234 protein-coding genes, 4 tRNA genes, 1 other RNA gene, 3 pseudogenes and 1 other annotated feature (2 of these 243 cut by a window edge) are annotated in these 226,124 nt (G+C 52.2%); of the genes and pseudogenes, 144 read left to right on the top strand and 98 right to left on the bottom strand.

Going from position 1 to position 226,124, the window contains the following annotated elements; all coding sequences use genetic code 11:
- The 11 genes from narH to ACMGGS_RS18990 form a co-directional block, all read left to right on the top strand.
- Positions 1-27: the 3' end of a nitrate reductase subunit beta gene (gene narH / locus ACMGGS_RS19040; RefSeq protein WP_176917888.1), read on the top strand. 1,509 nt of this gene lie to the left of the window's left edge; only the last 27 of its 1,536 coding nucleotides appear in the window; its start codon lies beyond the left edge, outside the window; it ends in the stop codon at positions 25-27.
- Entirely contained in the window at positions 24-734 is a 711-nt protein-coding gene (narJ, locus tag ACMGGS_RS19035; protein WP_414163928.1) for a nitrate reductase molybdenum cofactor assembly chaperone, read from the top strand. Before narH ends, narJ begins: the two co-directional genes overlap by 4 nt.
- On the top strand, positions 734-1,411 hold the full coding sequence (gene narI / locus ACMGGS_RS19030) for a respiratory nitrate reductase subunit gamma (protein WP_414163927.1): 678 nt from the start codon (positions 734-736) through the stop codon (positions 1,409-1,411). The genes narJ and narI overlap by 1 nt, the downstream gene beginning before the upstream one ends.
- A gap of 106 nt (positions 1,412-1,517) precedes the next feature.
- Positions 1,518-2,525: a 3-oxoacyl-[acyl-carrier-protein] synthase III C-terminal domain-containing protein gene (locus tag ACMGGS_RS19025; RefSeq protein WP_414163926.1), complete on the top strand. Its 1,008-nt coding sequence runs from the start codon at positions 1,518-1,520 to the stop codon at positions 2,523-2,525.
- On the top strand, positions 2,522-3,535 hold the full coding sequence (locus ACMGGS_RS19020; protein ID WP_414163925.1) for an NAD-dependent epimerase/dehydratase family protein: 1,014 nt from the start codon (positions 2,522-2,524) through the stop codon (positions 3,533-3,535). Before ACMGGS_RS19025 ends, ACMGGS_RS19020 begins: the two co-directional genes overlap by 4 nt.
- Positions 3,513-4,319 carry an MBL fold metallo-hydrolase gene (locus tag ACMGGS_RS19015; protein ID WP_414163924.1) on the top strand — a complete coding sequence of 269 codons (807 nt, stop codon included), beginning with the start codon at positions 3,513-3,515 and terminating at the stop codon, positions 4,317-4,319. Before ACMGGS_RS19020 ends, ACMGGS_RS19015 begins: the two co-directional genes overlap by 23 nt.
- Positions 4,316-5,602 (top strand): F390 synthetase-related protein, encoded by a 1,287-nt coding sequence (locus ACMGGS_RS19010; RefSeq protein WP_414163923.1) that lies wholly within the window; start codon positions 4,316-4,318, stop codon positions 5,600-5,602. The genes ACMGGS_RS19015 and ACMGGS_RS19010 overlap by 4 nt, the downstream gene beginning before the upstream one ends.
- A gap of 89 nt (positions 5,603-5,691) precedes the next feature.
- Positions 5,692-6,654 (top strand): NAD-dependent epimerase/dehydratase family protein, encoded by a 963-nt coding sequence (locus tag ACMGGS_RS19005; RefSeq protein WP_414166315.1) that lies wholly within the window; start codon positions 5,692-5,694, stop codon positions 6,652-6,654.
- A complete protein-coding gene (locus ACMGGS_RS19000; protein ID WP_414163922.1) occupies positions 6,651-7,778 on the top strand; it encodes a glycosyltransferase in 1,128 nt (375 codons plus the stop codon). The genes ACMGGS_RS19005 and ACMGGS_RS19000 overlap by 4 nt, the downstream gene beginning before the upstream one ends.
- Positions 7,775-8,317 (top strand): hypothetical protein, encoded by a 543-nt coding sequence (locus ACMGGS_RS18995; RefSeq protein ID WP_414163921.1) that lies wholly within the window; start codon positions 7,775-7,777, stop codon positions 8,315-8,317. Before ACMGGS_RS19000 ends, ACMGGS_RS18995 begins: the two co-directional genes overlap by 4 nt.
- Positions 8,317-9,501 (top strand): glycosyltransferase, encoded by a 1,185-nt coding sequence (locus ACMGGS_RS18990; protein ID WP_414163920.1) that lies wholly within the window; start codon positions 8,317-8,319, stop codon positions 9,499-9,501. Before ACMGGS_RS18995 ends, ACMGGS_RS18990 begins: the two co-directional genes overlap by 1 nt.
- A 61-nt stretch (positions 9,502-9,562) precedes the next feature.
- Here the strand turns inward: ACMGGS_RS18990 and ACMGGS_RS18985 are convergent.
- From ACMGGS_RS18985 to ACMGGS_RS18970, 4 genes are all read right to left on the bottom strand, one after another.
- A tRNA-Tyr gene (locus ACMGGS_RS18985) sits at positions 9,563-9,647 on the bottom strand.
- Between the two features lie 26 nt (positions 9,648-9,673).
- A tRNA-Tyr gene (locus tag ACMGGS_RS18980) sits at positions 9,674-9,758 on the bottom strand.
- A gap of 161 nt (positions 9,759-9,919) precedes the next feature.
- Positions 9,920-10,762, bottom strand: a complete 843-nt coding sequence (gene purU, locus ACMGGS_RS18975; RefSeq protein ID WP_414163919.1) for a formyltetrahydrofolate deformylase — start codon at positions 10,760-10,762, stop codon at positions 9,920-9,922.
- 50 nt (positions 10,763-10,812) lie between these two features.
- Entirely contained in the window at positions 10,813-11,271 is a 459-nt protein-coding gene (locus ACMGGS_RS18970) for a YchJ family protein (RefSeq protein WP_414163918.1), read from the bottom strand.
- A 111-nt stretch (positions 11,272-11,382) separates the two neighbouring features.
- On the opposite strand from ACMGGS_RS18970, the gene ACMGGS_RS18965 reads away from it, so the two are divergent.
- The 3 genes from ACMGGS_RS18965 (at position 11,383) to galU (ending at position 14,098) form a co-directional block, all read left to right on the top strand.
- Positions 11,383-11,883: a hypothetical protein gene (locus tag ACMGGS_RS18965; RefSeq protein ID WP_414163917.1), complete on the top strand. Its 501-nt coding sequence runs from the start codon at positions 11,383-11,385 to the stop codon at positions 11,881-11,883.
- 96 nt (positions 11,884-11,979) lie between these two features.
- Positions 11,980-12,993: a two-component system response regulator RssB gene (rssB, locus tag ACMGGS_RS18960; protein ID WP_414163916.1), complete on the top strand. Its 1,014-nt coding sequence runs from the start codon at positions 11,980-11,982 to the stop codon at positions 12,991-12,993.
- A 196-nt stretch (positions 12,994-13,189) separates the two neighbouring features.
- Entirely contained in the window at positions 13,190-14,098 is a 909-nt protein-coding gene (gene galU, locus ACMGGS_RS18955) for a UTP--glucose-1-phosphate uridylyltransferase GalU (RefSeq protein WP_414163915.1), read from the top strand.
- Between the two features lie 153 nt (positions 14,099-14,251).
- On the opposite strand, the gene hns is transcribed toward galU, so the two are convergent.
- On the bottom strand, positions 14,252-14,665 hold the full coding sequence (gene hns, locus ACMGGS_RS18950; protein ID WP_176917904.1) for a histone-like nucleoid-structuring protein H-NS: 414 nt from the start codon (positions 14,663-14,665) through the stop codon (positions 14,252-14,254).
- Positions 14,666-15,221: 556 nt separating this feature from the next.
- On the opposite strand from hns, the gene tdk reads away from it, so the two are divergent.
- Complete coding sequence (gene tdk, locus ACMGGS_RS18945; RefSeq protein ID WP_414163914.1) at positions 15,222-15,845, top strand: thymidine kinase; 624 nt, start codon at positions 15,222-15,224, stop codon at positions 15,843-15,845.
- Positions 15,846-15,945: 100 nt separating this feature from the next.
- On the opposite strand, the gene adhE is transcribed toward tdk, so the two are convergent.
- Positions 15,946-18,624 (bottom strand): bifunctional acetaldehyde-CoA/alcohol dehydrogenase, encoded by a 2,679-nt coding sequence (gene adhE / locus ACMGGS_RS18940; RefSeq protein WP_414163913.1) that lies wholly within the window; start codon positions 18,622-18,624, stop codon positions 15,946-15,948.
- A 474-nt stretch (positions 18,625-19,098) separates the two neighbouring features.
- Between adhE and ACMGGS_RS18935 the strand changes: the two genes are divergently transcribed.
- From ACMGGS_RS18935 to ACMGGS_RS18905, 7 genes are all read left to right on the top strand, one after another.
- Complete coding sequence (locus ACMGGS_RS18935; protein WP_414163912.1) at positions 19,099-19,746, top strand: YchE family NAAT transporter; 648 nt, start codon at positions 19,099-19,101, stop codon at positions 19,744-19,746.
- A 774-nt stretch (positions 19,747-20,520) separates the two neighbouring features.
- Positions 20,521-22,155 carry an oligopeptide ABC transporter substrate-binding protein OppA gene (gene oppA / locus ACMGGS_RS18930; protein WP_414163911.1) on the top strand — a complete coding sequence of 545 codons (1,635 nt, stop codon included), beginning with the start codon at positions 20,521-20,523 and terminating at the stop codon, positions 22,153-22,155.
- Positions 22,156-22,239: 84 nt separating this feature from the next.
- Complete coding sequence (gene oppB, locus ACMGGS_RS18925) at positions 22,240-23,160, top strand: oligopeptide ABC transporter permease OppB (RefSeq protein ID WP_414163910.1); 921 nt, start codon at positions 22,240-22,242, stop codon at positions 23,158-23,160.
- Positions 23,161-23,174: 14 nt separating this feature from the next.
- Positions 23,175-24,083, top strand: coding sequence for an oligopeptide ABC transporter permease OppC (gene oppC / locus ACMGGS_RS18920; protein ID WP_414163909.1), 909 nt, complete (start codon positions 23,175-23,177; stop codon positions 24,081-24,083).
- An 11-nt stretch (positions 24,084-24,094) separates the two neighbouring features.
- A complete protein-coding gene (locus ACMGGS_RS18915) occupies positions 24,095-25,099 on the top strand; it encodes an ABC transporter ATP-binding protein (protein WP_414163908.1) in 1,005 nt (334 codons plus the stop codon).
- Complete coding sequence (gene oppF, locus ACMGGS_RS18910) at positions 25,096-26,100, top strand: murein tripeptide/oligopeptide ABC transporter ATP-binding protein OppF (protein WP_414163907.1); 1,005 nt, start codon at positions 25,096-25,098, stop codon at positions 26,098-26,100. Before ACMGGS_RS18915 ends, oppF begins: the two co-directional genes overlap by 4 nt.
- Before the next feature lie 47 nt (positions 26,101-26,147).
- Positions 26,148-26,987: an ion transporter gene (locus ACMGGS_RS18905; protein WP_414163906.1), complete on the top strand. Its 840-nt coding sequence runs from the start codon at positions 26,148-26,150 to the stop codon at positions 26,985-26,987.
- Between the two features lie 25 nt (positions 26,988-27,012).
- Here the strand turns inward: ACMGGS_RS18905 and ACMGGS_RS18900 are convergent, their stop codons facing one another.
- Together ACMGGS_RS18900 and cls are read right to left on the bottom strand one after the other, a co-directional pair.
- A complete protein-coding gene (locus ACMGGS_RS18900) occupies positions 27,013-27,342 on the bottom strand; it encodes an HI1450 family dsDNA-mimic protein (RefSeq protein WP_414163905.1) in 330 nt (109 codons plus the stop codon).
- Positions 27,343-27,376: 34 nt separating this feature from the next.
- Positions 27,377-28,837: a cardiolipin synthase gene (cls, locus tag ACMGGS_RS18895; RefSeq protein WP_414163904.1), complete on the bottom strand. Its 1,461-nt coding sequence runs from the start codon at positions 28,835-28,837 to the stop codon at positions 27,377-27,379.
- A gap of 145 nt (positions 28,838-28,982) precedes the next feature.
- Here cls and ACMGGS_RS18890 point away from each other — a divergent pair, with 145 nt between their 5' ends.
- Positions 28,983-29,156: a YciY family protein gene (locus ACMGGS_RS18890; protein WP_133159223.1), complete on the top strand. Its 174-nt coding sequence runs from the start codon at positions 28,983-28,985 to the stop codon at positions 29,154-29,156.
- 33 nt (positions 29,157-29,189) lie between these two features.
- Here the strand turns inward: ACMGGS_RS18890 and ACMGGS_RS18885 are convergent, their stop codons facing one another.
- Positions 29,190-29,486, bottom strand: coding sequence for a YciI family protein (locus tag ACMGGS_RS18885; protein ID WP_176917916.1), 297 nt, complete (start codon positions 29,484-29,486; stop codon positions 29,190-29,192).
- 221 nt (positions 29,487-29,707) lie between these two features.
- Here ACMGGS_RS18885 and tonB point away from each other — a divergent pair, with 221 nt between their 5' ends.
- A complete protein-coding gene (gene tonB / locus ACMGGS_RS18880) occupies positions 29,708-30,424 on the top strand; it encodes a TonB system transport protein TonB (RefSeq protein WP_414166314.1) in 717 nt (238 codons plus the stop codon).
- A gap of 31 nt (positions 30,425-30,455) precedes the next feature.
- Here tonB and ACMGGS_RS18875 read toward each other — a convergent pair whose 3' ends face one another.
- The 3 genes from ACMGGS_RS18875 to pfkB form a co-directional block, all read right to left on the bottom strand.
- Positions 30,456-31,316: a fructosamine kinase family protein gene (locus ACMGGS_RS18875; protein WP_414163903.1), complete on the bottom strand. Its 861-nt coding sequence runs from the start codon at positions 31,314-31,316 to the stop codon at positions 30,456-30,458.
- Between the two features lie 104 nt (positions 31,317-31,420).
- Positions 31,421-31,711, bottom strand: a complete 291-nt coding sequence (gene ghoS / locus ACMGGS_RS18870; protein WP_414163902.1) for a type V toxin-antitoxin system endoribonuclease antitoxin GhoS — start codon at positions 31,709-31,711, stop codon at positions 31,421-31,423.
- Positions 31,712-31,799: 88 nt separating this feature from the next.
- Positions 31,800-32,732 (bottom strand): 6-phosphofructokinase II, encoded by a 933-nt coding sequence (gene pfkB / locus ACMGGS_RS18865; RefSeq protein WP_414163901.1) that lies wholly within the window; start codon positions 32,730-32,732, stop codon positions 31,800-31,802.
- A 313-nt stretch (positions 32,733-33,045) separates the two neighbouring features.
- On the opposite strand from pfkB, the gene ACMGGS_RS18860 reads away from it, so the two are divergent.
- Together ACMGGS_RS18860 and ACMGGS_RS18855 are read left to right on the top strand one after the other, a co-directional pair.
- Positions 33,046-33,804, top strand: a complete 759-nt coding sequence (locus ACMGGS_RS18860) for a YdiY family protein (RefSeq protein ID WP_414163900.1) — start codon at positions 33,046-33,048, stop codon at positions 33,802-33,804.
- Between the two features lie 480 nt (positions 33,805-34,284).
- Positions 34,285-35,478: a tyrosine-type recombinase/integrase gene (locus ACMGGS_RS18855; RefSeq protein ID WP_414163899.1), complete on the top strand. Its 1,194-nt coding sequence runs from the start codon at positions 34,285-34,287 to the stop codon at positions 35,476-35,478.
- Here ACMGGS_RS18855 and ACMGGS_RS18850 read toward each other — a convergent pair.
- From ACMGGS_RS18850 to ACMGGS_RS18805, 10 genes are all read right to left on the bottom strand, one after another.
- Entirely contained in the window at positions 35,448-35,684 is a 237-nt protein-coding gene (locus ACMGGS_RS18850) for a hypothetical protein (RefSeq protein WP_414163898.1), read from the bottom strand. The two genes, ACMGGS_RS18855 and ACMGGS_RS18850, sit on opposite strands and share 31 nt — an antisense overlap.
- An 18-nt stretch (positions 35,685-35,702) precedes the next feature.
- Entirely contained in the window at positions 35,703-35,960 is a 258-nt protein-coding gene (locus ACMGGS_RS18845) for a DUF4060 family protein (protein WP_414163897.1), read from the bottom strand.
- Positions 35,957-36,136: a hypothetical protein gene (locus ACMGGS_RS18840; protein WP_414163896.1), complete on the bottom strand. Its 180-nt coding sequence runs from the start codon at positions 36,134-36,136 to the stop codon at positions 35,957-35,959. The genes ACMGGS_RS18845 and ACMGGS_RS18840 overlap by 4 nt, the downstream gene beginning before the upstream one ends.
- A gap of 34 nt (positions 36,137-36,170) precedes the next feature.
- Positions 36,171-37,256: a RecT family recombinase gene (locus tag ACMGGS_RS18835; RefSeq protein ID WP_414163895.1), complete on the bottom strand. Its 1,086-nt coding sequence runs from the start codon at positions 37,254-37,256 to the stop codon at positions 36,171-36,173.
- A 12-nt stretch (positions 37,257-37,268) separates the two neighbouring features.
- Positions 37,269-40,628, bottom strand: coding sequence for a RecE family exodeoxyribonuclease (locus tag ACMGGS_RS18830; protein ID WP_414163894.1), 3,360 nt, complete (start codon positions 40,626-40,628; stop codon positions 37,269-37,271).
- Between the two features lie 138 nt (positions 40,629-40,766).
- Positions 40,767-40,928, bottom strand: coding sequence for a YdaE family protein (locus tag ACMGGS_RS18825; protein ID WP_414162849.1), 162 nt, complete (start codon positions 40,926-40,928; stop codon positions 40,767-40,769).
- An 18-nt stretch (positions 40,929-40,946) separates the two neighbouring features.
- Positions 40,947-41,129, bottom strand: a complete 183-nt coding sequence (locus ACMGGS_RS18820) for a DUF1482 family protein (protein WP_414163893.1) — start codon at positions 41,127-41,129, stop codon at positions 40,947-40,949.
- A complete protein-coding gene (locus ACMGGS_RS18815; RefSeq protein ID WP_414163892.1) occupies positions 41,126-41,635 on the bottom strand; it encodes an HNH endonuclease in 510 nt (169 codons plus the stop codon). The genes ACMGGS_RS18820 and ACMGGS_RS18815 overlap by 4 nt, the downstream gene beginning before the upstream one ends.
- Entirely contained in the window at positions 41,632-41,841 is a 210-nt protein-coding gene (locus ACMGGS_RS18810; protein ID WP_414166340.1) for a hypothetical protein, read from the bottom strand. The genes ACMGGS_RS18815 and ACMGGS_RS18810 overlap by 4 nt, the downstream gene beginning before the upstream one ends.
- 186 nt (positions 41,842-42,027) lie before the next feature.
- Complete coding sequence (locus ACMGGS_RS18805) at positions 42,028-42,447, bottom strand: helix-turn-helix domain-containing protein (RefSeq protein ID WP_414163891.1); 420 nt, start codon at positions 42,445-42,447, stop codon at positions 42,028-42,030.
- 106 nt (positions 42,448-42,553) lie between these two features.
- Here ACMGGS_RS18805 and ACMGGS_RS18800 point away from each other — a divergent pair, with 106 nt between their 5' ends.
- From ACMGGS_RS18800 to ACMGGS_RS18755, 10 genes are all read left to right on the top strand, one after another.
- A complete protein-coding gene (locus tag ACMGGS_RS18800; RefSeq protein ID WP_414163890.1) occupies positions 42,554-42,781 on the top strand; it encodes a transcriptional regulator in 228 nt (75 codons plus the stop codon).
- Positions 42,782-42,783: 2 nt separating this feature from the next.
- Positions 42,784-43,326: a toxin YdaT domain-containing protein gene (locus ACMGGS_RS18795; RefSeq protein ID WP_414163889.1), complete on the top strand. Its 543-nt coding sequence runs from the start codon at positions 42,784-42,786 to the stop codon at positions 43,324-43,326.
- Positions 43,327-43,410: 84 nt separating this feature from the next.
- A complete protein-coding gene (locus tag ACMGGS_RS18790; protein WP_414163888.1) occupies positions 43,411-44,325 on the top strand; it encodes a replication protein in 915 nt (304 codons plus the stop codon).
- Positions 44,322-45,011 carry a replication protein P gene (locus tag ACMGGS_RS18785; RefSeq protein WP_414163887.1) on the top strand — a complete coding sequence of 230 codons (690 nt, stop codon included), beginning with the start codon at positions 44,322-44,324 and terminating at the stop codon, positions 45,009-45,011. The genes ACMGGS_RS18790 and ACMGGS_RS18785 overlap by 4 nt, the downstream gene beginning before the upstream one ends.
- An 11-nt stretch (positions 45,012-45,022) precedes the next feature.
- Positions 45,023-45,718: a hypothetical protein gene (locus tag ACMGGS_RS18780; protein WP_414163886.1), complete on the top strand. Its 696-nt coding sequence runs from the start codon at positions 45,023-45,025 to the stop codon at positions 45,716-45,718.
- On the top strand, positions 45,708-46,013 hold the full coding sequence (locus ACMGGS_RS18775) for a hypothetical protein (RefSeq protein ID WP_414163885.1): 306 nt from the start codon (positions 45,708-45,710) through the stop codon (positions 46,011-46,013). The genes ACMGGS_RS18780 and ACMGGS_RS18775 overlap by 11 nt, the downstream gene beginning before the upstream one ends.
- On the top strand, positions 46,010-46,498 hold the full coding sequence (locus ACMGGS_RS18770; protein ID WP_414163884.1) for a hypothetical protein: 489 nt from the start codon (positions 46,010-46,012) through the stop codon (positions 46,496-46,498). The genes ACMGGS_RS18775 and ACMGGS_RS18770 overlap by 4 nt, the downstream gene beginning before the upstream one ends.
- Positions 46,495-47,133, top strand: a complete 639-nt coding sequence (locus ACMGGS_RS18765) for a morphogenetic protein (RefSeq protein ID WP_414163883.1) — start codon at positions 46,495-46,497, stop codon at positions 47,131-47,133. Before ACMGGS_RS18770 ends, ACMGGS_RS18765 begins: the two co-directional genes overlap by 4 nt.
- Positions 47,120-47,308, top strand: coding sequence for a hypothetical protein (locus ACMGGS_RS18760; protein WP_414163882.1), 189 nt, complete (start codon positions 47,120-47,122; stop codon positions 47,306-47,308). Before ACMGGS_RS18765 ends, ACMGGS_RS18760 begins: the two co-directional genes overlap by 14 nt.
- On the top strand, positions 47,301-47,627 hold the full coding sequence (locus tag ACMGGS_RS18755) for a hypothetical protein (RefSeq protein ID WP_414163881.1): 327 nt from the start codon (positions 47,301-47,303) through the stop codon (positions 47,625-47,627). The genes ACMGGS_RS18760 and ACMGGS_RS18755 overlap by 8 nt, the downstream gene beginning before the upstream one ends.
- Before the next feature lie 151 nt (positions 47,628-47,778).
- Here the strand turns inward: ACMGGS_RS18755 and arsH are convergent, their stop codons facing one another.
- Positions 47,779-48,477 carry an arsenical resistance protein ArsH gene (gene arsH, locus ACMGGS_RS18750; RefSeq protein ID WP_414163880.1) on the bottom strand — a complete coding sequence of 233 codons (699 nt, stop codon included), beginning with the start codon at positions 48,475-48,477 and terminating at the stop codon, positions 47,779-47,781.
- Between the two features lie 85 nt (positions 48,478-48,562).
- On the opposite strand from arsH, the gene ACMGGS_RS18745 reads away from it, so the two are divergent.
- From ACMGGS_RS18745 to ACMGGS_RS18720, 6 genes are all read left to right on the top strand, one after another.
- Positions 48,563-48,883, top strand: a complete 321-nt coding sequence (locus tag ACMGGS_RS18745; protein WP_312209747.1) for a metalloregulator ArsR/SmtB family transcription factor — start codon at positions 48,563-48,565, stop codon at positions 48,881-48,883.
- A gap of 44 nt (positions 48,884-48,927) precedes the next feature.
- Positions 48,928-50,217 carry an arsenic transporter gene (locus tag ACMGGS_RS18740; RefSeq protein ID WP_414163879.1) on the top strand — a complete coding sequence of 430 codons (1,290 nt, stop codon included), beginning with the start codon at positions 48,928-48,930 and terminating at the stop codon, positions 50,215-50,217.
- A 12-nt stretch (positions 50,218-50,229) separates the two neighbouring features.
- Positions 50,230-50,655 (top strand): glutaredoxin-dependent arsenate reductase, encoded by a 426-nt coding sequence (gene arsC, locus ACMGGS_RS18735; RefSeq protein WP_312209751.1) that lies wholly within the window; start codon positions 50,230-50,232, stop codon positions 50,653-50,655.
- 632 nt (positions 50,656-51,287) lie between these two features.
- Positions 51,288-51,890 (top strand): DUF1367 family protein, encoded by a 603-nt coding sequence (locus ACMGGS_RS18730; RefSeq protein ID WP_414163878.1) that lies wholly within the window; start codon positions 51,288-51,290, stop codon positions 51,888-51,890.
- Positions 51,890-52,174: a hypothetical protein gene (locus tag ACMGGS_RS18725; RefSeq protein WP_414166313.1), complete on the top strand. Its 285-nt coding sequence runs from the start codon at positions 51,890-51,892 to the stop codon at positions 52,172-52,174. Before ACMGGS_RS18730 ends, ACMGGS_RS18725 begins: the two co-directional genes overlap by 1 nt.
- A gap of 33 nt (positions 52,175-52,207) precedes the next feature.
- Positions 52,208-52,783 (top strand): DUF1133 family protein, encoded by a 576-nt coding sequence (locus tag ACMGGS_RS18720; protein ID WP_176917944.1) that lies wholly within the window; start codon positions 52,208-52,210, stop codon positions 52,781-52,783.
- 126 nt (positions 52,784-52,909) lie between these two features.
- On the opposite strand, the gene cspF is transcribed toward ACMGGS_RS18720, so the two are convergent.
- On the bottom strand, positions 52,910-53,122 hold the full coding sequence (cspF, locus tag ACMGGS_RS18715; protein ID WP_176917945.1) for a cold shock-like protein CspF: 213 nt from the start codon (positions 53,120-53,122) through the stop codon (positions 52,910-52,912).
- A 300-nt stretch (positions 53,123-53,422) separates the two neighbouring features.
- Here cspF and ACMGGS_RS18710 point away from each other — a divergent pair, with 300 nt between their 5' ends.
- Entirely contained in the window at positions 53,423-53,638 is a 216-nt protein-coding gene (locus ACMGGS_RS18710; RefSeq protein WP_414163877.1) for a cold shock domain-containing protein, read from the top strand.
- Between the two features lie 393 nt (positions 53,639-54,031).
- Here the strand turns inward: ACMGGS_RS18710 and ACMGGS_RS18705 are convergent, their stop codons facing one another.
- Positions 54,032-54,196, bottom strand: a complete 165-nt coding sequence (locus ACMGGS_RS18705; RefSeq protein WP_228066058.1) for a YnfU family zinc-binding protein — start codon at positions 54,194-54,196, stop codon at positions 54,032-54,034.
- Between the two features lie 682 nt (positions 54,197-54,878).
- Here ACMGGS_RS18705 and ACMGGS_RS18700 point away from each other — a divergent pair.
- The 21 genes from ACMGGS_RS18700 (at position 54,879) to ACMGGS_RS18600 (ending at position 68,424) form a co-directional block, all read left to right on the top strand.
- On the top strand, positions 54,879-55,109 hold the full coding sequence (locus ACMGGS_RS18700; RefSeq protein WP_194206788.1) for a class II holin family protein: 231 nt from the start codon (positions 54,879-54,881) through the stop codon (positions 55,107-55,109).
- Positions 55,110-55,116: 7 nt separating this feature from the next.
- Complete coding sequence (locus ACMGGS_RS18695) at positions 55,117-55,614, top strand: lysozyme (RefSeq protein WP_194206789.1); 498 nt, start codon at positions 55,117-55,119, stop codon at positions 55,612-55,614.
- The gene (locus ACMGGS_RS18690) at positions 55,604-56,068 is read left to right on the top strand and encodes a lysis protein (protein WP_414163876.1); all 465 of its coding nucleotides are present in this window, start codon (positions 55,604-55,606) and stop codon (positions 56,066-56,068) included. The genes ACMGGS_RS18695 and ACMGGS_RS18690 overlap by 11 nt, the downstream gene beginning before the upstream one ends.
- Positions 56,069-56,225: 157 nt before the next feature.
- Positions 56,226-56,546, top strand: a complete 321-nt coding sequence (locus ACMGGS_RS18685; RefSeq protein ID WP_414163875.1) for a GrlR family regulatory protein — start codon at positions 56,226-56,228, stop codon at positions 56,544-56,546.
- A gap of 140 nt (positions 56,547-56,686) precedes the next feature.
- The gene (locus ACMGGS_RS18680; protein ID WP_414163874.1) at positions 56,687-57,325 is read left to right on the top strand and encodes a putative metallopeptidase; all 639 of its coding nucleotides are present in this window, start codon (positions 56,687-56,689) and stop codon (positions 57,323-57,325) included.
- Between the two features lie 31 nt (positions 57,326-57,356).
- On the top strand, positions 57,357-57,836 hold the full coding sequence (locus ACMGGS_RS18675; protein ID WP_414163873.1) for a DUF2280 domain-containing protein: 480 nt from the start codon (positions 57,357-57,359) through the stop codon (positions 57,834-57,836).
- Positions 57,823-59,304, top strand: a complete 1,482-nt coding sequence (locus tag ACMGGS_RS18670) for a DNA-packaging protein (RefSeq protein ID WP_414163872.1) — start codon at positions 57,823-57,825, stop codon at positions 59,302-59,304. The genes ACMGGS_RS18675 and ACMGGS_RS18670 overlap by 14 nt, the downstream gene beginning before the upstream one ends.
- A 70-nt stretch (positions 59,305-59,374) precedes the next feature.
- Complete coding sequence (locus tag ACMGGS_RS18665; protein WP_414163871.1) at positions 59,375-59,647, top strand: hypothetical protein; 273 nt, start codon at positions 59,375-59,377, stop codon at positions 59,645-59,647.
- A 72-nt stretch (positions 59,648-59,719) separates the two neighbouring features.
- On the top strand, positions 59,720-61,069 hold the full coding sequence (locus ACMGGS_RS18660) for an anti-CBASS protein Acb1 family protein (RefSeq protein WP_414163870.1): 1,350 nt from the start codon (positions 59,720-59,722) through the stop codon (positions 61,067-61,069).
- On the top strand, positions 61,023-61,976 hold the full coding sequence (locus ACMGGS_RS18655; protein ID WP_414163869.1) for a phage minor head protein: 954 nt from the start codon (positions 61,023-61,025) through the stop codon (positions 61,974-61,976). Before ACMGGS_RS18660 ends, ACMGGS_RS18655 begins: the two co-directional genes overlap by 47 nt.
- 13 nt (positions 61,977-61,989) lie before the next feature.
- The gene (locus ACMGGS_RS18650; RefSeq protein WP_414163868.1) at positions 61,990-63,258 is read left to right on the top strand and encodes a hypothetical protein; all 1,269 of its coding nucleotides are present in this window, start codon (positions 61,990-61,992) and stop codon (positions 63,256-63,258) included.
- A gap of 32 nt (positions 63,259-63,290) precedes the next feature.
- The gene (locus ACMGGS_RS18645) at positions 63,291-63,746 is read left to right on the top strand and encodes a hypothetical protein (RefSeq protein WP_414163867.1); all 456 of its coding nucleotides are present in this window, start codon (positions 63,291-63,293) and stop codon (positions 63,744-63,746) included.
- A gap of 17 nt (positions 63,747-63,763) precedes the next feature.
- Positions 63,764-64,867, top strand: a complete 1,104-nt coding sequence (locus ACMGGS_RS18640; protein WP_414163866.1) for a major capsid protein — start codon at positions 63,764-63,766, stop codon at positions 64,865-64,867.
- A 9-nt stretch (positions 64,868-64,876) separates the two neighbouring features.
- The gene (locus ACMGGS_RS18635; RefSeq protein ID WP_414163865.1) at positions 64,877-65,170 is read left to right on the top strand and encodes a hypothetical protein; all 294 of its coding nucleotides are present in this window, start codon (positions 64,877-64,879) and stop codon (positions 65,168-65,170) included.
- A gap of 63 nt (positions 65,171-65,233) precedes the next feature.
- The gene (locus tag ACMGGS_RS18630) at positions 65,234-65,638 is read left to right on the top strand and encodes a hypothetical protein (protein WP_414163864.1); all 405 of its coding nucleotides are present in this window, start codon (positions 65,234-65,236) and stop codon (positions 65,636-65,638) included.
- Positions 65,638-65,811 carry a DUF551 domain-containing protein gene (locus tag ACMGGS_RS18625; RefSeq protein ID WP_414163863.1) on the top strand — a complete coding sequence of 58 codons (174 nt, stop codon included), beginning with the start codon at positions 65,638-65,640 and terminating at the stop codon, positions 65,809-65,811. Before ACMGGS_RS18630 ends, ACMGGS_RS18625 begins: the two co-directional genes overlap by 1 nt.
- Positions 65,808-66,194 (top strand): hypothetical protein, encoded by a 387-nt coding sequence (locus ACMGGS_RS18620; RefSeq protein ID WP_414163862.1) that lies wholly within the window; start codon positions 65,808-65,810, stop codon positions 66,192-66,194. Before ACMGGS_RS18625 ends, ACMGGS_RS18620 begins: the two co-directional genes overlap by 4 nt.
- Positions 66,195-66,211: 17 nt before the next feature.
- Positions 66,212-66,607, top strand: a complete 396-nt coding sequence (locus tag ACMGGS_RS18615) for a hypothetical protein (RefSeq protein ID WP_414163861.1) — start codon at positions 66,212-66,214, stop codon at positions 66,605-66,607.
- Positions 66,604-66,990, top strand: a complete 387-nt coding sequence (locus ACMGGS_RS18610) for a hypothetical protein (protein WP_414163860.1) — start codon at positions 66,604-66,606, stop codon at positions 66,988-66,990. The genes ACMGGS_RS18615 and ACMGGS_RS18610 overlap by 4 nt, the downstream gene beginning before the upstream one ends.
- Positions 66,991-67,005: 15 nt before the next feature.
- Entirely contained in the window at positions 67,006-67,740 is a 735-nt protein-coding gene (locus tag ACMGGS_RS18605) for an immunoglobulin domain-containing protein (protein WP_414163859.1), read from the top strand.
- Positions 67,741-67,770: 30 nt separating this feature from the next.
- Positions 67,771-68,424 (top strand): DUF6246 family protein, encoded by a 654-nt coding sequence (locus ACMGGS_RS18600; RefSeq protein WP_414163858.1) that lies wholly within the window; start codon positions 67,771-67,773, stop codon positions 68,422-68,424.
- Between the two features lie 17 nt (positions 68,425-68,441).
- Here ACMGGS_RS18600 and ACMGGS_RS18595 read toward each other — a convergent pair whose 3' ends face one another.
- On the bottom strand, positions 68,442-68,882 hold the full coding sequence (locus ACMGGS_RS18595) for a hypothetical protein (protein WP_414163857.1): 441 nt from the start codon (positions 68,880-68,882) through the stop codon (positions 68,442-68,444).
- A 273-nt stretch (positions 68,883-69,155) separates the two neighbouring features.
- On the opposite strand from ACMGGS_RS18595, the gene ACMGGS_RS18590 reads away from it, so the two are divergent.
- The 11 genes and pseudogenes from ACMGGS_RS18590 (at position 69,156) to ACMGGS_RS18540 (ending at position 84,867) form a co-directional block, all read left to right on the top strand.
- A complete protein-coding gene (locus ACMGGS_RS18590; RefSeq protein WP_110123610.1) occupies positions 69,156-69,509 on the top strand; it encodes a hypothetical protein in 354 nt (117 codons plus the stop codon).
- Positions 69,510-69,639: 130 nt separating this feature from the next.
- Positions 69,640-70,236, top strand: coding sequence for a hypothetical protein (locus ACMGGS_RS18585; protein ID WP_414163856.1), 597 nt, complete (start codon positions 69,640-69,642; stop codon positions 70,234-70,236).
- A gap of 62 nt (positions 70,237-70,298) precedes the next feature.
- Entirely contained in the window at positions 70,299-73,727 is a 3,429-nt protein-coding gene (locus tag ACMGGS_RS18580; RefSeq protein WP_414163855.1) for a tape measure protein, read from the top strand.
- Between the two features lie 43 nt (positions 73,728-73,770).
- Positions 73,771-73,983, top strand: coding sequence for a hypothetical protein (locus tag ACMGGS_RS18575; RefSeq protein ID WP_414163854.1), 213 nt, complete (start codon positions 73,771-73,773; stop codon positions 73,981-73,983).
- 57 nt (positions 73,984-74,040) lie between these two features.
- Complete coding sequence (locus ACMGGS_RS18570) at positions 74,041-74,388, top strand: phage tail protein (protein ID WP_414163853.1); 348 nt, start codon at positions 74,041-74,043, stop codon at positions 74,386-74,388.
- A 37-nt stretch (positions 74,389-74,425) separates the two neighbouring features.
- A complete protein-coding gene (locus tag ACMGGS_RS18565; protein ID WP_414163852.1) occupies positions 74,426-75,130 on the top strand; it encodes a phage minor tail protein L in 705 nt (234 codons plus the stop codon).
- Positions 75,127-75,849 (top strand): C40 family peptidase, encoded by a 723-nt coding sequence (locus tag ACMGGS_RS18560; protein ID WP_414163851.1) that lies wholly within the window; start codon positions 75,127-75,129, stop codon positions 75,847-75,849. The genes ACMGGS_RS18565 and ACMGGS_RS18560 overlap by 4 nt, the downstream gene beginning before the upstream one ends.
- Positions 75,792-76,319, top strand: a complete 528-nt coding sequence (locus tag ACMGGS_RS18555; protein WP_414163850.1) for a tail assembly protein — start codon at positions 75,792-75,794, stop codon at positions 76,317-76,319. Before ACMGGS_RS18560 ends, ACMGGS_RS18555 begins: the two co-directional genes overlap by 58 nt.
- 9 nt (positions 76,320-76,328) lie before the next feature.
- A pseudogene (locus tag ACMGGS_RS18550) lies at positions 76,329-78,824 on the top strand (host specificity protein J); the annotation flags it as partial.
- Positions 78,825-79,397: 573 nt separating this feature from the next.
- A complete protein-coding gene (locus ACMGGS_RS18545) occupies positions 79,398-83,678 on the top strand; it encodes a phage tail tip protein (RefSeq protein ID WP_414166312.1) in 4,281 nt (1,426 codons plus the stop codon).
- A gap of 55 nt (positions 83,679-83,733) precedes the next feature.
- Positions 83,734-84,867 carry a pyocin knob domain-containing S74 family peptidase gene (locus ACMGGS_RS18540; protein WP_414163849.1) on the top strand — a complete coding sequence of 378 codons (1,134 nt, stop codon included), beginning with the start codon at positions 83,734-83,736 and terminating at the stop codon, positions 84,865-84,867.
- A 106-nt stretch (positions 84,868-84,973) separates the two neighbouring features.
- Here ACMGGS_RS18540 and ACMGGS_RS18535 read toward each other — a convergent pair whose 3' ends face one another.
- Positions 84,974-85,258, bottom strand: a complete 285-nt coding sequence (locus tag ACMGGS_RS18535; RefSeq protein WP_414163848.1) for a hypothetical protein — start codon at positions 85,256-85,258, stop codon at positions 84,974-84,976.
- A gap of 431 nt (positions 85,259-85,689) precedes the next feature.
- On the opposite strand from ACMGGS_RS18535, the gene ACMGGS_RS18530 reads away from it, so the two are divergent.
- The gene (locus ACMGGS_RS18530; RefSeq protein WP_414163847.1) at positions 85,690-85,908 is read left to right on the top strand and encodes a DUF2767 family protein; all 219 of its coding nucleotides are present in this window, start codon (positions 85,690-85,692) and stop codon (positions 85,906-85,908) included.
- 55 nt (positions 85,909-85,963) lie between these two features.
- On the opposite strand, the gene ACMGGS_RS18525 is transcribed toward ACMGGS_RS18530, so the two are convergent.
- Complete coding sequence (locus ACMGGS_RS18525; RefSeq protein ID WP_194205825.1) at positions 85,964-86,197, bottom strand: hypothetical protein; 234 nt, start codon at positions 86,195-86,197, stop codon at positions 85,964-85,966.
- Positions 86,198-87,191: 994 nt separating this feature from the next.
- Between ACMGGS_RS18525 and thrS the strand changes: the two genes are divergently transcribed.
- From thrS to selO, 14 genes are all read left to right on the top strand, one after another.
- Positions 87,192-89,120, top strand: coding sequence for a threonine--tRNA ligase (thrS, locus tag ACMGGS_RS18520; protein ID WP_414163846.1), 1,929 nt, complete (start codon positions 87,192-87,194; stop codon positions 89,118-89,120).
- Between the two features lie 3 nt (positions 89,121-89,123).
- On the top strand, positions 89,124-89,666 hold the full coding sequence (infC, locus tag ACMGGS_RS18515) for a translation initiation factor IF-3 (protein ID WP_071828920.1): 543 nt from the start codon (positions 89,124-89,126) through the stop codon (positions 89,664-89,666).
- Between the two features lie 86 nt (positions 89,667-89,752).
- Positions 89,753-89,950: a 50S ribosomal protein L35 gene (gene rpmI / locus ACMGGS_RS18510; protein ID WP_001124225.1), complete on the top strand. Its 198-nt coding sequence runs from the start codon at positions 89,753-89,755 to the stop codon at positions 89,948-89,950.
- A gap of 50 nt (positions 89,951-90,000) precedes the next feature.
- A complete protein-coding gene (gene rplT, locus ACMGGS_RS18505; RefSeq protein ID WP_002440151.1) occupies positions 90,001-90,357 on the top strand; it encodes a 50S ribosomal protein L20 in 357 nt (118 codons plus the stop codon).
- Between the two features lie 107 nt (positions 90,358-90,464).
- Positions 90,465-90,588: a sequence feature (Phe leader region), on the top strand.
- Positions 90,470-90,514 (top strand): pheST operon leader peptide PheM, encoded by a 45-nt coding sequence (gene pheM / locus ACMGGS_RS18500; protein ID WP_001386830.1) that lies wholly within the window; start codon positions 90,470-90,472, stop codon positions 90,512-90,514. It overlaps the preceding feature by 45 nt.
- Before the next feature lie 38 nt (positions 90,589-90,626).
- The gene (gene pheS, locus ACMGGS_RS18495; protein WP_414163845.1) at positions 90,627-91,610 is read left to right on the top strand and encodes a phenylalanine--tRNA ligase subunit alpha; all 984 of its coding nucleotides are present in this window, start codon (positions 90,627-90,629) and stop codon (positions 91,608-91,610) included.
- 15 nt (positions 91,611-91,625) lie between these two features.
- A complete protein-coding gene (gene pheT / locus ACMGGS_RS18490) occupies positions 91,626-94,013 on the top strand; it encodes a phenylalanine--tRNA ligase subunit beta (RefSeq protein WP_414163844.1) in 2,388 nt (795 codons plus the stop codon).
- A 4-nt stretch (positions 94,014-94,017) separates the two neighbouring features.
- Entirely contained in the window at positions 94,018-94,317 is a 300-nt protein-coding gene (ihfA, locus tag ACMGGS_RS18485; protein ID WP_006820203.1) for an integration host factor subunit alpha, read from the top strand.
- Between the two features lie 145 nt (positions 94,318-94,462).
- On the top strand, positions 94,463-95,443 hold the full coding sequence (gene btuC, locus ACMGGS_RS18480) for a vitamin B12 ABC transporter permease BtuC (protein WP_414163843.1): 981 nt from the start codon (positions 94,463-94,465) through the stop codon (positions 95,441-95,443).
- A gap of 28 nt (positions 95,444-95,471) precedes the next feature.
- Positions 95,472-96,023, top strand: coding sequence for a glutathione peroxidase (locus tag ACMGGS_RS18475; protein WP_414163842.1), 552 nt, complete (start codon positions 95,472-95,474; stop codon positions 96,021-96,023).
- A complete protein-coding gene (gene btuD, locus ACMGGS_RS18470) occupies positions 96,023-96,772 on the top strand; it encodes a vitamin B12 ABC transporter ATP-binding protein BtuD (RefSeq protein WP_414163841.1) in 750 nt (249 codons plus the stop codon). The genes ACMGGS_RS18475 and btuD overlap by 1 nt, the downstream gene beginning before the upstream one ends.
- Before the next feature lie 79 nt (positions 96,773-96,851).
- The gene (locus ACMGGS_RS18465; RefSeq protein ID WP_414163840.1) at positions 96,852-97,316 is read left to right on the top strand and encodes a C40 family peptidase; all 465 of its coding nucleotides are present in this window, start codon (positions 96,852-96,854) and stop codon (positions 97,314-97,316) included.
- Between the two features lie 437 nt (positions 97,317-97,753).
- Positions 97,754-98,464: an EAL domain-containing protein gene (locus tag ACMGGS_RS18460; protein ID WP_414163839.1), complete on the top strand. Its 711-nt coding sequence runs from the start codon at positions 97,754-97,756 to the stop codon at positions 98,462-98,464.
- Between the two features lie 65 nt (positions 98,465-98,529).
- Positions 98,530-99,972 (top strand): protein adenylyltransferase SelO, encoded by a 1,443-nt coding sequence (selO, locus tag ACMGGS_RS18455; protein ID WP_414163838.1) that lies wholly within the window; start codon positions 98,530-98,532, stop codon positions 99,970-99,972.
- Between the two features lie 4 nt (positions 99,973-99,976).
- Here the strand turns inward: selO and hemP are convergent, their stop codons facing one another.
- The 3 genes from hemP to ACMGGS_RS18440 all read right to left on the bottom strand — a co-directional run bounded on the left by hemP (position 99,977) and on the right by ACMGGS_RS18440 (position 102,335).
- The gene (gene hemP / locus ACMGGS_RS18450) at positions 99,977-100,201 is read right to left on the bottom strand and encodes a hemin uptake protein HemP (protein WP_414163837.1); all 225 of its coding nucleotides are present in this window, start codon (positions 100,199-100,201) and stop codon (positions 99,977-99,979) included.
- 98 nt (positions 100,202-100,299) lie between these two features.
- The gene (gene aroH / locus ACMGGS_RS18445) at positions 100,300-101,346 is read right to left on the bottom strand and encodes a 3-deoxy-7-phosphoheptulonate synthase AroH (protein WP_414163836.1); all 1,047 of its coding nucleotides are present in this window, start codon (positions 101,344-101,346) and stop codon (positions 100,300-100,302) included.
- 155 nt (positions 101,347-101,501) lie between these two features.
- Positions 101,502-102,335, bottom strand: coding sequence for a pyruvate, water dikinase regulatory protein (locus ACMGGS_RS18440; protein ID WP_414163835.1), 834 nt, complete (start codon positions 102,333-102,335; stop codon positions 101,502-101,504).
- A gap of 331 nt (positions 102,336-102,666) precedes the next feature.
- Between ACMGGS_RS18440 and ppsA the strand changes: the two genes are divergently transcribed.
- Positions 102,667-105,045: a phosphoenolpyruvate synthase gene (gene ppsA / locus ACMGGS_RS18435; protein WP_414163834.1), complete on the top strand. Its 2,379-nt coding sequence runs from the start codon at positions 102,667-102,669 to the stop codon at positions 105,043-105,045.
- 73 nt (positions 105,046-105,118) lie between these two features.
- On the opposite strand, the gene rprA is transcribed toward ppsA, so the two are convergent.
- Positions 105,119-105,226, bottom strand: an RNA gene (gene rprA / locus ACMGGS_RS18430) — antisense sRNA RprA.
- A gap of 238 nt (positions 105,227-105,464) precedes the next feature.
- On the bottom strand, positions 105,465-106,535 hold the full coding sequence (ydiK, locus tag ACMGGS_RS18425) for an AI-2E family transporter YdiK (RefSeq protein WP_414163833.1): 1,071 nt from the start codon (positions 106,533-106,535) through the stop codon (positions 105,465-105,467).
- 198 nt (positions 106,536-106,733) lie between these two features.
- Between ydiK and ACMGGS_RS18420 the strand changes: the two genes are divergently transcribed.
- The 3 genes from ACMGGS_RS18420 to lpxP all read left to right on the top strand — a co-directional run bounded on the left by ACMGGS_RS18420 (position 106,734) and on the right by lpxP (position 111,311).
- Positions 106,734-109,790 (top strand): FAD-binding and (Fe-S)-binding domain-containing protein, encoded by a 3,057-nt coding sequence (locus ACMGGS_RS18420; protein WP_414163832.1) that lies wholly within the window; start codon positions 106,734-106,736, stop codon positions 109,788-109,790.
- Entirely contained in the window at positions 109,787-110,197 is a 411-nt protein-coding gene (gene menI, locus ACMGGS_RS18415) for a 1,4-dihydroxy-2-naphthoyl-CoA hydrolase (protein ID WP_414163831.1), read from the top strand. The genes ACMGGS_RS18420 and menI overlap by 4 nt, the downstream gene beginning before the upstream one ends.
- 193 nt (positions 110,198-110,390) lie before the next feature.
- Entirely contained in the window at positions 110,391-111,311 is a 921-nt protein-coding gene (gene lpxP, locus ACMGGS_RS18410; RefSeq protein WP_414163830.1) for a kdo(2)-lipid IV(A) palmitoleoyltransferase, read from the top strand.
- Between the two features lie 38 nt (positions 111,312-111,349).
- On the opposite strand, the gene iraP is transcribed toward lpxP, so the two are convergent.
- On the bottom strand, positions 111,350-111,688 hold the full coding sequence (gene iraP, locus ACMGGS_RS18405; RefSeq protein ID WP_414163829.1) for an anti-adapter protein IraP: 339 nt from the start codon (positions 111,686-111,688) through the stop codon (positions 111,350-111,352).
- Positions 111,689-112,123: 435 nt separating this feature from the next.
- On the opposite strand from iraP, the gene sufA reads away from it, so the two are divergent.
- The 7 genes from sufA (at position 112,124) to ldtE (ending at position 118,774) form a co-directional block, all read left to right on the top strand.
- A complete protein-coding gene (gene sufA, locus ACMGGS_RS18400) occupies positions 112,124-112,501 on the top strand; it encodes a Fe-S cluster assembly scaffold SufA (protein ID WP_414163828.1) in 378 nt (125 codons plus the stop codon).
- 2 nt (positions 112,502-112,503) lie between these two features.
- Positions 112,504-113,988 (top strand): Fe-S cluster assembly protein SufB, encoded by a 1,485-nt coding sequence (gene sufB / locus ACMGGS_RS18395; RefSeq protein ID WP_176916951.1) that lies wholly within the window; start codon positions 112,504-112,506, stop codon positions 113,986-113,988.
- 18 nt (positions 113,989-114,006) lie between these two features.
- Positions 114,007-114,753 carry a Fe-S cluster assembly ATPase SufC gene (gene sufC, locus ACMGGS_RS18390; RefSeq protein ID WP_194205842.1) on the top strand — a complete coding sequence of 249 codons (747 nt, stop codon included), beginning with the start codon at positions 114,007-114,009 and terminating at the stop codon, positions 114,751-114,753.
- Entirely contained in the window at positions 114,728-116,002 is a 1,275-nt protein-coding gene (gene sufD, locus ACMGGS_RS18385) for a Fe-S cluster assembly protein SufD (RefSeq protein WP_414163827.1), read from the top strand. The genes sufC and sufD overlap by 26 nt, the downstream gene beginning before the upstream one ends.
- On the top strand, positions 115,999-117,219 hold the full coding sequence (gene sufS / locus ACMGGS_RS18380) for a cysteine desulfurase SufS (RefSeq protein WP_414163826.1): 1,221 nt from the start codon (positions 115,999-116,001) through the stop codon (positions 117,217-117,219). The genes sufD and sufS overlap by 4 nt, the downstream gene beginning before the upstream one ends.
- A gap of 12 nt (positions 117,220-117,231) precedes the next feature.
- Entirely contained in the window at positions 117,232-117,648 is a 417-nt protein-coding gene (gene sufE, locus ACMGGS_RS18375; protein WP_414163825.1) for a cysteine desulfuration protein SufE, read from the top strand.
- Positions 117,649-117,745: 97 nt separating this feature from the next.
- Complete coding sequence (gene ldtE, locus ACMGGS_RS18370) at positions 117,746-118,774, top strand: L,D-transpeptidase LdtE (protein ID WP_414163824.1); 1,029 nt, start codon at positions 117,746-117,748, stop codon at positions 118,772-118,774.
- Positions 118,775-118,840: 66 nt separating this feature from the next.
- Here the strand turns inward: ldtE and ACMGGS_RS18365 are convergent, their stop codons facing one another.
- The gene (locus ACMGGS_RS18365; RefSeq protein ID WP_049840772.1) at positions 118,841-119,077 is read right to left on the bottom strand and encodes a major outer membrane lipoprotein; all 237 of its coding nucleotides are present in this window, start codon (positions 119,075-119,077) and stop codon (positions 118,841-118,843) included.
- 310 nt (positions 119,078-119,387) lie between these two features.
- Complete coding sequence (pykF, locus tag ACMGGS_RS18360; RefSeq protein WP_176920865.1) at positions 119,388-120,800, bottom strand: pyruvate kinase PykF; 1,413 nt, start codon at positions 120,798-120,800, stop codon at positions 119,388-119,390.
- A gap of 462 nt (positions 120,801-121,262) precedes the next feature.
- Here pykF and fumD point away from each other — a divergent pair, with 462 nt between their 5' ends.
- Positions 121,263-121,475, top strand: a complete 213-nt coding sequence (fumD, locus tag ACMGGS_RS18355) for a fumarate hydratase FumD (RefSeq protein WP_414163823.1) — start codon at positions 121,263-121,265, stop codon at positions 121,473-121,475.
- 100 nt (positions 121,476-121,575) lie between these two features.
- Here the strand turns inward: fumD and ACMGGS_RS18350 are convergent.
- The 3 genes from ACMGGS_RS18350 to mdtK all read right to left on the bottom strand — a co-directional run bounded on the left by ACMGGS_RS18350 (position 121,576) and on the right by mdtK (position 123,263).
- A tRNA-Val gene (locus tag ACMGGS_RS18350) sits at positions 121,576-121,652 on the bottom strand.
- A gap of 9 nt (positions 121,653-121,661) precedes the next feature.
- A tRNA-Val gene (locus ACMGGS_RS18345) sits at positions 121,662-121,738 on the bottom strand.
- A gap of 151 nt (positions 121,739-121,889) precedes the next feature.
- The gene (gene mdtK / locus ACMGGS_RS18340; protein ID WP_414163822.1) at positions 121,890-123,263 is read right to left on the bottom strand and encodes an MdtK family multidrug efflux MATE transporter; all 1,374 of its coding nucleotides are present in this window, start codon (positions 123,261-123,263) and stop codon (positions 121,890-121,892) included.
- A 231-nt stretch (positions 123,264-123,494) separates the two neighbouring features.
- On the opposite strand from mdtK, the gene ACMGGS_RS18335 reads away from it, so the two are divergent.
- Complete coding sequence (locus ACMGGS_RS18335; RefSeq protein ID WP_176920862.1) at positions 123,495-124,133, top strand: riboflavin synthase subunit alpha; 639 nt, start codon at positions 123,495-123,497, stop codon at positions 124,131-124,133.
- A 35-nt stretch (positions 124,134-124,168) separates the two neighbouring features.
- Here ACMGGS_RS18335 and cfa read toward each other — a convergent pair whose 3' ends face one another.
- Together cfa and punC are read right to left on the bottom strand one after the other, a co-directional pair.
- Positions 124,169-125,317, bottom strand: coding sequence for a cyclopropane fatty acyl phospholipid synthase (gene cfa, locus ACMGGS_RS18330; protein WP_414163821.1), 1,149 nt, complete (start codon positions 125,315-125,317; stop codon positions 124,169-124,171).
- A gap of 290 nt (positions 125,318-125,607) precedes the next feature.
- Positions 125,608-126,804, bottom strand: coding sequence for a purine nucleoside transporter PunC (gene punC, locus ACMGGS_RS18325; RefSeq protein WP_414163820.1), 1,197 nt, complete (start codon positions 126,802-126,804; stop codon positions 125,608-125,610).
- 111 nt (positions 126,805-126,915) lie between these two features.
- On the opposite strand from punC, the pseudogene punR reads away from it, so the two are divergent.
- Positions 126,916-127,842, top strand: a pseudogene (gene punR / locus ACMGGS_RS18320) (DNA-binding transcriptional activator PunR); the annotation flags it as partial.
- Positions 127,843-127,846: 4 nt separating this feature from the next.
- Here punR and purR read toward each other — a convergent pair.
- The gene (gene purR / locus ACMGGS_RS18315) at positions 127,847-128,872 is read right to left on the bottom strand and encodes an HTH-type transcriptional repressor PurR (RefSeq protein WP_414163819.1); all 1,026 of its coding nucleotides are present in this window, start codon (positions 128,870-128,872) and stop codon (positions 127,847-127,849) included.
- 298 nt (positions 128,873-129,170) lie between these two features.
- Here purR and ACMGGS_RS18310 point away from each other — a divergent pair, with 298 nt between their 5' ends.
- Complete coding sequence (locus ACMGGS_RS18310; protein WP_276157113.1) at positions 129,171-129,260, top strand: YnhF family membrane protein; 90 nt, start codon at positions 129,171-129,173, stop codon at positions 129,258-129,260.
- Between the two features lie 164 nt (positions 129,261-129,424).
- Positions 129,425-130,591 (top strand): MFS transporter, encoded by a 1,167-nt coding sequence (locus ACMGGS_RS18305; RefSeq protein WP_414163818.1) that lies wholly within the window; start codon positions 129,425-129,427, stop codon positions 130,589-130,591.
- A 38-nt stretch (positions 130,592-130,629) separates the two neighbouring features.
- On the opposite strand, the gene sodB is transcribed toward ACMGGS_RS18305, so the two are convergent.
- Positions 130,630-131,211, bottom strand: a complete 582-nt coding sequence (gene sodB / locus ACMGGS_RS18300; RefSeq protein WP_414163817.1) for a superoxide dismutase [Fe] — start codon at positions 131,209-131,211, stop codon at positions 130,630-130,632.
- A gap of 118 nt (positions 131,212-131,329) precedes the next feature.
- Positions 131,330-132,139 carry a C40 family peptidase gene (locus tag ACMGGS_RS18295; protein ID WP_414163816.1) on the bottom strand — a complete coding sequence of 270 codons (810 nt, stop codon included), beginning with the start codon at positions 132,137-132,139 and terminating at the stop codon, positions 131,330-131,332.
- Between the two features lie 343 nt (positions 132,140-132,482).
- On the opposite strand from ACMGGS_RS18295, the gene ACMGGS_RS18290 reads away from it, so the two are divergent.
- Complete coding sequence (locus tag ACMGGS_RS18290; RefSeq protein ID WP_414163815.1) at positions 132,483-132,830, top strand: Grx4 family monothiol glutaredoxin; 348 nt, start codon at positions 132,483-132,485, stop codon at positions 132,828-132,830.
- A gap of 48 nt (positions 132,831-132,878) precedes the next feature.
- Here ACMGGS_RS18290 and rnt read toward each other — a convergent pair whose 3' ends face one another.
- The 4 genes from rnt to ACMGGS_RS18270 form a co-directional block, all read right to left on the bottom strand.
- Positions 132,879-133,526, bottom strand: coding sequence for a ribonuclease T (gene rnt / locus ACMGGS_RS18285; RefSeq protein ID WP_176920852.1), 648 nt, complete (start codon positions 133,524-133,526; stop codon positions 132,879-132,881).
- Positions 133,527-133,629: 103 nt separating this feature from the next.
- Positions 133,630-134,037, bottom strand: a complete 408-nt coding sequence (gloA, locus tag ACMGGS_RS18280) for a lactoylglutathione lyase (protein WP_414163814.1) — start codon at positions 134,035-134,037, stop codon at positions 133,630-133,632.
- A 91-nt stretch (positions 134,038-134,128) separates the two neighbouring features.
- Positions 134,129-135,226 (bottom strand): alkene reductase, encoded by a 1,098-nt coding sequence (locus ACMGGS_RS18275; protein ID WP_414163813.1) that lies wholly within the window; start codon positions 135,224-135,226, stop codon positions 134,129-134,131.
- A gap of 58 nt (positions 135,227-135,284) precedes the next feature.
- A complete protein-coding gene (locus tag ACMGGS_RS18270; RefSeq protein WP_414163812.1) occupies positions 135,285-135,881 on the bottom strand; it encodes a TetR/AcrR family transcriptional regulator in 597 nt (198 codons plus the stop codon).
- A gap of 109 nt (positions 135,882-135,990) precedes the next feature.
- On the opposite strand from ACMGGS_RS18270, the gene ACMGGS_RS18265 reads away from it, so the two are divergent.
- The 3 genes from ACMGGS_RS18265 to sodC all read left to right on the top strand — a co-directional run bounded on the left by ACMGGS_RS18265 (position 135,991) and on the right by sodC (position 137,778).
- Positions 135,991-136,230, top strand: a complete 240-nt coding sequence (locus ACMGGS_RS18265) for a DUF1289 domain-containing protein (protein ID WP_176920848.1) — start codon at positions 135,991-135,993, stop codon at positions 136,228-136,230.
- A gap of 48 nt (positions 136,231-136,278) precedes the next feature.
- Entirely contained in the window at positions 136,279-137,175 is an 897-nt protein-coding gene (locus ACMGGS_RS18260; RefSeq protein WP_414166311.1) for an aldo/keto reductase, read from the top strand.
- A gap of 81 nt (positions 137,176-137,256) precedes the next feature.
- Positions 137,257-137,778, top strand: coding sequence for a superoxide dismutase [Cu-Zn] SodC (gene sodC / locus ACMGGS_RS18255; protein ID WP_414163811.1), 522 nt, complete (start codon positions 137,257-137,259; stop codon positions 137,776-137,778).
- On the opposite strand, the gene ACMGGS_RS18250 is transcribed toward sodC, so the two are convergent.
- From ACMGGS_RS18250 to ACMGGS_RS18240, 3 genes are read right to left on the bottom strand one after another with little or no spacing between them, the layout of a single operon-like run.
- Positions 137,779-139,794, bottom strand: a complete 2,016-nt coding sequence (locus ACMGGS_RS18250; protein ID WP_414163810.1) for an FUSC family protein — start codon at positions 139,792-139,794, stop codon at positions 137,779-137,781. It abuts the gene before it with no gap.
- Positions 139,791-140,654: an efflux RND transporter periplasmic adaptor subunit gene (locus tag ACMGGS_RS18245; protein ID WP_414163809.1), complete on the bottom strand. Its 864-nt coding sequence runs from the start codon at positions 140,652-140,654 to the stop codon at positions 139,791-139,793. The genes ACMGGS_RS18250 and ACMGGS_RS18245 overlap by 4 nt, the downstream gene beginning before the upstream one ends.
- 4 nt (positions 140,655-140,658) lie before the next feature.
- Positions 140,659-140,895 (bottom strand): DUF1656 domain-containing protein, encoded by a 237-nt coding sequence (locus tag ACMGGS_RS18240; protein WP_176920843.1) that lies wholly within the window; start codon positions 140,893-140,895, stop codon positions 140,659-140,661.
- A gap of 195 nt (positions 140,896-141,090) precedes the next feature.
- Between ACMGGS_RS18240 and slyA the strand changes: the two genes are divergently transcribed.
- Positions 141,091-141,531, top strand: a complete 441-nt coding sequence (gene slyA, locus ACMGGS_RS18235; protein WP_304949796.1) for a transcriptional regulator SlyA — start codon at positions 141,091-141,093, stop codon at positions 141,529-141,531.
- Positions 141,532-141,559: 28 nt separating this feature from the next.
- On the opposite strand, the gene ACMGGS_RS18230 is transcribed toward slyA, so the two are convergent.
- Positions 141,560-142,924, bottom strand: coding sequence for a GGDEF domain-containing protein (locus tag ACMGGS_RS18230; protein ID WP_414163808.1), 1,365 nt, complete (start codon positions 142,922-142,924; stop codon positions 141,560-141,562).
- A gap of 256 nt (positions 142,925-143,180) precedes the next feature.
- Entirely contained in the window at positions 143,181-143,648 is a 468-nt protein-coding gene (gene slyB, locus ACMGGS_RS18225; RefSeq protein WP_414163807.1) for an outer membrane lipoprotein SlyB, read from the bottom strand.
- Between the two features lie 248 nt (positions 143,649-143,896).
- Here slyB and anmK point away from each other — a divergent pair, with 248 nt between their 5' ends.
- The 4 genes from anmK to tyrS all read left to right on the top strand — a co-directional run bounded on the left by anmK (position 143,897) and on the right by tyrS (position 147,558).
- Positions 143,897-145,021, top strand: coding sequence for an anhydro-N-acetylmuramic acid kinase (anmK, locus tag ACMGGS_RS18220; RefSeq protein WP_414163806.1), 1,125 nt, complete (start codon positions 143,897-143,899; stop codon positions 145,019-145,021).
- A 96-nt stretch (positions 145,022-145,117) separates the two neighbouring features.
- Positions 145,118-145,441, top strand: coding sequence for a C-type lysozyme inhibitor (gene mliC, locus ACMGGS_RS18215; RefSeq protein ID WP_414163805.1), 324 nt, complete (start codon positions 145,118-145,120; stop codon positions 145,439-145,441).
- 59 nt (positions 145,442-145,500) lie between these two features.
- Positions 145,501-146,157 carry a pyridoxamine 5'-phosphate oxidase gene (gene pdxH, locus ACMGGS_RS18210; RefSeq protein WP_414163804.1) on the top strand — a complete coding sequence of 219 codons (657 nt, stop codon included), beginning with the start codon at positions 145,501-145,503 and terminating at the stop codon, positions 146,155-146,157.
- 126 nt (positions 146,158-146,283) lie between these two features.
- On the top strand, positions 146,284-147,558 hold the full coding sequence (gene tyrS, locus ACMGGS_RS18205; RefSeq protein WP_414163803.1) for a tyrosine--tRNA ligase: 1,275 nt from the start codon (positions 146,284-146,286) through the stop codon (positions 147,556-147,558).
- A gap of 264 nt (positions 147,559-147,822) precedes the next feature.
- On the opposite strand, the gene gstA is transcribed toward tyrS, so the two are convergent.
- The 13 genes and pseudogenes from gstA to blr all read right to left on the bottom strand — a co-directional run bounded on the left by gstA (position 147,823) and on the right by blr (position 159,674).
- Complete coding sequence (gene gstA, locus ACMGGS_RS18200; protein WP_414163802.1) at positions 147,823-148,425, bottom strand: glutathione transferase GstA; 603 nt, start codon at positions 148,423-148,425, stop codon at positions 147,823-147,825.
- 113 nt (positions 148,426-148,538) lie between these two features.
- The gene (dtpA, locus tag ACMGGS_RS18195) at positions 148,539-150,044 is read right to left on the bottom strand and encodes a dipeptide/tripeptide permease DtpA (protein ID WP_414163801.1); all 1,506 of its coding nucleotides are present in this window, start codon (positions 150,042-150,044) and stop codon (positions 148,539-148,541) included.
- 597 nt (positions 150,045-150,641) lie between these two features.
- Positions 150,642-151,277: an endonuclease III gene (nth, locus tag ACMGGS_RS18190; protein WP_414163800.1), complete on the bottom strand. Its 636-nt coding sequence runs from the start codon at positions 151,275-151,277 to the stop codon at positions 150,642-150,644.
- Positions 151,277-151,975, bottom strand: a complete 699-nt coding sequence (locus tag ACMGGS_RS18185) for an electron transport complex subunit E (protein WP_414163799.1) — start codon at positions 151,973-151,975, stop codon at positions 151,277-151,279. The genes nth and ACMGGS_RS18185 overlap by 1 nt, the downstream gene beginning before the upstream one ends.
- A 3-nt stretch (positions 151,976-151,978) precedes the next feature.
- Positions 151,979-152,599, bottom strand: a complete 621-nt coding sequence (gene rsxG / locus ACMGGS_RS18180; RefSeq protein ID WP_414163798.1) for an electron transport complex subunit RsxG — start codon at positions 152,597-152,599, stop codon at positions 151,979-151,981.
- A gap of 9 nt (positions 152,600-152,608) precedes the next feature.
- Entirely contained in the window at positions 152,609-153,661 is a 1,053-nt protein-coding gene (rsxD, locus tag ACMGGS_RS18175) for an electron transport complex subunit RsxD (RefSeq protein ID WP_414163797.1), read from the bottom strand.
- Positions 153,662-155,787 (bottom strand): annotated as a pseudogene (gene rsxC, locus ACMGGS_RS18170) (electron transport complex subunit RsxC).
- Positions 155,780-156,358 (bottom strand): electron transport complex subunit RsxB, encoded by a 579-nt coding sequence (gene rsxB, locus ACMGGS_RS18165; protein ID WP_414166310.1) that lies wholly within the window; start codon positions 156,356-156,358, stop codon positions 155,780-155,782. The pseudogene rsxC and the gene rsxB overlap by 8 nt, the downstream one beginning before the upstream one ends.
- Positions 156,358-156,939 (bottom strand): electron transport complex subunit RsxA, encoded by a 582-nt coding sequence (rsxA, locus tag ACMGGS_RS18160; RefSeq protein ID WP_414163796.1) that lies wholly within the window; start codon positions 156,937-156,939, stop codon positions 156,358-156,360. The genes rsxB and rsxA overlap by 1 nt, the downstream gene beginning before the upstream one ends.
- A 77-nt stretch (positions 156,940-157,016) precedes the next feature.
- Positions 157,017-157,457, bottom strand: coding sequence for a DUF2569 family protein (locus ACMGGS_RS18155; protein WP_176920828.1), 441 nt, complete (start codon positions 157,455-157,457; stop codon positions 157,017-157,019).
- An 82-nt stretch (positions 157,458-157,539) separates the two neighbouring features.
- Positions 157,540-157,755 carry a transcription modulator YdgT gene (gene ydgT, locus ACMGGS_RS18150; protein WP_414163795.1) on the bottom strand — a complete coding sequence of 72 codons (216 nt, stop codon included), beginning with the start codon at positions 157,753-157,755 and terminating at the stop codon, positions 157,540-157,542.
- Between the two features lie 267 nt (positions 157,756-158,022).
- Entirely contained in the window at positions 158,023-159,423 is a 1,401-nt protein-coding gene (locus ACMGGS_RS18145) for a GH1 family beta-glucosidase (protein WP_414163793.1), read from the bottom strand.
- A 113-nt stretch (positions 159,424-159,536) separates the two neighbouring features.
- The gene (gene blr / locus ACMGGS_RS18140; RefSeq protein ID WP_414163791.1) at positions 159,537-159,674 is read right to left on the bottom strand and encodes a division septum protein Blr; all 138 of its coding nucleotides are present in this window, start codon (positions 159,672-159,674) and stop codon (positions 159,537-159,539) included.
- A gap of 215 nt (positions 159,675-159,889) precedes the next feature.
- On the opposite strand from blr, the gene ACMGGS_RS18135 reads away from it, so the two are divergent.
- The gene (locus ACMGGS_RS18135) at positions 159,890-160,933 is read left to right on the top strand and encodes an oxidoreductase (RefSeq protein WP_414163790.1); all 1,044 of its coding nucleotides are present in this window, start codon (positions 159,890-159,892) and stop codon (positions 160,931-160,933) included.
- Between the two features lie 38 nt (positions 160,934-160,971).
- Here ACMGGS_RS18135 and add read toward each other — a convergent pair whose 3' ends face one another.
- The 3 genes from add to malX all read right to left on the bottom strand — a co-directional run bounded on the left by add (position 160,972) and on the right by malX (position 164,904).
- A complete protein-coding gene (add, locus tag ACMGGS_RS18130; protein ID WP_414163789.1) occupies positions 160,972-161,973 on the bottom strand; it encodes an adenosine deaminase in 1,002 nt (333 codons plus the stop codon).
- Between the two features lie 98 nt (positions 161,974-162,071).
- The gene (locus ACMGGS_RS18125; RefSeq protein WP_414163788.1) at positions 162,072-163,244 is read right to left on the bottom strand and encodes a MalY/PatB family protein; all 1,173 of its coding nucleotides are present in this window, start codon (positions 163,242-163,244) and stop codon (positions 162,072-162,074) included.
- Positions 163,245-163,311: 67 nt separating this feature from the next.
- A complete protein-coding gene (malX, locus tag ACMGGS_RS18120) occupies positions 163,312-164,904 on the bottom strand; it encodes a maltose/glucose-specific PTS transporter subunit IIBC (RefSeq protein WP_414163787.1) in 1,593 nt (530 codons plus the stop codon).
- A 165-nt stretch (positions 164,905-165,069) separates the two neighbouring features.
- On the opposite strand from malX, the gene ACMGGS_RS18115 reads away from it, so the two are divergent.
- Positions 165,070-166,098, top strand: coding sequence for a Mal regulon transcriptional regulator MalI (locus ACMGGS_RS18115; RefSeq protein WP_414163786.1), 1,029 nt, complete (start codon positions 165,070-165,072; stop codon positions 166,096-166,098).
- A 24-nt stretch (positions 166,099-166,122) separates the two neighbouring features.
- On the opposite strand, the gene ACMGGS_RS18110 is transcribed toward ACMGGS_RS18115, so the two are convergent.
- Complete coding sequence (locus tag ACMGGS_RS18110) at positions 166,123-167,739, bottom strand: YdgA family protein (protein ID WP_414163785.1); 1,617 nt, start codon at positions 167,737-167,739, stop codon at positions 166,123-166,125.
- A gap of 101 nt (positions 167,740-167,840) precedes the next feature.
- Positions 167,841-169,019: a mannose-6-phosphate isomerase gene (manA, locus tag ACMGGS_RS18105; protein ID WP_176920819.1), complete on the bottom strand. Its 1,179-nt coding sequence runs from the start codon at positions 169,017-169,019 to the stop codon at positions 167,841-167,843.
- A gap of 198 nt (positions 169,020-169,217) precedes the next feature.
- On the opposite strand from manA, the gene fumA reads away from it, so the two are divergent.
- Together fumA and fumC are read left to right on the top strand one after the other, a co-directional pair.
- Positions 169,218-170,864, top strand: coding sequence for a class I fumarate hydratase FumA (gene fumA, locus ACMGGS_RS18100; RefSeq protein WP_414163784.1), 1,647 nt, complete (start codon positions 169,218-169,220; stop codon positions 170,862-170,864).
- Positions 170,865-171,027: 163 nt separating this feature from the next.
- A complete protein-coding gene (gene fumC / locus ACMGGS_RS18095; RefSeq protein WP_414163783.1) occupies positions 171,028-172,431 on the top strand; it encodes a class II fumarate hydratase in 1,404 nt (467 codons plus the stop codon).
- Here fumC and tus read toward each other — a convergent pair.
- The 3 genes from tus to rstA all read right to left on the bottom strand — a co-directional run bounded on the left by tus (position 172,421) and on the right by rstA (position 175,474).
- Positions 172,421-173,353, bottom strand: a complete 933-nt coding sequence (gene tus, locus ACMGGS_RS18090; RefSeq protein ID WP_414163782.1) for a DNA replication terminus site-binding protein — start codon at positions 173,351-173,353, stop codon at positions 172,421-172,423. The genes fumC and tus overlap by 11 nt on opposite strands.
- A 74-nt stretch (positions 173,354-173,427) precedes the next feature.
- Positions 173,428-174,729: a two-component system sensor histidine kinase RstB gene (gene rstB, locus ACMGGS_RS18085; RefSeq protein ID WP_414163781.1), complete on the bottom strand. Its 1,302-nt coding sequence runs from the start codon at positions 174,727-174,729 to the stop codon at positions 173,428-173,430.
- A gap of 28 nt (positions 174,730-174,757) precedes the next feature.
- Positions 174,758-175,474 carry a two-component system response regulator RstA gene (rstA, locus tag ACMGGS_RS18080; RefSeq protein WP_414163780.1) on the bottom strand — a complete coding sequence of 239 codons (717 nt, stop codon included), beginning with the start codon at positions 175,472-175,474 and terminating at the stop codon, positions 174,758-174,760.
- 126 nt (positions 175,475-175,600) lie between these two features.
- Between rstA and ACMGGS_RS18075 the strand changes: the two genes are divergently transcribed.
- Positions 175,601-175,936, top strand: a complete 336-nt coding sequence (locus tag ACMGGS_RS18075; RefSeq protein WP_414163779.1) for a GlpM family protein — start codon at positions 175,601-175,603, stop codon at positions 175,934-175,936.
- A gap of 89 nt (positions 175,937-176,025) precedes the next feature.
- Here ACMGGS_RS18075 and ACMGGS_RS18070 read toward each other — a convergent pair whose 3' ends face one another.
- Positions 176,026-177,408, bottom strand: a complete 1,383-nt coding sequence (locus ACMGGS_RS18070) for an amino acid permease (RefSeq protein ID WP_414163778.1) — start codon at positions 177,406-177,408, stop codon at positions 176,026-176,028.
- Between the two features lie 218 nt (positions 177,409-177,626).
- Complete coding sequence (gene ydgH, locus ACMGGS_RS18065) at positions 177,627-178,571, bottom strand: DUF1471 family protein YdgH (protein ID WP_414163777.1); 945 nt, start codon at positions 178,569-178,571, stop codon at positions 177,627-177,629.
- Between the two features lie 516 nt (positions 178,572-179,087).
- Here ydgH and pntA point away from each other — a divergent pair.
- The 3 genes from pntA to ACMGGS_RS18050 all read left to right on the top strand — a co-directional run bounded on the left by pntA (position 179,088) and on the right by ACMGGS_RS18050 (position 182,390).
- Positions 179,088-180,617 (top strand): Re/Si-specific NAD(P)(+) transhydrogenase subunit alpha, encoded by a 1,530-nt coding sequence (gene pntA, locus ACMGGS_RS18060; protein ID WP_414163776.1) that lies wholly within the window; start codon positions 179,088-179,090, stop codon positions 180,615-180,617.
- Positions 180,618-180,627: 10 nt separating this feature from the next.
- Positions 180,628-182,016: a Re/Si-specific NAD(P)(+) transhydrogenase subunit beta gene (pntB, locus tag ACMGGS_RS18055; RefSeq protein ID WP_414163775.1), complete on the top strand. Its 1,389-nt coding sequence runs from the start codon at positions 180,628-180,630 to the stop codon at positions 182,014-182,016.
- A 113-nt stretch (positions 182,017-182,129) separates the two neighbouring features.
- Positions 182,130-182,390: a DUF2534 family protein gene (locus tag ACMGGS_RS18050; RefSeq protein WP_414163774.1), complete on the top strand. Its 261-nt coding sequence runs from the start codon at positions 182,130-182,132 to the stop codon at positions 182,388-182,390.
- A 30-nt stretch (positions 182,391-182,420) separates the two neighbouring features.
- Here ACMGGS_RS18050 and uspE read toward each other — a convergent pair whose 3' ends face one another.
- The 3 genes from uspE to ogt form a co-directional block, all read right to left on the bottom strand.
- The gene (gene uspE / locus ACMGGS_RS18045; RefSeq protein ID WP_176920807.1) at positions 182,421-183,371 is read right to left on the bottom strand and encodes a universal stress protein UspE; all 951 of its coding nucleotides are present in this window, start codon (positions 183,369-183,371) and stop codon (positions 182,421-182,423) included.
- A gap of 141 nt (positions 183,372-183,512) precedes the next feature.
- On the bottom strand, positions 183,513-184,265 hold the full coding sequence (fnr, locus tag ACMGGS_RS18040) for a fumarate/nitrate reduction transcriptional regulator Fnr (RefSeq protein WP_133159226.1): 753 nt from the start codon (positions 184,263-184,265) through the stop codon (positions 183,513-183,515).
- 184 nt (positions 184,266-184,449) lie between these two features.
- Entirely contained in the window at positions 184,450-184,965 is a 516-nt protein-coding gene (gene ogt / locus ACMGGS_RS18035) for a methylated-DNA--[protein]-cysteine S-methyltransferase (protein WP_414163773.1), read from the bottom strand.
- A 562-nt stretch (positions 184,966-185,527) separates the two neighbouring features.
- On the opposite strand from ogt, the gene smrA reads away from it, so the two are divergent.
- Positions 185,528-186,091 carry a DNA endonuclease SmrA gene (smrA, locus tag ACMGGS_RS18030; protein WP_194205898.1) on the top strand — a complete coding sequence of 188 codons (564 nt, stop codon included), beginning with the start codon at positions 185,528-185,530 and terminating at the stop codon, positions 186,089-186,091.
- A 6-nt stretch (positions 186,092-186,097) separates the two neighbouring features.
- On the opposite strand, the gene ACMGGS_RS18025 is transcribed toward smrA, so the two are convergent.
- The 3 genes from ACMGGS_RS18025 to ACMGGS_RS18015 form a co-directional block, all read right to left on the bottom strand.
- On the bottom strand, positions 186,098-186,901 hold the full coding sequence (locus ACMGGS_RS18025; RefSeq protein WP_414163772.1) for a trypsin-like serine peptidase: 804 nt from the start codon (positions 186,899-186,901) through the stop codon (positions 186,098-186,100).
- Between the two features lie 253 nt (positions 186,902-187,154).
- Positions 187,155-187,436 carry an acid resistance repetitive basic protein Asr gene (gene asr / locus ACMGGS_RS18020; protein ID WP_414166309.1) on the bottom strand — a complete coding sequence of 94 codons (282 nt, stop codon included), beginning with the start codon at positions 187,434-187,436 and terminating at the stop codon, positions 187,155-187,157.
- Positions 187,437-187,566: 130 nt separating this feature from the next.
- A complete protein-coding gene (locus ACMGGS_RS18015; RefSeq protein ID WP_414163771.1) occupies positions 187,567-188,817 on the bottom strand; it encodes an MFS transporter in 1,251 nt (416 codons plus the stop codon).
- A 107-nt stretch (positions 188,818-188,924) separates the two neighbouring features.
- On the opposite strand from ACMGGS_RS18015, the gene ACMGGS_RS18010 reads away from it, so the two are divergent.
- The 3 genes from ACMGGS_RS18010 to bioD all read left to right on the top strand — a co-directional run bounded on the left by ACMGGS_RS18010 (position 188,925) and on the right by bioD (position 191,984).
- The gene (locus tag ACMGGS_RS18010) at positions 188,925-189,827 is read left to right on the top strand and encodes a LysR family transcriptional regulator (protein ID WP_414163770.1); all 903 of its coding nucleotides are present in this window, start codon (positions 188,925-188,927) and stop codon (positions 189,825-189,827) included.
- Positions 189,828-189,940: 113 nt separating this feature from the next.
- The gene (gene mlc / locus ACMGGS_RS18005; RefSeq protein WP_414163769.1) at positions 189,941-191,161 is read left to right on the top strand and encodes a sugar metabolism global transcriptional regulator Mlc; all 1,221 of its coding nucleotides are present in this window, start codon (positions 189,941-189,943) and stop codon (positions 191,159-191,161) included.
- 127 nt (positions 191,162-191,288) lie between these two features.
- On the top strand, positions 191,289-191,984 hold the full coding sequence (bioD, locus tag ACMGGS_RS18000) for a dethiobiotin synthase (RefSeq protein WP_414163768.1): 696 nt from the start codon (positions 191,289-191,291) through the stop codon (positions 191,982-191,984).
- Here bioD and clcB read toward each other — a convergent pair.
- Positions 191,958-193,232, bottom strand: coding sequence for a voltage-gated ClC-type chloride channel ClcB (gene clcB / locus ACMGGS_RS17995; protein ID WP_414163767.1), 1,275 nt, complete (start codon positions 193,230-193,232; stop codon positions 191,958-191,960). The genes bioD and clcB overlap by 27 nt on opposite strands.
- 171 nt (positions 193,233-193,403) lie before the next feature.
- Here clcB and ACMGGS_RS17990 point away from each other — a divergent pair, with 171 nt between their 5' ends.
- Entirely contained in the window at positions 193,404-193,835 is a 432-nt protein-coding gene (locus ACMGGS_RS17990; RefSeq protein WP_414163766.1) for a hypothetical protein, read from the top strand.
- On the opposite strand, the gene osmV is transcribed toward ACMGGS_RS17990, so the two are convergent.
- From osmV to ACMGGS_RS17945, 9 genes are all read right to left on the bottom strand, one after another.
- Positions 193,832-194,980: an osmoprotectant ABC transporter ATP-binding protein OsmV gene (gene osmV / locus ACMGGS_RS17985; RefSeq protein ID WP_414163765.1), complete on the bottom strand. Its 1,149-nt coding sequence runs from the start codon at positions 194,978-194,980 to the stop codon at positions 193,832-193,834. The two genes, ACMGGS_RS17990 and osmV, sit on opposite strands and share 4 nt — an antisense overlap.
- On the bottom strand, positions 194,980-195,627 hold the full coding sequence (osmW, locus tag ACMGGS_RS17980) for an osmoprotectant ABC transporter permease OsmW (RefSeq protein WP_414163764.1): 648 nt from the start codon (positions 195,625-195,627) through the stop codon (positions 194,980-194,982). The genes osmV and osmW overlap by 1 nt, the downstream gene beginning before the upstream one ends.
- A gap of 9 nt (positions 195,628-195,636) precedes the next feature.
- Positions 195,637-196,539 carry an osmoprotectant ABC transporter substrate-binding protein OsmX gene (gene osmX, locus ACMGGS_RS17975; RefSeq protein WP_414163763.1) on the bottom strand — a complete coding sequence of 301 codons (903 nt, stop codon included), beginning with the start codon at positions 196,537-196,539 and terminating at the stop codon, positions 195,637-195,639.
- Between the two features lie 19 nt (positions 196,540-196,558).
- Positions 196,559-197,275, bottom strand: coding sequence for an osmoprotectant ABC transporter permease OsmY (osmY, locus tag ACMGGS_RS17970; RefSeq protein WP_414163762.1), 717 nt, complete (start codon positions 197,273-197,275; stop codon positions 196,559-196,561).
- A gap of 329 nt (positions 197,276-197,604) precedes the next feature.
- Positions 197,605-198,219 (bottom strand): Tat proofreading chaperone DmsD, encoded by a 615-nt coding sequence (gene dmsD, locus ACMGGS_RS17965; protein ID WP_414163761.1) that lies wholly within the window; start codon positions 198,217-198,219, stop codon positions 197,605-197,607.
- A 43-nt stretch (positions 198,220-198,262) separates the two neighbouring features.
- Positions 198,263-199,120: a dimethyl sulfoxide reductase anchor subunit family protein gene (locus tag ACMGGS_RS17960; protein ID WP_414163760.1), complete on the bottom strand. Its 858-nt coding sequence runs from the start codon at positions 199,118-199,120 to the stop codon at positions 198,263-198,265.
- 1 nt (position 199,121) lies between these two features.
- The gene (locus tag ACMGGS_RS17955; protein WP_176920791.1) at positions 199,122-199,742 is read right to left on the bottom strand and encodes a DMSO/selenate family reductase complex B subunit; all 621 of its coding nucleotides are present in this window, start codon (positions 199,740-199,742) and stop codon (positions 199,122-199,124) included.
- A gap of 9 nt (positions 199,743-199,751) precedes the next feature.
- Positions 199,752-202,187 carry a selenate/tellurate reductase subunit YnfE gene (gene ynfE, locus ACMGGS_RS17950; RefSeq protein WP_414163759.1) on the bottom strand — a complete coding sequence of 812 codons (2,436 nt, stop codon included), beginning with the start codon at positions 202,185-202,187 and terminating at the stop codon, positions 199,752-199,754.
- A gap of 195 nt (positions 202,188-202,382) precedes the next feature.
- Positions 202,383-202,685 carry a DUF1161 domain-containing protein gene (locus ACMGGS_RS17945; RefSeq protein WP_194205908.1) on the bottom strand — a complete coding sequence of 101 codons (303 nt, stop codon included), beginning with the start codon at positions 202,683-202,685 and terminating at the stop codon, positions 202,383-202,385.
- Between the two features lie 106 nt (positions 202,686-202,791).
- Here ACMGGS_RS17945 and ACMGGS_RS17940 point away from each other — a divergent pair, with 106 nt between their 5' ends.
- Entirely contained in the window at positions 202,792-203,502 is a 711-nt protein-coding gene (locus ACMGGS_RS17940; RefSeq protein WP_414163758.1) for a YnfC family lipoprotein, read from the top strand.
- 14 nt (positions 203,503-203,516) lie between these two features.
- On the opposite strand, the gene speG is transcribed toward ACMGGS_RS17940, so the two are convergent.
- Together speG and ACMGGS_RS17930 are read right to left on the bottom strand one after the other, a co-directional pair.
- Positions 203,517-204,071: a spermidine N1-acetyltransferase gene (speG, locus tag ACMGGS_RS17935; protein WP_176920787.1), complete on the bottom strand. Its 555-nt coding sequence runs from the start codon at positions 204,069-204,071 to the stop codon at positions 203,517-203,519.
- Between the two features lie 36 nt (positions 204,072-204,107).
- Complete coding sequence (locus tag ACMGGS_RS17930) at positions 204,108-204,455, bottom strand: DUF1283 family protein (RefSeq protein WP_414163757.1); 348 nt, start codon at positions 204,453-204,455, stop codon at positions 204,108-204,110.
- Between the two features lie 145 nt (positions 204,456-204,600).
- Between ACMGGS_RS17930 and ACMGGS_RS17925 the strand changes: the two genes are divergently transcribed.
- The 7 genes from ACMGGS_RS17925 to ACMGGS_RS17895 all read left to right on the top strand — a co-directional run bounded on the left by ACMGGS_RS17925 (position 204,601) and on the right by ACMGGS_RS17895 (position 213,387).
- Positions 204,601-204,927, top strand: coding sequence for a YnfA family protein (locus ACMGGS_RS17925; protein ID WP_414163756.1), 327 nt, complete (start codon positions 204,601-204,603; stop codon positions 204,925-204,927).
- Between the two features lie 108 nt (positions 204,928-205,035).
- Positions 205,036-206,250: a starvation-sensing protein RspA gene (gene rspA / locus ACMGGS_RS17920; RefSeq protein WP_176920784.1), complete on the top strand. Its 1,215-nt coding sequence runs from the start codon at positions 205,036-205,038 to the stop codon at positions 206,248-206,250.
- 11 nt (positions 206,251-206,261) lie between these two features.
- On the top strand, positions 206,262-207,278 hold the full coding sequence (locus tag ACMGGS_RS17915) for a Zn-dependent oxidoreductase (protein WP_414163755.1): 1,017 nt from the start codon (positions 206,262-206,264) through the stop codon (positions 207,276-207,278).
- Between the two features lie 53 nt (positions 207,279-207,331).
- A complete protein-coding gene (locus ACMGGS_RS17910; RefSeq protein ID WP_414163754.1) occupies positions 207,332-208,708 on the top strand; it encodes an MFS transporter in 1,377 nt (458 codons plus the stop codon).
- An 86-nt stretch (positions 208,709-208,794) separates the two neighbouring features.
- A complete protein-coding gene (gene uxaC / locus ACMGGS_RS17905; RefSeq protein WP_414163753.1) occupies positions 208,795-210,201 on the top strand; it encodes a glucuronate isomerase in 1,407 nt (468 codons plus the stop codon).
- A 27-nt stretch (positions 210,202-210,228) separates the two neighbouring features.
- On the top strand, positions 210,229-211,773 hold the full coding sequence (locus ACMGGS_RS17900; protein ID WP_414163752.1) for an MFS transporter: 1,545 nt from the start codon (positions 210,229-210,231) through the stop codon (positions 211,771-211,773).
- 150 nt (positions 211,774-211,923) lie between these two features.
- Entirely contained in the window at positions 211,924-213,387 is a 1,464-nt protein-coding gene (locus ACMGGS_RS17895; RefSeq protein WP_414163751.1) for a mannitol dehydrogenase family protein, read from the top strand.
- Between the two features lie 50 nt (positions 213,388-213,437).
- On the opposite strand, the gene ACMGGS_RS17890 is transcribed toward ACMGGS_RS17895, so the two are convergent.
- A complete protein-coding gene (locus ACMGGS_RS17890; protein WP_414163750.1) occupies positions 213,438-214,124 on the bottom strand; it encodes a GntR family transcriptional regulator in 687 nt (228 codons plus the stop codon).
- Positions 214,125-214,212: 88 nt separating this feature from the next.
- Positions 214,213-214,959, bottom strand: coding sequence for a bifunctional NADP-dependent 3-hydroxy acid dehydrogenase/3-hydroxypropionate dehydrogenase YdfG (gene ydfG, locus ACMGGS_RS17885; RefSeq protein ID WP_414163749.1), 747 nt, complete (start codon positions 214,957-214,959; stop codon positions 214,213-214,215).
- 204 nt (positions 214,960-215,163) lie between these two features.
- On the opposite strand from ydfG, the gene dcp reads away from it, so the two are divergent.
- Positions 215,164-217,215, top strand: coding sequence for a peptidyl-dipeptidase Dcp (gene dcp / locus ACMGGS_RS17880; RefSeq protein ID WP_414163748.1), 2,052 nt, complete (start codon positions 215,164-215,166; stop codon positions 217,213-217,215).
- Between the two features lie 54 nt (positions 217,216-217,269).
- On the opposite strand, the gene ACMGGS_RS17875 is transcribed toward dcp, so the two are convergent.
- Together ACMGGS_RS17875 and ftrA are read right to left on the bottom strand one after the other, a co-directional pair.
- Positions 217,270-217,512 (bottom strand): biofilm development regulator YmgB/AriR family protein, encoded by a 243-nt coding sequence (locus ACMGGS_RS17875; protein WP_276164982.1) that lies wholly within the window; start codon positions 217,510-217,512, stop codon positions 217,270-217,272.
- Positions 217,513-217,793: 281 nt separating this feature from the next.
- Complete coding sequence (ftrA, locus tag ACMGGS_RS17870) at positions 217,794-218,798, bottom strand: transcriptional regulator FtrA (RefSeq protein WP_414163747.1); 1,005 nt, start codon at positions 218,796-218,798, stop codon at positions 217,794-217,796.
- A 68-nt stretch (positions 218,799-218,866) separates the two neighbouring features.
- On the opposite strand from ftrA, the gene ACMGGS_RS17865 reads away from it, so the two are divergent.
- The 7 genes from ACMGGS_RS17865 to urtE all read left to right on the top strand — a co-directional run.
- Complete coding sequence (locus tag ACMGGS_RS17865) at positions 218,867-219,277, top strand: rhodanese-like domain-containing protein (RefSeq protein WP_414163746.1); 411 nt, start codon at positions 218,867-218,869, stop codon at positions 219,275-219,277.
- A 148-nt stretch (positions 219,278-219,425) separates the two neighbouring features.
- Positions 219,426-220,529 carry a cobalamin-independent methionine synthase II family protein gene (locus tag ACMGGS_RS17860; RefSeq protein ID WP_414163745.1) on the top strand — a complete coding sequence of 368 codons (1,104 nt, stop codon included), beginning with the start codon at positions 219,426-219,428 and terminating at the stop codon, positions 220,527-220,529.
- A gap of 181 nt (positions 220,530-220,710) precedes the next feature.
- The gene (gene urtA / locus ACMGGS_RS17855) at positions 220,711-221,982 is read left to right on the top strand and encodes an urea ABC transporter substrate-binding protein (protein ID WP_414163744.1); all 1,272 of its coding nucleotides are present in this window, start codon (positions 220,711-220,713) and stop codon (positions 221,980-221,982) included.
- Positions 221,983-222,026: 44 nt separating this feature from the next.
- The gene (gene urtB / locus ACMGGS_RS17850) at positions 222,027-223,601 is read left to right on the top strand and encodes an urea ABC transporter permease subunit UrtB (RefSeq protein WP_414163743.1); all 1,575 of its coding nucleotides are present in this window, start codon (positions 222,027-222,029) and stop codon (positions 223,599-223,601) included.
- Positions 223,601-224,674: an urea ABC transporter permease subunit UrtC gene (gene urtC, locus ACMGGS_RS17845; protein ID WP_414163742.1), complete on the top strand. Its 1,074-nt coding sequence runs from the start codon at positions 223,601-223,603 to the stop codon at positions 224,672-224,674. Before urtB ends, urtC begins: the two co-directional genes overlap by 1 nt.
- On the top strand, positions 224,674-225,471 hold the full coding sequence (urtD, locus tag ACMGGS_RS17840) for an urea ABC transporter ATP-binding protein UrtD (RefSeq protein ID WP_176920867.1): 798 nt from the start codon (positions 224,674-224,676) through the stop codon (positions 225,469-225,471). Before urtC ends, urtD begins: the two co-directional genes overlap by 1 nt.
- Positions 225,472-225,480: 9 nt before the next feature.
- On the top strand, positions 225,481-226,124 hold the 5' portion of the coding sequence (gene urtE, locus ACMGGS_RS17835; RefSeq protein WP_414166308.1) for an urea ABC transporter ATP-binding subunit UrtE. Its footprint extends 55 nt past the window's final position; 644 of the gene's 699 nt are visible here — the first part of the coding sequence; its start codon is at positions 225,481-225,483; the stop codon falls past the right edge of the window.

Genomic DNA, 226,124 nt, shown 5'->3' with positions numbered 1-226,124 from the left:
ACCACCAGAACGGAGCCGCACCAATGATTGAACTCGTCATTGTTTCGCGCCTGCTCGAATACCCGGATGCTGCCCTGTGGCAGCATCAGCAGGAGTTGTTTGATGCGCTGGCCGCGTCGGAAAATCTCAGTAAAGAGGATGCGCAGAAACTGGGTATTTTTCTGCGCGACTTAACCGCGCAGGATTTGCTTGATGTGCAATCCGCCTACAGCGAGTTATTCGATCGCGGTCGTGCCACCTCGCTGCTGCTGTTCGAGCACGTTCACGGTGAATCCCGCGACCGTGGTCAGGCGATGGTCGATCTGCTGGCGCAGTACGAGCGTCACGGCCTGCATCTCGACAGCCGTGAACTGCCGGATCACCTGCCGCTGTATCTCGAATATCTGGCGCAGCTCCCGGTGAGCGAAGCGCTGGGAGGCTTGCAGGATATTGCGCCGATTCTGGCACTGTTAAGCGCTCGCCTCGGGCAGCGGGAAAGCCGCTACGCCGTGTTGTTCGATCTGCTGCTGAAGCTGGCGAATACCGCGATTGATAACGCGAAAGTGGCCGAGAAGATCGCCGATGAAGCCCGCGACGATACGCCGCAGGCGCTGGACGCCGTCTGGGAAGAGGAACAGGTGAAGTTCTTTGCCGACCAGGGCTGCGGTGAGTCGGAAATCTCCGCCCACCAGCGTCGTTTTGCCGGTGCCGTCGCTCCGCAATATCTGAATCTCTCCACTGGAGGACAGCAATAATGCAATTTTTGACCAGGTTCTTCTTTGATATTTACCCCTATATTGCGGGCACGGTATTTCTGGTGGGTAGCTGGCTGCGCTATGACTACGGTCAATACAGCTGGCGCGCTGGCTCCAGTCAGATGCTGGATCGCAAAGGCATGAACATGGCATCAAACCTGTTCCACTTTGGCATTCTCGGGATTTTTGCCGGGCACCTGCTGGGGATGCTGACCCCGCACTGGATGTATGAAGGCTTTTTACCCATCGACGTGAAGCAGAAAATGGCGATGATTGCCGGCGGTGCCTGCGGCGTAATGACCCTGGTTGGCGGCTTGCTGCTGCTGAAGCGCCGCCTGTTCAGCCCGCGCGTCCGGGCGACCACCACCGGGGCCGATATCCTGATCCTTACCCTGCTGATGGTGCAGTGCGCCCTCGGTCTGCTGACCATTCCGTTCTCCGCTCAGCATATGGACGGTAGCGAGATGATGAAACTGGTGGGCTGGGCACAATCGGTGGTGACGTTCCACGGTGGCGCATCTTCCCACCTCGAGGGCGTAGCGTTTATTTTCCGCGTGCACCTGGTACTGGGGATGACGCTGTTTCTGCTGTTTCCGTTCTCCCGACTGGTGCATATCTGGAGCGCGCCGGTGGAATATCTGACGCGTAAATACCAGATAGTCCGCGCCCGCCGCTAATTTGCGGCATAACATGGTAAAACCCAGGGACAAATATTCCTGGGTTTTTTTTGCGTTTTATTTCTATATCATGAGACGAATCGTGGAATTAAGAAGTGAACGCATAATGGAGTATCCGACCCGCCACGGCGTTACTGGTGCGCTAAAAATCGTCTCAACGGGCATCGCGCTGCCGCCGGAGCGCATCACCTCATCAATGCTCGATACCCGGCTCGGCAAGCCTGCGGGCTATGTTGAAAAACGCTCGGGTATTGCCTGGCGCTACCATGCCGCAGATGACGCCAGCCAGGCTGAACTGGCGGCGCAGGCGCTACATAACGCGCTTAACGCAGGGGCATTGTCTCCCTCTTCGGTTGATTTACTGATTTGCGCCTCGGCGATTGCCATTCAGGCGCTCCCGTGCAGTGCAACCCATATTCTGAAAGCCGCCAGAATGCCCGCGGGCATGGCGGGCTTTGATATCAACAGTAGCTGCGTCAGTTTTATTTCCGCGCTGGAAGTGGCTGGCGGATTGTTGAATACCGGCGCGTACCGGCGCATTGCGATTGTGTCTGCGGATATCGCCTCACGCGGGATCGACTGGGCGCATGAAGAGTCCTCGCTGATTTTTGGTGACGGTGCGGCGTGCGCTATTGTCGAACGTGGCGACGGCGCCAGCGGCATTATGGCGAGCCTGATCGAGATGTACCCGGACGGCAGCGAGTTGTGTGAAATTCGCGCTGGCGGTACGCGGCGTAATCCCAGAGCGGGTATGAACGAGAGTGATTTTCTGTTTCATATGCAGGGAAAACCGCTGTTCCGCTATGCCTCTTCATTAATTGACGACTACTTCGCCCGTCTGCTGGCGAAAAGCGGCGTGACGCTGACCGATATTGCGACGGTGATACCGCATCAGGCCAGCCATCTGTCTCTTGAACATATGCGCAAGCGGCTGCGGGTGCCGGAATCGGTGTTAATCGATATTTACCGTCATTATGGTAATCAGGTGGCGGCTTCCATTCCCACTGCGCTACACGAGGCGGTGGTGAGTGGGCGTTTGATTGCCGGTCAACCGGCGATGCTGATTGGCACGGCGGCGGGACTGACGCTGGCAGGCATGGTATTTCTGCCGTGAAGATCTTGCTGACGGGCGCCACCAGCGGGCTGGGACGTAATGCAGCAGAGCATCTGCTTATGGCAGGGCATGAAGTGGTGGCTATCGGGCGTAACATGGCGCAAGGCGAACAGCTTCAGCGGATGGGCGCGACGTTTGTGCCGCGCGATCTGACGACCACGGGCGTAGAGGAGTACCTCCGGCTGGTGGAAGGCTGCGATGCGGTATGGCACTGTGCGGCAAAATCCTCGCCCTGGGGCCGTCGGGCTGATTTCTGGCACACCAACGTGCTGGTCACGCAGCGTCTGGCGCAGGCGGCGGGCAGGGCAGAGGTTCCGCGCTTCATTCATATCTCCACCCCGGCCGTCTATTTTGATTTTCAGCATCACTATGATCTGACGGAAAACTATCTTGCCCGGCGCTTCAGTAGCCATTACGCCCACAGTAAACATGCCGCCGAGCAGGTTATCGCCGAGGCGGTGAGGCGTTTTGCGTCGACAACCTGGATCATGCTGCGCCCGCGCGGTTTATTTGGCCCGCACGACAACGTGATTGTCCCGCGCCTGCTGCAACAGCTTCGCCGGGATAACGACGTGCTGCGCTTGCCGCGTGGCGGCGAAGCGCTGCTGGATCTCACTTTCGTGCAGAACGTGGTGTACGCGATGGAACTGGCAACCCGCCGATCCCTGCGTTCCGGCAGCGTGTATAACGTCACTAATCACCAGCCGCAGCGTCTGAAGGTGATGCTCGCCGCCTTGCTGCGCGAGCAACTGGGGCTGCAATATCAGATCCGTAATGTGCCGTGGCCTGTGCTGTCGCTTGCGGCGCGCGGCATGGAAATGCTCGGCCACTGCCTTAACAAAGAGCCGCCGGTGACCCGTTACAGCGCGGGAACGGTCTGTTTTGATATGACGCTGAGTGCGCAAAAGGCGATTGAGGAACTGGGCTATCGGCCCCGGTTTTCAATGGCAGACGGCATCGCGTTGACCGGAAAATGGATGAGGGAACATGGCCACAATCACCGCCTTTGAAGTGGGATACTGTACTCATATTGGCTGCATGGCGCTGAAGGGGGCCGGGCTGCGCGTGTGTCGATTTCCTTCCCGGGCCTGGCTGCTGGAAGTGGGCGACAGACGCTGGCTGTGGGATACCGGCTATGCCTCCTGGTTTGAACAGTACACCCGCTCTGGCGTCTTCAGAATTTACCGCCAGGTTACGCCGGTGTATTTCGATCCCGAAGACTCGCTGGCCCGTCAACTGCTCGCGCAGGGGCTGGTCGGCGGCGATATCCAGGGCATCATTCTGTCGCACTTTCACGCCGATCATGTCGCCGGGCTGCGCGATTTCCCCGGCGTGAAGTGTATTTGCTCGGGCGAAGGCTGGGAGCAGGTCAGAACGCTGCGTGGATTCGCGGCGCTGCGCCAGGCATTTGTGCCGGGGCTGTTCCCGGCGGATTTTGAGTCGTCATTAACCTTTATTGAAGGTTTTGACGCGCTGCAACTTCCCGCCGCGCTGGCTCCGTTTACACACGGCTACGTACTGCCGGGGAGCGACGGGCAAGTTATTCTGGTTCCGCTTCCGGGCCACGCCGCCGGGCACATTGGCGCGTTCGTTCTGACGGACGATGGCTGGACACTGCTGGCAGCCGATGCCGCGTGGTCGCCAGCAAACTACCGCGAGTTACGTGGGCCCTCACGGCTGGCCAATCTGGTGATGTCGGATGCGACAGCGTATTACCAGACGCTTGAGCGGCTTAACCAGCTCTGGCAACAGGGCACGGTAGATATTCGCCTGTGCCACGAGGGCGATTTGTGATCCCATTCCACCTGCTCTGGCACTATTTCCGCACCCGTAAACTGCGTTTTACCGATCGCGCGCGGCTTGAGGCGTGGCAGAACAAAAAAATGCGCACGTTCCGCCGCCGGGTGCTGGTGAAAAGCCCGTGGTTCCGGCGCTATCTTGCGCTGCCCTTCGATGAATGGCCAACGATGAATAAAGCGTTAATGATGGCGCACTTCGATGACATGAACACCGCCGGACTACAGCGCGACGAGCTGATGGCGTGTGCCATGCGCAGCGAACAAAGCCGCGATTTTTCGCCTAAAGTCGGGAAATTCAGCGTCGGCTTGTCGTCCGGCACCTCCGGACGGCGCGGGTTGTTTGTGGTCAGTCCGCAAGAACAAACGCTGTGGGCGGGGGCCATTCTGGCAAAAGTCCTGCCCGATGGCTTACTGGCGGGCGAGCGCGTGGCGCTCTTTCTGCGTGCGGATAATAATCTGTATCGCAGCGTCAATAACCGCTGGCTCAGTCTGGCATTTTACGATCTGCTCGCTCCGTTTGCGCCGCAGCTGGCGCGGCTTGAGGCACAATCCCCCACGATTATCGTCGCCCCCGCTCAGGTGCTGCGCGCGCTGGCGCTGGAGGTGCTTGCCGGTACGCTGAGGCTTACGGTTAAAAAAGTGATTTCGGTGGCGGAAGTGCTGGAGGATCACGATCGCGCGCTGCTGCGCCAGGCATTTGGCGAGGTGGGCGAGATCTACCAGGCGACGGAAGGATTTCTGGCATCGACCTGTGTCTGCGGCACGCTGCATCTGAATGAGGAATTTATTCACGTCGAGCCTGAGTGGCTGGATGAACACCGCTTTGTTCCCATTATTACTGACTTTACCCGCCGCACGCAGCCTGTGGTTCGCTATCGGCTTGATGACGTGCTGGTGGCAAGCAAGGAGCCGTGTCCCTGCGGTAGCGCGACGCGGGCGATTGCCCGTATTGAAGGGCGCCAGGACGATGGTTTGCGGTTACCGGACGCCAGCGGGCAGGGGCAAGGGGTCTTTGCCGATCCCTGTAGCCGGGTGCTGGCGATAACGCTACCGCCTGGCGCAGACTACCGGCTGGTGCAGACGGCAGCGGATACGCTGTGTTTGACGGCGGACTGCGAACCCGTCGTGCTGGAAGCCTGCCAGTTGGCGTTAAATGCGTTTTTTGCCCTTCAGGGTATTAATGTGCAACGGCTGAAATGGCAGCTGGTTTCGCAGCGCCCGGAGGTGCAGTTCGGCACAAAGCGGCGGCGTATCATCCGCCAGTGGAGGGAGGCGTAATGGCAATCGTACAGCCACCGGCATCATCGTCGCTCCCCGACGCTCAGCGGCATGCTTGCCCGCTAGCAGGGAATGGCGGGCAGCGGGCCGTGAAGGTGTTGATCACCGGCGCGTCCGGCTTTATTGGTGGCGCTTTCCTGCGCCGGTTTGCCGCCGATCCACGGGTATCTTTGTACGGCACAGGCCGCCGGACGTTGCAGGATCTTCCCCCCGGGGCGAGCTATCAGGCCCTTCCGCTCGACCAGTTGCAGACGCTTGATTTTGATCCGGATGTGGTGATCCATGCGGCGGGCAGGACCTCGCCCTGGGGCAGCGCGGCACAATATTATCGCGATAACATTGAGACCACGCGTCAGGTAATTGCATTTTGTCATGCCCGTCAGTTACCCCGGCTGATTTTTATCTCTACGGCGGCGGTATATTATCGGTTCGCCCATCAATATCATCTGGCTGAACACGAGGTCGTCGGGCACGCTTTTACCAGCGAGTACGGGCGAAGCAAGTACCTGGCCGAGCAACTGGTTAACGATTACGCCGGTGAGAAGACTATTTTTCGCCCCTGTGCGGTATTTGGTGCCGGTGATGCATTGTTGCTACCACCGTTACTGGAGGCCGCGCGTAAAAAAAGGCTGGTCAATCTGCGCAGCGAACACCCGGCGCAGGCTGAGATAATGCACGTGACTACCTTGTGCGATTACCTGATGCTGGCGGCCATGTCATCGCACCTGAAACCCTGCTATAACATTTCTGCTGCACATCCGCTGGCCACGCAGGCGTTGCTGCAAACGGTGTTAAACCATCTTGATTTACCCGTGCCGACGCGCACGCTGTCGGTGGCGACAGCGCTGCGTATTGCCGGTGTGCTTGAGTGGCTCTGGCGCAGGTTGCCGCCCGGCAGCGAGCCGCCGATTACCCGCTTTGGCGTGGGCGTTTTTGGCTACTCCGCAACCCTTGACGTCAGTCTGATGCTGGAGGACTTCGGTGCGCCACGAGTACCGTTTTCCGTCAGTCTGAACCGTTTTTTACAGGACTATAAGGCGCGACAGCGATGATAGCGATAGCGTTACTCTGGCTGGTCATACTCCTGTTTAAGTCAGGGTTTGCGCTTAAGATGTTGCGCCTTCCCCGGCGTGATTCCGCGATAAACAGCGGGAACGTCACCGTGATGCAACCCATCCTCGGTGGCGATCCGGCGCTGGCGTCGGTGCTGCAATCAAACCTGCTCCATTTACCTGATGCGCATTTTCTGTGGCTGGTGGATGACGATGATAATGAAGGATGGCGCATCACACAGGATTTGCAGCAGCGTTATCCGCGCTGCGCTATCACGCTGCTTCGTTACCCGCCTGCGCCGCAAGGGCAGAATCCCAAGCTATTCAAACTTGAGCAGGCGAGGGCGCAGGTGAAAACAGACTGGGTGATGGTGCTGGACGATGACGCGACGCTGAGTGCTGCCTCGTTGCAGAGAATGTTAAGTGAGCTGGACGCCGCGTCGCTGGTGACCGCGCTGCCGTATTATTGTGCCACGCAAACATTGCCGTCACGCCTGCTGGCGCAGTTCGTTAACGATAACGCGGCGCTGACCTACCTCCCTCTGTTGCCTTTCACTCGTCCGTTAACCCTGAACGGGATGTGCTATGTCCTGCATCGTGCCGTGCTGGAACGGGTCGGAGGATTTACATCGATTATGCATCATCTGACGGACGATTTAGCGCTGGCAACCCTGCTGGCGCGTGAAAAGGTCAATATCGTTCAGTCCACGGCGTCCGTACAGGTACAAACCAGCGTGCCGGATTTCAGGCACTATGGCCGCCAGATGCATCGCTGGTTTCTGTTCGCCACGCTGCTGATGCGGGAGAAGTCTGCGTCGGTCAATCTGGCAATCTTCCTGCTTCAGGGACTTCACCCGCTGTTACTCTGGTCGATGCTTATTCTGACCCTGAACGGCGGTGCGGCTGACGCGGCTATCATGCTGGGTGTTCTGGTTATTCGTCACCTTGCGCTGCGCCGGTTACAACGAGAGGTTTCAACGCATATTCTATCGCACCCGCTGCTTTCGCTGTTATCCGAGTTGCTCCAGCCGCTGCATTTGCTTCATGCGCTTGTTAACCGCACCATTCACTGGCGCTCTCGGCGCTACCGTATTTTCAGCAACGATCGATTCATTTCACGATGAGCTTACAAATTGCCTTTATTACCGGCAGAAGCCAGCCGGGGAACACGTCGTTAAGCCCGGATCAGCGCGCTTTTATGGCCGCGCTGGGACGGGAAGGTGAGGGTATACCGGTAAATTTCCCGTGGGTAGCGCAACGCGAAGCCTGGCAAGCCACGCCGCTGCTACGTGCGAGTATGAACAATGCGCGGGATTACCTTGGCTCGCGCCGTCCGGCATTTGTCCGCACTTATCAGGCGGGGACGCTGGCATTGCTGGCGTCTGCGGATCATACGCTACTGCTTTGCGGAAGTTGTGGGCTTGAATTGTTTAATAACCTTCAGCTTCCCGGCTCAGTCATGTCACGGGTGAGTATTTTTGCTTTCGGGCCGGTAGCCCGGCGTCGCCCGGATTGCAGGCACATGCTGGTTCAGGGACGTCAGGACTGGATTTCCCGGTTATGGTTTCGCGATGTGGATGAGTCTATTGCCTGCGGGCATATGAATTACCTTTCTCAACCCGCACTGATTGACGGGTGCACACGTTTCATCAGGACCCTTTAATGCAACGCTTACTTGATTTGATCCCCGCCGGGATCACCCGCATTGACCTGCTGGCTCCGCCATTTGCCGGGCATCTGCATCCGGTTCTCGCTATGGGGAGAGCGTTGTCGGCGCATTATCAGGTCCGAATTATCAGCACGTCAGGGGCGCAGAAGCGGATCGAGGCGGCCGGACTTTCGGCGCTGATCCTGCCCGGTGAATATGATGGGCCGTTGCTGGCGGTGGCGAATCCAAACTATGCAATTAAATCCAGCCCGATAAAGCTGTACCGTCAGTTCCGCGCGGTTGTCGGGCTGCTGAAGAATTTTGCTGATGAACTGGCGCAGTTGTGGCGTCAGCACGGTATTCCCGAGCTGGCTATAGCTGATTTTACGCTACCGATAGTAGGAGAGGTTTGCCGTCAGTTTGCGCTGCCCTGGTGGACCAGTATGCCGTCCCCTTGTGTACTGGAAAGCCCGGACGGTCCTCCTGCGTACTGCGGTGGTTTAATGCCGGCTAAAAACGCGAGAGAGCGTGCCTGGCACGTTGTGCACCGTAAAAAAGTCAGCGTCTTTAAGCTCGCTGTCTTCTGGCTTTTTCGCGATGTGATCCGCCAGACCGGCATTACGCGTCTGTACCGTCCCGACGGTAGTGAGAGCGCCTATTCCCCGACGCGGATCCTCGCGCTCAGCGAACCAGAGTTTGAATTCCCGCAACGTTGGCCAGATGCATTGCGGTTTATTGGCCCGGCGCTTTACACGCCGTCGCTCGGCTATCAGAAACCTGCCTTTAAAGAAGGCAAAAGGCATGTGCTGGTCACACTGGGAACCCATCTGGACTGGCACAAAGATGCCGTCGCTAACGCAATTGCTGTACTGGCGGGTACGATGCCGGAGTGGGAGTTTCATTTTACCGACGGCAACGGACAGGGTGTACAGCGCCATCAGCAAGGCAATTTTTCTCGGGTGCCATGGGTAGATTATGACCTCTGGTTGTCGTGCTATGATGCGGTGATCCACCACGGCGGGGCGGGGATTATGTGGCATTGTCTGAAGCGCAACATTCCGGCGCTGGTGTATCCGGTCGATTATGACCAGTTCGACCATGCTGCGCGGCTGGAATACAGCGGGAAAGGGGTCTGGCTGCGTGGCGGGCTTGCCAGCCTTGAGCAGGCAGGGGATGTGCTGCGTAAGCTGGTAGGGTAAACCGTCCGGGCAAACAGGTAAGGCAAGGATTATTGTTAAGTTTAGTGTTTTCTGGAAAGGATGGTGGTGGGGGAAGGATTCGAACCTTCGAAGTCTGTGACGGCAGATTTACAGTCTGCTCCCTTTGGCCGCTCGGGAACCCCACCAGGGGTAATGCTCAGTGATTTGAAAATGGTGGTGGGGGAAGGATTCGAACCTTCGAAGTCGATGACGGCAGATTTACAGTCTGCTCCCTTTGGCCGCTCGGGAACCCCACCACGGGGTAATGCATATTACTCTGGCCTGCTTCCAGTTTGGGAAGCGGGGCGCATCATATCAAATGACGCGCCGCTGTAAAGCATTCCTTTGCTCAACATGAATCGTTTGCGTACTTTTCATCCGTAACGCAGCAATGCTAATCAATTCATTTCATTACCGATTAAAGAATAATCGTCCGGTTACCGTAGACAAATACCCGCTGGGCCAGAACCTGATAAAGCGCGCGGCTTAACACATTTTTCTCCACGTCGCGCCCGGCACGCATCATATCTTCAGCCGTGTAGGTGTGATCCACATGAATGACATCCTGCATGATGATGGGGCCTTCATCCAGATTGTCATTCACGTAATGCGCGGTGGCACCGATGATCTTCACGCCACGCTCGTATGCCTGATGATAAGGGCGAGCGCCAATAAAAGCGGGCAGGAAGGAGTGATGAATATTGATAATTTTGTTCGGGAAGCGAGAGACAAACTCAGGCGTCAGGACGCGCATGTATTTTGCCAGGACGACATAATCAGGCTGGTGCGCTTCAATCGCATCGGCCATCAGTTGATCGTGTTCTTCACGGGTATGGCCTTCATGGCTCACCAGCTCAAACGGGATCTCAAAACGTTCTACCAGCGTGCGTAGCGTCTCATGATTACCGATGACGGCGGCAATATCGACGTCCAGGCCACCATAGTTGGCTTTCATCAGCAGATCGCCCAGGCAATGCGCCTCTTTAGTGACCAGAATAACAATGCGGCGACGACCGGCCGGATTTAATTCACGTATCGATCCTTCCGGTAAGGCACTGTCGAGGTCGGCAAGCAGAGTGGTGTCGTTGAAGATCCCTTCGAGTTCGGTGCGCATAAAAAAGCGCCCGGTACGGTGATCGACAAATTCGTTGTTCTGCACAATGTTAAGTTCGTGCTTATAGCAAATATTGGTGATCCGCGCGATTAATCCTTTCTGATCGGGGCAGATAGTGCGCAGTACTTTACGTTGTAGTGAATGCATTGCAGGGAAAATCCTGTTGAAGGTGTTGGCGTTTGTTGTGCGGGGCCTGGCTATTGTCCACAGCACTTTTTAAATTTTTTACCTGACCCGCAAGGGCAGGGGTCGTTTCGACCAAACTGCGGACGGGTCCCGTCGATATAATACCACTTTCCGTCTTCCTTTAAGAATCGCGAACGTTCAATGATGACGCCGGGCTTGCCGTTCTCGCTGTATTTTGCCACGAAGCTGACAAAGCCTTCGTCCGCGGAGGCGCTCTCTTCCGTGGAAAATACCGTTAGTCCCTGCCATTGGGTATGGGCAAATCCGCTTTCGATCTCCTGGCGAAACGCGCTTGCCTGGCAGGAAGGGTGCCAGGTATTAATCAGGTAATCGGCATTTTTCATCACAAATGCGCTGTAACGAGAGCGCATAAGATGTGATGGATCTGGCGCATCCTGCTCGCCGGACACAAATTGTTGGCAACATAGGCTATACTCGACAGCGCTGCCACAGGGACAGAGTTTTAACAAAATTGTCACCTTGGAAAAATGATAACGGCGTCAGTACGCCAGGTAGCATTATGTTAACTGAGCGATGCCAATGTTGCACGCGAGAAGCTGGGGAGATATCTGCCGGTCACAATGAAAATGATGACGATGGGGATAACGCGTAATTGTGGTGTTATCCGGAGCCGTTCACCGTCCAAGACGGGGGGAGTTCCGCCAAAATCAGGTAATCAAATTTATATTGGCGCAAATTTTTTAGTTTGTTGGCTGATAGAAACCAGTGTTGGCAGTCATTTTATTTCCGTGTTTTTTACAAGGCTATTTTCTCCGGGCGCAATGGCTTTCTCAACCCACCTTTTTTTCCTGTCTGGCTATTTTGATTCGCAGCAGGATGACGATAATAAGCGCTTTCTGTCGCTACGCCGCGCCAGCCGTGGCAAACTGAGCGTCAGCGCAAGCCGATGGCAAAAAGTTACAGGCAAATGTCAGCTAAAGGTTGATATTTTGTTACAACTTTTCCATCATAATATTTGTTCCGGTGAATCGCTTATGCATGTGCCTTTTCGTGCAGTCATGATGTTGTCCGCTGGAGAAAAAATTCTAAATAACAAATCTGTGGTTGTTTGCAATGTTTAAGCGTGCTGTGTTTTTAAGAATACTTCAGCAAATTCTGACAAGCGATAGCGCAGATAGCATGCCAGTATTACGTTATCGCAAGTCAGAGGAGATACCATGACACAGCCACTGGCGGGAAAACATATTCTCATCGTTGAAGACGAACCCGTTTTCCGTACTTTGCTGGACAGTTGGTTATTGTCACTGGGGGCGAGCACTCTGCTTGCCGAGGATGGTATGGACGCCATTGAGAAAATGGCCAACCAGCAGATCGATCTGATGATCTGCGATATCGCGATGCCGCGGATGAACGGGCTTAAGCTGATTGAGCATCTGCGTAATGCGGGCGATCCGTTGCCTATCCTCGTAATCTCAGCAACCGAGAACATGTCTGATATCGCCCGCGCGCTGCGTATCGGGGTCCAGGATGTCCTGTTAAAGCCGGTCAAAGATTTCAAACGCCTGCGCGAAACGGTTTTTGCCTGCCTCTATCCTGATATGTTTAATTCCCGGGTTGAAGAAGAGGAACGTCTGTTTGAAGACTGGGACGCCCTTGTGAGCGATCCCGCAGCTGCCGCGAAACTACTTCAGGAGCTGCAACCGCCGGTTCAGCAGGTGCTTTCGCATTGCCGCATAAATTATCGCCAGCTGGTCGCTGCCGAGCAACCGGGACTGGTGCTGGATATCGCTCCACTTTCGGATGATGACCTTGCGTTCTACTGCCTTGATGTCACGCGAGCAGGGGACAACGGCGTGCTGGCGGCCCTGTTATTACGGGCGTTATTTAACGGGCTTCTTCAGGAGCAGCTGTCACAACAACGTCAGCGTTTGCCAGAAATGGGCAGTTTGCTGAAGCAGGTGAATAATTTGTTGCGTCAGGCCAATTTGCCCGGTCAGTTTCCGCTATTTATTGGTTATTACCACAGCGGATTAAAAAACTTAATTCTCGTCTCTGCCGGTCTTAATGGAACATTAAATACCGGCGATCATCAGGTGCAGATCAGTACCGGCGTTCCGCTCGGGACGCTGGGTAATACGTATTTCAATCAAATCAGCCAGCGCAGCGAAGCATGGCAGTGTCAGATTTGGGGCGCTGGCGGTCGTTTGCGTTTAATGCTGTCTGCAGAATGAACAAATGAAATTTACCCTTGCGATAGGTTTACCTGCCAATCTATCGCGGTGGTACTATGCTTATGTTAATGCGTAAAAATCCTAATTCGAGCTTACCGCGTCTGTTTCAGACCAGGATTGCCTTCCGGTGCTGATATACTCAACGCGTTAATTTATTAATGAGAAGTTCAGATTTCGAACACTTCAGGAGAGTTCAATGGCTGCTTTAAATTCAAAAGTCAAAAAGGCCGTTATCCCGGTTGCGGGATTGGGCACGAGGATGTTGCCAGCAACCAAGGCTATCCCCAAAGAGATGTTACCGCTGGTTGATAAACCGCTCATTCAATATGTAGTGAATGAATGCATCGCGGCAGGTATTACGGAAATCGTACTGGTCACGCACTCCTCCAAAAATTCGATTGAGAACCACTTCGATACCAGTTTTGAACTTGAAGCGATGCTGGAAAAACGCGTTAAACGTCAGCTGCTGGAAGAAGTACAATCTATTTGCCCCCCGCACGTTACCATTATGCAGGTTCGCCAGGGTCTGGCTAAAGGGCTGGGTCATGCGGTGCTTTGCGCGCAGCCGGTTGTTGGTGACGAGCCAGTCGCCGTTATTCTGCCAGACGTTATTCTGGATGAATTCGAATCCGATCTTTCTCAGGATAACCTGGCTGAAATGATTAAACGTTTCGATGAGACGGGCTGTAGTCAGATTATGGTTGAACCGGTTGATGACGTTACTGCTTACGGTGTCGTTGACTGTAAAGGTGTCGCGCTGCAGGCGGGTGAAAGCGTGCCGATGGTGGGCGTGGTTGAGAAACCAAAAGCAAACGTTGCGCCGTCGAATCTCGCTGTCGTAGGCCGCTATGTGCTTAGCGCTGAGATTTGGGCGTTACTGGCTAAAACGCCTCCAGGTGCGGGTGACGAAATTCAGTTGACGGACGCGATTGATATGTTGATCGAGAAAGAAACCGTTGAAGCTTATCACATGAAAGGCAAAAGCCACGACTGTGGTAATAAACTGGGTTATATGCAAGCTTTCGTTGAGTATGGTATCCGCCATAACTCACTGGGCGAAGAATTTAAAGCCTGGCTCGAAGATACCGTGGGCGTATCAAAGTAGTCTTTTCATATCAGAAAAAACCGGGACGCATGATCCCGGTTTTTTTATGCCCGCAAAATAAACTGTCCGGTAAAACGAGCACGGCAGGGCGGCATCATCCCTTTATTCAGACAAAAAAAATCCCGCCGTAGCGGGATTGTGGAAGCAGCGAGATTAATTTTTGATCAAGAAATCGTCCAGCTGTTTACCTTGCTCGTCCATTGCTTTTTTGATTACCGCAGGAGTACGACCCTGGCCGGTCCAGGTTTTAGTTTCACCGTTTTCATCGGTGTAGCTATATTTAGCCGGACGTGCAGCGCGTTTTGCTTTAGTACCCGTTTTTGCTGCGGTGATGCTGTTCAGCAATTCATTAGGATCGATACCATCAGCAATCAGCATTTCACGATATTGCTGCAGTTTACGCGTGCGTTCTTCAACTTCCGCAGCAGCAGCAGTATCTTCTTCACGACGTTCGTTAACGACTACTTCTAATTTTTCCAGCATCTCTTCCAGTGTCTCAAGGGTACATTCTCTGGCCTGAGCACGAAGAGTACGGATGTTGTTCAGAATTTTAAGTGCTTCGCTCATTGTAGTAATCTCAAACTTATATTGTGGGGTGGTTTGTTAAGCTAATAATAGAGCGATAATTGGAGTTGTGCAATAGGGAGAAATGTAAGGAACTCAAAATTGTCTATTATTTTTCACGATTGTAATTCCTGTTAACTTAAATTTTGCTCGCTATCACGCTTTCGCTATTCATATAGCGAGCGATAAAGAACATGGTTAACCCCTGATGACATATGATTTTTTTTGGACTGTTTCACAACAAATTATAGTCCCCGCGGATAAATACGGTGCCTGAGTATTAGCAAATCGATACTTTTGCGAGCAGAAAGCAAAATAGCCTGTACCCCTTTCGCTGGTAAAATCAAAGAAAGGGTAGGGTTGTTAGAAGAATGTAATGAAGAACCCGCGCCGGCATTAATGCGCTATTGCATCATGATAGTGCTTGTCGTCACTATATCTCCCGACATTGCACCATCCGGAACAGGCGTTTTCTGTTTAACGAGGTCACATAGTACAGGCAAAAAATATGCTACACTCGCGCCGCTATTATTACACTTTGATTGGGGTTATGCGGCCAATGGCACAACTATATTTCTACTATTCAGCAATGAATGCAGGGAAATCGACTGCGTTGCTGCAGTCATCATACAATTACCAGGAACGTGGTATGCGGGCAGTAGTATATACCGCAGAAATTGATAACCGCTTTGGTTCAGGTAAGGTAAGTTCCAGAATTGGCCTGTCATCGCCCGCTAAGCTGTTTAACCAGAATACGTCATTACTGGCTGAAATCAGTGCGGAGCATGCGCAGGAAAGCATTCATTGCGTTCTGGTTGATGAATGTCAGTTCCTTACGCGTCAGCATGTTCTTGAGCTTTCTGAGGTCGTGGATAGTCTTGATATTCCGGTGCTGTGTTACGGGCTAAGAACGGATTTTCGTGGTGAGTTGTTTGTCGGGAGCCAGTATCTTCTCGCCTGGGCGGATAAACTGGTTGAACTAAAAACCATTTGCTTCTGCGGACGTAAAGCCAGCATGGTGCTACGCCTCGATCAGGCGGGGCGGCCATATAATGAGGGTGAGCAGGTGGTGATTGGCGGCAATGAGCGTTATATCTCGGTATGTCGCAAACATTATAAAGAAGCGCTCCATACAGGCTCTCTAAGCGCGATACAGGAACGCCATCGTCATTCTGCACGCTAACCCCTATACGCCTGTAGCAACCCGTTACAGGCGCTCTTTTATAGACATAAAAAAAGCCCCGTCAGTGACGGGGCTTTTTGTTACGTTTTTAGCTAATCACTTAAGCGGTTTTTTTCGCTTTTTTATCAGCTTTCACTGCCGGAGCGACAACAGCTTTCTCAGCAGGCGTCCCTTCGGTGTATTCACGTCCGTAGAAGGTATCAAGCAGGATCTGTTTCAGCTCGGCGATCAGCGGGTAGCGCGGGTTAGCACCGGTACACTGGTCATCGAAGGCATCTTCAGAAAGCTTGTCAACGTGAGCCAGGAAGTCTGCTTCCTGTACGCCAGCTTCGCGGATAGATTTAGGAATACCCAGGTCAGCTTTGATTTCTTCCAGCCATGCCAGCAGTTTGGCAATCTTAGCCGCAGTACGGTCGCCCGGTGCGCTCAGACCCAGATGGTCGGCAATTTCGGCATAACGACGACGTGCCTGCGGACGGTCGTACTGGCTGAATGCAGTCTGCTTAGTCGGGTTATCATTCGCGTTATAGCGAATAACGTTGCTGATCAGCAGGGCGTTGGCCAGACCGTGCGGAATGTGGAACTGTGAACCCAGTTTGTGCGCCATTGAGTGACATACACCGAGGAAGGCGTTGGCAAACGCGATACCGGCGATAGTAGCGGCACTGTGAACACGTTCACGAGCAATCGGGTTTTTAGAACCTTCATGGTAAGACGCCGGCAGGTTTTCTTTCAGCAGTTTCAGCGCTTGCAGAGACTGACCGTCAGAGAACTCAGACGCCAGTACAGAAACGTAAGCTTCCAGGGCGTGAGTCACCGCATCCAGACCACCGAATGCACACAGTGATTTCGGCATTTCCATAACGAGATTAGCGTCAACAACCGCCATATCCGGAGTCAGGGCATAGTCTGCCAGCGGGTATTTCTGGCCAGTGGCGTCGTCGGTTACAACCGCAAACGGGGTAACTTCAGAACCTGTACCAGAGGTGGTGGTGATAGCAACCATTTTTGCTTTCACGCCCATTTTCGGGAACTTGTAGATACGTTTACGGATATCCATAAAGCGCAGTGCCAGTTCTTCGAAGTGAGTTTCCGGATGCTCGTACATTACCCACATGATTTTAGCGGCGTCCATCGGGGAACCACCACCCAGCGCGATGATCACATCTGGTTTGTAGGAATTCGCCAGGTCTGCGCCTTTACGCACGATAGTCAGTGTCGGATCTGCTTCCACTTCGAAGAAGACTTCAGTTTCAACACCCGCAGCTTTCAGTACAGAAGTGATCTGATCGGCATAACCGTTGTTGAACAGGAAGCGGTCAGTCACGATCAGTGCGCGTTTGTGACCATCAGTAATCAATTCGTCCAGCGCGATTGGCAGCGAGCCACGGCGGAAGTAGATGGATTTCGGAAGTTTATGCCACAACATGTTTTCAGCTCGCTTAGCAACGGTTTTCTTGTTGATCAGGTGTTTCGGACCAACGTTTTCAGAGATGGAGTTACCACCCCATGAACCACAACCCAGAGTCAGGGAAGGCGCGAGTTTAAAGTTATACAGGTCACCGATACCACCCTGAGAAGCAGGGGTGTTAATCAGGATACGTGCGGTTTTCATTTCAGCGCCAAACTTCTGAACGCGCTCAGGTTGGTTGTCCTGATCGGTGTAGAGACAAGACGTGTGGCCGATACCGCCCATGGCAACCAGTTTTTCTGCTTTAACAACCGCATCGTCGAAATCTTTTGCACGATACATTGCCAGCGTCGGAGACAGTTTTTCGTGAGCAAACGGCTCGCTTTCGTCAACAACGGTAACTTCACCCACCAGAATTTTGGTGTTAACCGGAACGCTAAAGCCTGCCAGTTCAGCAATTTTATACGCTGCCTGACCTACGATGCCGGCATTCAGCGCGCCGTTTTTCAGAATCACGTTCTGTACGGCTTTCAGTTCGCTGCCCTGAAGCATGTAAGCACCGTGGCTGGCGAAACGTTCGCGTACCGCATCATAAACAGAGTCAACAACGATAACAGACTGTTCAGACGCACAGATAACACCGTTATCAAAGGTTTTGGACATCAGGATTGAAGCAACAGCACGTTTGATATCAGCGGTTTCATCAATCACAACCGGGGTGTTACCCGCACCAACGCCGATAGCCGGTTTACCGGAACTATACGCCGCTTTAACCATGCCCGGACCACCGGTCGCCAGGATCAGGTTGATGTCAGGGTGATGCATCAAGGCGTTAGACAGTTCAACAGACGGTTGGTCAATCCAGCCAATCAGATCTTTCGGTGCACCCGCAGCAATAGCCGCTTGCAGAACGATGTCAGCAGCCTTGTTGGTTGCATCTTTAGCACGCGGGTGTGGAGAGAAGATGATAGCGTTACGGGTCTTGAGACTGATCAGCGATTTAAAGATAGCTGTTGAAGTTGGGTTGGTTGTCGGCACGATACCGCAGATGATGCCGATAGGTTCAGCGATGGTGATAGTACCAAAAGTGTCATCTTCAGACAGAACACCACAGGTTTTTTCATCTTTATAGGCATTGTAGATATACTCAGAAGCAAAGTGGTTTTTAATCACTTTATCTTCAACGATACCCATGCCAGATTCGGCAACGGCCATTTTAGCGAGAGGGATACGAGCATCAGCGGCGGCCAGAGCAGCAGCGCGGAAGATCTTATCGACTTGTTCTTGAGTGAAACTGGCATATTCACGCTGGGCTTTTTTTACACGCTCTACGAGTGCGTTAAGTTCAGCGACATTAGTAACAGCCATAATGGTCTCCTGATAATGTTAAACTTTTTTAGTAAATCACTGGCCTAATTGGTCAGTATAGACAGACCCGGCACTGCTTGCGTAAGCACTTACAAAACAACGGCTTTCTTACACTTGATTTACTGATTTACTAAAACAGCTTCACTTGACGCACCACCTTGCATTTAGCTTTGCTCCCTGGCGGTGTCAGTAAGATTACTCACTTCTGAGTATGAAATACGTGATCTACATCAAGTTTAAGCAAAGCTGACACCTTTCAGCAGGCTGTTTTAGCGGTTATGTATCAAGTGTTAAATATTTACAGTGATTACCTAATCCACGTTATCATAACCAACACAAATATATAACACGGTGGAATATCAGGTTTTTTTGGCAGATTTGTAGTGAAGTGTTCTGACAAAAAGCGTATCTTCGGCGCGGAATTATAATAACGTGTCGTCAACTACCACTTTTGATGAAGGTGCGGAGCCAGTCGTGAGCCAATCGCTGTTCGATTTCCCTACTTATTTTAAGTTTTTTATTGGTCTTTTCGCACTGGTTAACCCGATAGGGATCATGCCCGTCTTTATAAGCATGACCAGTTATCAGACGGCAGGCGCGCGTAATAAAACCAACCTGACCGCCAATCTTTCCGTCGCCATCATTCTCTGGATTTCACTATTTCTTGGCGACAGTATCCTTCAGCTATTTGGCATTTCCATCGATTCTTTCCGCATTGCTGGCGGGATCCTGGTCGTGACCATCGCCATGTCGATGATCAGCGGGAAGTTGGGTGAAGACAAGCAGAACAAACAGGAAAAATCAGAAACCGCTATCCGCGAAAGCGTCGGTGTAGTTCCGCTGGCATTGCCATTAATGGCGGGCCCGGGGGCGATCAGTTCGACTATTGTCTGGGGGACTCGCTACCACAATCTGATGCATCTGCTTGGTTTCTCCGTGGCAATTGCTCTATTTGCGTTTTGTTGCTGGAGCGTTTTCCGTATGGCGCCGTGGCTGGTCAGGCTGCTGGGTCAAACAGGCATCAACGTTATCACGCGTATTATGGGGCTGTTGCTTATGGCGCTGGGCATTGAGTTTATTGTCACTGGCATAAAGAGCATCTTCCCCGGCCTTGTTCACTAACCCCTTCCTTATCGTCCTCTTTTGCGCAAACGATACTGCTGTCGTTTGCGCCATTATTAGCAAAGCGTATATATAAAGCCGGATTTGTACGTATTCATAATAAAATCCATTATCAGGCAAGTTCATTACTTATCAACACCTTAAAATTATAGCGTGCGGTGAGTTGCCTGAATTATCAGCTGGCAGGCTGTTATTTTTCTCACATCACACTCTGGGGCTTGCTCCCGGATAATTGAAATGATATTAGTTAATTCAACGTTCTCGCAGACAAATGTGCTAAATAGTAAGCAAATGTTAATTTTTTGCAAAATGCCGCCTCATGACACCATGACATTGCGTTTCTGCGAGCGGGAAATCGCTATTTGTTTGAAAAAGAATGTTTTTTTACCTGAGTTGTCTATTTTTAAGCCGCTTTTGAAGCGACATGGCGTGGCGTAAAAGAGAATTAGTTAACAAATTTGCAAATTATATTGGCGGCGCACGAAGGCATTTGATACTTTCCGGCCAGCTAATTTGCAGCAGAACTTGCGTAGATGAGAATTATTTTCAAATAGCTTGTCTTACACGGTAAATGAATATGTCTCGACAGGGGAGACATATAAAGGAATCGACATAAGGTTGCCATCAGAGCCAACCGTAATAAATAAGTCGGTGATAGCAGCAAGAAAAGCAGCCCGGCAGTCGCTAAAAGCTCCTGCATTGACCGGGAACCCTAACGGGAACTGAAGAGGCTGGCCCTGGGCCAGTAATTATAATTATTGGAGTCTTAACACAATGTCCATCATCACAAAAAAAAGTCTGGTTGCGGCGGGCGTTTTAGCAGCGCTTATCGCAGGAAATGTTGCTTTTGCGGCAGATGTCCCGGCAGGCGTTACGCTTGCTGAAAAGCAAACTATGATCCGTAACAATGGCGCTGAACCACAGTCGCTGGATCCGAATAAGATTGAAGGGGTTCCTGAAGCAAACGTGAGCCGCGATCTGTTTGAAGGTCTACTGGTGACATCACCTGTTGACGGGCACCCGGTTCCGGGCGTGGCCGAAAGCTGGGACAACAAAGATTTTAAAGTCTGGACCTTCCACTTACGTAAAGACGCCAAATGGTCTAACGGTGAGCCTGTTACTGCCGAGGATTTTGTCTATAGCTGGCAGCGTCTGGTCGATCCTAATACCGCTTCACCTTACGCCAGTTATCCGCAGTATGGCCATATCCTCAACGTTGATGAAATCGTTGAGGGTAAGAAAAAGCCGTCTGAACTGGGTGTGAAAGCGATTGATGCCAATACGCTGGAAGTGACCCTCAGCGAACCGGTGCCGTATTTTTACAAGCTGCTGGTTAACCCGGCCATGTCGCCGGTAAATAAAACCGCCATTGATAAATTCGGCGAGAAGTGGACCCAGCCTGCGAACATTGTTTCTAACGGCGCCTATAAACTAAAAGATTGGGTCGTCAACGAACGTATTGTGATGGAGCGTAATACGAACTACTGGAATAACGCGAAAACCGCCATCGACCAGGTCACCTATCTGCCCATCTCCTCAGAAGTTACCGATGTTAACCGCTATCGCAGCGGCGAAATCGATATGACCTATAACAATCTGCCGATCGAGCTTTTTCAAAAACTGAAGAAAGAGATCCCGAAAGAAGTGCACGTTGACCCGTATCTGTGCACCTATTATTACGAAATCAATAACCAGAAAGCACCATTTACCGACGCACGTGTACGTACTGCGCTGAAGCTGGGTCTGGATCGCGATATCATCACTAATAAAGTGAAAGCGCAGGGCGATTTGCCAGCTTACGGTTATACTCCGCCCTATACCGATGGTGCCAAACTGACCAAGCCGGAGTGGTTTACCTGGACTCAGGCTAAACGTAACGAAGAAGCTAAAAAACTGTTGGCAGAAGCGGGCTACACGGCAGACAAACCTCTGACCTTTAACCTGTTATACAACACCTCCGATCTGCACAAAAAACTGGCCATTGCCGCCGCCTCGATCTGGAAGAAAAATCTGGGTGTGAACGTCAAACTGGTTAACCAGGAGTGGAAAACATTCCTCGATACCCGCCATCAGGGAACCTATGATGTTGCGCGTGCAGGGTGGTGTGCGGACTATAACGAACCTACATCCTTCCTGAATACCATGCTCTCTGGTAGTTCCATGAACACCGCCCATTATAAGAGCCCGGCGTTTGACAGCATCATGGCCGAGGCTGTTAAAGCGACTGACGAAGCAAAACGTACTGAGTTGTACGACAAAGCCGAGCAGCAGTTAGGTAAAGATAGCGCCATTGTTCCGGTCTATTACTACGTGAATGCTCGCCTGGTCAAACCCTGGGTCGGCGGCTATTCCGGTAAAGATCCGATGGACGATCTCTACACCAAAGATATGTACATTATTAAGCACTAATGGCAATAAGCGGGGCAGCGTGTGTCTGTCCCGCAGTGTCTTATTTCATCGCACTACAAAGGCACACGCCAGAAGGTATGGGCAATGTTGAAATTTATTCTACGTCGCTGTCTGGAAGCGATTCCGACGCTATTTATTCTTATTACGATTTCGTTTTTTATGATGCGCCTCGCTCCGGGAAGTCCTTTTACCGGGGAACGGACGCTGCCGCCAGAAGTGATGGCAAATATTGAAGCGAAATATCACCTGAACGATCCTATCTCCACGCAATACTTCAATTATCTGAAGCAGCTTGCGCACGGCGATTTTGGACCGTCGTTTAAGTACAAAGATTATTCGGTTAACGATCTGGTGGCGGCCAGCTTTCCGGTCTCGGCAAAGCTTGGAGCTGCGGCGTTTTTCCTGGCGGTGATCCTCGGTGTTTCTGCCGGTGTGATTGCCGCACTGAAGCAAAATACCAAATGGGATTATTCCGTCATGGGGGTAGCGATGACCGGGGTGGTTATCCCGAGCTTTGTCGTTGCGCCGTTATTGGTGATGATATTTGCCATCACCCTTAAATGGTTACCCGGTGGCGGCTGGAACGGTGGGGCGCTCATTTATATGATCCTGCCGATGGTCGCGTTATCTCTGGCCTATATTGCCAGCATTGCGCGTATCACGCGTGGCTCCATGATTGAAGTGCTGCATTCTAACTTTATCCGCACCGCGAAAGCGAAAGGATTGCCGATGCGGCGCATTATTATCCGTCATGCGTTAAAACCCGCGCTGTTACCGGTATTGTCATATATGGGGCCGGCGTTTGTTGGCATCATTACCGGCTCAATGGTCATTGAAACCATTTATGGTCTGCCGGGGATCGGCCAGTTATTCGTTAACGGTGCATTGAACCGCGATTATTCGCTGGTATTGAGCCTGACGATCCTGGTGGGGGCGCTGACTATTTTGTTTAACGCGGTTGTCGATGTGCTGTATGCCGTTATCGACCCGAAAATTCGTTACTGACGCTGGAGTTCGCCATGATGTTAAGTAAGAAAAACAGCGAGGCGCTGGAAAACTTCAGTGAAAAACTCGACATTGAAGGGCGTAGTTTATGGCAGGATGCCCAGCGACGCTTTGTCCATAACCGTGCGGCCGTCGCCAGCTTAATTATGCTGATTGTTATCGCATTGTTTGTCATTTTAGCCCCCATGTTGTCGCAGTTTACCTATTTTGATACCGACTGGGAGATGATGTCAGCGGCACCGGATATGGCGTCAGGGCACTATTTTGGCACTGACTCCTCGGGACGCGATCTACTGGTGCGCGTCGCTATTGGTGGCCGCATTTCTCTGATGGTCGGTATTGCGGCCGCGCTGGTGGCGGTCATTGTCGGTACGCTTTACGGTTCGCTCTCCGGTTATCTCGGCGGGAAAATTGACTCGGTAATGATGCGTATGCTGGAGATCCTCAACTCCTTTCCGTTCATGTTCTTTGTCATTCTGCTGGTGACCTTCTTTGGGCAAAATATCCTGCTGATTTTTGTCGCTATCGGTATGGTTTCCTGGCTGGATATGGCGCGTATCGTGCGCGGCCAGACGCTCAGTCTGAAACGGAAAGAGTTTATCGAAGCGGCGCAGGTTGGTGGCGTTTCCACGGCGAATATCGTGGTACGGCATATTGTGCCCAACGTGCTGGGCGTAGTGGTGGTTTACGCTTCACTGCTGGTGCCAAGCATGATTCTGTTTGAATCGTTCCTGAGCTTTCTGGGTCTTGGCACGCAAGAGCCGTTAAGTAGTTGGGGGGCGCTGTTGAGCGATGGGGCAAACTCAATGGAAGTTTCTCCGTGGCTGTTACTCTTTCCGGCAGGTTTTCTGGTTGTGACCCTGTTTTGTTTTAACTTTATCGGCGATGGCCTGCGTGATGCCCTCGACCCGAAAGATCGTTAAGGAGCACCGCCATGAGTATTATTGCCACTTCTCCGGTGGAACAGAAATCTGGCCTGCTGCTGGATGTAAAAGACCTTCGCGTGACATTTAAAACGCCAGATGGCGATGTGACCGCGGTCAACGATCTCAATTTTAGCCTGCGGGCCGGCGAAACGCTGGGGATCGTTGGCGAGTCCGGCTCGGGCAAATCACAAACGGCGTTCGCGTTAATGGGGCTTCTGGCTTCTAATGGCCGCATTGATGGCTCCGCGCGCTTTAATGGTAAACAGATCCTCAATCTACCCGAGAACGAACTGAACACGCTGCGTGCGAAGCAAATCTCAATGATTTTCCAGGACCCGATGACCTCGCTTAACCCCTATATGCGGGTGGACGAGCAGTTGATGGAAGTGCTGATGCTGCATAAAGGCATGGGCAAAGCCGAGGCGTTTGAAGAGTCGGTGAAGATGCTGGACGCGGTAAAAATGCCGGAAGCGCGGAAGCGTATGCGCATGTATCCGCACGAATTTTCCGGTGGCATGCGTCAGCGCGTGATGATTGCGATGGCACTGCTGTGTAAACCAAAGCTGCTTATTGCGGATGAGCCGACCACGGCACTGGACGTCACCGTTCAGGCCCAGATTATGACCCTGCTGAATGATCTGAAGCGCGAGTTCAACACCGCGATTATTATGATCACCCACGATCTCGGCGTCGTTGCTGGTATTTGTGATAAGGTGCTGGTGATGTACGCCGGGCGCACGATGGAATATGGTCACGCTCGTGATGTTTTCTATCAGCCAGCCCATCCGTACTCCATTGGCCTTCTGAATGCCGTTCCACGACTCGACGCCGAAGGTGAATCCCTGCTGACTATCCCCGGCAACCCGCCAAACCTGCTGCGCCTGCCGAAAGGTTGCCCGTTCCAGCCGCGCTGTCCGCACGCGATGGAAATCTGCAATAGCACGCCACCGCTGGTGGAATTTGCGCCGGGCCGCCTGCGAGCCTGCTTTAAGCCGGTGGAGGAACTGGTATGAATGCCGCAACAGAAAACAGAAATGTGCTGCTCGAAATTGCCGATTTGAAGGTGCATTTCGACATTAAAGATGACAAACAGTGGTTCTGGCAACCAGCGAAAACCCTGAAGGCGGTCGATGGCGTGACGTTGCGCCTTTACGAAGGTGAAACGCTGGGCGTGGTAGGTGAATCGGGCTGCGGCAAGTCAACCTTCGCGCGCGCTATCATCGGTCTGGTCAAAGCCACTGATGGTAAAGTGGCCTGGCTGGGGAAAGATTTGCTGGGCATGAAGCCAGACGAGTGGCGGGCGGTACGCAGCGACATCCAGATGATTTTCCAGGATCCGCTGGCCTCACTGAATCCGCGTATGACCATCGGCGAAATTATTGCTGAACCGCTGCGCACCTATCATCCGAAAATGCCGCGCCAGGAAGTCCGCGATCGGGTGAAAACCATGATGATGAAAGTGGGGTTACTGCCTAATCTGATCAACCGTTATCCGCACGAGTTTTCCGGCGGTCAATGCCAGCGTATCGGCATTGCGCGTGCGTTAATTCTTGAGCCGAAACTGATTATCTGTGATGAGCCAGTTTCGGCGCTGGATGTGTCGATTCAGGCGCAGGTCGTTAACCTGCTTCAGCAATTGCAGCGTGAGATGGGGTTGTCGCTGATTTTCATTGCGCACGATCTGGCGGTGGTCAAACACATTTCCGATCGTGTGCTGGTGATGTATCTTGGGCACGCCGTAGAACTGGGTACGTATGACGAGGTGTATCACAATCCGCTGCATCCTTATACTAAGGCGCTGATGTCGGCGGTGCCGGTGCCCGATCCAGATCTGGAAAAGAATAAAACTATCCAGTTGCTGGAGGGGGAGTTACCTTCACCGATTAATCCGCCTTCTGGCTGCGTTTTCCGCACTCGCTGTCCTATTGCCGGACCGGAATGCGCCAAAACGCGCCCCGTGCTGGAAGGAAGCTTCCGCCACGCGGTGTCCTGTCTGAAGGTCGACCCGTTATAATAAAAAGGGCCGACATTTGTCGGCCCTTCTTTTAATGAGGTTGCTGCGTGGCTACTGTTCACACAATTCGTCAGCGCATTTATCATTCATTGTTCGATCACCACAGTCGTTCAGGACGTCGCTTCGAAGCGCTGTGTGGCTTCCTGGCGCTGCTTAGTGTCATCACCATTTTCTTTGAATCCGGAATCGGCACCACCTTTCCTTTATCCATAAGTGAGTGGCATTTTTTCCTCTGGCTGGAAGCCGGATTTACCATTATTTTTACCCTGGAATACTGCCTGCGAGTGATTAGCTGGCCTGGACCTGCGAAATATGTCTTCGGCTTCTGGGGCATCATCGATCTGATCACCATCTTGCCGCTCTTCGTTATTCTACTGTGGCCAGAGATTGGCATTGAGTATGTATTTGCCTGGCGAGCGTTACGCGTTATTCGCGTACTGCGGATCCTGAAATTACTGCGACTGATGCCTGCGCTGAATGGACTATGGGCAGCAGTAGTTAACTCCCGTCATCAGCTCATCTTATTTTATTCTTTCATCGCCATCGTTATGATCATCGCCGGGGCGTTAATGTACGGCATAGAAGGGCCAGTGAATGGTTTTACTACGCTTAGCACGTCTGTTTATTGGGCTATCGTTACCGTCACGACAGTCGGCTATGGTGATATTGCGCCGCATACGCCTGCGGGCAGGATGGTGGCGTCGATACTTATCCTGATTGGCTATTCCGTGATTGCGATCCCGACTGGCATCATTACCTCACAGATGACCAGTGAAATACAAAAACGTCGTCTGGCAAGGATATGTCCACATTGCCAACAGCACGGTCATGAGATGACGGCAAAATATTGTAAGGCATGTGGGCATTCGCTGGCGGAAGATAAATGAAGAGGGCAGCAACGCTGCCCTGAAATTATTCACGCCACAGAATATGGCACAGCTTGTGGTCTTTTTCCCGGCACAACAGTACGCGCGCAAAAATATCGTTAAGCTCGCCGCCATCGGTGTCAGCAAGGCCAATGACCACTTCGGCAAAGAAATCCGGATTTAAATCAAAGTCCACATGCTCCTGCCAGTCCTCTGACGGGTCGAACAACTCTGCGCCGCCGCGCTCTTCAAACTGTAAATTGAACAGGATGATATCGGCTGGATCGAGGTTATCCGCCGCCAGCTCAAGAAAAATATCGTATGCCTGCTCAAGCGTTTCGTCTTCGGTCAGACGGTTATTGAGATCCATATCCATAATAAGTACCTGTTAGCTATCTATTGCGCTCGTTTTACAGCAACGGACTGAAGAAGTAAAACAGTCGCTCAGCGATCCTCTGCCACAGAGGACGTTTTACCCACAATCGAACATCCAGTAACCGCGAGCGAGAAATATAATCATCCTGAACGGCGGCTAAATCGCCGCCAAACCCTGCGTCATCGATGACCAGCGTAATTTCAAAGTTTAGCCACAGACTACGCATATCCAGGTTTACCGTACCCACCAGGCTGAGTTCACCATCGACGAGCACGCTTTTGGTATGCAACAGGCCGCCTTCAAACTGATAAATTTTAACACCCGCTGCCAGTAGCTCGGTAAAGAAGGCCCGGCTGGCCCAGCCGACCAACAGTGAGTCATTTTTTCGCGGTAAAATGATGCTGACATCAACGCCGCGCTGGGCAGCGGTACAGATAGCATGCAGCAGGTCGTCGCTGGGAACAAAATAGGGCGTACTCATAATTAAATATTCGCGGGCAGAATAGGCTGCCGTGAGTAGCGCCTGATGGATAAGATCTTCCGGAAAACCTGGTCCCGAGGCGATGGTATGAATTGTGTGCCCGCTGGCTTCTTCAAACGGCATGATATTGTTATCAGGTGTAGGCGGTAAAATGCGCTTACCCGTCTCAATTTCCCAGTCACATGAATAAACAATCCCCATTGCCGTGGCGACCGGGCCTTCCATGCGGGCCATCAGATCAACCCACTGACCCACACCAGCATCCTGCTTAAAAAAGCGGGGATCGACCATATTCATACTGCCGGTGTAGGCAATATAATTATCAATCATGATCATTTTGCGATGCTGGCGCAGGTCCATACGGCGTAAAAACACGCGCATTAAATTAACCTTGAGCGCCTCGACCACTTCGACTCCGGCATTGCGCATCATATTCGCCCACGGGCTGCGAAAGAAGGCCACGCTGCCAGCAGAATCCAGCATCAGGCGGCAGTGCACTCCGCGCCGGGCGGCGGCCATCAGCGATTCAGCAACCTGATCGGCCATCCCGCCTGGTTGCCAGATATAAAACACCATTTCTATATTATGCCGCGCCAGTTGAATGTCGCGAATAAGTGCCTGCATGACGTCATCGGAGGTCGTTAATAGCTGTAGCTGGTTGCCTTTTACCCCGGCAATGCCCTGGCGGCGCTCACAGAGTTTGAACAGTGATGAGGCAACAGCACTATTTTCTTGTGCGAAAATATGCTTGCAGGCTTTGAGATCGTTAAGCCATTTTGCGGTGGAAGGCCACATTGCCCGGGCGCGTTCTGCGCGTCGCTTGCCGAGATGCAGTTCGCCTACGGAAAGATAAGCGATAATACCGACCAGCGGCAGGATATAGATAATTAACAGCCATGCCATCGCGGAAGGAACTGCGCGGCGCTTCATCAGGATGCGTAAGGTTATACTCGCGATGAGCAACCAGTATCCCAGGATTAGCAGCCAGCTCACGACCGTGTAGAAGGTTGTCATAAATAAAAAAATCCTTTTGATTGCGTGTTGTTATGAGTGTACGCGGACAGAAACGTCTGGCAAATAAAAAGCGGAGATGAAAAGCGCTGTTCTGGGCGCTGCAAGGGTTTATAATGCACGTTCTTCCTTTATATGAGCGGTAAAAATGAAGCGTAGTAGAACGGAAGTGGGGCGCTGGCGCATGCTGAGACAGGCAAGCCGCCGCAAATCCCGCTGGCTTGAAGGGCAGTCTCGTCGCAATATGCGTATTCACTCCATCCGGAAGTGTCTACTTAATCAGCACCGCAATATTCTGCTGTTTGCGATTTACGACCTTTAAGTAAAAAGGGCACCGGTTGAGGTGCCCATCATCCTAGAATATTTTCTTGTACGGTTTTATCGTCACATTCTGATAAACACCTGCTGCGACATACGGATCGGCATCGGCCCATTCCCTTGCCGCTTCACTTGATTCAAATTCCGCAATCACGGTGGAACCGGTAAAACCTGCTGCTCCGGGATCGTTGCTGTCGACAGCGGGCATCGGGCCAGCCGTTAAAAGCCGTCCTTCATCATGTAATAACTGCAAGCGGGCCAAATGCGCCGGGCGCACTGACAGGCGTTTTTCCAGAGAACCAACGACATCTTCAGCATAAATAACGTACAGCACGGTAAGAACTCCTTATCTACAGTTTGCTGAAATACGGTAAGTGAAAGTGGGGCAGACTGCAATCATCCTCCTTTGTGAAGATGAAAAACCCGGTAAAAACAGGGGCGAATGGTGCCAATTTTGGCAAAAAGCGATCGAAGAGAGAATGCCTTATTGAATATGATTGCTATTTGCATTTAAAATTACCCCATCATTTTTCAACAGAAACGACTATGACTTCAATGGCCCTTGATTTACCACGCCGCTTTCCGTGGCCTACATTGCTTGCTTTGGCTATCCACGGCGCTGTAATAGCAGGTTTGCTTTATTCCTCGGTAAATCAGGTTATTGAATTGCCCGCACCCGCTCAGCCAATTTCTATCACCCTGGTCGCGCCGCCGGACCCTGAACCTGTCGTTCAGCCTCCGGCACCGGAGCCTGTGGTTGAACCCGAGCCGGAGCCGGAACCTGTTCCTGAGCCGCCGAAAGAAGCGCCGGTGGTGATCGAGAAGCCAAAGCCTAAACCTAAGCCGAAACCAAAACCAAAGCCGGTGAAAAAGGTGGAACAGCCGAAACGCGACGTGAAACCCGCAGAACCGCGTCCCGCGTCGCCGTTTGAGAACACTGCACCATCGCGTCCGGTGAATAATAATACGCCGCCCGCGGCAAAACCCGCCGTCACGGCGCCAACCGGGCCGCGTGCTTTAGCGCGTAACCAGCCCTCATATCCGGCGCGTGCGCTGGCGCTGCGGGTGGAAGGTAAAGTACGGGTTAAATTTGACGTCACCGCAGATGGGCGGGTGGATAATGTACAAATCCTCTCCGCACAACCTGCGAACATGTTTGAACGGGAAGTAAAAACGGCGATGCGTAAATGGCGCTATGAATCAGGAAAGCCCGGCAGTGGGCTTATCATGAATATCGAATTCCGTATCAACGGCGGCGTTCAGATAAATTAACAAACCCAGCCAGGCCTCCCCAACGGGAGGCTCAGGAACCTAGCACCCGCTCCAGCGCTTTTTGCGCCGTCACAAGATGTTGCCCACCAAACAGAATCGCACGGTTAAGTAGTGTGTAGAGCTGATAAATGGGTTGACGCTCAAGGAAGCCTGACGGCAGAGGAGAGACGGACTGATAACCGTCATAAATTTGCGGCGGTTGATCGGGATGCAGCGGCAACATAGCCAGATCGCACTCCCTGTCTCCCCAGTAACAGGCGGGATCGTAAATATACGGCCCCTCCGGACCCAACGCACAGTTCGCCGACCATAAATCACCGTGTAATAATGAGGGCTGAGGCTGATGACCGCTCAGTCGCTGCTGGATCTGCGCAACAATGGCATCAATGTTACCAAACTCTAGTCCTTTTTCGGCGGCCAGCTCCAGTTGCCAGCCTATACGCTGCTCAGCGAAAAAGGTCGACCAGCGTCGTTGCCAGGCATTAGGTTGCGGCGTGGTGGATAGGTCGTTGTCGAAATCAAGCCCAAACTGCGGCTGATCGCTCCACTGATGCAGGTGTGCCAGTTGCTGCCCTAACTGAAAGGCGCTATGTGCGTCCAGCGGCCGGGCGGGAAGATAATCCATTATCAGGAAGGCATAGTCGCGTTCGTAACCGACGGCCCATACATGAGGAACGGTGACGGTTTTACTGCGCGACAAGAGTTCCAGTTGATCGGCTTCTGCGGTAAAGCAGGGCAACAATTCGCGTTCATCGCATTTCACGAAAAAATCGCGCCCGGCATAGCGGATATGCCATGCGGCATGAATTTCACCGCCAGGCAGTTCATTACGTTGTTCGATCTCACTCTCGCCAAGTTGCTCACTTAACAGTCGACTGATAGCCTGCCACATGTTCATTCTCCCATGTTTATTGCCATATCATAACGTTAGCGCACAGATGCTTTGAAAAAACCGAACTCACGCACAATTGAAAAAACTGCCGGCGGCAATGGCACTTATTGCTTATCCGTCAACCACCTCTCAAACGTCGTAATCTTGACTTCAGGTGTAACGCCCAGCGCGCTTTCAGCGAGGCCTGTCGTCAGCGCATTGACCTCTTGCTCGCTTTGCGGCGTGATGAGACCAAACGTGTTGGTTCCCAGTTCATGAACTTTGCCTTCGTCATCACTTAGCGTGAGCGTGAAGCCTGCGCGGCTAAGTGTATTATTCAGTTCATTAATTTGGGTTAGCGTTTCTTCATGAAACTTCACCGTCACGACATAGCGTTTTATATCGCCTTCGCTCATGATCTACCTCGTAAGTTAGCTGAAATTTTTTAGCATAACCGATGGTTGCCGTATGGCGACCAGCACATTATTAACCCGGGTATCAGGATCATACCCGACGCAGGTACTCATAAATTTTTTGCGTATTTTCATGCGAGCATAGCCGCGTGCCCTGGTTAATGGTTGCGGCGCTACCAGCAGCAACGCCGTAACTGACCATTTCTTCCAGTGAGGCGTTTTCCGCCATTTTTAAGGTCATCGCGCCGACCATACTGTCGCCTGCGCCTACGGTGCTCTGACTTTTGACCGGTGGCGGAACAATCTGTACGCAGTTATCACGATCCACGGCCAGGGCGCCCTGTGGCCCCAGAGAAACGACGACGCGTAATGCTTTTCCATTGTGGACTATTTCCTGGGCAGCTTTACGGACATCGTCAGGTTGAGTGAGTTCGCGCTGGACCAGGGCGCTTAATTCTTTCTGGTTAGGTTTAACCAGCTCAATGTTGCCCACTTCCAGCGCGGCGGCAAGGGCTTCTCCGGAACTGTCGATAATGCAACGAATGCGATGGTGCTGCGCGGATTTCACCAGTTGTACCAGCCGATCGATTTTAATGCCAGGCGGCAGGCTGCCGCTGATGACCAGCAGTGAGCCGGGTTCAATCTCCAGTACGCGCTCTTCAAGCTGGCGGAATTCATCGTCCGTGAGCGATGCGCCCGGCATCACAAAGCGGTATTGCTCACCGCTGGACTCAACATGAACGTGCAGATTTTGTCGGGTCCAGTCTTTTGCCTCGACGGCTTTTACCGGCACATGCTCATCGGCCAGCAAATTGATCAGATGCTCGCCCGTCGCGCCACCCGCCGGAAAAATGGCGGTGGCAATGCCGCCGAGAAAGGTGATTGCTCTGGCAACGTTAATCCCGCCGCCGCCTGGCTCGAAGACCGGCGCGCTACAGCGTAATTTCCCTTCGGGATAAAGTTGCGGCGTTAGCGTTGCACTGTCCAGTGATGGAGCAAAAGTGAGGGTATAAATTTTAAGCATAATTGTGCCTCCTTTTCATTCTTCTGGAGCGAAGTCCAGGAACGGACTTCACTAAGCCTGGCACCGAAACGCAAAGAACGATAGGGCAACAGCATGATTTTACAAATAAATACGCACTTATATCGGATAAATATCCGATAAATTGCTCCCGGTTTGGGATCGTTCTTATTCAAAAAATCCTGCAAGATTTCATTGCTATGTTAAATGAGCCTTTTTATAATTTGTTACCTTTCTCTGGATTGTTAACATTGATCCCCACGAAAGTTTCCGGGACCGTGATGGTCTCTTTTTTTGTTGTACGGACTTATTATAAATGAAGCTCTTAAAGACAGTTCCCGCCGCTGTGCTGCTGGCGGGAGGCGTGTTTGCGTCAATGTACGCAACGGCCGACGATACCGTTTTTACTGTCATGGACGATCCCTCTACTGCGAAAAAACCGTTTGAAGGTACTGTCAACGCGGGTTATCTGTCTCAGTCAGGGAATACCAAAAGTTCCTCGCTTACTGCCGACTCAACCCTGACCTGGTATGGTAATACTACCGCCTGGTCTTTATGGGGAAACGCCAGTAACACCTCCTCCAACGATGAGCGTTCTTCTGAGAAGTATGCCGTCGGTGGCCGTACCCGTTATAACCTGTCAGACGTAAACTATCTCTTCGGGCAGGGTAGCTGGTTAACTGACCGTTACAATGGTTATCAGGAACGCGATATTGTGACGGCGGGTTATGGTCGTCAGTTCTTAAACGGTCCGGTACACAGCCTGCGTTTTGAATTTGGTCCAGGTGTTCGTTACGATGAATACACTGACGGTGGCAATGAAACGCAACCGTTGGGTTATGCATCTGGCACCTATGCATGGCAAATGACAGATAACGCCAAATTTACCCAGGGTGTTTCCGTTTTTGGTGCTGAAGATACGACCGTTAACTCTGAAAGTGCGCTCAATGTCGCCATTAACGAGCATTTCGGCCTGAAAGTTGCCTACAATCTGACCTGGAACTCCAATCCACCTGATTCTGCACCTGAGCACACCGATCGCCGCACGACGCTCTCGCTGGGCTACAAAATGTAATCTCATCGGGCCGATAATGTCGGCCCGATTATCTGATGTTGTTCCTCTCAAGTGTCCTGACACCACTTTTTTATTTTGTTTTATCGCTGCGCACGCACGGTTTAAGAACGCGCCGTGATCAAAAAAGTCAATTGAACCAATATGAAACACAGTGGTGCACACGCTCTTTTTTTAATGTTATTATTCCCCAACGGTGCGAAAAATAACGAGCGCCGGGTTTTCAAATTGCGTCCCAATTTAGCAATTGTTGGTTAGATGGCGTCGCAATTTACTGTTCATAAACGATTATTCTCTTTGTATGTGATCTTTCGTGTAAGCCGCGCCCACAGTTTCATCTGGTATCACCTCGTTTCAAAATCTCCTCCCTAAGCCCCTTACTCTTTGACTTAGCGCCTTTGTGATGTTTCAATTTGTTCCTTATCGTGCAAGTTTGTGCCACGATTTTTTTGTACACAGCAATGTACATCTTAAGGAATAAAAATGCTCACTGATGCCAGGCTGAGAAAGCTCAAAGGTAAACCGGTTGAAAAGCGTTACGAACTCTCCGATGCGAACGGCCTTTCCGTACGAATTACGCCTGCCGGCATGATCGTCTTCCAGTTTCGCTACCAGTTCAACGGTAAGCCCCGTCGCATGACTTTAGGCCAGTATGATGAGGTATCTCTCAAAGAGGCGCGTGAGGCGGTTGTCAGTGCGAAAAAAATTCTTGGTACAGGCAAAGACCCAATAATTGCCAGAGAAATGCAGCTCGATAAGCAACGTTCTTCCCCGACGGTTGAAGCCTGCATAAAGTCGTGGCTTGAAAGTGCGCCAGCCAGACGTCTGGTGAAACACGACCATTGGGAGCGAGCGTTAAACCGGCATGTCGTTAGCCAGGTCGGTTCAATGATTGTTGAAGATATGGAGGTTAAACACTGGGAGCCTGTTTTTGCCCGAATGCGCGCAAATGGAGCAGAAACCTTTGCCGGCGAAATCTTGTCGCGCATGAAAACAATATTTTCATACTGCATACGTACCGGGATGATCCGCTTCAATCCTGTTTCTGAACTGCGCGTAGTGGATGTAGGTAAGCCCGTCAGAACAGGAAAGCGAGTTTTCAACGATAAAGAAATTGGAGCTTTCTGGTCAGCTCTTGAGGCTTCGACAATAACTGAGCAAAATAAACTGCTGCTTAAGTTACTCCTTCTCACCGCCTGTCGCGGCGTGGAGTTGAGGCTTGCCAGAAAGAAGGAGTTCGATCTCGATGAAAAAATCTGGTATGTGCCTGAATCAAGTTCTAAAACTCGTGAGCCATTTGAGCGGGGATTGTCTAATGAAGCTGTTCATTTACTAAAACAGGCATTTGCTCTTTATCCTGATTTCCAGCAGGTTTTTCCCCCAGCAGCAAAAAAAGAGGACCGGCCAATGGCGGCGGGGGTATTGCTTAACCTGGCCGCACAGCTTCGTGATGATCTGGGTATTCCCCATTGGTCTATCCATGATCTTCGACGTACGGCAAAAACAAAGATGAGTGAGTTGGGCGTCCTGCCCCACATATCCGAGAAAGTACTTGGTCATAAACTCGCTGGAGTGCTGGCAGTTTATGACCAGCACGCCTATCTCAAAGAACAGCAGGAGGCCGCAGAGCGGCTTGCTAACCATATTCATTCCTGTGTAGGTTCTGTCAGTCCCTGAGCCTCAAAAAAACGCATTACATCGCAATAGCGGTACTGCTCGCCGCCTTTTCCAGGATTGGTTCCCGGTGCAGGCTGGGGAAAGGGCGTTCCGTTTTTCTCCCATGCCTGCCGTTTACGCCAGAAGGTTGTACGCGAAATGCCGCCGAGCATCGCCTGAACATTTTCGCGATTAATTAATACTGGTTTTAAGTGAATATTCATCATAGTTTTCTCTTCAGGTATTCATGCTAAAGATTTATCAGAACGAATGGCAGGTAGAGCGCGCAGACGCCGTGCGCCTGTCATTGCCGTGGCCACATAGCTGGTGCGCCGGTTCGTCACCTCGACCACCACCTTTGCCCCCTCAACCTGCACCGTGTAGGTGCTGACGGTAGCGCGCCGGCCGAACTCCCCGAACCGTGCGACGTGTTCCGCCAGCGCCGCATCGCATGCCTGGCGGGCAATCGGTGATTGTTTACTGCCGCGGTTAATCAGCTTCATACGGCACGCTCCGGATCGAAACGGTCCCAGCAGTTGCGCTCGATGTTGGCACGCAGGCGACGTTCTTCCACATCCTCCACCGTGCGGCCCGTAATGCTTACTACTTCCTCGTTGCTGTGCATTCTCAGCAGCGCCAGTTCGTGCATGTTCCAGCGGGTATTGTTTTTATCTGCCATCGTTATTTCGGGAGGGCGGACCCTCCCGCCTCCCTCAGCTAACGTATTCTGGTTTCATATCGAGCAGGTTGATGCTGAATCGCTCGTACAGATCATCGCCCAAATGACGTTTAGCGGCCGCCAGCGTCTGTTCAGCTTTTGCGAAAAGCTCAGCCGCCTCAGGCTCGCCGGGCTGGGGCAGGGAGTTGATCGCCGCCTCAACTTTATTGCGTGCATCAACCAGGTAATAACGCTTAACCGCTTTGTTCTTAAGCTCCGTGAACAGCGCAGAACCCAGCATCTGTTTTGCTGTCTCGATATCAGCGCGCACGGCTTTGGCGGCATCCACGTCCTCTGCCTTCTCGATGCGATCCCGGAATTCATCTGCCGCCGCGTCAATATTGACTGTGGACTCCTGCGCGCTGCTGGTGGCCGGCTCTTCCGCTATCTCGGAGACACTGACGCGCTTTGCTGGTGCCGGGTTAATGATTTTTTCCTGGCGCTCGTCGATTTCATCAGCGGTATAAACGCCGAGGATCACATCAGGGCAGTAAAGGCGCGCCCAGCGTTTCACTGCCAGATAAGCAAGTTGCTGGCGTGGATCGCTCGCCCACAGTGTTGAATTACGCACCTGCGCCTGAGACAGCATCAGCACCAGTTCACGTGGCTCTTCCTCACCCTTCATCGTTGCCCATACTCGCACACCCACGCCAGCCTCATCCTTCAGATCCCAGCCAGGAGCTATGTAGGTATTGTTTTTCGCACTGGTTTTCTCAACAAACCGGCCGACAATGTTTTCCCAGGCACCAAACCACTCAAAATGTAGGCGGTCTTTCGTGGGAGACATATTGGTAACGACTGCGTTGACCAACTGGGCTTCATAACCGAGCACGCCGCTGTTTCCGACGATGAAGGTTTTCTGAGCCACCGCGAATGGGTCCATTCCCCAGCGCGCGGCCTGCATTACAACTGCCATACAGGCATCAGGCTTGCCGCGAAAATGCGCTGGCACGAACGATTCGCTGTTCGCCATTACCACTGACAGGGTGCGGAGGCGATCGAACAGTTCACCGTTGGTCAGGATAGAAACGTTGTCGATCATCTGCGTTTTGTTTTCAGTATTAGAAATTGATGTGGTCATTTTCATTTCCCCTTATGCCTGGGCGCGCAGCGCTTCAAGGCGGCGCATATCAAAGTCGTTCAGTTCATCGGTGTAGTCGCTGGTGATCGGCGCGGGCCATACGCCGGTGTCAAATGCCGTGGCGATTGCCTGCATGGTGTTGTGGTATTCCAGCGAACCCAGCTCAAGCAGTTCCGGCGACGCCTCGATAACGGCCACCCAGTGATAGCCAGGCTCTTTGTTGATGAAGATCCAGAAGAACTGGTCAAAGTCAGCCACTTCTGAATACATCGCGGCGCTGAGGTGATAATCACGCTCAATAATTTCGCGGTGCAGGCGATCGCGCAGGCGCTCCTGCTTCACGTTGGCTATGCCAAGCGTTTTCAGGTCGGCGGCGATACGCATACCGTCGATTTCCAGTTCGATATCGGGACGCACGCGAACCTCCAGCCCGGTCTGCTCATCGATACCGAAATAACTGACCTCAACCTCGCGGGACGGGTGGCGCAGCAGTTTCCCCGCGCTGGGATGCGCGTACGCTGCCCGGTTCAGCGCTTCAAGATGTGCAAAGTCGACGTCAGAGACGATGCTTTTTCCCGCGGCACCAGCCTGCCACTGCGAGGTAAACTCTTCTGCAAAGACGGCTTCCGGATTGATTTCTCGGACTATCGCCGCGAGCGCATATTTGTTGCCGCTGATGTTGTAAGGCTGCTTTTTGGCGCGTTCGGCTGCCACGAATTCAGGCTCAATGGTCGCGAGTTGCTCCAGCAACGCATCGCGGCTACCACTGACTTTCAGGGGCTGCGGCAGCGTGGCGTTAAACTCTTTGATACAGGCCTTCATCGCCGCTGCGGTGTATTTTTCAGTTTCGGGGATCCGGCGGAATTCGTCAGCCAGACCCTTATACAACAGGGCGGTTTCCTCAGCGTTCCCGTTGAGTGACAGGGGAGCGGGCAGAGCACTGTTATGTGCCTCAATCATTTTTTTGAGGCTGTCGGCATCCACCAGCGGCGGCAGCGCGGCGTTAAACTCCTCAATGATTTTTTTCATTTCGGCAGTGGTGGCGATTGCGCCTTCCGGCAGGCCTGGGAAAACTGTAAATTCATCGCCGAACTTTTCAGGCTCCAGCGTAAGGGCGTGCAGAACGGTACCGAACTGCAGCGCTCTGGTTTCCTCGCGTGGAATAGTCCGGGCAACGTGGCGGCCATTGAAGTACATCAGGCTGATTCGCGCGTCTTTTACCTGCGTGCTGCTGACGCCGTTCGCCGCGTGGTAAACCTCGTTCGGCAGACCTTCATAACGGCCCGGTTCGAAGTACGCCGGAAACTCCGGTACCGGTGGTTCAGGTTGTTGCACGGGTGGCTCGATTTGTTGCGCTTGTGGCTGCTTTTGTTCCGTTTCTGGCCCGGTCTGGTGCGGAATATCAGTATTCTTGTTCGTATCTGTATCGGCCTGGCCTGCGAGATGTGGCGCGTTTGCTGCCAGAATCTCGGTACCGGTTAAGGTAACTGCCTGCGGATCAGCTGCATCAGCGCTTTCGCCTGGTGGTATCGCATCAGTAACTTCGATTTTTTCTGGCTGAGCCTCTTCCATCTGCACATCGTCTGCTTTCTCCACTTCCTTTTTTTTGACTTCATTTGAGGGGGTATTGGTGACCGGATTTTCTTTCGCACCAATCAGACCTTCGATGGAGAACACTCCTCCACCCAGGCTTTCAAGCTTGGGCTGATCATCAGCAGCTTTTGTTTCTACAATGGCTTGCCCGATAATTTCATTCTCCCGGCTCACATCCGGCGTATGGCCAGCTGCCGCCAGGGTTTCTTCAGTTGGGGCTTCATGATTGCTTTCTGTCAGGTTTGCATTGATGTAAGTTTGCAGGCTGACCGGGAAATGATGAGCGTTCTCCGCCGCGCTGCGAATCAGAGAGAAAATCGCAGCACGAGAATAATCAAGAATACCGGCACACTTGCGCAGGGCCGCCGACCATTCTTTGAACGGGCTCTCTTTTTTGGTTACGATCTCTTTTGCCCGACGGTAAACCCCACCCGGGATGTCATAAATGTTGAAATCCATTGGCAGCGTGGCCAGCGCGATCTCAACGTCCAGAGTATCCAGGGTGTGAACATAGTCGGGATTGCGGTCAGTTTTATTACCGCCGCCTGCGTTCGTGCCAGTGTCAGTGCGCTGTACGACTGCATTACCTGATTTCTTAAGCCACTTTGCGGTCACGGCATCACGCCCAGGCTTTCTGCCATCGATGCTGGCAGTATCTGAGTTATGACCGTTAATCCAGTCAGAAAAGAATGAGACGAGTTGCCCCAGTTGAGGTGATTTGCCATCAGCAGGCCAGATGGATTTGGTATCGTTGAACAGGTCTGCCAGCGTCTCAGGAAAAACGTGCTGCAACTGGCGGATATCGTTATTGCGACAGGCTAACAGCACATTTTGCGGATAGGTGGCATCCATATCCATGCTGAGGCGTGAGATTTCCAGTTTCTGATCGTCGCTCAGCTCGTCGAAGAGACCATAGAGCCAGGTACCGAACACGCGCTGCTCGAAGCTGTACTGCTGATGAGTGAAGGCACGATCCTGTACAGCAGAAGCAATATTTTCGTTAGTCTTGTCAGTAACTTCATCGGTAACGTCAGTATCCTGAGTTGGTGGGTTTTCATTCACCCAGTCTTCCACCAGCTGGCAGCGATCGCCTGACTCGGCCTGCACCCAGGCATTTACGAAACGGGCAATCAGCTCTGCATCATGTTCCTGATCGAGCTGGAAAACCTTTTTAACTGCCTTGACCAGCTTCCATTCGACATGCGCCGAAAGCTCCTTAATTGCCGGGGTGTCCGCAATGGCCAGTAACAGGCCCTGAACAAAACAGCTCTCTCCATTGCCTTCCATTACGCCGATTTCGATGTGCTGTTCCATAGTTATTTGGTTCAGCTCTTCATCATGCATAAGGTGCGCAATGAGACGCTGAATCAGTCGCAGGCGAGAAAGAGGGCGGAGATCGCCGTTGTCAGCAGCATGCGAAACTTCAACATTCGCTTCCGGCGCGAGAGGGACGACGGTTTCGTCAGGTGCAGCACCTTCTACAGCGGAAACTGACTCAGTGTCAGGCTTCAGTTTCCAGGTGCGCCCGTCTTCCTGCAGTTCGTAGCGATCGCACCAGGTAAAGTCGATTACGCCTTCTTCAGGCAGATCATCAACTACCGGGAAATTGGTCAGAACAGGCAACTGATAATCCTGCCCACGTCCAGTTTCAATTTCAGCATCTTCAAGGATAATCTGCGCCTGAAGCTTACCGCGCGCCTCTGTCTTAGCTGAATACCAGAAAACACCATTAGGTTTTTTCGATTTCTGGCTGGCCTTAATGAGATTGAAAAATTCCATACAGGATCCTCAATTTTGGGTGTTAGAATCCCGGAGCCATTGATAGCGCCCATCGGGTGTTCTTTGGTTTTTGGTAATTTCCAGCGTGCTTTGGTCGGTTCCGCTGGACGTAAAGCCCGCTTCGGCGGGTTTTTGCGTTTAGCCTTCGTGGGCCATCTGATCGTGACTGGCGCACTTCTCGGAGCAGTACTCTTTTTCTTTTCGGGCCAGTTCCCGCCCCCGGCGGTAAAGAAGTGTGCTCTTCACCACTTCCTCAGGCTTAACTGGCTTACTGCAATAACCACATCTGATTTCCATCATCCCTCCCGAAATTAACCTTTAGGTGGCCGGTTGTTCATCAGCGCGGACAATGCCATCAACCGGATAGCATTCACCGTTAACCTGCTGCTCAACCGCTGCCGCTTCACACTGCTGCTGGTTGTCATACACACCCAGCACCACATCCTGAAAATCACCGTTGGTCATGCCAATCGTCAGCACTAAAGCGAATAACGTATTCATTGGTGAGCTCCATGATTAGCGAACGAGCCGTGATATTTATTTCTGAACTCAATACTCACCAGCTCAGCAAGCTCTAAATCCTTAAAGCTTCCAACCAGGCTTTGATAGCCATTTACACAGCCGGCCACGCGCCAGGACTGCTCTCGTTTACACCAGGTCACGCCCTTAATACCGCTGGTGTTATCGGATCGTAATGCCTGGTTCTGCCCATTCTCGGAAGGTGAAGCCAACCTGATATTTTCAAGACGGTTGTCAGCACGGTTACCGTTTTTATGATCCACAAACTGTGGCGGCCACTCTCCGTACGAATAAAACCATGCGAGTCGATGAGCCTGATAAGCGACCCCATCGATTTTTATCTCGATATAGCCCTTGTGTGTTAAGCGACCAGCTACAGAGCCGACTTCAAAGTTATTCACCTTTACCGCTCTGGTGAAATGCCCGGTAGCAGGGTTATAGCGAAGAACTGTTTTCAGTCTTGCCATAGAGATAGTGTTCATTTTCATGCGTGAACCGTCCCCGCTGGTACAAGGTTCGGCTCTATGCCACGAGAAGCATACGGGCGGCGAATGTGGCGCAGGTTTCCCTGCGGTTCATGCCAGTAAGTGCCATCGGTGTAGTTAAAAGAGACGAGCCAGGCTGCGCCGGTGCGCTGGTTGCGCATTCGAACTGCCTTCCCGCTGTTTGGTACTGCCTGATTGGTAGTTGCCATCTCATCCTCCCGGTCTTTCCCGGCGTCAGAACGTTTGTTTAACCTGACAACGCTGCGCGTGTTGTCGATGGGCTAACAATACAAATAACTTTTGTAATTGACAAGCAAAATGAAAATCTTTTTTTCAATTCAGGGCGGCAGAATGCAGCCATTCAGGTGACTGCATTGAAAATAAAGAAGAGATTATTACTTCTGGATGCTTTGAATGATGCTTAACACATCATCCTTGAGGAGGTCTAATTGCTGGAGAGTTGTCTTGGCGTGAACAATAAGGCGTAATTTTTCCGCCTCAGGCATTTGATTAAACAATGCAAGCAAAGCGGTTTCTTTCTCATCTAACTGCCGCGGGGCAGCGTCAGCGCTAAGGGCGTTATCGCCAGCTTCTGGAGGCATGAAAAACCAATGTTCCGGTTTGCCAGCAGCAGCAGCCAGGCGTTTCAGCCTTTCTCCTCTAGGAGCTGATTCACCTTTCGCCCATTGCTGGACCGCCTGGGGAGTTACCATCGCTCTCCTGGCAATATCTGACATGTTCCACCCGAACTCATCTCTTACGAGCTGGAGCCGGTAGGCAAACGCTTCATGGGGTGCTGTTTTCATGCCTTCCATTCTACAAGGTAGCCTTTCATTCCGCATTGCAAAGATAATTTTCAATCATCGTTGAAAAAATTATTTTCATATTGTAATCTTGGTTTTCAACAACCGAGGTCTTGATATGACGAAATCCATCAAACAACGAGTTTGCGCTGTAATGACCCAAACCGAAATAGCAAAAAAGCTTGGCACTACATCACAGGCAGTAAGCCTTTGGTTAAACCATGAGGTTCCTGCTCATCGTGTACTGCCGATCTGCAAATTGCTTGAGTGGGAAATTACGCCACATGAAATTCGCAGTGATATCTACCCCAACCCTACTGACGGCTTACCAAAACGGGAGCTTTAACAATGCAAACACTTACATATCAGCAGAGTAACCCGTTTTTGCAGGCAACGATGATAAATCGCTCTCAAGGCGCTTATGACTTGCCCGACCACAGTGATATCCGTGATGCCGTTCGCGCCTGGGCAGCGGTTGCCGGGCAGGATGTCGTTGCTGCTCACATCGTGGATCAGTGGCGCAGCGGCGGCGGGGAGGGTATCGAGTTTTCGGCAGATATCAGCCGCGCCCGGCAGAAGTTATTCCGCTGGCTCGATAACCGTTTCGATACCGACGACTGCCGGGAACGGGTTCGCCAGCTGACGCCAGCCATCTTGGCCGTTCTGCCACTGGAGCATCGCGGCGCGCTGGTGGGCTGCGACTGCAAGCTGACGCGGCTGGCACATGCCGAGAAGGAGGTTGCTGAGGCAAAACGCGCAGTGCTGCTGGACGCGCCCAGACACCAAAAGTTGAAAGAGGTCAGTGAGGGAATAGCTGCACTTTTCAGGCTTGAGCCGGATCTGGCCGGGCCACTGATGGCAATGGTAACGACAATGCTGGGGGGTGTATGACAGGTCTGAAAATGGTGAAAGCCGCGGTGCTCGAACACCAACGGCTTTCGGGTGCAAAAACTGAGCGTAATTGCGGAGAACAGTATGCCAAACATGGCTGAAGTTATCAATTTTCCGATGAGAACCGAGCAAACGGGAGGTCCTATGGCCGACCTGTCCAACGGGTACACCAGGATCGCCAACGAGATTCAGAAACTAAAGCCGCGCCTGCGCATGTCTGGGCGTGAATGGCAGTGCCTGGAAGCGGTCATCTGGCTGACCTACGGATGGAACAAGAAGCAGGACCGGGTTACGAATACCGTAATTTCTGGCCTGACCGGGCTGGCAGATACCCATGTTTCTGATGCGATAAGCTCTCTGGCTGAGCGTGGAATTATCTTCAGTAACAAGCAGGGCGTGATGAAAATTGTCGGTATAAATACTGACCTTTCTGCCTGGATTTTAGACAAGCCGAAAACGGGAAAACTCTTCCCGAAAACGGGAAAATCCTTCCCGAAATCGGGAAAAACCTTCCCGGAAACGGTAGCCACCCAAGACTATAACAATAACAATATTAAAAGATCTTCGTCAGAGAATTCTGGCGAATCCTCAGACGACCGCCTGAAGTCGTTTTTATCAGCTCATCCTGATGCTGTGATTTACACCCCCAATTTCACCAAGTGGGGTACGGCAGCAGACCAGCAATGCGCTGAGTGGATCCTCGCTCTGCTCGAAAAAGTTAAACCCTTCCCGAAGAAGCCCGTTCTGGCTGCCTGGGCTAACGATGTACGCCTGATGCGCGACCTGGACGGCCGTAGCCATCGCGAGATCTGCGAGCTCTTCCAGTGGGCCAGCAAAGATGCGTTCTGGCACACGAACATCCTTTCGCCTGCAAAACTCCGCGCCAAGTGGGACACGCTGAGCCTTCAGCGCGACGCTGCCACCCGCAAGCCCACCAGCGACGCACCGGCCAGTGACGAGCACTGGAACAGCCCTGAAGCCTGGAAGGATTTCATATGAACCACGAACTGTTTCATGCGGTACAGAGCCGCGACGGCGAAATGCTGGCGCGTATAGCGGGCGGCGGGCGCGAACAGCCCAAGGTTATTAACAGCGATGCTGAGCGCATGGTGGATCTCCTGTTCAGCCAGCTCAAGCAGGTTTTCCCGGCTTCCACGCAGACCAACCTGCGCAGCGAAGCGGATGAGCGTACGGCTAAACAGCAGTGGATCGCCACATTCGCCGAAAACGGTATCCGGAGCCGTGAGCAGCTGGTGGCCGGGATGCAGAAAGCGCGCGCCAGCGTTTCACCGTTCTGGCCGTCGCCGGGGCAGTTCGTCGCCTGGTGCCGTGAGGGTAAGGGTCTGCTCGGGGTGAGCCCGGCGGATCTCATGACCGAATTCTGGAAGTGGCGAAAGCTAGTTTTCAAATACCCTACCAGCGAGCAATACCCGTGGCCACAACCACTGCTGTATCACATTTGCCTGGAGCTGCGCCGCCGGGGCGTTGATCGCCAGATGAACGAGAAAGAGCTGCTCAGCGAAGCCGGGCACCTGCTGGCGCACTGGGAAAAGCGTGTTGCTGACGGCAAGCCGATCCCGCCGGTCCGCCGCGCGCTGGCGGCACCGAACCAAGACCGGGGGCCGACACCAGCAGAAATGCTGATGGCCGAGTACAAAAAACGCAAGGCCTCTGGCCAGGTTTAACAGGAGAACTCATGGAAACCGTAATCCAGGCACTGGAAAAAATGGGCCGGGCTTCATACCGCGAAGTGGCATCCCGGCTGGACATTGAGCCTGTGGAGGCTCTGAAAATGCTCCGCGAGCAGCGCGATCAAGGCCTTTGTGACTTTGCCGATGGTGGCTGGTTCCTTGGTCAGTTGAAAGACCAGCAACCAGCAGTCAGGCCAGCACCGGCAGCAAAACCGAAACCGTTACTGCAGGGCGAGGAGCCAGCGCCGATTGACCCGGCGGCTATTCAGCAGCTGCTTGAGCAGAATGGTGCGATGACCACCGTTGCGCTCGCCAAATCTGCCGGCCGGAACGCCCGTGGCATGACGTCGGTGATGGTCTCACTGGCGCGGCAGGGCATTATTGTGAAGAACGGGCAGGGCAAAGGCGTGACGTGGTCACTGCCGGTGATGCCTGTCGAACCTGTTCCAGCTCCTGAGGCACCGGCGGTACAGGACGCTGATAAACCCCTGGAGCAATTCGTCAGTGAGATCCCGGCATTCACCGAACGAGGCACCACAGGGCAGCAGATCCCGACAGTCCGTGTGATCTCCCGCGAGATTCGCCGTACTAGGAAAAAGCTGGAACATCTGACCAGGCTGCGCGATGCAGCACGTGTTTTCAGCCGCCATAAAGACCTCATTCAGCAACTGGTGGAGCAGGAGGCAGCCGATGGCCAGTAAATCACTCTGGGCAATAGTTGGTTACCTTCGCGAAAACCAGACCGTCACACCGCGTCAGGTGCAGGCCTTGCTGGGATGCGACTGCAAGAAGGCCCACAACCTGCTGCTGCACCTGATCCGCAGGTCGGTGGTTCTCCGCATTGGCGAGCCGCATCACCCGGTATTTACGCTGCAGCCTGGCGGAGAGTCGAACATCAAGCGGCCTAAACCAGCTGCGCCGTCGGTGGCCGACGTTTGCCGCCAGAACTGGCAGGGCTACGAAATTCATAAAATTTTTGGGAGTGCACGGGCATGAGTGAATCACTAAATAACAAAGAGCTGGTGGCCGTTGGCCATGAATTTGCAAAAGCACTGGGCAGCGACACGCCGATCATCGACATTGCGAAAATGATGTCTCGCCTGGCCGAACGTCTGGATTGTACCACAGCTGCGCTGCGCGAAACGGCCAAACAGCGTGATGCGCTTACGGCGGACAACGTAGCCCGCGCCGAAATCATCGGCCAGCTGGTCTGGCAGTACAGTGCCAGCGGCATTAAGCCGGTAGAGAAATCGCTGAACCCGGCCTCCGCGCTTCTGTTCGACGCACTGGAGGTGCTGCAGCAGCCAGCGACAGCTGCAGCGGTAAACGAGCTAAAAGCGCAGGGCGTTGAGACGGCAGCGGCAACCTACCACCCACTGGTTGTCACCGGCGGCAGCGATGATCCACAGGAAAACGGGCTGTGTATCCGCGAGGACATGCTGAGTATCGCCAGGAAGCTGCGTAACGGGGAGGCTGTATGAAAGAGCGCGGCATGATTTTTAACGCAGAGATGGTGCGCGCCATTCTCGACGGCCGGAAGACGCAGACGCGGCGGCCGGTTAAGTTCCCGCTAATCGATAAGAACATGGGCTGTGAGTTAGCAGGCAACGAATTGGCCGGTGAGCTGGCGGCGGGCAACTACTGGAATAGCCCGTTCGGTAAGCCAGGTGATCGCATCTGGGTGCGGGAGACGTTTCGCGTTATGGGCTGCGCCACTGACGTTGCCCGCCTGATGTACAAAGCTAGCGAGCGCAGCAGCTTTACGGAGTCTGCGCGCACCGTGCCGGTGTCATCATGCACCAAGCAGCCATCCCAGAAATGGACGCCCAGCATCCACATGCCGCGCTGGGCCAGCCGCATTCTGCTGGAGATCACCAATGTGCGGGTCGAGCGGTTGCAGGATATCAGCCACCAGGACGCAGTTGTGGAGGGTATGCCGCCCAGCCACCCGTCAATTGACGCGGTATCTAAGGGCCTCGGTTATCCAGATTTTCCGCGCTCGGCTTTTGCTCAGATCTGGCAGTCCATCTACGGCGCTGAGAGCTGGCAGGTTAATCCGTGGGTGTGGGTGATCGAGTTTAAACGGGTTGATGGGGGGCAGCGTGACCTTTCATGAACGCAAAGCCGCCCGAACGGCACACTATATGCGCTTTACCTTCCGCTGGAAACAGCGAGCGTGCAGCGCCTGTATGGGCACCGGGCGCTATGACCACAACGGCAGCCCACCATGCGGCGCTTGTGAAGGTACTGGGAAAGAGCGTTATAAAGCGCAGGAGGACAATCATGACTAAGTCAGGCATGAGCATTGAAGCAGCAAAAGCTGAACTACAGGCGGCCATGTCCGGGCCTGCTGGCAGGCATTGGAACTATGGCCCGGCCGTATCTGCGGTGCTGGAAGCGCTGGAGCAGGCAGAGCGGCGCGTCGCCGAACTGGAGGCGCACACGCTCAGCGTTAAACTTCCGCAGCCATTACAGGTAAGTCTCGATTTCTCCCTGATCCGTCGTGCGTTGTCCAACGTTGGCATTGCAGCACCGGAAACCGATGAGGATTTAGGTAGCACCCATATCCGCCAGATCCTGAAATTTGTTTCAGAGCAGGAGGCTACCTGAAGGACCTTCTCCTGCAATACGCCACCAGCCGCATCATCGAGCTGGAGCGCCTGCTGCTGGTGGACGTGACGGAAACAGTCTGACACGCTGAGGTTGGACTAGTTTACGCACAGGTTGAACGCGCCGGGGATCTCCCGGCGCACTAGAAGGGTCAGATTTTTGCCTGGTTAACACGCGCTGAAAGTTCACTATGGTTTTCTTTTCTCTCGCTGTAGCGATCGGCAAGATACTCTGTCTGGTTTTTTAAAATCAGTGTGATTTTGAAAAGCTCTTCGGTGACATCAACAATTCGGTCATACCATGGGGATGGCTTCATGCGCCCATCCTCATCAAACTCCTGCCAGGCCTTTGGGACTGATGACTGGTTAGGAATTGTGAACATACGCATCCAGCGACCAAGGATCCGCATCTGATTGACGGCATTAAATGACTGCGAACCTCCACACACTTGCATAATAGCAAGCGTTTTGCCCTGTGATGGCCTGACAGCGCCTTCACTTAATGGGATCCAATCAATCTGAGCTTTCATAATCGAACTCATTGCACCATGGCGTTCTGGTGAGCTCCAGACCATCCCGTCGCACCATCTGACCAGTTCACGCAGTTCCATCACCTTAGGGTGGGTCTCAGGAGCATCATCAGGAAGAGGCAGGCCTGACGGATTAAATATCTTCATTTCCGCGCCCATCTGCGTCAGAAGTCGGCCGGCTTCTTCAGCAGCAAAGCGGCTGTAGGAGCGCTGGCGTACCGAGCCGTATAAAACCAGTATGCGAGGTGCGTTCTGAGCCTGAAAATGCTCTGCGATGTGCCTGTCAAAATACGCGGGGTCGAGTGCAGGAAAATTCTCCACAGTACATTCCTCAGCTTTGAAGGTTGTTTAAATAATTACATATATGATTTATCATATGTGTAATTAAACGCTATCGGAGATAAAAATGCTACATCCAGTTCTGCTTTTCAAAACGCTTTCCGATGAAACAAGGCTGTCTATTGTGATGCTACTGAGGGAGTCGGGAGAGTTATGTGTATGTGACATCTGCGCAGCAATGGGTGAGTCGCAACCCAAGATTTCGCGGCATATGGCAATACTCAGGGAATATGGCCTTGTTTCTGACAGGAGGGAGGGGAAGTGGGTTCACTATCGCTTGTCTCCTCATATGCCAGCCTGGGCGGCGACCATTATTGATGACACCTGGAACTGCCTGCGGGATGAAACCCGCGACAGGTTAAAATCGGCAATACCAGGCACGTGTTAAGTAAATGGGATGCATGTAGCAAATCATATGTGATGGAGTAAGCGATGTTAGTGGCAGGTGTGATTTTTCTGTTTACGCTGGTTCTGGTGATCTGGCAGCCGAAAGGGTTGAGTATTGGATGGAGCGCCAGCATAGGTGCAGTTCTGGCGCTGGTCAGTGGTGTAATCCACATCAGCGATATCCCGGTAGTATGGAATATTGTGTGGAACGCAACAGCGACGTTTATTGCTGTGATTATCATCAGTCTCCTGCTGGATGAATCTGGCTTTTTCGAGTGGGCAGCCCTTCATGTATCCCGTTGGGGCAATGGAAGGGGACGACTGCTTTTTACGTACATTGTGCTTCTCGGTGCGGCTGTAGCTGCCCTGTTCGCTAACGACGGTGCTGCGCTGATCTTGACACCCATAGTTATCGCCATGTTGCTGGCGCTGGGATTCAGCAAGCAGGCAACGCTGGCATTTGTTATGGCTGCTGGCTTTATCGCTGATACTGCCAGCCTCCCGCTAATAGTCTCGAACCTGGTGAATATTGTCTCGGCAGACTTCTTTAAGATGGGATTTGCAGAATATGCCTCGGTTATGGTCCCGGTCGATATTGCCACCATTGTGGCAACGCTGGTCATGCTGCATCTCTTTTTTCGTAGGGACATCCCACCGGTATATGACCTGTCGAAACTACAGGAGCCAGTCCGCGCCATTAAAGATTTGGCGACATTCAGAACAGGCTGGATTGTGCTCCTGCTCCTTCTTGCCGGGTTTTTCGTGCTTGAACCTTTGGGGATCCCTGTCAGCGCAATCGCAGCAGCAGGTGCGTTAATTTTGTTCGCTGTGGCAAAAAAAGGACATGCGATTAATACCGGAAAAGTGTTGCGTGGAGCGCCCTGGCAAATCGTGATTTTCTCACTAGGAATGTACCTGGTGGTATACGGGTTGAGGAATGCAGGACTGACGGAATACCTGTCCGGTGTGCTGAATGTACTCGCTGAACAGGGCTTATGGGTTACTACATTGGGAACAGGTTTCATCACAGCATTCCTGTCATCCATAATGAACAATATGCCTACCGTACTCATTGGCGCGCTTTCAATTGATGGCAGTACGGCATCAGGTGTTATTAAAGAAGCAATGATTTACGCCAACATTATCGGATGCGATTTGGGGCCAAAAATTACCCCGATTGGTAGCCTGGCGACACTCCTCTGGCTCCATGTACTTGCACAGAAAAACATGACCGTTACATGGGGGTACTATTTCCGGACAGGCATCATCATGACTGTGCCGGTTCTGTTTGTGACGCTTGCAGCGCTGGCGTTACGTCTCTCTTTCACACTGTAGTGAGATACTGATATGAGCAATATTACCATTTATCATAATCCGGCCTGTGGCACCTCCCGTAATACGCTGGAGATGATCCGGAATAGCGGTGTTGAACCTACCGTTATTCTGTACCTTGAAACACCGCCGTCGCGTGAGGAGTTACTGAAGCTCATTTCGGATATGGGCATAACTGTGAGGGATCTTATTCGAAAAAATGTAGAACCTTATGAAGATCTCGGCCTTGCAGAAGACAGGTTCACTGACAGCCAGCTGGTTGAGTTCATGCTACAGAGTCCGATCCTGATTAATCGCCCGATTGTAGTCACGCCCCTGGGAACCCGCCTTTGCCGCCCGTCGGAAATGGTGCTGGATATACTGCCTGAACAACAGAAAGGATCGTTCATTAAAGAAGATGGTGAGAAGGTGGTTGATGAATCCGGTCATCGTGTGAAGTGATAAAATTTATGCAGATCCGGCATCCTTCTTATGCTGCTGCTGACCTAACTGAAAGCAAGCCACACACGTTGTGGCTTTTTTATTCAATAGGTTACAGAGGGAATAGGAAGTCGTCACATGGCTCTTAAAACGTTTAACAAGTTGATCATTAACATCATTGCGTGTACTGTTTATTTATACAGTATTCGATGTGTGGTTGAAGCACTCCAGTAGAGTTTTTATTTTTCTTCCGGCGAACCTATTAGGAAATTTGCGTGATTTGATATTTTGGTTCTATGAGGACGATTTCTCCCCGCCGGGAGGACGTATTTGTTGATAGCAAAGAAGGGGGTTTTTGTGGCTGAGATGTGTCCTGATGGGGGGAGTATTTATACCGGGTGGTCCGGTCCGATGGTACAGCGGTATGCTCGTTTCATCTCAGACCCGGGGATCGCGTACTACTCTCCAACAATGGCTCAGCGGTTGGCCATAAACATCTCCTTGCGGATGAACGCGTGACATCGCGAGAAGTGCTTATCGAGATCGTGAGAGAGTTATCAGCCTGCAATTGACCTTTTTAGTGCCTGAATAGCATAATGATATACCGGCCTGAACAACCGGTAACCTGACCACGATGCGCCACGGAGAACACCATGGCGCAGCAGTTACAACTCATCAAGCAGTCCTCAGGAATCCTGATCCCCGCTACGCCGGAGACCAGCGATTTTCTGCAATCAAAATGTAAGCTGGGCGCAGTACTCGAAGCGGACTTCCGCCAGCTGCGTAACCCGGCCTTCCACCGTAAATTTTTCGCTTTGCTTAATCTCGGCTTCGAATACTGGGAGCCTACCGGCGGCGCGATCTCCTCGAACGAGCGTAGGCTGGTTACCGGCTACGCAAAATTCCTGTCCACGTTCGGTGGTAGCGAAGGCGCGCTACTGGACGCCGCTGAGCAGTATCTGGCGCGCATCGCTGATAAGCGCACCGGTAGTATCAGCCTCTGCAAATCGTTTGACGCCTACCGCGCCTGGGTGATCGTGGAAGCTGGCCACTATGACGCTATCCAGCTGCCTGACGGCACCCTCCGCAAACACCCCAGAAGTATCGCGTTCGCCAGTATGGACGAGCTGGAGTTTCAGCAGCTCTACAAAGCCGCGCTCGATGTTCTGTGGCGCTGGATATTATCCAGATCATTCAAGAACCAGCGTGAGGCTGAGAACGCCGCCGCGCAGCTGATGAGTTTCGCGGGGGGATGATGAGAACAGTCTACCGAAACAGAAAGTGGCTGGCCGCCGTCGGCCAGATTGAGCAATGCGTACTTTGCGGCGCATGGGGTACGCAGGTCGCTCACAGAAACGAGGGCAAAGGCACCGGTATGAAAGTCGACGACTGCGCCTGCGCCGCGCTCTGTGTGCATTGCCATCATGAGATCGATAACGGAAACCGCCTGTCGCGCGAGGAGCGTCGCCAGTTAATGGATCGCGCCATTGTGCTGACCCTCATTCAGATTGCCCGCCGTGGGCTGGTGGTGCCAGCGTGAAAGTGAACAACAACTCAATTAGAGGATCAGGGCATGATTAATCCGTCAGAAGTGGGTAAGGCCGGAGAGATGGTGCGCCTGCGCACTCTCGAAAGTGTGTGGATACAGGGCAAGCTGCGCATGTGGGGCCGCTGGTCTTACATAGGAGGCGGTAGCAGCGGGAATATGTTTAACCAATTGCTCGCCTCGAAGAAAATCACCAAATCCGCCATCAATGAAGCTTTACGCCGAATGAAGAGGCAGGGCATTACCAGGCAAGAGCTCGCTGCATTTTTAGAAGAAATTCTCCGGAGTAAAAATAAAAGTCATCTGGCGTTTTGCTCAGATTCAGAAGCGTCAGTTATTGATGGGGTAATAGCCAGAATACTGAAACAGGATGCAGGCTTACTTTATGTACTGCGCCAGCGCTATACGGGCTCGGGAAAGAGTAAGAGGCGCATGGCTGAGGAGCTCCAGGAAAAGCACCCTGAATGGTGTTTCATGACATGCCGCCGCCGTATTGATACGTGGTTAAGTCTCATCGAGGCCATGCTCTATGCTCCAATGTGTGATGCATTTAACGTAAACAGTGAAAGATTTTCGTTGCGAGATGAACCAGAAAGTGATTGAATTGTGATAGGCTCGGGACGTTAAAGCGAACTGAGCAATGCAAAGTTGTTGAAGCCCGCTATTGTGCGGGTTTTTTCTTGAGTATTAAAAAATGCTCTTGAGAGAAACATCTGTAGTGTTTTGTTTTTATGAAATGTAGACGTTAGCAGCGTTGGGACCACGAAGGCCGTTGATTCTACAGAATTCAACTCTTAAGCCAGGGATAAAAACTTCTGACTCGCGGAGTGCCAGAGCAGAGATATGAACCTGAACATCTTTACGACCATCAGAAGGAGTAATGAGGCCTTTCCCATTTTTATGGTCAAAATATTTGACAATGCCTGTCATTTTTAAAGACAAATAATAACCTTAGTATTGTGAAAACAGCATCATCATACGCAGTAATTATTAGATAGCCAGTTTATTTTTGTATAGTTTAACTTTACACAATTAAAAAATGAAAATTTGCTTAATTCGGGTATGTATGCATTAATGATGTTGTCGGTTTGAAATACAGACCGCTTGCAAAACATTTTACTAAAGCAATCCTCATCACCAGGCGCTATCGCTGATACCCTTTTTTTGAGTGTAATCGTTCAATGCCAAGCGTTTTCTGTAAAACAGACCATATTGCCGAGAGGCTTAAAAAAGGTAAGCAAAATGTCTGCAAAAATGATTGGGTTAGTTAAATGGTTTAACGGTGATAAAGGCTTTGGTTTTATCTCGCCAATCGATGGCAGTAAAGATGTTTTCGTACATTTTTCTGCGCTCAGCGGAGATAATTTTAAAACATTATTTGAAGGCCAAAAGTTTGAGTTCTCGATTGAAAGTGGAGCTAAAGGCCCGGCAGCTGCTAATGTTGTTCTGCGTGACTAAGTAACTTTTTATGCCCTTTGGCTATACAGTTACGAAGCTTGTACATGCTGAGAAGTTAGCCATACAGAGTACGCTAAAACATAAGCGGATAGTGAATCTCAGCTGTACGATCTTCACAACAGGCCAGCATAGCTTTAGCTAAATTTTAAGTTGAGGGTGCTGTCCGTTGTGGTGAAGTGCGGGACTGCTGCACAAACGGTCTGTAGAGCAGAAGCTAACTGCTCGTAAAAAAACAAAGTGCGTAAGGGGTTCGGCCGCCTCCAGAAGCACCACATTTTTTATTAATAAATAACCCGCCAAAGTGCGGGTTTTTCTTTATTTCTTATGTGATTGTCAAAAAATTTCTATGGCTGATTTATCAAATATTCTTTAACAATGCATTTATTTATCAGGCTATTGTGGCAGGGAGGAAGAAAATAATGTGCTGCAATGCGGACAGATGAGTTTCACCCCTTTTTGGACTCGGGTAAAGCTATGTTCTGACAATTGAGAGCAATTTGGGCAAGGACATTTTACGAGGTAGTTTCGGCGGGTTTTAGAATTTTTGCGTTCAGACATAAATTTTTCCTGTTTCAAAGAATGACAACAATACGCGATCTTGAACAAAATAGCCCTAATTGATTAAATAAATTTCTCGCAAGAGATTTATAAAATTGACTGCATACATATTTACTCCTAAAGTTGTATGCATGGTGAATCCCCCTAAGCGGTGGGGCAAAATGGCATTGAGACTCCCTTATCAACTGGGTGTCGTGATATGTTGAAGCTGCGAGTCAGGGTAAGTCAGCCAAAGGCTCACCGGGAGGCACCCGGCACCATTGCCCGCCCCCTGATTTTCTCAGGGGGCTTTTTACGCCGATATTGACATTATTATATGTTGAGATTTATTCTCACTTATCCACTTATAGTGGATTATATAATAATACCGTTGAGCCTTTGGGCTTGAAATGAGACATTATTTTTAACCTGGACCAGTGGACTTCTGCTGGTCTTTTTTTTCACTATAAGTTTCACGGGAAAGGATATGGTTTTCGTACGAGTCTTGTTCGGATTGCTAATCCAAGATTGCGGATCTTATACTTCTGTGCTTTCGGGTTTGACCCGGTGATGTCCCTTTTCACCGAGGGGCACCTGAACCACAAGCCAAAATGAATCATTCACAAGCCTGCAATGCAGGCTTTTTTTTATCCATTTTCCCCTGCACCACTTCCCCTAAGCGGAGGTGAGAGACATGTCCCATATGAGCAAACTCGTAACCGGTGTCGCGCTCGGCACTTCCGGCGGCACCATCCTGAACGGTGTTTTGACAAAACTGAGTCCTGATGAATGGAGTGCCGTCGGTGTGCTGGCTGGTATCGCGGGCATTGTCATCACCGGGCTTATTAACTGGTACTTCAAACGAAAGGTCGCCAATGCCCAGGTACGGGCGCTGGAGAAATACGGCCCGACGGTAAAAGTTGGAGATAAATGATATGCCGATGACCAGCAGTCTGCGCAATAAACTCATCGCTGCTGCGGGCGGCGGCGCGATGCTCATAGCCACTATTTTTCTTGGTGGTCATGACGGGGTGGAAGGGCGAAAATATGTACCCTACAAAGATGTGGCGGGTGTCTGGAGTGTGTGTGACGGTCACACCGGGCGCGACATCGTCCGGCACAAAACCTATACCGACCGGGAATGTGATGCCCTGCTGTGGAAAGATCTGCAACCGGCAAAGCGCACCGTTGACCAGTTGGTAAAGGTGCCGGTGGGCGAGTATCAGCGCGCCGCGCTCTACAGCTTCGTTTTTAATGTCGGCTCTGATGCGTTTTCTAAATCCACCCTGCTGCGGAAACTCAATAAAGGCGACCATGCCGGTGCATGCGAAGAGATGCGCCGCTGGGTTTATGCTGGTGGCATGAAATGGAAGGGACTGCAGAACCGGCGCGAGATGGAACGCTCTATGTGCCTGGCGGAAGGTAAAAATGACCTTTAAAGCAAAACTTATCGGTGCGCTGGTTATCACTGGACTGCTGGTGGCGCTCGGCTGGGCGGTCAATCACTACCGTGATAACGCCATCACCTATAAAGAGCAGCGCGATAAAGCAAAAGGCGACCTGCAACTGGCGAACGATACCATCAATGATATGAAGGTGCGCCAGCGAGACGTCGCAGCACTCGATGCGAAATACTACGGAGAACTGGCAGATGCCAAAGCGACTATTGACCAGCTTGAACGTGATGTTGCTGCTGGCCGTAAGCGGTTGCAGCTTAATGCCACCTGCAGAGCGAACGGAGCGCCCGGCACCACCAGCGTGGATTATGGCACCAGCGCCCGACTTACTGACGCCGCTGAACGGGATTATTTCACCCTCAGAGAGCGAATCGAAACCATCACAAAGCAACTGACCGGGTTGCAGCAGTATGTGCGGGAACAGTGCCTGAGATAAGTGAAACTTTCTAACTAATGGCGTAGAGCTAAGAAGCATTCTGTTTTCAAATACAGAATAAACTTTGGAATCTTGAACTGCGTTCAAAAATCTTAAATATCCTTCTTGTAAAATATGGCTGCGCATTAGCGTGATCACACATTGCAATGAGGAAATCATGAAAGACGGGATTTACTATGTGGTTTTTAGTAGTAACCAACAAGACTTTGGGAACGGTACTGTTGTTGTTAAAAATGATGTGATTAATGGCGGAGACTTTGGTTTTACCTATCAAGGTCATGCAGAAGGAAATAAGCTGCATCTTCATGTTTACCAACATGATTCAAGAGTTACATCAGTATTTCAGGGAGTAGATAACTTTAACCTTGATCTTTCTTTGAGTGACAGCAACGAAGGATATCTGATGCAAGGCAGTGTGGCGGGTATGCCATCGGCGCAAATTGCTATCAGCGCAAAGTTTATTGGTAAGTTAATTTAAATGCATAAGGTTAGTTGCCTTAATACGTAATAACATAACCAGCTTTTTTACTTAGCCTCGCACACGCGGGGCTTTTTTATGCCCATTCCAATACCTAGCGCTGGTGGGCGTCGTAATGGCTTTAATAACAGGTTTACCTTATGGCAGAAGCAACAGAACGTCGGCCATACCCTCCGCTTAATTTTGTTAACCCTCCAGATTTACGCCCATACATCGGCATCATTCCTGCGAATGAAGTGTATACCTGGGTAAACGAGAATGTATTGATGGAAAGCGGCAAACTCCACAACCCGGATCATTTCCATCTGAATACTGCTGATATTACCTTCATGTGGGCGTCGAACGCATTCGACAAAAAGGGGCGCATCGTCCTTGGTCAATGCGAAGAGGTCATGATGCGCGCAGGCGGCTGGCAAAAGGCCCGCATGGAGCAGCAGATGCATGAATGGTTCGGGCGTATACCAAAGTTCATCATTACGCTGGCCGCTGACTATTGCTCCCAGTGTAGTGACCTTGAATTCTGCGCGCTGGTGGAGCATGAGCTTTATCACATTGCCCAGACTACTGATGAATTTGGCGCGCCTAAGTTTAATCGCGAGACGGGATTGCCGGTGCTGAAGCTGCGCGGGCACGATGTGGAAGAGTTTGTCGGCGTTGTCCGGCGTTATGGTGCGAGCCGCGACGTGCAGGAACTGGTGGATGCCGCAAACAGGCCTGCTGAGGTGGGTCACCTTGATATCGCCAGGGCGTGTGGAACGTGCATGTTAAAGCTGGCTTAATTATTGGACTGTACTGGACGGATGGTGAAACATGGCTGCGTTAAAACCAGAAGTAAAAGCCTACATCATTCAGATGATTGCGTGCTTCGATACTCCCTCTCAGGTGGTCGAGGCTGTCCAGAAAGATTTTGGCATCACTATCACCCGGCAGCAGGTCGAGACCCACGACCCGACGAAGGTCAGCGGAAAGACGCTGGCCAAAAAGTGGGTCACTCTTTTCAACGCCACGCGCGAGCGATTCCTGAACGAAATATCCGATATCCCAATCGCTAATAAGGCCTATCGGCTGCGCGTCCTGCACCGAATGTCGACGACAGCTGAAAACATGAAAAATATCGGCATGACCGCGCAGTTGCTGGAGCAGGCGGCTAAAGAAGTTGGCGAGGCGTATACCAATAAACATAAGCTGGAGCACTCCGGGCCGAACGGCGGCGTTATTCAGTCAGTCACTATGAGTAAAGAAGATTACCAGGCTGCCCGGCGGGAGATGATGGAGGATGACGACTGCTGAGCAAAAAACGTTAGCGCGCCGTATCGAATGTGAGGAAGAGGGGCTGTACTTTGCACGTTACTTCTTTAAACAGCGCACCGGCGGCAAAATGATCGTCGCGCCACACCATGAAGTCATACAGCGGACACTGGACCGGGTAATAAGCGGCGAGATAACCCGACTGATTATCAATGTGCCTCCCGGCTACACTAAAACTGAACTGGCAACCATCAACATGATGGGCCGGGGGCTGTCCCTGAACCAGCGCGCACGCTTTATGCACCTCTCTTATTCCCATAATCTCGCGTTGCTTAACTCCTCGACCGCGCGTGGGATGATTAAATCAAAAGCGTATCAGGCTATGTGGCCGATGGAACTGCGCGACGACGCAGACAGTAAGGCGATGTGGTGGAATGAGTTCGGCGGTGGCGTCTATGCATCCTCCGCCGCTGGTCAGGTAACGGGTTTTCGTGCCGGGCACATGGAGCCGGGCTGGCAGGGTGCGCTGATTATCGATGACCCGGTAAAACCAGATGATGCATACAGTGAGACGGTTCGCGATGGGGTAAACAATCGCTTTAACGAGACAATCAAATCCCGTCTGGCGATTGAGACGACGCCGATGATCGTCATCATGCAGCGTATTCATTATCACGATCTGAGCGGCTACCTGCTGCGTGGCGGTTCCGGCGAAAAGTGGCACCACCTGAATCTGCCGGTGATTATTGATAACAGCCAGGCATATTCAGCCCAGTATCCCGAAAATACCCACGCGATCCCGATTGATCACGGCTTGCCCGATGGCTGGCTCTGGCCTTTCAAGCATAATGACAGCCACCGCGTTTCTCTGTTCTCGCACAGGCGCACCGCTGAGGCGCAGTACATGCAGAAGCCGCGGCGATTTAACGCCGAGGGGGCGCTGTGGACTGAAGTGATGATAAGCGCCGCGCATGATCTGGAGATTCATGCCGACAAAGTACGCACGGTAATCGCTATTGACCCGCAGGCAACGAACAGCGAGGAGAGCGATGAATCGGGCATTGTGGCCGCGAGTGCCTACGGCGCTGGTGATAAGAAGCGGTTCTCGGTCGATGGTGACTACAGCGGTAAATATTCCCCGGCTGGCTGGGCCAAAAAGGCCATGTGGGCTTACGAAGAGCACGAAGCCGACGCGATCGTTATCGAAACGAACCAAGGCGGTGATATGGCGGAGGACACTCTGCGTAACGCCGGGTTCAAAGGCCGCATTATCCGTGTACATGCCAGTAAGGGTAAGTATGCCCGCGCTGAGCCAATATCTGCGCTATATGAACAGGGCCGGGTCGCGCACAACGGCAACCTCTACGTGCTGGAGAATCAGCTGATGGAATATGTGCCAGCGACCGCCAAAAAATCGCCGGATCGGCTTGATGCAATGGTTTACGCACTTACTGAACTCGGCGGCGTACAGCCGATGGGGATGATGATTCCCAAGAGATTGCGCGGATAATTTGAGCCTTTTGAAATTAATTATTCGTTACCAATGTGGTAACGTTGTCCTTCTTGATAAGGAGGATACTATGAATGACTTCTCACCTCTTAATACGTGGTTAAGAGTATCAACATGGGATTCAGGTCATCCTAAAGATGACGAGCGATTCTATAAGGCGGTAAAGCAAGTCATTGTAAAAAATGATAATAGAACAATCTCGCAAGAAGATGTCTATCGGTACATCATCGATTTCAACGCTGATAATAAAAATTCTGCCAGAGTTGAGAAGCTAGCAGAACAATACTCAGAAAGGTTTGCTGTCGTTATCGACTTTCTTTATGAAAACAATATCAAACTCTGAATTATGGTAGTTATTGAAAGGTCGCTCCGGCGGCCTTTTTTTATTTCCCGCAACCGCCAAACGGACCCCAGCATGAAAAATAACCTCCAACTGGCCGTCAACCATGCGTTGAACGATGTCAGGCTTGCGCGCGCCCGTATGCTGGCGGCTAACCCGACAATGGGACTGGATACAAAACGCAGCACAGCGTGGTGCGAGTACGGCTTCAAAGAGGATCTGACCTTTGATGACCTCTACCGTCTCTACCGACGCGGCGGGATCGCTCACGGCGCGGTGCGTAAAATTATCGGTACCTGTTGGCTCAGCAACCCGGAGATCATCGAGGGCGAAAAGGCTGATGAAACCCGCAAGGTAACCGCCTGGGAGCGCAAGGTAAAAGCTGTTTTTACTCATCGTTTCTGGCGCGCTTTTGCTGATGCTGACCTGCGGCGGCTGGTGGGCCGGTATTCCGGCATCCTGTTGCATATTCGCGACAATCAGGACTGGAACCGGCCCGCTACCAGGGGTAAGGGGCTGGAAAAGGTTACTGTTGCCTGGGCGGGCGCGCTGGTCCCTTCTGCGTGGGACACCGGCCTGAACTCGCGCACCTACGGGCAGCCGAAGATGTGGCAGTATGTCGAGCGGCTGGCGAACGGCACTACCCGGCGCGTGGATGTTCACCCTGATCGCGTGTTCATCCTGGGAGATTACTCGAGTGATGCCATCGGCTTTCTGGAGGCAGCCTATAACGCTTTCGTTAGTCTTGAGAAAGTGGAGGGCGGCAGCGGTGAATCTTTCCTGAAGAACGCCGCGCGCCAGCTCAACGTGAACTTTGAAAAGGAAATCGACTTCAATAACCTCGCTTCGCTGTATGGCGTGAGCATCGATGAGTTGCAGGAGAAATTTAATGAGGTGGCCGGGGAGGTAAACCGCGGCAATGATGTCTTGATGACCACTCAGGGTGCAACGGTGACGCCGCTGGTGACCTCCGTCGCTGACCCCGGGCCAACCTACAACGTAAACCTGCAGACGGCTGGCGCAGCGCTGGACATCCCGACCAAAATCCTCGTTGGTATGCAGACGGGCGAGCGGGCCAGCACTGAGGACCAGCGCTATTTCAATGCGCGCTGTCAGTCCCGGCGCGGCGATCTGTCTTTCGACATAGAAGATTTTTGCGACAAGCTGGTGGCGCTGGGCATCCTCGACGCGGTGCCTCAGAAAACGGTTATCTGGGATGACCTGAATGCCAGCACCGACGCTGAGAAACTGGCATCGGCCAAACTCATGGCCGATATCAACAGCGCTTCCATTGCCACTGGCGAGCAGCCATTTACCGGCGAAGAAATCCGCGTGGCCGCCGGGTATGAGGGGTCGCCTGAGCCACTGGGGGAGAACGATGAAGAAGATGAAAACGAAACCTCCGATTCTGCCGGGAAATCTTAACGATCCCACTGGCGCTGACCGGCTCGAACGCGGCGCGATTAATGAGTTTGGCAGACGGATAAAACGCATCGCAAAAGCTTATCAGGACATTCTCGACCGTATACCCGCATCACCCGCTGTAAACCTTCGCTACACCTTCGACCTTGATACTTCACTTCTGTCCATGCTGCTGGAGAATGCCTCCGCTCTGGTGGACGAGATCCTGTATGGTGGCAACGAGACGTACTTCTGGTTCTGGCGCGATTACGTTAATCAGGCGTACCAGCGCGGCACGGCGCAGGAGTTCGCCAGTCTGTCGCAGCAGTCAGCGGTGTACGCCGCCGGGCGGGAAAGCCTTCAGCAACTGTTGCTGAGCGAGCCGTACCAGCGCCGCCTGCTGCTGGTACGCACCCGCGTATTTGAGGAGATGAAAAACCTCAGTGCGCGGACGAAGTCGGACATGGCGCGGATCCTCACCGATGGCATGGGCCGCGGGCAAAATCCCCGTGATATCGCTAAGCGGTTAACTGAGCAGACCGGGATTGAAATCAGCCGTGCGAAGCGTATTGCCCGCACGGAAATACCTACGGCGCTGCGCCGCGCCCGGTGGGATGAAACGGATGAGGCAGAAGCGCAGTACGGGATCATGACGCGACAAATGCACCTTTCAGCGTTCAGCCCGACAACGCGGCGCAGGCATGCGCTACGGCACGCCCATCTTTACACCACTGAAGAGGTTCGCGACTGGTACAGCGTTGACGGCAACGCGATCAACTGTAAATGCACGCAGGTTGCCGTGCTGGTGGATGCCAGTGGTCAGCCGCTTAACCCCAATATTGTTGATATGGCGAAAAAGCGCCTGGAGAAAGCGCAGAAAGCCGGACTCATCGCCAACCATTGCGACTGCAGCCACCACCGGGCCGCTTAAGCGAGAAACCATTATGCCAATGCAAGTAAACGTCACCACGCGGGTGAACAGTCAGTCCATTCGCCGGGAAGTGTATAACGGTCGCGATCACATCGTTATCCCCAGTTATACGCTGCCCGCCAATGTCATCATGAATAACGAGCTTTATCCGGCCTCAGAAATTGATGCTCACTATCGAGGCCTTGAGGGGACTCTGGCTCCGCTAGGGCACCCCACGGTTAACGGGCAGTTTGTCTCTGCGTTTTCGCCGGAAGGCCTCAACGTCGGGTATGCCGGGGCATGGAACCGCAACGTCAAAAAGTCCGGCAACCGTGTTTACCTGGAAAAATGGGTCGATGTACTGAAGGCAAACGAAAGCGAGAACGGACGGGAGCTGATCCAGCGTGTCGAAGCTATTGAGCGCGGCGAGGACGTCCCTCCCATCCACACCAGCGTTGCCGTATTCCGGGAACAGATTGAGGCTTCCGAAGAACAGAAAGCGCAGGGCGCGCAGTGGGTCGTGAAAATTCATGCGATGGATCATGACGCGATCCTTCTGCATGAAGTCGGTGCGGCCACACCGGAACAGGGTGTGGGACTGATGGTGAATGCTGACCTCGCCACACCGCTGGCAGCCAATTCCGGCGCGCTGGTGGGCGAATCCTATCGCGAGCGTGAGCAGCGCCTTGATCGGGCTGCAAAAGCAAATTTTGCACCCGGTGAAAATGAATATGCCTGGGTGGCAGATTTTACTGACTCGCAGGTTGTGATCATCCGCAACGGCGGTAATGCCCAAATCTACGGATACACCTCAGAGGGCGGAAAAATCACCTTCGACGACACCGGAACGCCGGTTGCTCGTCAGGAGTCCTGGGTATCTGTCGCTGCCAATAAATTCAAATCTCTTTTCTTACCGCAGGAAAAGCCTGCAACTAACCATCAAACGGAGGGCGACATGCCTTTAACCAAAGAAGAAATGGAACAGATCGGCACCATGATCGGTGAAGCTGTGTCCACCAACACCAGTAAGGCTATTGAACCTCTTCAGCAGCAAATCACAGCCTTGCAGGCCAACCACCTGCAGCTCGCCGAGACGCTGACCGCCAACACGCGTGCTGAAGAAAAAACCAAACGCGATGCAGTGGCCAAAGTTCATGGCGAACTCGTCGCAAACGCGCTTTCCGGTGAAGCGCTGGATGTGATGTTTAAAACTCTGGGCGAAGCCGCGCCGCTGGGCACCAATTCTGCACAGGGGCAGAAAGAAACCGGCGCTCCTGATCCGGCTTCTTACTTCCCGGCTTAACTAACCGAAACCAACTTTAAAGGAGACCGCGAATGGCATCCCGCTATCGTCGCGTAAATATCGACGGGCAGTCGCTCTATAAGACTGAAACCCGCACCACCGCTGCTGACCTGTTGCCGGGCACTGCGGCGATCATCAATGGCGAAAATGCGTTTGCGCAGGCTACCGCGCTGAACGGACGCCTCTATATTATCGACTGCGCCTACCATCAGGGCCTGGGCATTCGTGACGCCGTCCCGGAAGGCGATTCCGCTGTGGGCAACTACGTCGAAGAGGGACGCGAACTGGCGCTGCTGTGCGTACCGGGCGCGTACAAAAAAGACAGCCCGATTAAGCTCGGCGCGAATGGTCAGTTCACCCTGGCGACTGATGACACTGATGCGGTGATCGGCTACAGCCAGGACGAAGCTACCATCGCGGCAGGCGCTACTGATTTCATCCGCGTTCGTATGCGTGTCGGCACTGTCGCCGCAACTGCTGGCGCATAACTTAAGGATAAAAGCACATGTATTTTTCCCGTGAAACCCTGGCGACTAACCGTCGCCTGCATCAGCACTGGAACTCCCTCTGGGCCCAGCGCAATATCTGGGACACCTCCCACCGGCTCATGGTCAATCAGTACCGTGGCGTGATGGATGCCGAAACGCTGGCAGCTAATGCCCTGGCAGGTGATGGCCTGGGGCGTGAGTTCTGGGCTGAAATCGATCGCCAGGTTATCCAGTTGCGTGATCAGCAAGTTGGCATGGAGATCGTCAACGACCTGATGAGCGTTATGCAGGTACTGAATATCGGCAAAACAGCCAAGCTGTATAGCGTCGTTGGTGATATTGCTGATGACGTGCAGGTCAGCCTGGATGGTCAGCCGCCATACTCCTTCGATCACACCGAATACGACAGTGACGGTGATCCGGTACCCGTATTCACTGCCGGTTATGGCGTTAACTGGCGTTTGGCCGCAGGTCTGAACACGGTGGGCATCGATATCGTCCTGGACTCTCAGGCGGCAAAAATGCGCAAGTTCCACAAACGCCGCGTTAAAGCTTATCTGGACGGTAACGAGACTATTAAAGTTCAGAACTACCCGTCTCAGGGCCTGCGTAATCACCGTAACACGACGAAGATTAACCTTGGGTCTGGCGCTGGTGGTGCAAATATTGATCTGACCAAAGCCAGTCCTGCGCAGGCGCTGGAATTCTTCGGTCCGACGGGTCCATTTGGGCTGACTGCTCAGGCGAACCAGGTTACCGCTTATGATGTCCTGTGGCTGAGCTCCGAAATCATGGCTAACCTGTCGAAGCCGTATACCATTGAGGTCGGCAACGGCTCCAATGCCATCGTTAGTGGTACCGTTCTGGATGCCATCCGTAAATTCATGCCGGTGAACGATATTCGCATGACTTACGCGCTTAAGGGTAACGAGTTCCTTGCCTATGAGCGTCGTCAGGATGTGGTTGCTCCGCTGGTTGGGATGGCTGTTGGCGTCATTCCGCTGCCACGTCCGCTGCCGCAGAGCAATTACAATTTCCAGATCATGTCTGCTGAAGGCCTGCAGATTAAACGTGACGATGAAGGCCATTCCGGCGTGTTGTACGGCGCTGACCTGGGCTAAGGAGATACGATGGCTAAGTACGAAGTTATCCGCCCCTGGCACGGCGTTGCAATCGGTGATGTGGTTGAGTTTGAAAATCTTCATCCCGCCCTTAAACCTAACGTTCGCCTGATGCGTGGCGCAGCAGCCGGAGAGCTTAACGTGGCAACGCCGGGGGCCGGGACCGATGCGAAGAACCGAAAAGAGGTCATCGCTGCACGCCTTAAAGAGCTTGGTATTGAGTTCAAAGGCAACCTGGGAGCCGAAAAGCTTTCAGAGCTGCTGCCGGAGGGCGAGCTCGAGAAGCTCTTCCCTGTTGAATAACCGCCGCGAAAGCGGTTTTTTTATGCCCCGTTCTGGCGGGGCGACTCATTTCAGGAGTCTGTCATGGTCTCACAGGAGCAGGCGCAGCAATACCTGACCGGGCAGGGGATCGCCTTACCCGACTTTGTGCTGGCGGCGCTGATTGACCAGTCCAATGGCATTGAAGAATGCCTGGCGCTTCATTATCCGGCATCGACAGCGCTGCTTATCCAGCTTTACCTGCTGGCGCTGATGGGGCTCGGGCAGGGTGATAAATACCTTTCAAGCCAGACCGCACCAAACGGCGCTTCGCGTTCATTCCGGTACCAGTCGTTTTCTGACCGCTGGAAAGGGGCTCTGAGCCTGCTGCGCGGGCTGGACAAACACGGCTGCGCCACGGCGCTTATTCCCCCTGATCCGACAGCTGCGCCAGCATTTGCGGGCATCTGGATCGGGAAAGGGGGCTGCATGTCTGACGGGGGCCGGTAATGGCATGGATATCTGTTAAGCATCGCCTGCCTGAACCATTCATTAAGGTATGGGTGATGACCGACACAGGCAGGCGCGTAACCGGTTATGTAAAAAGCAATGGCGAGTGGCATCTATTTTGCCCGATGGTTGTTGCCTCGAAACCGGAAGTGATCCGCTGGGAGGAACCATGAGCGCCACGGCGAACTGGGTTTATACCAATCTTGCCACCATCTACCCGCGCACCTATGACGACTGGAAAGGTACCTGGCTTACCGGCACGCCGTATCTTATCGACTGCACCTGGGAGATTAACCAGGAAGAGGCGATTGATGATGCCGGTACCGAGTTCACCACCAATCTGATTATCTCAACTGAACTGAAGCACAATGGCTCTGACATGCGTAAACCGCTGCGCAATGATTATGTTGCGGTGGGTGATACGACTGCGCAACTTGATCCTGTGATAGCGAACGGCGATGTTATTCGGGCGGTCAAAATGTGGGATATGTCCTTCTTCGAAGAAGAACCCGACTACAAAATCCTGACATCCAGCCGTAATACGCTCGGGGCCTGATTTTACTGGAGGGCCATATGCCGGTTAAAGGCATCAAAAGTGTTCAGATAACCACAAAGAAGCTGCTCGGACAGATAGCCGGACCGGTGACTGAACGGGTCATCACCGAAGTGATGATCGTCGGCGCAGGTTATGCGGCGCAGATCACGCCCATCCACACTTCTGCACTCGTTAACAGCCAGTTCAGGGAGTTGAGACCGATGCCGGAAGGCATGATGGGGCGTGTGGGCTACACAGTCAGCTATGCCAGCCGGGTTAACGCGGCGGAAGGTACCCTGAAAGGGAAGCCTCGCCCGGATGGCAGCGGTAATTACTGGGATCCGGATGCTGAACCTGACTTCCTGCGCAAAGGCTTTGAGCGCGACGGGATTGACGATATCAGGTCCACTATCAGGCGGGGTTATAAATTATGACACGTAGTGAGATTTACGACGCACTGCGGGCATGGTTGCAGGGGCATGGCTTTGATACCGGCTTTCGCGTTCAGAAACGGCAGTGGACCGAGGTGCAGAATACCCGAAACGCACGTTACCTTATCATCCAGAAGAATGGAGGCGGGGCAGGCGAGGAAGCCATCACCCGCGATTACTTCCGGTTAATCCTGCTTACCGGACAGGACGATGTCAGTATTGATGAAGTTGAAGACAGAGCCGAGGCTATTCGCCAGGCGATGCTCGATGATTACCAGACCGAATGCATCATCTTCATGCAACCCATCGGGGGCATCCCTGCCTTCCGAACCGAAGAAGGCCGTTACGCCTTCGAAATCAACTTTCAAACCATCATTTCCCGATAAAACGGAGCAATAACTATGGCATGTGAATCAGGTGCATTCACAGGGCGCGACGTCGTCGTTTATTACGCGATCGGTTGCCCGGAGGTTCAGCCCACGGCGGACCAGTACAAGCGCCTTGGGATGATGCGCGGTAAGACGACGGGCGTTGAGTGGGAAACCGCAGACGCTACCGGCGATCAGAGCGCAGCTTATACCCAGGAAAATCTGGTCACGTATAAAAACGTGTCGTTCTCAGGTGACGGCGTCAGCCGCAAAGAGGCAATTTACGGTCAGCGGGAGGTAAAACGCCATGTTTATAACCCACCAGCCGATACCAGCAATCAGCCATATCTCTGGCTGAAAATCATTTCGCCTTTTGATATTACTGAAGGCCCGTTCCTCGTCACCAGCTGGCAGGACGAATCGCCGCATGATGATGTTGCGACCTGGTCTCTTGAAGCGTCCAGTGCGGGGCTGGTGGATGTTCGCGATGTTGGGGCGGTCATTAACATTGCCACCCAACCCCAGAACAAAACGATCACCACCGGCAACACACTGACACTCACCGTCGCGGCGAAAGTGTCCGACAGTTCAGCGCTGAGTTACCAGTGGAAAAAGAACGGGACTGATATCAGCGGTGCCACTTCGGCAACCTATACCAAAGCCAGTGCCGTGGCGGCGGATGCAGGTACCTATACGTGTCAGGTTTTATCCCCGACTGCTGGCAGTGTCATCTCTGCACCAGCAACCGTCACCGTCAACGCAGCGTAATATCAGGGGCTCCGGCCCCTTTGAGGTTTTATGCAGGCAATTACCAATATTGGTCAGGCGGTGATCCGTGCCGGTGGCCGGGAGATATTCCTTAACCCCTCGTTCCTGGCAATGTCACGCATCGGCACGCCGGAAGAAATTGTGAAAGCGTTCGTTATTGTCCATGCGGGTCATTATCCCGAACACCGGATTAACGATCCGGGTTTGCTGCGTGACGTTCTCGCCCGCTGTTATGCAGAAATGGTGGTAGCAGCTGCGAATGTCGTTCGGGCGTCCAGTGACGAAGATATCAGCCTGTTTACAGGTTCATTCACTACTACCAGAAAAGGTAAACTGAGCTATCGTCCGGGCAAACTGCCGATAACTCATATCATCGAACTGGCGCGCCATCTCATTCGCCACGGTGTTATGGGCGATCAACCGCCAGAAGCCACCACTGCGGACAAGGGGGAATATTCAAACAGTTTTGATGTCCGGTCATTTGTGTATATGGCTGTGGCGCATCTGGGGATGAGTGAATCTGAAGCCTGGAACATGACCATGACCAGCTTTCGCGCTGCAATGAATGCGAAGTACCCGCAGAAGGGGGCAGCGAGTGTCCCCACAGAAGATAAGTATGATGAAGCTATGGAGTGGGCAGAAAAAATGTTGGATAATGATTCGAAGAGGACTGTCCAGCATTAACTGAATTTATGCAGACTCTATTCTATTAAATCGCAGTTCGACGAACTGTACCTTTTTAAAGCTTCTTCAGCCCATTGTTCACTCACAGTTAAATGCGGCCGCTGAGGCTTTGCTTCGATTAGCGTGGAGTCCCTTACAGATTTTGTGGTATCCGAGATGCTTGATGCAAAAATTTCTCCTGCATAGAAATCGTTGCTAAAGCTCACACCCGATCTTTCAAATAGGCCATCGTCTTTCATAGTCGGATCATTGAGTGCCGATAGTATTGAGGATTTATAAACGTCTGTAAGCACTTTTACCTTAGACAAATAAGGCGTTAGATCGCTTTCCTCCAACATAGTGAGATAAGCTATGCATTCTGAAGATGCTCGTGCTTTTTGTATTGCTTTATCTGTACTTTCAGAAGCTGTCGCAAGTAAAGGTAATAAAGCGAGCAGGGCCGTTGTTTTTTTTATCATCACAATGCCTTAAAGTGAATTATTAAATGTATTAACACTAAACATTTCGCAAAGCTATACCATTTATCTTTTCATATAAACCCTGATATATGATCAGTATCAAGTGCTCTGCAACAAGTGAAGAGTTTAGAGGTAAGTGTCTTTGGCGATTTCATATTCGCTCATTAACAAAATTGTATAATTTTCAAGCATTTTGGCTACTAAAAATGGTAGCCCGGAAAGCACTTAAAAAAGTGTTAAGATGTTTCTGATTGCAATCAAAGGAAACATTAAATGAAAAAGGTAGTTGCTTTAGCGCTTGGGGCTTTACTGTTATCTGGCTGTACTGTGCGTGTTGCTGACATGACTGTGGGTAGTACCAAAAACTACAATTTAAATGCTGCTAAGTTCGAAAAAGGTCAGCGAGTAACTGGTGAAGATAAAGCGCCAATTGTGATTTTCCCCCTGGGTATTCCGAGCGTTAAGACCGCGATGGATCGTGCCATTGAGAAAGATAAGTGTGCTGTTGGCTTGAGTGACGTTGTCATTTACCAGCTCAACCATGCTTTCCTGTTCGGGACATACGGTTTCCGCGTTGAAGGTACGCAGATCATCGACAAGTCACAGATGGGTTGCGAAAGCCGCTAATCTTTATCGGGCCACCTTCGGGTGGCTTTTTTATACCTCCCGTTTGAGTACAAAAAATCACTCACTTGCGTTGCTTATGCACGCTTCCCTGATAGGATAAGCCCCATCTTTTACTGATGGGGAAAGAGATTTGAACATTTTTTTGGTTGTGTTGGGGCTTGCCGGGTTAATAGTAACCTGCATCTTCGGATTTAGAGAGCCCACTACATTATTATTCATTATTCCTGTCTTTATACTTATTGGTTTCACCTTCATGAAGATCGCGGATAAGGCCAAGTTCAATCCGCGACTCAGCAAAGGTGAACAAAAAGGAACGGTGCGCTTTTGTGCGGCTGCATTTTTGTTAATTTCTTTAATTATTAATACAAGTTTCTTAATTTGGATTAATTCGCAATCTCCAATTTTTGGTGAGGAATATTCTGCGCGAATACGAAATGAAGATGCTATTAAAAAAGCAGAAATATATGATCGGTCTTTAAGGATGGAGGCGTTTAATAAAATTGCTTCTGCCGAAACCTCTGTTAAAAAGAAACTCAAGGACTCCTCGTCGGCCAAATTTTCCGGCGCTAAAATCGGAAAGCAAGGCGCAGTGTGTGGCTATGTAAATGCGAAAAATAGCTTCGGAGCTTATGCTGGAGATTCGCGTTATATATCAATTTTTGACAAATCACAGATAGATGATGGAAGCGATGACTTTGCAAAGTCATGGGATAGTATTTGTATTTAAAATGCACATAGAATTTCTCAACCCCGCCTTAGCGGGGTTTTTTATTGCCTGGAGAAAAGCAGATGTCTGAAAATGTTGGTGAAATTGTCTATATCATCAGAGCTGACACAGCGCAGTTACTTAATGCCGGGCGTGATGTTATTGATATGACGGAAGAGCTACAGGGCAGTTTTGAGGATACAGACGACTCGGCGGATGATCTTAACACTACTCTCTCTAAACTTGCTGCAACAATAAAGCTCGTATTTGCAGCGGGCGCTCTACGCGAAGCAGCGCAGATGGTGCAAAGCTACCAGGAAATGGCCGAACGAGTGCAGATGGCTACATCCAGCCAGGAAGAGTTTGAACGCGTTCAGAAGCGTCTGCTGAATACTGCTAATGGAACGTATCGTTCTCTCGCTGAAGCTCAGGAACTCTACATTCGCAGTGCTGACGGGCTTCGCAGCATGGGCTACTCAACCGAGCAGGCTATCGATGTTCAGGATTCAATGTCTTACGCGTTCGTAAAAAACGCAGCAAGTGCAGATCGAGCGGATGCAGCCATAAGTGCGCTTACCAAATCGATTAATACCGGAAAAGTTGCCGCTGACCAATGGGAAACGATCACTACCGCTATCCCAACTGTGATTATTGATATAGCCACTGCAAGCGGTAAAACAGCTGCCGAAGTTCGCGCTTTAGGCGCAGCAGGTAAGTTAACTGCTTCGGATCTTAGCGAAGGATTGAGGCAATCTCTCTCTGAAAATTCAGAAGCGGCTGCTTCAATGTCGAATAATTTAACTGATGCCAGCGTGAGGATGAAAACGGCAATAACAGCAGTGCTGGTGGCTATTGAAGGGCAAACGGGAGTGCTCCAGGGTTTTACTAACAGGCTAATTACAGCAGCAGACTCAATACTTTCACTCAGTGAAGATTCTGATTTAATGGCGGGTTATATTGATACTGCCACTATCGCTGCAAAAGCATTCGCGTTGGTCATGGCAGGGCGATATGTGGGGGCACTAACCAGCGCAGCTGGCGCAAAATTAAGTGCTATAGCCGCCACTCGACAGCAAGTTCTGGCCGACTCGCAGGCTGCTCAGGCGGCTGTAATTTCGGCGAATGCAACTCAACGTAAAGCCGTGGTTGACAAAGAAGCGGCTATTTCAGCTCTCAATTTAGCCCAGGCCGAATATAACGTGGCGAAGGGAACAGCAGCACAAACCTTTGCTCTTGATGCTCTGATTGCTGCAAAAAGTCGTGCTACTGCCGCATCGATTGCTTTAACAGAAGCTGAAAATTTTCAGGCTGCTGCCACAACTCGTGCGGCGGCGGCGGCGCGTGCCGCCTCGGTAGGTTTCGGTATCATGAGAGGGGCATTGTCTCTGCTTGGCGGTCCTGCGGGCGTGATTATGATCGCAGCAGCTTCACTCTTTTATTTTTATCAGAAAGCTGAGCAGGCCAAGGAAGAAGCGATTGCTTTCGCTGATGGAATAGACAAGCTGAATTCCTCTCTCTCTGCGATGAATAATACCCAGTTACGTGGTTCAATTGCGGATGGAAACATTTCAATAAGAGCACAGCAATCCGCAGTTGATGATTTGGAAGATGAGGTTGCACATTTAACAGATCGCTACAGCAAATTTACTCCGGAAGCTGCGGCAGCGGCAGAAAAAATGGGGACAGCAAGCAGCTATGCGTTAAAGCAAAAAGAGGTTTTCGATGAATTAAATCAAAAAACTCGCGACTTGGCAGACAAAAAGCAAACGCTGGCAAAAACAGAAGCCACCGTAGCCGAAGCAAACAGACTCTTAACCAATAATATGCTTACCTCAATGGGTGTTCACGATCAGCTTATTGAAAAGGGTACCACTTTAGAGCGTGTTCAGGGCGCTGTTGCGCGGGCGTTCGGCAGCACCGCTGACGAAATCAATCGCGCCAATCAGGCTGGGCAAAACTTTAATCCAAAGTCACTACAAATCGATCCCCCCACTGAGGACGCAGATAAAATTATCCTGAGTCTTGAGGAGCAGAATGACCTTCTGAAAATTCAGGGTGAGCGGGAAAGGGCTGTTGCTAAAGCACGGATGGAGACGTCAAAAGTTACTGATAATAAAAATCAGATAGCAGCGGCAGAGCGTCTCGCAGGTGAAAACTTTGACCTGCAAAAGTCGGAGGAGGAGCGCAGAAAAGCACAGCAGGAAAGTGAGCAACAGAACAAGCGCTCTGCTTCACAAGCCGCAGCCATAGCTACCAAGCTGGCTGATATGAAGCGTGAATCTGAGCTTGCCGCAGATTCCACGCAGGAATTAAGCCGGGAACAGCAGTTACTTCGTGCCGAAATGTCTCTCGGAGCGGCGGCGACAGCAGAGCAGAAAAAGCAAGCCAGAGAGTACAAGGCTGCCGCATTAGATGCTGCCGAGGCTGCAAAAGGTGTCAGTGATGCGTTGAAAGCTATTCCTGAAAAAGCTGAAAACAAATCGTATTCAGAAACACAAAAAAATCTGGCTGCAGCGCTTAAAGCCGGAAATATCACGCAGCAGGAATACAATACCGCTTCAGAAAAAATGGAGCAGCAGCACCAGACGAACCTCGCTAAAATCCATGCCCAGCAAACCGTAAGCTCGCAGCAAGAGTCTGTTGCTCTGGTCGATCCCGTTCAGCAGCTTGCTAATCAGCATGCACAGCAAATTTCACTCATTCAGCAGTTTGAGCAGCAGGGTGTGCTGGCGCATCAGCAGGCACTGGAACTTAAAAACGCAGCGGATACAGCATACGAGCAGCAGCGCATTGCCGCGCAGTGGGAGATATTTAAAAACCAAAGCCAGGCAAATGAACTGCTGGCATCATCTCTTGATGGGCTGCAAAGCGGCGCAAGTAATGCTATTACCGGCCTGCTTAATGGTACCCAAAGTCTCCAGGAGTCTTTTGCGAATCTGGGGTCAACCATACTTAATAGTGTTGTTAGCAGTCTCGTTGAGATGGGTATTCAGTATGTTAAAAGTCTGATTATGGGTAAAGCCATGTCAGCCGCTGCTACTGCCTCACAGATTGCTGAAGCTGGCGCGCTCGCTACTGCGTGGGCTCCAGCGGCAATTGCTGCCTCTATTGCAACACAGGGTAAAGCTTCAGCTATTGGGCTTACTGCTTACGGTACGGCAATGAGCACTGGTCAGGCCCTATCCTTGGCTGGCGGCCGTCGTTATGGTGGGAATGTTTCAGCAGGCAATGCCTACAGAATCAATGAAAACGGAGAGTCTGAAATATTCCAGACAGCTGGCGGAAAACAGGCTTTTATCCCTAACCAGTCGGGTAAAATCATTCCTGCCGACAAAGCGGGCGGGGGATCCGTTATTCACCAGACCGTTGAGTTCCATATTCAGACCACCGGGGGCATTGATGATGCCACTATGGCGAAGATGGCTCAGATGATGAAGCGAGTTACTTTGTTCCATATAAGTGATCAGGCTAATCGGCCTGGCGGATTAATCCAGCCAAGGACAAAAAGGTAAGGCGTGCTAAAATCGCGCATTCTTATAATAAAGGAGAGTTTAGATGGAATATCAAATTGAAGACATCACGGCTTACGATAATGACAGTGGAAAAGGTCTCCTTGCTAGCGTGTTTGTAAATTACGAAGACCACTGCAAAAGCGTGAAGGTTCGCGTTCATTTACCTTTGGAGCGCGATAAAAGCCTGGCAGAGATTGAAGCAGACATCTTGAGCGAAGCCAAAAAACAGCTCAAAGAGCTTGTAGATAGCTTCTGAGAAGTTGCCTTAATTAACACAAGCCCGCTTCGGCGGGTTTTTTATTGGGAGTAATCCATGCCAGAAACATTCAAATGGACGCCGCAGCGTGGTTATAGCGTCGAACGAACGCCGAACGTATCGGTCGTTAAACTTGGCGATGGTTACGAACAGCGGCAGGTCAGAGGCATTAACCCGCTGATGGACAAATACTCACTCACTTTCCGTGGTGTCAACGGTGCCTGCCGGGGAAACCCTGCAAAAGAGGCTGAGGCTTTCCTTAAGGCGCGAATGGCCGTTGAGGCATTCTACTGGACGCCCTCCGATACGAGAGTGCAACGGCTGTTTGTTTGCCGCTCATGGAGCATGATAAAAACTGGGCCGCTGTATGAGTTGACGGCAACATTTGAACAGGTACCACGATAAGCCACCTCCGGGTGGCTTTTTTTTATGGGAGTAATTTGTGCGCGACATACCACCCGAACTCATTATTAACAGCGTTGATGCTGGCGAGGGTGCTTTTATTGATCTCTTTGAAGCCGATTTGCAGCCTTTTGGTGGGGATATTGTACGTTTTCACGCAGGCACGAATGGCTATTACGGCAATGTCATCTGGAAAAACATTGTTTACCAGGCATACCCCATCGAGGCGGAGGGATTTGAAAGCAAAAACGAAGGCACTTATGCACGGCCAACGCTGGCTGTGGCAAACGTCACAGGGCTGATAGCCGGCATCAATAAAGATTTTGATGACCTGCTTGATGTCGTGATCACCCGCCGCCAGGTCGATGTTAAATATCTTGATGCGGTTAATTTTCCGAATGGTAATCCTGACGCAGATCCCACGATGGAAGCGGTCTCCCGATACGTAGTGGAGGAGATGGTGGAGGAAAACCCTGAGCAGGTGACCTATTCGCTGGCAACACCAGTTGACTGTGATAATGCCATTATTCCGGCACGTACGATTCTCGCCGACGTCTGCCAGTGGACCTATCGCGGAACCGGCTGTAACTATGACGGGCCACCAGTTGCTGATGAACGTGATAACCCAACGAGTGATCCGGCAAAAGATAAATGCTCCCATCGACGCCGGGGGTGTCGCTTTCGCTATCCGCGTCCTGAGACCCTCCCGATCAGCAGCTTCCCTGGCTCGGAGAAAATCTCATGACGGAAGATTGCCTGGACTTCGCGGCGTCGTCTGCAGATGAGGTGTGCGGACTTATCATTGATGACAGGCGGCTTCAGCGATGCCAGAACGTGCACCCTTTCCCATCCACCAGCTTCCGTATCAGTGATAGTGACTGGCTCACAGCTGAGCAGCAGGGGGAGATCACCGCAGTTTTCCATTCTCACCCGGCAGCAATACCTGTTTTATCCGGTAATGATCGCCGGCAACAGCTAATTACCCGGTTGCCGTGGTGGCTGGCCTGTAACGGCAGTATCCGCAAGTTTCGCCCGGTACCGCATCTGCTTGGCAGAAAATTCGAACATGGCGTGATGGACTGCTACACGCTTTTTCGCGACGCTTATCACCTTTGCGGGATTGACCTGCCTGATTTCGACCGTGCCGCTGGCTGGTGGTTGCGTGGTGAAAATCTTTACCTGAAAAACCTGGCGGCCAATGACTTTCATCCTGTCACTGCTCGCGACGCACAGCCAGGTGACGTAATTATCCGCCAGCCTTTTACTGGTGCCGACCCGTGCCACTCGATGATTCTGCTGGGCAGCAACATGGTGCTTCATCACGACTGCGCCGGGCACCTTAGCCGACGTGAACCATACCGGCAGGCCTTCATAAAGCAAACCCATTCCATCTGGAGGCATGAACAATGCTCATCTTTAGATTTGCGGGGCATCTACGAAGACATTTCCGCAAAGTCATACTGAATGTTGATACACCTGCTCAGGGCCTTCGGCTGCTGCTGGCGCAATGTCCGGCGCTGAAAAAAGATCTCCTGAATACCCGGATCCGGATGCGCATCGCCGGGGAAGATTTAACTGAAGGCTCCGCCAGCTGGCATATGGACAGGCATCTGAAAGCCGGTTCGACCGTTCTCTTTGTCCCCATTGTGGAAGGTGCCATCACGGGCACGACTGCCCTGGTTATCTCCCTGGTCGTTACTGCCGCCTCCGTGGCCTATTCGATCTACGCTGCGCGCAACATGAAAACCAAAACTTCGGCAGAGGCGGCAGAAACCAACAGCATCACAAACAACTCTTTTACCAGCGCTGAAAACCGGGCGGGGCAGGGAAGACCCGTTCCCATTCTGCTTGGTGAAATGGTGACCGGCTCAAACGTCATTTCTCTTGGTATCGATACCTCGAATAACCAGGACTGGGATATTTCTATCAGTTAAGGTGAACACATGTCTTCTGGCGGCGGCAAAGCAAAAACCCCGAAACTCCTCAACGACAACCTCAAATCAAAACAATTTTACCGCGTGCTGGATCTGGTCTCAGAAGGACCAATTTATGGGCCTGTTGACCAGCAACACCTGTCTTCTTTCATGCTGAATAAAACGCCGGTAACAGACCGCGACGGCAGCCCAAACATTAACGGTGTGAGCGTAGCCTGGCGTCCGGGCACCGAGTTCCAGGAACCCATAAACGGCTTCTCAGCTATAGAAGCCACGACTATCGTCAATACAGAAGTGGCTTTTGATACCCCCTTGGTGCGTACTGTTACCGATCCGGACGTAACCCAGGTCCGTCTGAATGTGGGTGTAACGGGACTGACTGAAAGCGATACGAAAGGCAACCAGAAAAACTCTACGGTCGTACTGGCAATTGAGACAAGAAGCGGTAACGCGGCTTTCTCCTTACAGAAAACAGTTACGATCACCGGCAAGATTTCTGGTGAGTATCTTGAAGCGCATCTGATCGATGCGCCTGACGCTAAACCCTTTGATATCCGCGTTCGTCGGGTTACGCCTGACAGCACAAGCGATCTACTGGCGAACGGCACTATCTGGAACAGCTTTACTGAAATCTCTGACGATAATCTCTCCTATCCGTTCTCTGCTATTGTCGGGGCGGTAATTGATCGTGACCAGTACGCTGATAATCCCAGCCGCACCTTCCACCTTCGCGGTTTGATTGTGGATATTCCGGATAATTATGACCCTTTCACCCGTAGTTATTCTGGCCTGTGGCTGGGTGGTTTTAAGAAATCATGGACCGATAATCCGGCGTGGCTTTTTCGTGAGCTGGTAAAAAATACCCGCTTTGGCCTGGCCCGGCGTGCAGGCTATATCGATGTTGATGACGGTGCGCTGTACATCCTTTCGCAATACTGCGATCAGCTTGTCAATGATGGCTATGGAGGCAAGGAACCGCGCATGCGGTTGAATGCCTATATTACCGAACAAACCAGCGCACGCGACATCCTTGATAAAATAGCCAGCATGTTTCGCGGGATTGCATTGTGGGACGGCATGCGCCTTACCGTTATGCTGGATGCGCCGCAGGATCCCATTGCTGCAATCACCAATGCAAACGTGGTCAATGGTGAATTTAAACGAAGCTCTGTAAAACGTTCGGAAAAATTCAATGCGGTAGTGGTATCCTGGACCGATCCCGATAATGGCTGGGAACAGGTTAAAGAATATGTTTCTGACGACGACATGATCGCCAGAAGCAACTATAACGAAACCACGATAGAAGCATTTGGCTGTACTTCTCGCGGCCAGGCCTGGCGTGCCGGGAAGTGGCTGCTTGAAACCTCAAAACGTGAGAGCAGCCGTCTGACATTCCAGATGGCGAGGGATGCCATTGCCTTCACACCAGGCGATATTGTCGAAGTTATGGATAATAACTACGCAGCTGCGCGCCTGGGGGGCCGCGTCGTCTCGCATGCAGGTAAGGCCATTACCGTTGATGCTGATGTGTCAGAACTGGTTTCCGGCAGCGATACCATTTCCCTGATGGGCAGTAACGGCAAACTGGTGAAGCACGAGATCGAAAGCGCATCCGGCAGAACTGTTACTTTGCGTAATGCCCCGGTCTGGGTAAAGGATGGCACTGTTTTCGTTATTTCTACGTCAGTAGTTTCAACTCGTCTTTTCCGTATTCTCAGTATTGCTGAAACCGAAACTAACTCCGTCTACAGCATCACTGCTGGTCAGCATGATCCGCATAAACAGGCCATCGTGGATGAAGGGGCAGTATTCGATATTCCTTCTGATACTCTTAACGGGTACCGGGTACCAAATATTGAAAATCTGCGCATCCTGAATGTAAACAGTGAAACTGTTCAGGTCACAGCCACATGGGAGACGGCGACCACTACCCGCAATTTGATGTTTGAACTCTGTGTGTACTCGGCGGATGGTAAAGTTGTTGCACAGTATGAAACGGATCAGTTTCGTTATGATTTTTATGGCCTGAATGCCGGCATCTATTCGCTGGGTGTTCGCGGACGTAATGACAATGGCATGAAAGGCGCAGAAACGCAGGTTTCTCTTGTTATTGGCGCGCCGCTGGCCCCGTCAGGTGTTGTCTGGACGCCGGGCATTTTTTCTGCCGGTATCGCGCCGGTAATGCCTGTAACCGCAACCTCTGATACCTCGTTCGAATTCTGGTCTGCTGGTGAACAGAAAATAACGGATCTCTCTGCCATAGAGCGTCAGGCTCAGTTTCTGGGGCGCGGTAACCAGTGGAACCTCCACAATCTGAAACCGTCCAAAACTTATTACGTTTACGTGCGCACACGTAATGCGTTCGGTGTGTCTTCATTTATCGAGGCCTCGGGTCAGGCCTCTGATGATATTTCCGGCATGATTGATTTTATTGATGATGCTATTCGTGGCACCGACACTTATAAGGAACTGGACAAATCCATCCAGGATAACCTCGACGCCATTCAGAAAGAGGTTGCTGACCGCTCGGCCGCCATCACCAAAGAAGCCACTGATCGCGCCGCTGCTATTTCGGAGGAAACAACCGCCCGCAGCCAGGCGCTGACCAAAGAAGCCAGCGACCGGACCGCGGCGATCGCGGCGGAGGCAACAACGCGCGCCCAACAGGATCAGCAGGTCGCAGCTGATGCTGCAAATGGATTGCTTAACGAGCAACTGACGCGCGAGGCGGCAATTACTGAAACCAACCTGATTATTCAGAACAAAACAGACTCGCTGGCGCAGTCGATCGCCCAGGTGGCGGCGGGCAGCGGCACGCAGTTTGACTCCCTGAAAATCTGGCATTACAACTCGTCGGGTGTTGAAGGCTGGACTGGTAACGGCACACCGACGGTGGTCGATAACTGCCTGCGTCCGGCGAACCACGCAACCGATCCGTATGTGACGTCTCCCGCGGGCCTGAACATCGATGCGGCGTCGTATAAATTCGTGAAGCTGCGGATCATCCGTACCGGAAAACCTGTATGGTCAGGTCAGTTACGCTGGACCGGCACCGCCGGACAGTTTGCCGACAGCCGGATGGTTACGCTGCCGGAACCAGCATTTGATGCTGGCGGCGTGGCGACTATCGATTTCAGCGATATTAAATGGAATGCCCTGGCGAATGTGGCACAGATCCGCCTGGATATTGGTGCAACACAGACCGCCAGCGATTATTTCCTGATTGACTGGATAGCGGTGGGTCGCCCGGCACCGGGTGCCAGCAACGCGGCGCTCGAGGATGAAGCGACAGCGCGTATCGCGGCAGACTCTGCCGAAGCCACGGCACGCAGCACCCTGGCGGCGCAGCTGCGCGGCGGTACCGACGGCACCGATCCGTCTAAGCTGAACAGCGGCCTGATTTACAACGAACGCCAGGTGCGCATCTTTTCGGAGAAGGCCATCGCCGCAGACGTTGAAGCGCTGGAGACGAACTTCAACGAAAACCAGGCCGCAGTCCAGCAGTCGCTGGAAACGCTGACGGATGCGCAGACCAGCCAGGGCAAGGCGATCACAAACATCAGTGCATCGCTGAAATACGCCAACATTGATGTCGCCAACATGCTGACGAACGGATCTTTTGAGTCTGATTTTGACTACTGGGATGACCGCGCAAACCGTCAGTATCAGAGCATCATTAACGGCGGGTCGTACAGCGGCGATAAGATTCTTCGCTTCTCGGCTTATCCTAATGGCACGTCCTCGGTTGCACAGCGGGGGATCCTGTTGCTCAAAGGCCGCACTTATCGCATTTCAGCTATGTGCAAGTTTTCGGCTGATGCGGTTGACGGGGGAACCGGTAATACGAAATTAGCGCTTCGTAATAATGCCTCTGATGGTCTTATTGCCGCCGTGGCTTTTGGTGCTAACGAAAACCCGTTACCGACATCGTGGGTAGAACGCACCCTTGATTACAAGATCGGAAGCTCTGATATTGTCGCTAAGCTGGTGGTTTCTTCATTCATGAGCGCCGGGTCGATGGATATCGACTTTGTTCGTGTCATGGATATCACCGACGTTAAAGCCATCGAAACCAAAGCCGATGCCAGCGCGCTTCAGACACTCGACGGAAAAGTAACCGCTATCGGGGACACTGTTACATCGCAGGGAGACGCGCTGACGCAGGTTAAATCCAGCATCGGCAGGCGTACCGTATTCCGCGCCGTTTCCGTTGGTAGTGGTGGCACTGGAGGAATAACAGCGGCTGGTATCTTTCGGGAGGACGGTACGAAGGTGGCAACCCCGGCGCGATCTTACATGCTGGCGGTATTCTCCACTAATGCAGATGGTTCTACGTCTCTTACGCGCACGAATTACGATCTGTACGGCAATGCCGCCGCAGCATCAGCAGCATTTAACGATGCGGTAGCGGCGCTGGCTAACGGGACGTATGTCACCGTGACCACCTACGACGAGCCAAACGGCAGCAAATCGCGGATCTATGATGCGATTGAAAGTCTGGGCGGTAGCCGTGAGGCGATGGACACGATGGTAGCGCGCAGCGCGTACATCCTGCTTGGCTGTAAAGGCATCGGCAAAGGTAACGGACAGGAGCTTGTCAGTCCTGTGGGTGGCTCAGCGGACGCACGCGTTTTCGCGGCCATTGAATTCATTAACGGGACGATGGTTGGTCTGGGCGCTGGCGCATCAGCTATTGCTAATGCCAACGCCACGGCAACGTCAAACCTGAACACTACCGTAACGCAGCAGGGCCAGACCATCACGGCACAGGGTAAATCCATTACCCAATTAACAACCGACGTGGGCGGAAAGGCGAGTCAGACTGCGCTGAACATTATCGATCAGCGACTGACCGATGCAGAGGGGGACATTGACAGCCAGCAAACCGCTATCAACGGACTGACTACGAACCTCGGCAAGAAAGCCGATTCATCCGTCGTAACCGAACTGGCTAACACCGTTCAGGGGCAGAGTGATCGTATTAACAGCATCGACCTCAAGACGACGCGTGTCGACCTGACTGGCCTCGATCAGAACACTTACTACGCTGTGACAATGACCATTCCGTCCGGCGGAGACATCACCAAAAAGCCAACCCGTATTCGTGTTGCACGACCTTTACTCGGCAGTTATGGCATTAAACAGGCTGATGGTACATATAAACAGCCAGGATGGGCCACCCATAACAATGGGTTTGCTGCTTCGATGGAGTGGACCTCAATTGGAAGTGGTTATGGTGCCAATGACGTTGACCGCAATATCTACGAATACCAGTTTAAAGCAGGCTGGATAACTGGAGGTGTTGCGCCAATCGTCAACGTTGGTCAAATGACCAATTCGTCAAACGAATACATTTACCTCCGTGGCGGCTCTCAATATGACGTTTCAGCGCCATACGGCATCACGCCAGTTTTGCGAACTGATTCGTTCACGGCAACCAGCCAGACCATCTACCCGATAGCTGTAGGGGCTGCGTCTGTTGTTGTGCCGACCACGATCCGCCAGGATACGGTATTAAACGCCAGCGCAACGACGGCGCTTAAGTCATCGCTGAAGGATGCCAGCGCTGACACGGAGAACATGATTACCAACGGCAGTGGCGAAAGCGGCATTGAATTCTGGGAGGGTTCGCCGCAGCCTGCTGTAGTCACCACGTCGCCCTATCTGGGCACGAAGTGCTTTGAGTACTCCGGCACGGCCAATATGCTTATGTTCCAGCGTGGCCTGACGATGCTCAAAGACCGGACCTATCGCGTTTCGCTGATGGCTAAGTTTTCGTCTGATGCAATCGTCGATGCGACAACCGGGTGGGGTAACACCAAAGCGTCAATTCGCCAGAGCGAGTCAAACGCCTATATCGCAGAAGTGAACTTTAAGGGCTCAGGTTCATCTCTGGCGACAGCGTGGACCGAGTTTTCCTTTGAGTACACTCCGACCGCTGATTTACTGGTCCGCCTGGCTATTTCCTCACTGCTGAAAGCCGGGAAGATGTGGATCGATAATATCAGGATTGAGGATGTAACTGATGCCAGAGCCAACGCCACGACGGCGACGGCAGTCAGCCAGTTGCAGACAACAGTAAAAAACCAGGGTGATACGCTGACGGCTCAGTCCCAGAGCATTCAGTCGCTCAATACGAACCTTGGCAATAAGGCAGAATCCAGCGCGCTGACGCAGACCAACGCCACTGTTACCCAGCAGGGCAAGGATATTACCGCCAATACTAAATCTGTCAGTGAGCTTAAAACGCGTGTGGAGGGCGCGGAATCGGGGCTGAACCAGACCTTTGAATCTATCGCCCAGGCCGGGCTGGCGCAGTTCCGGGGCTTCTACGATCAGCGTGCCGAAATCGTCAGCAACGACACGAAAATCACCGCGTCCATCAATGAAGTGAATGTGACTATCGCGAACGAAGCGGGCGCAGTGGCTCAACAGATGAATACGCTGCAGGCCAGCGTCGGGGAGAATGCCGCCTCTATCCAGGAGACATCCTCCGCGCTGGCAGACGTATCAGGCAAATTGTCGGCGCAGTGGGGCGTTAAAGTTCAGGTGGATGCGCAGGGGCGCTCTTATATTGCAGGCATTCAGCTGGGTATTGACGGCAATGGAGCTTCTCAGTTTCTGATTGATGCTGACACGTTCGGGATTTACAACCCGAATGCAGCTGGCGGCCGTGTGCTGGCGTTTGCGGTGAGCGGCGCGACCGCATACCTTCGTGCGGCAATGATTCAGGATTTAAGCATTGATTTCGGCAAAATCAGTGACACATTGAGGTCCACTAATTTTGTTCCGGGACAGCAGGGGTGGAACCTGCCAAAGAACGGCAATGCTGAACTGAACAACGTCACCATTCGCGGTACGGTTTATGCGAATGCCGGGGAGATGAATAATATCCTCATCAAACAGACCTGCACCGTTCAGGGCCGCATTGAAGCCAACGACGGCTGGTTTAAGGGAACCGTTTATGCGGAGAAGCTGGAAGGGGATGTCGTTAAGTCGTTCACTATAGGCATAAACGGAACCGCTAAAATCGAAGCCGCACCTTATCCGCGCAGGATCGTTGCGATAAGCGCACCCATGATGGCAGCCACAGCGACCAGGATTGAAAACAGTACGGTTACTTACCTGTATGGCCAGGCGCATATGACTCTGCAACTTTTTGCGGGTGACGGCGGGACCGCCAATATTTTTGATAAGCATATCTCCGCCAGCAACTCAAACCAGACCGTTTTTGACGTTGCAGAAGGAACCTGGCTCCTTAACGCGGGTGTTTACTATGAAGTGACCTATCGCGCCAGCGGTGGCGTGGGGCCGTCTGGCTTCCCTCAGAATTACACCTTTCTGGTAGTGAAAAACTAAGTAATTAAATTCATTTAACGGGAGGCTCTTGCCTCCCTTTTTTTGAGGAATAAAAATGGCAACTATTTCCGATGAACTGGCAGCAGGGCTGACAAAGATTCTTCAGCTTGCACAGCTCGATATCCAGAACCAGGACAAACTGTTTAACGGTAACGGCGACGTCACGATCGCCCGCGCCGACGGCTCCACATTCTCTGCGGCGACGTGGGCCAAAATGATGGCGGCAACAGTCGACAACATGAAAAAGCGGGGTAGTTTAGGAGTAAACAACCTTAATGAAATTAACGGCACATTAGACGGTTTCTGGACGCAAGGCGCGACGTCCAACGCCATAGCAAGCCGTAACTATCCAGAGCAAATTGCGGGTTCTTTGTTGGTGATGCAGAATGCAACGAATAACGCCGCTGGTTGTACTCAGATGTATTTCCCCCATAACAATAACAATTGTTATGTAAGGACCGGGATCGCCAATGCAAGCGGCATTTCATCATGGTCGACCTGGCAAAAGCTGGCCTTTACCAGTGACCCGGAGTTTTCGGGAAAGGTTGTAATGCCGGGCGGAATGCATCTGAAAAAAGATAAGGTGATCCTGACTGCCGGGGATGATAATACTCTGATTATTACGGTTGGCGGCAAAACAGATGTCGGGTCATGGAATGGTGGTGGATTATATCTTCCTGGGACACTGGATGCTGTCAGGGGTTTTAAGTCCCATATGGGTCTTGGAAGTGCCAGCGGTAATAACCTGTATTGCTTTGGCTGGGATGGGACACGGATGGTCCTCTACGTTGATAATACAGCGGTGGGATCTTTGAATACCTCGTCAACGTCAGACCGGGGGCTGAAGAAAGACATTGAATATACCCCGCTGGATGACAGGCTGGTGGCTCTGGAAGAGGTGATGCGCTGGGCAACGGCGACATTCAAAATGAGGGCACGGGGAGATGTTATTCCCGAATCGCCTGAGATGCTGGGCTTTATCGCCAACGACCTGAAAGCCGTCAGCCCGGAGTGTGTTTCGGGTCAGGGGCTGGAGGAGGACGACGAACCGGACCCGTTAAAAGCCTACATTCTTGAACCGATCGCAATGATGGCAAAAATGACGTTAGCGATGCAGGCAATGGAAGACCAGATCACCGATCTGCAAAACACGGTGAAAAATTTGAAGGAAAAGGTTTTTTCTCAGTAGTGAATTCGTCAATACCTTACTTCAATTGCATCATTTATTTGTCAAAATCCATCTGAGCCATCCCTGGCGTATCGCAAGTTACAAAAAATTCCAGTCTGGAAATTAGTTATTCAACTGATATATCCATGGGTATATACCTTGAAAAAAACACAATCTCCCTCCCGGTATTCATCCTCGCGGGTGTTGAGGCGTCAGATGTTTTCAGATATGTCTTTACTAAATTAATGGCCGAAAGGATTGATTTTTTTCTTTCAGCAATTCTTTCAGCCATCAGCATTGATTCAAGTTCAGTCAGAAGAGTGTCAAAACTAACCGGCGCGTCAGCATCCAGTATTTTCACTACGGCTTCGCCAAGAATAAGATCGGTGATTTTTTTGTCTTCTTTATACATAACAGCCACTTAAATTTTTAAACTACGATGAACTCAGGAAGGAAAGTTTGGGCAGATAAAAATCTGTTTGGGGCTTTTCTTCAGGACTGTCAGGATGTACATGTAGACATCTGTTTTACTAACGACACTTCTCGAAAGCCTGGCAGGATTTCTTAGCATAACGCTCCTATCTAAAAATTCAAACTCTCATTGTAAAAAGTATAGTAAATTTGCCATAAGGGTATGCTTTTTTTAGTAAAGGTTGTATGTTAGGAACGTAAATTATTGCTCGAGCGTAGCGGTGTCATAAACTGAGGGGAAAGGCTGTTTATTAACAGATTATCTTTGATTTATAATATGTTTGTTGAGGATGTTATTTTTCTGATGGCCGATGTGTTGTTTTTTTCTTAACTTGTACTAGATTTATCATTCATATGAATGAGGGTCTTATAATGAGTAATAAGTTTGATGCATTTAATCCTGAAGAGCATTATGCAGTATTATGTACTATTCTTGGAGATGCAGTCTTTAACCTGCACCGTGAAAATAAGCCTGTAACTATAGCACAAATAGTTAGTCGTCTTTCTGAGGAAAGAAGGCAACGGGACGATAAACTTGAAGATGGGTATTATGAGGCCGTAATACGTGTTTTATGTGAAAAAACAAATTAATAGATGAGGCTTAGCAACAAATCATATGTTTTGTATAAGGCATAACATATGATTTTCAAATCTTGCCAAACATTTTTTTATTTTCATTGAGCAAGTCAATTGCAGTTTGCATTGCAATTTTATTATCTCTTCTCTTTTGCTTTTGCTGCGTTACCAGCAGGTATTCAAGCAAGGTTCTGGCGTTTATAGGTCTTCCCTGACGGGCGACTACTAACACTGCATCGCCAATAGCCAGTTTAACATGGGGTAATTGGCTTGGGAACCAGTCAAGCGTGTCTTCAGATTTCATTTTATTTCTCAAAACTTTGTTATCAGTAATCATCTTGATTATTGGAAATAGCTATACCTAAGCGTGTTAAAGCCAGTGCCATTGTGATGAACACAACTAGCCCACCTAAAGGTATTAAAAATATCAACATATTCATGGGTACTCCTTTTTCCATTATTTTTCAGTGAAGAAAAAAATAGGCTACGGACTTATGGAAGAAAACACTATCGTTCTATTACAATGCACGCTAAGTGCTAAAAAAGATACTTAAATTTATGCTGTTTCTTAAAATAAAAAACATTAAAAGTCCTTTAATTCTTATGCTCTTGTTTTGTGGTTGTTTTATCCTTAAGAGGTGCAATGAAAAGTTTTGTCAGTGATTATGGGTTAAGGGGGTCGCCTTACTTAAAATTATATTTTTATCTGCTTCATGCCCATTCCCAACATGCGCAATAGTGTTTGACGAATTGTTAGATTTCATGACATGAGGGTGGATAAAAAGATAGATGATTAGGTGTAACCTGTCATCAGTCTTTGTAAGACGTTACAGGCAATGATGTTATGGGGCATGGGTGAGATATAGCATCCCTGACAATGTCAGATGAACTTAGCAACCAGAACCCATAACAACACTAACCAAATGTTACTTAATGCGCTGTTGGACGATCTTTATCGTTTATGAAATCTGCATAGTCATTTACGTAAAATGAAGCTGCTCGGTGCGATCATTTTGATGATACTGTTATGACAGAAGTGAAGCTTGCCTATAGAGAAAACTCATTATGATTCCCAGTCATCAGCTAAATCTCCCACTTTTAACAATCCGCTCAGACGTGTACTATTGACGGTGAGCTTATCTTCAAAGGGTAAGGGTACATTTTCAAAGTAGTACACAGAAATGTACACATTCCGCAGAGTGAAGCGGAAAACCTTTCCTAACTGAATGATAATTAACTAAAATGCAATTTTGTATGTGATCTTTCGTGTGGGTCACCACTGCAAATAAGGACATAGAATGCCTGTAATTACTCTTCCTGATGGCAGCCAACGCCAATTCGACCGCCCCGTAAGCCCGCTGGATGTTGCCCTTGATATCGGACCTGGTCTGGCAAAAGCCTGTATCGCGGGTCGCGTTAACGGTGAGCTGGTAGATGCCTCCGATCTCATAGAAAGCGATGCGCAATTAGCCATCATTACTGCAAAAGATGAAGAGGGTGTGGAGATTATTCGCCACTCCTGCGCGCATCTGCTGGGTCATGCGATTAAGCAACTCTGGCCTAATACTAAAATGGCGATCGGCCCGGTTATCGACAACGGTTTCTATTATGACGTTGACCTTGATCATACGCTGACTCAGGAAGATATCGACGCGCTCGAAAAGCGGATGCATGAGCTCGCCGAGAAAAACTACGATGTCATTAAGAAAAAAGTAAGCTGGCACGAAGCGCGTGAAGCGTTTGTCCAGCGCGGTGAAATTTATAAAGTCACCATTCTTGATGAAAACATCTCCCATGATGATAAGCCTGGTCTTTATCATCACGAAGAATACGTTGATATGTGCCGTGGACCGCACGTGCCGAACATGCGTTTTTGTCATCACTTCAAATTGATGAAAACCGCAGGCGCGTACTGGCGTGGCGATAGCGACAACAAAATGCTACAGCGCATTTACGGTACTGCCTGGGCAGACAAAAAAGCGTTGAATGCTTATCTGCAACGCCTGGAAGAGGCGGCCAAACGCGATCATCGCAAAATTGGTAAACAGCTTGACCTGTACCACATGCAGGAAGAAGCGCCGGGTATGGTGTTCTGGCACAACGATGGCTGGACTATCTTCCGCGAACTGGAAACGTTTGTTCGCTCTAAGCTGAAAGAGTACCAGTATCAGGAAGTTAAAGGCCCCTTCATGATGGACCGTGTGCTGTGGGAGAAAACCGGCCACTGGGAAAACTACAAAGATGCGATGTTCACTACTTCTTCAGAGAATCGTGAATACTGCATTAAGCCGATGAACTGTCCGGGTCACGTGCAGATCTTTAACCAGGGCCTGAAGTCTTACCGCGATCTGCCGCTGCGTATGGCGGAGTTTGGTAGCTGCCACCGTAATGAGCCGTCAGGCGCGCTGCATGGCCTGATGCGTGTTCGTGGTTTTACCCAGGATGACGCTCACATCTTCTGTACAGAAGAGCAGGTGCGTGAAGAAGTTAACGCCTGCATTCGTTTAGTCTATGATATGTATAGCACCTTTGGCTTCGAGAAGATCGTCGTCAAACTCTCCACTCGTCCGGAAAAACGTATCGGCAGTGACGAGACGTGGGATCGTGCTGAGGCGGACCTGGCCGTTGCGCTGGAAGAGAACAATATCCCATTCGAGTATCAACTCGGTGAAGGTGCGTTCTACGGTCCGAAAATTGAGTTTACTTTGTATGACTGCCTCGATCGTGCATGGCAGTGCGGTACGGTACAGCTGGACTTCTCGTTACCTGCGCGTTTAAGCGCCTCTTATGTGGGTGAAAGCAACGAACGTCAGGTTCCGGTAATGATCCATCGTGCCATTCTTGGTTCACTGGAGCGCTTTATTGGCATCCTGACTGAAGAATTTGCTGGTTTCTTCCCAACCTGGCTTGCACCCGTGCAGGTAGTGGTGATGAATATTACCGATTCTCAGTCTGACTATGTCAGTGAATTAACGCGAAAACTGCAAAATGCGGGCATTCGTGTAAAAGCGGACTTGAGAAATGAGAAGATAGGCTTTAAAATCCGCGAGCACACTTTACGTCGTGTCCCTTACATGTTGGTCTGTGGCGACAAAGAGGTTGAAGCCGGCAAAGTTGCTGTGCGCACCCGTCGTGGCAAAGACTTGGGCAGCCTGGACGTAAATGAAGTTATCGAGAAGCTGCAACAAGAGATTCGCAGCCGCAGTCTTCAACAACTGGAGGAATAAGGTATTAAAGGCGGAAAACGAGTTCAAACGGCACGTCCGAATCGTATCAATGGCGAGATTCGCGCCCTGGAAGTTCGCTTAACAGGTCTTGAAGGCGAAGCTTTGGGTATTGTGAGTCTGAGAGAAGCTATCGAAAAGGCTGAAGAAGCTGGAGTAGATTTAGTTGAAATCAGCCCTAACGCCGAACCGCCAGTTTGTCGTATCATGGACTACGGCAAGTTCCTTTATGAAAAGAGTAAGTCTTCTAAGGAACAGAAGAAGAAACAGAAAGTTATCCAGGTCAAGGAAATTAAATTCCGTCCTGGCACCGATGATGGCGACTACCAGGTAAAACTCCGCAGCCTGGTTCGCTTTCTGGAAGATGGCGATAAGGCTAAAATCACGCTGCGTTTTCGCGGTCGTGAAATGGCCCACCAACAGATTGGTATGGAAGTGCTGACGCGCGTCCGTGACGATCTGAGTGAACTGGCAGTAGTCGAATCCTTCCCTACGAAGATCGAAGGCCGCCAGATGATCATGGTGCTCGCTCCTAAGAAGAAACAGTAAGGCCTTCAAGTAGCAACGACGGTGTTTTCACTGTTGTTGCTCGCCTATGTTTCGTTTATTAACAATGCGAAGTGGAAGTTATTAAAATGCCAAAAATTAAGACCGTACGCGGTGCTGCTAAGCGCTTCAAAAAAACCGGTAAAGGTGGTTTTAAGCACAAGCACGCTAACCTGCGTCACATTCTGACCAAAAAAGCTACCAAGCGTAAACGTCACCTGCGTCCGAAAGCCATGGTTTCTAAAGGCGATCTGGGCCTGGTAATCGCGTGCCTGCCGTACGCATAAGTCGTTAACCCTTTTAACTTTTTAATTAGAATAGATACAGGAGAGCACATATGGCTCGCGTAAAACGTGGTGTAGTTGCCCGTGCACGTCACAAGAAAATTTTGAAACAAGCCAAAGGCTACTACGGTGCGCGTTCACGCGTATACCGCGTTGCCTTCCAGGCTGTTATCAAAGCTGGTCAGTATGCTTACCGTGACCGTCGTCAACGTAAGCGTCAGTTCCGTCAACTGTGGATTGCGCGTATCAACGCAGCAGCACGTCAGAACGGTATCTCTTACAGCAAATTCATCAACGGCCTGAAAAAAGCCTCTGTTGAAATCGACCGTAAGATCCTGGCTGACATCGCAGTATTCGACAAAGTAGCGTTCACCGCTCTGGTCGAAAAAGCGAAATCAGCTCTGGCATAAGCCAGTTGAGAAGAGGGAGCCTGGCTCCCTCTTTTTTGTTTTGATTGACATTTTTCCGTTAAGCCTTTTCAATGAAGCCTTACGGTTCCGACTTACACAAGGTAACGCAAGCATGAATGCTGCCATTTTCCGCTTCTTTTTTTACTTTAGCACCTGAAACCGGGAGGCTAGCGCGTGAGAAAAGAAACGGAAAACAGCGCCAGAAAGCCTCCCAGTGGAGGCTTTTTTTGTATCTGGCGTTTATATATCGTCACATAATGAGGAAAATCATGTCACATCTCGCAGAGCTGGTTGCCAGTGCGACGGCAGCCATTAACCAGGCGTCAGATGTTGCCGCGTTAGATAATGTACGCGTTGAATATTTGGGCAAGAAAGGGCATTTGACCCTGCAAATGACGACCCTGCGTGAACTGCCACCGGAAGAACGCCCTGCGGCAGGTGCGGTGATCAACGAGGCCAAGGAGCAGGTTCAGCAGGCGCTGAACGCGCGTAAAGCGGAACTCGAGAGCGCCGCGTTAAACGCACGTCTGGCGCAGGAAACCATTGATGTGTCCCTACCTGGCCGTCGTATTGAAAACGGCGGGCTGCATCCGGTAACCCGCACCATCAATCGTATTGAGAGTTTCTTTGGTGAGCTGGGCTTTACCGTGGCAACAGGGCCGGAAATCGAAGACGATTACCATAACTTTGACGCGCTGAATATTCCGGGCCACCATCCGGCGCGCGCTGACCACGATACCTTCTGGTTTGATGCCACCCGTCTGCTGCGTACCCAAACCTCAGGCGTGCAGATCCGCACCATGAAAAACCAGCAGCCGCCAATCCGCATTATCGCCCCGGGACGCGTCTATCGTAACGACTACGATCAGACCCATACCCCAATGTTTCATCAGATGGAAGGGCTGATTGTCGACACCAATATTAGCTTTACCAACCTGAAAGGGACGCTGCACGATTTCCTGCGTAACTTCTTTGAGGAAGACTTGCAGATCCGTTTCCGTCCGTCCTATTTTCCGTTTACTGAACCTTCTGCGGAAGTTGACGTTATGGGTAAAAACGGTAAGTGGCTGGAAGTGCTGGGCTGCGGCATGGTACATCCGAATGTATTACGTAATGTGGGGATCGATCCGGAAATGTATTCCGGTTTCGCCTTTGGTATGGGCATGGAGCGTCTGACCATGCTGCGTTACGGTGTCACCGATTTGCGCGCGTTCTTCGAAAACGATCTGCGTTTCCTCAAACAGTTTAAATAAGGGCAGGATAGAACAATGAAATTTAGTGAACTGTGGTTACGCGAATGGGTGAACCCGGCTATTGATAGCGTCGCACTGTCCGATCAAATCACGATGGCAGGTCTGGAAGTCGATGGCGTGGAGCCAGTCGCAGGGGCCTTCAACGGTGTTGTAGTCGGTGAAGTAGTCGAATGCGGTCAACATCCGAACGCGGACAAGCTGCGCGTAACGAAAATCAATGTGGGTGGTGAGCGCCTGCTTGATATCGTCTGCGGCGCACCAAACTGCCGCCAGGGACTGAAAGTCGCGGTGGCAACGATTGGCGCGGTACTGCCTGGCGATTTTAAAATTAAAGCGGCCAAACTGCGTGGCGAACCGTCGGAAGGGATGCTGTGCTCTTTCTCTGAGCTGGGCATTTCTGACGATCATAGCGGCATTATCGAACTGCCAGCTGATGCACCGATTGGCGCGAATATCCGTGATTATCTGAAGCTTGACGATAACACCATTGAAATCAGTGTCACTCCCAATCGCGCCGACTGCCTGGGGATTATCGGCGTTGCGCGTGATGTCGCCGTACTGAACCAGTCACCGCTGATGGAGCCAGAAATTAATCCTGTCGCGGCAACGATTAACGATGTACTGCCGATTACCGTCGATGCGCCCGAGGCGTGTCCGCGTTACCTGGGCCGCGTGGTTAAAGGCATCAATGTCAGCGCGCCGACGCCGCTGTGGATGAGAGAGAAACTGCGTCGCTGTGGCATTCGCTCTATTGATGCAGTGGTTGACGTGACTAACTACGTTTTGCTTGAGCTGGGACAGCCGATGCATGCGTTCGATAAAGATCGCATTGAGGGCGGGATCGTGGTGCGCATGGCGAAAGAGGGTGAAACGCTGGTGCTGCTCGACGGTAGCGAAGCGAAGCTCAGCGCTGATACGCTGGTTATCGCCGATCATCATAAAGCGCTGGCGATGGGCGGTATCTTTGGCGGCGAGCATTCAGGCGTCAACGGAGAAACGCAAAACGTGCTGCTGGAATGTGCTTTCTTCAACCCGCTGTCCATCACTGGTCGCGCTCGTCGTCACGGCCTGCATACCGATGCCTCTCACCGTTATGAACGTGGCGTCGATCCGGCGCTGCAATATAAAGCGATGGAGCGTGCGACGCGTTTGCTGATAGATATCTGCGGCGGTGAAGCTGGTCCGGTAATTGATGTTACCCGCGAAGCCACGCTGCCAAAACGTGCCACCATTACGCTGCGTCGTAGCAAACTGGACCGCCTGATTGGTCATTACATTGCTGACGAGCAGGTCAGCGATATCCTGCGTCGTCTGGGTTGTGAAGTGACGGTAGGCCAGAATGAATGGCAGGCTGTCGCCCCGAGCTGGCGTTTCGACATGGAAATCGAAGAAGATCTGGTCGAAGAAGTGGCGCGCGTGTACGGCTACAACAATATTCCGAATGCGCCAGTGCAGGCGGGTCTGATCATGGGTAACCACCGTGAAGCCAACCTGTCCCTGAAGCGTGTGAAAACGCTGCTCAACGATAAAGGCTATCAGGAAGTTATCACCTACAGCTTTGTCGATCCTAAGCTGCAACAGCTGATCCACCCGGCGGAAGAGGCGCTGATCCTGCCAAGTCCGATCTCCATCGAGATGTCGGCGATGCGTCTGTCGCTGTGGACCGGGCTGCTCGGCACCGTAGTTTATAACCAGAACCGTCAGCAAAACCGGGTACGTATTTTTGAATCCGGCTTACGCTTTGTCCCGGATACGCAGGCCAATTTAGGTATCCGTCAGGATCTTATGCTGGCAGGTGTTATCTGTGGTAACCGCCACGATGAACACTGGAACCTGGCGAAAGAGGGCGTTGATTTCTATGATTTGAAAGGCGATCTGGAATCTATTCTCGACCTGACCGGCAAACTTGCTGACATCCAGTTCAAAGCAGAAGCCAATCCGGCGCTGCATCCGGGTCAGTCAGCAGCGATTTATCTGAAAGATGAACGTATTGGTTTTATTGGCGTTGTTCATCCTGAGCTGGAACGTAAACTGGATCTTAACGGTCGCACACTGGTGTTTGAACTGGAGTGGAACAAGCTTGCAGACCGCGTGGTGCCTCAGGCGCAGGAGATTTCTCGCTTCCCGGCAAACCGTCGCGACATCGCTGTCGTAGTGGCTGAAAATGTCGCCGCAGCAGATGTTTTGGCAGAATGTAAGAAAGTTGGCGTAAATCAGATAGTTGGCGTAAACTTGTTTGATGTGTACCGCGGTAAGGGCGTAGCGGAGGGTTACAAGAGCCTCGCTATTAGCCTCATCCTTCAGGATACCAGCCGTACACTCGAAGAAGAGGAGATTGCCGCTACCGTTGCCAGATGCGTAGAGGCACTGAAAGAGCGATTCCAGGCATCATTGAGGGATTGAACCTATGGCGCTTACAAAAGCTGAAATGTCAGAATATCTGTTTGATAAGCTTGGGCTTAGCAAACGGGATGCCAAAGAGCTGGTTGAGCTGTTTTTCGAAGAGATCCGTCGCGCTCTGGAAAATGGTGAGCAGGTAAAACTGTCCGGTTTTGGTAACTTTGATTTGCGTGATAAAAATCAACGCCCGGGACGTAACCCGAAAACGGGTGAAGATATTCCCATTACAGCCCGGCGCGTAGTGACCTTCAGACCCGGCCAGAAGTTAAAAAGCCGTGTCGAAAACGCTTCGCCCAAAGCAGAGTAATCTGAACTAACCAAAAAGGCCGCTTATGCGGCCTTTTTTCTTAACGCGCCTCTGACCGGCCCGGTGTTTCTATTCACCCTGTAATCCAGTATATTTCAGGCGTTTCTTCTCCATGAGGGGGAGTTTTCTTTACGGAGACGTTCACATGCTTGTCTGGGCGCAACGACAACAGCGGCGCAACCGATACTGGATTCTCAGTCTGTCACTGGCGCTGACGCTAGTCGTGATACTCGGTATTTGTGCAGGCGAGCAGTGGATAAGCCCCGCCTCCTGGTCCACTCCGCAGGGGCATCTCTTTGTCTGGCAAATACGATTGCCTCGCACGCTGGCGGTGATCCTTGTGGGTGCCGCGCTGGCGCTCTCCGGAGCCATCATGCAGGCGCTTTTTGATAATCCGCTGGCAGAGCCAGGATTACTCGGTGTTTCAAACGGTGCGGGCGTAGGGTTAATCGCGGCGGTGCTATCAGGCGAGGGGAGATTGCCGCAATGGGCGCTGGGGCTATGCGCCATCGCCGGTGCGCTTATCATCACGCTTATTCTGCTGCGGTTTGCCAGACGACATCTTTCCACCAGCCGTTTATTGCTTGCGGGCGTAGCGCTGGGGATTATCTGTAGCGCCTTCATGACCTGGGCTATCTACTTTTCAACCTCTTTTGACCTGCGACAGCTGATGTACTGGATGATGGGCGGTTTCGGCGGCGTTGACTGGCAGCAAAGCTGGTTGATGGCGGCCCTGCTGCCTGTCATGGTATGGGTTTGCTTTCAGTCTCCCGCGCTTAATTTACTGGCATTGGGCGAGACCTCCGCCCGGCAACTGGGATTACCGCTGGGGCTGTGGCGAAATCTGCTGGTGGTAGCGACCGGCTGGATGGTCGGCGTCAGCGTGGCGCTTGCTGGCGCGATAGGCTTTATTGGTCTGGTGATCCCGCATATATTACGGTTATGCGGCCTGACCGATCATCGTGTGCTGTTACCCGCCAGCGCGCTGGCGGGAGCGATAGCCTTGCTGATTGCCGATATTATTGCCCGCCTGGCGCTGGCATCGGCAGAATTACCCGTAGGTGTTGTGACGGCAACACTGGGCGCACCTGTTTTTATCTGGCTATTATTAAAGGCCGGGCGATAAGACCCGGGATATCCACTAAGGGGACGCTATGCAACACGATATTCTGAATACTGCTGTGACAACCATTGATGGGGAAAACACCACGCTTGAGCATTACAAAGGTGATGTTCTGTTAATCGTCAACGTTGCCTCAAAATGCGGTCTGACGCCGCAATATGAAGGGCTGGAGAACATTCAGGCTGCATGGGCAAAAGAAGGTTTTAAGGTTCTGGGGTTCCCCTGCAATCAGTTTCTGGGGCAGGAGCCGGGCAGCGAAGAGGAAATTAAGACCTTTTGTAGCACGACCTATGGCGTCACGTTCCCGCTGTTCAGCAAAATCGAGGTAAATGGCGAAAACCGTCACCCGCTGTATCAGAAACTGATCGCCGCCGCGCCGACCGCCGTCGCACCAGAAAGCAGCGGATTTTACGAGCGGATGGCGAGTAAAGGACGAGCACCGCTTTATCCAGACGATATTTTATGGAATTTTGAGAAATTCCTCGTCGGGCGCGATGGTCAGGTAGTGCAACGTTTTTCACCGGATATGCAGCCGGAAGATCCGATTGTTATGGAAGCGATTAAACTGGCATTAGCCAAATAATGTCTGTGATGTTAGAAATGCGTAATGTTGTGGAGGCCGGGCGGGTAGGCCCGATCTCCGCCGACGTTAACGCCGGAGAGATTGTTCATCTGGTGGGGCCAAACGGTGCCGGTAAAAGCACGTTATTGACCCGCATTGCCGGTCTGAGCGCAGGTTCCGGTACCGTGGCTTTCAACGATCGGGTGCTGGAACGGTGGTCGGCCGCCAGGCTGGCACGCCATCGCGCCTTTCTGACTCAGCTCCAGACGCCGCCTTTTGCCATGCCCGTGTGGCACTATCTGAAACTGCATCAGGCGGATCCTGCACTGACATCGCTGCTTGAGGATGTCGCCACCAGGCTTGATTTGGGTGATAAGCTGGGCCGGCAGGTACATCATCTGTCCGGCGGTGAATGGCAGCGCGTCAGATTGTGTGCGGTCATTTTACAGATTCATCCCGGCGGCAATCCCCGTGGGCAGCTATTATTACTCGACGAACCGATGAATAGCCTGGACGTGGCGCAGCAAGCCGCGCTGGATACGGTACTCAGTGAGTTGTGTCAGGCTGGAATAGCCATTGTGATGAGCAGCCATGACCTCAATCATACGCTGCGTCATGCGGATCGCGTCTGGTTACTGCGTGCCGGTCAGATGATGGCTTGTGGAACGCCTGATGAGGTGCTTACCCCGACCTGGCTTGCCGCTACCTACAGTATGCCGTTTCGTCGTCTGGATGTAGAAGGACACCGCATTCTGCTTTCGGGCGGGTAGCACGAATGGTCTCTTGCCAGCCTGATAATTAACAGGGTAAATTAATCCGTCATTAAAAGCGTAGAGGGATCGCACGGACATGCGTTGCTGGTTTATTTTATTTACGGCACTCCTTTTAGCCGGGTGTAGCTCGCATCGGGCACATCCGCCCAATCCGCGACTTGCGGACTCCATTCTCGTTATTGCCAATCTCAACGAGCAACTCCATGACTGGCGCGGTACGCCTTATCGCTATGGCGGTATGAGTCATCGCGGGGTTGATTGTTCAGGTTTCGTGTTGATGACATTTCGCGACAAATTTGCCCTCCAGTTGCCACGGGAAACCCGCCAGCAGGCCAAAATCGGTACTGAAATAGATAAAGACGACCTCCTTCCGGGCGATCTGGTTTTTTTCAAAACGGGGTCGGGGGAAAGCGGACTGCATGTAGGGATCTATGATACCGATAATACCTTTATCCATGCTTCCACCAGTCGGGGCGTGATGCGTTCTTCGCTGGATAACGTCTACTGGAGCAAAAATTTCTGGCAGGCACGTCGCATTTAACAGGGAAAACCGCTATTTGCGGTTTTTCTCAATACATGAAAAGATGATTTAACGCAAATTACTTAACTAATTCTGAACGTATTATCAGTTTTCTGATTTCCCCGGGTGGGTTAATCAGTAACATTCTCCATTCGTCCTGGTTTTAACTTTAATTTATAAGCACCTGTCCGCAGCGGGAGAGGCGTTGAAAAGAGAGCCTGCTAAGCATTGTCACCGCTACGGTGACAATAAAAAGCTGCGTCGAATTCAGAGATTTCCGCCAGGGACTTTAATTGTGTTACTTACCCGACATAGATTACACTGAAGCGTAAAGGGTAGGGAAAATCCGTAATGAAAATGGACAATATGCAACACTCTTTATTAAAAGCCATTTGGCAGAGCCACTTAACTTACCATTCTAAAAAGCCTGTTCTTGCCCTTAATGAGGGGTTAGTACAATGATAGTTTCTCTGGATAACGATTATCGTTCAGATCTATTATTTTTGCCTGCCAGAAATGGTAGTGGCGCATTGGTCGGGCTTGAAGTTGTCGCCACCTTTTCCGCCGTCAGGGCCGATGTGCGGTTCCCTGTTGAACTCCTTTCTCCTCTTCTTAGTGCGGAACAAGAGTGTAGCCTTTTTCGGGAAAAGCTGGCGCTACTGGAAACCTGTCAAATATTCTTTATTCAGCAACAATTATTAGCGTGGATTTCTATTACTCCCGCTATCGTCGATGCGCTGTTAACGGATGTTGAATTGGCTTCCATTATTGAACGGTTTCCTTTTCTGGAATTGACCTTAAATGAGAATTATCCAGAGTTAAATACATTAACTGAAAGTCATCCGCTGGTACGCCTGGCAAAGCGCTATCCGCTTGTATTAGCCAATTTTGGTGCAGGGGACGCGACTACCCACGCAGTATTCGCCGGGCTATTTAAGCGTATTGCGCTGGATAAAAATTTTGTGCAGCGACAATTATCAGGCATTGCCTTCGAACCCTTTATGCGCGCGCTGTTTGCGCAGATAAGTCCTTTCTGTACCTCCGTTATGATTACGGGCATAGATAGTGAAGAAATACACCAGCGCGTGAGTGCTTTTCCATTCAGTGCGATGCAGGGCGCATTATGGCCGATGGTCAATAAAGAAGAGGTTACGTCGCTGGTTCACTGATAACCCTGCAAACCCTCCGTGTTTACTCCCGGCCTGAGGCACTACACTTACAGGCAGGAGGATCTATGGACCTGTCTTTTATTAATAGCTGGCGCGATGAGTTGCCAGACTTTTACACCGCGCTGGCCCCAACGCCGCTGCGCAACGCCCGCGTCATCTGGCGTAACGAGGCGCTGGCTAATTATCTCAATGTCCCTGATGGCCTTTTCAATCCCGAGCAGGGTGCTGGTGTCTGGGGCGGGGAAACGTTATTGCCCGGCATGTCACTTCTCGCTCAGGTTTATAGCGGACATCAATTTGGCGTTTGGGCGGGGCAACTCGGCGACGGGCGAGGAATTTTGCTTGGCGAACAGCAACTGCCCGACGGGAAAAAATTTGACTGGCACCTGAAAGGGGCTGGAAAGACGCCTTATTCACGCATGGGCGATGGCCGGGCGGTTTTGCGTTCGACGATCCGCGAAAGTCTCGCATCAGAAGCTATGCACTCGCTGGGTATTCCCACCACGCGGGCGTTGTCGATTGTCACCAGCGATACGCCGGTGCAACGCGAAACTACTGAGCAGGGCGCGATGTTAATGCGTATTGCCGAAAGTCACGTTCGTTTCGGCCATTTTGAACATTTCTACTATCGTCGTGAGCCGGAAAAGGTGCGTCAACTGGCAGATTATGTCATCCGCCATCACTGGCCACATTTGCAGGAAGACGGGGATAAATATGCCTTATGGTTCCGTGATGTAGTGGAACGCACGGCGGTAATGATTGCCCGCTGGCAAACGGTCGGCTTTGCGCACGGCGTGATGAATACCGATAACATGTCGATTCTTGGTCTGACGATGGATTATGGCCCGTACGGGTTCCTTGATGATTATCAGCCCGGTTTTATCTGTAATCATTCCGATCATCAGGGACGGTATAGCTTTGACAATCAGCCCGCCGTAGGACTGTGGAACCTTCAGCGGCTGGCACAAACGCTCTCCGTATTGATTAATGTTGATACCCTGAACGCGACGCTGGACCATTATCAGCATGCGCTACTAACCGAGTACGGACAGAGAATGCGCCGTAAGCTCGGGTTCTTTAGCGAACAACAAGCGGACAACGAGCTGTTAAATGCGCTCTTTGCCCTCATGGCGCGCGAAGGCAGCGATTATACGCGCACTTTTCGCATGCTTAGCCACGCGGAGCAGGATAGCGCCGCCTCGCCGCTGCGTGATGAGTTTATCGACCGTGGCGCGTTTGATAGCTGGTTTGCGCGTTACCGCGAGCGTTTACAAACGGAACAGATTGACGACGCGCAGCGTCAACAGGCGATGCAAAACGTGAATCCTTGTGTGGTGCTGCGTAACTGGCTGGCCCAACGCGCTATTGAGCACGCAGAACAGGGTGACGTTAGTGAGCTTGAGCAACTGCACGGCATTCTGCGTGAACCCTTCCGTGAAAGAGACGATGATTATGCTCGTCGCCCGCCGGACTGGGGCAAGCGGCTTGAGGTGAGTTGCTCGAGTTAACGCGTTATTTCGTCAGGATCAACTTACCAGCCTGGGTCTGACGCAGCAGATACTGTTGACCGTCATGTTCAATGACGACGCGGCCTTCGCTACCCAGCAATTCATTGCTGCCAATGCGTCGATCTTCTGGCTCAGGATGCGGGGTATAACGTTTGCAGGTGTCGGTAAGGTCTGTGGGTTGCATAGCGTAATGATATAAAATGATTATCAATTTCGTATTGATAATCATTATCACGAATAGTTTGGCTGGCGGCAAGGACTATTGCCGCAGAACCCGTAGAAAGCGTGTAAACGCCATCGCAGGGGCCATGGCGTTATTTCAGCATATCAAAAGCGACTGTCCACGGCGGTTGCCAGTTTTTCCAGCAGCTGTTCGCTATCTTCCCAGCTCAAACATGGATCGGTGATCGACTGACCATAGATCAGCGGCTGACCGGCAATGATTTTTTGCGTTCCCTCACGCAAGAAACTTTCTGCCATGATCCCGGCAATGGCGGTTGAACCATTGCGGATCTGCTGACAAATATCATCACAAACTTCCAGTTGCCGACGATGCTGTTTCTGGCAATTGCCATGACTGAAATCGACGACCAGATGCTCCGGTAAATCGAATTCATGCAGCGTATCGCATGCGGACGCAATATCATCCGCCTGATAGTTAGGCTTTTTGCCGCCGCGCATAATAATGTGGCCGTAAGGATTGCCGCTGGTCTGGTAAATGGTCATCTGGCCACTTTTATCCGGCGAAAGGAACATATGGCTGGCACGCGCGGCGCGGATAGCATCCACAGCGATACGCGTATTGCCGTCCGTGCCGTTTTTAAAACCGACCGGGCAGGAGAGTGCCGAGGCCATCTCACGATGGATTTGGCTCTCCGTGGTCCGCGCGCCGATAGCACCCCAACTGATCAGGTCAGCAATAAACTGACCGGTCACCATATCAAGAAATTCGGTCGCGGTAGGGACGCCTAATTCGTTAACCTGTAATAAGAGCTTACGTGCCAGCTCAAGACCGTGATTAACGCGATAGCTGCCGTTGAGGTCCGGATCGGAAATCAGTCCTTTCCAGCCGACGACCGTGCGCGGTTTCTCGAAATACGTGCGCATCACGATTTCCAGCCGCGACTGATATTTCTCGCGCATCGGTTGCAGGCGACGCGCATAATCCATCGCGGCATCCAGATCGTGAATGGAACACGGCCCAATAACCACCAGCAATCGGCGATCTTCACCGCTAAGTATTTTCTCAATACCACGACGCGACGCGGTAACGTGATCCGCGACGTCAGGCGTGACGGGATAGCGTAACGCCAGCTCTGCAGGCGTGACGAGGCTGTCGATCTGCGCGGAGCGCAGTTCATCTGTCTTATTCATTAGATGTCTCAAAAATTTTTTACTTACACGACGTCAGTGCCGGGAAGTGATGCGCATCACGATAAACCAATCCCTGTCGATTTCAAGTGCAGGGCGTGTGGCACCTCGATTCTGGAGACAGATAATAACTGATTTTTATCTATTGTACTAGTTTATTAGTACATGCGGCGGCTTAACCCCATGATATCGAGGATTTTGGTTGCCATTTCTTCAACGGAAAAGTTAGTGCTATTGAGGAACGGGATTTGGTTTTTGCGATACAGCGCTTCGACCTCGGCGACTTCCATTCGGCACTGGCGCATAGAGGCGTAGCGGCTGTTTTCCCGGCGCTCCTCGCGGATCGCCGCGAGGCGTTCGGGGTGAATGGTCAGGCCAAATAACTTATGCTGCAACGGTTTGAGCGCCGCCGGCAGAACGAGGTTATCCATATCATCGGCAATAAAGGGGTAGTTGGCGGCGCGAACGCCAAACTGCATCGCCAGATACAGGCTGGTGGGTGTTTTGCCGCAGCGTGAAACGCCAAGCAGGATCACCTGCGCCTGGTCGAGATTACGTAGCGAAATTCCGTCGTCATGTGCCAGGGTGTAATCAATGGCGGCGATACGCGCATCATACTTGGTCAGATTGCCCGGCGTCAGGCCATGCGTGCGGTGAGCAATGGGCGTCGGATCGAGCTTCAGCTCCTCCTGTAAAGGGGCGACCAGCGCCTGCACGATGTCCTGACAAAACCCCGCGCTTTGCAAAATAATCATGCGGATTTCCGGGATCACGATTGAATAAAATACCAGTGGACGAACGCCAGTCTGCTGGAAAATGGCATCTATCTGATCTTTCACGGCCCTGGCGCGGCTTTCACTTTCCACAAACGGCAGCGTGATACTGTTTATTGCCACCGGAAACTGCGACATTACCGCATGCCCTAACACTTCAGCGGTAATGGCTGTACCATCAGAAATATAAAAAACGTGGCGATCTACAGAACTATCCATTTTATTCATCCTGATTATTTTGCGTGATCAATGAGTCGTATGAATTAAGTTAAACACATTCCAGACTTTTTTGTCGCTGACTAAAAATGAAATGCTGTTTTTATATTTTGTGAAATGATTGGTTCATTTTCAGGACGAACAATAGACCGCTGGTCTGCAGGGAATCTATCTGAATCATAGCGTTAGCATAAGCGGGTAAACTCTCCTAAAAAATAAAAAAATAGGGTGCTTGAACGATTCACCGTTTTTTTTAACGGATTAACTATGTCAGGATAAATGACGAATCAGTTGATTCTTATCTCTCGCACATAAATCACAAAAGGATTGATCGATGTCCAACAATGGCTCGTCACCGCTGGTGCTTTGGTACAACCAACTCGGCATGAATGATGTAGACAGAGTCGGAGGCAAAAATGCCTCCCTGGGAGAAATGATTACAAACCTGGCCTCTGTGGGTGTTGCCGTACCCAACGGGTTTGCCACAACCGCTGATGCGTTTAATCAGTTTCTTGATCAAAGCGGCGTCAACCAGCGCATTTATGAACTGCTGGATGAAACCGACATTGACGACGTCTCTGAACTGGCGAAAGCCGGGGCACAGATCCGCCAGTGGATCATCGATACTCCGTTCCAGGGTGAGCTGGAACACGCTATTCGTGAAGCCTATGACCAGCTTTCGGCTGATGATAGTGAGGCCTCTTTCGCCGTGCGTTCCTCTGCCACAGCAGAAGACATGCCGGACGCCTCCTTTGCCGGGCAGCAGGAAACGTTCCTTAACGTGCAGGGCTATGATGCCGTGCTGGTGGCCGTGAAGCATGTTTTCGCGTCGCTGTTTAACGACCGAGCGATCTCATACCGCGTTCACCAGGGATACGATCACCGCGGCGTGGCGCTTTCCGCTGGCGTACAGCGCATGGTGCGTTCCGACCTGGCCTCCTCTGGGGTGATGTTCTCCATCGATACCGAATCTGGTTTCGATCAGGTGGTCTTTATCACCTCTGCCTGGGGCCTGGGTGAGATGGTGGTGCAGGGCGCGGTGAATCCGGACGAATTTTATGTGCATAAGCCAACGCTGGAAGCGGGACGTCCCGCTATCGTGCGCCGTACCATGGGATCGAAAAAAATCCGCATGGTGTATGCGCCGAGCCAGGAGCATGGCAAACAGGTCGATATTGAAGATGTGCCGCAGGCGCAGCGCGATGTGTTCTCTCTTACCGATGAGGAAGTGCAGGCGCTGGCACAGCAGGCGGTGCAAATTGAGAAGCACTATGGCCGGCCGATGGATATCGAGTGGGCGAAAGATGGTCATACTGGCAAGCTGTTTATTGTCCAGGCGCGTCCGGAAACCGTGCGTTCGCGTGGGCAGGTCATGGAACGTTATACGCTGCACGCGCAGGGTAAAATCATCGCCGAAGGCCGTGCCATTGGTCATCGCATTGGTGCCGGTAAAGTGAAAGTCATCCACGATATCAGTGAGATGAACCGCATCCTGCCGGGAGACGTGCTGGTCACCGACATGACCGACCCGGACTGGGAACCGATCATGAAGAAGGCGGCCGCTATTGTCACTAACCGTGGCGGACGAACCTGCCACGCGGCGATCATTGCGCGCGAACTGGGGATTCCGGCCGTGGTTGGCTGTGGCGACGCCACCGAGCGGATGAAGGACGACGAGGAAGTGACCGTCTCCTGTGCGGAAGGCGATACCGGCTACGTGTATGCCGAAAAACTCGATTTCAGCGTCAAAAGCTCCAGCGTCGATAAAATGCCCGATCTGCCGCTGAAAATTATGATGAACGTGGGCAACCCGGATCGCGCGTTTGATTTTGCCTGTCTGCCTAACGAGGGCGTCGGCCTGGCGCGTCTGGAATTTATCATCAACCGTATGATCGGCGTTCACCCGCGTGCGCTGCTGGAATTCGACGATCAGGACGCGAAGCTGCAAAACGAAATCCGTGAAATGATCAAGGGCTACGACTCGCCGAAGGAATTTTATGTCGGCCGTCTGGCGGAAGGTATTGCCACCCTCGGCGCGGCATTCTGGCCGAAGCGGGTGATCGTGCGCCTGTCGGATTTCAAATCGAATGAGTACGCGAACCTGGTCGGCGGCGAACGCTACGAGCCGGAAGAAGAAAACCCGATGCTCGGCTTCCGTGGCGCGGGTCGTTATGTCTCCGACAGCTTCCGTGACTGCTTCGCGCTGGAGTGCGATGCCGTTAAGCGGGTGCGTAATGAGATGGGGCTGACTAACGTCGAAATTATGGTGCCTTTCGTGCGTACCGTCGATCAGGCGAAAGCGGTGGTGGACGAGCTGGCGCGTCAGGGGCTGAAGCGTGGTGAGCAGGGACTGAAAATCATCATGATGTGTGAAATCCCGTCGAACGCGCTGCTGGCCGAGCAGTTCCTGGAGCACTTCGATGGTTTCTCGATTGGCTCCAATGATATGACACAGCTGGCGCTGGGTCTGGATCGCGACTCCGGCGTGGTCTCCGAGCTGTTTGACGAACGTAACGATGCGGTGAAAGCGCTGCTGTCGATGGCGATCCGCGCGGCGAAGAAACAGGGTAAATACGTCGGTATTTGCGGTCAGGGACCTTCAGACCACGAAGATTTTGCCGCCTGGTTAATGGAAGAGGGGATTGATAGTTTGTCCCTCAATCCTGATACCGTAGTGCAAACCTGGTTGAGTCTGGCTGAGCTGAATAAATAACGTACCCGGCAGTTTTTATTGATCCCTGGCAGAGATGCCGGGGATTTTTTTATTATTACGCCAAATAAAAGAGCATAAAAAAAGCCCATCATAGGAGATGGGCAAAGACTACACACAGCAATTCGTTGTTTCACTCAGGGGATTTCCATGCTTATAAATCAAGGCGTTGATTTATAACCGTGACCTAATAGTAGAGTGCGCCATCTCCGGCGTCGATCAGATTCATCTCATTAGTTTAATGAATGTGATGGATGTGGAAGCGATATTCCACCAGCAGCGGGAAAATAACGACAGGGTGAGCTAAAAAGCTAAACATTTAATTAGCCATGCTTAACTATTAAATAAAACAGCCTGCTAAAGAGCAGGCTGTTTTGCGATCAACGACTGGACGACTCAGGTGGAGAAACTTCTTCTGCCACCTAGTCAGCATTATCCAGCGGCGGCGGTACTTCCTTCACCCAGGCATCGAACAGACGCCAGGTGACGGCCAGCAGCACCGGACCGATAAACAGGCCGATCATACCGAAGGCGACCAGTCCGCCAATCACGCCGGAAAGAATAAGGATCATCGGTAAATCAGCACCCATACGGATCAGCACCGGGCGCAACACGTTGTCAATAGTGCCGACGACGCAGCTAATCACCAGCAGTACCGTGCCCCAGGTGGTATCTCCGCTCCAGTACAGCCAGATAATTGACGGGACTAATACCGGCAACGGGCCAAGCTGGATCAGGCAGGAGAAAAGCATCACCACGGTGAGGATGGTCGCGTAAGGGACCCCGGAAATCGCCAGACCAATCCCGCCGAGCACCGCCTGCACCAGAGCGGTCACCACCACACCCAACGCTACCGCGCGAATGGCTTGTGCGGCCAGAACCACCGCCGCGTCACCACGTTTGGCCGCAAGACGGGTGGCAAAGTGACGAATACCACGCGCCACTTTTTCACCCTGCCAGTAGAGCAGCGCGCTGAATAAAAGCATCAGTGCGCAGTGCATCATAAAGCGACCGATATGCGCGGCCTGACCCACAAACCAGGTGGTCGTCGTGCCGATATAGGGGCGGATTTTGGCCATGATCGCCGTGCCACCCATATCCAGCAGGTTATGCCAGCCGGTATAGAGGCGCTCACCGACCATGGGAATACTGTTAAGCCAGTTCAGATCCGGCAGCGTCATCTCTCCCGACGATACTGAGCGGATCAGCGGTACGCCGCTATCAACCATACTGTTGACCAGCAGCGCAATCGGAATAATAAACAGCAGAAACAGCAACAGCGTCATTACCAGCACCGCCAGCGCACGCCGTCCAAACAGCAATCGCTGTAAACGAATTAAGACCGGCCACGTAACAATGACCACGGTTCCTGCCCAGGCGAAGCCAAGAATAAAAGGCCGCACGATCCACAGACAGGCGACAATCATAAGTGATAAAAACAGCACCGACAGCAAAATTTGCGGTACATCCCTGGGCTGATTTGGATTAACCATAACGTAAATTTACCTTTTTAATCGCGCCACAATGCTGGCGCGGCATAAAGCTGGACCATTCATGATACCAGTGATTTCGACAGCCTTTATAGTCCGTAATTCTGTCAGGCAGGTAAGAAAAAAATGTGGTAAAACGATGAATGCACAACGCAAACGATTAATCACTCACATTACAACAGTCAGGCAGGGTCAACGGTAATGATCCCACAGATTTCTCAGGCTCCAGGTGTCGTTCAACTGGTGCTGAATTTTTTGCAGTCACTGGAGCAACAGGGTTTTACAGGTGATACCGCCACCAGTTATGCCGATCGGCTAACTATGGCGACCGACAACAGTATTTACCAGCTTCTTCCTGATGCCATCGTTTTTCCACGCTCTACGGCGGACGTTTCGCTGCTGGCGCGGGTAGCGGCGGAGGATCGCTTTAAAACGTTGATCTTCACGCCGCGCGGTGGCGGTACGGGAACCAACGGGCAGGCGCTGAACCAGGGCATCATCGTTGATATGTCCCGCTATATGAATCGCATCATTGAAATTAACCCCGAAGAAGGGTGGGTGCGCGTCGAAGCCGGGGTAATCAAAGATCAGCTCAATCAGTACCTGAAACCCTACGGCTACTTTTTTGCCCCGGAATTATCGACCAGTAACCGCGCAACGCTTGGCGGCATGATTAATACCGATGCCTCAGGGCAAGGATCGCTGGCCTATGGTAAAACCTCCGATCACGTCCTTGGCGTGCGCGCGGTATTAACCGGCGGCGATATTCTGGATACCCAGCCGATGCCGATAGCGCTGGCGGAAACGCTGGCGAAAGAACAGTCCGCATCCGGACGTATTTATCGCACGGTGTATCAGCGCTGTCTGGAGAATCGCCAGTTGATACTGGATAAGTTCCCCAAACTGAATCGCTTTCTCACCGGTTATGACCTGCGTCACGTCTTTAATGACGCGATGACCGAGTTCGATCTGACCCGCATCCTGACCGGTTCTGAAGGCACACTCGCGTTCATCACAGAAGCACGGCTGGATATCACCCGGCTGCCGAAAGTGCGTCGTCTGGTCAATGTGAAATATGACTCTTTTGATTCAGCGCTGCGCAACGCACCCTTTATGGTGGAGGCGAAGGCATTATCTGTTGAAACCGTCGATTCGAAAGTGCTGAATCTGGCGCGGGAAGATATTGTCTGGCATTCGGTCAGTGAACTGATCACCAGCGTGCCAGATAAAGACATGCTCGGGTTGAATATCGTTGAATTTGCCGGCGATGATGACGCGCTCATTACCCGTCAGGTTGACGGGCTATGTGCCGGTCTGGACGCCTTAATGGCGCAAGGGGCCGGAGGCGTTATCGGCTGGCAGGTATGCGACGACCTCACGGGGATTGAACGCATCTATGCCATGCGCAAAAAAGCGGTGGGGCTATTGGGTAACACAAAAGGGACGGCGAAACCGATTCCTTTTGCCGAAGACACCTGCGTTCCGCCGGAGCATCTGGCCGACTATATTACCGAGTTTCGTGCGCTGCTGGACGGCCACGGCCTGAGCTACGGGATGTTTGGTCATGTGGATGCTGGCGTATTACATGTGCGTCCGGCGCTGGATATGTGCGATCCGCAACAGGAAATGCTGATGAAGCAGATTTCCGATGAGGTGGTGGCGCTGACGGCGAAATATGGCGGACTGCTTTGGGGTGAACACGGCAAAGGGTTTCGTGCCGAGTATAGCCCGGCGTTTTTTGGCGAACAGCTTTATGGCGAACTGCGTAAAATTAAAGCCGCATTTGATCCCGATAACCGCTTAAATCCGGGAAAAATCTGTCCGCCAGAAGGTGTGGACGCGCCGATGATGAAAGTAGACGCCGTCAAACGCGGGACCTGGGATCGGCAAATCCCGATTGCGGTGCGCGGTGCCTGGCGCGGGGCGATGGAATGTAATGGCAACGGTCTGTGCTTCAACTTTGACGTGAAAAGCCCGATGTGTCCGTCGATGAAAATCACCAGTAACCGCATTCATTCGCCGAAAGGTCGTGCGACGCTGGTCAGGGAATGGCTACGTTTGCTGGCAGACCGGGGAATCGATCCGAACCAGCTGGAAAAAGAGTTGCCTGAGCAACGCGCCAGTCTGCGCACCCTGATTGAGCGCACGCGCAATAGCTGGCATGCGCGTAAAGGCGAATATGATTTTTCCCATGAGGTGAAAGAGGCGATGTCGGGTTGTCTGGCCTGTAAAGCCTGCTCGACCCAGTGTCCGGTGAAGATCGACGTGCCGGAGTTCCGCTCGCGTTTCCTGCAACTTTATCACTCACGCTACCTGCGCCCGTTGCGCGATCATCTGGTGGCGTCAGTGGAAAGCTACGCGCCGCTAATGGCGCGGGCGCCGAAAACCTTCAACTTCTTTATGAGCCAGCCATGGCTGCGCAAGCTCTCAGAAATGCATATTGGAATGGTCGATTTGCCGCTGCTTTCATCGCCATCGCTTCAGCAGAAAATGGTGGCGCATCGTTCAGCGAATATGACGCTTGAGGAGCTTGAAGCGCTTGATGCCGGGCAAAAAGCGCGGGTTGTACTGGTGGTGCAGGATCCGTTCACCAGCTATTACGACGCGCAGGTAGTGGAAGATTTTGTCCGGCTGGTGGAAAAGATCGGTTATCAGCCGGTGCTTTTACCATTTTCACCTAACGGCAAAGCGCAGCACATCAAGGGCTTTATGACCCGCTTTGCGAAAACCGCCCGTAAAACGGCTGACTTTCTCAACCGCGTCGCGCAACTTGGCATTCCGATGGTGGGTGTGGACCCGGCACTGGTACTCTGTTATCGCGATGAGTATAAGCTGGTACTGGGCAAGGAACGCGGCGATTTTCACGTCTTGCTGGTCCATGAATGGCTACCGCTGGCGCTGGAAGGCGGCGCTCGCCAGGAGGTGAGCGGCGAATCGTGGTATCTGTTCGGCCACTGTACCGAAGTAACGGCACTACCTGGCGCAGCAAACCAGTGGGCCACTATTTTCGCGCACTACGGCGCAAAACTGGAAAGCGTGAGCGTCGGCTGCTGTGGCATGGCGGGAACCTACGGTCATGAAGTAAAGAATCATGCGAATTCGCTGGGCATTTATGCGCTTTCCTGGCAGCAGGCGATGCAGCGTTTGCCGCGCAATCGCTGTCTGGCGACCGGCTACTCCTGCCGCAGCCAGGTAAAACGTATTGAAGGTAATGGTGTACGCCATCCGCTTCAGGCGCTGCTGGAGATCGTGGGATGATCTGGAAGCGCGCAGTGACCCTTGAAGCGCTGAATGCGATGGGAACGGATAATATGGTCGGGCTGCTGGATATTCGTTTTGACAGGATCGCTGACGATGCTCTGGAAGCCACGATGCCGGTAGATAGTCGAACGCATCAGCCATTCGGTTTGCTTCATGGCGGCGCATCGGTGGTACTGGCAGAAACGCTGGGTTCTGTGGCGGGCTATTTATGTACCGAAGGTGAACAAAAGGTCGTCGGTGTCGAGGTCAACGCAAATCACCTTCGTTCCGTGCGAAGCGGCCGGGTACGCGGCGTGTGTAAAGCCTTACACCCCGGACGCAGACACCAGGTGTGGCAGATTGACATCTTTGATGAGCAAGGACGCCTTTGCTGCTCATCCCGGCTGACGACCGCCGTACTATAAATCGGCGGGCACATTTCTGAAAAGAAGCGTGCCCGCGTGTAATATCCTTTTACTTTAAATCGCCTGTGATATTCTCCGCCGACGGATTTGTTTCCCTTTCTGGTTGTCTCAGTTAAAACCGTATCGCGTAATGACTAATGAATAATTTCGTTTCTCCTTTAAGCGTTACATCACTTTCGCTTAAGGAAAAAGTATGGCTCGTCCAAAGTTCCAACTTGCATTTCTGCACCCGCGTCACTGGCTGACCTGGTTTGGTTTAGGCATCCTCTGGCTGCTGGTGCAACTCCCGTATCCTTTTTTATTCTGGTTTGGCTCCGCGCTGGGCCGCACCTCACAACGTTTTCTCCAGCGGCGGGCAACGATTGCCAACCGCAATATTGAACTGTGCTTTCCGGGTATGGATGCGCAACAGCGCAAGATGATGATTGAGAAAAATTTTGCCTCTCTGGGAATGGCCCTGCTTGAAACCGGTATGGCCTGGTTCTGGTCGGATCGTCGGGTGCGCAAATGGTTTGATGTCGAAGGTTACCATTATCTGCTGGAAGCGCAGCGCAAGCAGAAGGGCGTCATGGTGGTTGGCGTGCATTTTATGTCGCTTGAACTGGGTGGTCGGGTAATGGGGCTTTGTCAGCCCATGATGGCAACCTATCGTCCGCACAACAGCCCGGTCATGGAGTGGGTGCAAACCCATGGTCGTCTGCGCTCCAATAAATCAATGATCGACAGGCATAATCTGAAGGGACTGGTCAATGCATTGAAAGGTGGTGAAGCCGTATGGTTCGCGCCGGATCAGGATTACGGTCCGAAAGGCAGCACCTTTGCACCATTCTTTTCAGTAGAGAATGCGGCAACCACCAACGGAACTTACGTGATTTCACGGCTTTCCGGGGCAGAAATGCTGACGATCTCAATGGTGCGTAAAGATAATGCTCGCGGTTATGCCCTACATATCGGACAGAAGATGGAAGACTTCCCGCGTGCAAATGAATATGAAGCGGCGAGTTACATCAATAAAATGATTGAGCACGAAATTTTACGCGCGCCTGAACAGTATTTATGGATCCATCGCCGCTTCAAAACCCGTCCGACGGGTGAAGCTTCACTGTATGTCTGATTCATACTAGCCTTCATCGGGGCGGCGGCCCCGATGGACTATTGCTTATTCTCATCCCCGGACGTGACAGCTTTCATTGCCTCAACGTCGAGTTCAGCGCCCACCCTGGTCAGCAACTGCGCCATTGACAGAATATCATTAAATTCATTAAGCAAAATTTCGGCATCCGATCTCAGTGGATTGTCGGCCATTTCGACCGCAGCATTGATGGCTTTCTTAACGGCTTCCACCATTTCCATCGCGCCACCTTCCTTCCCGGCCGCGAGTAAAAACGCGCTGAGCAGAAGAGACTGGGCTTCGATTCGCGCGGTAAGCTGTTTCGTTTCCGCGTCCATTCTTGATATCTTGGCAATCATGCCTAAAATAATATTGGTCATCTTTTTTCTCCCTGTTAGCATCGGCGCTAACGGCAAACATTGTCCCGGCCATGTGGCGAGTCATTAAAGGCACAATAGCTATAATGAAATGCGACGAGTCAGTGTTACATTTTCTCAGCATTCCCGCACGTAGATTAAAACGAAATTATTACTACACATCGCATAATTGCCTTTTTTGATTTCAAAAATAGGTATTGCCTATACATCTTTTCCATTGGCCGCTTGCAGCGACATCTGTCTTAGTAAAATCGATAAAAATCAGTCAGATAATTCCTTTCGATTCCTTGTTATAAGGTTCTCTCCACGGTCTATGCTTAGTAGATGTGCAATGAAAAGCCCATTATACACAATACCCATACTGCAAGTGGGTTGAAGTGATAATCATTATCACTAACATAGTGTTAACTTTTCAGTCTCTTAACGTGAGGTGGACCTATGGATGTGCATGCAGGGACTTTCGATCCCAATGAGTTTGCCTGGCATGGTCTGACGATGACCCCGGCTGCAGCCGGGCAAATTCGCCAACTGGTCAGCAAACAGCCTGGCGTACAGGGTTTGCGGCTGGGTGTGAAGCAGACCGGCTGCGCGGGGTTCGGTTACGTGCTGGATACGGTAATGGAGCCACAAAAAGACGATCTTCTCTTTGAAGTCGATGGCGCACGCCTGTGGGTTCCCTTACAGGCGATGCCATTTATTGATGGCACCGAAGTCGATTATGTCCGTGAAGGCTTAAACCAAATCTTTAAATTTCATAACCCAAAAGCCCAGCACGAATGTGGCTGTGGTGAAAGTTTTGGGGTGCAGGCGGAATAATTATGTCGCGAAATACTGAAGCAACTGACGATGTCAAAATGTGGTCCGGTCCGCTGAATTATAAAGAGGGTTTTTTTACTCAACTCCAGACGGACGAACTGGCCCACGGTATCAGTGAGGATGTTGTTCGCGCGATATCCGCGAAACGCAACGAGCCGGAGTGGATGCTGGAATTCCGGCTCAGTGCTTACCACGCCTGGCTTGAGATGGAAGAGCCACACTGGCTTAAGGCCCACTACGATAAGCTGAACTATCAGGACTACAGCTATTACTCCGCGCCGTCCTGTGGCAACTGTGACGATACCTGTGCGTCCCAGCCAGGCGCGGTGCAGCAAACCGGTCCGGCGTCTTTCCTGACGGACGAAGTTGAAGCGGCGTTTAATCAGCTTGGTGTGCCGGTACGTGAAGGGCGTGAAGTGGCGGTGGACGCTATTTTTGACTCGGTCTCCGTCGCCACTACTTACCGTGAAAAACTGGCCGAACAGGGCATTATTTTTTGCTCATTTGGCGAGGCGATCCACGATCATGCTGAGCTGGTGAAAAAATATCTGGGGACCGTTGTCCCGAGTAACGATAATTTTTTCGCCGCGTTGAATGCGGCAGTGGCATCGGACGGCACATTTATCTACGTGCCGAAAGGGGTGACCTGTCCGATGGAGCTTTCGACCTATTTTCGTATCAACGCGGAAAAAACCGGCCAGTTCGAGCGGACTATTCTGGTCGCTGACGAAGGTAGCTATGTGAGCTATATCGAGGGCTGCTCGGCTCCGGTACGTGACAGCTATCAGCTTCATGCGGCGGTGGTCGAAGTGATCATCCATAAAGATGCCGAAGTGAAATACTCCACGGTGCAAAACTGGTTCCCTGGCGATAACCATACCGGCGGGATCCTGAACTTCGTGACCAAACGCGCGCTGTGTGAAGGCGAGAACAGTAAAATGTCCTGGACCCAGTCCGAGACGGGGTCGGCGATCACCTGGAAATACCCAAGCTGCATTCTGCGCGGTGATAACTCCATCGGTGAGTTCTTCTCCGTCGCCCTGACCAGCGGTCATCAGCAGGCCGATACCGGTACCAAGATGATCCACATTGGTAAAAACACCAAATCGACCATTATTTCCAAAGGGATTTCTGCCGGACATAGCCAGAACAGCTATCGCGGGCTGGTTAAGATCATGCCGACTGCCACCAATGCGCGCAACTTTACCCAGTGTGATTCCATGCTGATTGGCCCGGACAGCGGGGCGCATACCTTCCCGTATGTCGAGTGCCGTAATAACAGCGCTCAGCTCGAGCACGAAGCGACCACGTCGCGTATTGGCGAGGATCAGCTTTTTTACTGTCTGCAACGTGGGATCAGTGAGGATGACGCTATCTCAATGATCGTCAACGGGTTCTGTAAGGACGTCTTCTCTGAACTGCCGCTGGAATTTGCCGTTGAAGCGCAAAAACTGCTGGCTATCAGCCTCGAACACAGCGTCGGTTAAGTATCTAAGGGAACAACCATGTTAAGCATCAAAGATTTACAGGTATCGGTAGAAGACAAAGAAATCCTGCGCGGGCTGAACCTTGAGGTTCGTCCGGGAGAAGTACACGCCATTATGGGACCCAATGGTTCCGGGAAAAGTACGCTCTCGGCGACGCTGGCCGGACGTGAAGATTATGAAGTTACCGGCGGCAGCGTTGAATTCAGGGGAAAAGACCTGCTGGAGCTGGCCCCGGAAGATCGTGCGGGCGAGGGCATTTTTATGGCCTTCCAGTATCCGGTAGAGATCCCCGGTGTCAGCAATCAGTTTTTCCTGCAAACGGCGCTGAATGCGGTGCGTACTTACCGTGGTCAGGAGACGCTCGACCGCTTCGATTTTCAGGATCTGATGGAAGAGAAAATTCAGTTGCTGAAGATGCCGGAAGATTTGTTGACCCGTTCGGTGAACGTGGGCTTCTCCGGCGGTGAGAAAAAGCGCAATGATATTTTGCAGATGGCGGTACTGGAGCCTGAACTGTGCATTCTTGACGAATCGGATTCGGGGCTGGATATCGATGCGCTGAAAATCGTCTCAGAGGGGGTCAATGCCCTGCGTGACGGCAAGCGAGCCTTTATTATCGTCACTCACTACCAGCGTATTCTGGACTATATCAAGCCGGATTATGTTCACGTCCTGTATCAGGGGCGGATTGTGAAATCGGGTGATTTTACTCTGGTCAAACAACTGGAGGAGCAGGGCTATGGCTGGCTTACCGAACAGCAGTAACGCGCTGCAACAGTGGCATCATCTCTTTGAAGCGCAGGGCGTACAGCGCTCGGCGCAGGCCCGGCAGCACCTTCAACAAATGCTGCGCCTCGGCCTGCCAACGCGCAAGCATGAAAACTGGAAATATACGCCGCTGGACGGGCTGCTGGGCAGCACGTTCGTTACGGTCCCTTCCTCTGAAGTGACCGCCGCTCAGCGTGACACACTGGCGCTTAACGTGGATGCGTTTCGACTGGTGTTTGTCGACGGGCAATTTACCCCGGCGCTGAGCGACAGCGTGGAGAATAGCGGCTTCGACATTCATATTGGTCAGGAAAGCCCCGCTTTACCCGCCGCCATCCAGCCGGAAGTGTTTTTGCATCTGACGGAAAGCCTGGCGACCAGCGTGACTACCATCCGCGTTGCCCGCAATCAGCGCCCGGCTAAGCCTTTATTGCTAATGCACATCACCCGAGGCGTCTCTGGCGAAGAGATGAATACGGCGCATTATCGCCATCATATTGAGCTGGCTGAAGGCGCTGAGGCGACGCTGATTGAGCACTATGTCAGCCTGAATGACGAGCGTCATTTTACCGGCTCCAGGATCACCATGAACGTCGCGGCGAATGCGCAGTTACATCATATGAAACTGGCGTTTGAGACCCCGGTCAGCTATCACTTTGCGCACAATGACATTGTCCTCGGGCAGGATGCAGCAGCCTTCAGCCACAGCTTCTTGCTGGGAAGCGCGGTATTGCGCCACAACACCAGCAGTCAGTTGAATGGCGAAAATACCACGCTACGTCTGAACAGCCTGGCTATGCCGGTGAAATCCGAGGTCTGTGACAGTCGTACCTGGCTTGAGCACAATAAGGGATACTGCAATAGCCGCCAGTTGCATAAAACTATCGTCAATGACAAAGGCCGCGCGGTGTTTAACGGCCTGATTAACGTGGCGCAACACGCGATTAAAACTGACGGTCAGATGACCAACAATAACTTGCTGTTGGGGCGGCTTTCGGAAGTGGATACCAAACCACAGCTGGAAATTTATGCCGATGACGTCAAGTGTAGCCACGGCGCAACGATTGGACGTATCGACAACGAACAACTGTTTTACCTGCGCTCGCGCGGTATTGATGAACAGGCCGCGCAGCAGATGATTATCTATGCCTTTGCCGCTGAACTGACGGAAGCCATCAGCGATGAAGCGCTAAAACAACAGGTGCTGGCCCGTATCGGTCAGCGTCTTCCCGGGGGCAAAGCATGACATTTTCCGTTCAGCGGGTACGGGAAGATTTCCCGGTCCTGACGCGTGAAGTTAACGGTCAGACGCTGGCGTATCTGGACAGCGCGGCCAGCGCCCAAAAACCCAGCCAGGTTATTGACGCCGAAAGTGAATTCTACCGCCATGGCTACGCGGCTGTGCATCGTGGTATTCACACGCTCAGCGCGGAAGCCACGCAACGTATGGAGCAGGTGCGGCTCAAGGCAGCGGCCTTCCTGAATGCTCGTTCGCCGGAAGAGCTGGTGTTTGTCCGCGGCACGACCGAGGGGATCAACCTGGTCGCGAATAGCTGGGGCGAAAGTCAGATCCAGCCAGGCGATAACATCATCATCACGGAGATGGAACATCACGCGAATATCGTGCCGTGGCAGATGCTCTGCGCGCGTAAAAATGCCGAGCTGCGGGTTATTCCGCTCACCGCTGAGGGTACGCTTGCGCTGGACGCGCTTCCGGGCCTTCTCGACGCCAGAACCCGTTTAGTGGCCGTGACCCACGTCTCTAACGTACTGGGGACCGAAAATCCGGTAGCGGATATTATCCGCATTGCGCATCAGCACGGGGCAAAGGTGCTGGTCGATGGCGCACAGGCGGTGATGCATCACGCGGTTGACGTGCAGGCGCTGGACTGCGATTTTTACCTCTTCTCGGCGCATAAGCTCTACGGGCCGACTGGTATCGGCGTGCTGTACGTGAAAGAAGCGATTCTCCAGGATATGCCGCCCTGGGAAGGCGGTGGCTCCATGATTGCCTCAGTCAGCCTGAGCGAAGGGACGACGTTCGCCAAAGCGCCGTGGCGCTTTGAAGCGGGTACGCCCAACACGGGGGGGATCATCGCCTTCGGCGCGGCGCTGGATTACGTCAGCGAACTGGGGCTTGAGAATATTCATGATTACGAGCAGGCACTGATGCAGTATGCGCTTAGTGAACTCGCTACCGTGCCCGATCTGACGTTGTATGGCCCGCAACAACGGCTGGGGGTGATTGCCTTTAATCTGGGGCAGCATCACGCTTATGACGTCGGCAGCTTCCTGGATAACTACGGCATTGCCGTTCGCACCGGGCACCACTGCGCGATGCCGTTGATGGCACATTATCAGGTGCCGGCGATGTGCCGGGCGTCGTTAGCCATGTACAACACCCATGAAGAAGTGGATCGGCTGGTGGCAGGATTAAAACGCATTCATCAGCTACTGGGATAGCAGGGAGATTTTATGGCTGCATTACCGGACAGAGAAAAGTTGCTGAAAAATTTCCAGCGCTGTGGCAACTGGGAAGAGAAGTATTTGTATATTATTGAGCTGGGTCAGCGTCTCCCACCCCTTAGCGAAGATGCCCATAGCCCGGCAAACACTATTCAGGGCTGTCAAAGCCAGGTCTGGATTGTTATTGGGCGTAATGAAGAGGGGATCATTGAGCTTCAGGGCGATAGCGATGCGGCCATTGTCAAAGGGCTTATCGCCGTGGTGTTTATTCTCTACGATCGAATGACAGCGCAGGATATTGTCGCGTTTGATGTTCGTCCCTGGTTTGAAAAAATGGCCCTTACGCAGCACCTTACCCCGTCCCGTTCACAGGGACTGGAAGCAATGATCCGCGCCATTCGCGCTAAAGCCGCAAATCTCAGCTAAACTCAAAAAACAGCTTTCATTCTGTTACGCGAGGCGTTTATACGCCTCGCTGGTTTTCAGCTTTCTGGCGTTCAGCCAGTGATTAAGGAATTCCAGTATGAAACGCGCGTCTCTTATTACTCTAAGCCTTATCGCCTCGCTCAGCGCCTCTCACAGCGTTTGGGCGGTGGATTATCAGTTGCCTGCGCCTGGCAGCCGGATTATTGGGCAAAACCAGATCTATGTGGTGCCGACCGATGGCAAAAATCTGGAGTCGATTGCCCAGCGTTTTGATACCGGCATCTTGCTGTTGCTGGAGGCCAATAACACGGTCGATCCTTTTTTACCGATGCCGGGTAGCGAGTTGACCATTCCTTCGCAGATGCTGCTCCCTGACGCGCCGCGTGAAGGTATCGTCATTAATCTGGCTGAGCTACGGCTGTATTACTATCCGCCGGGTAAGAACATCGTGCAGGTGTTCCCGATTGGTATTGGTCAGCAGGGACGAGAGACACCGGTTATGACCACCCGTATTATCCAGAAGATCCCGAATCCCACATGGACACCCACGGCTAATATCCGCGCCCGCTCACTGGCTCAGGGGATAAAACTGCCTGCGGTGATCCCCGCCGGGCCAAATAACCCTCTGGGACGCTTTGCACTGCGTCTGGAGCAGGGAGGAGGCGAATATCTCATTCATGGTACCAACGCGCGCAACAGCGTGGGTTTACGCGCCAGTTCTGGCTGTATGAGAATGCGCGCCGCCGATATTCAGACGCTCTTCTCTCAGGCATCGTGGGGGACCCGAGTACAAATCGTCAACGAGCCAATAAAATTCTCAGTCGAACCCGATGGCCGGCGTTATGTGGAAGTCCACCAGCCGCTGTCCCAGAATGACTGGGAAGATCCGCAGACAGTGCCGATTGCAGTCACCGCCAGCTTTGGTCAATTTGCAGATGATTCAGGGAGTGATAGCAACGGTATCAACAGCGCCATTACGCGACGCGCGGGTTATCCCGTGCAGGTGAATGCGACAATGGCTCAACCGGCGCCAGTCACACCCGTACAGAGCGTGAGAGTGAGTCCTGCGCCTGTCTCTCAGGCAGAAGGAACACTGGTGACGGCAAACAGCCTGGTCGTGCAGTAAGGAAGGGAAAACAGAAGGCAAAAAAAATGGCGCACACTGTGCGCCATTTTATTAGACCAGGAACACTTATTTTTTGTAAGTGCGAGTCTGGTTGTCCAGACGCTGGTTAGCACGTGCTGCGTCGTCTTTAGCAGCCTGAACGTCGGAACGGATTGCGTTCACGTCGTTGCTCAGCTGGTCAACTTTAGCGTTCAGAGTCTGAACGTCAGAAGACAGCTGATCGATTTTAGCGTTGCTGGAGCAACCTGCCAGCAGAGTAGAACCCAGGATTACCGCGCCCAGTACCAGTTTAGTACGATTCATTATTAATACCCTCTAGATTGAGTTAATCTCCATGTAGCGTTACAAGTATTACACAAAGTTTTTTATATTGAGAATATTTTTTTGATGGGAATGCGCTTATTTTTGATCGTTCGCTCAAAGAAGCATCGACTGGCCTCGTTACATCAAAAAAACTGTGTGAAAACAGGAGGCTTCCATCGGATTCATCTTAGATAACGGGTGATTTAAATAGTAAAATACGATTTGCTTTCCTAATGAAATTTTCGGCGGTGCAAATAAAAAAAGCGCCCCACAGGACGCTTTTTAAACAAATTAACATATCTGTTAATAATTACAGTACGTGTACAGAGGCCGTATTTGTCGTGCCGCTCGGTACCAGCGCACCAGAAACCATCACGACAACGTCGCCTTTCTGCGCCAGACCACTCTCTACCGCTACTTCTTTACCCAGACGGTAGAAATCATCCGTAGAGTTGATTTCTTTCACCAGCTGAGCGACAACGCCTTTGCTCAGTACGAGCTGACGTGCAGTCACTTCATTGGTGGTCAGCGCCAGGATGGTGGCATCCGGGAAGTATTTACGTACCGCACGAGCAGATTTACCGCCGTTGGTTGCCACCACAATCAGCGGAGCTTCAAGTTTCTCAGCAGTTTCAACCGCGCCACGGCACACGGCTTCGGTGATACGCAGTTTACGGCTATCGTGATTATCATCCAGACGGCTGGTCATTACGCGGTCGGTACGCTGACAGATGGTAGCCATGATGGTGACTGCTTCCAGCGGGTATTTACCTTTTGCAGATTCGCCTGACAGCATGACAGCATCAGTACCGTCCAGGATGGCGTTGGCCACGTCGCCAGCTTCAGCACGGGTCGGACGCGGGTTTTTGATCATGGAATCGAGCATCTGGGTGGCTGTGATCACCACTTTACGGGCGCGAATACATTTTTCGATCATCATTTTCTGCGCGAAAATTACTTCTTCAACCGGGATTTCTACGCCCAGGTCGCCACGCGCAACCATGATGCCATCAGAAGCTTCAAGGATTTCGTCGAAGTTGTTCAGACCTTCCTGGTTTTCAATTTTGGAGATGATCTGGATATGTTCACCGCCGTGGGCTTTCAGGTGCTCGCGAATTTCAACCACGTCAGAACGCTTACGGATGAACGAGGCAGCAACAAAGTCTACGCCCTGTTCGCAACCGAAGATCAGGTCCTGTTTGTCTTTTTCAGCCAGGGCTGGCAGAGCGATAGAAACGCCAGGCAGGTTAACGCCTTTGTTTTCGCCCAGGTCACCGTTGTTCAGCACTTTACAGATGACTTTGTTACCTTCAATAGCGGTAACTTCCATGCCGATCAGGCCATCGTCTACCAGAACGGTATTGCCGACGGACAGGTCAGAGGTGAAACCTTCGTAAGTGACTGCAACGGTGTCAGAATTACCCACCACGGTTTTATCCGTGGTGAAAGTGAAGGTCTGACCCGCTTTCAGCGAGACGTCATTTCCACCTTCAAGTTTGATGGTACGAATTTCCGGACCTTTGGTGTCCAGCAAGATCGCCGCTTTTTTACCGGTTTTGCTCATCACGTTGCGCAGGTTCTGGATGCGCTGACCATGTTCAGCATAGTCGCCGTGGGAGAAGTTAAGACGCATAACGTTCATGCCCGCGTCGAGCATTTTGGTCAGCATCTCTTCAGATTCGGTTTTCGGGCCGATGGTGCAAACAATTTTGGTCTTTTTCATGACAGTCTTAGTCTTTAAGTTGAGAAGAATATGGAGGTAACGCTCCGGAACAATATGAGCACGGAGTCAAACCTGTGATACGAAAACTGCGATGCCACGTGATAAGAATAGGTGACATCAAAAAAGCGTGCAGAGGAATGTGCGCTGGTGGTTCAGCCCAGGAGGTTAAATGAAGATATACGCGTTTGAGTAGATAGTTCAAGGCGCTGAAACCATTCAATTAAGAAACGGTGCGCATTATACGATGTTACAAAGTAAAAGGAAAATAAAAACAGCGTTTTAATATGGATTTGGGCATCCTGCCAGAGGTTGTTGGATGAATGTTAGAACGGAGTAATGTGTCCACGTTGCTCCCCGTTCAGCCCTGCTTTTAAAAACGGCCTGACACGCGGCTATCGTTTGATTTACCTTGATTTTTTGGCAATAATGTAAGCATGTTGTTAAAACTTTCAGGAATATACCATGGGTAACCGGGCAAAAGATGACGAGCTGTATCAGGAAATGTGCCGGGTCGTAGGCAAAGTCGTTCTTGAAATGCGCGATCTGGGTCAGGAGCCTAAGCATATCGTTATTGCCGGGGTAATAAGAACCGCACTGGCAAATAAAAAAACGGTTCGCTCGGAACTGAATCGGGAAGCGATGGAGCAGGTAGTGAAAGCGCTGGCGAGGTCATAACGGTAGTCGCTGGTGCGGCTGGTGGGTATATCGCGAGAGAAGGTCATCGTTATTGACGACGGCTGAAAATAAGGGAAGAAAAAACCGGGAACATCATGAATGGTGCGTCCGAGTGGACTCGAACCACCGACCCCCACCATGTCAAGGTGGTGCTCTAACCAACTGAGCTACGGACGCACTGAAGGATGGTGCGTTCAATTGGACTCGAACCAACGACCCCCACCATGTCAAGGTGGTGCTCTAACCAACTGAGCTATGAACGCATTGTTGTGCCTGACAACGGGGACGAATATTAGCGGCAGTGTCGGGATGTGGCAAGAGGGAAACGCGATTTTTCTTTCATAATTCACGCGATTGCAGAACTACTGCGCAAAATGTTGAGAAAGTAGCCGCCCGCTGGCGGCTACCCTGAGCTTAGCGTGCGGCGCGTCGCAAAATGACGGCCGAAGGCTGACGTTGCAGAAAACGCATTCTTACCATCATCATCACTGCTGCTGAGGTCAGGCCGATGATAAATCCAAGCCAGAAACCTGCTGGCCCCATCGGTTCAACGACCCAATCGGTTAACGCCAGTACGTATCCGCTCGGCAGACCTAACACCCAGTAGGCGATGAACGTAATAAAGAAAATCGAACTGGTGTCTTTATATCCGCGCAGAATGCCGCTGCCAATCACCTGGATAGAATCTGAGATTTGATAGATGGCTGCCAGCAGCATCAGGTGCGCGGCCAGAGTAACTACTTCAGGGTTGTCATTATAAAGCAGGGCGATATGCTCGCGCAGTGAGACCGTGAAAATCGCGGTCAGAACAGCCATACACACGCCCACGCCAAGACCGGTACGTGCCGAGGTCTGCGCTTCCAGCGTTGATCCCTGACCGAGGCGATATCCCACACGAATCGTCACCGCCGCGCCCAGCGACAGCGGCAGTACAAACATCAGCGAGCTGAAGTTCAGCGCAATCTGGTGCCCGGCAACATCAACGATCCCCAGTGGAGAAACCAGCAGGGCCACAACTGCAAACAGGGTCACTTCGAAGAACAGTGCCAGCGCGATGGGTAAGCCCAGCTGTCCGAGACGCAGCATCGTCGCCCATTCCGGTTTGCTAAAACGCATCGTGTTACGAATATCGCGCATCGAACTGGCGTTCTTAATGTATGAAAGCATGCACAACAGCATCACCCAGTAAACCGAAGCCGTTGCCACGCCACAGCCAACGCCGCCCAGTTCTGGCATCCCAAAATGGCCATAGATGAAAAGGTAATTCACCGGAATATTGACCAGCAGCCCGCAAAAACCGATAAACATAGCCGGTTTGGTTTTCGCCAGGCCGTCACACTGGTTACGCGCGACCTGAAAGAACAGATAGCCAGGCGCGCCAAATAACAAAGCACGCAGGTAGCGAACGGCTTTATCTGCCAGCTCAGGATCGATGTTATGCATGGCGTGGATAATGTGCCCGGCATTCCACAACACCACCATCACCAGCACAGAGACAAAGCCCGCCAGCCAGAAACCCTGACGCACCTGGTGCGCGATGCGATCGCGTCGTCCGGAGCCGTTTAGCTGTGAGATAACGGGAGTGAGGGCCAGCAGCAGGCCATGACCAAACAGAATTGCCGGCAGCCAGATGGAGGTGCCGATAGCCACGGCGGCCATGTCGGTGGCACTGTAGCCTCCCGCCATTACCGTATCGACGAAACCCATCGCCGTTTGCGCCACCTGCGCAATAATCACCGGAATTGCCAGCGCCAGAAGCTGACGCGCTTCATTGAGATACTTCTGCACGTGAACACCTTTAGTATTGTTGTTATTTGAGAGACTAAAAAAGCCGCCATAAAAGGCAGCAAGAAAGAATTAACAAGAGGTTATGCTGCTATTGTAACGAGGATTACCCATTAAGCCAGTGAAAAAGTGGATAGCGCACAGACTGGACTGGCAAGCCTTTTTTCCACCTGTTATTGTGCCTGACAGAATGGCGGGGAACAGACCGCCTTGATGGCATACAGGAGTTTAAGCATGTTTACTGGTATCGTGCAGGGCACTGCAAAAATTGTGTCCATTGATGAGAAACCCAATTTCCGTACTCACGTCGTGGCATTACCCGACGATATGCTTGACGGGCTGGAAACCGGGGCTTCGGTGGCGCATAACGGATGCTGCCTGACAGTGACAGAAATCAACGGTAATCATATTAGCTTTGATTTAATGAAAGAAACGCTGCGTATTACTAACCTCGGTGATTTACAGCCAGGTGATGTAGTCAACGTTGAACGTGCGGCAAAATTCAGCGATGAAATTGGCGGGCATTTGATGTCGGGCCATATCATGACCACGGCTGAAGTATCGAAAATCCTTACCTCAGAAAATAACCGCCAGATCTGGTTTAAATTGCAGGACCCGACGCTGATGAAATATATCCTCTATAAAGGATTTATCGGTATCGATGGCATTAGCCTGACGGTGGGAGAGGTGACCGCGACCCGTTTCTGTGTGCATCTGATCCCGGAAACGCTCCAGCGCACCACGCTCGGCCAGAAAAAACTGGGGCAGCGAATTAATATTGAAATCGATCCGCAAACTCAGGCAGTAGTGGATACGGTTGAACGGGTACTGGCGGCGCGGGAAGCGGCGCTATTACAGAAAGTGGCTGACTGATGCTAAAAACCCCGGCAAGCCGGGGTTTTTACAGGTTAGCGGGCGACGCGTAAACCATTTTCTACGCCGCGCGAGAAAACCACCTGCCAGAGCTGAATATCCCGTGCACGAAACGCACCGGCGCAGGCATTCAGATAATAACTGAACATACGCTTAAAGCGTTCAGAGTAATTATCGGCAATTTCTGGCCATGAGGCTTCAAAACGTTCGTACCAGGCCATCAGCGTTTTGTCATAATCTGCGCCAAAATTGTGCCAGTCTTCCATGATAAAATGGGGTTCGCTGGCAATCGCAATATGTCGCACTGACGGCAGACAGCCGTTGGGGAAAATATATTTGTTAATCCACGGGTCGACGTTATTGTCGGTTTTTTTGGCCCCAATGGTGTGCAACAGAAACAGCCCGTCCGGCTTCAGATTACGATCCACGACGTCAAAATAGGTTTTGTAGTTTTTAGGACCCACATGTTCAAACATGCCGACGGAGACGATACGGTCAAACTGGTCCCGCAGGTCGCGATAATCCTGAAGCAGGATTGTCACGTCAAGTCCCGCGCAGCGGGCCTGAGCGAGTTTCTGCTGCTCGGCAGAAATGGTCACGCCGGTCACGCTCACGTTGTAGTGTTTTGCCATCCATGAAGCCAGACCACCCCAGCCGCAGCCGATATCCAGCACGCGCATGCCTGGCTCAAGCTGAAGTTTTTCGCAAATAAGCTGTAGCTTCGCCTGCTGGGCGTCGGCCAGATTATCAGCCTCTTTCCAGTAGCCGCAGGAATACTGCATATAAGGGTCAAGCATGCGGGTAAACAGATCGTTACCCAGATCGTAGTGCTCTTTGCCGACAATCCAGGCGCGCTTTTTACTTTGTAAGTTAATCAGGCGGGTGGCGGCAACACGAAACACATCTTTCAAATGGTGCGGTAACTGGTTATCCAGTCCGGCGCGCAGAACTTTAGTAAAAAATATATCCAGCCGGTCACATTCCCACCAGCCATCCATATAACTTTCGCCTAAACCGAGCGAACCTTCCTGAAGCACGCGTTTAAAGAAATGCGGATTTTTAACCCGTAAATCACAGGGAGCGGTACCGTTAATAGCAATACCTGCGCGGCTTAATAACTCATTGGTAATACGATACCAGTCGTCGTTCGGTATGCTAACGTCTTCTATACACGATGAACTCATAGCTTCTCCATCACGCGTATGTGATCAGAACCTTAAAACAGCGTAGATGCTATTTTGGTTTGTGAGAAATCTTACGGGAAATCCGTAAGCCTGCTATCCGACGTAGAAACAGAGGAAGGGAGAGGACCCTTGCCGAAATGCCGTCCATGGGAGAAACGGGTGAATTCCATCACCCGCTAAATAATACGCTTTTTATCATAATAATATGGCAACAAAACGAGTATAGGACGCTAAACTCGCTGATTCAACACAAAAATGTTAGCACCCTAACTAAATGGCTGTTTGTGAGGCTACGCCCGACAGGTTTCTGCCGCCATTTTTTGCTGAGCAGCACGGCTCGCCACCAGTTGCATCCAGTAACCTGCAGCCGCCAGTAGCACTGTGAACAACATCACGCTGGTGGTGGTGAGAAGCGGTGTTTCCACCAGCCAGGAGACCAGCAGGCTTGCCAGAAAGCACAACCCAAGCTGGAGGGTGTTCTGTAACGCGGCAGCCCGACCAGTCGCCTGTGGGAAAGGACGCAGAGCTTGCGCCACCACAATCGGGTAAATCGCGCCGTTCGCCATGGCCATTACACAAAAAGGGATCAACAGCGCCGTTAGCGAGTTGCCGTCAAACAGGCCAGTGAGCCAGGTTGCCACCACGCTGAAGGCATATAGCCCCAGTAGCCAGGGGAGCAACTGCTGTCCCTGCCATTTTTGCAGCGCCGCGCGACAGCCGTAACCACCAGCCAGAAATGCGATGGTCTGCGGGACATAGCTCAGGCCAATCGCTGCCGGACCATAGCCCATTTCACTGAGGATAAAAGGCGAGCCGGTGAGCCAGGCAAAGAAACTGGCCGAACAGGCGGCATAAATTAGCACATTGCCGAAATATAACCGTGAGCGCAGCAGGGTGGTAAATGTCAATTTCTCTCCGCGATCCGGTTTTTTATGCATGACGGATTTCAGACGCAGCGCCGGCAGCATCAGAAGCAGGGTGATGGCAAATAAGGTGGTGAAAATAGCCTGCCAGTCAAAATGGGTCAGGATCCAGCTGCCAAGCAACGGTGCCAGGGCGGGGGAGAGACCGACCAGCGGCATAATGGTGGCGAAAATCCGGTTTACGCGCTGGGCCGGATAATAGTCAGTCACCATCGCCTGCCAGGTCACGGCGGCAGCACAAACGCCCGTCGCCTGAACAAAACGCAATACCAGCAGCATCGTGGCACTTTGCACCCACAGCATCCCCAGGCAGCCAACGGCAAAAATGGTCAGCCCGATGAGCAAAATGGGACGCCGTCCGAAGCGATCCGACAGCGGTCCCCAGATGAGCTGGGCCAGAGCGAAGCCGGCCAGAAATAAACTCAGGCTGGCGCTGACCGCAGCGGCCGGGGAGTGAAGATCGTGCTGAATTGCCGCAAACGCGGGCAAATACATATCAGTGGCCAGAAATCCCAGCACGCTTAGTCCGGCGAGCCAGACCAGAAAACCTTTTCCAGGCTGCATATACATTCTCTTTTTAGAAGCAGGTGACAGGCGCAAGAGTGTAGGCAGTGCATTCAGCGTTGTGAAACGCTAATATTTGCGTAGTGACGTCAAAAAATTTGCAGGCAGAAAATGTGGTCAGAATATTCCCTCGAAGTGATTGATGCGGTTGCCCGCAACGGCAGCTTTAGCGCAGCGGCGCAGGAGTTGCATCGTGTCCCGTCAGCAATCAGTTACACCGTGCGTCAGATGGAAGAGTGGCTGGGTGTGCCGCTGTTTGAGCGGCGGCATCGCGATGTGGAGTTAACCCCTGCGGGCAGCTGGTTTTTGAAAGAAGGACGCACTGTTATCAAAAAAATGCTGATCACCCGTCAGCAGTGCCAGCAAATCGCGAATGGCTGGCGCAGCCAGCTTCCCATTGCCGTTGATAACATCGTCAGGCCCGAGCGTACCCGGCAAATGATTGTCGATTTCTACCGCCATTTTCCTGATGTCGAGCTGATTGTTTTTCAGGAAGTGTTTAACGGCGTGTGGGATGCGCTGGCCGATGGGCGGGTTGAACTGGCTATCGGCGCAACCCAGGCCATCCCGGTCGGGGGGCGCTACGCGTTCCGGGATATGGGGATGCTGAGCTGGAATTGCGTTGTCGCCTGCGATCATCCCCTGGCCAAACAGCCGGGGCCGTTAAGCGACGATGAATTACGCAACTGGCCTTCCCTGGTTCGTGAAGATACCTCGCGCTCGTTGCCAAAACGCACGACCTGGCTGCTGGACAATCAAAAGCGGGTCGTGGTGCCAGACTGGGAGTCATCAGCGACCTGCATCTCGGCGGGTCTGTGTGCGGCGATGGTGCCTTCACATTTTGCCCGGCCATGGACCGATTCAGGCGACTGGACAGCGCTGGTCCTTGAGAACCCGTTTCCTGATGCGGCCTGCTGCTTAACCTGGCAGCAGAGCGATATCTCGCCTGCGTTAGGATGGCTGCTGGAGTATTTGGGGGATAGCGAAACGCTGAATAAAGAGTGGCTGCGGGACCCGGAAGAAACGGCTCCCGCAGGTTAACTTAACGGCGGTAGTCGACGAACGGACCGTCGGCTACCGAGCGGCGTTCAATCAGGCGAGGGTGAACCTCAATGGATTTTGATTCAACGCGCTTATTCACAATGCGATCCAGCAGGGTATTAAACGCGGCTTCGCCGAGGGAATCTTTCGGCTGGTGAATGGTCGTCAGCGCCGGCGTAAAGAAACGCGCGTTGCGCACGTTATCGTAGCCAATCACTGAAATATCCTGCGGCACGCGCAGGCCCATCTCGTCGGCGGCACATAATGCCCCCATCGCCATGATATCGCCCCCGCAGAAGACGGCGGTCGGGCGAGGGGACTGATTAAGGATCTGTTGCATCGCCTGATAGCCGGATTCCGGTTCGAAATCACCCTGCACGATCCACTGCTCGGGGATCTTCACCTGGATTTCGTCCATCGCTTTCATAAACCCGGCCAGACGTCCGGCACCGGTATTACGCTCCAGCGGGCCTGGAATAATACCGATATCACGATGGCCGCGTTCGATCAGATAACGCCCGGCCATATAGCCACCTTTAAAGGCATTATCAATCACCGAGTCGGTAAAGTCCGCTTTTGATTCGCCCCAGTCCATCACCACCATCGGAATGTGACGATACTCTTCGAGCATGCTTAATAGCGATTCGGGATATTCAGAGCACATGACCAGCAGGCCATCGACGCGTTTTTGCGCCATCATCGACAAATAGGCGCGCTGTTTTTCAATATCGTTCCATGCGTTGCCGAGGATCAGGGTATAGCCTTTCTTGAAGCAGCTTTTTTCAACCGCTTCAATAATTTCGGCAAAATAGGCCGCTTCGCTGCTGGTCGCCAGCAGGCCAATCGACTTGGTATGATTAACCTTCAGGCTGCGCGCAACCGCGCTGGGAGAATAGTGAAGTTCCTTTATTGCCGCCCACACTGCATTACGCGTATCTTCAGCAACAAAACGGGTTTTGTTGATAACGTGTGACACAGTTGTAGTGGAAACGTTTGCGCGTTTCGCGACATCTTTAATTGTTGCCATTACATCTTACTCCGGACCCTGGCCTGAACGCCTGCAAATGGGAGGGTAAACGTTTGCCTTCACACACCCCTGGCGCAATTTTGTGAGCATTGCTTTAGGTCGGGAAAACGACACAGAACGTCAGGTGGGGGTCAATGGCTGGTACGCTTATAATTAAGCGTGGAATTTTGGCCGATCCTGATGAAAAGGGAAAGAGAAAAAATGTATATCAATCTAAATCCTGCAAGATTTTCGTCCTTAAGTGTGTAAAAATGAACAGGCTCACTTTTCGCAGGGTCATAACAAGGAGTAAAAATTGATGAGTGCCGATCTTAAGTTTTCTCTGGTAACGACCATTATTGTGCTGGGTTTGATCGTCGCCAGCGCGTTGGTTGCCGTATTACATTGAGTTATCCGGGGGAGAGCCTTCTCCCTCAGCCCCTTCTCCGATTTTGCACTTATCAGCAAAACGCTTTTGCATTTTGCCTCACTTTTGTTTTTTTGTGATTAATGTCATGCTTTTGGCTTCTTTGCGTCGTGTCATGGTGATGGCGGCCAAAACGGAGTCTGTTCATGAAAGTTAATTTTCCCCTGCTGGCGCTGGCTATCGGTGCGTTTGGTATCGGCACCACTGAGTTTTCTCCGATGGGGTTATTGCCCACGATTGCCAGAGGGGTGGATGTTTCTATTCCAACCGCCGGTATGCTCATCAGCGCCTATGCGATTGGCGTGATGGTTGGTGCGCCGATCATGACGTTACTGTTATCCCACCGCGCCCGGCGTAACGCGTTGATTTTTCTGATGGCGATTTTTACCCTCGGCAATGTGCTCTCAGCGATTGCGCCTGATTACACCACCCTGATGCTTTCCCGTATTGTTACCAGCCTTAACCACGGTGCGTTCTTTGGTCTGGGGTCAGTGGTTGCCGCAAGCGTGGTGCCAAAACATAAACAGGCCAGCGCCGTCGCGACCATGTTTATGGGACTCACCATTGCTAACATCGGCGGCGTTCCGGCGGCGACCTGGCTGGGTGAAGCGATTGGCTGGCGAATGTCCTTTTTTGTAACTGCGGGTCTGGGGGTTATCGCCATGTTGAGCCTGTGGTTCTCGCTGCCGAAGGGCAGTGCAGGAGAGCGACCCAACGTGCGGCAGGAACTGACGGTGCTGCTGCGCCCGCAGGTTCTTAGCGCGCTGCTGACGACCGTGCTGGGGGCCGGGGCGATGTTTACCCTCTACACCTATATCGCTCCGGTTCTGTATAGCCTGTCTGCCGCGACGCCGCTTTTTGTCACCGCGATGCTGGTACTGGTGGGGATTGGGGTCTCCATCGGCAATTATCTTGGCGGGAAGTTTGCCGATCGGTCAGTGAATGCCACGTTGAAAGGTTTTCTGCTGCTGTTGATTGCGATCATGCTGGCGATCCCGCTGCTGGCACGCAATGAGTTTGGCACGGCGTTCAGTATGCTGGTATGGGGTGCCGCGACATTTGCTGTGGTTCCCCCGCTGCAAATGCGCGTCATGCGCGTGGCCAGCGAAGCGCCGGGCTTATCCTCGTCGGTGAATATCGGGGCGTTTAATCTCGGCAATGCTTTAGGGGCGATGGCCGGTGGAGCGGTGATCTCCGGCGGGCTGGGGTATAGTTTTGTTCCGGTAATGGGGGCAATTATTGCGGGTCTGGCACTGCTGGTGGTGTTCTTTTCCGCCCGCCAGCCCGCGCGTGAAGCCTGCGCCAGCCGTTAAGCGATAGCGCAGAAGGCAAACGCCTTCTGCGCATTGACTCAGGCTGCCAGATTTTGTGCCACAAAAGGCCAGTTAACCAGCGCCCAGAAATGCTCCAGATAACCCGGACGGGCATTGCGGTAGTCAATATAGTAGGCGTGTTCCCAGACATCCACGGTCAGCAACGGTGTGTCACTGGTAGTCAGCGGCGTGCCGGCGTTAGACGTAGACGCAATCGCCAGACTGCCGTCCGCTTTTTTGACCAGCCACGTCCAGCCTGAACCAAAGTTCTTAATTGCCGCATCGGTAAACTGCTTTTTAAATGCCTCTACGCTGCCAAAGGACTGGCTGAGCGCATTTGCCAGCTCACCCGCAGGTTCGCCACCAGCCGCAGGGGCCAGGCAGTTCCAGTAAAATGTATGATTCCACACCTGCGCCGCATTATTAAACATGCCGCCTTCAGCGCCGCGAACGATCTCTTCCAGGGATTTATTTTCCCAGTCCGTGTCTTTGATAAGCGCATTGAGGTTGGTGACGTAGGTCTGATGATGTTTGCCGTGATGATAAGCGAGGGTTTCCGCGGAAATATGCGGTTCCAGCGCGTCTTGTGCATATGGTAATGCAGGTAATTCGAACGACATTGCGATACTCCTTTTTTATTTTGATAACTTAATATCCACATATTAAGCGTGGGTATATTAACAAAATAATGGAGTCGTAACAAAGGCTTATCCTGCTGAGCGAGCAGCAGGATAACGATTAACGGATGGTTTTGGGCGTCATCACCCGGCGCGCACCAACGTAGTGGCGTACCCAGTAATCTTCACTCAACGACGAGATTTGGATGTCCTGGCCACTACGCGGAGACTGAATAAATTTACCGTTGCCAACGTAAACGCCGACGTGATCGGCGGTGCCGCGTCCCTGAGTGCGGAAGAAGACCAGATCGCCACTTTCGAGGCTGCTGCGCTCAATCGGCGCGGCATCACGCAGATGATACATTTCGTTAGCCGTGCGCGGGATGGGGATTTTGACCAGATCTTTATAGGCGTAATAAACCAGACCGCTGCAATCAAACCCGGTACGGGGTGACGAGCCGCCCCAGTGATAGGGTTTGCCAATCTGATTCATTAATTTGGACATGGCCGTTTTCTGCGCTTTCTGCATACGGACTTTGTGAACTTCACTCAACGCCAGCGGTTTGGCTGAGGCATTGAGACATTTATTCTTATAACCTTTACGCACCGTACATTTTTTATCTGCCAGTTTTACGGCAGCCGTTTTGGTGGATTTGGTTTTATCACGTCTGGATTTACTGGAGGTGAGGGCCGTTTTGGTTTTCGTTTTGCTGGCACTTTTACTGGGTTTTGTAGCTGTTTTATTAACGGTCTTGCTGGTTTTTTTACTGGTCGTCTTACTTTTCGTCTTTTTTTCTGAGACTTTTGCCAAATGCGTTTTCTGTATGGCAGACGCTCTCGTCTGCTCAGAAGCCTGAGCAAGTGGTGAAAAAGCAAGCGATGTAAACAGTAAAGCACAGAGCGTGATCGAGACTTTATTTATCCGCGCCACTGAGCACTCCCCTGGTTCGGGCAGGCATGAAGATATGCCTGCGCATGATGATGACAAAAAGCCAGTCGATTCTAATGCATAAAAAGCCTGAAAGTTAATAGTCTTTTTGCATCTAAAATACTGATTCGTTACCGAGCGCAAAAAAAATCACACGTTGGCGGGCAAACTGCGCACAGTTTGTGCGATTAATTTGTGTCATCAATAATAAAACGGTATTGATAAAGCATCTTTTGGCTTCAGACGATAGAATAATAGCGAGTGAATAAAATGTTATTTTCGGTCCGGAGCCTGAAACGCTACAATGACAGACTACTGCCGTAAAAGAAGTTAAGGAAGCATGACAATGAGTACGACAATTGAAAAAATTCAGCGTCAGATCGCTGAAAACCCGATTCTGCTGTACATGAAAGGTTCACCGAAATTACCGAGCTGTGGTTTCTCTGCTCAGGCCGTGCAGGCGCTCTCCGCCTGTGGCGAGCGTTTTGCCTATGTTGATATCCTGCAAAACCCGGATATCCGCGCAGAACTGCCGCAGTACGCGAACTGGCCGACCTTCCCGCAGCTGTGGGTGGACGGTGAACTGGTTGGCGGCTGCGACATCATTATTGATATGTATCAGCGCGGCGAACTGCAGTCACTGATCAAAGAGACTGCTGCCAAACAGGCGACTGACGGCACCGACGCTCAGTAAGCTATCGGCAAAAATAAAAAAGCGACTCCTGAGTCGCTTTTTTTATCACTATTGTTCACTCGCGACGGGTAGCGGCCAGCCGCCAAGACGTTTCCAGCGATTAACGATTTCGCAAAACAGCAGCGCGGTTTGTTCCGTGTCATAAAGGGCGGAATGTGCCTGCGTACTGTCAAAATCAAGCCCGGCGGTAGCGCAGGCTTTGGACAGGACCGTTTGCCCCAGTGCCAGCCCGCTTAACGAGGCGGTATCGAAGGTGACGAAAGGGTGGAACGGGTTACGCTTCAGCGATGCGCGCTCGGCAGCGGCCATCATGAAGCTATGGTCGAAGGTCGCATTGTGCGCCACCATAATTGCCCGGTTACAGCCCTGATCTTTAATGCCTTTACGCACCGCTTTGAAAATCGCATGCAGCGCGTCATGTTCGCTGACGGCTCCGCGCAGCGGATTGGTGGGATCGATACCGTTAAATGCCAGTGCTTCAGGCTGTAAATTTGCCCCTTCAAAAGGCTCAACGTGAAAATGCAGCGTCGTGTCCGGCATCAGCCAACCGTGTTCATCCATTTTCAGGGTAATAGCAGCGACTTCGAGTAGCGCATCCGTTTTGGCGTTGAATCCAGCCGTTTCGACATCAATGACGACAGGATAAAAACCACGAAAACGGTCGCACAGACCAGTCAGTTGAGCGTTATCGGACATCAGTATCTCTTAGTAGAAAAAAGTAGCGCGCATTATGGCAAATTTTGCCCGGGGTTGCAGTATGCGAAGAGAAAAGGGTGGGCCAGAACAGGCCCACCGGCAATTAATCGCCCAGACCTTTACCTGCGTCTTTGGCTTCAATCAGCTCAATTTTGTAACCATCCGGATCTTCCACAAAGGCGATGACGGTCGTACCGCCTTTAACCGGACCCGCTTCACGCGTTACGTTACCGCCGTTCTGACGAATTTTTTCGCAAGCTTCAGCCGCATCATCAACACTTAGCGCAATATGCCCATAGGCTGTACCCAGATCGTAACGGTCAGTGCCCCAGTTATAGGTCAGCTCAATCACCGCCTCTTCGCTTTCCGGGCCGTAGCCGACGAAGGCGAGGGAGTATTTATATTCCGGGTTTTCGCTGGTACGCAGCAACGACATGCCAAGGACGTTAGTGTAGAAATCGATAGAGCGTTGCAGGTCGCCAACACGGAGCATAGTGTGAAGTAAGCGCATCTCATCCTCTCAGTTAAAAGTTTGTCTTTTCATTTCAATCAGAAACGTTGTTTTAGTATAGCGGCGGATCCTTGCCGCTATCAATGCGGGATTACAAAGAGGGATAATCGGTATAGCCTTCAGCGCCGCCGCCATAGAAACTGTCCGGGCGTTGCGGGTTCAGTTCTGCTTTACGTGCCAGGCGCTCGACCAGATCCGGGTTGGCGATGTAATCACGACCGAAAGCGACTGCATCAATCAGACCCTTGGCGATCAGGGTTTCGGCTTTCTCCGGCGTATAGGCACCAGCACCGATAATCGCGCCATCAAAACGCTCGCGGACTTTCTGACGGAACGCCTCGGTATACGGTTGACCGCCTGCCCAGTCGGGTTCAGACATATGCAAATACGCAATGCCGCGCTTGTTCAGTTCTTCAATCAGATACTGGGCATCTTCTTCTTCATTCGGACCGTTATCCGTATTCTGGAACGTGCCGACGGGTGAAACGCGGATGCCAATACGGTCGGCACTCCACTCTTTACTGACAGCATCAATCACTTCCAGCACCAGACGAGCACGACTTTCTACGCTGCCGCCGTACTGATCGGTGCGATGGTTGGAAGAGGGAGACAGGAACTGATGCAGCAAATAACCGTGCGCTGAGTGCAGTTCAACCAGATCGAAACCTGCATCGCGGGCATTAGCCACAGCCTGACGGAAATCATCGACGATACCCGGAATTTCACTGGTTTCCAGCGCGCGCGGGGTGGAGGTATCGACCCGGATCGCGTGGCCGTTTTCATCACGCAGCGAAGTACGCGTACCGGCGTTTAGCGCTGACGGCGCGACGGGAGCCTGTCCATCAGGCTGAATGCTGCTGTGCGAAATGCGCCCGGTATGCCAGAGTTGCACGGCAATACGCCCATCTTCAGCGTGAACTCCGGCGGTAATTTTCTGCCATGCCGCGATTTGTTCGGCACTGTGCAGGCCCGGTGCGCCTGCATAGCCTTTCGCCTGTGCGGAGATCTGTGTTGCCTCAGAGATAATCAGCCCGGAGCTGGCACGCTGGCGATAATATTCGCCCATCAGCGGCGTCGGAATATCACCCGGTTCAATGCTGCGCAGACGGGTAAGGGGAGCCATAAAGACCCGATTGGGAACAGTAATCGCACCCACTTTTAGGGGGGTAAACAGCTTTTCGGTTGTCATATTCACTCCTGAGTAGACCGGTCGTCTTGAAAAAAAGGAAATAAAAAAGCGCCTGTCATTATTCAGGCGCGGCAATAATGGTTTTGACATGCGCCAGCGCGCTTTCCAGTGGAATAGCACTGCGCGACATTTTGGCCTGCAAATTCGCCCCCAGCCATAAAGAGTAGAGCACCTGCGCCTGAGTATGGGCGTCACCTGAAAATGTCAGGCTGTGTTCTTCACGCCCTTGCTCCAGCGCCTGAGCCAGCAGCGAAATAATCATGCTGACGCCCTCATTCATCTCAGAACGCATATCTTCCGATAAATCGCATACTTCCGCAGACAGTTTTACCGTCAGGCAGCCGCTGATGGTGCCGTGCTGGCAAAACTGTTCAATCGTTTGCTGATACCACGCCAGCAAGCGGGCGCGGGACGAGCCGGGCGCGGTGAAAAAATGCTGATTAAGCGCCAGCTGATAGCCAGCGTAATGCCGGTGCAGCATGGCAACACCAAACGCCTCTTTCGAGCGAAAATAGTGATAGAACGAGCCTTTGGGGACCTGAGCCGTCTTTAAAAGCTCACTCAATCCCATACCGGTAAAGCCGCGATGCATGCAAAGCTGCTCGCCAGTGGCAAGGATATGTTCGCGGGTGTCATGTTCAGTATGTCTGGTCATGGCGCTACTGTAATAGACCAGTCGGTCTAATGCAACCCACCATTTTAAGTTGCGCGTTCAGCGATGAGCGTCTTCAATAACAGTTATTATTCACACACGGGAGGTATTCGTGGCAGAACAACTGGAGTTTTTCCCGCTGCAAAGCCCTTGCCGTGGCATCTGTCAGGTGGATGAACGCGGATTTTGTCGCGGCTGTATGCGCAGTCGGGAGGAGCGTTTTAACTGGCAGCATTTCAGTGATGCGCAAAAACAGCAGGTGCTGCGCCTGTGCCGCCAGCGTTTACTGCGTAAATTACGCGCAAACAAACCCGCCTCCGATGAAGAACCGCAGCAACCCTCACTTTTTTAATAACGTAATTACGTATACTCAATGAAATTCTTTGTTGAGGAAAATATGATGGTTCAACGTATTACCATGGCTCCGCAAGGGCCGGAATTTTCACGTTTTGTGATGGGCTACTGGCGGTTAATGGACTGGAAAATGTCCGCGCAGCAACTGGTCAGTTTTATCGAGGCGCACCTTGAACTGGGAATAACCACCGTCGATCATGCCGATATTTACGGTGGCTATCAGTGTGAAGCCGCCTTTGGCGAGGCGCTAAAACTCGCGCCGCATTTACGTGAGCAGATGGAAATTGTCTCCAAATGTGGGATAGCCATCACTGCCCGACCGGAAAACACGCTGGGGCACTACATAACCGATCGCGACCACATTATCCGCAGTGCCGAACAGTCGCTGAAAAATCTGGCGACCGACCGTCTGGATTTATTGCTGATCCATCGTCCCGACCCTCTGATGGACGCGGATGACGTCGCGGAGGCTTTTCTGGCTTTGCATCAGAGCGGAAAAGTACGTCATTTTGGGGTATCTAACTTTACGCCTCGTCAGTTCACCCTCCTGCAATCTCGCTTGCCGTTCACTCTGACCACCAATCAGGTCGAAATCTCTCCGGTGCACCAGCCGCTACTGCTTGATGGCACATTAGATCAGCTTCAGCAGTTGCGCATTCGCCCAATGGCGTGGTCATGCCTGGGGGGCGGGCGTTTATTTAATGACGAATCGTTCAGACCATTACGTGATGAGCTGACGAAAGTGGCACAGGAAGTCAATGCCGACAGCATTGAACAGGTGGTTTATGCCTGGATCCTACGCTTACCGTCGCTGCCGCTGCCGATTATTGGCTCCGGCAAAATCGAGCGCGTGCGCTCGGCCATCGCCGCTGAGCAACTGCAACTGACCCGTCAGCAGTGGTTCCGCATCCGTAAAGCCGCACTCGGATACGATGTGCCCTGACGCACGCTTTTAAGCACTTTCCGGTGAAAGCAGTGGCCGTGGTTTACACTTACCGCGGACACTGAATTTACCGGAGGTTATATGAAGCGTTTTAATCTGGCTCTTTTAGCGTTGGTTGTCTGTACCGGCGCGCAGGCCGCAAGTGAAGAAGTGCAGATGAATCTGGTCACCTCGCAGGGGATTGGTCAGTCCATCGGTGAAGTGAAAATTAGCGAGACCGACAAAGGGCTGGAGTTTGCACCCGATCTCAAAGCACTGCCACCCGGTGAGCGTGGTTTTCACGTACATGCCATGGGTAGTTGCGAACCCGCGATGAAGGAGGGGAAACCCAGCGCGGCAGAAGCCGCGGGCGGACATCTCGATCCGCAAAAAACAGGTAAACATGAGGGGCCGGAAGGTCATGGTCATACCGGCGATCTGCCCGTGCTGGTCGTGGACAAAGACGGTAAAGCCACTCAGTCCGTGATTGCCCCGCACCTGAAAAAACTTGATGAGGTGAAGGGCAAAGCGCTGATGATCCACGTCGGGGGCGATAACATGTCTGACAAACCTGAACCGTTAGGCGGTGGCGGGGCACGTTTCGCCTGTGGCGTCATTAAATAATCAGTGTTGAACCGGTGCGGCGGCGGGCGCCTGTTCCAGCTGCGAGAGGGAGCACTGTAATCGCCAGACAATCGCCGCCAGCTCTCTGGCGGCTGGCTGATGATGCCGTGAGAGGGTGTCACTAATTCGCTGTAATTCCTTTAATGTGACAGCCAGCGGGCGCTGCTGGACGCCGCGTTCGCTCATGACATCGCGTAACAGCGTCATACAAATATCCCGGACCTGCGCCAGCGGATCGGAACGCGTTTCCCATTCACGAAGCTGCCATACCACATGTGTACAATTCAGAAGCACGACGCCCCAGCGTAACAACCAGCGCCGTGCCAGGGCATCCTGGCTGGTACTGAGCTGGCTAATACGATGATAGACCAGCGACTCAAATTCATTTTCACTGTGAGTCGGATGCGAGCGAAGCTGATCAATAAAGTGACGCCGTAACGCCGTAATGTGGCGCCGGCTCTTTCGCGCATCTGAACCGGGGCGCAGCACGGCGAACGCCAGCCAGGCCAGGCCAACGCCAAGAATTTTGGCAATGTTATCATTGAGAAAATCAGCAAAATCGTAAACCGGCGGATTGGTCACCGCGATGAACGATCCCATAAAGACGATCAGCTGCCCCCACAGGCCCGCCTGCTTAGCGATTTGTAATTTGAACAGTTGCATAGTGGTCAACAGAGGGAACAGGAAAAGCAGGAATTGCCACAGCTCGGTGATCTGCACCATAAGGCCAAATTTGACGACGAAGCTAAAAAGGGACAGGAGCAGCAAGGTCCGCATTAGTAGCGTGAGGGAATTAAACGGCGAAGGCACCATGGCGTAGATCACGCAACCGATTGAGGTCATCGTCAGCGCTGCCGAGCCTGAATCCCACTGGGTGTTGATACTCCACGCGCCCACCATCAATAGTGCGGCAAAGGCGCGAAAGCCGTTCCACAGCGCTTCAATATAGTCAGTATGGCGTGCCAGCGCCGGACTGGCCGGGACCGCAAACTGCGCCACCGCTGAAGCGTTCTCCAGCCTGCGTAGCCAGCGGCTACTGCGCAAATACACAGAGCAAAAGTAGCGCAATCGCTGCCAGAAGGCATGGTGCCGATAATCCTGCGGATCACGCGGCGCAAGCGGCGCGATAATACGCGAAAGGGTGTAGATATCCGCATCCGGTCGGGCTAGTGCCTGAATCAGGTTGCTCAGTACCTGCTGCATATTCGCCGGAGGATTGGGCCAGTTCATCAGCATTCGTCGCTGGCTGGAGATAAGGCTGGTCATGCGCAACTGCTGATGCAAAAGGTAATTGAGCAGATTGTTTTGTCGACGAAAACGGTAATGGCTCCAGAATGCCTGAATGCGCAGCAGATTCATGGTCAGTATTTGGCGGATCACTCCTTCATGTGCGGTACGAATGGCATCGGTTGTGTCTTGCTGCCAGAGCAATGCCGCGTGCTCCAGCAGTCGTGCATGCATGTTTTTAAGCGCAGTCAGCAGCGTGGTGCCATCAGACGTACTGGGCAGAATCATCATCATCATGCCGCCGCACAGAATTCCCAGCATCACTTCGCACACGCGCGCTTGGGCTATTTCCCACAGTTGGGTGGCGTCAACAATATTAATTACCGGAAACGCGATGATTGCGGCGGTATAGCCTGAAAGCTGAAAAGCATAGGCAACGTTATTGTTGAACATGGCGCAGGCCCAGGTACAGAGTGCAATCCACGCCGAAATACTGAACAGAAACAGCCACGGGTCGACCAGCGTATGCCCCGCGATAATGAGGGCGGCTGTCGCACCTAACAGGCTCCCGGCGATGCGGCCAAAACTTTTACTGATGACGCCGCCGACCGTTGGAAAGCTAACCACTGCAGCAGAAGTCATTGCCCAATAGGGTTCATCCAGGTTCAGAGAATAAGCAACACTTAGTGCCAGGCACATCGCGATGGTATTACGCAACGCATAACGCCACTGTCCTGGAGTGGCTTTACCCCAGGGTAGCATTTGCCATGATAAGTGCACGGGACTCATTTACGTTCGCCAATCGCCACGCTGCACGTCGTCCCGGAGACCAGCGTGATATCTTTCGGAAGCTGATCAAATTCAATCCGTACCGGCACACGCTGCGCCAGTCTCACCCAGGGAATATTGGGTTTGATATCGGCTACCAGCCCGCTGTCGCTTTCAACGCTCTGATCGTAGATAGCTCTGCCAATACTGGATACGTGACCCTGTAACGTTTGATCGCTACTATAGAGAATGATTTTTGCCGTTTTTCCCGGCTGAATATGCCGTAGCTTCGTCTCTTCAAAATAGCCGATAACATAGAACGAATGGCTATCAACAAGGGCAAAAACCGGCTGACCTTCGGCGGCATAGTTGCCGACTCGGGTGGAGAGATTAGTGATCCATCCGTCAACCGGGGCTTTGACCGTGGTTTGTTCGAGTTGCCATCTGGCATGTGCAAGGGTTGCCTCCGCCGCCTCTACGCTGGCTTTCATGGCCTCTACCGACGTATTGGCGGTATCAAGATCTTCTGCTGAGATATAGTTTTGTGGCAAATTGCGGCGACGGCTGGCTTCATGGCTGGCTTTGGTAAGATCGGCGCGGGCTTTGGCTAATTGCGCTTGTGCATTGAGAACGGCGATGCGCCAGGGCGTTTCATCAAGCCGAAACAGCGTGTCGCCAGCCTTAACAAACTGGTTATCGACCACGTTTAAGGACTGGATCCTACCAGAAACTTGCGGCGTAATATTCACCTGCTCAGCACGAACTTTACCGTCCCGGGTCCATGGGGAGTGCATGTAGAAATTCCACATTGCCCATACTGCTGCCACGGCAACGACTACCACCAGTAAGGTAGAAAAGTATTTTAATTTTTTGAAAGACATAGCATCACCATGAGACGAGGATAACCAGCGCCAGACAAACGGAAAGCGCAAACAAAGAGAGATCCATCAGCATTGGATGCCAGATGTCGCCAGCATACATCCAGTCGCGCAGTTGGCGATGCACGACAAGCCAGATAAGAAACCCCACTATCACAGCTTTAAAAAGCGGGGGGAAGTAGATGGATGCACCAGCCACCAGATCCTCCAGGAGTAATCCTGAAGCATTGAAAATCAACTCCACGAGCAGAAATCCTTTGCAGTAAATGAGTATTGCCTCGTCAGCATCGACTAAGCTTGCAAACGGTGCGCCGGTTTTACTGAGTGTAAATCATTGCAATTCCCGGGGCGAATGCGGCAATGCATTTGTTTTGGCAATACAAATGCTGCACACTATTCTAAAATCAGTATAATAACTTAGCAAGCTAATTATAAGGAGATGAAATTGGAATCGCCATTAGGATCCGACCTGGCACGTTTAGTGCGAATCTGGCGGGCTCTGATTGACCATCGCCTCAAACCTCTGGAGTTAACGCAGACACATTGGGTCACGCTGCATAATATACATCAGCTACCTCCCGAACAGTCGCAAATTCAGTTGGCAAAAGCGATAGGTATTGAGCAGCCATCCCTGGTTCGTACATTAGATCAGCTGGAGGAAAAGGGGCTTATCTCCCGGCAAACCTGCGCAAACGATCGCCGTGCAAAACGCATTAAGCTTACCGCAAAAGCTGAGCCTCTCATTGCGGAAATGGAAGGCGTCATCAGTAAAACGCGGGGAGAAATCCTCTCTGGAATCTCTCCTGAGGAACTGGAATCCCTGATCAGTATGATTCAGCGTCTGGAACACAATATCATCGATCTCCAGGCAAAAGGATGAAGCCAGAGCCTTGCACGATGCAAGGCTCTTACTTTTCCCACACCACTACACGATTACGTCCCGTCTCTTTCGCCTGATACATCGCCTTATCTGCCCGTTCAACACATGTTTCGGCAGAGAGTAACGGGCTGGTTGCGGTATAGACTCCAAGCGAAATCGTGATCGGTTCCGGTAATTGCTGCTGGCTGGTCGCGGCATCATACCCGGCAAGGGTAAGGCGAATACGTTCGGCAATATTTTGTGCATCCTGCGCCGTTGTATTGGTCAGAAGCAAAGCAAATTCTTCACCGCCAATGCGTGCGGCCACATCATCCAGACGAACCGCCTGTTGCAGGACGCTGGCAACAAATTGAATCACTTTATCGCCTTGCAAATGTCCATACGTATCATTGATGCGCTTAAAACGGTCCAGATCGCTGACGATAACCGAGACGGGCCTGAGCGCGGACGCTTCAGCCAGTTGTTTGACCAGCGTATCGTAAAAATAGCTACGATTATGTAAGCGGGTCAGCGGATCGCGGATCGAATTTTGGTATGAATGAAGATATTTATTCCGCGAGTCGCGGTAAAGATTAAAAATGTCATAGAGCAGGGTGAAGATAATAAACAGGGTTGAGGTGGCTTCGAAAAATCGCGCCTGATACCAGGCCAGCCCGTCACTATTACGATCGGAAAGCAGAAAAAGCATGGTGAAAATATAACAGATACAAAAGAACCCGCCGCTAAACCAAAAAATATTCTTTAATTGGGAAACGCGTAGCAGTAAGAGTAACGTTAATGTCCATAACGCGACCAATAACAAACTTAAAAAGTCATTCCACAACGTTGTAAACGCATGCGTTTCATTATCCACCAGGGAAACATGTAACAGCGGATTATAACTGGAGTATAAATATGCCAGTATCAGCATTAAAAGCGTAAAACAGAGGATTCCTGAAACGATAATCGTATGAAACCATGCTCCTCGCTCGGCCCACTTTTGCTGACGGAATAAGACGACAGAGGCGGCAAATAACATCGCCATCATCATATTACGAAAAGTAAAAAAGATGATGGCGTCGTTGTAGTTAGCGATGCTGCTGGAGTGGCACATAAACCAGGCCGGAAAGCTGTGGAGCGTGCCGACCATCATGATGGCGGAGCCTGCGAACGCACAGGCGATAGCGACCAGATAAAGGTGTTTTTTATCGCACAGGTATTTCATCAGCATAAAGCCCGCGACCATGACATGAAACACCAGCAAAAAGATAGTCATTGCCGGAAAAAGCAGCGGCGAAAGCGGCTGGTCGAGTTGAATTAGCTGTCTGAATGCCAGTTCCAGTAGGGTAATGGCGATAAAACCGATCGCAAAGAAAAAGAAATAGCGATACAGGTGACGTTTTTTTTCACTCATTAATGACTTCCTGTTGTCCAGTGGAATACCAAAGGGCGTACCTGTCCATTCTTAGACCTTCAGCCTGGTTGTTAACTATTTTATAACTTATAGATAGTGTAAGTATTGCGCGGGAGCAAATATTTTGCGGGATATTTAATTCAATATATCAATTGAGTGAATGCAATATTAACTAGCAATACGAATATTGTATGTAATGGTGGTGTTCAGATGGGGGGAGCGTGTGCGTGGTGAATATTCACCACGCACGAAACGGTTATCGCGGGGAAACGGTAATCTGGCTGCCATTGCTGGCCATGGCGACACGCTGACCAGCAGAGAATTTAGAATCACCCTGTTTCTGCACCACCATGATGGTATTACCATCATCCTTACGGATCTCCAGTTCTACGCCCTGGGTTTTGTTCATTGAACCCTGAACGCCCTGGCCTGCCACGCCACCCGCCACAGCACCGGCGGCAGTTGCCAGCGAGCGACCTGCGCCGCCGCCAATTGTGTTACCGAGGAAACCACCCAGTACAGCGCCACCAATCGCGCCGATAGCATTCGAATCGTTACCACCCTGGATTTGCACGGGACGGACATTAACGATAGTGCCGTAAGTCACATTTTGAACCTGTTTGGCCTCTGATGCTGAATAAACGTCTCCGGATAGCCCACTGTTGTTCACACAGCCAGCCAGCGTAAAACCTATCATCGAAACGGCTAACACACGTAAAATCATCTATGAATCTCCTGTTCACCAAGAAAGCTCAGGCGAGCATCCGTCTATAAGTAATTATATGCGTTTCAACGCCACAGTTCATAGCGTGTGGCGAAACAATAGCAAAAATAATAATCTGTTGAGGATTAACCACACCTAAACGGCACATCCCATCGTACAAATATTGATAAAAACTATTAACGGATCATAGTATTAGGCATCATTTTGTGATGGAGTAAAACCATCGCCAGGCAAATTAAGGAAGACGAATGATATCGGGTCGCTACATTGGTGTTATGTCAGGCACCAGTCTTGATGGTGTAGATGTCGTCCTCGCGACTATTGATGAAAATATGGTAGCGCAACAGGCCAGCCTGTCATGGCCAATGCCGCTGGCAATAAAAGAGGCGATTCTGGCCATTTGTCAGGGGCAACAGTTGACATTGTCTCAACTGGGCCAATTAGATACTCGCCTGGGGCGCTTGTTTGCCGAGGCGGTACAGGCCCTGATGCGCCAGGAAAACCTGCGTCCGCAAGAGATTGTCGCCATTGGCTGTCATGGGCAAACCGTATGGCATGAACCCGGTGGCGATGCCCCACACACTCTACAAATTGGCGATAATAACCAGATTGTTGCTCACACCGGCATTACCGTAGTGGGTGATTTTCGCCGTCGCGATATGGCCCTCGGCGGTCAGGGCGCGCCGCTGGTGCCGGCTTTTCATCACGCGCTGTTAGCGCATCCCGACGAGCGGCGTATGGTGCTTAACATCGGCGGCATTGCCAACTTTTCGCTTCTGCTCCCGGCTAAGCCAGTGCGGGGGTATGACACCGGTCCGGGAAATATGCTGATGGACGCCTGGATCTGGCGTCAGCGGCAAAAACCCTATGATAAAGACGCTGAATGGGCCAGCGCGGGGAGGGTGATCATCCCGCTCTTGCAGGAGATGCTCAGCGATCCTTACTTTGCGGCCCCGGCCCCGAAAAGTACCGGTAGAGAGTATTTCAACTATGGCTGGCTTCAGTCACATTTATCGCGCTATCCGGGGCTGGATGCCGGAGATGTGCAGGCAACGCTGGCGGAGTTAACGGCGGTGACTATCGCTGAGCAGGTGTTGCTCAACGGCGGCTGCGATCGTCTGCTGGTCTGCGGCGGCGGTAGCCGAAATCCGCTGGTGATGGCGCGACTGGCCGGGCTGCTTGCCGGAACCGAAGTATCTACCACCGACGCCGCCGGGATATCAGGCGACGATATGGAAGCGTTGGCGTTCGCCTGGCTGGCATGGCGAACTATCGCCGGTAAGCCAGGGAATCTGCCGTCGGTCACTGGCGCATCTGAAGCAACCGTACTGGGGGCCATTTACCCCGCCAATCCGCGGCAAAATAAGAGTTAACCGAATAACCTGCTGGCTATTCTGACGTTAAACTGGGCGCTTTCAGGGAGGATGGATATATTCTCCCGCGTTCGGAACGTCTGAAGGATCCTTCCAATGAAAAAAATAGCCATCGCCGCCCTCCCGCTTATGCTTGCCGGTTGTAGTTACTATGGTCAAATGGTTGAGCGTATGCATACTGACACGCTTGAATACCAGTGTGACGAAAAGCCGTTAACCGTAAAGCTGAATAACACGCGTCAGGAAGTGAATTTCGTTTATGACAATAAACCGCTGACGCTTAAGCAGGGGCTTTCTGCATCTGGCACGCGATATACCGATGGGATCTGGGTCTTCTGGTCGAAGGGCGATAGTGCGACGGTCTACAACCGCGATCGTATTGTCCTGAACAACTGTCAGTTGCCCACGGCGAAGCGTTGAGATTTAGACCTGGGCAGCGCACAATAGCGCTACATGATTAACAGTCCAGGTCAAACGCTATGCCAGATAACGATGAACTCCAGCACATTGCGCATTCGCGCCGTGAATATACCCAGGGCGGCCTTCGTCGCCACGATCTCCCTTCGGAACCTCTGGTGCTGTTTGAGCGCTGGCTCAAACAAGCGTGCGATGCCCGGCTTGCCGATCCTACAGCAATGGTTGTCGCAACCGTTGATGAACACGGACAACCGTACCAGCGCATAGTGTTGTTAAAACACTATGATGAAAAAGGTCTGGTCTTTTACACCAACCTCGGCAGCCGCAAAGCGCATCATCTCGAACAAAACCCGCGTATCAGCCTGCTCTTTCCCTGGCATATGCTGGAGCGTCAGGTCATGGTCATCGGTAAAGCCGAACGGTTATCCACGCTTGATGTAATCAAATATTTTCACAGTCGTCCCCGCGACAGTCAAATTGGAGCCTGGGTCTCCCAGCAGTCCAGCCGTATTTCCGCGCGCGGTATTCTGGAGAGCAAGTTCCTTGAACTCAAACAGAAGTTTCAGCAAGGCGAGGTTCCGCTGCCGAGCTTCTGGGGCGGTTTCCGGGTGAGCTTCGAACAGATGGAATTCTGGCAGGGCGGCGAGCATCGCCTGCACGATCGTTTTTTATACCAGCGCGACGGCTATGAGTGGAAAATAGATCGTCTGGCACCGTAATGATGGCAAAATGTTGTTTTATGTACTGGTACTCCTGATTCCGGCGCTTTATTCTATGACTCTTTCGCATCAGGCGAACAGTCGTGTACCGGCAAAGGTGCAGTCGTTTTATACATGGAGATTTTGATGGCAAGCAGTAACTTGATTAAACAATTGCAAGAGCGGGGGCTTATTGCCCAGATTACGGACGAAGAAGCGTTAGCGGAGCGACTGGCGCAAGGGCCAATTGCACTCTATTGCGGTTTCGATCCTACCGCTGATAGCTTGCATTTGGGGCATCTTGTTCCATTGTTATGCCTGAAACGCTTCCAGCAGGCCGGGCATAAACCTGTTGCATTGGTGGGCGGCGCGACTGGCCTCATTGGCGATCCCAGCTTCAAAGCTGCCGAGCGTAAACTGAATACCGAAGATACGGTGCAACAGTGGGTGGATAAAATCCGCAAACAGGTTGCGCCATTCCTCGATTTTGACTGCGGCGACAATTCGGCCATCGCGGCTAATAACTACGACTGGTTTGGCGGCATGAATGTGCTGACCTTCCTGCGCGATATTGGCAAACACTTCTCCGTTAACCAGATGATTAACAAAGAAGCGGTCAAGCAGCGTCTCAACCGTGACGACCAGGGGATCTCTTTTACCGAGTTCTCCTACAACCTGCTTCAGGGCTATGATTTTGCCTGCCTGAATAACCTGCACGGCGTTGCGCTGCAAATCGGTGGCTCCGATCAGTGGGGGAATATTACCTCCGGTATCGATCTGACGCGCCGACTGCATCAAAATCAGGTGTTTGGTCTGACGGTTCCGTTGATTACCAAAGCGGACGGCACTAAATTTGGCAAAACCGAAGGTGGGGCGGTCTGGCTCGATCCGAAAAAAACCAGCCCGTATAAGTTCTACCAGTTCTGGATCAATACTGCGGATGCAGACGTTTATCGCTTCCTGAAATTCTTCACCTTTATGGATATCGCAGACATTAATGCGCTGGAAGAGGAAGATAAAAACAGTGGTAAAGCACCGCGTGCGCAATACGTCCTGGCCGAACTGGTGACGCGTCTGGTTCATGGCGAAGAAGGACTGACGGCTGCAAAACGCATTACCGAAAGCCTGTTCAATGGCACCCTCAGCGCCCTGAGTGAAGCTGACTTCGAACAGCTCGCTCAGGACGGCGTGCCGATGATCGAAATGGAGAAAGGTGCTGATCTGATGCAGGCGCTGGTGGATTCTGAGCTTCAGCCCTCTCGCGGTCAGGCGCGTAAAACCATCGCCTCCAATGCGGTCACGATTAACGGTGAAAAACAGATCGATCCTGAATATACCTTTGCTGATAGCGATCGTCTGTTCGGACGTTACACTCTGCTGCGTCGGGGTAAGAAAAACTACTGCTTGATCTGCTGGAAGTAACTCAGCGAGGCAAAGAGGGGCGTGGGAAACCACGCCCCTGATTTTTTGGCTCAGGCAGTAAAAAAGAAGAACTAACGAGGCTGTGACAACATGTTTTTGCTATTGTACGCGCCGCTTTGCCGGGTGGCGGCTTCGCCTTATCCAGCCTACAAAAACATCAATATCAACCGTTTATCCGCAGGCCTGTGCAAGCGAAGCGCCGCCAGGCATAATTCCACGATATGACGTTTGTCAGCAGGCTGAATATACTTGCCACACTCTCTGTCAGAGTCCTTCCGCCGCCAGCGCGGCAATCACCGCGGGTCGCGCCGCGACACGTTCCATATAGGCATTCACATTGCTCAGGTCGTCCATCTTCAGTTTTACCGCCCGCGCCCAGCGCAGAACGGTAAAAAGATAGGCGTCAGCAATGGTAAAGCGTAAACCGTTAATCCACTGCTTATCTCTCAGCGCTTCTTCAACGAACTGGAGTTTTTTCTCCAGCTGCGCACGTACAGCGGGTTTGTACTCTTCTGGCGTATCCGGACGGAACAATGGGGTGAAACCTTTATGCAGCTCAGTGGCAACATAATTGAGCCACTCCAGCGCCTTATAACGCGTAATACTGCCTACCGGAGCCAGAAGCTGACGGTCAGGGACGCTGTCAGCAATATACTGCATGATCGCTGTGCCTTCGGTAAGCACCGTATTGTCATCCAGTTGAATGGCCGGAACCTGGCCTTTCGGGTTGACGTTGAAAAAGTCGCCACCATTTTCCAGATGTTTATTTGCCAGATCGACTTTCTCCAGCGTAAAGTCCACGCCACTTTCACGCAGAACAATATGTGAAGCGAGAGAACAGGCACCGGGTTTATAAAATAGCTTCATCAGACACTCCTTCGAAGGCAACAGTATGCGTGATCGTATGGTAGTGCGACAGCCGCTAAAAAAAAAGCCGCTAACAGGGTTAGCGGCTTAAAAGGCTGTGTTTCCCGATGATATTACGCGGCAGGCGTCTGCGCTGCTATCACGTCTTTCTCGTCGCTTTGTGTCATGCGGTTAAGTTTCGGCGCTGTAAGTAGCATCAGAATAGCGATGACGCCGGTAGCAATACCGATCTGCATGAAGACATGGCTATAGACCTGTAAGGAAAGCAGAGGATCGGTAACGTCTTCCGGAACCGCCATCATGTTAGCGACATAGCCGCCAATCAGGTTAGCGCCTGCCGTGGTAAGGAACCAGCTACCCATGATGAAGCCCATCAAACGCTGAGGCACCAGCTGTGCAACCATGGCCAGACCCAGACCAGAGATCATCAGTTCGCCTACGCTCTGCAAGGCATAACTCAGGACCAGCCAGCCTACAGATACGATGCCGGCATCGGTAGCCAGTTTTGCCCCTAACGGCAGGACCAGGAACGCGCCTGCGCACAGCACCATACCGATAGCAAATTTGGTTGGCATCGGCAGCGTATCGCCCATTTTGTTATAAATAGCGGCCAGAATCGGGCTACCAATAATGATCCAGAACGGGTTCAGGGCCTGATACTGTTCTGGCTGGACGGTAATGCCGAAAATGGCATGTTCAACGTTGTGGATCGCAAAGAAGTTCAGCGACGTTGGCATCTGGCTATACAGCACGAAGAAAATAATAGCCTGAAGCATCAGAATGAACGCGACGATCATTTTACGACGGGCAGCACCCTGCATCGAAAATGCTTCTTTGCCAAAGATACAGATAATACCCAGAGCAATAACACCCAGTACCATGCGTGCGATTTGCTGGTTATGCAGCAACCAGGTAGCAATCGTAACCAGAATTACAACACCGACGATGGTCATTAACAGTTTGCCGACCTTCAGGGGTTCGAAATCTGGTTTGGAACCGTACTGTTTTACCCAACGCTGGCAGAAGGCAAAGTTGACCACGGTGATCAGCATACCTACAACGCTCAGGGCGAACGCCACGCTCCAGCCGAACTCCGCTGCCAGCCACGGGGTTGCCAGCATTGAGAAGAAGGAGCCAATGTTGACGGCCATGTAGTACATGGTAAAGGCACCGTCGAGACGCGGGTCATCTTTTGCATAGCAGGTAGAGAGCAGGGAAGACGGGTTAGCTTTAAACAGCCCGTTACCTACCGCGATAGTAGCCATACCCATATAGACGACAGCGACATCATGCCCGGACCAGGCGACCAGCGCGTAGCCAATGGCCAGTACGATTGCACCAAGCATAATGACGCGTTTGGTGCCGAGGACTTTATCACCCAGCCAGCCGCCAATAGCGACCAGACCATAGACCAAAGCACTGAATGATGAAAACAGCGTAATAGAGTCCGTTTCAGTCATACCCAGTTGTTTCACCAGGTAAACCGCCATAATCCCTTGCAGGCCGTAGAAACCAAAACGTTCCCATAACTCAATCGAGAAGATGAGATAGAACGCTTTTGGTTGTTTGAAAGCGTTCATACTTACGCTTTCTGTTGGTTTATTGTTTGCAGTTGACACATATACCTCTTTTTTTACATCCCATATCAACGGGGGCGTTTTCGGTGGGATGCTCAATAAACATCCACTTTATAGTTATTCTGGAGGGGAAACGGCAGCTAATGTTCACTATCCTGCCCGCTCAGGCAATACTTTTGTAATAGTCTGTTACATATAAATTTTACCGTATAATTAACCTGCTATGCAAATGTTATTCAGCGTTTAATTTCATCGTTTCGCCATTAGTGGTTTTTTAAACTGGAAAAAGGCGGAGGGATCGGGATGGTGGCGATATATTTTGCTGTTTTGGTCTTTTTGCAGTGATATAGGCCATATTCTGAAAAAAAGATGGTTTATTGTTTTGTTCTTCATTGGTTTCATAAAAGTAATGCAGATCTAAGTATCGATAATAAGAACAAATTCTTAACATTACGTTAAATAACTGACCTGGCAGGTAAGCGCTTAGAAAATTTTTGTTCTGAAAAAAGGATTTCACTGGCCAGAGATTCTAACGCAGCGAAAAATCATGGGCAGAGGGTGAGGGATAACGCACTATGCGGCATGAAACCGCTGCCAGCAGGCAGCGACATTACCGCCTTTTGCCTGCCGACTGCGATCTCAGGCATACACTTTTTCTTTATACTCGCAGACATCTTCAATGATGCAGGAGCCACAGCGTGGTTTACGTGCGATACAGGTGTAGCGCCCGTGCAAAATTAACCAGTGGTGACAGTCGACTTTAAACTCGGCGGGAACCACTTTAAGTAACTTTTCTTCTACCTGTTCGACATTTTTACCTGGGGCAAATTGTGTTCGATTGCAAACGCGAAAAATATGCGTATCTACCGCGATGGTTGGCCAGCCAAAAGCGGTATTGAGCACTACGTTCGCCGTTTTACGCCCCACGCCCGGCAACGCTTCGAGGGCAGCTCTGTCTTCCGGCACCGCTCCATCATGTAATTCAATCAACATCCGGCAGGTCTTGATCACGTTCTCGGCCTTACTGTTATAAAGGCCAATGGTTTTAATATAAGACTTGATTCCGTCTACCCCCAGCTCAAGCATCGCCTGCGGCGTGTTGGCTACCGGATACAATTTAGCAGTCGCTTTATTAACGCTGACGTCGGTCGCCTGGGCAGAAAGCAGCACGGCGATCAGCAATTCAAACGGTGAGTTGAAGTGAAGCTCTGTCGTCGGATGCGGATTGTTATCACGCAAGCGGGTAAGAATAGTCAGTCGTTTTTGGTTGTTCATCAGGCCTTCTCTGACGCCGTAGGTGCAGACATCACGGAGTTGACCGCGGCCTGCGCCCGACGTTTTTTAGAACGTTCATCAATCAGGTATTTTACCGCCAGCATCATGCCGAGACCAATAAAAGCGCCTGGAGGGAGCATCGCTAACAGGAAAGGCGTATCGGTGTGGAAGATTTCAACCCGCAGCGCTTTAGCCCACGGACCGAGCAACGCGTCCGCGCCGTCAAATAGCGTACCGTTACCCAGAATTTCACGCAGCGAGCCAAGCACAAACATCGCACTTGTCGCGCCCATGCCGATAGAAAAACCATCCAGCGCGGAGAGCGGCACGCTTTTTTTGGCAGCAAACGCTTCTGCACGCCCAATGACAATGCAGTTGGTCACGATCAAGGGAATAAAAATCCCCAGTGACTGATACAGTCCATAAGCGTAAGCATTAATAAGCATTTGTACGACGCTGACCACAGAGGCAATGATCATGACGTAAATGGGAATACGAATTTCAGCAGGAACCCAGCGGCGAAGGGAGGAGACCGCTGTGTTGGTCAGCGTCAGCACTAACGTCGTTGCCAGCCCAAGGCCAAGCGCATTAGTGGCGGTCGAGGTCACCGCAAGCAGGGGGCACAGTCCCAACAGTTGCACCAGCGCGGAGTTATTTTTCCACAGGCCCTGAACAATAACGTCTTTGACTTCGCTCATGGTTTATTCTCCACAGGCTGAGAGTTGAGAAAGTTGTGCAGGCAGCGTTTCAGCATACAGACCCGTGCGTTTAACCGCATTCACTACCGCGCGCGGGGTAATGGTCGCCCCGGTAAATTGATCGAAATCACCGCCGTCTTTTTTCACCGCCCAGTGGCTGTCATTCTCGCCGTTAATTTTTTTCCCGGCAAAATGGGTGATCCAGTCGGAGAGACGCAGTTCAATTTTATCCCCCAGGCCGGGCGTTTCATGGTGTTCAATAACGCGTGAACCGAGTACGGTACCGTGAAAATCTGCCCCGACCAATAGCTTTATGGCTCCGGAATAACCGTCCGGGGCCGTGCTTTCCAGAACGGCCGCAACCGGGGTTTTGTCATGAGTGGCAATATAGACCCGATGTTGCCCTGTACCCAGTGCAGGCGCGCTCACCAGATAACAACTTTTTTGCAAATCGTTGTTATACAGATCCATCGGGAGCACCTGATCGAAAAGCGCTTTCTGCTGGCTGGCTGCCTGCTGCGCGATAGTATTTTTTGTTACCTGATCGATGGCCGCCGTTAGCCCCGTGGTGCCAATGGCAAAAAGCGCCAGCGTGACGCCATGTTTACGCATAGTCTTCAGCATGTTCTTTCCTCAGCGATGACCGTAAACGCGGGGACGCGTGTAGTAATCAATCAGCGGTACGGTAATATTTGCCAGCAGCACCGCAAACGCCACGCCATCAGGATAGCCGCCGAAACTGCGGATAAGCCAGACGAGAAGCCCCGCCAGCGCACCAAAAATCAGCCTGCCGCGATTGGTGGTGGAGGCGGTAACCGGGTCGGTCAAAATAAAGAAGGCCCCTAACATCGTCGCGCCTGAGAACAGGTGAATGGACGGTGACGCCAGATGATCGGGGGCAAAGAGCCAGCCGAGCGTAGAGCACACGGCAAGGCTTACGATAAAGCTTAGCGGGATATGCCAGCGAATCGCTTTTTGCCACAGTAAAAACGCACCACCGGCCAGAAACGCCAGATTCACCCACTGCCAGCCAACACCTGCGAACGCGCCCTGATAAATCGTGGACTGCATAATCTGCGTCACATCATGCCCGGCATGCAGCGAGGTTTTAAAGGTATCCAGCGGCGTCGCCTGACTAATGCCGTCGATACCAAGACGCAGGGCATTCATATCATAACCCGCGGCGGTATGGCCGCTGAAAATGATCTGTAGCACCTCTACAACACCGGGCGTTCTGGCAGCGATATCCTGCGGCGGTAACCACGATGTCATTTGTACCGGAAAGGAAATCAACAGCACCACATAGCCAATCATTGCGGGATTAAACGGGTTATGTCCAAGGCCACCATAAAGCTGTTTCGCGATGATGACGGCAAAAACAGTGCCCAGCACTACCATCCACCATGGCGCAAGCGGGGGGATGCTGATAGCCAATAATACGCCGGTCAGCCACGCCGAATTATCAGACAGAATTCCGCCGACAGACTGCTTGCGCAATTTAAGCACGATGGCTTCTGCGCCCCAGGCTGACACGCTGGCGAGGATCAGCTGTATTAATGTTCCCCAGCCAAAAAACCAGATCTGCGTAGCGATGCCCGGCAGGGTCGCCAGCAGCACCAGCATCATAATGCGTGATGTCTGGCGCTGATTATGGGTATAGGGAGAACTTGCAATTCTGAAAACCATTTAATCCTCGTTAACGGCCTGCTGTGCTGATTTTCGTGCCTGAACGCGGGCGATTGCGGCTGCGACCGCAGCTTTTCGCGGGTCGACTGGCTCTGAAGCGGCATCACTCTGCGTCTGCTGTTCCGCTTTACGGGCTTTGGCGCGGGCAATTGCCGCTTCCACGGCAGCTTTTCGCGGGTCGACTGGCTCTGAAGCCGCGTCATTCTGCGTCTGCTGTTCCGCTTTGCGGGCTTTGGCGCGGGCAATTGCTACTTCAACGGCGGCTTTACGCGGGTCGACTGGCTCTGAAGCCGCATCACTCTGCGTCTGCTGTTCCGCTTTACGGGCTTTGGCGCGGGCAATTGCCGCTTCCACGGCAGCTTTTCGCGGGTCGACTGGCTCTGAAGCCGCGTCATTCTGCGTTTGCTGTTCCGCTTTGCGGGCTTTGGCGCGGGCAATTGCCGCTTCGACGGCGGCTTTGCGAGGATCGGAAACCTCTACACCCTGATCCGTCTGCTGGATCTTTTCTGCTTTAAGAGCACGTGCCTGCGCTTTGCGAGCTTCACGCGCAGCAATAACCTCGCGATTATCCGGAGTTTCTCCGGATTGAACCACGACCGGCTGGCCTGCGGCCTGCTGTTTTTCCCGCACCCTGGCGATAGCCGCCTGAATCGCATCCTGATCCTGCGCGGCAGGTTGTACGGCTGAGCGCTTGTGACGCTCCTGACGCGCCACTTTCTCCCGCTCAAGGCGTGCCTGACGCGCTTCAAAGCGAGCTTTAGCTTCAGCCGCCCGTTTATCCTCAAGACTGATAGCGTAAATTTCGGCCTTTTCCTGACGGAAGTACTGCACCAGCGGAATATTACTTGGGCAAACCCAGGCACAGGCCCCGCATTCAATACAATCCTGAAGGTTGTGCGCCGTGGCCTTATCATGCTGCTGACCTTTACTAAACCAGTACAGCTGTTGCGGCAGAAGATCGGCTGGGCAGGCATCAGCGCAAGCACTGCAGCGGATACAGCCTTTTTCTTCCTGCTGCTCACCCATCTCATCGAGGGATGGCGCGAGCAGGCAGTTAGTTATTTTGACCACTGGCACATCCAGCCATGGAAGGGTAAAGCCCATCAGGGGGCCACCCATAATGACCATCTGCTCGGAAGACGGGTAAAAACCAGCGAATTCCAGCAAATGACGCACAGGGGTACCCAGCCGGGCCCAGACATTACCCGGTCTGGTGACAGCATCACCGGTCAGCGTGACAACACGCTCCGTCAGTGGCTCACCGTCAATAACCGCCCGTTTAATCGCATAAGCAGTGCCGACGTTTTGCATTAACACGCCAATATCAGATGAGCGACCGCCGTGCGGCACCTGTTTACCGGTCAGAATTTGCGTAAGCTGCTTAGCTCCCCCGAAGGATATTTAGTAGGGATCACCCGCAGAGAAATATCGTGCGCATCTGCCAGTACTGCACGCAGCATGGAAATAGCCTGCGGCTTGTTATCTTCAATGCCGATCAACACCTGGCGGGGCTGTAAAATATGCGCGAGGATACGCACGCCTTCGATAATTTGCGCGGCGCACTCCTGCATCAGCCGATCGTCAGCGGTGATATACGGTTCGCACTCGGCCGCATTAATAATCAGCGTTTCGATTTTATCGCCGCCGCCGCGCAGTTTACTGCCGGTAGGGAAGCCTGCACCGCCTAACCCCGCCACGCCGTATTGATGAATTCGCTCGATAAGATCGTCACGGCTTTTACTGTGATAGTCTTGCCAGCCGTCCCGATCTATCCAGCGGTCTTCGCCGTCGGCATCAATAATCACGCTTAATTCAGCCAGCGCGGAAGGATGTGCGGTAGAGTGGGGCGCAATCGCCGTCACCACGCCAGATGTGGGCGCATGTACAGGCAGCATGCGTCCCCAGCCGCGGGTTAACGGCTGGCCACGCAGAACATAATCGCCAGCCTTCACGCACAGCTCGCCCTCAGCACCAATGTGCTGCTTCAGTGGAATAACAAAGCGTTGCGCCAGCGGCACTTGCCGCAGCGGCGTCACGCTGGACTGAGTTTTCATCTCCGGCGGATGGATGCCACCGTTGAAATCCCAAATCTTGTCCTTTCTGAAGGCAGAGAATAGTTTAAACATGGTGTTCCACAGGAATGATACGGACGGGGATGGTCTGTAAATCCCATTTCCAGTTTTCAGTGGTGGTGGCTGCCGGTTGCAGGGTAATACACCGCGTCGGGCAGGGGTCCACACACAGATTACAGCCTGTGCACAGGTCGTTCATCACAGTATGCATTGCGCGAGTTGCGCCAATAATGGCATCAACCGGGCAAGCCTGGATGCATTTGGTACAACCAATGCAATTATCCTCATCGATAACAGCCAGCATCCGAACCGGCTCAAGCGTCTGCGCATCGCCCTCTATCGGCTGCGGGTCAACGTTAAGCAAGGTGGCTATTTTCAGCATGACCGCTTCGCCACCGGGCGCACATTTATTGATGCTCTCACCGTTGCGACCTACCGCCTCAGCGTAGGGGCGACAGCCGGGAAAACCACACTGCCCGCACTGGCTCTGCGGTAAAATGGCATCAATTTTTTCAACAATTGGATCTTCCTCAACCGCAAAGCGACGGGAGGCGTAGCCCAACAGAATGCCAAAAATTAGCCCGAGAATCCCGAGCGCCGCAATGGCTATCCAGATTGCCGTCATCACAACTTCACCAGACCGCTAAAGCCCATAAAGGCCAGTGACATAAGACCAGCGGTAATCAGGGCGATGGCGTTGCCACGAAACGGCGCGGGCACGTCGGCCACCGCCAGGCGCTCGCGAATGGCGGCGAACAAAACCATCACCAGGGAGAAACCCGCCGCAGCCGAGAAGCCGTACAGCGCCGACTGAAGAAAGTTATGTCCAAGATTAATATTCAACAGGGCTACGCCGAGCACCGCGCAGTTGGTGGTGATCAGCGGCAGAAAAATACCCAGCAAGCGATACAGCGCCGGGCTGGTTTTGCGTACCACCATCTCGGTAAACTGCACAACCACGGCAATGACCAGGATAAAGGCCAGGGTACGCAGATAGACTAAATCCAGCGGAATGAGGATCCAGTTATCAATCAGCCATGCACAGACAGACGCCAGCGTCATCACAAAGGTGGTGGCCAGTCCCATACCCATCGCTGTTTCCAGCTTTTTAGAGACCCCCATAAAGGGGCACAGGCCCAGAAACTTCACCAGGACGAAGTTGTTTACCAGGACTGTTCCAACAAATAGCAATAAATAGTCAGTCATTATTCGACCTGAAACAAAAAAAGCCGTCTATTATCGGTCAAACCAGACCAGGCGACAACAGGATAACTGTAGGGTTATTACGGATTGACGAAAGTGCTTTTTACCCGCTGCGATCGTCTGAAATAGGGGGCCAGTAGCGCAGCCGCAAGAAGAGGGAATAGCAGTTGCCTGATTGCCAGCGCGTCGGAAACCGGGGCGAAGGCAAAGGCCTTGATTGCCAACACCACGGAGATCAGTAGCCAGACAATATAGTGCTTCGGCACTGATTTACGGCGTTTGAAAAAGGCGATGGTTAACCACAGCGTATAATACCACATGGCGACGGCGAACGCGCAGGAGATAGCCCACAGGGTGACATAGCTGCTGCTTTGCGTCTTCAGCGACGCCAACATTTCTGGTGTCATTAGCGCGCCTGCATAAATTAATAACGATAGCGACGCGCTGAATAAAGCCAGCAGCAGCCAGGCTAAAGGTGCCAGCAGCCAGCCGCCAATACGTTCACCGGATTTTACAGACATGCCCACTCCAGAAATTAGCGCCAGAAAAGAGGTCAACGACCGGGGGGAAGTATAAAACAACTGGCGCTATTATTTACAGACTTTATTGCACGTATCGCCAGACGGTCTTCGGAACCTGACCGACATCGAACAATTTACCGCCTGACACCAGCTCAGCACGACGGTGGTCGGCAGCCCTGTACATATTGATGATCTCGGCCTCGTCGGTCAGGTTATAGTTAAGATGGTCAAACAGTTTTTCCAGGCTTTCAAGCGAGCTGATTTTACGAAACTTTAATAAATAGTCCTGAACGGTCATATTATGTGGGTCCATTTTATAATGAGAATAATTATATGAATTTAGACTTATCACATCAGGATATGCATCATTGGCCGCGCTTTTACCCGAACTCCATTTATCAGACATTCCCGAAAGCAACGCTTCCCATGACTGAATACCGCATATATTATTCAAACCATACAAGGTAAAAGCAAGGACACGAGAAATTTCTGGTTTACTTAAAAGGGATGTAAAAGCATATCCATCAGATATAGCAGGCGCCGAAAGGCACCTGCGGAGAGAAGATTAACGCTGTTCGCCGTGGCTGGCAATCACGTTCTGATACCAGTAGTAACTCTTTTTGCGTTTGCGTGCTAAATCCTGGCTATGATCGACATAAACAAAGCCGTACTGCTTTTTAAAACCGTTTAGCCAGCTCAACAGATCGATAAAAGACCACGGATAATAACCGCGAACATCGGCACCAGCCTTGATGGCCTTTTCCAGCGCGTCGACATGCATGCGCAAATAGTCAATACGCGGGTCATCGACCACTTCACCTTCGATAACAGCATCTTTCGCGCCCAAACCATTTTCGGTAATGTAAATCGGAATATCGCCATAGCGCGCTTTTATCATCATAATGCCGTCGGTTAATCCCTGCGGCCAGATCTCCCAGTCCCAGTCGGTATAAACCCCTTCTGGATTGCGAACGAATTTAAACAACCCCTTAAAGCCGAACTCGCCGCCGCTCTGGCGTTCACCGCTGTGATTAGCCTGCGTACACGTTTCGTGCGGATTTGCCGCCACGGTTTCACGCCGGTAATAATTGAGACCAATAAAATCGCAGCGGTTATCACGCAGTAGCGCCATATCTTCAGGCGCGCATTGTGGAACGCCCCATAGTTGCCGGGCTTGCTGGAGCAGTTCGTCGGGATAAGCGCCTTTAAGGATCGGATCGTAAAACCAGTGCGTATGAATGGCATCGGCCAATTCGGTGGCGGAAATGTCTTCCCGGCTCTGCGTTAACGGGGTATGCGGCTGAAGGACGTTAACAAAGCCGATTTCACCGTTAATGCCGCTTTCGCGAAACGCGCGGACCGCCATGGCATGAGCAATAAAAACGTGGTGACAGGCCTGAATCGCGCGGGCGGGATCGTTAACGGAAGGAGGATGGCTACCGGTGATGTAGCCATGGCCGATAAACACAATCGTTTCATTGAACGTGGCCCATAGTTTAACTCTGTCACCAAAGCGGTCGTAACACAGACGCGCATATTCAACAAAGGCTTCCGCCGTCGCGCGGGACTCCCAGCCGCCCTCATCCTGTAAGGCCTGAGGAAGATCCCAATGGTAAAGCGTCAGCATAGGCTCGATATTATGCGCCAGCAGTTCATCGATCAGATCGCTGTAGAATTTCACCCCGGCTTCATTCACCTCGCCACGTCCGTTGGGCAGCAGGCGCGGCCAGGATACGGAAAAACGGTAGCTTTGTAGCCCCAGCTCCGCCATCAACGCCACATCCTCGCGGAAACGATGGTAGTGATCGACGGCGACGTCGCCGTTGGTATCCTGATAAGTTGTGCCGGGTTGATGTGAAAAAATGTCCCAGATAGACGGGCCTTTGCCATCTTTATCATGTGCGCCTTCAACCTGGTACGCCGCCGTCGCCGCGCCCCACAGAAAATTGTCCGGAAAAGCAGCCATGCTCATCTCCTGTATGCTAAAAACACACAGTGTAAGAAGAGCGGTTGACGGTGTGCAACCGGTTTCAGAAACCGGTTACGGCATTGCGAGCGGGATCACTTTCCAGGGCACTATTACTTATGCTGCACCGGGGTATCCGTCTGGGGTGGTTCGTAGCTGTCGATATGATTCGCAGCGATGAGTAAAAGGACCGTCAGGCCCACGATAGCCCAGCCAGCCATTTGAAGGATGCGTGAAAAAGGAGACGACATGATCGTTATAAACCTAATTAAAAATGTCGGTAAATGCTACCTGGCACGTTTGAAGACAGCAAGTCAGTGACTCAATTTAATTTATGTCGCATACATTGCGAGGTTATTTGTCGGTAACTCAGATGAAAACTCAAGCGTTACGTGATGTTATTAATGTGTTGTGACGACGGAAAAGATAGGGTGAAATAGGGGCTGGTAAAAAAGAGGGCTATAAGATGAGTGACAGTTTACGCGTTGGATTAATTGGTTACGGTTATGCCAGTAAAACATTTCATGCACCGCTCATTGACGGCACTCCGGGACTGGAACTGGCGGTCATCTCCAGTAGTGATGAAAGTAAGGTTAAAGCCGACTGGCCGGGAGTAAAGGTTGTTTCCGAGCCGAAGCACCTGTTTAATGACCCCTCTATTGATCTGATTGTGATCCCCACGCCGAATGACACCCATTTCCCGCTGGCAAAAGCAGCGCTGGAAGCAGGAAAACATGTAGTGGTGGATAAGCCTTTCACCGTGACGTTGTCACAAGCACGTGAACTGGATACGCTGGCTAAAAGTCTGGGACGGCTGCTGTCGGTGTTTCATAACCGTCGCTGGGACAGTGATTTCCTCACCGTTAAAGCGCTGCTCGCAGAAGGCACGCTGGGAGAGGTGGCGTGGTTTGAATCCCATTTTGATCGTTATCGTCCGCAGGTGCGCAATCGCTGGCGTGAACAGGGTGGTCCTGGCAGCGGCATCTGGTATGACTTAGGACCGCATCTGTTGGATCAGGCTGTCAATTTATTTGGCCTGCCGGTCAGCATGACCGTCGATTTAGCGCAGCTTCGTCCGGGTGCCCAGTCCACCGACTATTTTCACGCCATCCTCAGCTACCCGCAGCGGCGCGTGGTTCTGCACGGTACGCTGCTGGCCGCCGCTGAGACCGCGCGTTATATCATTCACGGGTCGCGCGGCAGCTACATCAAGTATGGTCTCGATCCACAGGAAGAGCGGCTGAAAAACGGGGAACGTCTGCCGCAGGAAGACTGGGGCTATGATATGCGTGACGGCGTACTGACGCAGGCAACAGGAGAAGATCGGGTAGAAGCCGCGCCGCTGCTGACCAGCCCCGGTAACTATCCGGCTTATTATGCGGCTATCCGTGATGCGCTGAACGGTCACGGTGAGAATCCGGTTCCCGCCAGCCAGGCCATTCAGATTATGGAACTGATTGAACGTGGGATCGAATCCTCGAAACAACGTGCCACGGTGAATCTGGCGTAACCGTTTCCCGCTCATCACGTCGATGAGCGGGATATTCATCAGCGTTGTGCGACGCGCTGAATCAATGCTGCTTTTTCCTGCGGCGTCAGAAAGGCAATCTCCAGTCCGTTAATTTGCGCCTGACGGATTTGCTGCTGGCTCAGGCCGGCGGCAGGGGCTGCCACCGTATACTCATGAATGATATCCACGCCTTGCACCGCCGGATCGTCGGTATTAAGCGTTGCCAGCACGCCCTGTTCGAGGAACGTTTTCAGGGGATGGTGAGCGAGGCTTGCCACGGTACTGGTCTGAATGTTAGAGGTCAGGCAGGACTCAATGCCGATCCGCTGCTCACGTAAAAATTCCATGAGTGCCGGATCTTCAACCGCTTTAACACCGTGACCAATACGCTCAGCGCCCAGTTCGCGAATCGCCTGCCAGATACTTTCCGGTCCAGCCGCTTCCCCGGCGTGGACGGTGATATGCCAGCCGGCATCGCGTGCGCGATTAAAATGACTCAGGAACAACGACCCCGGAAAACCCAGTTCGTCGCCCGCCAGGTCCAGTGCCGTAATACCGTCGCGGTGCGTCAGCAATGCCTCAAGCTCCTGCTGACACGCCGCTTCGCCAAAGGTGCGGCTCATAATGCCAATCAGGCGGGCTTCCACGCCAAAATCACGGCTGCCTTCACGAACGCCCGCAATTACGGCTTCAACGACACCCTCTATCGGCAGGTTATGCTCCATCGCCATGTAGCCAGGGGAGAAGCGTAACTCGACATAGTGCAGACCGTTGCGGGCCGCATCTTCCATATTTTCATACGCCACACGGCGGCAGGCTTCCAGCGAGGCAAGGACTTTCACCCCCCAGTCGAGTTTTGCCAGAAAACTGACCAGATCTGGCTCATTACGGGTAACCTGCACATGCGGAATAAGCGCACTAAGCGTATCGGCGGGAAGCGTGAGATTGTACTGGCGACCGAGGTCAAGAATTGTTTGGGCGCGAATGTTGCCATCCAGATGGCGGTGAATATCGGTCAATGGGAGGGTTGTATCAATCATGATCGCACTCTTTTTTTAAGTAAAGTGCGATCCATTATAAAAACAAATGCGGGGAAAAAGCTATTTTGCGCAACAGATTTCTCTCTTGCGCAAAAACATTAACGTAATGAGTGGATCCCGGCAATCAGACGCTCAACCCCTTGTTCCAGCTTGCTACGTGGGCAGCCCGCGTTGAGACGAATAAAACCGTTGCCCTCCGCACCATAGGTATACCCGGGCATGATGGCGACTTTTTGCTGCTCGATCAGCGTTTTTTGTAGCGCGTGCTGATCCACGTCAAGCGGACTCAGGTCGATCCAGGCAAGGTAGGTTGAGTGCGGCGGCTGCCAGTTAAGCTCGGGAAATGCACCGTTAAGCGCATCGCTAATATAGCGCAAATTTCCCTGTAAATAGTCGTGTAAGGCATCCAGCCACGGCGCGCCCTGCTGATAGGCGGCGATGTGAGCCACCAGTGCAGGAACCGACGGGGAAGAGAGCGCATCGCGATTTTTTAGCGCGTTGAGATAGGCCTCACGCGACGGATTATCACCGATAAGCCCATAAGCCCCGGTCAGCGCCGGAATATTAAAGCTTTTTGAAGCGGACGTTAACAGCGCCCAGCGGCTGCGCGCCACCTCGCACCACGGAATATGCCGATGCGCTCCCCAAATCATATCCATGTGGATTTCATCGCTGATCACCGCCACGTTGTGTTTCTCACACAGCCGCGCCATGGTGGTCAGTTCTTCGCGCGTCCAGACTTTTCCGCTGGGGTTCTGCGGACTGCACAACAACATAATGGTATTCTGCGGTTGTGCCAGCGCCTGCTCAAGCTGGGCGAAATCACATTGCCAGTCGTTATGCTCTTTACGCAGCGGAACCGCCACCACGTGTCGCTGATTACTCTCAATGGTCTTGTAGAACGCATCATAGGCGGGAGTGTGTACCACCACGCCGTCGCCGGGGGCGGACCACTGGCGGATCATCCCGGCAACCATATAAATCACGGAGGGGCCGTACACCAGCTGCTGCGTATCGATCTGGCTGTTAAACCGGGTAGCGTACCAGTGTGCGACAGCCGCTACAAAATCGTCGTTTTTCCAGCGGCTGTACCCCAGCACGCCATGGTCGAGCCGAGTGCGCAGCGCGTCAAGAATGCAGGGCGCGGTGGCAAAATCCATATCGGAAATGGTAAAAGGCAGCAGATCGGCTGCGCCGAAGCGGTCGGCGACGTAGTCCCATTGCGTACACCAGGTGCCGTGTCTGTCCACCGGGGTTGAAAAGTCAAACATGTCAGCGTCCTTATCGTTAAACCGAAGGCTGATTTTCCCCCTCCGAAGCAAAGGGGGAAAGTGTATTTTAGGCCTGAACCGTATTCATGAGCGTCGCCATCTCGTCTTTGACCGACTGCACCTGAGGCCCAATCACGACCTGAAGATTATGCTGGTTAAGCTGCACCACCCCAATAGCACGCAGGTTTTTTAACGCCGCGCTGTCAACTTTACTCATATCCTGCACCGACAGACGCAGGCGGGTAATACAGTTATCCAGTGAGATGATGTTTTCTGCGCCGCCCAGCGCGGCCAGGATGGCAGGGACGTTGTACCCGGATTTACCCGTGACGCCAGCGACGGCTTTTTCCAGCGGGCTGGTGGTATCCACTTCACGTCCAGGCGTTTTGATATTAAAGCGCACAATCGCAAAGCGGAAGATGGCGTAATAGGCCACAAACCAGATCACCGCAACCACCGGCACCATATACCAGCGGGTAGCCAGCCCGTGCAGCATACCAAAGACCACGAAGTCGATGATATTACCGTCGGTATTACCAATGGTCACGCCGAGCACCGCCATGATGGTGAAGCCCAGTCCGGTGAGCAGGGCATGGATCACATACAGCACCGGCGCTACGAACAGGAACAGGAATTCAAGCGGTTCAGTCGTGCCGCCAACTACGCAGGCGACCACGCCGGAGATGAGCAGCCCTTTAACTTTAGGCCGATTTTCCGGGCGCGCGCAGTGATACATCGCCAGCGCCGCCCCCGGCAGACCGCCGAGGAAAGAGGGCATTTTGCCCTGCGACAGGAAGCGAGTGGCGCTCTCGGCAAACCCGTGGGTTTCGCTGCAACCTAACTGCGCCTGAAAGATGGTCAACGCACCACTCACGCTGTGACCGCAGACATCCAGGGTGCCGCCTGCTTCGGTAAAGCGGATCAGCGCCACCAGAATATGATGTAACCCAAAAGGCAGCAGCAGACGTTCGCCAGTACCAAAAATCATCGGACCGAAATCGCCCGCGCTATTGATAGCGTAACCCAGCGCATTGATGCCCATGGCGAATACTGGCCAGATAAGCGGGATCGCCAGGCCGACGAGGCCCAGCACTACCGAGGTAATAATCGGCACAAAACGTGTGCCGCCAAAGAAGGCCAGCGCATCCGGCAGGCGGATGGTGTGAAAACGTTCGTGCAATATCCAGACGATGATCCCGGCAATCACTGCCCCGAGGATCCCGGTATCAATCGACTGAATGCCCAAGATCATCTGGATGTTATTTGCTTTTAAAATAGCGGCATCCGTCGTCGGTAAAATGCCTTTTGCGGTTAGCCAGAAGTTAACGGCAAGGTTCATCACCGCATAGCCGACAAACCCGGAAAAAGCCGCCACGCCTTTATTATCACGCGCCAGCCCCAACGGGATGGCAATACAGAACATCACCGGTAGAAAGCTAAAAGCAAATGAGCCAACTTTGCTCATCCAGCCAAAAATAGCCTGTAGAAAAGGGTTATCCAACCATGGCAGAAGGGTGGTGACATCATGACTGCTCAAAGAACTGCCAATTCCCATCATGATCCCACAGAAAGAAAGTAGCGCCACGGGTAACATAAAGGTTTTGCCGAGCTGCTGGAAAAACTCCCACAGCGTGATTTTTGCGGGTGCTTTTGAATTCATCGATGACTCCTTGTCAATGTCATAATCAAAACGTAGCGGCAAGATAAAACGATTTATCAAATTTTAGTGAGATTTCTATCACACTATGAGACTAACATAGTGTCCTGATAACAGAATGATGGATAAAACGTTTTACCTGTCAGTTGAAGAAAAATGGACAATCCGATGACAATCGCAAAAAAAATTACGATCAGCGATGTTGCGCAGGTGGCGGGCGTTTCCGTTAGTACGGTCTCGTTGGTCCTGAGCGGGAAAGGGCGAATATCGTCTGCGACCGGTGAACGCGTCAATCAGGCGATTGAGCATCTGGGCTTCGTGCGCAACCGGCAGGCTGCTTCGCTCAGAGGCGGGCACAGCGGGGTGATAGGGCTGATTGTCAGCGATATTTGTGCGCCATTTTATGCCGAACTGACCGCCGGGATCACTGCAAGGCTTGAGTCGCAAGGGCGAATGGTCTTCCTGACGCAGAGCGGCGACGACGGTGAATGGATGCTGCAACGTCTGGAGATGCTTATTTCTCAGGGGGTGGATGGGGTCATTATTGCCGGTCCGCTGGCGCGTGGAGCCGAACTGCGCCAGGCCGCAGACGAGGCGGGTATTCCGCTGGTGTTTGCCTCCCGAGCCAGTCATCTGGATGAAGTGGATCTCATCCGCCCGGATAATATGCAGGCCGCGCAAATCATCACGGAACAATTAATTCAGCGCGGTCATCAGCGTATTGCCTGGCTTGGCGGACAAAGCGCCTCGCTAACTCGCGCCGAACGCGTCGGCGGCTACTGCGCGACGTTACTCAAGTTTGGTTTACCGTTCCACAGCGAGTGGGTGGTGGAGTGTGAAAGCAGCCAAAAACAGGCGGCAGAGGCGGTAGGAGTATTGCTGCGGCAAAATCCGACCATTAGTGCCATTTTGTGCTACAACAGCGTCGTGGCGATGGGAGCATGGTTTGGTTTGCTCCGCGCCGGGAAACAGAGTGATGAGAGCGGCATCGAACGTTATTTTGAGCAGCAGGTGGCGCTGGCGGCTTTTGCTGATGTACCTGAGAGTGCGCTGGACGATATCCCGATCAGTTGGGTGATCACCCCGGCAAGAGAGATGGGCGAGAGCCTCGCCGATCGCATTCTGCAACGTATCGCCAATGGGACGACCACGCTGCGCAATCAGATTATGTCGCCAAGACTGGCAGGCAAAAACTAGCCCCTCCGTAGAGGGGCTAAAACGTTACTGTTGTGGTGCGGGTGCTGCAGGTGGCACCGGCGTCACGGGGGCTGCCGGATCGGCAGGCGTGGCGGGGATCGCCGGAACCGCCGGGGTCGCAGGCTCGGCAGGTGTTGCCGGGTTAACCGACTGCGGTGCCGGAATACCCAGATCCGGCATTCCGAACATGCCAACAAAATCGGTCAGCGGCATTTTCTGTCCGTTTAGCGTCACCTGACCGTTGCTGTATTGCAGGCGGGTGGTGATGTTGTTGTCTTCCATGGTGGTGATGCGGAACATCTGGCCCATTGCCGCCAGGCCTTTCACCTGTTGATTAGCAAGCTTCGCCGCTTCCTCACTCTGATACCCTTCCAGACGGGCAATCTGCGTCATAAACTCGGTCGCCATATCGGTTGGGATCACCAGTTTGGTATCCAGCGACTTCACGCTGCGATCCACTTCCTGCTCCAGCGTCTGAGCAGGCTCGGTGGCCTGACCCGGATCTTTGAGGAATAATGAAAGGTTGAACGTGGTCTCACCCTTGCTGTTTTTCCAGCTCAGCGGGGCGATGGTAATTACCGGCTCGCCCTTGAGCAAAAGCGGTAGCGCGCCGAAGAACGCTTCGGTCATTTTCTGCTGATAAAGCTGCGGGTTCTGGACCACTTCAGGCTGCGCCATCAGCGCATGGGATTGTGCATTGTACTGCTGGCTAAACTGATGCCATGCCTGACCGTCGATCTGACCGATTTTCACCGTCAGCTTGCCGTTACCCATATCCTGGTTCTGGAGCTTCAGGCTGTCGAGGGTGTAATCAATCTGGGAGTCAATGGTTTTACCATCTTTGCCCAGTTCGGATTTCCCGACGATATTCATGCCATCAAGCACCGCCAGCTCTTTGCCCTCGACCGAAATAGCGAGTTTTTCGACGCTCAGTTTCTGATTACCAATACGCTCATCAAACGAGGTGAGCTTACTTTCGCCTTCAGTTTTCAGCTTATTGAAGGTCATCCGCACACGCTGATTATATTCATTCACTGCATCAACCATACCGCTTTCAGCATCGCCGGTAAGGGAGAAAACGTTGCCTTCACGATCGGCATCCAGCTGGAAATCTCCGCCGCTGAAAGCCACTTTCTCACCGTCTTTTTCATAGTTCAGCGATTTCAGGCTGATATCTGAATGGCTGTCGCCGGAATAACCAATCCGGGTATTAGCCACGAAAGGCGTTTCGCCTTTAGCGATATCATAAATGGGTTTAGTGGCTTCGTTATTAGCAAGTGTCGTTTTGACTGACGCCATAGACGGGATAAGGTTGAATTTTTTCAACTGGGCCAGCGGGAAAGGGCCATGATCAACGCGTTCATTAAATACCACGCTTTGACCGCTTTTCAGCCACGGACTCGTCGCCCCATTAACAGGCTTAATCACCAGATCCAGATGGCTGGTGAAAAGGCCGCGCTGATAGTTAGCGTAACTCAGCTCCACATTCGCTTCCGGCGCGGTGCGTTTGAGCTGTTCATTGGCCTGTTGGACGACCGTCGCAATACGATTTTCGAACTGCTTTCCGGTGTACCAGGCACCCGCCGTCCAGACGACGCCCAGCGCAACGATAATTCCGGCAGCAACCACAGTTTTTTTCATAGCGTTTATCCCTAAAAATAAAAACGGGCGGAACATCCCGCCCGATAAGCATGCAAGGCTACCTTTAAGCGTAGCAAGTCTTCTCAAAAAAGTTCAGCAACTTACTTGAGCTTGTTGTAAACACGCGCCAGTCGCCCCGTTCCGCTGACGGCGACGGTTGATTCAGCATTGCTGATAAAAGCCGACTCGCCAGGCTTGAGCACCAGTTGCTGCTCGTCTTTACGCAACACCGCTTCGCCTTCAACGCAAAACAGGATCGCGGCGCTGTGCTGAGTAATGAGGTTTTCCTGGTTCGACAGATCGTGCAGCGAGAAGGCGAAGTCATCGACCGGAATAGGGAAATCGAGCTGCTGTCCATTTTTCACCGGCTGGGTGAGCAGTTCCGCTGCGGGTTTAGCCACGAATTTAACGTTGGCGACCAGTTCAGGAATATCGATATATTTTGGCGTCAGGCCCGCGCGCAGAACGTTATCCGAGTTTGCCATGACTTCCAGTGCCACACCCTGCAAGTAAGCATGCGGTGTCTCAGCAAACAGGAACATGGCCTCACCAGGATTGAGCTTCACCACATTCAGCAGTAGCGGTGAGAAAAGGCCGCTGTCATCCGGGTAAAACTCAGAAATCAGGCGAATGGTCTGCCACGGCTCGCCTTCCTGAGTATCGATTGCCGATTTGAGGATAGCCAGCGCCCGGCTTTTTTCTTCGCCTTCCAGCGCCAGCAGGCTGGCGAAAAGCTGTTTGAGACGATCTTCATCTGGCTGCTGCAAAAAATGTGCGATAGCGGTATGTGCGCCCGCAACGGGTTGCAGCAGGGAGACAATTTCTGAAAACTCGCGGAATGCATTCATCGCCAGGAATGGCGTAAGGGCGAAGACCAGTTCGGGTTTATGGTTGGGATCTTTGTAATTACGTTCGGCAGCATCCAGCGGGATCCCGGCGGCATTCTCCCGGGCAAAGCCCTCTTCTGAGGCTTTTTTATTGGGATGTACCTGAATTGAAAGCGGCTGCGCGGCGCAAAGCACTTTAAACAAGAACGGCAGTTCACCAAAGCGGGCAGCCACGCTTTCGCCGAGAAGTGATGCTTTATCGGCATCAATGATCTCGCGCAGCGAACGTTCGTTTCCGCTGGCGTCCTGCACTTTTGAGCTGCTCTTCGGATGTGCACCCATCCACAGCTCTGCCATCGGCAGGTTTTGCGGATTGGCAATACCGTAGAGATCCGTTAACGCAGAATGACTTCCCCAGGCGTAGTTTTGCACTGAGTTAATGAGTTTTTGCATTATCAAGCCCTGTATTTAATGGAATTAATCCTGTTATTAAACCAATAAACCGGGCAGAAGTAACCCTCGCGTCTAAAAAGTCGTATTACTCTCAGTTTTTGTTAAAAACTTGTGTAGGATAAGCGGACTCGCTTTGAACAGGGCAAATGGAATATCTGCCTCTACAAATAACCAGATTGAGTCATCAGTGAGAGCAAAATGTCGAACAAACCCTTCCGTTATCAGGATCCTTTCCCACTGGCAAAGGACGAAACCGAATACTATCTCCTCAGTAGTGACCACGTGTCTGTTGAACACTTCGCCGGGCAAGAAATACTCAAAGTCGATCCGCAGGCGTTAACGCTTCTGGCGCAGCACGCCTTTCACGACGCCTCATTTATGCTGCGCCCGGCCCATCAGCAGCAGGTCGCCGATATTCTGAGCGATGCGGATGCCAGCGAAAACGACAAATACGTTGCACTGCAATTCCTGCGCAACTCTGAAATCGCCGCCAAAGGTATTCTGCCGACCTGTCAGGACACCGGCACGGCCATTATTATGGGTAAAAAAGGGCAGCGCGTGTGGACCGGTGGCGGCGATGAGGCGGCGCTGGCTCGCGGGGTGTATAACACCTACATCGAAGATAACCTGCGTTATTCGCAAAACGCGGCGCTGGATATGTATACCGAGGTCAACACCGGCACCAACCTGCCAGCGCAAATTGACCTCTACAGCGTCGACGGCGATGAGTACAAATTTCTCTGTATCGCCAAAGGCGGCGGCTCGGCGAATAAAACCTATCTCTATCAGGAGACCAAAGCGCTGCTGTCGCCGGGCAAACTGAAAAATTATCTGGTCGACAAAATGCGTACTCTCGGCACCGCCGCCTGTCCGCCATACCATATTGCCTTTGTGATTGGCGGCACCTCAGCCGAAGCGACGCTAAAAACGGTCAAGCTGGCGTCAACCAAATACTACGACGGGCTGCCGCACGAGGGGAATGAATGGGGGCAGGCGTTCCGCGATGTGCAACTGGAGCAGGAGTTGCTGGTAGAAGCACAAAATCTCGGCCTCGGCGCGCAATTTGGCGGTAAATATTTTGCCCATGATATTCGGGTGATCCGCCTGCCGCGTCACGGAGCATCATGTCCGGTGGGAATGGGCGTTTCCTGCTCTGCGGACCGTAATATTAAAGCGAAAATTAACCGCCATGGTATCTGGCTTGAGCGGCTGGAAAATAACCCGGCGCGCTATATTCCCGAAGCGCTGCGTCAGGCCGGCGAAGGTGAGGTGGTCCACGTCGATCTCAATCGCCCGATGAGCGATATTCTCGGTCAACTCTCGCAATACCCGGTTTCTACCCGCCTGTCGCTCACGGGGACGATTATTGTCGCTCGCGATATTGCGCATGCGAAGCTGAAAGAGCGTCTGGATCGCGGTGAGGGCTTGCCGCAGTACGTCAAAGATCACCCGATTTATTACGCTGGCCCGGCGAAAACGCCGGAGGGTTATGCGTCAGGCTCACTTGGCCCGACCACCGCCGGACGGATGGACTCTTATGTCGATCAGCTTCAGGCTAACGGTGGCAGCATGATTATGCTGGCGAAGGGCAACCGCAGCCAGCAGGTGACGGATGCCTGTCATCAGCACGGCGGGTTTTATCTCGGCAGCATCGGCGGCCCGGCAGCGGTTCTCGCGCAAAGCAGCATTAAGCATCTCGAGTGCGTCGAATATCCGGAGCTGGGAATGGAAGCCATCTGGAAAATTGAAGTTGAAAACTTTCCGGCATTTATTCTGGTTGATGATAAAGGTAACGACTTTTTCCAGCAGATTAACAGCGGGCAGTGCGCGCGCTGCGTGAAATAGCGTTAACCATAACGATCCCGGCAGCCGCGCTGCCGGGAAACGACTTTCGCGCTTCCTCTTAAGCGCACGAAGCATTAAGTGAGTTGCCCAAAATAGCTGATACTTCATCTCGGTTGCAGATGAGCAATGTCGACACTTCCATCATTTATTCAAGGAGCCAGTCATGACAACGCATCGCAGTGAGAAAGATTCGATGGGGGCTATTGAGGTCCCGGCAGACAAACTGTGGGGTGCCCAGACCCAGCGATCGCTGGAGCATTTTCGCATTTCCAGCGAAAAAATGCCGGTCTCGCTGATCCGTGCGCTGGCGCTGACCAAACGCGCCGCCGCGAAAGTGAATCAGGATTTGGGGCTGCTGCCCGCTGAAAAAGCCTCCGCCATTATTGATGCCGCCGATGAAGTCCTTGCCGGAAAGCATCCGCAGGAGTTCCCGCTGGCTATCTGGCAGACCGGTTCCGGCACCCAGAGCAACATGAATATGAATGAGGTGCTGGCGAACCGCGCCAGCGAGTTGCTGGGTGGCGTGAGAGGCATGGAGCGTAAAGTCCATCCTAATGACGACGTTAACAAGAGCCAAAGCTCTAACGATGTTTTCCCGACCGCCATGCACGTGGCGGCCATTATTGCGATCCAGGAAGACCTGATCCCGCAGCTTAATGTCCTGAAGAGCACCCTCGCGGAGAAATCAGCGGCCTTCCGCGATATCGTCAAAATTGGCCGCACCCATTTGCAGGACGCGACGCCGCTCACCCTCGGTCAGGAAATTTCCGGCTGGGTGGCAATGCTTGAGCATAATCTTCGCCATCTTGAACATAGTCTGCCGCACCTGAGCGAACTGGCGTTAGGTGGTACCGCCGTGGGTACTGGTCTGAATACCCATCCGGAATATGCACAGCGCGTGGCGCAGGAGCTGGCGTCACTTACCGGCCAGGCGTTTGTCACCGCGCCGAATAAATTTGAGGCGCTGGCGACCTGCGATGCGCTGGTGCATTCGCATGGCGCGCTGAAGGGGCTGGCGGCGTCAATGATGAAAATTGCCAACGATGTGCGCTGGCTGGCATCCGGCCCACGCTGTGGAATTGGCGAGCTGTCCATTCCGGAAAACGAACCGGGTTCATCCATCATGCCGGGCAAGGTTAATCCGACGCAGTGCGAAGCGATGACCATGCTGTGTTGTCAGGTAATTGGCAATGATGTGGCGATCAACCTCGGGGGTGCTTCGGGCAACTTTGAACTCAACGTCTACCGTCCGATGGTGATCCATAACTTCATGCAATCGGTGCGCCTGCTGGCAGACGGTATTGAGAGTTTTAACGAGCACTGTGCTAGCGGTATTGAGCCAAATCGCGAGCGCATCTCGCAATTGCTTAACGACTCGCTGATGCTCGTCACCGCCCTGAACACGCACATCGGCTACGACAAAGCGGCGGAAATTGCCAAGAAGGCGCACAAAGAAGGGCTGACGCTGAAAGAATCAGCCCTTAAGCTCGGCTATCTGACTGAGGAGGAGTTTGAGCGCTGGGTGCGTCCGCAAGACATGGTAGGCAGTATGCCAGCTACTCGTTAGCCACATACAGGTGCAGTCGGGGAATGATCGGCGTTAACGACTGCGCCTCTGGCTTGTAACGGTGCTGTACATTTTCGGCGTCGTAATCCAGTAGCTCACCAATATCCGGCACGCTGACGCCACCCGTGCCGGAGATCAGCGCAATAATAGGGCTGGGGCAGGCATACTGAACCTGTTTTTGCTGTCCGGGATACCACACGCGGGCAATGGGCTGCACTTTTACCGGCCGCTTGATTTTCAGTTTCGCCCGTTCTGGCAGGGCAGCGACATCCTGATGCTCCCGCTCAAGCCGGGCCTGCCATTGTTCACGGGTCCAGGGGGCCACCACGCGCGGCGATTTCAGGCTTTTCTCCAGCTGTTCCAGCACCTCATTACGGGTCAGATTTTTAATAATGTGCTTATTGGCCCAGCCAAAGCGCAGCGTGCCCGGATCGTTAAGCAGCGTGACCGTGCGATAAGCGTTGAGGGTGATAAGCCCTGGCAGGTAGCGATGCACCCATTCAAAACGTGCGGTGGTCGGTAAACCTGATTCCACGGTAACGATATTTTCAAAGGTCGTTTTAAGCGCATTAATATGGCTAACGCGAGTCTGCAACGCCTCCTGCTGGGTGGGCGATACCTGAAAACAAAGCACACCGGGGAGACGTACTGCCGCTTTACTGCTGCGAACTTCAGACTGCTGCTGGATGAACAGGTGGCTAAAATGGCCGAGCGCCTGGGCGAATGCCGCTTTACCCACGTGCTGAATCACCCGGATACGATTGAGCGGCGAATGCTCATCCTGCTTTTTGATCTCCGGCAGTTCAAAGACGCGCGCAGCCAACAGCCGACAGTTTTCAAGATCCTGGCGCAGTTCAGCCAGTTCATGCTCCAGCTCACGAAAGGTAGAGGTTAACCGCTCAACAACATCATAACTGGCCATGAACACTCCGCATTAGTTACAACATACTTTCAATGTATTCACTTTATGCAAACTCAGGCTCTGGTGCAACTTTTTCAGGCAGTGATCGGCAGGGCGATGTTATGCCATAACGGCCAGCTAAACCGAAAACGTGCGCCTCCGGCTGGACTGGCCTCGCAGGTTACATCCCCAGCCATCGCCTGAGCGATAGAGGAGACGATGGCCAGACCAAGGCCACAGCCGCCGGTCGCCCGGTCACGACTGGGATCGAGGCGAACAAAAGGCTCAAAGACGCGCTGGCGTTCGTGCTCTGCAATGCCGCAGCCGTCATCGTCAACCATCAGGCAGGCGCGGTTGCCAGTTAGCGCCAGGCTGACCACAATTTGCTGCTCGCTGTAGCGCAGCGCGTTATTCAGCAGATTATCTAACACTCGTTCTATCAGGCGCATATCCACGGCACCGTAGTCGCCGGGGACAATGTTGCCGGCAATAATCTGCCGCTGCGGATTAACGGATTGCACATCATCAACATGTGCGGCGATCCAGGCAGGTAAATCCGGTGTCGTCAGGGTGAGGGCTGTTTGCGGGCGATCGAGACGGGCGTAAGTTAACAGTTCCTCAATCAGCGCCTCAAGCTGTTCAATATCGCGATTTAGCGCCTGCGACTCGTCGGGCGCGAGACCCTCGCTCATCTCAAGCCGATAGCGCAGGCGGACCAGCGGCGTGCGCAATTCGTGAGCGATGCCGTCAATAAGTTGTTTTTTGCTGGCAATCAACGCGTTGATATTATCCGCCATCTGGTTAAACGCCACCCCGAGCCGCTCGAAGCTGGACATACTGTCAAAGTGAATGCGCTCGGCCAGATGTCCTTCGCCAAAACGTTGGGCCGCCGATTCCAGTCGCAGCATATCCTGCCAGTGCGGGCGCATCCAGATGAACACCGGGAAAGCCAGCGAGATACCGATAAATGCCATCAGCGCCACGTCGAGAAGCCGCATCTGGTGCATAAAGTAGAGATAGGGCACCGGCCCGACGGCGAGCACGTAGTGGCTACGCGGAATGCGCTGGACAAACGTGTACTGATCGTCCAGCGCCACAATATCCCCGGCGCGCAGGTGCTGCATATCCCTCTCATCAAGGTTAAATTTGGTGAGTGGTTCAATGCGTAAATCAAACGATAAGTTCAGATCCAGCCGCTTGAGGGTTTTATTCCACGCGTGCGGCGGTATTTCACGCAGTTCGCTGCGCATTAAATAGAGCGAGCTTTTCATCAGATCGTCCAGCGACTGACGCCCGGCACGCTCGGCGGTAAATTTATAGACCAGCCCTACCAGCATCGTCATCACCAGAAAGCAGACGAATAGCAGGAGGTAAAACTGCACAAACAGTTTCTTCATGGCGGCATTCTATCCCGTCAGCGAATCATTAATTATCCCAGGCGTGAGGGGCAAATAAGTAGCCTTTATTACGCACGGTCTTAATTCGATAAGGTTCGGTGGCATTGTCCTGCAATTTTTTCCGCAGGCGAGAGATAGCCACGTCAACGCTGCGATCCATGCCGTCATAGCTGACGCCGCGCAGGTTTTTCAGCAGCGCATCGCGATCCATAATCTGTCCGGCATGGGTAGCCAGTTCCCACAGGAGATCGAAATCGGCGGTGGAGAGGGCGATGTTATCGCTGCCTAAGAGTACCTGGCGATTGACCGGGTCGATCGCCAGTGAACCAAAACGAATGGCCTTATGCGGCGTCAATGCGGCGATGACCGGATCAGAAGAGGGGGTCATATGCTGACGAAGATGCAAACGCAGCCGGGCCAGTAATACGGCAGGTGGCGTGGTTTTAAGGATGTAGTCATTCGCGCCAAGCTCAAGGGAGAGAATATGATTCATATCGCTGTCGAGCGAGGTTAGCAGGACAATCGGCCCCTGCCACTGGTTACGCAGATCGCGGCAGATAGTCATTCCGTCCTTGCCTGGCAGCATGATATCCAGCAGCACAAGATCGGGGGTTTCCCGCAGCACGGTCTCTTCCGCGCGATCGCCGCGTGGCTCTATGACGACAGCAAAATCATGCTTCCCAAGCCAGGCGGCAATAAGCGCGCCAACCTCAGGATCGTCTTCGACGAAAACTATCTTATTCATATAATTGATACGGTACAAAAAAAGCCAACATACACCGCCTGAGCAAAAGCTTCCATTAATCGTTCATAAACAGAGTCACTTCCGTTATGCTGCGGTAATTGTTATTTATCTGTTAAAGGCAAAGGAATGGGGCTTCTGATCAAAGCGGCGCTGGGGGCGTTGGTGGTGGTGCTGATTAGCGTACTGTCCAAAACGAAGAATTATTATATCGCCGGGCTAATCCCTTTATTTCCGACTTTTGCCTTAATCGCCCACTATATTGTCGCCAGTGAGCGGGGTATTGAAGCGTTGCGAACCACTATCGTGTTTGGAATGTGGTCGATTATTCCCTACTTTATTTATCTGCTGTCGCTGTGGTATTTCACCGGCTTTATGCGCCTTCCGCTGGCGCTGAGCGCTGCCGTTATCTGCTGGAGCCTGAGTGCCTGGCTGCTCATTCTGTGCTGGAGTCGATTCCACTAGCCCTGCGGCCTTTCTTTGCCGCCGCCGAAACTGCGTCCGGTAACATAACCACATTATTGACCAAAAGGATCGGCGTTAGGGCGCACTTTTTACCCCACCAGTATCCAGGTTGCAGGAACCGCCGCAACCAGTAAGAACACGATTAATGCCTGTTCCCCGGCTCTTAATTTGCTGTCATGCTGATGTGTACGCCGGGCGTAGATAAAGACCAGCAGACCCGGTGCGTACAAGATCACTGACAGCAATAAATGCAGGGGACCTGAGGCATATAATAACCATAAACCATAAATACAGGCTCCAATACCCACCGCGCGATGAAGTGGACGGGCAGCCACTTTGACCAGAAACGCACCGACCAGGAAGTAGGGAACCAGAATCATTTCTGAGGCGATATTCAAGAGCGTGTTGTAATCGGAGTGCGTCAGCCAGATCAGCAGCAGACAAACCTGCACGCTGATGTTGGTCAGCCACAGCGACGCCGCCGGGGCGTTATTTTTATTCTGCCTGGCAAAAATACGCGGGAAGGTTTTATAGGTCGCCGCCACCAGCGGGACTTCGGCCGCCATGATGGTCCAGCTAAGATAAGCGCCGCAGACTGAAATAATTAACCCGGTGGCAATGATCACTTCGCCCCACGACCCCATCATATTGACCATCAGCCCGGCCATGGAAGGATTGCGCATTTCCGCCAGTTCAGGGCGGGCCACCACGCCAAGAGACAGCATCGTGACCAGCAAATAGACACCCAGCGCGGCGAGAACGGCCAGCAATGTTGCGCGTCCAACGTCGCGCTTATTCTGTGCTCTTGCGGAAACCACTACCGCGCCTTCAACCCCAATAAACACCCACAGCGTGATCAGCATTGTGCCTTTGACCTGCTCCCACACCGGCATCGCTAAATCTACGCCGCTAAAATCCAGGGTAAAGGTATCAAGGCTAAAGGCTAACCCCGCGAGCACGATGAATAATCCCAGCGGCAGCAATTTAGCGAGCGTGGCCACAAGATTTATTCCGGCAGCGGTCTGCACACCGCGCAGGACCAGGGCATGTACGACCCATAGTAGTACTGATGAACCTGCAATCGCCTGCCAGGTATTACCATCGCCAAATAAACGCAGCTCAGGCGTATCGGTAAAGAAACTGAGGGCGGAAAACACGATCACCAGATATGAGACGTTAGCGATCACCGCACACAGCCAGTAACCCCAGGCGGAACAGAAGCCGATCAGCTCGCCAAAGCCTTCGCGTGCGTAAGTGAATATGCCGCCATCGAGGTCGGGCCGCAGGCGCGTCAGCAATAACATCGCAAAGGCCAGCAGCAGGATCCCCACACCAGTGATGGCCCAGCCGATGATCAATGCCAGCGGGCTGGCGACCTGTGCCATATTTTGCGGCAGGCTAAACACGCCCGCTCCCAACATGGAGCTTAAAACAAGTGCGGTTAAGGCACTCAGACCAAGTTTCTTTTCCATTGATATCCTGTGGCATAAATAGGGCAAGAGCGAATATTTATCTTACAAAACCGCATAAAGATGGTAGATCGCTCTGAGGCGCGGGATTGTACGAAGTGTGTTACTGAGATGCAATATTGGAAAGAAGGAATAGTGAGGATATTGTCAAAAAAAGAAGAGGGTAAGAGGACGGGTCTGAAAGCCGGGCCTGTTCCAGGCCCGGCGTGATACAGTCAGAATTATTTGAACAGATCGGCGCTGATGGTCACGTTGCCACCGCGTTCCTGCCACTGACGAGTAATGTGGTAGTATTTCGCGCCTTTTTTAGCCGCGCGTTTTGCCACCTGGTAGGATACCTCGGTCATGTTGCCATAGTTGCCGGTAAACTTAACGCTATCGAAAGGTACCATCTGCGCCGCGGTAATTTTATTCACCTCTTCGACTTTTGTGCCGTCCGGTAACGTGACAGTGTAACGCCCGCCTTTTGATGACTGGGTTTCGAAGAAACGGCCAATTTCCGCGCTGGGGGCCGCGCTGGTGGCTACGCCCGGGATCTCAACCCTTTTGGCTTCCTCGCCGCCTTTTGCCAGGGCGGCACGTCCGGCGTCGGAATCCGCAGGGATAGCATCCGGGCTTTGCAGAACGCGTTTCTTCGCATCGGCTTTATAGATGAAGGCGGTAATACGCTGGTTGCCACCCTGGTTCGCATCGACCTGACGAACGATGTAGAACGAGGCTGCGCCTTTTTGTTTCGCCGCTTTGGTAATGGCGTCGTTCACTTCAGGCTGACTGCGGAAAAATCCCTGAATGGTGACGGTATCAAACGGCTCTAGTGCGACGGCCTGATCTTTTGGTAATTCCATCACGCCGTTAATAACGCGATTTTGCGGTTTGTCGGCCTGCGGCGCATTTTCTTTATAGACGTCGGCGACGACGCGCCAGTTACCACTGTTATTGGCATCTGACGTATCCTGAATGTAAAAAGACGCTGCGCCCATTTTATCTGCACGGCGGGAAACGGCGTTGACCGCATCGCCAATGGCATTAAAACGACCGGTGACGACCACACGGTCGTAGGGCTTCAGCGCTGCTGCTTGCTCCGGCGTTAATTCTGTGGCTGCCTGTGCCGACAGAGCGGTGGCAGACAGGAGTGCGGATGCCAGGAGTGTGTTCTTAAGCTTCATAAAAAAGAGTCCTTCGCCTTGCGCAAACCAGTGACTGGTATTGTTGTTGACTGAAATTGTGCTGATTATTGCATTTAAACGGCGCAATTGTCTGCGTGATTTTTCACCCCGTGGATTCGAAACGGCGCTCAGATGATAACTTTTCACGATATGTTGAAAAAACAGCCGCTTGAGCACCTAATCCGGCAATCGATATTACTTTAATAGGTTAACGTAATGTTAAATACATTTTTCGTGCTGGATATCATCATCTTTTCACCTGCTCGCGGCGCTCATTATCAGCTGTACTAATAATTTTGGCGGCGAAAATCACTCTGACGTCGCCAATCAGGATGTTTGCGCAATAAATTCGCAAATACTTTTTTCTTGCGGTGGATCACAGCCGTTATTTTCAGTAGGTTATAGAAAGTTTGTTACTGTTTTATTTTTCAGAGGTAATGCGGCTGCGCGAGTCGCGTTATGCAGTGCTTCTGGTGATACAACAACCATCTTCAAAAATCGATGGAAGGGAAAACTATGCGTATTGGGGTACCAAAAGAGCGGTGGGCCGGTGAAACGCGAGTTGCAGCAACGCCGAAAACGGTAGAACAGTTGCTGAAGCTTGGTTTCACCGTCGCTATTGAAAGCGGCGCGGGTAAGTTGGCGAGCTTTGATGACGAGGTGTTCACCCAGGTGGGCGCAGACGTGGTTGATGAAAACAGCGTCTGGCAATCGGATATCATTCTTAAAGTGAATGCGCCAGCGGACGCTGAGATCGCATTGCTCAATCCCGGCACCACGCTTATTAGCTTTATCTGGCCGGCACAGAATGCGGAACTGATGGAAAAACTGGCGGCGCGTAATGTGACCATCATGTCAATGGACGCTGTGCCGCGTATCTCACGTGCCCAGTCCCTTGACGCCCTCAGTTCGATGGCTAATATCGCAGGATACCGTGCCATTGTTGAAGCGGCCCATGAATTCGGCCGCTTCTTTACCGGGCAAATCACTGCCGCAGGCAAAGTGCCTCCGGCGAAAGTCATGGTGATCGGTGCCGGCGTGGCCGGTCTGGCGGCCATCGGTGCGGCAAATAGCCTGGGCGCGATTGTTCGGGCTTTTGATACCCGTCCGGAAGTGAAAGAACAGGTTCAGAGTATGGGGGCCGAGTTCCTCGAGCTGGATTTTAAAGAAGAAGCGGGCAGCGGTGATGGCTATGCAAAAGTCATGTCTGAAGCCTTCATCAAAGCGGAAATGGAACTGTTCGCGGCACAGGCAAAAGAAGTCGATATTATCGTCACCACCGCGTTAATTCCGGGTAAACCAGCACCCAAGCTTATCACCCGCGAGATGGTGGACTCGATGACGTCCGGCAGCGTGGTGGTCGATTTGGCCGCACAGAATGGCGGCAACTGTGAATATACCGTCGCCAACCAGGTTGTGACCACGCCAAACGGCGTGAAGATTATTGGCTACACCGATTTGCCGGGACGTCTGCCGACGCAGTCTTCTCAGCTTTACGGGACCAACCTTGTCAACCTGCTGAAACTGCTGTGCAAAGAGAAAGACGGCAACATTGTTGTTGATTTTGACGATGTGGTTGTCCGTGGCGTCACCGTGATCCGTGACGGCGAAGTTACCTGGCCCGCGCCGCCGATTCAGGTTTCCGCTCAGCCGCAGGCGGCACCTAAAGCCGCTCCGGCACCAAAAGAGCCGGAAAAACCCGTCTCTCCGTGGCGTAAATATGCCGTGATGGCGCTGGCTATTATCCTGTTTGGCTGGCTTGCCGATGTGGCACCGAAAGAGTTCCTCGGTCACTTCACCGTGTTCGCGCTCGCCTGCGTGGTGGGTTACTACGTGGTGTGGAACGTTTCCCACGCACTGCATACGCCACTGATGTCGGTAACAAACGCCATCTCGGGGATTATCGTGGTGGGGGCGCTATTACAAATTGGGCACGGCGGATGGGTAAGCTTCTTCAGCTTCATCGCCGTATTAATTGCCAGCATTAACATTTTCGGTGGCTTCACCGTGACTCAGCGTATGCTGAAAATGTTCCGGAAGAACTAAGGGGTAACACATGTCTGGAGGATTAGTTACAGCTGCATACATTGTTGCCGCGATCCTGTTTATTTTCAGCCTGGCAGGCTTATCAAAACATGAAACCTCGCGCCAGGGTAATACGTTCGGGATTGCCGGGATGGCGATTGCGCTGATTGCCACCATCTTCGGGCCGGATACCGGCAACGTAGTGTGGATTATCGTGGCAATGGTCATCGGCGGCGCGATTGGTATGCGTCTGGCGAAGCGTGTTGAAATGACCGAAATGCCGGAGCTGGTTGCCATTCTGCACAGCTTTGTTGGTCTGGCGGCGGTCCTGGTAGGCTTTAACAGCTACCTGTATCACGAACCTGGCATGGAGCCGATTCTGGTCAATATTCACCTGACTGAAGTGTTCCTCGGCATCTTCATCGGTGCAGTGACCTTTACCGGATCGATTGTGGCCTTTGGCAAACTGCGCGGCAAGATTTCCTCTAAGCCGCTGATGCTGCCAAACCGTCACAAACTGAACCTGGCTGCGCTGGTGGTCTCGTTCCTGCTACTGATTGTCTTCGTTCGTACCGACAGCGTAACGCTACAGGCGCTGGCGCTACTGGTAATGACTATCATCGCGCTGGCATTCGGCTGGCACCTGGTGGCATCCATCGGCGGTGCAGACATGCCGGTGGTGGTCTCTATGCTGAACTCCTATTCAGGATGGGCGGCGGCGGCGGCGGGCTTTATGCTTAGTAATGACCTACTGATCGTCACCGGTGCGCTGGTGGGGTCGTCGGGTGCGATTCTGTCTTACATTATGTGTAAGGCGATGAACCGGTCGTTTATCAGCGTCATTGCCGGCGGTTTTGGTACGGACGGCAGCTCCGATGGCAGCGATACAGAAGTCGGTGAACATCGTGAAATCAGCGCTGAAGAAACGGCTGAAATGCTGAAAAGTTCACAAACGGTCATCATCACCCCGGGCTATGGCATGGCGGTGGCGCAGGCGCAGTACCCGGTGGCAGAAATTACCGAGAAACTTCGCGCTCGCGGTATCAAAGTCCGTTTCGGCATCCACCCGGTTGCCGGGCGTCTGCCGGGGCATATGAACGTCCTGCTGGCGGAAGCCAAAGTACCGTATGACATCGTGCTGGAAATGGACGAAATCAACGATGATTTCTCCGATACCGACACGGTGCTGGTTATCGGTGCCAACGATACCGTGAATCCGGCTGCACAGGACGATCCGCGCAGCCCTATCGCCGGGATGCCAGTGCTGGAAGTCTGGAAAGCGCAGAATGTCATCGTATTCAAACGTTCCATGAATACAGGCTATGCAGGTGTGCAGAACCCGCTGTTCTTTAAAGACAATACCCAGATGCTGTTTGGCGATGCGAAAGCCAGCGTAGACGCGATTCTGAAATCGCTCTAACACGCCATTCAGGTATTCCGCTAAAACCGCTCTTCGGAGCGGTTTTTTTTGGCTCGCGCATGGTATTGTTAATGGTGGGTAGCGAAGATGTTTCTCTAAAAGGAATCCTGATCATGATAATGGCAAAGCTGAAAAGCCGAAACGGGAAGAAATTTATTGCGGGAGTCGTGCTGGTGTTTATCACTGCACTGGCGGTAGTGGGGCGGGCGACCATTGTCGGCGTGATCCAGCAATATAATATTCCACTGTCCAACTGGACGCCGTCCATGTTTGTGATTCAGTCGGCGATGATCTGCGTCTACAGCCTGGTATTTACCATTCTGCTGTCGATCCCGCTGGGAATTTACTTCCTCGGCGGTGACGAAAGCCAATAAAAAAGACCCGGCTTGCCGGGTCTTTTACGTTTAATCATCTTCGTCGTCATCCAGCTCCACCGGAGTCTGGTACTGGTCAGGTTTGATCACCAGCAGATCACAGCGCAGGTGATCGATAACCTGTTCAGCCGTGTTGCCCAGAAACGCGGCAGAAATACCGGTACGACCCACCGTACCGAGGACCACAATCCCGGCCTGCAAATGCTCAGCCAGATCGGGAATAACCTCTTCAGGCAAGCCTTTCTCTACGTGCGTCATGTTTTCGCTAATGCTGAACTTCTGGCGCAGCGCTTTCATCGCCAACAAATGTTGCCCACGGATCGCATCGTTGTACACGCTGGGGTCAAAGTCGGGAAGTTCGATGGCAATATTGATAGGCGTAACCGGGTAGGCCCCGCCGAGATGGACTTCGGTATGGTTGACGTGTTCTGCCAGGCTGATTGTCTCTCTGACCAGTTTTTCGTTGAGGGAATTGTGGTACTCCTCTTCACTGGCAAGATTAACCGCCACCAGCGCTTTACCGCCTTCCGGCCACGGCTGATCTTTAACCATCCATACCGGGCACGGGCATTTACGTAGCAGGTGCCAGTCGGTAGGGGTAAAAATTACCGATTCCAGCTTGTCGTGCTGGTGGGTCATTTTCAGCAGCAAATCGTGATCGCCGCTAATCACTTCCTGAATAATTGCTTCAAAAGGTCGGTTATGCCAGACCACTTTGATATCAATAGGGACACCGGATTCCAGGTAGAATTTTGCCTGCTCGCGGATCCAGGCGGTACGTTGACTAATTACGCCCTGACGCATTGCGGTGCGCTCATCCGGGGAGAGAAGGGTGGTCATTTCATACGAAAAATCATAGATCGGCAGGAAGGCTTTGATGCGGCCACCAATCCGTTGATGCAAATAAACGGCACGCCGTAATGCGGGTTGATCGTCCTGATTCGGGTCGATAGCGACCAGCATATTTTGATATTTTGCCATAGTGGGTCTCCTTACAACTGTCGCCACAGTCTGTAACTACAAGATAACTCATCTATGTAAAATGAAACAGGGGATCACCCTCGCCAGATCAATAAATCAGAAAAATATAATATCTGGCGAAGGGAGGATACAAAGGGGAAATCAGGCGGGATTACGGCTATGGCCTGCCAGCTGTGCCAGCGTGTCATTATTTTCAATGGTGATGTATTTACCCTTCACCGCCAGCATGCCGCTTTTCTGAAAACGCCCCAGCAGTCGGCTGATGGTTTCAACCGTCAGGCCCAGATAGTTGCCGATATCGCCACGGGTCATGGTCAGACGGAACTCGCGTGGTGAAAAGCCCCGCTGAGCGAAACGACGAGAGAGGTTGTAAATAAAGGCCGCCAGACGCTCTTCAGCGTTCTTTTTCGACAGCAGCAGGATCATGTCCTGATCGCCTTTAATTTCGCCACTCATCAGACGCATCATTTGCTGACGCAGGTTTGGCATTTTCCCCGAGAGATCGTCCAGCGTCTCAAAGGGGATTTCGCATACCATTGAGGTTTCAAGCGCCTGGGCAAAGCTCGGATGGTGGCCGGTACCAATAGCATCAAAGCCAACTAAATCGCCAGCCAGATGAAAACCGGTGATCTGCTCATCACCTTGCTCAGTGATAGTGTAGCTTTTGATCGTGCCAGAACGGATTGCATACAGCGATTTCAGTTCATCACCCGCTTTAAACAGCGTCTGACTTTTCTGGATGGGCTTTTTTCGCTCGATAATATTATCGAGCTGATCAAGCTCATGCTCATTCAGCGTGAAGGGGATGCAAAGCTGGCTGATGCTGCAATCCTGACAATGGATTGCACAACCGCCAGACTGAATGCGCCGTATAATTCGCTTTTCCGGGATCATAGGTCTGCTCAGGCCGTTATTGATATTGGTCAATTTTATCATCTTTTTTGTGAGCAAGTAACCCTGCTGAAACAGCATTGACTGAATAATGAAACGGTTGCAAAAAAGATGAATTCATCTCCTTGATATTATTAAGGTTATGAAACAGGTTGGCGTAAAAGCGCTGAAAACTACGCACGTATAATCAAAGCAAAAGGTAACCTTCGTGGCGTAAAAGCCACTCTTTACGCGCTAGGCCACCCGCATAGCCGGTCATCGTGCCGTTGCTGCCAATCACGCGGTGACAGGGAACAACAATGCTCACCGGGTTGGAGCCGTTCGCAGCACCCACCGCTCTTGCGGCTCCGGCACGTCCCAGATGGGTAGCCAGTTGACCATAATGCATCACCTGACCACATGGGATCTCGCGCAGCGTTTTCCATACTTCACGCTGAAAAGGGGTTCCAGCCGTTTCGGTAGGTAAGGTGTCAATAATTTCCAGATCGCCATCAAAGTAGTCCGCCAGTTTTTGACTGAGGTTGCCTGGGTTAGTGGCCTCTCTGCGTTGATAGCCCTCCTTTTTGTAGTGCAGATTGAGTAACACCTCCATACGCGCGCTGTGCTCTTCCCATTCCACCGCGCGCAGGCGAAATTGTTCGTCACATATCACCCATAATTCGCCTAGTGGCGTCGCAATTTTATCCTGTAAAAGCGTCAGCATTATTTTCTCCTCTGCCATAAAGGATAAATAATGTGCATCTTTTTTAATCGACGCAAGCATTACGTTTTGCGTTTGCAAATCGAACACAGGCATCCGTATTTAGGGTGATGTCCAAAAACTCACCGGCATAATACATTAGTAGTAATTATCAATTAAACGAGCAGGCTAAAAAAGCCGCAATGTTAGAAGGAGGGGTTGCAGCGGAAAACGGATAAAAAACAGAGCCTGCCGACATCCAACAGACTCCAGAGTGATTAATGGTTTGTATCCTTCATTATTACCACATTTATTTTCCGTGATGCGGATAACTTAAGTTATAACAAGTTGTTCATTATTTTCCAGCAGTATCGGGTGATATATTTCACATATTTTTAAGTTCGATCAATATATTAACCAGAGTTAATGACTATTAAGCTTTATTAAAGTTTTCGAATAAGGAAGGGGAAGAGGGACAACTTACCATGTATCTCCCCGGAAACTGCCGGTAAAGAGTGTAAATCGTATTGAGCGTGGGGGACTGCGCCGCTATAGTGATCGGATAGAGATAGCCGGAGGAGTAGACATGAACCTTGACGACAAATCGCTGTTCCTTGACGCCATGGAGGATGTCCAGCCGCTAAAACGATGTAGTGATGTTAAGTGGTATCCAAACCGGAATACTCGCGCTCCTGAGCGCATTGATTCCCTGCAACTGGATAATTTTCTTACCACCGGTTTTCTGGAAGTGATCCCGCTTGCGACACCGCTCGAATTCAAACGTGAAGGCTTACAAAATGGGGTGATCGATAAGCTTCGCCTCGGCAAATACAGCCATCAGGCCAGCCTGAATCTTCTTCGTCAGCCCGTCGAAAAATGTCGGCAAAACGTCTTTGCTTTTATCACTCAGGCGCACAAAGATGGGTTACGCAACGTGCTGATTGTGCATGGAAAAGGGCGGGATGATAACGCTCACGCCAACATCATCCGCAGCTACCTCGCGCGATGGCTTGCTGAACTGGATGACGTACAGGCTTATTGCGTCGCCGCTGCGCAGCATGGTGGCAGCGGGGCGTGTTACGTGGCGCTACGTAAATCCAGCGAGGCGAAGAGGGATAACTGGGAGCGCCATGCTAAACGCAGCCGATGATCGCCATTACTCTTTTGCCAGTGCATCCAGTTTGTCGTTAAAGCCGGTCACCGCGATAGCGCGGTTATCGGCCCGCCAGCGATCTTTTGCGCCGGGCGCTGAGCTTTGAACGGCAATCAGTTGCCAGCCCTGTTCCGTTTTTAGCATCAGTGGCGAGCCGCTATCACCCGGTAGGGTGTCGCACTGATGAGACAGCACAGAATTTTGTGCCCAGCCCGTTACAATACAATCCCGATGGCTATACAGATCGTCAAGGTGATCTACCGGATAACCTGACTGCGTGACTTTGCGGTCTGCCGCTTTGAGGGCGGCGGTCAGGTCGGCTTTACTCCCCTGAAACAGAGGCAGAGGCGTAATACCCGAGGGCGGGTAGCGAAGCACGATCAGCCCAAAGTCCCAGGATGCGGCTGCAGGGGGCACTATCCAGCCTTCGCCATCCGGCGTCAGGCGTTTACCCAATCCAGGGTCGACCCGGCCTTCGATTCCATGTATTTCATAGCGCCAGAGGCCTTTCTGCGACACAAAACGCAGCGCGACAGCATTATCCATTTCGCCCTTCGGCGGTGTTAACAAGCAATGCCCTGCGGTGAGCGCAAGATGGGGAGAAATGAGCGTCGCGGTACACAAGTTACCGCTTGCTGTTTCGAGTTGACCAATAGCATCCCAGGGAGATTCAGTGGGCGTGGTGACGTGCGTTCTGTCATCATGACCAAAAAACAGCGTTCTGATATCTTTGGCGCTCATTGTTTCATCAGCATGAGCCATAAAAGAAAGCAGAAGAGATCCTAACAGCACAACGGTTTTACGCATATCACTCTCAGACGGGGTAATTATGATTATTAAAAGTGAACCCAATGAGATAACTATAGACGGGACGCAAAGAAAGTGGGAGCAAAATCAGCGTGCTACATTAATTCAGGAAAAGGTGTGTAGCGATAAGTGCGCATAAAATTAATGTAATCAGAATGAGCTCAAATCGATAGCGACGCAGCATCACCGCTCTCCATAAAAATCGGCGCTGAACCAGCGCCGATGTGTTGATTACGTGAATCAGAGGCGGATGTTACGCAGCTGGCTGAGCCGCTGGTTTTGCTGCAGCAGGTTTTGCCGCGTTGTGTTTCACGGTTTTTTTGCTTTTCTTCGCGGCCTGCGCTTTCTGATCAGCGGCCGGTTTGGCTGCTTTTTTATGTTTTTTATGATGCGTGGTTTTGGTGGTCGTAGCGTGAGTCGTAGTGGTAGTGGTGGTCGCGGCTGGCGTTTGCGTGGTGCTGGTGGTTTCAGCAGCGAATGCAGCAGATGACAGACCCATAGCAGCGGCAACAACCAGAGCTAATACTTTTTTCATTCTGATATCCTCGAATTGGTTTTTCATGCAACCCCACTGCGGGGCCGTTGAAAACACTATATCCCTGAGTATTCAGCCTTTCCGTGAGTGTTTGGTTTCCGCGTGTAACCGTTTGTACAACCCCATTCCGTTAACGTAATCGCCGGTGTAAAAGGTTGCCCACAATTAAGGCGACAATGAGCATTAAGGCAATAAAACCGCCTACGCCATTCCAGCCGTAATTATGCCAGAACAACCCGCCCAGGGTACCTGCGATGCTGGAGCCAACATAATAGCTAAACAAGTACAGCGAGGAGGCCTGGCCGCGTGCACGGCGTGCACGTGGGCCAATCCAGCTGCTGGAGACAGAGTGGGCAGCAAAGAAACCCGCTGAAAACAGCAGCATGCCAGCAAATATCAGCCACAGGGAGGAGAAAAGGGTCAGCAGCAGACCGATAAGCATTACCCCGGTCGAGAAGATCATCACCGGTCCCCGACCGTAGCGCTGGGTTAGCGCGCCCGCTTTCGGCGAACTCCACGTGCCGGTCAGATAGGCGACAGAAAGAAGACCTACCACCGTCTGACTCAGTGACCACGGCGACAGCATTAATCGGTAGCCAATATAGTTAAACAGGGTCACAAACGACCCCATCAGCAAAAAACCTTCCAGGAATAGTAGCGGTAATCCTCTGTCATGCCAGTGCAGACGAAAGTTCAGCACCAGGGTTTTAGGGCGCAACGATGAGGCTTTGAAATGCTGCGATTCCGGAAGGATTTTCCAGAACATAATGGCGGACGCCAGCGCGAAGCAGCCAATCGCCGCCAGCGCGATACGCCAGTTAAACAGATCGGTGATCACCCCGCTCAACAGACGACCGCTCATCCCGCCAATGGAATTTCCGCTGATATACAGCCCCATTGAAAAGGCAACAAAGCTTGGGTGGATTTCCTCGCTAAGATAAGTCATACCTACCGCCGCGACGCCGCTTAAGGCCAGCCCGGTCAATGCCCGCATGACTAAAATCCCATGCCAACTGGCCATCATGGTAGAAAGCAGCGTACAGCACGACGCGAGCAGGAGGGCTGTAACCATCACGTTCTTGCGGCCGATGGCATCAGACAGCGGGCCGGTGAATAACAATCCTATTGCCAGCATGGCCGTCGAAATGGAAAGCGAAATACTGCTGCTGGCAGGCGAAATGCCGAATTCGTGCGACAGCACAGGCAGAATGGGCTGAACACAATAGAGCAGAGCAAAGGTGGCCAGCCCGGCAGAAAAGAGGGCCAGCGTGACACGGATAAATTGTCGGGTACCGCGCTGAATATATTTTGCAGGTTGCGATGAGGGCGTGGTGATCGCGTCGTTTTGCGGATTGGCATCGACGGTGGTTGTACGGCTCAATGGAGATTCCTTGCGCATAACGAAAAAATGAATATCACCTCTCAAGGGTAGGAAATTGTAAATATTCTGTCTAATATATTAATAATCTCAATTGATACTTTTAAAATATGAATGTCGAACTGCGTCACCTGCGCTATTTCATCGCGGTCGCCGAAGAGTTACATTTTGGCCGCGCCGCTGCCCGCCTGAATATCTCTCAGCCCCCGCTCAGCCAGCAAATCCAGATCCTCGAACAACAGATTGACGCCCGATTGTTTAATCGAACCAATCGCAGCGTCAGTCTGACGGCAGCGGGCAGGCAGTTTCTTACCGATAGCCGGCAGATTTTAGCCGCAGTAGACGACGCCGCTTCGCGCGCCACCCGGCTGCATCAGGGGGAAGCCGGGGAAATACGCATCGGCTTTACCTCTTCTGCGCCCTTTATCAAATCCGTTTCTGACACTTTATCTTCCTTTCGTCAGCATTATCCGGATGTCCATATTCAGACGCGGGAAACCAATACCCGCGAGCAGATTGCGCCCCTCAACGACGGCGCGCTGGATTTAGGCTTGATGCGTAATACGCAACTGCCCGACACCCTGAGCTGGCAGGTGATCCTCCATGAACCTTTACTGGCCATGATCCATCGCGAGCATCCTCTGGCCAGACAGCCTGTCGTTTCCCTGGCCGAACTGGCGCGTGAGCCGTTTGTTTTTTTCGATCCCCATGTTGGAACCGGGCTGTATGACGATATTCTGGGACTGATGCGCCGTTATGGTTTATCGCCAGCGATTACGCAGGAGGTAGGGGAAGCCATGACCATAATTGGCCTGGTGGCCGCCGGGCTGGGGGTGTCGATTTTACCGGCGTCTTTCCGACGCGTACAACTGGACGAAATGCGCTGGGTTCCCGTGCTCGAAAAAGACGCCGTTTCGCAGATGTGGCTGGTATGGGCGAATCATCGGACGCTCAGCCCGGCAGCGGTTCGCTTTAAGGAACGGCTTTTAAGGGGTGCAAAAGCCCAAAAATAACGAAAAAATGTGCGTTAAATCACATGGCTAAGCAAAAAGTTGACGTCGCCTATTGAAGTGTTTCACCATAGCCTACAGATTATTTCGAAGCGCGAAAATAAAGGGAGTCAGCGGTGGTAACCGATAGTCAGCCAGGACATATTGATCAGATTAAGCAAACCAATGCAGGAGCGGTTTATCGCCTGATTGATCAGCTTGGCCCGGTATCGCGTATTGATTTATCACGCCTCGCACAGCTTGCTCCTGCCAGTATTACCAAAATCGTCCGTGAAATGCTGGAAGCGCACCTGGTTCAGGAAACGGAAATTCAGGATCCCGGAAGCCGTGGTCGTCCGGCCGTCGGCTTAAAGGTTGAAACTGACGCCTGGCATTATCTTTCTCTGCGCATTAATCGCGGCACCATCCAGATTGCGCTGCGCGATCTGAGTAGCAAATCAGTGGCAGAAGAAGAACTTGAACTGCCGCTGGACGATCCTCAACCGCTATTAACCCGCATTGTCACCCATATCGACCAGTTTTTTATCCGCCATCAGCATAAGCTCGAACGCCTGACCGCTATTGCCATCACGCTACCCGGTATTATTGACACCGAAAATGGCATTGTGCACCGCATGCCGTTCTATCTGGATGTTAAAGAAATGCCGCTGGGTGAGACGCTGGAAAAACACACCGGTGTCCCCGTTTATATTCAGCACGATATCAGCGCCTGGACTATGGCTGAGCTGCTGTTTGGTGCGTCGCGCGGTGCGCGGGATGTGATCCAGGTTGTCATCGATCATAACGTGGGAGCAGGTGTGATCACTGATGGCCGTTTGCTGCACGCAGGGAGCAGTAGCCTGGTGGAAATAGGCCACACTCAGGTTGATCCGTGGGGAAAACGCTGTTATTGCGGCAATCATGGTTGTCTGGAAACCATCGCCAGTATCGAGAGCGTGCTTGAGCTTGCCCAGGCGCGCATGAGCCAGTCGATGAGTTCCCGGCTTCATGAGCAGCCGCTGAGCGTCACCTCGTTATGCGAGGCGGCGCAGCAGGGGGATTTACTTGCCAGAGATATCATAAGTGGTGTCGGTACGCACGTTGGCCGCATCATTGCCATCATGGTGAATTTATTTAACCCACAAAAGATTTTAATCGGTTCACCATTCAATCAGGCGGCGGATACGCTGTTCCCTGCGATCGCAGATTGTATCCGCCAGCAGGCGTTACCCGCTTATAGCAAGCATATTACGGTTGAAAGTACCCAATTTTCTAATCAGGGCACGATGGCCGGTGCCGCGCTGGTAAAAGACGCTATGTATAATGGATCTTTATTGATTCGTCTGTTGCAGGGTTAACAAATATTTACTGATAACCTAAAAATTGCGCTAACTCAAATTAGCTACTGACATCTTCACTTAGACTTTCTCTACCCTGATCCATTAATCAGAATGATATTTACCCGATTCAACGGTGGAGTGAGTCATGCTTAAGCGTTTCTTTATTACCGGTACTGATACTGCTGTCGGAAAAACGGTAGTTTCCCGCGCGCTGCTACAGGCGATGGCTGCCTGTGGCAAAAGCGTGGCGGGATATAAACCCGTCGCCAAAGGGAGCAAAGAGACACCGGAGGGGCTGCGTAATAAAGATGCTCTGGTGCTGCAAAGTGTTTCGTCGCTCTCTCTGCCTTACGAGGCCATCAATCCTGTCGCGTTGAGCGAAGAGGAAAGCAGTGTGGCACACAGTTCTCCCATCAACTATTCTCGCCTCTCTGAAGGGCTTGCCAGTCTGACCCGCCAGGTTGATCACGTTGTGGTCGAGGGGACGGGAGGATGGCGTAGCCTGATGAACGATTTGCGCCCGCTCTCGGAGTGGGTGGTGCAGGAGCAGCTTCCGGTGCTGATGGTGGTTGGCATTCAGGAGGGCTGTATCAACCATGCGTTGTTGACCGCGCAGGCCATTGCCAATGACGGATTACCGCTGGTGGGATGGGTCGCCAACCGTATTAATCCGGGGCTGGCGCACTATGCTGAAATTATTGACGTGCTCAGTAAAAAACTGCCCGCGCCGCTGGTAGGCGAGCTGCCTTATCTGCCAAGAGCGGAACATCGTGACCTGGCACCCTATATCCATTTAACGATGCTCAAAGATCTATTAATGATAGATGGAGTTCCGGCGTAACGTCCGTGACAGCACGGATGCCACCACGCAGGACAGCAATAATCCGGGTAATAACGCATATTGCCCGGTCATTTCACAAATCATCAGGGCCGACATGATCGGTGCATGAGTGGTTGCCGCCAGCAATGTCGCCATGCCGGTTAATCCCAGCAGAACGGCAATGTCCCCATAGCCCGGTAGCCATAGCGCCCAAAGATTCGCAAAAAGCATCCCCGTAGCCATTCCCATAAACAGCGTCGGGGTAAAAACGCCCCCCGGTGCGCCCGATCCGCTGCTGGCGAGTACGGCAAGCAGCTTACAGACAAATATGCCAGCCACTACCGCAAACGGCGGCGGCAAATGCAAAAATCCCTGCACGACGCTATAACCATTCCCCCAGACGTCCGGCGTGAGCAGGGATAACCCGCCGACGATCAGGCCACCCGTGGCCAGTTGCAACGGCGGCGACAATTTCAGGCTAAGAAACAGACGGTGGCTGAACGACATGAGCCAGATAAACAGCGGGCCACACAACCCGGCCAGCAGGCCGGTTGCCAGCATTAACAGATAGTCAATCCCTTCCACGGGCGACGTGAGCTGTACGCTATAAAGCAGAGACGGTCCGCCGTTGAGCAGTGAGGTTGTCAGCAGGGCGGTCACCGCCGCAATAACCACTGGCCCTAATGAGGCCAGCATCAGCGTGCCAAATAAAATCTCGGCAATGAACAGGCTACCCGCCAGCGGCGCATGATAGGCGCTCGCCATCCCGGCTGCCGCACCGCAGGCAATCCACAGCTTCCATTCCTCTTTTGCCGTAAAACGGCGCGCCAGAAAGGAGGCGGCGAGGGCAGAAAGCAGGATCATCGCCCCTTCACGACCGATCGCGCTACCGCTGACCACCACCAATAGCGAGGCAAACGATTTAATCAGACTGGAACTGACATCAAACTCGCTGTTTTCACTCTCCAGCACTTCCATATAATCGGTTGGCGCATGAGGGCGCTGGCGGGTACACCACTGCCAGCAGACTAAAAGACCGCCTGCTGCCAGTCCACCAAGGGCAGGTGTCATCAGACGTCGCCACCACGGTAGCCCGTCTGCGGCGTTGACCAGGCTGCCGCTATTATTGCTCAGGAAAATCCATTCCAGCGCCAGCATCGCATGGCGGAATAATGCCACAGCCAGCGCCGCCAGCACGCCAACGGCAATGGCAAACAACAGGCGTCGAAACATGATGGTTGAGTCAGGGTAGCTATGAAGACGGTGCATGAATCATTACAGGCAATGGGTGAATAGCATAATTGTGCCGTCAACGCGGGGCGATTACAAAAGGTTAGCGTGCTACCGTGCTGAGTAATAGCGTTAAATTGTTTTCACTTCACCTGATTTTCACATAAGGGTTTTACTCTGTCTGCATAACGTCTTAAGGGATAATGAAAAATGAAATATCAGGGAGTTAAATCCATTTTAGGGTTTGTTTTATTGGGGCCGCTGTTTGGCTTTATGATCACCATCACGTTCTATCTTTTTGTCGTTCCGGATGCAGGCTATTTCCTCGAGCGTGTGTTCAACGAGTCAGGCTTTATTCTTTTGTGTTGCTATGTGGTAGGATCCCTGCCCGCGCTGGCAACGGGGCTATGTTATGTGTTTCACCGCGCGACCCCTCATGCGCTGCTCTCAACGACGTTCACTGGGGCAATAACGTCATGCCTGCTGAGCCTGATAACAGGCTTATGGCTGGAGTGGATGATGAGATTGCCTGTGCTGTATATCATACCGCTTTTTGCGCTGACCGGTGGGCTATCGGCGCTGGGAAGCGCTTCTGTTCTTGACCTCCTGATGGGCAAACCCACCAAGAGGCATAACGATTAATTATCGCTATGAATATTCAATGCCCGGCGGGTACGCCCGGAACTGAGATAATCGGCGATATAGTCCTGAGAAATTTCACCACTGTAGCGACCTTCTTCATCAACGATAGGCATCCAACTGGTGTTACTTTCATACAATTTTGACAGCACCACGCGCAGGTTATCTTCAGCTTTACCGGTGACGCGGAATGGATGCAGCAGGGCCGCACTTTCTCCGGTTGCGTTGCGCGCTTCACGGCGTTTGATAAAGCCCAGTGGCTTGCCGTCGACGTCGACGACGGTGATCGCACGAATATCGTTATCATCCATCAGCGCAAAAGCCTCTGCGGCAGGCGTTGAGCGACGCACGGTCAGGGTCGGCTGCTGGTCGGTGACGTCTCCGGCTGAAACTAACAGCAGACGCTTAAGCGTGCGGTCCTGTCCGACAAACGAACCAACAAACTCATTCGCCGGTTTTGCCAGCAGTTCATCGGGACTGGCGCACTGCACAATGCGGCCCTGACGGAAAACAGCAATCCTGTCGCCGAGCTTCAGCGCTTCATCAATATCGTGACTGACCAGCATGACGGTTTTTTTCAGTTTGCGCTGCATTTCGAGGAACTGATTCTGGATCACCTCACGGTTGATCGGGTCGACCGCACCAAAAGGTTCATCCATCAGCAATACCGGCGGATCGGCCGCCAGTGCGCGTATCACACCGATACGCTGCTGCTGACCACCTGACATTTCTTTCGGGTAACGATGCAGGAATTTTTTTGGGTCCAGCGCTACCATATCCATCAGTTCCTCGGCGCGGCTTTTATAGCGGGCTTTGTCCCAGCCCAGCATCCGGGGGACCACGGTAATATTTTCTTCGATGGTCATATTGGGAAACAGGCCAATCTGCTGGATCACGTAGCCGATGTTACGCCGCAGCGTCACGGTGTCCATTTCGCTGGTATCCTGACCATTAATCAGGATCTTACCGCCTGAAGAGGGAATCAGCCGGTTAATCATTTTCAGCGTCGTTGTCTTACCACAACCAGACGGGCCGAGCAGAACGCACATCTCACCTTCGGGCACGTTCAGGTTCACATTGTCGACCGCATTAAAGGTCTGACCGTTCTTTTGCTTAAATTGTTTAGTCAGGTTTTCCAGTTTTATCATTATCGTATCCCCTTCGGTGTCAGCACGATTTGCAGACGATGCAGTAACCAGTCCAGCACAATCGCCAGCAGACAAATCATTAACGCTCCGGCAATCAGCATGCGAATATCACTTCCGCCGATACCGTTAAGTAATAAAAGACCCAGCCCGCCTGCGCCAATGACGGCGGCGATCGCCATCACCCCGATATTCATCACCACGGCAGTACGAATCCCGCCGAAAATGACCGGCAGCGCCATCGGGATTTCAACCCAGCGCAAACGTTGCCAGAAGGTCATACCAATGCCGCGACCCGCCTCACGTAACCCTGGCGGCAGGTTATCCAGCGCCGTGTGGGTATTACGCACGATGGGCAGCAGTGAGTACAGAAACACGGCGGTAACAGCGGGCAGGGCGCCAATACCCTGGCCAATCAGGGAAAAGACCGGGATCATCAGGCCAAATAGCGCAATGGAAGGAATGGTCAACAAAATAGTAGACAGACCCAGCACTGGGGTCGCCAGCCATTTATAGCGAACAATAGCAATCCCGAGCGGTACGCCAATGATAATCGCCAGACCTACAGCCAGCCCAACCAGCCAGAGGTGCTGGAACGTCAGGCTGGAGATATAGCCAGCATTATCAATCATGTAATGTATGGTATCCATCTGCGCTCCTTATAGCAGGCCTTTGCTTTGCAGGAAGTCGCGGGCGACCTGCTGAGGTGACTGATGATCGATATCCACTTTGGCGTTCAAATCGATAATCGTCTCGTTATTCAACTGGTCCGACAGCGTATTGAGCGCCTCTTCCAGTCCCGGGTTCGCCTCCAGCGTATCTTTACGCACCACAGGGGTGACGGCATAGCTCGGGAAGAATCCTTTATCATCCTCCAGCACTTTCAGGTCGAAGCCTTTAATACGACCATCAGTGGTATAAATCAGACCCGCATCTACAAAGCCGTCACGAATGGCGTTGTAGACCAGTCCCGGATCCATCTGGCGAATTTGCGGACGGTCAAGCTCCATCTGGTAGGCTTTCTGGAGTGGTTTCATCCCGTCACTACGCCCCGAAAATTCGAGATCCAGTCCCAGCAGCCAGTTTTTATCCGGATCGGTTTGACGAATATTTTCGATTTTCGCCACCATCTGCGACATGGTGGTAATGTGCTCAGCTTCAGCGCGTTTACGCTGCATCGCAAAGGCGTAGGTATTGTTCATATCAGCCGGTTTAAGCCAGACCAGACCGTGTTTAGCATCCAGCTTTTTCACCGTGTCGTAGGTCTCCTGTGGAGTCATTCTCTTGTTGATATGATTAAAAATAATCAGCGACGTGCCGGTGTATTCCCACGTCATATCAATCTGTTTGTTGATCATGGCATTGCGCGAAATGACCGTGGCAATATTAGTTTGCGGCTGTACCTGAAATCCTTTCTTTTGCAGATATTGCACGGTCATGGCCGAAAGGATGTGCTGTTCGGTAAAGCTTTTAGTCGCCAGTACCAGCGGGGCGGCGCTGACCTGCGTGGCGACAAGAGACGCCGCAGCAAGCAGGCCGAAAATGTGTCTACGTAACGTCATATAACGCTCCTTATTATTGTTATCGGGCGACGTGTGGCGTCAGCACCCGGCCAAGGCTGGCCAGCAGGACGTCCAGAATTAAGGCAAAAAGCGCGGTGGCCGTGGCACCAAGAATGAGCGTGGGGAAATCATTAAGATAGATGCCGGGGAAGATCAGCTCGCCGTAGCTGCTGGCACCAATAAGAAACGCCAGCGGGGCAGTCCCTACGTTAATCGCCGTCGCGATACGGATCCCGGAAAGCATGACGCTCCAGGCATTAGGCAATTCCACCTGGCGCAGACGCTGCCATTTTGTCATCCCAATACCGTCAGCCGCTTCCAGCAGCGAGGCGGGAACCGAACACAGCCCGGCGTAAGTGTTACGCACAATCGGCAACAGAGACGCGAGGAAAAGCGCAATAATCGCCGGTGTGTCACCGATGCCGATAAACACCATCGCCAGCGCCAGCACAGCCAGCGGTGGCAGGGTATTGCCGATGTTAAAAATCTGCATCACGTATTCCGCCACGCCGCGAGCAGCAGGGCGGCTGAGTAATATTCCGCAAGGAATACCCACCAGCAACGCTAAAAACATAGAACTGAACACGAGGATCAGGTGCTGTTGTCCGAGATACAGGAGGTCAACTTTTCGCGCCATGATGGTTTCTGGGCCAATTCCCCAGACCAGTAATGCCAGCACGATGATGATTGCTGCAACGATTAAAAGTGCGCGCTGGAGCGCAGTAACATTATGCATTCTTGTCCCTCTCCCTGTATGCATGTGTTATGGCAACCTGCTGGTTGCATATTGTTATGCCATGTCTGGCAGGGTCATAGAGCTATAGCAAGGGAGGGGAAGGGATGCCAGAAAGACGAGAAATTAATAGTTTCGTCAGGCAAGTGTAAACTATTGGTTATGCCTTATAACGTAACGGTTGAGCGCGGTATTAAGGAAAAGTCTTAAAAATGCTTTTCAGAAGTGACAATGTCACGTTGAGCGGCATTTAATCAGTAAAATTGCCTGCCATTCAAACACAAAGAGAGATTAATGCCGGAGCGGGTGGTTCCTCCGGCATTTTGCAACGATTAGCGATAAAGCGGCTTTTGCGCAACCGGTATTAATAACCGATTCTGCCATTGTGCCAGCGTGAGTTGTGCTAGCTGACCGAGCGCCTGATAAAAAGGATGTGCAGCATGCTCACTGAAAAGCGTCAGAAAGCGTCCCGCCCACGGCAGCAGATGCCAGGCCAGAAGCTGTTCACACTCGGTATGGCGGCCATTTTCACTGAGCCAGGCAGCCAGTAACAGCAGCGTGCCAAAATGATCTTCAGGTTCATTTTGCTGGCTTTCGAAGGCGATGTCGTTTTCACGCATCCATTGCCGCAGCGCCAGCGTTGAATCGCCGAATAACACGCTTTCCCGATCCAGCCACACAGACCCCCACGGCGGCGCGGGCAGCGTCCACGGGCCGACAAAAAGGCGCTGAAAAGCCTCAGGCAGTGACTCGTCGCTTTGTTGACTGAACCTGTTAACCAGCGGCTCCAGTGCTTGTGCTGGAAGCGGCCACTGCTCAGCCCATTCACCGCTGACAAAGGCATCGGCCAGGGCGGCAACATCAGGCGTATTCGGCGGGTAGTAAAAGAGTGCGCCCAGCACGCGAGCTGTAAAAGCAAACGATCCGCACTCGTGTGATTCATTCATTCTCTGTTTCCTTGAAAGGCGCAGTATCACCTGCGCCTGTTACTTATCCGGCAACGGCCATGCCTGCGGTCATATGCAGACCATAAAAAATCACCCGTCCCAGCACTTCACCGGCGACAACCAGTATAAAACCGGCTAATAAGCTGATGATGTGCGGCGATTGACGGCGGATTAACGGACAAAGCCAGCAGCCCAGCCCTGCGGCGAGTAAAACCAGACGGCAGATTTGTATCGCGGCGTAATCCGGCACCAGCGCGCTGGCCTGTTGCACGGAACTCTGTACTGCGCCAATTTGTGCGCCCTGTAATAGCATAACCGCAGCACTGACCAGTAAGGCGACAATGCTAAGCGAGGCAAACGCCGTTCCTTTGAACGGAATCCGTGCCGCACGCAGCAGTAATGCGCCAAAGAGAGGGCCGCCCAACAATGCGGTCAGGAAAAAACTTGCCGTGGTGTAGCCAGTATACCAGGTCGGCACCGTATCAATCTGATAGACGCGGGTCATGGCCCAGATAAAAATCACGCCCAGTACCATACTGATAACTAACCAGATCTTACCCAGCAATGCAGGCATTTTACCGATAACGGCGACCAGCCACCAGATTCCGCCTACGGCAAAAAACAGCGAGCCGCTGGCTATCTCATTACTGAGCGCGGAGCTACCTATCCGGTTCAGCGAGTTAAACGCCCTTAGCGGCGAGCCGAGATGCATCACCGAGGCCAGAAAAGCAATACCCATCACCAGCCAGAGAAAAAACATGCTGCGGACAATCCGCTGCTGATGGGCGCGATCGTCAGCAGAGGCCAGCCAGCCCATCCCCGTGACAATTAATCCGCCCACCACGCATTGACCGAGTACCGTAAATAACACCAGCGGCCATTCATGCCATCCATTTCCCATTTCAGACTTCCTCCGGGTTTGCCAGATAACCAGTGGTATCCCCACATGAACGGCTGTTGGCATTAGGTTTAATCACGATATTCGGCCGGGTGAAATGCGCGCCAGGCAGCGGCGCAACCGCCGCCAGCTCGCCATATTTTTCCCGCAGCTCTGCAATCGGCGCAAAATCCAGCGCCCGGAGCGGGCAGGACTCAACGCAAATCGGTTTTTTCCCCTCGTTCATCACGCGGTCGTGGCAGCCATCGCATTTGGTCATATGGCCTTTCGCGGCGTTATATTGCGGCGCACCGTAAGGACATGCCATGTGGCAGTAGCGGCAACCGATACAGATATCTTCATCAACGATCACGAAGCCATCCTCACGTTTGTGCATTGCGCCGCTCGGACACACTTTGGTACACGCCGGATCGTCGCAGTGGTTGCAGGCTATCGACAGGTAGTACGCAAAGACGTTTTGCTGCCAGACGCCGTTATCTTCCTGCCAGTCACCGCCGGCATATTCGTAAATTCGGCGGAAACTCACGTCCGGAGTGAGATCCTTATAGTCTTTACAGGCCAGTTCGCAGGTTTTGCATCCGGTGCAGCGGCTGGAATCGATATAAAATCCGTATTGAGTAGTCATTGCGGCTCCTTAAACCTTCTCGATTTCAACCAGATTGGTATGCTGAGGATTGCCTTTCGCCAGCGGCGAAGGACGGTGGGTAGTGAGCGTATTCATGCAGGAGCCATGATCGACTCTGTCGCCGGTCATATCCGCATCGTGCCATGCTCCCTGGCCCATTGCGCTAACCCCCGGCATAATGCGCGGCGTCACTTTAGCGGCAATGCGCACTTCGCCGCGCGCATTAAACACGCGGACCGTGTCGCCATTGGCTATCCCACGCTTCTGTGCATCAAGCGGATTGATCCACACTTCCTGGCGGCAGGCGCTTTTCAGAACATCAATGTTGCCGTAGCTGGAGTGGGTACGCGCTTTGTAGTGAAAACCAAAAAGCTGGAGCGGGAACGTATTCCGCTGCGGATCGTCCCAGCCTTCGAACGTGGAGGCATATACGGGCAGGGGGCTTATCACTTCATCTTTTTCCAGCTCCCAGTGGGTCGCGATCTCTGCCAGGCGGCTGGAGTAGATTTCTATTTTTCCGGACGGTGTTTTCAGCGGATTGGCGACGGGATCTTCGCGGAATTTTTTATAGGCAATGAAATGCCCGGCCGGGTCTTTACGTTTATAAATCCCCATTTTTTTCAGTTCGTCATACGACGGCAGAAGGGGATCTTTTTCCAGCATTTTGGCGTAAAGATATTTCAGCCACGCTTCCTGAGTGCGACCTTCAGTAAAGCGCTGGTAAATATCGGGACCCAGCCGCTTCGCCACTTCGCTCATCATCCAGTAAATCGGACGGCGTTCAAATTTAGGTGCGGTCGCTGGCTGGATAAAAATTAAATACCCCATATTCCCGGCATAATCGTTAGGAATAATATCTTCCTGTTCAACGGTCATCAGATCCGGTAGCAGAATATCGGCGTATTTTGCCGAGGAGGTCATAAAATTATCAATAACAACGATGGTTTCGCACTTGCTCTCATCCTGCAAAATATCGTGAGTTTTATTGATATCAGAGTGCTGATTGGTAATGGTGTTGCCCGCATAGTTCCAGATGAACTTAATGGGAACATCGAGCTTATCTTTTCCGCGTACGCCGTCACGGGTGGCGGTCATTTCCGGGCCACGGGCAATAGCATCGGTCCAGCTAAAGCAGGAGATTTGCGTTTTGACCGGGTTATCCGGCAGCGGCATGCGCTCGATGGTAATGGTATACGTTGATTCGCGCGCACCGCTGTTGCCGCCGCTAATCCCCACGTTGCCAGTCAGGATCGGCAGCATCACGATGGCCCGCGAGGTTAATTCGCCGTTGGCCTGACGTTGCGGTCCCCAGCCCTGACAGATATAAGCGGGTTTAGCAGAGCCGATTTCTCGAGCCAGTTTGATAATTCGGTCGGCGGGAATACCAGTAATATGCGCTGCCCAGTCTGGCGTTTTCGCAATGCCGTCTTCGCCGTTACCGAGAATATACGCTTTATAATGGCTGTTGGCCGGCGCGCCTTCTGGCAGCGTTTTTTCATCATAGCCAACGCAGTATTGATCGAGAAAATCCTGATCGACCAGATTTTCAGTGATGAGTACCCAGGCCAGCCCGGCGACCAGCGCAGCATCCGTGCCGGGACGGATAGGGATCCACTCATCCTCTCGCCCGGCGGCCGTGTCAGTATAGCGCGGGTCGATAACAATCATTTTGGCATTTGAGCGCTCGCGTGCCTGCTCCAGAAACCAGGTGATCCCGCCGCCGCTCATACGGGTTTCGGCAGGGTTATTACCAAACATCACTACCAGCTTTGTATTCTCAATATCAGAGGTGCTGTTTCCCTCATTTGATCCATAGGTATACGGCATCGCGCAGGCAATTTGCGCGGTAGAATAGGTGCCGTAATGGCTCAGGAAGCCACCATAGCAATTCATCAGCCGGGCCACCAGTGAAGCGTAAGGCGAGGAACGGGTGATATTGCCACCCACAATGCCGGAGGAGTAATTAATATAAACGGCTTCGTTACCGTATTTCTCAACCACGCTTTTAAGGCTTTGACTGATAGTGTCCAGCGCCTCATCCCAGCTTATGCGCTCAAATTTACCCTCACCGCGTTTACCGACCCGTTTCATTGGATAATTCAGACGGTCGGGGTGATTAATCCGCCGACGAATAGAACGCCCGCGTAAACAGGCCCGTACCTGGTGATCGCCATAAACATCGTGACCGGTATTATCGGTTTCGACCCAATACACTTCGTCATCACGAACGTGCAGGCGTAACGCACAGCGGCTGCCACAGTTGACGGAACAGGCACCCCACACCACTTTATCCGGGGGCTGAGTAGCCTGTTGTACGGCCGCCGCAGCAGTTTTGATCCCAAAAGGCAGAGAAAAATTTCCGGCAACCAGCGCCAGCGAACCTATTGCCGTTGATTTAACAAGGGTTCGTCGGCTGATCCCACCGGAGGTTTCGACATTGGACATAATTGCTCCATCATAGTTATCGTAATAAAAATATTACCGGCCGAAATTAATACCGGCCTAATGATGGATAATGCTACCTCTTCGGGAGTACGGATTATTATCACGGGTCAAACGGGGGGGCATTAAGGAAAAAAAAGGTGGCGTTTAATAGATCTGGCTCACAATATTAAACGCCATAACTCAGATTGAACTCATTTACTGTGGTTCAGCAGGCTGTCCATCCTGAGTCGCATTGCCGCTCACCGGATAGTTGCCGCTGCTGGTGCGGGTATAAAGAATTTTGTAGGTATCATTGGCACAATGGCCTACGACCTGCGAATCAGGCTGGTCCGTCTGATCGTTTGGTACGATGGCAAGCGTAAAACCAGCTTCCGGTACGCCATTGTTAATGATTTTCTGCTGAATATCGCTCTTCACGCGCTCACAGGAATCCGGGGCTGCCAGCGCCGGTGCTGAACCCGCTATAAGCAGGGCGATTAACCAACGAGACGTTTTCATATCATCATCTCCCAATCGTAAGATTTACGTTAAAGCATAGCACAGGCAGTGTAAACGTCTGTATTTGCTATTATAATTAAGAAAGGTCCTGACTCAGGTAGATAACGTGAACAAATTACTGATTTTAATCCCCTTCGGCGCTTTGCTGGCAGGCTGTGACGAACCGGCCGCGCCGGTGGCATTTACTCCTGAGATGGCGGGCTTTTCCAGTGAATTCGATTTTGACCCCTTACGCGGACCCGTCAAAGAATTCAGCCAGACCCTGGTAGACGAGAAAGGTGAGGTCGCGAAACGCGTTTCTGCCTCCCTGTCCAAAGAGGGATGCTTTGACGTGCTGGAGCTGCATGACGTGGCAAACGACTCCGGCGTGGCGTTGATCCTTGATGCGAATTATTATCTGGATGCGCAAACGCATGAGAAAAAACTCCGCACCCAGGGCAAATGCCAGCTGGCGGAACTGCCTGCCGCGGGGCTGTCCTGGGAAACGAATGACAAAGGTTTTATAACCGCTGCGAAAGGGCGTGAGGTCCAGATACACTATCAATACGACGACGAAGGCTATCCGTTGGGCAAAACCTCTGAAGCAAAAGATAAACAGCTTAAAGATGAAATTAAACCGTCAGCCGATCCGCGCAAAAAAATGGATTATACCGCGGTAAGTTTGTTGAACGACAAGCCGTTGACCCGGGCGAAACAATCCTGTGACTACGATAGTCACGACAACCCGGTAAGCTGCAAATTACTGCTCACCGATGAAAGTGCCTCTCCTGCGGTAGAGACGCACTATACGATTAAATACACCACGCAATATTATTAAACCGACCGCGCAACTTATTGCGCGGTCGGTTTTAACAGCGTCTGGCCGGATGGCTTGTGGTTTTCCAGATATTCCTGCTGGAATATGCACATGCGGATGGTGTTGCGATACTCACCATTAATAAAAAATTCGTGGATTAACTCGCCTTCAATTCTGAATCCGAGCTTACGATAGATATGGATCGCTTTCTCATTTTCTTTATCGACGATCAGATAAAGCTTATAAAGATTTAATACGGTGAAGCCATAATCCATCGCCAGCTTTGCCGCACGTGAAGCCAGTCCTTTACCCTGATGTTCAGGCGAGATAATAATCTGGAACTCGGCCCGGCGGTGAACGTGGTTTATCTCCACCAGTTCAACCAGACCCACGTTATCGCCATTGCATTCAACGACGAAACGACGTTCGCTTTGATCGTGGATGTGCTTGTCATAGAGATCGGACAGCTCGACAAACGCCTCGTAAGGCTCTTCAAACCAGTAGCGCATCACGCTGGCGTTATTGTCGAGCTGGTGCACAAAGCGCAAATCTTCACGCTCAAGCGGTCGCAGTTTAATGACGTCGGTCATCAGAATTCCTTTCTTGTCATTGTTAATAAGGGAGACTTATGGCGTAACGACGCGACCGGTACGACGATCGAGACAGCGCAACGTATTCGGTTCCCAGTAGGCGTTCACATTGGCGCTCTGATGACATTTATCCTCGGCATCAAAGGCCACATCGGCTTTATCCCACTCTTTCTCAGCACGCTTATTGATCTTCTGGCGCAGCGTGCGGGTATCGTCCCACTGCTCTTTGTCCATGGCGGCATTTTGTCGGCTCTGGGCGCTGTCACCTGACTCAATCACCAGCTTGCTGGTTTCGGCATATACCGTGCCGGAAGCGGTATACACCACGGCGGCCAGCGCCAGCATGGCGGTCAGTCCCAGGCGTTTGCTCAGTGTCATTTTCATTGAGGAACCCTCTATTAGTACACGGAATAATATATTGCAGATTCTACGCTATCTCTCTCGAGTCGCCTACCCACAGAAAGTGTGTGAATATCCTCATCTGATTATGTCGTATGATGGTTAAACCACACCTCACTAAAATGGCTACATGTTAAAAACAACCCTTCTTTTTTTTGTCACTGCGCTGTGTGAAATCATCGGCTGCTTTCTTCCCTGGCTGTGGCTGAAGCGAGCGGCCACGCCATTATTGCTGATCCCGGCAGGTCTGGCGCTGGCGATGTTTGTCTGGCTTTTGACCCTTCACCCGGCGGCAAGCGGACGCGTTTATGCGGCTTATGGCGGGGTGTACGTCTGTACTGCGCTACTCTGGCTGCGGGTGGTGGATGGCGTAAAACTCAGCGTTTATGACTGGGCGGGGGCCTTAATCGCTCTGTGCGGCATGTTGATTATCATTGCAGGATGGGGGCGCGCCTGAGCGCCTTTTTTTGTGATCGGTGGCCGCTTTTTTGATCTTAATACTTGTATGGTAGTAGTTCAGGTGAGTAAATTCCCGGCATCACATACTGCGATGTAAGGGATACAAATGAAAATTGTTGGCGCTGAAGTCTTCGTTACCTGCCCTGGACGTAACTTCGTTACGCTGAAAATTACCACCGACGATGGCATCACAGGTCTGGGCGATGCCACGCTGAATGGTCGTGAACTGTCTGTCGCGTCCTATCTGAAAGACCATCTGTGCCCGCAACTGATTGGCCGCGATGCGCATCGCATCGAAGATATCTGGCAATTCTTTTATAAAGGGGCTTACTGGCGTCGTGGTCCGGTCACCATGTCGGCGATCTCCGCCGTGGATATGGCGCTGTGGGATATTAAGGCGAAGGCAGCCAACATGCCGCTTTACCAGCTGCTCGGCGGTGCCTCGCGCGAAGGCGTGATGGTCTATTGCCACACCACCGGTCATTCACTGGATGATGTGCTGGAAGATTATGCTCGCCACAAAGAGATGGGCTTTAAAGCCATTCGCGTTCAGTGTGGTGTGCCGGGCATGAAAACCACTTACGGCATGTCGAAAGGGAAAGGGCTGGCTTACGAGCCGGCGACAAAGGGCCAGTGGCCGGAAGAGCAACTGTGGTCCACGGAAAAGTACCTCGATTTTACCCCGAAACTGTTTGCGGCCGTGCGCGAAAAATTTGGCTTCAATGAGCATCTGCTTCACGACATGCACCATCGCCTGACGCCGATTGAAGCCGCCCGCTTCGGTAAAAGCATCGAAGACTATCGCCTGTTCTGGATGGAAGATCCGACCCCGGCGGAGAACCAGGAGTGCTTCCGCCTGATTCGTCAGCATACAGTGACGCCGGTTGCGGTAGGTGAAGTCTTTAACAGTATCTGGGATTGCAAGCAGCTGATTGAAGAACAGCTTATTGATTATATCCGTACCACCATAACTCACGCGGGTGGCATCACCGGGATGCGCCGTATTGCTGATTTTGCCTCTTTATATCAGGTGCGCACCGGCTCCCACGGTCCTTCCGATCTCTCACCGGTCTGTATGGCCGCCGCCCTGCATTTCGATTTGTGGGTACCGAATTTTGGCGTTCAGGAATATATGGGCTATTCGGAGCAAATGCTGGAGGTCTTCCCGCATAACTGGACGTTTGATAACGGCTATATGCACCCCGGCGATAAACCCGGACTGGGCATTGAGTTTGATGAAAAGCTCGCGGCGAAATACCCCTATGACCCTGCTTATTTGCCAGTCGCCCGACTGGAAGACGGCACATTGTGGAACTGGTAACGGAGTAAAATATGAAAAGCATCGTTGTTAAACAGCCCAATGATTTAGTCATTGAGGATCATCCGCTGCCGACGCCCGCCGCCGGAGAGGTGCGGGTACGGATTAAACTGGCCGGGATATGCGGTTCAGATAGCCATATTTACCGTGGTCATAATCCGTTTGCAAAATACCCGCGCGTCATTGGGCATGAGTTCTTTGGCATTATTGATGCGGTAGGTGAAGGGGTTGAACCGTCGCGTCTGGGACAACGCGTCTCCGTCGATCCGGTCATTAGCTGCGGTCAGTGTTATCCGTGTTCGGTCGGGAAGCCTAATGTTTGTACCTCGCTGGTAGTATTAGGGGTTCACCGTGACGGCGGCTTCAGTGAATACGCCGTAGTGCCAGCCAAAAATGCGTTTGCCATTCCCGACGCCATTTCCGACCGGCACGCGGTGATGGTCGAACCTTTTACTATCGCCGCGAATGTGACCGGTCAGGTTAACCCCGGCACAAAGGATATTGCGCTGGTTTACGGTGCCGGGCCGATGGGGCTGACCACCGTTCAGGTGCTGAAAGGGGTTTATAACGTCAGCCAGGTCATCGTTGTCGATCGTATTGATGAACGCCTCACGATGGCGAAGAAGAGTGGTGCTGATTGGGTTATTAACAATCGTGAGCACTCTCTGGCTGCCCAACTGGCGGAAAAGGGAATACAACCCACGCTGATTGTCGATGCCGCGTGTCATCCCTCTATTTTACAGGAAGCTATTTCACTGGCTTCGCCAGCGGCACGGATCGTCATTATGGGATTCTCCAGCGAACCTGCTGAAATTATCCAGCAGGGGATTACCGGAAAAGAAATCTCTATTTTTTCTTCGCGATTAAATGCGCATAAATTCCCGGTGGTCATCGACTGGTTAACCCAGGGGCTTATCGACCCGGAAAAACTCATTACGCATACTTTTGAGTATAACCAGGTCGTTGATGCTATTAATGTTTTTGAGAAAGATCAGCAGCGGTGCTGCAAGGTATTACTCACGTTTGCTTAATCATTATATCAATGCGGGCTAGTGGTACGCACCTTACCTTTTGAGATGCCAATATGACGCAAATTAAACATGAAAGAAGCACTAAGGATTTAGTTCGGGCCGCTTTATCCGGCTGGTTAGGAACAGCGCTGGAGTTTATGGACTTCCAGCTTTACTCCTTGGGTGCAGCACTGGTCTTCCATGAAATATTTTTCCCGGAGCAATCGGCGGCTATGGCGCTTATTCTTGCCATGGGGACGTATGGTGCGGGTTATATTGCGCGAATTATTGGTGCGTTTGTTTTTGGCAAAATGGGCGATACCATTGGTCGCAAAAAGGTATTGTTTATTACCATCACGATGATGGGGATCTGTACTACGCTCATCGGTGTACTGCCAACCTATGCGCAGATTGGTATTTTTGCGCCTGTGTTATTAGTCACCCTGCGCATTATTCAGGGACTGGGGGCTGGTGCAGAAATCTCGGGTGCCGGAACTATGCTTGCTGAATATGCCCCAAAAGGAAAGCGCGGGATTATCTCTTCTCTGGTGGCGATGGGTACCAACTGTGGAACATTAAGTGCTACCGCCATCTGGGCGGCAATGTTTTTCTTTCTCGACCGTGAGCAATTATTAGCCTGGGGCTGGCGAGTGCCATTTCTGGCGAGCGTGGTAGTCATGGTATTTGCCATCTGGCTCCGTCTGAACCTGAAAGAAAGCCCGGTATTTGAAAAAGTGAATGATACCGAACATTCTCCGGTTAACGCTCAGTCGCAGCAGACAACATTAGGCGCAATGTTTAAAAGCAAATCCTTCTGGCTGGCAACCGGGCTTCGTTTTGGTCAGGCCGGAAATTCGGGTCTGATCCAGACGTTTCTGGCCGGTTATCTGGTGCAAACGTTGCTGTTTGATAAGAGTATTCCTACAGATGCGCTGATGATCAGCTCAGGGTTAGGTTTCCTTTCTATTCCTTTATTAGGCTGGTTATCGGATAAAGTTGGCCGCCGCTTACCCTATATTTTGTTAAATATTTCCGCCATTGTTCTGGCATATCCCATGCTGGCTATCATTGTGGATAAAACGTATAGCCCCGGCGTAATTATGATGGCGCTTATTGTGATTCATAACTTCGCGGTACTGGGACTCTTTGCACTGGAAAATATTACCATGGCAGAAATATTTGGTTCGCGAAACCGCTTTACCCGGATGGCTATTTCGAAAGAAGCGGGTGGTTTGATTGCCGTTGGATTTGGCCCGGTACTGGCAGGGATTTTCTGTAACATGACGGGTTCATGGTTGCCTATTGTCGCCATGCTTATCATCTATTCGTTAATTGGCCTCGTTTCTGCATGGATGATGCCTGAGGTTAAAGATCGCGATTTAAGTATCGCTGAAGATGCCGCTGAAATTCAGGAAGCGGTAGAGGCGACCAACGCCCGTCATTATATTTGAAACTAAAAGGGCACTGTGTCAATAGTGCCTTTCATTCAGCATTACCTGGCTGTTTATTTACTATTCAGAGAGGTATGGAGAATACTATGCGTTTTATTAATGATCGCTTTATGATCACCAACGAGCCTGGCCTCGAACTTTATCAACAGGTTGCTAAGCATCAGCCGATTATTGATTACCATTGCCACCTCGATGCCAAAGAAATTTATGAAAACAAGACCTTTGATAATATCACCCAACTGTGGCTTGCGGGAGACCATTATAAATGGCGAGCCATGCGGGCTAATGGGGTAAGCGAAGCACTGATTACCGGAGACGCTTCGGACGAAGAAAAATTTCAGGCCTGGGCGCAAACGGTGGAATCTTGCTTTGGCAATCCGCTCTATCACTGGACGCATCTGGAACTGAATTTTTATTTTGCCTGCGACAAAATGCTCGATAGCCATAACTGGCGCGAGGTGATGGAGACGTGTAATCGTCGCTTGCAGGAAGATGAATTTAAGCCGCAGGCGTTAATTTCACGATCCGGCGTCGAGGTCATTTGTACCACCGACTCACCGCTGGATTCATTACACTATCATCGGCTACTGGCCAACGATAATACGCTGACCTTTAGAGTGTTGCCGACGTTCCGTCCGGATGAAATGTTCGATGAAAATCCCGCAACCTGGTCAGCTTTTATTGCAAAGCTCGCGGAACTGACCGACAAACAGATTTCGTCCCTTGATGATTTCGAGGCCGCGATTGCCCGGCGGATTGATTTCTTTCATGAGGTTGGATGCCGTATTTCCGATCATGGGCCGCTGGACATCAATTATGTGCCAGCCGAGAAAGCGCAGGTAGCGAGCCTCTTCGCGAACAAACTCAATGGCGATACGCTAAGCGTGAATGATCACGCCATTCTCAGTAGCGCAATGTTTATTCTGCTGGCGAAACAGTATAAAAAACGCCGCTGGGCAATGCAGATTCATTTTGGCGCGATCCGCAATAATAATAGCAAAATGCGTGAAGCCCTGGGCATTAACACCGGCTTTGACTCGATTAACGATCAAGTCAATCTCGCCTCCAGCCTTAATCGCTTACTGGATGCAATGGCCCAACAGAATGCCCTGCCTAAAACCATTCTTTATAACCTCAACCCCATCTATAACGATATTGTGGCAACTACCGTTGCCAACTTTCAGTCAGCAGACGAAGGAGTTAAGTCGCCAATCCAGTTTGGTTCAGGCTGGTGGTTTAACGATACCCGCCGCGGAATGGAAAGCCAGCTTAATTCTCTGGCCGATCAGGGATTGCTGATGAATTTTGTCGGCATGCTGACGGATTCGCGTAGCCTCGTGTCCTACACCCGGCACGATTATTTCCGCCGTATCCTGTGCAATCTCATTGGTGGGTGGGTTGAACGTGGTGAAGTTCCAGATAATAAAGACATACTGACCCGTATGATAAAAAATATTTGCCATGACAATGCTGAGAACTATTTCAAATTTTAATTAGATAGCTTCCGATGAGGATAGAACATGACGCGCAAAAATAAAAAAATAACCATACCGGTAAGTATCGGTTATGGCCTGACCGATATTATGGGCGGTGGGGCCTTCACGGTTATTGGTGCCTGGTTATTATTTTTCTATACGACGTTTGTCGGCCTTTCTCCCGTTGAGGCCGCGTCTATCGTGGCCATCGCCCGTATTGTGGACGCGATTGTCAGTCTGTTTATGGGAAGTTTTACCGATCATTTCTACAAGAACGCGTTAGGCAAGAAATTTGGCCGCCGCCGTTTCTTTTTGTTGATCGGGGCGCCATTAATGCTGGTCTATACCTTACTATGGCTGGATGGCATGGGTTACGGTTTCTATCTGGCCGTATACCTGGCGTTCGAAGTCATTGCCGCCATGGTGCTTATCCCATGGGAGACATTGCCCTCAGAGATGACTAAAGACTTTAACTCGCGGACTAAACTCTCGACCTGCCGCATGTTTCTGTCGGCCACTGGCACCTTCCTTGCCACCTTTATTCCGGGTCTGCTGATCAGTCACTTTGGTGAACATAATGCTAATGCCTATATGATTAACGGGGTGGTGTTTGCGGTACTGTTTATGCTCTGCGTATTTATTTCATGGAAAGTGACCTGGGAGCGGGAATTAACGCCAGAGATGCTGGCCGAACTTGAAAGCAAGGCTGCGCCGAAAACGTTCGTGGAAAACATGCGAATGGTTGGCGGCTTATTTAAAGATTACGCCTCAACGCTGAAAGTCAGGGCGTTCAGAAAACATCTGGCTATCTACCTGTTTTCCTTTACCGGTAAAGATGTTTACAACACGGTATTCGTCTTTTTCTGCGTCTATTGCCTGAATGTCTCCTCGGCATTTGCGGGCAGTTTGTTATCCATGAGTATTGTCGGCCTGCCGGTAACATTATTAGCCGGTCTTGCCATTATTAAATTCGGTCCGTCACGCCTGTATGTCTTTGCCTACAGCGTCATGCTGCTATGTCTGCTTGGCTTTTTCGTCGTCTATCAATTCCCGGCATGGAATACCATCCCGACGCTGATTGGGCTGGCAGCGGTTTATCAGGTTGGGCGCTGCGTTCTGGAATTCACGCCGTGGAACGTCTTTCCGTTCATTCCTGATATTGACGAAATGATCACCCGCCAGCGTCGGGAAGGGCTGTTCGCCGCCGTGATGACGTTCTCCCGTAAAACGACGGTTGCCATTGCCACCTTTGTGGTCGGCGTGCTGTTACAAAGCGGAGGCTATGTAAAAGGCAGTCAGGTACAGCCGCAGGAAGCCATTACGATGATCGCCATCCTGCTGTTTGCCGGGACGGGATGTCTGCTGGTCATCGCATTGTGGCAGGCGCTGACTTTCCATCTTAATAAGCAAACGCACAAAATCTTCGTTGATGAAGTTGAACGTCTGAAAGCGCATGGCGCGAAGCAAGATGTGGATCCACAAACGCGGCGGATTGTCGAAGATCTTACCGGTTATCGCTACGAGCAACTGTGGAACGATCCCTCGCAGGTGGGTGTTGTATCTGCGGCAAATCTGTCCAAAGCCAATTAATACCTGGTAGCATCGGAAGACATTTTCGATGCTGTCACACACGTTTTGTTTTTTGTTATACCAATTGCAGCGAGTTTAATACAAATCAAAGTATCCGCTGCACCGGAGGGTAATCTGGTGCAGTAAAATCATCCCTAAAGCGAGTTAAATATGGAAAACGAACTCTTAAAAGCGAAAGCCACTCTTCCGGGTTACGATCGCAACACACTTGTACCGCGTATCGTTCATCTCGGTTTTGGTGCTTTTCATCGTGCTCATCAGGGCGTTTACGCGGACATCCTGGCTTCAGAACACGGCAGCAACTGGGGCTACGTTGAAGTTAATTTAATTGGCGGCGAGCAGCAGGTTGCCGATCTCAAACAGCAGGACCATCTTTACACCGTCGCGGAAATGTCGGCCGATGCCTGGACCGCCCGCGTTGTCGGCGTAGTAAAAGAAGCGCTGCACGCTCAGGTTGACGGGCTGGAAACCGTACTGGCAAAAATGTGTGAGCCGCAGATTGCCATCGTGTCGTTAACGATTACCGAGAAAGGATACTGCCACTCTCCGGCGACCGGAAAGCTGATGCTCGACCATCCGCTGATTGTGGGCGATCTGCAAAACCCGCACCAACCGAAATCAGCGGTCGGGGTGATTGTTGAAGCCCTGGCGCGCCGTAAAGCGGCCGGGCTACCGGCATTCAGCGTGATGTCCTGCGACAACATGCCTGAAAACGGCCACGTCATGCGTAACGTGGTTTGCGCGTATGCTCGGGAAGTGGATGCCGGGCTGGCCGGGTGGATTGAACAGCATGTCACCTTCCCGTCAACAATGGTGGACCGTATCGTTCCGGCGGTCACGTCGGATACGCTTAATAAGATTGAGCAACTGACCGGCGTGCGCGATCCGGCGGGCGTGGCCTGTGAACCATTCCGTCAGTGGGTGATTGAAGATAACTTCGTGGCAGGGCGTCCTGAATGGGAAAAAGCCGGTGCGGAACTGGTGGCCGATGTGCTGCCGTTCGAAGAGATGAAACTGCGTATGCTTAACGGCAGTCACTCCTTCCTCGCGTATCTGGGCTATCTTGCCGGCTATCAGCATATCAATGACTGTATGGAGGATGATAATTACCGTCTTGCCGCCCATGCGCTAATGCTCCAGGAGCAGGCACCCACGCTGAAAGTGCAGGGCGTCGACCTCAAACAGTATGCCGACAGACTGATTGAACGCTACAGTAATCCGGCGCTGCGCCACCGTACCTGGCAAATCGCCATGGACGGTAGCCAGAAACTGCCGCAGCGGATGCTGGACTCCGTGCGCTGGCATCTGGCGCACCAGAGCCGCTTTGATCTGCTGGCGCTGGGCGTGGCAGGCTGGATGCGCTACGTGAGCGGCGTTGACGATCAGGGCAACCCGATTGAGATTTGCGATCCGCAGTTAGCGATCATTCAGGAAGCGGTGAACCGTAGTGAAGAGGGGCTGGCGCGTGTTCAGGCACTCCTTGGCATTGAGGCGATCTTTGGTAAGGCACTGCCGGATGACAGTGAATTTGTCAGCGCCGTAACGCAGGCTTATCAAATGCTGCTGGAGAAGGGCGCGAAAGCCACCGTGGCACAGTTTGTGGCTAATCACTAAACGTCATCAGGGCCGGGCGGAACCACGCCGTCCGGCCGATCTTTTTGCGATCAATCTTCGCTAAACCAGTCGCGATTTTCCTGACGAATCAACTGTACGGAACCGCTAATTTCCTGCAAGTGCAGCGCCATCGCGTTTTCAACCGTATCGGCATCGCGTTGCTGGAGAGCGGCAAAAATGTCAAGGTGCTGACGGAGGAGCATTTCCGGCGGGGAAACATGATCAAGACTCATGTAACGCACCCGGTCAATTGTCGCTTTGATATTTTCAATGGTATCCCACGCCAGTTGACAGTCTGCGATCAACGCCAGCTTCTGATGAAATTCATCATCAAGCAGAAAAAAATCGTTGAGCTGCTTACGCTCAATGGCGATTCGCTGCTGATGCAGATTTTGCTCAAGCTGCCAGAGTTGTTCATCATTGATCATCCCTGCCGCGCGCCTGACAACGGCGCACTCAATCGCCTGGCGGACAAAACACCCGTTCCGCACCTGGGAAAGTGAGATCTTGTTGACGTAACTGCCGCGCTGCGGACGGATCTGGATAAGACCATTTTCTGCGAGTTTAATGAAGGCTTCACGCACCGGCTGACGAGAGACATCGAAGCGGACTGAAATTTCTTTCTCGGAGAGCGGCGTGCCGGGCGCAATCAGGCAATGCACGATATCCCGGCGTAAAATCCGGTAGATCTGCTGATTAACGGGCTGTGTAGGGTTCAGTTGGGTCTCGAAGGTCATTCATTCTTACTTTTTAGACGATTAACCAGTTGATTTTACCACCACTTCGCTATTTTCAATACCCGGCCTTGCGGCCGGGCAATAAAAATTAACCCCGATGGACGCTTAATCCGGCATACGTCTGGCTAACCGGCATCATTTCAAGGGTATTGATATTGACATGCTTCGGCAGCGTGGCGACCCACCATACCGCTTCAGCGATATCTTCCGCAGACAGCGCGGTAGTGTTTTCGTAGGTTTTATCCGCTTTCGCATCGTCGCCTTTAAAGCGCACATTGGAAAACTCGGTGCCACCTACCAGCCCCGGCTCAATGTTAGTCACGCGAACCGCCGTTCCATTAAGATCGGTACGTAAGTTGAGGCTGAACTGGTGCACAAATGCCTTCGTTGCCCCGTATACGTTTCCTCCCGCATAAGGCCAGCTACCGGCCGTGGAGCCGAGATTGATCACATGCCCACGGTTGCGCTCGACCATGCCGGGCAGGACGGCGCGCGTCATATACACCAGCCCCTTATTATTGGTATCGATCATATTTTCCCAGTCTTCGACGCTAGCTTTGTGCGCAGGCTCCATGCCAAGCGCCAGTCCGGCGTTATTGACCAGGATATCGATGCCGCGCCATTCTGCGGGCAGAGACGCGAGTTTCTCGTCGATTGCCGCCCGATCGCGGACATCCAGTTGCAGTGGATAAATGGCGTCGCCAAGCTCTTCTTTCAGCGCCTGAAGACGCTCCTGACGGCGGCCGGTAGCAATTACTTTATGTCCATTCTCAACGAAACGGCGCGTAATGCTTTCACCAAACCCCGCCGTTGCGCCTGTTACCAGAATAATCATCTCACTGTTCCTCAACGCTTTTTGTGTTGTATAACCTTAACATGCGTTCCCGGTTTGCGGGAAACCGAAGTTAAGTGTGGCAAAAAAGTGCCGCTAACGTTTGGATAGATGACGCATCCACGTTATTTTTGTGCGAATGTCTAATGAAGCGTGGTGTATCAGCGAAATGCCTGGTCTGAACGGTCAGGTTTTCAGGAGAAAGTGATGTCGTTAAACAATCCGTTTTTTAATGTGAGCACCTTGCCTTATCAGGCTCCTCGTTTTGATGAAATCAGGGAGGCGCATTATCGCCCGGCCTTTGATGAAGGACTACGCATTAAGCGCGAAGAAATTGAGGCTATCGCGCAAAACCCGGCGCCAGCAGATGTCGAGAACACCTTTGTGGCGCTCGAAAAAAGCGGCCTGCTGTTAGGGCGGGTGACCCACGTTTTTTTCGCCATGTCCCATGCCCATACTAACGATACGCTGCAACTGCTTGATGAGCAGTTTTCCGCTGAACTGGCAGCGCTGGCGAACGATATTTATCTTAATGATGCCCTTTTTCAACGTGTGGAACATGTCTGGCAGCAGCGCGAGTCGCTGGCGCTGGATGATGAAACCCGCCGTCTGGTTGAGACGACCAGGCAGCAGTTTGTCCTTGCGGGCGCAACGTTGGGTGAGGCAGATAAAGCGGCGTTAAAAACGCTCAATACCGAAGCGGCTACCCTGACCAGCCAGTTTAACCAGCGTCTGATGGCGGCAAATAAAGCCGGGGGATGGGTGGTTGAATGTGAGCAACAGCTTGCGGGGCTGACTGCGGATGCGATCGCCGTGGCGGCGGATGCCGCGCGTGAAAAAGGGCTAACCGATCGCTGGTTATTACCTCTGCTAAATACCACTCAGCAGCCTGCGTTAGCGGCATTACGCGATCGCGAAGCCCGGGAGCAGTTGTTCAACGCGGGCTGGACCCGGAGCATAAAAAATGACGAAAATGATACCCGGTCGCTGATATTACAGCTGGTCGAGATTCGGGCCAAACAGGCTAAACTCGTCGGTTTCGACGATTACGCCAGCTGGAAAATTGCCGATCAAATGGCGAAAACCCCGGCGGCCGCGCTGGCGTTCATGCGTAAAATCACCCCTGCGGCGCGAGCGCGGGCAGAACATGAGCACTCCGCCATCCAGCAGGTTATCGATAAGCAGAACGGCGGCTTTCAGGCGCAGGCATGGGACTGGGATTTTTATGCCGATCAGGTCCGGCAGGAAAAATATGCGTTTGATGAAGCGCAGGTCAAACCTTACCTGGAACTGAATACCGTGCTGCAAGAGGGCGTCTTCTGGACCGCGTCGCAGCTTTTTGGCATCCGTTTTGTCGAGCGTTTTGATATCCCCGTTTACCATCCGGATGTGCGCGTCTGGGAAATCTTCGATACCAGTGGCGAAGGGCTGGCGCTATTTTACGGCGATTTCTTTGCCCGCGACTCCAAGAGCGGCGGTGCATGGATGGGTAACTTCGTTGAACAGTCGACGTTACTTAATACCCAGCCGGTGATCTACAACGTTTGTAACTATCAAAAACCAGCGGCAGGTCACAGCGCGCTGATTTCCTGGGATGACGTGATTACGCTGTTCCACGAATTTGGCCATACGCTTCACGGCCTGTTTGCGCGTCAACGTTACGCCAGCCTGTCAGGCACTAATACCCCGCGTGATTTTGTTGAGTTTCCCTCGCAGATTAACGAGCACTGGGCGACGCATCCGCAGGTATTTTCCCGTTTTGCCCGTCATTACCAAACCGGTGCGTCAATGCCGGAAGCATTACAGGCCAGCATGCTACAGGCGACGCATTTCAATAAAGGCTATGAAATGACGGAACTGCTCAGTGCGGCATTGCTCGACATGAACTGGCACCACCTCACCGCAGATAATATCCCTGAATCGGTAGATAATTTTGAAACGGCGGCGATCCGTCAGGAGCATCTGGATCTCCCCGCCGTCCCGCCGCGCTATCGCAGCAGTTATTTTGCGCATATTTTTGGTGGTGGCTATGCGGCAGGCTATTACGCCTATCTGTGGACGCAAATGCTGGCCGATGATGGCTACCAGTGGTTTGTCGAACAGGGCGGTCTGACGGCGCAAAATGGTCAGCGTTTTCGTGAGGCCATTTTATCCAGGGGAAACAGCGCCGATCTGGAAATGTTGTATCGTCAATGGCGGGGAAATGACCCTCTTATTGAACCGATGCTTAAACATCGTGGTTTAAGCGAGCAGAGATAAAAGAAAAACGGGCGCCAGCCCGTTTTGTTTATCTGTCCGGTAGGCTGACTTACGTTAAATATCGTCAGGCGTATTCAGTACAACCATTTCTAATGCGCTACGGTAGATATCCAGTTTGACGATATCTTTTTCTGTTTCAAGCCGGACCACCAGCTCCAGAATGATATCTTTATTATTAACAGCGGTTTTTCTGGACAAGAGATCCTGCATAATCTCAGAAATGACTTTTTGCCCGGCATCATCATGGTTATAACCAAACGACAGCGGGGAACTCTGGTCGACTTCTTGTATTGGCATGTTTTATGTTGCACCGTGCATAGTTAACGATAGTGGAAAGTCGGGACTCTTAATCTCAACGGTTTTAAACTAGTCACAAACCTGCAAATGTACAAATTCAAACGCAAAAATATTTTTAAATGCTCAAATAAATAACAACACATTAACTTTTTTAATGCATTCTACGTATGCGGGAGACAGCCGGTGCGCAGAAAAGAAAAAAGTGAGTAGATAAATACCGCAATAATCGACCTGTCTTTTTTCTCACTCTTCTTATTTTTGTGCCAGAAGGCAAAGCGCCATTATTGAGTAACGCGACGGTTTTCTTTACGGAATTGGGTCGGTGATAGCGCAAAATGCTGGCGAAAGTGCTGACGTAATACACTGGCACTGGCAAACCCGGTCAACTCTGCGATGGTCTCAATGCTGTGCTGGCTATGCATCAGGTGCTCCTGAACACAGCGCAGGCGCTCACGCAAAATCCAGCGTGCGGGAGTGGTGCCGGTCGCAAGGGCAAACCGGCGTAGCAGGGTTCGGGGACTCATGCCTGCCCGCTGTGCCAGAACCTCCAGACTGTGCCTCTGTGCCAGATTCTGATGTAGATAATCAAATAGCTGGCCCAGCGACTGACTTTCACGGGCGCTGGCGACGGGGCGAGCAACAGTTTGCGCCTGGGAGCCGTCACGGTGGGGTTGGATCACCAGTCGACGTGCAACACTATTAGCCATTTCCAGACCGTAATCCTCACGTACTACGTGTAAACAAAGATCGATACCTGCCGCGCTGCCCGCCGAGGTCATAAGGCGCTGCCCGGCGACGTAAAGCACATCATTCACCACCGTGATATCCGCAAAACGCTGCTGGAGGATCTGCGTATAGCGCCAGTGGGTCGTCGCTTTCAGCCCCGAGAGCAATCCTGTCGCCGCCAGGACAAATACGCCGGAGCAGATCGATATTATCCGACAGCCGCGCGCGTACGCCTGGCGTAGTGCATCAATGAGCGTCGTTGGTACCGGAGAATCAATGCCACGCCAGCCGGGAATGATAATGGTGTCCGCCTGCGCCAGTAAATCCAGTCCGCCATCGGCCATGATACGGATGCCTCCCGTGGCACGCATTTCGCCGCTCTCGGCTGCCGCCACGGCAAACTGATACCAGTTATCACCAAATTCCGGGCGCGGCAGGCCAAAAATCTCGACCGCCACGCCAAATTCGAACGTGCAGAGGCCATCATAGGCGAGGACGACCACGCGCCGTGGCGTGAGTGGGGAAGGCAATGTTGTCATTTTTACGGCGCTTTCTGACATGTTGATGAGCGGTTTTACCGGACAGACTCTGGTTAAATCATTGTTAACATAAACAAGGAGAACACGCTATGAGTTACGTTACTGATTATCCTGCGGCTGCCCCTGAGGAAGCCGCTGCCTGGTTTTCCCGTCGCCTGAGCCTTGAAACAGACTGTTCGGACGTTCATGAGGCGATAAGCCAGCATCAGCAGGACTTTGTTTTACTCCACGTGATTGGCTGCCAGGCGCACTTTGACCAAAAACATCTGCCGGGTGCAGTACATCTTCCTCATGCGCAAATTAATGTGGAAACATTAGCGCAGTGGCCGACAGGGACATTATTTATCGTGTACTGTGCCGGACCACACTGTAATGGTGCCGATAAAGCTGCGCTCAGGATTGCCCGACTGGGCCGACCGGTGAAACTGATGCTCGGCGGCATGACCGGCTGGCACGATGAGGGTTTTGCATTTGAAGGTGATTCACAGCAGGCTACATGAATTAATTTCATGCGCCGTGAAATTTTCTCCTTTGCGAAGTGATAATAACTATGTCATCTTTTGGACATATAGCCATCCAGAAGTCTAAAACTTCACATGCTGAATTATCACTGTGGGCAATGAATTGCCCACAGCTAAAGGAGAAAATATGTCACAGCAACATGGTCCGTACCGCGCAGATATCGTCGGCAGCTTTTTACGTCCGGACAGCATCAAACAGGGGCGTCAGCAACTGGCGAGCGGCGATATTACCATCAGCCAGCTTCGCGAAATAGAAAACGACGCCATTCGCCATGTGGTACAGCAACAGTGCGAATGCGGTTTGCATGTGGTCACCGATGGTGAGTTCCGTCGCGCCTGGTGGCATTTTGATTTCTTCGATGGATTACAGGGCGTGGAGCGTTACGATTCCGATAAAGGCATTCAGTTTAACGGCGTACAGACTAAAGCCCACGGCGTGCGCGTGACCGGGAAACTGGCATTTGGCGATCACCCGATGCTGGAAGATTTTCGCTATCTGAAAAGCATCAGCGGTAACGCTGAGCCAAAAATGACCATCCCGTCGCCAAGCGTCCTGCATTTCCGCGGCGGGCGTAAAGACATTGATGCCAGCGTTTATCCCGATCTGGCCGATTACTTCGCTGACCTGGCAACCACCTGGCGCGATGCGATTCAGGCATTTTACGCGGCGGGATGTCGCTATCTACAGCTTGATGACACCGTCTGGGCGTATCTGTGCTCAGACGATCAGCGCCGTCAGGTGCGTGAACGTGGCGAAGATCCGGATGAGCTGGCGAAAATCTATGCAGGGGTGCTGAATAAAGCGCTGGAAGGCAAACCTGACGATCTGACGGTGAGCCTGCACGTTTGTCGTGGTAACTTCCGCTCAACATGGATTTCAGAAGGCGGCTACGAGCCGGTAGCGGAAATCTTATTCGGCACGGTGAATGTGGATGCATTTTTCCTCGAATATGATAACGATCGCTCCGGTGACTTTGCGCCGCTGCGCTTTATTCGTCCCGGTCACCAGCAGGTTGTTTTGGGCTTGATCACCACCAAAAACGGCGAGCTGGAAGATCCTGAAGGAATAAAGGCGCGTCTCCAGGAAGCGGCGAAATATGTGGATTTAAAACAGATCTGCCTTAGCCCGCAGTGTGGATTCGCCTCCACGGAGGAGGGCAACTCGTTGACAGAACAGCAGCAGTGGGACAAAGTTCGTCTGGTAACGGATATTGCCGCCCAGGTCTGGTAACCTTCTGCGACACAGCGTTGCACTGTAATAATGCAGCGCTGTGCCACAATAATGCTCTCCACGCGCTGTACTGCCTCTTTACTTCGATTCCCGCGATAAAAACACACCTGGCATCTTTTTTGCCTGATCTCTCCTGAACGCTTTCGTCGACCTTTGTCATTTGAATATTCAGGAGTGAATTATGCAACGTCGTACCCTGTTAAAAGCTTTTGCGCTCTCCGCCTCCGTCGTCAGCATGGGGATGACCTTTAGCGTCTACGCTGCCGACACCATCAAAGTCGGCATTATGCATTCGCTCTCCGGCACCATGGCGATTTCTGAAACGCCGCTCAAAGATGTGGCGTTGATGACCATTGATGAGATCAACGCCAAAGGTGGCGTGTTGGGCAAAAAACTGGAGCCGGTGGTGGTCGACCCGGCATCTAACTGGCCGTTGTTTGCAGAGAAAGCGCGGCAATTGTTAACCCAGGATAAGGTCGCGGTGGTGTTTGGTTGCTGGACGTCCGTCTCCCGCAAATCAGTATTACCGGTATTTGAAGAACTCAACGGGCTGTTGTTCTATCCGGTGCAGTATGAGGGCGAAGAGATGTCGCCGAACGTCTTTTACACCGGCGCGGCTCCTAATCAGCAGGCCATCCCGGCCGTGGAATACCTGATGAGTGAAGATGGCGGCAGCGCTAAACGTTTCTTCCTGCTTGGTACTGACTATGTTTATCCACGAACCACCAACAAGATCCTCCGCGCGTTCCTGCATTCAAAAGGCGTGCAGGATAGCGATATCGAAGAGGTGTATACCCCGTTTGGGCATAGCGACTACCAGACTATCGTTGCCAATATTAAAAAATTCTCGGCGGGCGGCAAAACGGCGGTGGTGTCCACCATCAACGGGGATTCCAATGTTCCTTTTTACAAAGAGCTGGCAAACCAGGGGCTGAAAGCCACCGATGTGCCGGTCGTGGCGTTCTCCGTGGGCGAGGAAGAACTGCGTGGCATTGACACCAAACCGCTGGTGGGCAACCTGGCGGCGTGGAACTATTTTGAATCCTTCAATAATCCGGCTAACCAGAAATTTGTCGCGGACTATAAGGCGTGGGCTAAAGCCCGTAAACTTCCCAATGCCGATACCGTGGTGACTAACGATCCGATGGAAGCCACTTATGTGGGTCTGCATATGTGGGCGCAGGCAGTTGAAAAAGCAGGGACCACCGATGTTGATAAAGTGCGCGAAGCAATGGCCGGGCAAACCTTTGCCGCGCCGTCGGGCTTTACGCTGACCATGGACAAAACCAACCATCATTTGCATAAACCGGTGATGATTGGCGAAATCGAAAACAACGGTCAGTTCAATGTGGTATGGCAAACCGACGCGCCGGTCCGCGCCCAGCCGTGGAGTCCGTTCATTCCTGGAAACGACAAAAAATCCGACAGCCCGGTTAAAGCAGGCGGGCAATGATTTTTAGCCCTCCTCACGGAGGGCGCGTTTCGGGAGAACGGGTTATGAACGTTATACGTATTATGTGCTGTTTGTTATTACTGGCAGGGATACTGCCACTGAGCGCACAGGCGGCGGATGCCGATGATTTTGTTGCCGCCAGCCGATCCGCGCAGGCAACGTTGCTGGAAACGTGGGCGGCGGAGCCGCAACCACAGCGGATCCCTTTTCTGCGCGCGCTGGCCGCAGAAAATCTGAATATAGACGGCGGGCGTCATGCTTTTGCGCTGGAGAACGGCCAGCCCGTAGCGTTGAATGGAACCTCAACGCCAGAGGGTGGACTTAAAAAGGTCCGTCTGACAAACCGGTTACGTAATCTGGCGGCGGCGGCACTGGCTACACATCTGTTAATAAGTGACAACGTCACGGAAAGACTGGCTGCGGCAAAGACGCTGCGTCGTGATGCGCAGCCATCAATGTTACCCATGCTGACGCAGCGTAAAGCTCTGGAAAAAGATGACGAGGTCAAAGAGCAACTGACCATTGCCCTCGCCAGCCTGCAACTTACTAGTGCCGATGCGGCGGTACGTCGCAATGCTGCAATAGCGTTAGGCAGTTCATCCGATCCGGAAACGCAATCGCGCCTTACCCCGTTTACCGATATTCACACTGAACCCGATGTCAGCGTTCGTGAGGCGGCCATAGACAGCATCGCGCAAATTAAGCAGCGCCTGATTCTCGGCGAGATCCTGGGACAAGCCTTTATGGGATTGTCGTTGGGTTCTATTTTATTGCTGGCGGCCCTTGGCCTGGCGATCACCTACGGTCTGCTTGGCGTCATCAATATGGCGCATGGCGAAATGCTGATGCTCGGCGCGTACAGCACCTGGCTGGTACAGCAGGCGATGGCGCAGTTTGTGCCGCAGTGGCTGGCATTCTATCCCGTTGTGGCACTGCCGGTGGCCTTTGCCGTGACGGCAGGGATGGGAATGTTGCTTGAGCGCACGATAATCCGCCATTTGTACGGGCGTCCGCTGGAAACGTTGCTGGCGACATGGGGGATCAGCCTGATGCTTATCCAACTGGTGCGTATGTTGTTTGGCGCACAGAACGTCGAGGTTGCCAACCCCGGCTGGCTGTCGGGCGGGATCCAGGCATTGCCTAACCTCATCCTGCCATGGAACCGGGTGGTGGTACTGGGATTTGTGCTACTGGTGCTGTTTTTCACCTGGCTTATTCTCAATAAAACGCGGCTGGGCATGAATGTGCGGGCGGTAACGCAGAATCGTGCGATGGCGGCATGCTGCGGCGTGCCCACCGGGCGCGTCGATATGCTGGCCTTTGGCCTGGGATCCGGTATTGCCGGGCTGGGTGGCGTGGCGCTCTCACAGCTTGGTAACGTCGGGCCGGAACTGGGACAGGGCTACATTATCGACTCTTTCCTGGTGGTAGTGCTTGGTGGTGTCGGCCAACTGGCGGGCAGCGTTGTCGCGGCGTTTGGTCTGGGGATCTTCAATAAAATCCTCGAACCGCAGATGGGCGCGGTGCTCGGTAAGATCCTCATTCTTGTTGTCATCATTTTGTTTATTCAGAAACGGCCGCAAGGGCTGTTCGCCCTAAAAGGGAGGAGCATTGACTAATGAGCCAGCCTTTGACGCTTACTCTGGCGCAAAAAGCGCCTGTTACGCTGCGTATTGTCGGCGGGATCCTGATTGCCGGATTGCTGATTTTACCGCTTCTGGCGCTGTTGCCTGCCAGCCATCCGCTGTTTCTGTCGACATGGATGCTGACGCTGATCGGCAAAATACTCTGCTATGCAGTCGTCGCTGTGGCGCTGGATCTGGTTTGGGGCTATGCCGGATTACTGTCACTCGGGCACGGGATTTTCTTCGCCCTCGGCGGCTATGCAATGGGAATGTATCTGATGCGTCAGGCCGCCGGTGACGGGCTTCCCGCGTTTATGTCGTTTTTGTCGTGGAATGAATTGCCGTGGTTCTGGTGGGGAACGCAGCATTTCGCCTGGGCAATGATGCTGGTGGTACTGGTGCCGGGATTGCTGGCGCTGATATTCGGCTACTTTGCCTTTCGCTCGAAAATTAAAGGCGTCTACTTTTCGATTATGACTCAGGCGCTGACCTTTGCGGGCATGCTGCTGTTCTTTCGTAATGAAACCGGGTTTGGCGGCAATAACGGGTTTACCGGCTTTACCACGCTTCTTGGTTTTCCGGTAACGGCAACGTCCACGCGAGTCGCCCTGTTTTTAGCGACGGTGCTCCTGCTGCTGCTGTCACTGGCAATTGGCTATGCACTGGCAAAGAGTAAGTTTGGCCGGGTACTTACCGCCGTTCGCGATGCGGAGAACCGGCTGATGTTTTGCGGGTACGATCCACGCGGCTTTAAGCTGCTGGTCTGGACATTGTCCGCCGTCCTCTGCGGACTGGCAGGCGCACTGTATGTTCCACAGGTCGGCATTATCAACCCCGGCGAGATGTCGCCCACTAACTCGATTGAAATGGCGATTTGGGTCGCGCTCGGGGGGCGAGGAACGTTAATTGGTCCGGTACTGGGTGCCGGGCTGGTTAATGGCGCAAAAAGCCTGTTTACCGTTGCCATGCCGGAGTACTGGCAGGTATTTCTCGGCCTGATATTTATTCTGGTCACCCTGTTTTTACCCCGTGGCGTCATTGGCCTGCTGCGCAGAGGAGATAAATGATGCAACCTGACGAAGGACTTTTTACCCGCCAGCTTCCGGGAGACCGCTTCCGCGACCAGACCGATCCGGTGCTGCAACTGAAAAATATCAACGTTAACTTTGACGGGTTTCAGGCACTGACCGATCTGACGCTGAACATCGGCGTCGGCGAGTTGCGCTGCGTGATTGGCCCTAATGGGGCAGGTAAAACGACCCTGATGGACGTGATCACCGGCAAAACGCGCCCGCAAAGTGGTTCTGCGCTTTACGATCAGTCGCTGGAACTGACTCGTCTGGATCCCATCGAAATTGCGCGTCGCGGCATCGGGCGTAAATTTCAGAAGCCGACGGTATTTGAAGCATTAACGGTCGCGGAGAACCTTGAGCTGGCGCTAAAAACCGATAAGTCGGTACTGGCGACTCTGCGCGCAACATTAAGTGGTGAGCAGCAGGACCGGATCGATGAAATTTTGCTGCTGCTCCGGCTAAGCGCAGAGCGTCATCGTCGCGCCGGACTCTTGTCCCACGGGCAAAAACAGTTTCTGGAGATCGGGATGCTGCTGGTGCAGGAACCGCACCTGCTATTACTGGATGAACCTGCCGCCGGGATGACCGACGCCGAAACCGACTATACCGCCGAGCTTTTTCGCCAACTGGCAGGGAAACATTCACTGATGGTAGTCGAACACGACATGGGCTTCGTTGAAACTATCGCAGACAGGGTCACCGTGCTGCATCAGGGGCAGGTGCTGGCTGAGGGATCGCTACGTGAGGTCCAGCAAAATGAACAGGTTATTGAAGTCTACCTCGGACGCTAAGGAGCGATGATGTTACAGGTTAACGATTTGCATCAATATTATGGCGGAAGTCATATCCTGCGGGGTGTCAGTTTCACGGCCCAAACCGGTGAAATTACCTGTCTGCTGGGGCGCAACGGGGTAGGTAAGACCACGCTGTTAAAATGTCTGATGGGGCTTATTCCGGCGCGCAGCGGCTCGGTCGTCTGGCAGGATCGCCAGATCACCAGCCGCAAACCGCATCAGCGCGTGCAGTCCGGTATTGCGTATGTGCCGCAGGGACGTGAAATATTCCCCCGTCTGACGGTGGAGGAAAATCTGCTGATGGGGCTGTCCCGCTTTCCGGCGCGTCATGCACGGACGGTTCCCGATGATATCTACCACCTCTTTCCGGTGTTAAAAGAGATGAAACATCGTCGCGGTGGCGATTTGTCCGGTGGGCAGCAGCAACAACTCGCCATCGGTCGGGCGCTGGCAAGCCGCCCGCAGTTGCTCATTCTCGATGAACCGACGGAGGGTATCCAGCCATCAGTGATTAAAGAAATTGGTGTGGTGATTCGTGAACTCGCCCGTCGCGGCGATATGGCCATTTTGCTGGTGGAACAATTTTATGATTTTGCCGCCGAACTGGCGGACAGCTACCTGTTAATGTCCCGCGGCGCTATCGTGCAACA

Source organism: Superficieibacter sp. BNK-5, from assembly GCF_047456055.1.
Lineage (GTDB): Bacteria > Pseudomonadota > Gammaproteobacteria > Enterobacterales > Enterobacteriaceae > Superficieibacter.
Note: the sequence above shows the minus strand (reverse complement) of the source record. Positions and strands in the feature narration are given on the sequence as shown.

Coding starts and splice junctions, on each gene's coding strand:
- ACMGGS_RS18250 (WP_414163810.1), bottom strand. CDS start 139,794: ATGAGTCCCGTGCACTTATCATGGCAAATGCTACCCTGGGGTAAAGCC.
- ACMGGS_RS18610 (WP_414163860.1), top strand. CDS start 66,604: ATGACACGTAGTGAGATTTACGACGCACTGCGGGCATGGTTGCAGGGG.
- ACMGGS_RS18690 (WP_414163876.1), top strand. CDS start 55,604: ATGACCTTTAAAGCAAAACTTATCGGTGCGCTGGTTATCACTGGACTG.
- ACMGGS_RS18635 (WP_414163865.1), top strand. CDS start 64,877: ATGGCTAAGTACGAAGTTATCCGCCCCTGGCACGGCGTTGCAATCGGT.
- mliC (WP_414163805.1), top strand. CDS start 145,118: ATGAAAAAAATAGCCATCGCCGCCCTCCCGCTTATGCTTGCCGGTTGT.
- ACMGGS_RS18275 (WP_414163813.1), bottom strand. CDS start 135,226: ATGACAACCGAAAAGCTGTTTACCCCCCTAAAAGTGGGTGCGATTACT.
- fumD (WP_414163823.1), top strand. CDS start 121,263: ATGGGTAACCGGGCAAAAGATGACGAGCTGTATCAGGAAATGTGCCGG.
- sodC (WP_414163811.1), top strand. CDS start 137,257: ATGAAGCGTTTTAATCTGGCTCTTTTAGCGTTGGTTGTCTGTACCGGC.
- ACMGGS_RS19025 (WP_414163926.1), top strand. CDS start 1,518: ATGGAGTATCCGACCCGCCACGGCGTTACTGGTGCGCTAAAAATCGTC.
- iraP (WP_414163829.1), bottom strand. CDS start 111,688: ATGACCAATATTATTTTAGGCATGATTGCCAAGATATCAAGAATGGAC.
- add (WP_414163789.1), bottom strand. CDS start 161,973: ATGATTGATACAACCCTCCCATTGACCGATATTCACCGCCATCTGGAT.
- ACMGGS_RS18655 (WP_414163869.1), top strand. CDS start 61,023: ATGAAGAAGATGAAAACGAAACCTCCGATTCTGCCGGGAAATCTTAAC.
- ACMGGS_RS18890 (WP_133159223.1), top strand. CDS start 28,983: ATGAAGCGTAGTAGAACGGAAGTGGGGCGCTGGCGCATGCTGAGACAG.
- ACMGGS_RS18230 (WP_414163808.1), bottom strand. CDS start 142,924: ATGAGTGAAAAAAAACGTCACCTGTATCGCTATTTCTTTTTCTTTGCG.
- punC (WP_414163820.1), bottom strand. CDS start 126,804: ATGCAGCCTGGAAAAGGTTTTCTGGTCTGGCTCGCCGGACTAAGCGTG.
- ACMGGS_RS18825 (WP_414162849.1), bottom strand. CDS start 40,928: ATGATGGAAATCAGATGTGGTTATTGCAGTAAGCCAGTTAAGCCTGAG.
- ydgH (WP_414163777.1), bottom strand. CDS start 178,571: ATGAAGCTTAAGAACACACTCCTGGCATCCGCACTCCTGTCTGCCACC.
- ACMGGS_RS18965 (WP_414163917.1), top strand. CDS start 11,383: ATGAAAATGATGACGATGGGGATAACGCGTAATTGTGGTGTTATCCGG.
- ynfE (WP_414163759.1), bottom strand. CDS start 202,187: ATGTCCAATGTCGAAACCTCCGGTGGGATCAGCCGACGAACCCTTGTT.
- tdk (WP_414163914.1), top strand. CDS start 15,222: ATGGCACAACTATATTTCTACTATTCAGCAATGAATGCAGGGAAATCG.
- osmV (WP_414163765.1), bottom strand. CDS start 194,980: ATGATAAAACTGGAAAACCTGACTAAACAATTTAAGCAAAAGAACGGT.
- ACMGGS_RS18650 (WP_414163868.1), top strand. CDS start 61,990: ATGCCAATGCAAGTAAACGTCACCACGCGGGTGAACAGTCAGTCCATT.
- rsxG (WP_414163798.1), bottom strand. CDS start 152,599: ATGCTGAAGACTATGCGTAAACATGGCGTCACGCTGGCGCTTTTTGCC.
- ACMGGS_RS18845 (WP_414163897.1), bottom strand. CDS start 35,960: ATGAAGCTGATTAACCGCGGCAGTAAACAATCACCGATTGCCCGCCAG.
- sufD (WP_414163827.1), top strand. CDS start 114,728: ATGGCTGGCTTACCGAACAGCAGTAACGCGCTGCAACAGTGGCATCAT.
- ACMGGS_RS18660 (WP_414163870.1), top strand. CDS start 59,720: ATGAAAAATAACCTCCAACTGGCCGTCAACCATGCGTTGAACGATGTC.
- sufB (WP_176916951.1), top strand. CDS start 112,504: ATGTCGCGAAATACTGAAGCAACTGACGATGTCAAAATGTGGTCCGGT.
- blr (WP_414163791.1), bottom strand. CDS start 159,674: ATGTCGTCTCCTTTTTCACGCATCCTTCAAATGGCTGGCTGGGCTATC.
- ACMGGS_RS18775 (WP_414163885.1), top strand. CDS start 45,708: ATGGCCAGTAAATCACTCTGGGCAATAGTTGGTTACCTTCGCGAAAAC.
- aroH (WP_414163836.1), bottom strand. CDS start 101,346: ATGAATAAGACAGATGAACTGCGCTCCGCGCAGATCGACAGCCTCGTC.
- pykF (WP_176920865.1), bottom strand. CDS start 120,800: ATGAAAAAGACCAAAATTGTTTGCACCATCGGCCCGAAAACCGAATCT.
- ACMGGS_RS17910 (WP_414163754.1), top strand. CDS start 207,332: ATGACGCAAATTAAACATGAAAGAAGCACTAAGGATTTAGTTCGGGCC.
- ACMGGS_RS18460 (WP_414163839.1), top strand. CDS start 97,754: ATGATAGTTTCTCTGGATAACGATTATCGTTCAGATCTATTATTTTTG.
- ACMGGS_RS18780 (WP_414163886.1), top strand. CDS start 45,023: ATGGAAACCGTAATCCAGGCACTGGAAAAAATGGGCCGGGCTTCATAC.
- ACMGGS_RS18590 (WP_110123610.1), top strand. CDS start 69,156: ATGAAAAAGGTAGTTGCTTTAGCGCTTGGGGCTTTACTGTTATCTGGC.
- tonB (WP_414166314.1), top strand. CDS start 29,708: ATGGCCCTTGATTTACCACGCCGCTTTCCGTGGCCTACATTGCTTGCT.
- ACMGGS_RS18630 (WP_414163864.1), top strand. CDS start 65,234: ATGGTCTCACAGGAGCAGGCGCAGCAATACCTGACCGGGCAGGGGATC.
- ACMGGS_RS18290 (WP_414163815.1), top strand. CDS start 132,483: ATGAGTACGACAATTGAAAAAATTCAGCGTCAGATCGCTGAAAACCCG.
- asr (WP_414166309.1), bottom strand. CDS start 187,436: ATGAAAAAAGTATTAGCTCTGGTTGTTGCCGCTGCTATGGGTCTGTCA.
- ACMGGS_RS18115 (WP_414163786.1), top strand. CDS start 165,070: ATGACAATCGCAAAAAAAATTACGATCAGCGATGTTGCGCAGGTGGCG.
- ACMGGS_RS18740 (WP_414163879.1), top strand. CDS start 48,928: ATGTTAGTGGCAGGTGTGATTTTTCTGTTTACGCTGGTTCTGGTGATC.
- oppA (WP_414163911.1), top strand. CDS start 20,521: ATGTCCATCATCACAAAAAAAAGTCTGGTTGCGGCGGGCGTTTTAGCA.
- ppsA (WP_414163834.1), top strand. CDS start 102,667: ATGTCCAACAATGGCTCGTCACCGCTGGTGCTTTGGTACAACCAACTC.
- ACMGGS_RS18575 (WP_414163854.1), top strand. CDS start 73,771: ATGGAATATCAAATTGAAGACATCACGGCTTACGATAATGACAGTGGA.
- ACMGGS_RS18900 (WP_414163905.1), bottom strand. CDS start 27,342: ATGGATATGGATCTCAATAACCGTCTGACCGAAGACGAAACGCTTGAG.
- gstA (WP_414163802.1), bottom strand. CDS start 148,425: ATGAAGCTATTTTATAAACCCGGTGCCTGTTCTCTCGCTTCACATATT.
- ACMGGS_RS18765 (WP_414163883.1), top strand. CDS start 46,495: ATGAAAGAGCGCGGCATGATTTTTAACGCAGAGATGGTGCGCGCCATT.
- ACMGGS_RS19000 (WP_414163922.1), top strand. CDS start 6,651: ATGATAGCGATAGCGTTACTCTGGCTGGTCATACTCCTGTTTAAGTCA.
- pfkB (WP_414163901.1), bottom strand. CDS start 32,732: ATGCTTAAAATTTATACCCTCACTTTTGCTCCATCACTGGACAGTGCA.
- slyA (WP_304949796.1), top strand. CDS start 141,091: ATGAAATTGGAATCGCCATTAGGATCCGACCTGGCACGTTTAGTGCGA.
- ACMGGS_RS18995 (WP_414163921.1), top strand. CDS start 7,775: ATGAGCTTACAAATTGCCTTTATTACCGGCAGAAGCCAGCCGGGGAAC.
- menI (WP_414163831.1), top strand. CDS start 109,787: ATGATCTGGAAGCGCGCAGTGACCCTTGAAGCGCTGAATGCGATGGGA.
- ACMGGS_RS18685 (WP_414163875.1), top strand. CDS start 56,226: ATGAAAGACGGGATTTACTATGTGGTTTTTAGTAGTAACCAACAAGAC.
- bioD (WP_414163768.1), top strand. CDS start 191,289: ATGCTTAAGCGTTTCTTTATTACCGGTACTGATACTGCTGTCGGAAAA.
- osmY (WP_414163762.1), bottom strand. CDS start 197,275: ATGCATAATGTTACTGCGCTCCAGCGCGCACTTTTAATCGTTGCAGCA.
- ACMGGS_RS18625 (WP_414163863.1), top strand. CDS start 65,638: ATGGCATGGATATCTGTTAAGCATCGCCTGCCTGAACCATTCATTAAG.
- ydfG (WP_414163749.1), bottom strand. CDS start 214,959: ATGATTATTCTGGTAACAGGCGCAACGGCGGGGTTTGGTGAAAGCATT.
- ftrA (WP_414163747.1), bottom strand. CDS start 218,798: ATGTCAGAAAGCGCCGTAAAAATGACAACATTGCCTTCCCCACTCACG.
- oppB (WP_414163910.1), top strand. CDS start 22,240: ATGTTGAAATTTATTCTACGTCGCTGTCTGGAAGCGATTCCGACGCTA.
- ACMGGS_RS17860 (WP_414163745.1), top strand. CDS start 219,426: ATGTCACAGCAACATGGTCCGTACCGCGCAGATATCGTCGGCAGCTTT.
- btuC (WP_414163843.1), top strand. CDS start 94,463: ATGCTTGTCTGGGCGCAACGACAACAGCGGCGCAACCGATACTGGATT.
- slyB (WP_414163807.1), bottom strand. CDS start 143,648: ATGATTTTACGTGTGTTAGCCGTTTCGATGATAGGTTTTACGCTGGCT.
- ACMGGS_RS18335 (WP_176920862.1), top strand. CDS start 123,495: ATGTTTACTGGTATCGTGCAGGGCACTGCAAAAATTGTGTCCATTGAT.
- ACMGGS_RS18620 (WP_414163862.1), top strand. CDS start 65,808: ATGAGCGCCACGGCGAACTGGGTTTATACCAATCTTGCCACCATCTAC.
- ACMGGS_RS18675 (WP_414163873.1), top strand. CDS start 57,357: ATGGCTGCGTTAAAACCAGAAGTAAAAGCCTACATCATTCAGATGATT.
- cls (WP_414163904.1), bottom strand. CDS start 28,837: ATGACAACCTTCTACACGGTCGTGAGCTGGCTGCTAATCCTGGGATAC.
- ACMGGS_RS18475 (WP_414163842.1), top strand. CDS start 95,472: ATGCAACACGATATTCTGAATACTGCTGTGACAACCATTGATGGGGAA.
- osmX (WP_414163763.1), bottom strand. CDS start 196,539: ATGACGTTACGTAGACACATTTTCGGCCTGCTTGCTGCGGCGTCTCTT.
- ACMGGS_RS18605 (WP_414163859.1), top strand. CDS start 67,006: ATGGCATGTGAATCAGGTGCATTCACAGGGCGCGACGTCGTCGTTTAT.
- ACMGGS_RS18705 (WP_228066058.1), bottom strand. CDS start 54,196: ATGTCTGAACGCAAAAATTCTAAAACCCGCCGAAACTACCTCGTAAAA.
- hns (WP_176917904.1), bottom strand. CDS start 14,665: ATGAGCGAAGCACTTAAAATTCTGAACAACATCCGTACTCTTCGTGCT.
- rplT (WP_002440151.1), top strand. CDS start 90,001: ATGGCTCGCGTAAAACGTGGTGTAGTTGCCCGTGCACGTCACAAGAAA.
- ACMGGS_RS18695 (WP_194206789.1), top strand. CDS start 55,117: ATGACCAGCAGTCTGCGCAATAAACTCATCGCTGCTGCGGGCGGCGGC.
- ACMGGS_RS17930 (WP_414163757.1), bottom strand. CDS start 204,455: ATGAAAATGACACTGAGCAAACGCCTGGGACTGACCGCCATGCTGGCG.
- sufS (WP_414163826.1), top strand. CDS start 115,999: ATGACATTTTCCGTTCAGCGGGTACGGGAAGATTTCCCGGTCCTGACG.
- ACMGGS_RS18010 (WP_414163770.1), top strand. CDS start 188,925: ATGAATGTCGAACTGCGTCACCTGCGCTATTTCATCGCGGTCGCCGAA.
- ACMGGS_RS18465 (WP_414163840.1), top strand. CDS start 96,852: ATGCGTTGCTGGTTTATTTTATTTACGGCACTCCTTTTAGCCGGGTGT.
- galU (WP_414163915.1), top strand. CDS start 13,190: ATGGCTGCTTTAAATTCAAAAGTCAAAAAGGCCGTTATCCCGGTTGCG.
- ACMGGS_RS18125 (WP_414163788.1), bottom strand. CDS start 163,244: ATGTTTGACTTTTCAACCCCGGTGGACAGACACGGCACCTGGTGTACG.
- ACMGGS_RS18070 (WP_414163778.1), bottom strand. CDS start 177,408: ATGGAAAAGAAACTTGGTCTGAGTGCCTTAACCGCACTTGTTTTAAGC.
- ghoS (WP_414163902.1), bottom strand. CDS start 31,711: ATGAGCGAAGGCGATATAAAACGCTATGTCGTGACGGTGAAGTTTCAT.
- fumA (WP_414163784.1), top strand. CDS start 169,218: ATGTCGAACAAACCCTTCCGTTATCAGGATCCTTTCCCACTGGCAAAG.
- ydiK (WP_414163833.1), bottom strand. CDS start 106,535: ATGGTTAATCCAAATCAGCCCAGGGATGTACCGCAAATTTTGCTGTCG.
- uxaC (WP_414163753.1), top strand. CDS start 208,795: ATGCGTTTTATTAATGATCGCTTTATGATCACCAACGAGCCTGGCCTC.
- ACMGGS_RS18720 (WP_176917944.1), top strand. CDS start 52,208: ATGATTAATCCGTCAGAAGTGGGTAAGGCCGGAGAGATGGTGCGCCTG.
- tyrS (WP_414163803.1), top strand. CDS start 146,284: ATGGCAAGCAGTAACTTGATTAAACAATTGCAAGAGCGGGGGCTTATT.
- rnt (WP_176920852.1), bottom strand. CDS start 133,526: ATGTCCGATAACGCTCAACTGACTGGTCTGTGCGACCGTTTTCGTGGT.
- urtB (WP_414163743.1), top strand. CDS start 222,027: ATGAACGTTATACGTATTATGTGCTGTTTGTTATTACTGGCAGGGATA.
- ACMGGS_RS18790 (WP_414163888.1), top strand. CDS start 43,411: ATGCCAAACATGGCTGAAGTTATCAATTTTCCGATGAGAACCGAGCAA.
- ACMGGS_RS18680 (WP_414163874.1), top strand. CDS start 56,687: ATGGCAGAAGCAACAGAACGTCGGCCATACCCTCCGCTTAATTTTGTT.
- sufE (WP_414163825.1), top strand. CDS start 117,232: ATGGCTGCATTACCGGACAGAGAAAAGTTGCTGAAAAATTTCCAGCGC.
- fnr (WP_133159226.1), bottom strand. CDS start 184,265: ATGATCCCGGAAAAGCGAATTATACGGCGCATTCAGTCTGGCGGTTGT.
- ACMGGS_RS18785 (WP_414163887.1), top strand. CDS start 44,322: ATGAACCACGAACTGTTTCATGCGGTACAGAGCCGCGACGGCGAAATG.
- ACMGGS_RS18850 (WP_414163898.1), bottom strand. CDS start 35,684: ATGATGAATATTCACTTAAAACCAGTATTAATTAATCGCGAAAATGTT.
- ACMGGS_RS18820 (WP_414163893.1), bottom strand. CDS start 41,129: ATGAATACGTTATTCGCTTTAGTGCTGACGATTGGCATGACCAACGGT.
- ACMGGS_RS18145 (WP_414163793.1), bottom strand. CDS start 159,423: ATGGCTGCTTTTCCGGACAATTTTCTGTGGGGCGCGGCGACGGCGGCG.
- ACMGGS_RS17915 (WP_414163755.1), top strand. CDS start 206,262: ATGAAAAGCATCGTTGTTAAACAGCCCAATGATTTAGTCATTGAGGAT.
- ACMGGS_RS18665 (WP_414163871.1), top strand. CDS start 59,375: ATGAATGACTTCTCACCTCTTAATACGTGGTTAAGAGTATCAACATGG.
- ACMGGS_RS18755 (WP_414163881.1), top strand. CDS start 47,301: ATGACTAAGTCAGGCATGAGCATTGAAGCAGCAAAAGCTGAACTACAG.
- pheS (WP_414163845.1), top strand. CDS start 90,627: ATGTCACATCTCGCAGAGCTGGTTGCCAGTGCGACGGCAGCCATTAAC.
- clcB (WP_414163767.1), bottom strand. CDS start 193,232: ATGCACCGTCTTCATAGCTACCCTGACTCAACCATCATGTTTCGACGC.
- btuD (WP_414163841.1), top strand. CDS start 96,023: ATGTCTGTGATGTTAGAAATGCGTAATGTTGTGGAGGCCGGGCGGGTA.
- ACMGGS_RS18555 (WP_414163850.1), top strand. CDS start 75,792: ATGCTCATCTTTAGATTTGCGGGGCATCTACGAAGACATTTCCGCAAA.
- ACMGGS_RS18535 (WP_414163848.1), bottom strand. CDS start 85,258: ATGTATAAAGAAGACAAAAAAATCACCGATCTTATTCTTGGCGAAGCC.
- ACMGGS_RS18310 (WP_276157113.1), top strand. CDS start 129,171: ATGAGTGCCGATCTTAAGTTTTCTCTGGTAACGACCATTATTGTGCTG.
- dmsD (WP_414163761.1), bottom strand. CDS start 198,219: ATGAATGAATCACACGAGTGCGGATCGTTTGCTTTTACAGCTCGCGTG.
- osmW (WP_414163764.1), bottom strand. CDS start 195,627: ATGGATACCATACATTACATGATTGATAATGCTGGCTATATCTCCAGC.
- ACMGGS_RS18795 (WP_414163889.1), top strand. CDS start 42,784: ATGCAAACACTTACATATCAGCAGAGTAACCCGTTTTTGCAGGCAACG.
- narJ (WP_414163928.1), top strand. CDS start 24: ATGATTGAACTCGTCATTGTTTCGCGCCTGCTCGAATACCCGGATGCT.
- rsxA (WP_414163796.1), bottom strand. CDS start 156,939: ATGACTGACTATTTATTGCTATTTGTTGGAACAGTCCTGGTAAACAAC.
- ACMGGS_RS17865 (WP_414163746.1), top strand. CDS start 218,867: ATGAGTTACGTTACTGATTATCCTGCGGCTGCCCCTGAGGAAGCCGCT.
- ACMGGS_RS18050 (WP_414163774.1), top strand. CDS start 182,130: ATGATAATGGCAAAGCTGAAAAGCCGAAACGGGAAGAAATTTATTGCG.
- cfa (WP_414163821.1), bottom strand. CDS start 125,317: ATGAGTTCATCGTGTATAGAAGACGTTAGCATACCGAACGACGACTGG.
- ACMGGS_RS17890 (WP_414163750.1), bottom strand. CDS start 214,124: ATGACCTTCGAGACCCAACTGAACCCTACACAGCCCGTTAATCAGCAG.
- ACMGGS_RS18560 (WP_414163851.1), top strand. CDS start 75,127: ATGACGGAAGATTGCCTGGACTTCGCGGCGTCGTCTGCAGATGAGGTG.
- ACMGGS_RS18245 (WP_414163809.1), bottom strand. CDS start 140,654: ATGTCTTTCAAAAAATTAAAATACTTTTCTACCTTACTGGTGGTAGTC.
- ACMGGS_RS18730 (WP_414163878.1), top strand. CDS start 51,288: ATGGCGCAGCAGTTACAACTCATCAAGCAGTCCTCAGGAATCCTGATC.
- ACMGGS_RS18670 (WP_414163872.1), top strand. CDS start 57,823: ATGACGACTGCTGAGCAAAAAACGTTAGCGCGCCGTATCGAATGTGAG.
- pdxH (WP_414163804.1), top strand. CDS start 145,501: ATGCCAGATAACGATGAACTCCAGCACATTGCGCATTCGCGCCGTGAA.
- ydgT (WP_414163795.1), bottom strand. CDS start 157,755: ATGACCGTTCAGGACTATTTATTAAAGTTTCGTAAAATCAGCTCGCTT.
- tus (WP_414163782.1), bottom strand. CDS start 173,353: ATGGCCAGTTATGATGTTGTTGAGCGGTTAACCTCTACCTTTCGTGAG.
- hemP (WP_414163837.1), bottom strand. CDS start 100,201: ATGATTATCAATACGAAATTGATAATCATTTTATATCATTACGCTATG.
- ACMGGS_RS18645 (WP_414163867.1), top strand. CDS start 63,291: ATGGCATCCCGCTATCGTCGCGTAAATATCGACGGGCAGTCGCTCTAT.
- pntA (WP_414163776.1), top strand. CDS start 179,088: ATGCGTATTGGGGTACCAAAAGAGCGGTGGGCCGGTGAAACGCGAGTT.
- ldtE (WP_414163824.1), top strand. CDS start 117,746: ATGAAACGCGCGTCTCTTATTACTCTAAGCCTTATCGCCTCGCTCAGC.
- smrA (WP_194205898.1), top strand. CDS start 185,528: ATGAACCTTGACGACAAATCGCTGTTCCTTGACGCCATGGAGGATGTC.
- ACMGGS_RS19015 (WP_414163924.1), top strand. CDS start 3,513: ATGGCCACAATCACCGCCTTTGAAGTGGGATACTGTACTCATATTGGC.
- fumC (WP_414163783.1), top strand. CDS start 171,028: ATGACAACGCATCGCAGTGAGAAAGATTCGATGGGGGCTATTGAGGTC.
- ACMGGS_RS18595 (WP_414163857.1), bottom strand. CDS start 68,882: ATGATAAAAAAAACAACGGCCCTGCTCGCTTTATTACCTTTACTTGCG.
- oppF (WP_414163907.1), top strand. CDS start 25,096: ATGAATGCCGCAACAGAAAACAGAAATGTGCTGCTCGAAATTGCCGAT.
- ACMGGS_RS18640 (WP_414163866.1), top strand. CDS start 63,764: ATGTATTTTTCCCGTGAAACCCTGGCGACTAACCGTCGCCTGCATCAG.
- ACMGGS_RS18835 (WP_414163895.1), bottom strand. CDS start 37,256: ATGACCACATCAATTTCTAATACTGAAAACAAAACGCAGATGATCGAC.
- ACMGGS_RS18365 (WP_049840772.1), bottom strand. CDS start 119,077: ATGAATCGTACTAAACTGGTACTGGGCGCGGTAATCCTGGGTTCTACT.
- ACMGGS_RS18915 (WP_414163908.1), top strand. CDS start 24,095: ATGAGTATTATTGCCACTTCTCCGGTGGAACAGAAATCTGGCCTGCTG.
- pheT (WP_414163844.1), top strand. CDS start 91,626: ATGAAATTTAGTGAACTGTGGTTACGCGAATGGGTGAACCCGGCTATT.
- speG (WP_176920787.1), bottom strand. CDS start 204,071: ATGACCGACGTCATTAAACTGCGACCGCTTGAGCGTGAAGATTTGCGC.
- ACMGGS_RS18830 (WP_414163894.1), bottom strand. CDS start 40,628: ATGGAATTTTTCAATCTCATTAAGGCCAGCCAGAAATCGAAAAAACCT.
- rssB (WP_414163916.1), top strand. CDS start 11,980: ATGACACAGCCACTGGCGGGAAAACATATTCTCATCGTTGAAGACGAA.
- ACMGGS_RS18530 (WP_414163847.1), top strand. CDS start 85,690: ATGAGTAATAAGTTTGATGCATTTAATCCTGAAGAGCATTATGCAGTA.
- ACMGGS_RS18875 (WP_414163903.1), bottom strand. CDS start 31,316: ATGTGGCAGGCTATCAGTCGACTGTTAAGTGAGCAACTTGGCGAGAGT.
- ACMGGS_RS18185 (WP_414163799.1), bottom strand. CDS start 151,975: ATGAGCGAAGTCAAAGACGTTATTGTTCAGGGCCTGTGGAAAAATAAC.
- dcp (WP_414163748.1), top strand. CDS start 215,164: ATGTCGTTAAACAATCCGTTTTTTAATGTGAGCACCTTGCCTTATCAG.
- ACMGGS_RS18990 (WP_414163920.1), top strand. CDS start 8,317: ATGCAACGCTTACTTGATTTGATCCCCGCCGGGATCACCCGCATTGAC.
- urtD (WP_176920867.1), top strand. CDS start 224,674: ATGCAACCTGACGAAGGACTTTTTACCCGCCAGCTTCCGGGAGACCGC.
- narI (WP_414163927.1), top strand. CDS start 734: ATGCAATTTTTGACCAGGTTCTTCTTTGATATTTACCCCTATATTGCG.
- ACMGGS_RS17955 (WP_176920791.1), bottom strand. CDS start 199,742: ATGACTACTCAATACGGATTTTATATCGATTCCAGCCGCTGCACCGGA.
- ACMGGS_RS18860 (WP_414163900.1), top strand. CDS start 33,046: ATGAAGCTCTTAAAGACAGTTCCCGCCGCTGTGCTGCTGGCGGGAGGC.
- ACMGGS_RS18420 (WP_414163832.1), top strand. CDS start 106,734: ATGATCCCACAGATTTCTCAGGCTCCAGGTGTCGTTCAACTGGTGCTG.
- ACMGGS_RS17945 (WP_194205908.1), bottom strand. CDS start 202,685: ATGAAAACGTCTCGTTGGTTAATCGCCCTGCTTATAGCGGGTTCAGCA.
- malX (WP_414163787.1), bottom strand. CDS start 164,904: ATGAATTCAAAAGCACCCGCAAAAATCACGCTGTGGGAGTTTTTCCAG.
- nth (WP_414163800.1), bottom strand. CDS start 151,277: ATGAACAACCAAAAACGACTGACTATTCTTACCCGCTTGCGTGATAAC.
- thrS (WP_414163846.1), top strand. CDS start 87,192: ATGCCTGTAATTACTCTTCCTGATGGCAGCCAACGCCAATTCGACCGC.
- urtC (WP_414163742.1), top strand. CDS start 223,601: ATGAGCCAGCCTTTGACGCTTACTCTGGCGCAAAAAGCGCCTGTTACG.
- rspA (WP_176920784.1), top strand. CDS start 205,036: ATGAAAATTGTTGGCGCTGAAGTCTTCGTTACCTGCCCTGGACGTAAC.
- ACMGGS_RS18580 (WP_414163855.1), top strand. CDS start 70,299: ATGTCTGAAAATGTTGGTGAAATTGTCTATATCATCAGAGCTGACACA.
- rpmI (WP_001124225.1), top strand. CDS start 89,753: ATGCCAAAAATTAAGACCGTACGCGGTGCTGCTAAGCGCTTCAAAAAA.
- ACMGGS_RS18025 (WP_414163772.1), bottom strand. CDS start 186,901: ATGCGTAAAACCGTTGTGCTGTTAGGATCTCTTCTGCTTTCTTTTATG.
- ACMGGS_RS18805 (WP_414163891.1), bottom strand. CDS start 42,447: ATGGAAGGCATGAAAACAGCACCCCATGAAGCGTTTGCCTACCGGCTC.
- ACMGGS_RS18570 (WP_414163853.1), top strand. CDS start 74,041: ATGCCAGAAACATTCAAATGGACGCCGCAGCGTGGTTATAGCGTCGAA.
- sufA (WP_414163828.1), top strand. CDS start 112,124: ATGGATGTGCATGCAGGGACTTTCGATCCCAATGAGTTTGCCTGGCAT.
- uspE (WP_176920807.1), bottom strand. CDS start 183,371: ATGGCAAAATATCAAAATATGCTGGTCGCTATCGACCCGAATCAGGAC.
- ihfA (WP_006820203.1), top strand. CDS start 94,018: ATGGCGCTTACAAAAGCTGAAATGTCAGAATATCTGTTTGATAAGCTT.
- ACMGGS_RS18810 (WP_414166340.1), bottom strand. CDS start 41,841: ATGGCAACTACCAATCAGGCAGTACCAAACAGCGGGAAGGCAGTTCGA.
- ACMGGS_RS18815 (WP_414163892.1), bottom strand. CDS start 41,635: ATGAAAATGAACACTATCTCTATGGCAAGACTGAAAACAGTTCTTCGC.
- urtA (WP_414163744.1), top strand. CDS start 220,711: ATGCAACGTCGTACCCTGTTAAAAGCTTTTGCGCTCTCCGCCTCCGTC.
- sodB (WP_414163817.1), bottom strand. CDS start 131,211: ATGTCGTTCGAATTACCTGCATTACCATATGCACAAGACGCGCTGGAA.
- ACMGGS_RS17895 (WP_414163751.1), top strand. CDS start 211,924: ATGGAAAACGAACTCTTAAAAGCGAAAGCCACTCTTCCGGGTTACGAT.
- ACMGGS_RS18270 (WP_414163812.1), bottom strand. CDS start 135,881: ATGACCAGACATACTGAACATGACACCCGCGAACATATCCTTGCCACT.
- ACMGGS_RS18525 (WP_194205825.1), bottom strand. CDS start 86,197: ATGAAATCTGAAGACACGCTTGACTGGTTCCCAAGCCAATTACCCCAT.
- oppC (WP_414163909.1), top strand. CDS start 23,175: ATGATGTTAAGTAAGAAAAACAGCGAGGCGCTGGAAAACTTCAGTGAA.
- rsxB (WP_414166310.1), bottom strand. CDS start 156,358: ATGACGGCAATCTGGATAGCCATTGCGGCGCTCGGGATTCTCGGGCTA.
- ACMGGS_RS18260 (WP_414166311.1), top strand. CDS start 136,279: ATGGTTCAACGTATTACCATGGCTCCGCAAGGGCCGGAATTTTCACGT.
- ACMGGS_RS18545 (WP_414166312.1), top strand. CDS start 79,398: ATGGTTACGCTGCCGGAACCAGCATTTGATGCTGGCGGCGTGGCGACT.
- lpxP (WP_414163830.1), top strand. CDS start 110,391: ATGGCTCGTCCAAAGTTCCAACTTGCATTTCTGCACCCGCGTCACTGG.
- ACMGGS_RS18075 (WP_414163779.1), top strand. CDS start 175,601: ATGGGGCTTCTGATCAAAGCGGCGCTGGGGGCGTTGGTGGTGGTGCTG.
- ogt (WP_414163773.1), bottom strand. CDS start 184,965: ATGCTGACGCTTTTACAGGATAAAATTGCGACGCCACTAGGCGAATTA.
- rstB (WP_414163781.1), bottom strand. CDS start 174,729: ATGAAGAAACTGTTTGTGCAGTTTTACCTCCTGCTATTCGTCTGCTTT.
- ACMGGS_RS17960 (WP_414163760.1), bottom strand. CDS start 199,120: ATGGGAAATGGATGGCATGAATGGCCGCTGGTGTTATTTACGGTACTC.
- selO (WP_414163838.1), top strand. CDS start 98,530: ATGGACCTGTCTTTTATTAATAGCTGGCGCGATGAGTTGCCAGACTTT.
- adhE (WP_414163913.1), bottom strand. CDS start 18,624: ATGGCTGTTACTAATGTCGCTGAACTTAACGCACTCGTAGAGCGTGTA.
- rsxD (WP_414163797.1), bottom strand. CDS start 153,661: ATGGTTTTCAGAATTGCAAGTTCTCCCTATACCCATAATCAGCGCCAG.
- anmK (WP_414163806.1), top strand. CDS start 143,897: ATGATATCGGGTCGCTACATTGGTGTTATGTCAGGCACCAGTCTTGAT.
- ACMGGS_RS18725 (WP_414166313.1), top strand. CDS start 51,890: ATGAGAACAGTCTACCGAAACAGAAAGTGGCTGGCCGCCGTCGGCCAG.
- ACMGGS_RS17990 (WP_414163766.1), top strand. CDS start 193,404: ATGAAATATCAGGGAGTTAAATCCATTTTAGGGTTTGTTTTATTGGGG.
- ACMGGS_RS18840 (WP_414163896.1), bottom strand. CDS start 36,136: ATGGCAGATAAAAACAATACCCGCTGGAACATGCACGAACTGGCGCTG.
- ACMGGS_RS18700 (WP_194206788.1), top strand. CDS start 54,879: ATGAGCAAACTCGTAACCGGTGTCGCGCTCGGCACTTCCGGCGGCACC.
- ACMGGS_RS18615 (WP_414163861.1), top strand. CDS start 66,212: ATGCCGGTTAAAGGCATCAAAAGTGTTCAGATAACCACAAAGAAGCTG.
- ACMGGS_RS18770 (WP_414163884.1), top strand. CDS start 46,010: ATGAGTGAATCACTAAATAACAAAGAGCTGGTGGCCGTTGGCCATGAA.
- ACMGGS_RS18540 (WP_414163849.1), top strand. CDS start 83,734: ATGGCAACTATTTCCGATGAACTGGCAGCAGGGCTGACAAAGATTCTT.
- ACMGGS_RS17925 (WP_414163756.1), top strand. CDS start 204,601: ATGTTAAAAACAACCCTTCTTTTTTTTGTCACTGCGCTGTGTGAAATC.
- ACMGGS_RS18110 (WP_414163785.1), bottom strand. CDS start 167,739: ATGAAAAAAACTGTGGTTGCTGCCGGAATTATCGTTGCGCTGGGCGTC.
- arsC (WP_312209751.1), top strand. CDS start 50,230: ATGAGCAATATTACCATTTATCATAATCCGGCCTGTGGCACCTCCCGT.
- ACMGGS_RS18155 (WP_176920828.1), bottom strand. CDS start 157,457: ATGTCTGTAAAATCCGGTGAACGTATTGGCGGCTGGCTGCTGGCACCT.
- ACMGGS_RS17875 (WP_276164982.1), bottom strand. CDS start 217,512: ATGCCAATACAAGAAGTCGACCAGAGTTCCCCGCTGTCGTTTGGTTAT.
- ACMGGS_RS18135 (WP_414163790.1), top strand. CDS start 159,890: ATGAGTGACAGTTTACGCGTTGGATTAATTGGTTACGGTTATGCCAGT.
- purU (WP_414163919.1), bottom strand. CDS start 10,762: ATGCATTCACTACAACGTAAAGTACTGCGCACTATCTGCCCCGATCAG.
- gloA (WP_414163814.1), bottom strand. CDS start 134,037: ATGCGCTTACTTCACACTATGCTCCGTGTTGGCGACCTGCAACGCTCT.
- ACMGGS_RS18745 (WP_312209747.1), top strand. CDS start 48,563: ATGCTACATCCAGTTCTGCTTTTCAAAACGCTTTCCGATGAAACAAGG.
- ACMGGS_RS18800 (WP_414163890.1), top strand. CDS start 42,554: ATGACGAAATCCATCAAACAACGAGTTTGCGCTGTAATGACCCAAACC.
- pntB (WP_414163775.1), top strand. CDS start 180,628: ATGTCTGGAGGATTAGTTACAGCTGCATACATTGTTGCCGCGATCCTG.
- rstA (WP_414163780.1), bottom strand. CDS start 175,474: ATGAATAAGATAGTTTTCGTCGAAGACGATCCTGAGGTTGGCGCGCTT.
- ACMGGS_RS18440 (WP_414163835.1), bottom strand. CDS start 102,335: ATGGATAGTTCTGTAGATCGCCACGTTTTTTATATTTCTGATGGTACA.
- ACMGGS_RS18855 (WP_414163899.1), top strand. CDS start 34,285: ATGCTCACTGATGCCAGGCTGAGAAAGCTCAAAGGTAAACCGGTTGAA.
- ACMGGS_RS18600 (WP_414163858.1), top strand. CDS start 67,771: ATGCAGGCAATTACCAATATTGGTCAGGCGGTGATCCGTGCCGGTGGC.
- purR (WP_414163819.1), bottom strand. CDS start 128,872: ATGGCAACAATTAAAGATGTCGCGAAACGCGCAAACGTTTCCACTACA.
- ACMGGS_RS18710 (WP_414163877.1), top strand. CDS start 53,423: ATGTCTGCAAAAATGATTGGGTTAGTTAAATGGTTTAACGGTGATAAA.
- ACMGGS_RS17900 (WP_414163752.1), top strand. CDS start 210,229: ATGACGCGCAAAAATAAAAAAATAACCATACCGGTAAGTATCGGTTAT.
- sufC (WP_194205842.1), top strand. CDS start 114,007: ATGTTAAGCATCAAAGATTTACAGGTATCGGTAGAAGACAAAGAAATC.
- ACMGGS_RS18305 (WP_414163818.1), top strand. CDS start 129,425: ATGAAAGTTAATTTTCCCCTGCTGGCGCTGGCTATCGGTGCGTTTGGT.
- manA (WP_176920819.1), bottom strand. CDS start 169,019: ATGCAAAAACTCATTAACTCAGTGCAAAACTACGCCTGGGGAAGTCAT.